Origin of the sequence: Streptomyces sp. NPDC050619, from assembly GCF_040654815.1 — a bacterium.
GTDB lineage: Bacteria > Actinomycetota > Actinomycetes > Streptomycetales > Streptomycetaceae > Streptomyces.
This window is the reverse complement of sequence record NZ_JBFAIR010000013.1, coordinates 115,343-280,247: the sequence shown is the minus strand read 5'-3', so window position 1 is coordinate 280,247 and position 164,905 is coordinate 115,343. Positions and strand designations below refer to the sequence as shown.

The following is a 164,905-nucleotide window of genomic DNA, read 5'->3' as shown; positions in this document are numbered from 1 at the left end:
AAGGCCGAGCCGTTGCTCTGCCGGTGCTCGCCGAAGAGGAGGCCGAGCACGGCTCCCAGCACCACCGTGTGAGCGGCCCATGGGATCCACGACGGGTTCGTCACGACCGCCACGACCGCGCCACCGGGCAGTCCGGCGATGATGCCGAACAAGAGTCTTCTGAGCAGAGTCATGGATGTCTCCGATAGTCGCATAGCCTCCGCCGGGGGGAGGAGGGCGAAGGCCATACGAGATTGGGGGGCTCCAGCGCCCGCTGTCAGACGTTCAGAGCGGGCGCGCCGCACGAGCGTTACAAGTCCCCGGGCGGAGACGCGATGGCGAGGACGAGGTCGTCCGCGCACGGCGTGGATTCCGTCTGCCGGGCGGCCCGCTGACCGGCTGTCAGCCCGATCCCGGCCGCTTGTCGCGACCTTCTGGTGCAGGAGGGCCTTGCCGGGGCGAGAGGGAGACGTCTCGATGCCCACGGCCCTGGCGTCGGGGAAGGGGGTGAGATCGACCGCCTCGGCGTCCGGGTTGTCCAGGTCGACCCGGTAGACGAGCCGGTTCTCGTCGCCGTCGCCGTCCTGCTCGTAGAGCAGCACCCGCGGGTCGTCCGTCCAGTGGTAGACCTGCACGCTGTGGTTGTCGTCGGCGGTGATGCAACGCGCCTCCGCATGCGCGTCGACGCTCTCCACCCACACATTGAGCCGTCCCCGTCACGGCGCCAGGTAGGCGATCCTGGTGCCGTCGGGCGAGATCGATGAGGTCTTGAGGTCGGGCTGGTGGGCCGGCCCCGGCCGGCGAGTGACGAAGTGAGCGGGCGGTGGCGCGGTCGGCCCGGGCCACCGGTCCGCGTCATGCTGTGCCCCGCCGGATACACACGGTCCTGACCTCCGGCGGGGCCAGCGGACGTCTGTGTTTCGTAAGCACGTGGCCCCTCGAATCCGTTGCCGGTGAACGGTGGGATGGGGGCATGAAACTCCTCTTATCGCCTCGGTTCCGTGGGACGCCGCCGCGAACCCGCGGGGTGCTGCCCCGGTTCCACGGGCAGCTGCACGATCCCCGTACCGCCACCGTCATCGGCCGCTGGCTGGGCGCGGCTGTGCTGGTGTGCTTCGTCACCGGTGTGGTCAGCCACGTGCTACAGGAGCCGCCGGGCGCCCTCGCCGACCGGCTGCCGACCCGGCCGGTGTGGGGCTACCGGTTCAGTCAGGGCCTGCACGTGGCCAGCGGTATCGCGGCGGTGCCGCTGCTGCTGGCCAAACTCTGGACGGTGTACCCGCGGCTGTTCGTCACGCCGCCGGTGCGCGGCGCCCGGCACGCGCTGGAACGGCTGTCGGTGGCGGTGCTCGTCGCCTCCGGGCTGCTGGAGCTGTTCCTCGGGCTGCTCAACATCGCGCAGTGGTACCCGTGGCCGTTCTCCTTCCGGCAGGTGCACTGGGCACTGGCCTGGGTGATGGTCGGCGCGCTGCTGCTGCATCTGGCCGTCAAGGCACCGTTGATCGCCGCGCACTGGCGGCATCGGTCGCCGGGCACACGGCAGTTGCCCGCGCCGGACGCGCGCGACCGCCGGTCGCTGCTCCTCGGAGTGGGCGCGGCCGTCGGCACGGTGACGGTGGTCACCGCCGGGCAGACCTTCACCCCGCTGCGCCCTCTGGACCTGCTCGCCCCCCGCCACCCGGACCACGGCACACAGGGCCTGCCGATCAACCGCACCGCCGCACAGGCCCGCGTCTCCGCCACCGGCGTACGCGACTGGCGGCTCCAGGTGACCGGGCCGCGCCCCTACGCCCTCACACTCCCCGAACTGGCCTTGCTGCCGCAGCACACGGAGGAGCTGCCGATCGCCTGCGTAGAGGGCTGGAGCGCATCAGCGCGCTGGGAGGGGGTCCGCATACGGGACCTCCTCGACCGCGCGGGCGCGCCGCACGACGCGCGGCTGCGCATCGTCTCACTACAGCGGGCGGGCGCCTACGGCGTGACGGAGATGGGCGCCTCGTACGCCCGTGACCCGCTGACGCTGCTGGCGCTGCGGGTGAACGGCCGCGTGCTGAGCGCCGATCACGGCTATCCGGCGCGGATCATCGCGCCGAACCGGCCGGGCGTGCTGCAGACGAAGTGGGTTTCACGGATAGAGGTGCTGACGTGACCGCGCTGCGCTGGACGCTGGGAACGGCGGGGGCATTGCTGCTGGGGATCGGCGGCTGGCTGCTCGTCACCGAGACCCGCGAGGACACGGTGCCGCAGGTGCTGCTGTGGCTCGTGGGCGCGGTGGCAGTGCACGACGGACTGCTGGTGCCGCTGGTGCTGCTGATAGGGGCCGCGCTGCGACGGCCGTTCGGCAGCGAGTACGGGAAGGGGGGCGGCGACGGTTCCGGTGTCAGCAACGGCAACGGGTACGGCGTACTGCGCGGCGGCCTGGTCGTGGGCGGCTGCCTGACGCTGGTGGCGCTGCCGCTGCTCCTGCGCCAGGGTCAGGGCCGCAACCCGTCCGCACTGCCCCTCGACTACGCCACGAACTGGCAGCTCCTGCTGGCGGTGACGCTCGCAGTCACACTCGTGCTACTGCCAATCAGAGTGCCCTCATACCGGGCAGGCCTCGCCCGCCCGTACCGCAGCATCCTCCGCCGCCTACGGGGCTCGGCACGCCACCCCCACCGCACCCCCCGCAAATAACCCCGGGCACCCCCACCGTCAGCTCCGCACCGGCACCGTCGTACTGCAGGCTCTCTGGCCCCCCGAAGGTCAACTCGGAATTCGCCGAGTGATCACTTGAAGAGAACGGCGGGCTGTGGTCGTTCCCGTCCTCCTCCCTCCTCCTTACGCCGTCGGTGGGGGTGTGGTGGGCCAGGATCAAGTCGCGGAAGCCGGGGGCGAAGCGTTCGATCTGTGCGAGGACGGTGGGGGTGACGTCCACCCGGGGAGCCGTGCGGCACGTAGGCGTAGACCGACAGCGCGTGGGCTCCGGCCGGTGCGCGGGTGGGGTCGACCACGCCCGGTTGGGAGGCCAGGACGTAGGGCTGGCCGGGGTAGCGGCCGGCCAGGATGGCGCGTTCTGCGACGAGGGCCTCCTGGCGAGTGCCGATCAGATGCAGGGTTCCGGCCAGGTCGCAGCCCGGCGCGGTCCAGGACACGGGGGCGGACAGGGCGAAGTCGACCTTGGTGACGCCGACGTCAGCGGAAGGTGGGTCGGGACGCCATGGACTTGTTCCAATGTGTTGTCCGACGTGTCTTGCTGAAGGGGCGGACTCTGGCATCGCGACACGGATCGCAGCAACAGCCTCGACATGATTTCGGCGGGCTGCTCGGTCCGGTCGCCGTCCGACGCGGTATCGTTTCTGAACCCCTGACCGTACACGACCAGCTGCGCCCCTACGGGGCCGCTCGGTGGCATGCCCGGCTGAGGAGTCGACCGTCCGTCCACTGTGTGGGAACAGGAAGGTTTCATGAACTGCGGTGAGTTCGTTGAGCTGGTGACCACCTTTCTCGACGGCTCCGTAGATGAGCCGACCGAGCTGCGTTGCCTCGTGCACTTGGTGGAGTGCGACGGCTGCGAGACCTATCTCGACCAGTTCAGGCAGACCATTGCGGTCCTGGGTGCGCTGCCCGGCCAGAACCTGCCCACCGAAGCGCGCGACCAACTGCTCGGCGCGTTCCGCGGCTTGCGGCGAGGCTGACAGACCCGCCGGCGCCGCGCCCAGTCTCCATGGCCGTGAAAATCCTTACCGGGACATGAACGAACGTACCGTTACACGATCGCACTCGCTGAGCTGGCCTAGGCTGACACCTTCAGTTGACAGCCGGCAAGGAGAGATGAATGGCGGGCGCACGCGAACTGCCTCCGGACGAGGTCCTGGTCCAGCGGCTGCGTGACGGTGACGAGGAGACGTTCGCCCTGGTGCTGGACAACTGGTCGAGCAGCATGCTCAGGCTGGCCATGTCGTTCGTGTCGACCAAGGACTCCGCGGAGGAGGCCGTCCAGGACACATGGCTGGCGGTCATCAGGGGGATCAGCGGCTTCGAAGGCCGTTCATCCCTGAAGACTTGGGTGTACCGGATCCTGGTCAACACGGCCAAGACGCGCGGCACAAAGGAGAGCAGGACCGTTCCTTTCGCCAGTCTGCTGCCGGAGGAGGAAGGGCCGACGGTGGACGCCTCACGGTTCCGTGTCCCCGGCGAGCAATACGCCGGACACTGGGCCGTCGGGCAGGAACCGCGTCCCTGGCACATGCCCGAGGACCATGTGTTACGCGGCGAAGTTCGCAAGGTGATCGCGGATGCGATCGACGAGCTTCCACCCCGCCTCCGTACCGTGATCACCCTTCGCGATGTCGCAGGGTACGGCTCGGAGGAAGTGTGTTCCCTGCTGGAGATCTCGCCGGGAAACCAACGCGTCCTCCTCCATCGGGCCAGGGCCATGTTGCGCCGTAGGCTGGAGGAGTACTTGCCCGGTGCCCATGACGTGGCGGGCGGGAGGGGGCGCGCGTGAACTGCAATGACTTCGTGGAGTTGGTGACCGATTTCATCGAGGATGCCTTGTCCGAAGAGGACGAGCGACGCTTCATCGAGCACCTGGCGGAATGCTCCGGGTGCGAGCGCTACCTCGATCAATTCCGTCAGACAATCGCCACAACGGGCGAACTGACCCCGGACAGCATCTCACCAGACGCCAGGCAGCATCTGCTCACCGCTTTCCGGGACTGGCAGCGGCAGTGAGCCTCTAAAGACCTTGCTGGCGTGATGTCGCGGGGCTGACAAGCTGTGGTTGTGACAGTAGGCCGGTCATATGAGGTGTCCGCAAGGGGGCGGGCTGACCGCGGAGCGGCGGGTGTTCCGCGAGCACATTCGGATGCAGACGGCCGAGTTGTTCGCCCTGGGACACGACAATGCCGCGGTCGCCAAACAGTTACGCGTCAGCGTGCGGTCGGTACAACGGTGGCACCAGGCATGGGAGCACGGCGGAACGTCAGCCCACCGAGCACGCCCTCCAGCGCGGCGACCGCGTCACGGCCACCGTCCGCCGCCTCGCAGCTCTGGAAGACCTGTGCGATACGTACGACGACCGGCTGACCGTCGAGGTCCTCGACGTCACCCGGCCGACGCCATAACCGACCTCATGGCCCGCCGCCTCACCGCCGAAGCCACCATCTCCTGGCGCGACCCGACAACACGGGATCAACCGCGGGTTCCAGGATGAAACACCGCGAGAAACGACTTCTTACAGGACCGCGAAGGACATAACGGGGGCCGTACATCACGCTGTGGCGAGCGGGCGGGCCGAGGTCCGGAGTGCGGCCACTGAGTGGCCTGTGGCCCCTTGGAGGTCGCGGCCGCCGCCTATGGTCCGGCCATGTCTCGATGGGGTCGTCGAAAGCCGGTTGCTCTTCCTCCACATGCGGCCTGCCCAACACATGCGGCCTGCCAAAGTACATGCTGTCGAACGCCCCGGCACCGTGGTAGGTGAGCGTGATGGTCGGACTCTCGTCCGTGCTGAGTCCTGCCCATTCCACTCTGGGGTCCCGTTTGGCATGGTGCCCGAACGGTTGAGGTTCCGGGGACGTCGGCCAGGCGGCCGCGAAAGCTCGCGCCGACGTGGTGTGTTCCCGCTCGCCAGTGATGGACGACGATGATCAGCAGAAGCCCGGGGATGGACGTGGGCTCGATGCCTTGCCCCATCAGCCACCATGCGGCGAGCGCGGCCACTGGAGTCTCCAACAGGAGAAGCACACTCATCGTCGTTGCCGATGCCCTGCCGAGGGCGAAGTTCATTGAGCCGAGCCCCAGAAGCTGGGGCAGGAGGAGCAGCCCGAGCAGCGACAGGTGCGTGGATGTGTCGAAACCTGTGAGTGGGATGTCGGCCAGCCAGCAGACGGCGAGGAGTTCCAGCCCGCAGACCAGCGAGGTGACCGTCGAGTACATGGGGGTACTCACATCTGTGCGCGCCTTTTGGCTCAGGGCGGTGTACCCGGCCTGAGCCATGGCCCCGGTGATGGCGAGCAGATCGCCCATCAGTGCCGTGCCGCCGGACTTCAGGTCGAGACCGGCGGCCGCGGCCGCTCCCACCACGGCGAGCGTCAGACCTGCCCAGGTTCTGCGAGAGGCCCGGACGCCCTGACCCGCGGCGATGAGGGCCTGCCAGACAGGCTGGGTGGCCACGAGTGCCGTGGACATGGCGACCGTGGTCATCCGCGTGCTCGTCATGAAGGCCGCGAAGTGGAGGGCGAGCGACCTGGCCGCGAGGAAGCCGTAGGCCAGGGGCCGCCACTGCTCCCGGCGCAGCAGGCGGCGCTCGCCGCGTGCGACGCGTACCACCTCGCGGCGGCGCGGCATCAGCAGGAACGGTCCGAGTGTGGCGAAGCCCAGGGCGTTGCGCCAGAAGGCCATGGCGAGAGGCGGGGCGGAGGCGGCGGCGGTGAGAGGGGCGGTGGCCGAGACGGAGACCACGGCGATGGCCATCGCCGCGACGGTCAGCGGATCGAATTGCGATTTCACGCGCCCGCACCGTCGGCCGCGGTCGGTCGGGTCGTGGCGGGTGCCGGGGCTTCCCGGCTGTCACCCATAGAACTGAAGGGCCGCGTAAGGAAGTTCGCGCGGATGTACTGCGCATCGGGGCCGCCCGCCATCCATGGAGGAACTGCGGTACGTATCGCCGGCGCACCGCAGGACATCGTGCTCCCGTCCGGCAGATGAACGGTATGCCCCGAAGGCAAGGGCATGAGCGTGGTGGAGCCGTTCAACTTCTGTCCAGTATTTACCATTAAGTGCATGTCTTCCGTGTCCCGAAACGGAGGTGACGGGGCAACAGGGAACGAACCCTGAAGAAACACGGCAAGGGCGGCGGAGGGAACGTGTTGCGGCGCGGGAGCGAGGGGTGCGGTCCTAGGTGTCGCGCGTCTCAACGTGAAAAAGCACGCCGTGGTTCATTCGCCGACGGGGGCGGACCCGTGGCCGTGGACGGGCGATGCCCCCTCCGCGCCGCGCAGGGGGCATCGGGGCCGGTTCACAGCCTGCTCCGCGGGGACCACCGCATGACGATCTCGTTCCGCGACGATCGGACAGCGTTCACCGCCCGGTGCGGACACCGAGAGTTGAACCGGAGTGAACCGTCGCCCCTCTGATTCCGTTGGGGGGTACTACGGGCCCGCAGGGACAGTTGGTTGAAGGCGCTGTCAGCCTTCGCTCTGTTGGGTTCGGGGCGACCGGCCGTTGGCCCTTCTCGTGGGACGTGCGGCGGGATGAAGCAGATCAAGGCCTTCTAGTCGATTGGAGCGTCACGCGATGTCACCACCGCCACCCCGCAAAGCCGAAGAGTCGGCCCCGGCGCAACGGCAATCCGAGCTGGACAGACACCTGCGGGATCTACGGGATCCAGCTGCTTTGGAGGCTGCCCAGGCGCGTGTGGCCGAGGCTGCCCGGAGGGAGACTGCCTGGAAGGCGGCTGCCCGGAGGGTGGCGTATGAGGCCAGCAGGCACTCGCAGCAGGGCGACGTTCAGGAGCAGCAGCCCCCAAGGCGTAGGGGATCAACCGTCGCGAGTGCGCCTGTCCTCGCTCCAGGCGCACTCCCTCGGCCGGTGTCCGCTCCCTGAGGACAGGTAGGTGATCGTGCAAATCTCCCTGGTGAAGCGCCAGTTCAACCTTGGACGTGCACGACGGCCCTGTCCCATTCTGACCTGACGCGTCTACTGGAGCCACTACGTTCGTCCGAGGGTATCGAGCTTGTCCGGGCCGTGGCTGCGCGCATGCTCCAGGAGCTGATCGAGGCCGAGGCCACCGCTCGCATCGGCGCCGCCCTCTCTGACGAGTTCCGCGGCATCTCGTGCGGCTCGTGCTTGAGTCGAGTGTTCGCGTGCCCATCTGTACGGCGTTGATACCGGCTCTCGCAGCGTATGCCCGAGAGGGGGCACGGCGTATTCCACGGCAACGGGGCGGGTGGACACGACGCGGCGTTCGAGGATGCCGTTTCGTTCCAGCCGTCGAAAATGCTGGGTGCCGACGCCCGCGTCGGCCTCCTTGTACCAGGGGCGCAGGCGGATCAGGGCGGGCCGTACGCCGGTGGCCAGCAGCAGGGCGGTGCCCTTGGGCAGAGTCCGTATACGGTCCCGGGGCAGCACCGGGTCGAAGCGCACGCGCTGGAGGCGTTCACGGCGTACCTCTACGGCAATGACCCCGCCGCGACGGCCATGTGTCTCGAACGCGCCGGCATCCGGATCCGCTACCGGCAGGGTGCCCCCGCGCCCGTGGCTCCGCGCGGGACGCCGCATGGGTGCGTGGCGTCAATCGCCGTATACGCGCCCTTGCCATCGCGGTAGCCGCGCGCGAAACCGGAGCGGCCTGAGGGAGAACGCGCAGGTCGACGGCGGATTTGGCGCGAAGGAGACGATTCCGTCGCTACGGTACGTGGCCCGGCTTGCTCCTTCCGGTCCGGTGGCCTCCGCCGCTCCATCTGTCAATCGAACGTCAAAGCGATGTGGAACGCCGCTCGAAAAACTCCCCCCGGGATCGAGGCCGCCGAGCGCGGCCGGCTTCGAGGCCTGACCTCCACGAGGTCACGAAACAAGGGAGTAGTACGAACGTGAGTTGGACCTTTATGGGTTCCTATGGAGCGGTGAGCGCCCGGGAACGCGCGCTGCGCACGCTCTACGACGAACAGGCGGGCGCTCTGTACGCCTACGTGGTACGGCTACTGGGAGGTGACCGGTACCGAGCCGAGGACGTGGTGCAGGAGACGCTGCTGCGCTGCTGGCGCACGCAGGACCTGACCCCCGACCAGCAGCTGCGGCCGTGGTTGTTCAGGGTGGCCCGCAACCTCGTCGTCGACGAGTACCGGTTGCGCATGACCCGCCCCCAGGAAGTCAGTAGCAACGACTGGCTGGACGACCTACTGACGAGGCCCGACGACGTCGACCGGCTGCTCTCCTCACTGCTCCTCAAGGAGGCTTTCCAGCACCTGTCGCCCAAGCACCGGGATGTGCTGTACGAGACGTACTACGCCGGCAGGTCGATGCGCGAGACGGGCCAGAGGCTCGGTATCCCGCCCGGGACCGTCAAGTCCCGCGTGCACCACGCGGTACGCGCCCTGCGGCTGGCCATGGGCGTCGTCGAGAGCGATGACGAAACGGTCGGCAAGAAGCCCGCGTGGTGGTACTCGTCCGCGGCGTGACGCACGCTCGCCGGCCCAACAGCTCGTCGGTCGAACAGCGGGGGGCGAACCGCCCACGGCCCGCCGGCCGAGGCCGAGCGTTCCCGGCTGACCGGGGAGCGGCTGATCGAGCACCCGCCGCGAGAGAGGCTGCGCCGGCTTCTCATGCCGGTGCTGTACCGGTCCGGACGGCAGGGCCACGGCGCCGGCGGCTTACCGCAGGACGCGAAGCACCACGGTGGCAGTGTGACCCGGAGGCCGATTCCGATGCAGTTCGTCGCCCGACAAGCAGAGCGGTGTGAGATCGACCGACTGGTGACCTCGGCGGCCGCCGGGCGTGGTGGGGCGGTCGTGGTGGCCGGCGAGGCGGGGATCGGTAAGTCGGCGCTCGTCGACGAGGCGGTGGGGCGCTGGATGGGTTTGAGGTGCTGCGCGCCGCGGGCACCGAGTTCGAGCAGGACCTTCTCCATGGTGCCTTGCACCAGCTGTGCGCACCGGTTCTGGAATACCGTCTGGAGCTTCCTACAGTTCAGCGGAGGGCGCTGGAGGCGGTGTTCGGTCTCGGTGAGCAGACATCACCTGAGCCGTTGACCGTCGGACTCGCTGTGCTGGGGCTGCTGCGGGAGGCGGCGCGGGAGCGTCCGGTGTGCTGCGTGGTGGACGATGCTCAGTGGATCGATGACGCTTCGCGTCAGGCGCTGGTCTTCGTGGCCCGGCGGGTGGCCGTCGAGCGGATCGCGGTGGTGTTCGCCGCGCGTGATGTCGGCTCGGTGGCAGGCCTCGCCGCTCTTCCGCGCTTGCCCCTTGCGGGTTTGAACGACGAGGATGCCCGGGCCGTACTGGGGGCGGCGGCGCATGCCGGGCTGGATGCCGAGGTGTTCGACCGGATCCTGGCCGAGGCACGCGGCAACCCGCTGGCGCTGCTGGAGTTCGCACAGGATGCGGGGCCGTTCTGGGTGCCCGGCCCGCGGCGTGGCCGGGCCACTGTGGTGGACGCGCTGGAGGAGCAGTTCGTCCACCGCGTGGAGCAGTTGCCGTCCGTCACACGGCCGTCGGTGGTGCTTGCCGCGGCGGAACCGGTCGGTGATCTCGGCCTGCTGCGCCGCGCGGCGCGGCTCCTTGAGCTGGATGCCGCGGGGCTCGCCGTCGTGGAGAGTGCCGGGCTCCTGACCCTCGGGCAGCGGCTACGTTTTCGCCATCCGCTCGTGCGTTCCGCGGTGTACGCATCGGCCGACCCGGGAATGCGTCGGCGCGTGCATGGCGCTCTCGCCGAGGCAACCGGTCCCGAGAACGACCTCGACCGGCGGGCGTGGCACCGGGCCCACGCGGTCGTCGGTGTCGACGAGGACGTCGCCGCGGAGCTGGAGCGGTCCGCCGATCGGGCGCGCCTGCGCGGCGGATTCGCCGCAGCCGCGGCTTTCATGGAGCGGGCGGGGCAGCTGACGCCTGCTTCCGACCGCCGGGCCGGACGGTTGCTCACCGCGGCACAGTTGCGACCGCAGGCCGGCACACCGGCCGCGGCCCGTGCACTCGTCTCCCAGACAGAGCGCCGCCCGATGGACGAACACGGTCGCGCGGAGGCGCGCCTGCTGCGTGCGCGGGTCGACTACCAGCTCGCCCACAGCCCGCAAGCGACCGCCACGCTCGTCGATGTCGTCACCGAACTAGTGCCCGACCAGGCCAGGGAGACATACCTGGAAGCGCTCGTGGCGTTCATGTACAACGACAACCAGCCCGGCCGGCTCCAGGAGCTCGGCGCCCAGATCCGCAAGCTGGTGCCACAGAGGGAGCCTGCTCAGCCGGTCGATCTGCTGCTCGACGCTCTGCTGGATCAGATCATGCTGCCCGTCGAGGACGCGGTGCCCGCGATGCGCGATGCGGTGACGGCATGCCGTGCCACTGCCACCTCGGCGGGTTCCTGGCGGATGAACCTGGTCTGCCACCTCGTCATCGACTTGCGTGATGACGAGGTGCTGGAGGAGATCTCGGACCGCCAGGTCGAGGTGGCGCGCCGCCAAGGTGCCCTCGCCACGCTGCCGCAGGCGCTGCGCTACGAGGCGCTCACCAGGATTGCGGTCGGCCGGTTCGACGACGCGGCCGCCGGCCTCGCCGTGGCCCGAGCGGTCGACGAGGCGGCGGGCAGGGCCCCACTCCTGGGGGCCGAACTCATCTACACCGGCTTCCGCGGCGACATCGAGCGGTACCGCGAGCTGCGGGAGCTGCTGGGCCGTGCTGGGCGCCCCTTCGAGACCGCCGCCGAGCACTACGCCAGAGCGGTGCTGTACAACGGGCTCGGCGACGATGAGGCAGCTCTGGACGCCGCACTTGCAGCCCAGCACAGGCGCCAGGCCGGCTCCTACTCGGCCTGGGCCGTCTACTCCGAGCTCGTCGAGGCCGCTGCGCGCGCCGGCCGCGGCGAGGACGCCGTCGTCGCTCTGGATCACCTGGAGGCGCTGGCTCGCACGAACCCCGTTCCGTGGGCTGTCGCCGAGTGGCTGCAGGCGCGGGCCTTCTCGGCCGGGGAGAGGACTGCGAAGCGCTGTACCGGGGAGCCATCGACCGCTTTGCCCAGACCCGGGTCCGGGTGCTGTACGCCCGCGCACGGCTGACGTACGGGGAGTGGCTGCGCCGCGAAAACCGACGTGCCGAGGCTCGGGTCGAGCTGCGAGCGGCGCACGACATGCTGTCACACATGGGTGCCCGCGCTTTCGCCGAACGCGCGGCCCGTGAACTACGGGCCACCAGCGAGCAGGCGCACCGGCATGGCGAGAACCCGCTTGGCCGGCTCACCGCGCAGGAGCGGCTCATCGCGGAGAAGGTCGCTGGCGGAGCGACGTCCAAGGAAGTGGCCGCGATGCTGTTCCTCAGCCCGCGCACAATCGACGCGCACTTGCGCAACGTGTACCGCAAACTGGGTACCTCCTCGCGTCGCCAGCTCCGCACGATGCCGCTGTGACAGTGCGGCTGGGCCTGCTCGGCGCTCTCCAGCTCGGCCAGGATCGTGGCCGAGCGGTGGGCGCGGGCCGTGGGGATGCGTTCGGCGGCCGGGCTCCGCGGAGTTGTCCTGGACGGGCAGTCGCCACAGCCGGTTCAGGTCCGGCGCTCGGCGGACCGGCCGAGGAGCTCGATCTCGGCTATGGCCACCTGCTTGTCCGCGGACGCGGCGTGGGCCGACTCGATGGTGAAACGAACCCTGGTGACCTCGCCGACGCGGAAGGCAGGTCGCTGGCCGCCCGCGCCCTGGTCCAGGGTGAGTTCGCGGCTTGTGGTCCCTCCGTCGTTCTTGGTGATCGTCGCCTTGATGCGGTGTGGCCGGGCGGACTTGTCGACCTGGTCGGCGCGGGTGGACACGCCCGGCGTGATGATGATGTCGAGCAGCCGGGTCGGCCGGGCGAAACGCATTTCTATCCACTCGCCTTGGCCTGATTGCGACACTCCCGGGCCCCACCAGGTGTTGTTGAACTTGTCGAAGGCCAGTTTCGGTTCGTGGCCGGTGTAGGAGCGTGAGGCTCGGATCTCGTCCGGCTCGACCGGAGCGCGCTTGGCGAAGTGATCATGCGTGGCCTGGGTGCCGTCGGGGATGTACACGGCGGCGAGAATGAGCAGGGGCAGGGCGATGGCGGCGGTGATCCAGGTGCCGATGCGGTCGAACACACGGCGCAGGGGGGCGGTCGCCGGCCCAAAGGGCCTCGTGGCGGCCGGGGCCGAAAGGGCGGCGCCACCAGGGGCGTTGGCCCGGCGTGCGTACGCCGCTCTCGGCGAGTGGCATCGCACAGTGGTTGCAGAAATGGCGGTCGGGGCGTTTCGGGGTGGCGCACCAGGAGCAGGGCGGGCCGCCCTCGGCCTCCTGCTGGGGCCCAGGGGCTCGTACGTGGGGCCGCTCGGTGTCGGGTCGGCCGGGCAGAACCGGGGCCACGGCCGCGGAGGGTGCGGGCGGGGTGGCCTCCGGGTCTGTGACGGGGACGACAAGAGAACGGGCGCGGTCGGACATGTCGCCCGGGGGGAGGCCGTCCGGGGTGGGGGACATCGGGATGTCGGGATCGGCGTCCCCCACGCCCTGAGCGTCGGGGGCGGACCGGGACGCTCCTGTCCTCTCGGCGGTGTCCCGCTCCTCGGAGGGCCCCGGGACCACGCCGGAGGGGTGGCGCCGGGGCAGGCCGGAGGGAGTAGCCGGCATGTCGGCATCGGCGGGTGCCGGCGTCGGGCCGGTGTCGCGGGCGTCGTCCCCTGGGCCGGAGGTGGGCGTCCCGTGCGGTTCCGTGTCCCGCGGGCGGTGTGCCGGGCGGGCCAGACCGGTGCCGGACACGCCGGTGCCGCCGGGGCGGGAGAAGGCGTCCCAGCCGGAACCGGCGTCGGCGGCTGCCGGAGGGCCGGTGCGGGCACCGGCCGGGTCTCAGCGGAGGACGGCACCGCAGGAGTCGCAGAACGACTGCCCCGGTTCCGCGCGGGTGCCGCACTCGCCGCAGTTCTGCGTGGTCATTTCTCCGTGGTCCTTTCGGCGGCGGTCACAGTGACGGTGTAAGGCATGTGCGCGGGACGGGCGGCGGCCACGAGAGTGTCCAGGCGGTAGGTGTCCGCCGGGGTGGGGTCGGGCAGCCGGAGGGCGACGTGGAGGTGGGGGCGGGGGCTGCCGGGGACGGGGCCCCGGGGTCGCGCGCTCCAGGCGGCGCCGCCGCTCTCCGTGATCTCCGGTTCGGCGCCGAACGTGAGCCGTATCGCTTCGGACAGGCCACGCGGTGTGCCCCGTACGCGGTGCAGCGTGGCCGCCGCCACGGCGGCACGCAGCCGTGACTCGGGTTCGGGGCCGTCGGTCTCGGCACCGACCCAGGTGCTGAGCCACTGGGCGAAGTCGACCGGGGTGAGTGCGGGGGCGAAGTAGGCGTCCAGGCAGTCGAGTACGTTCAGGATCGGCGCGAGGACGTCGTCGAGCCCCGCTACGAAGCGCTGGGCGAGATCGTCATCGGCGAAGACGGCCGGGAGCACGTGCCGAGGGGTGCGGAGGAACCGAGGCCGTCGACGGAGCCTCTCATGGCGGGCCTCCCGAGTACGTCGTGGTCGTCACGTCCCGTCTCCGATCACCCGTACGCGGTGGTCGAAGGAGAACACCAGCGATGGCGGTTCCAGGTCGATGCGGTCGGTCGGGTCGCCGCCCCCGCACCCACCAGCCGGCCGGTGGGTGGGGACTTGGCGGGCAGCCCGCCGCCGGGTCGGCGTGCGATCAAGTCGGCCCGGCGAGCACATTCAGCGGGCGCGCTGGTGCATCCCGGCGTACGGCAACCAGGCGTGGGAGTCAGGATCCAGATACGAGGGCCCGGGGCCCGCCTCACCGATCCACCCGGCGTCGGCCTGCGGCGGGATGGTGTACCCGAGGTGCTGCAGGCTGTAGAGAATGTTCATGGCGCAGTGCTTCACACCGTCCTCGTTCCCGGTGAGAAGAGCACCCCCGACCCGACCGTAATACGCATACTGGCCCTGCTCGTTGAGGCTGCTGGAGCATGCGTAAAGACGCTCGATCACCTGCTTCAACACGGAGCTGTTGTCGCCGAGTCATATGGGTCCGCACAGTACGAGAATGTCGGCCGCCATCACCTGCTCGTACAGCGACGGCCAGGCGCGTCGGTCTCCCAGCCGTGTTCGGTCATGTCGGGCCAGACACCGATGGCGATGTCGTGATCGACAGCGCGGATCAGCTCGGTGGTGACTCCGTTCTTCTCCATCACGGGGCGGCTCTTGTCGACGAGACCCTCGGTGTGACTGATCTCGGGCGAGCGCTTGAGCGTGCAGTTGACGAACAGCGCGCGCAGGTCGTCGAAGTGGGGCGGGTTCTCGTTACGGTCCATGGTGGCCATGGTGATTCCTCGGGTCGCGTGGGTGGGAAGGTCGGGATGACGGGATGTTGCTGGGGGCGCGCGGGGTGAGCCGGGCCCGTTCGGCACGTACGAAGTCGGCCCGGAGTCGGAGGAAGGCGACGGGCCTGTCACTGCTCGGGCGCCGCCAGGCCGAGCTGGAGCGGCACCGTTCCATGGACGTCAGTGTCCGCGCGGTGGGCCCTGGTAGACGCCGGCGATGCGTCGCCGGACCATGGCACTGGAGATGCCCGGAGCGAGCCGGAGGGCCGTCACGAAGAATCGGGTCCAGCGGCCGGGCACGATGTCGCCCGTGCCGGCATCGATACCGTTGACGATCTCGCGTGCGATCTGCTTCGCAGGGATCTTGGGGATGGCGTGCGTCTGCACGCGGTTCTCGGGCGTTCGGGTGGTCTCGAGCGCGGCGACCATCGGGCTGTCGAACTCGCCGGGGCAGACCAACTGCACGGTGACGCCTTGGGGTTCCAGCTCGAAGCGCAGGGAGTTGGTGAACCCCACGAGGGCGTGCTTGGAGGCGCAGTACGGAGTGAATCCGAAGACGCCGGCCAGTCCTCCGACCGAGGCGATGTTGACGACCCGGCCGCGGCACTCCTTCAGCGAGGGCAGCGCGGCACGGATCGCGTTCACGGTCCCGAAGAAGTTGGTCTCCATGGCGGCTCGGTAGTCGTCGTCTGCCAGGGTCTCGAAGTAGCCCTCGCGGACGGTTCCCGCGCAGTTCACCAGGACATCGAGGCCGCCTGTCCTGGCCGCTCTCCGTGTGAACGCCTCGTTCAGCGCGACACCGTCCGCCACGTCGACTGCGACGACAGCGACGTCGGCATCCGGCATCCGGGCGACGATCTCCTTGCGAGCAGCCTCAAGTTTGTCGAGGTCGCGCGCAAGCAGGGTCAGGATGACGCCGCGGGGCGCCAATTGGTGAGCGACCTCCAGGCCCAGGCCGGACGAGCCGCCCGTGATGACGACGTGCTGTCCCGATCGGAGTGGCAGGTGCTTTTTGGTCACGCCGCGCTCGCTCTCGTAGGTGGCTCTGCAGGCCGGTCGAATGATCAGTCCCAGGCCCCGGAGTGGGGCATCCGTCGGCACTACGAAGTCCACCCGGATCGGGTTCACCCAGCGCGCCGAGACCGGGCCGCCCAAGCGCCCCGGGCGGAGGCTGCCTGGCCGATGTGGGCCTGCTACGGGCCGAGCCGGCCGTGTTCCGGCCGGTGGCATCCGACCCGACGCCCGTGGCGTGAAGCACGTGCGGGCGGACCTGAGCAGCGTGGCCGGCGCGCAGGCCGGGGCCGACGCCGTCCTCGGCGAACTAGGCGGACTCGACGTCCTCGTCAACAACGCCGGCGGCGGTTCCACCACATTCGTCGAGGGCACGGCAGCCATCCCCGACGAGCACTGGCAGCGGGAACTGGACTTCAGCTACCTCAGTGCCGTACGGCTGACCAGCCGACTGACCCCGGCGCTCGCCGCCGACGGCGGCGACTCATCGACACCGCGGACGTCATCTGGCAGACGCCGACCCTGGTCGCGCTCGTCGCCACGATCCCGGCCGGACTGCCCCACCACAGCTGGGCGGTGACCTCCGCCGCCACCACCAACATCGGTCACCAGGGCATGCTGTCCGCGGCCCGCTACCTCGCCGCCTCCGCCGTCGACCTCATCACCCAGCCATCTGCTCGAGCAGATCCGGGCGGAGTTCGACGATCGCACGAAGGACCTCACCTGGGCCACGATGATCCCCGAGGGCACCCAGCAGCCGCTGGTCGAGCCTCCGGCCTCCTTCCCGCAGAAGACGGGCCAGTCGTGGCCGCCCCAGGGCATCGATTGGCCCGTCTCGCAGATCATCTCCCGGGAGCCGCTCGGCACCACCGGCCCGGGTCTGCCGCCCGTGACTTGAGCCCCCGCCCCGCCCGCGGTGTTCTGGGCGTTCGGCGGAATCTTCCGGCCGCGTACGTACGGCACCAGCGCAGCATGCGAACCGAAGCGACCCACGCGACGGCATGCGGGCCTGGCGAGCGGCAGCCGCCCGCGTCGAGCGGCTGCCGCCCGGCCTCACGGCTGTGCTTCCCCGGTGTGCCCAGGCACATCGGCGGGGGTGCGCACGGTCATCGGGCCCGGTGCATCGCCACCATGCGGGAGCGACGCCGACATGCCGAGCGTGGGCCGCCCGCCGCGCGGGGTGTGTCTTCGAACCGGCAGGACGCGTCAGCTGACCATCAGGCCGCCGTCGAGGTAGAGGTCCACGGCGTTCACGCCCGTGTTGCGCAGCAGGAACACGGTGGCGTCGGTCACCTCGGCCATGGTGACCGGCCGTCCGATGGGGGTGCGCGTCACCTGAGGGGGCTGTGGCCTGTCCCGCCACTGCGGGCTGTCTCCCACGAGGCTGGGGTGCAGGGCGTTGACCCTGATGGGTGCCAGCTCCACGGCCAGGGTGCGTACTAGCGCCGAGACTGCGCCGTTGACGGCTGTCACGACCGTGGAGCCCGGGTAAGGGCGTTCCTTGGCGAGGCCGCCGAACAAGACGATGGAAGCTCCGGGAGCGAAGCGCGGCGTGAGGGTGTGGACCGCTTCCAGGTATCCCACGACCTTGGCCGTCACCGCCCGCAGCGCGTCCTCGACGCTGAAGGACAGCAGTGAGTTCGCCGCCTGCTCGATGGCCGTGATGACCAATTGATCCACGGTCTTCACCGGTGCCAGTGCCTGTTCGATGCTCTCCGGGCGACTGAGGTCGACGGCGAGCCCGGTGACCGCGCCTCCGATCTCGGCGGCGACCTTTTCCGCCTTCGACGCGTCCCTGCTGGTGAGGGTGACGCGGCCGCCCTCCTTGGCGAAGTGCTCAGCGATATGGCGGCCGAGGCCTTGTGAGCCGCCGATGACGAGTGTGTGGGACATACGTTGGAACCTTCCGACTTGCTGACAGCGGAAAAACAGAACGGTGGAGAGACAGAACTGAGGGCGAGACGGGGCAAGGACGCGGGCGTGATTCTCAGCCGATGCTTTTCGGGGACGGATCCGGGTGCCTGGGCCGCAGCGCGCTCTCGCCGGGCCGGGCCGTCGCGGCCCGCGGCAGGAGACGGGGCAAGAGCGCCAACATCTTCCGCTGCAGCCCCACGATGACGTGCGGCCGGGCCTTCTCCGCGGCTCGCAGCGCGGCGCGTGCGACACTCTGCGGCGGCCGCTTGCGGCCGAAACGTGCCTCCTCGTCGTTGCCGAGGACACCGAAGTACTCGGTGTCGGTGGCGGCCGGGCAGCAGGCCGTGACGCGTACTCCAGTGGTGCGGTTCGGTCTCCCGGCTGATCAGCGAACCGGCGCCGGCGCGGGCAGCGGGTACTGGCAGCGCTGCGCACCGCCCGCGCCGAAGTACGCGACCATGCCTGGAGTTGGCCGGTGAAGCGGCACCGGACGCGGGCGGGCAGGTGATCGCCGACCTGGACGGTGTCCTCGTCCTGGCGCACTCCGAGAAGCAGGACGCCGCCGCGACCTGGAAGAAGACTTTCGGGCACCACCCGCTGACGCAGCCCGCCTGCCTGTCACGCATCGCGAGCAGGTCCTGCGGGTCAGCGGCCCGCGCTCATGCCGCCGTCGACGTGGAGGATCTCGCCGGTGACGAACGGCGCGTTCTCCAGGTAGATCACCGCGTCGACGATGTCGCTCTGTTCGCCCATCCGGCCGACCGGATGCAGGACGGCAAGAGCCTCATGGGTCTCCGGGGGGTGCATGGGGGTCTTTATGACGCCCGGGGAGACGGCGTTGGTACGGATGCCGCGCGTCGCGTACTCGATGGCGAGGGACTTGGTGGCGGACTGCAGGCCGCCCTTGGTCAACGAGGCAAGCACGGAGGGGACGTTGGAGTCGGCGTTGTCGACCAGGCTGGTGGTGACGTTGACGATATGGCCGCCGCCCTGGGCGAGCATCTGCTCGATGGCCAGCTGGGTGGTGCGGAAGAAGCCGGCCAGATTCACACCGGTCACGGCGGCGTAGTCGTCCCGGGTGTAGTCGGTGAAGGGCTTGGCGAGGAAGATGCCCGCGTTGTTGATCAGGGTGTCGATACGTCCGAACCGCTCGACGCCGGCGGCGATGACGCGTTCGGCCGTGCCGGGATCGGCGATGTCACCCTGGACGGTCAGGACCCCCGCGTCGTTGGAGGGGGCGATCGTGCGCGAGGTGGCGACGACGGCGTAGCCGAGCTTGCGATAGGCGTCGACGAGGCCGGCGCCGATGCCCTGCGAAGCGCCGGTGATGACGGCGACCTTCTGATCCTGATGATCCTGAGAGCTCATGATGACCTTCTTCGGGTGAGGTGGGGACTTGGTGAGGTGGGGCCTTCTCGACCGACCGGTCAGAAGCTGGTCAGAGCGCGCAGTCGGCCGGCCCGGGTGCGGTGGGCGACGTCGGGCTGCGGGGCCAGGTGGTCGAATGGGTGCGGGTCGCCCGGGTTGGACGTGCCGTTCGACCGAGGTGCCGGTGGCGGCCAGGCGGCGGCGTAGGCGACGTCCTCGTCGAGGAAGATGGGACCGGACTCGCCCTCGCGCAGCACCTTCCAGTCACCGCGGGCCGGATGCTGCGGCTGGGTGTCACCTGCGGGGTGCATGTCGGCCTGGGCCTGCAGGAGTTGGGCGTCGAGTGTGTACGGCATCGAGTCTCTGTCGGGGTCGTGTGGTCCGAGCGGGGCGGTGAGGTGATGGGCCGCTGAGGTGTTGATCAATCGACTGATCTGACCTCGGGGGAGGGTGCCTCTGTCGGTCGAGGTGTTGACGCGAGGGACAACGAGCCGTCGGGACGAACGGTTCAACTCCCGGGCCGCGTCGAACGCCGGGGTCGCGGGCCGGCGGCCGGTGAATCGTGCGCGGCGCGAGCACGTGCTGGCCATGCACCAACCAAGCCCGAACTGCCGAGAGAAAGTACGACGGTCATGTCCACTGAGACCTCCGAGGTATCCGGAGCCGAGGGGGTGGCGCCGACAGCGTCTGTGGGGTCTCGCACCCGCGGTGAGCTGGTGCTTTCCGCGACGGGGACGGTGCGTCTCGGCGATGATGATCTCAGCCGCCGCAGGGCCGATGCCCGGGATGATCACTTGGACCGGGTGCCGGGTGCACGGCGGCAGAAATGAACCACTTGGACGCTGGACACGTAGGTGCTTCTCGACCATGAGCCCGAACCAACGTCGAACAGTGCCGTCGAGTCACCGCCACCGTCCGGTGGCAGGCAGTCGGACCTTCGACACATACTGACACCGGAGGCCGCACGAACCATGTCCGGGCAGTCACCGGAGCACCAGCTGGGGCACCAGCGGCCCCAGGCAGGAGCACCTACGGCTGATTCCGGCGGTCGCTCGTCCGGGCACCCGAGGCAGCATGGGGAGATCCCCGTGGCAGTCAATGCCCCGGATCTGATCTCCCGAGAGGGCGTGCTCAGCCGGCTGCGCCGCCATCCGGAGATCGAAGTTCGCGAGGAGTCGGATCACGAGCCGGGCACGGTGGTCATCTTCGTCCACGGCACCCTCGACGACATTGCCCTCGCTCGGCTGCGTCGGGTCGTGCATGACGAGGGTGCCCGTGTCGTGCTTGTGGTGAGCGCATTGCGAGAGGCCGAGTTGCTCGACGTGGTCGAGTGCGGCGTCGCCAACGTCATGGCCTCCTACGCCCAGGGCATGCCCTAGAGGCGGAGAGGCAGAGCCACTTGACATTGCCTTCCCCGCTTGCTCCGTTGCTTTGATCGAGGTACCGAGCCGAGCGGCGGACGGACCGATGCGACCACCGAGAGATGCGAGGTGCACCCATCCGTATGCGACTGAGAAACGCGGCTGTCGTCGGGCTCGCCCTGGTGCTGACGGCGGCCGGGGTGACGGCAGCCGCCGTCATCGCCGACGAAGGTTCCCGGGACGCGGAGCGACCCGCCGCGGAACGGCCGAACATCGTCTACATCCAGGTCGACGACATGTCAGCCGACCTGCTCAGCTACGTGACCGAGGCGGCGCAGTTGCGGCAGCAGGGCACCACGATGGCCAACTACGTCTTCGCCGACTCCCTGTGCTGCTCGTCCCGGGCCTCCGGCCTGACCGGCAGGATGCCGCACAACACCGGAGTGCTGACGAACACTTCGCAGTTCGGGGACGGCGGCCTTGGCGCCTTCCTCGACGACGAGGACCGCACGTACGCCACCGCACTGCGCAAGTCCGGCTACCGCACCGGCAAGATGGGCAAGTACCTCAACGAATACCGGCCCGAGGGCGCCGACCCCGCCTGGGACTACGACTACCCGGCCGACTACGTGCCGCCGGGCTGGAACGAATGGCACGTCGCCGGCCAAGGCGGCTACGGCCAGATGAACTACCCCATGACGGAGGCCGTCGACGGCAACAAGAAGCGGCGGCACTACCAGGACACGTACCTCACCGATCTGCTGTCCGACAAGGCCGTGGCCTTCCTGAACCGGTCGGTGAACGACCACGCGGACCAGCCGTTCTTCCTGGAGGTCTCCCCCTTCGCCCCGCACTCGGCGGTGGCGCCGAACGCGAAGCTGCCGTTCGTACCCGCGCCCCGCGACCGGGCGAATCCGGACGCCGGCTTCGCCGGCGACTGCGGCCCCGTGGACTGCAACGACGTCAAGGCGCCGCGCGACGGCTCCTTCGACCGCACCGTCGCCGACGGGCCGCAGTGGCTGCGCGAGAGCGCGCTGACCGCGGACGAGAAGACCGCGATCGACCGCAACCACCGGCTGCGGGTGCAGATGATGCAGTCGCTCAACGACATGATCAAGCGGCTCCGAGCGCACCTGACCAAGCTGGGTGTGGCGGACAACACCTACGTCGTCTTCGGCTCCGACAACGGCTTTCACCTCGGCGAGCACCGGCTGCTGCAAGGCAAGGGCACTCCGTACGACCACGACGCCAGGGTGCCGATCCTGGTGGCCGGGCCGGGGGTGCGGGCAGGGGCGACCCGCAGGGAACTGGTGCAGAACACCGACATGTACGCCACCTTCCTGTCGCTGGCAGGGGTGGCGCCGGGTGCGAGCGACGGCCGGTCGATGGCCCGGCTGTGGCGCGGCGAAACGGACGGCTGGGCCCGGGACGCGGCATTCCTGGAGCACACCTCCCACGCCGCCACGGCGTCCCGGGATCCGGATGCCGTGGCCGGGTCGGGCAACGCGCAGCCGGGCTCGTACAAGGCGATCCGCACGACTGACGAGCTGTACGTGGAGTACGCGACGGGCGAGGTGGAGTACCACGACCTGGCCGCCGATCCGCACCAGTTGACCAACACGGCGGCCGAGTTGCCCGAGGACCGGCGGGCCGCGCTGCACCGCACGCTGACCGCCCTGTCCACGTGCGGCGGGCCGGACAAGCCGGACTGCTGGACCGCGGGCCAGATCGGGTGACCGGGAGATCAAACGGAGGGCCGACGTCGTCCAGGTCTTCCCCAACCCCGCCGCCCTGGACCGGCTCGCCGCCGCAGTCTTGGCCGAACTCCACGACGAATGGCAGGTCTTCGACCGCCGCTACCTCTCCGAAGCCTCCATGGCCGAACTCTTCACCACCATGCCAACCGAACCCGAACCGCAGATCACCCCACAACCGGAATCGAAACAGCTGCCGTGACTACACCACCCCGCGGGACATGACCATGTCCTTGGGTTCACGCACCCCCGCGGCATCGCTTTGAGCGGTGCGTGCGGGGGTGCGGAGGCGCTCAGGTCAGCAGGAGAGGTTGTCTCCCGGCGCGACTCCGAGTCGGGACAGCCAGCGAACGCAACCACGAGTTCCTCACCTCTCTCGGCGCCGTTCCCACCACATCCAGCCCCGGCTTCGCACAGCGCCTCACCGCACTCGCTGCGCACGGCGTCGACATCGCGCTCGACACCGCGGCCTCCGGCTCGCTGGACGACCTCGTCGCGATCACGGGCGACCTGACGCGCGTCGCGACGGTAGCGGACCACGCAGGCGGGCAGCGTCTGGGCACGCATGTGGTCAACGCGGAACGACTCCACCCTCCTGTCCGCGGCCGCGGAACTGGGCCGGCAAGGTCGCTACACACCCGTATCGAACAGACCTACCCCCTGGAGAAAATCGCCCACGCCCACGCCCACGCCCACGCCCACGCGCACGCGCACGCCGAGCGCGGACGCACACGCGGAAAGATCGTCATCTGCATCTGAAGCGGGGGCATGGCCCAGATGTGCCGGCCCGCCACGGGATGAGCCTTGTGGGCTGGCGCTGACTGCTCGGCGCTGGACGTCTGCCACGAGGGTGTTGGTGCGGTTCTCGTACTCCCGCGGGCCTTGCGCTGCGCGGGGACCGCCGGGGTGCCCTGGGCCCCGTCGAGGGGCTGGCAGCGGGCGAGGAGTTGGCGGTGGACCGCGGGCGAGGTGGTGACGCGCAGCGTGTAGCCCTGGCAGCGCCGTACCGTCACGCCGTGGTTGAGCGCGGCCCGCTCGGCGTCGTCCAGCTCGGTGGCGCGGAGGAAGCCGGCGACCTTGCCGGGCATGTCGAGGGAGACGGGCAGTTCCGGGGCCGTGGTGCCTTCGTCGGCTGCGGCGTGCTCGGGCATGAGGTCGGTGACGGCCGTGCGAACGGCGCCGCGGCTGACGCCGTGCTCGCGGGCCAGGGCGGCGATGGTCCGGCCGTCGAGGTATGCGGCGCGCACGTCGGCGATCGTCTTGCCCGTGACAGTCGGCCGTCGACCACCCTTATTGCCCTTGGCCTCGGCGGCCCGCAGCCCGTCGTAGGTCAGTTCCCGCTGGAGATCGCGCTGGAGATCGCCGGCGGCGTCGAGGGTTTACACCATGAACTTCACGGTGGACAGCAGCTCTCCGGTGCGCGGGTGGCGGGCGGTGAGGCCCATGGTGGAGAAGGCGCCGTCGTGGATGCGCAGGGGGAGGCGGTCGCGGTGCAGGACGTCGAGCACATTGAGGATGTGCCTGGTGCCGCGTACGGGACGCCATCCGTCGGGATCGGATGTTCCGCAGCCACTTCGAGAGAGAAGAGAAGGGCGCTCCTGCGGGACCCTGTTCCGGTCCCGGACGGCAAGTCGCTCGGCAGTGTGTCTCATGTGGCGACTTTTGGCGTTCGCACCGGCCGGCGGTCCTGTGTCCGCTGGAGGGCACGGAAGTCGTCGAAGAACCCGTAGCTGCGGGCCGGCAGGTCGCCGTGAGGGGGCTCGGCGGTCTGGTTGGCGTAGAGGCTGTTCAGTAGCCAGGGTTGCTTGTCCGGACCGAAGTTCCGTGCCATGGCCTCGGACTGGGTGACGCCGTATGTCGCCACAGCGAGGCGTCCGGTGTCCCGGAATCGGCGCATCTGGTCCCGCAGGAAGTGCTTGTTGTTCTCGAACCAGGGGCTCATGGCGAGGAAGTCATGCCATTGCTCCTCCGGCACCGGGCGGTCGATTGCTTCGCTGATCATCTTCCAGACCGGAGTGACCGGCGGGAAGTCGTAACGGCGCGCGAACTCGGCGGGGATGGTGTCTTTCAGGTGCTCCTTCCAGAGGTGGATCAGGGAAAACTCGGTGACCAGGAACTTCTGGTCCTTACGGAGCCGGGGCAGTATGTAGTCGAGGAACGGCTGAACCTTTTCCGGAGCGGCTACATGGGGGTGGATGTCGACACCTTCGATCTCCGGGGTCCCCTGTGTGAAGGACAGCCAGCGGGCGGTGGCCCTTGTCCGTTCGTCCGGCTGGCCGAGACGGTTCAGTGCTCCCATGTAGAGGCGGGTCCGGCAGCCCGAGGGGAAGTGCTTCTTCCGGTAGGCGATGACGTGCGCCGCGACGGTCTCGTAGTACGTGTTCATGGCGTCCGAGTCGATGTCCTGGGGACGGCTCTCGATGAACGGTTCGTTGCCGATGGTCAGCACGTCGACGGTGTCGAGAATGGCTTGCAGGACCTTGTCGACCCGGGTGAGTTCCGCGGTCATGGCCTGAGTGTCCGGGCGGGGGATCGGCTGGTGGTGGAACGGGAACTTCAGTGAGAGCACCGTGCCGTAGCCCTGGTCATGTGCGTCGATGAGCAACTTGACGGCGCGCTGTTGCGAGGCGTCGGCCTTGACCTCGGGCATCGGGACGAATCCCCGAAGCCAGCTCGCGGAGAGACCACGCAGTTCGTCGAATGTCACGCTGTCGGCGTGCTCGTTGAAGTTGGCTCCCAGCTTGCCGGACGGTTCTTCGGCGGTATCTCCTTCGCTGGGACTGTCGCCGGCGTTTTGTTGTTCACCGTTGGTGCATCCTGCGGCGAGCAGAGCCCCGACGGACGCGGCCAGAACACCTCTCCGTGAAAGCGATGACGTGCTCGTCTCCTCGGGCGCCCCCTCCGGGGAGGCGTGGTTATCCCTCTCATTCCGATGGATCGGGACAAGTGAACGCAAATTCAACTGAGTTCCTTTGTTCGCGCTGATGCTTCGGCCTCTTGGGCCCGGGACTTCTCATGCGTATGGCCGGCGGTCGCTTATCCGAACGCGAGTGGTCCCTGGACGGTTCACTGCACGTGGCTGTGAGCCCAAGGTGGATGTGTCCAGCGTTCAAGGGCGTGTGGTCTCCGCCGGGAGCGGGGCGAGGGTGAGCAGGCCTTGGCCGTAGCCCTTGGCGGGGCCGATGCCGGTCAGCAGGGGAGTGCGCAGGGCGTCGGGGTCGGTGACGCGGAGCCGTCCCTGGAAGGTGGCGGTGGAGATGGTGACGCGAGGGCCGTTGGTGCGCTTGCGGAAGCGCAGGACGTCGCGGGCGATCAGCGTGACGGCGGGCGGTGCGGCCGGGGAGGTGCCGTCGGTACTCAGGCCGGGTGCGGGCGGGGTGGTTGCTGCGGTGGGGATGGTGAAGCCGTGGCGTTCGGCTCTGGTGAGCAGCCAGCCGAGTTGCTGGTCGGCGGTGCGGTGGGCGACGCGGAAACCGCGGGGCCTGCGGGTTGCGTCGGAGGGTTCGGCGCCGGGCGTGAGGCGGGCCGCCTGTTCGGCGCTGGGCTTGGTGGGCCGGTGCACGGACTGGACAGGGTTGGCGGTCAGCCGGAAGGCGAATTCCCTGCCCAGGGTGATGCGTTCGAGGAGGGGCGTGTAGTCGGCGATGAGGGGCTCGCTTCCGTCGCCGCCGGGCCAGCCGGCCTGTTCGGTCAGGTGGTGCCAGGAGGGGCGGCTGTCGGTGAGGACGAGGATGTCGGCCCGGTGGGCGGTATTGCTGTCCAGGCGCCACAGCACGCGTTCGGTGACCGGCTGGACGGCGAATCCGGCGAGGACGGCGGCGTGCAGTTGGTGTGGGTTGGACAGCAAGGCGAGTGCGCTGCGGCGGCGCGGGTTGAGAGCGATCTTCGACAGGTAGGGCATGTTCCTCACCAGCCCAGCAGGGCGAACGGATCGTGGCCGGTGCCGGTGCTGCTGACGCGGTCGGGGTCTGTGGGGGTGGAGCGGCCGGTGGGGAGTGTCACCCACAGGTGCCGGACGGCCCGCCGGCCGAAGACGGTGCCGGTTTTGAGGTCGTAGGTGTCGGGGACGTCGTCGACGAGGTGGTCGGCCGTGGGGTCCTCGACGGTGGTTTCCAGTGTCACGTGCGGGGTGCGGATCTGCCGGCGCCGGTGGGGGGACGCCTGCCATGGAACGGAGGCGAGGACGCTGTCCAGATCGTCGTGGGGGTGCAGGCCGAGGCTGACAGGCAGGAGCGGCGTCCCAGCGAGAGCGGGAACACGGGGTGGCGTACGGCGTGTTCGAGGTCCTGCAACAGGGGGAGGGGTCCGCGCAGGGCGGCGGTGAAGACTGCGTCCTGCAGGTAGTAGCGCTGGGTGACGCCGGTGTACTTAGCGGGGCTGGTCTTCTTCTGCACGCCCTTGTTGTCGACCTTCGCCGACGGCAGCGGCAGGCCGCGGTGGTCGCTGACGGTGTGGTAGTCGCGCAGCAGGCTGCCGGGCTGGTCGACGCGCACGCCCAGGCGCAGGCCCAGCAGGTCGGTCAGCGGCGTTTCGCGAGAGCGGCCCTCTGCCCCGGCGAGCAGGCCGAGGACGCCGGACTTGGTCGGCCGGGGCTGTGTGTCGCGGCGGTTGTAGCGTGAGGGCCCGCCCCAGGACTGCAGTGGGGCGGCCAGCCGGAGGACGAGGACGGCCTGGTCGGATGCCATCACGCACCGGCCTGCGCGGACTCGGTCAGCGGGAGGCGGCCGTCGGCCAGCCAGGTGCCGACCACACCGTCCACGCTGTCCAGCAGAGCGGAGAAGGGGAGGGAGGGGCCGAAGGCCTCGCCGGCCTTGCCGCCCTCGACGGCGTAGGTGGCCAGCGTGCGCGCAGGGGGGCTGCCCCAGGTACGGCCCACGGAGGCCAGCTCACCGGCCAGGCGTGCGCAGGACTCCGCGACAAGGCCGCTGTGGCCGGCGACGGGCTCTTCGAACGCGGAGACCAGATTGACGGGCTGGTCCGTGCGCACGGTGACCAGGACCAGGTGGGGCAGGGTTCGGTGGGCGAAGGAGTTCTGGTGGCCGGTGGGCATGGAGCGGGTGAACGCGTCGACGAACCGGACGGCGGCCTGGCGGGTGCTGTCCGGCGAGGTCAGGTTCTCGCGCAGCTGGTGCACGCCGAGGACGGCGTAGCGGTAGAGCGTGGAGGAGTTGAACTCCACGGTTCCGATCCTGACCGGCAACCGCGACGGCACCGTCACTGCCCGGCTGCTCGACATGGTCGAAGGCCGTTCCAAGCAGGCTCTCAAGACGTGGCTCGCCGAACGCGAAGAGTCCTGGCGCAACCGCGTCGAGGTTGTCGCGATGGACGGTTTCACAGGGTTCAAGACCGCCGCCGGCGAGGAACTGCCCGACGCGGTCGCGGTCATGGACCCATTCCACGTCGTGCGTCTGGCCGGCGACGCACTCGACCGATGCCGCCGACGTGTCCAACTGGCCGTCCACGGGCACCGCGGACGCAAGAGCGACCCGCTCTATACCACGCGGCGAACCCTCCACACCGGCCGTGGGGCGCGGAGCGGTCGGCAACGGGGGGTGTGTTCCCGACTATGCCGCTCTACGTGGGTGAGGGCTCAGCGGTTCACTGCCCATCGCCGTATTGATGAGGGGGAGTTGAAGGCGAAAGTGAACCACCCCAAGCCGCGACACGTAGCAACGGGATGTCGATGAAGTGCAATCGCCGTGACCGGTGCGGGGGTCGGTGACGATCCTGAGTGGCCTGACGAATGGACATGAGTGAACAAGAAGATCAAGCTTCCTTCCGGGAAGCACAGTGTGTTGCAGGGCGCCGTCGTGGCCTGTCCGCGCTGGCCCTTGCTGCGGTTGGTGCCGTGGGACCGGCGAACGCCGCGTCTTCAGCCAACCGAGTCGTGGACTACGTTGCGCCGGGCGACTCGTACGCGCCAGGCCCCGGCATTCCCACCAGGTCGACAGCTCCTGTGCCCGGTCGGATCAGAACTATCCTTCCATTCTCGCCGCTTCCAAGAAGTGGCGGTTGACCGACGTGAGCTGTTCTCCTGCTAGGACAGCTGCGTTGACGGGATCACAGGGCTCGCTTACACCTCAGGTCGAAGCACTCACCCGTCGGACCGACGTAGTCACGGTGACTGTTGGCGGCAAGGACCTGGGCTTTTCCAACAATCCCGCCACCTGTGCCAAGCCGGCGGCCACGGACCCCACGGGCAACCCGTGTCAGGCCTTCTTCACCGGTGATGGCACCGACCAGCCGGCCGAGCAGATCAACAACATCACTTCCAACATCTCCAGCTCCTTGCAGGAGATCCGTCGGCGGGCTCCCCGGGCCAAGGTTGTCGTGGTCGGCCATCCCGATCTGTTCCCGGACAACGGCGTCGGCTGTACGGCTGCCACGGTGCCGCTCGCCGCCGGCGACTTCGCTTGCCTGCGGGACACCGAGAAGAAGCTGAACGACATGCCGGCCAGTCAGGCGCACGCGGGCGGCGCACGCTACATCGACACGTACACCCCGACGATCGGCCATGACATGTGCCGACCCGCCGGGTAGCGCTGGATCGAACCACTTGTTTCTGCACAGTCGTTCGCGCCTGCCCACCCCAACACCTAAGGGCAGCAGGCCATGGCCGGCGCAGTCGAGCGTGCAGTCCGCTATGGCGTGCATGGCGGCTGACGGATTCGGCCTCACCCGGCCATGACGGCCGGCGCATGTCCCTCCCCACTGGAAACCCTCCACAGCAAGGAAGCACCATGGCAACGGAGCAACTCATAACGACGCCGGTCGCAAGACCAAGCGACGGTGTCACTCCGCTGCGCCGGTTCGTGCCGGCAATCATGCTGTCTCAGTTCGGCTTCCACGTCGCGCTCAGCACTCCGCTCCAACTGCTGCTCGCGTTGCACCTCAAGGGCATCGCGGGTGGCGAGGCGACCACCGCGTTCGGGATCGTCACGGGCTTTGGCGCGTTTGTCTCTCTCGTGTTCACCCCCATCGCCGGTCGGGTTTCGGACCGTACCCGTGTCCGGTTCGGCCGGCGCCGTCCCTGGATCATCACCGGCTCCCTGCTGGCCGCGCTCGCTTTGATCGGCGTGACTCTCACGACTCAGGTTTGGCAGGTCGTGCTGCTGTGGTGCGGAGTGCAGGCGGTCGCGAGCTTCCAGGACGCCGCGAACAGTGCCCTCGTCGCGGACCAGGTCGCCGAGCGCCGCAGAGGGCGTGTATCCGGGATTGTCGGCATGGCCGCAGCCACGGGGCCGCTTGTCGGCCTGTCACTTGCCAACGCGTTCCCGGGGGGAAGCGCCGCTCAGTGGTGGGCCATCGCGCTTTTCGCCATCGGGGCGAGCACCGTTGCCGCCCTCCTGCTGCGTGATCCGCGAAGCAGCATGCCGAAGCCACCGCTGAATCTACGGACCGTTGCTTCGACGTTCTGGTTCAGCCCTCGGACCCACCCGGCGTTCGGATGGGCATGGCTCGTCCGCTTCCTGATCATGTGCGCTTTTGCATCCAGCACTTACAGCACCTTCTTCCTCATGGATCGCTTCGGCATAAGCGAGCAGGAGATCGGAGGCACCGTGCTGAAGCTCGCCGTGCTCACCATCGGATGCGTTGCCGCCGCCAGTGTGGTCGCCGGCTGTCTCTCCGACATGCTTCGGCGGCAGAAGCCGTTCGTGGTCTTCGCCGGCGTGATGGCGGCCGCAGCGCTCGTCCTGTTCGCGGGGGCCCAGGACATGGCGCTCATCTACGTGGCGTCGGCTGCCATCGGAGTCGCCCTGGGAACCTTTGTCGCCGTCGATCTGGCGTTGTGCGTACGGCTGCTGCCCAGCAGGGACGACGCGGGCAAGGACCTTGCGATCATCAACATCGCCAACACACTGCCGGGGTCGTTCGTGCCGTTCGCCGCGCCCGCACTCCTGATGCTGGGTGGCTATGAGGTGCTTTTCGTCACCCTGGCCGCCCTGGGCGTGCTCGGCGTTGTGGCCACCTCCAAGCTTCCCGAGATCGGACGCGAGCACGAGCCGAGCCGCTGGATCGCGCCGATCACCCGCGGGTGACCGGCTCCCGGTGCGGAAATGCCACACACCCACCTGCGTCTCTTTCCCAACTCACCTGAAAAATAGTTAGGTTGCGCGCGTGATACCTCTCGAACAGGCGGTGGGCGAGACCGTCGACGCCTACCGGACCTGTGAGTTCGTCACTCTTGCCCGGGACGGCACACCGATCGCCTGGCCGACGGCGACCCTTCGCCGCGACGACGGCACGTTTCTCGTCACCACGTCGCTCGGCTTCGCCCAGAAGGCACTGAACGTTCGTCGTGACGGCCGGGTGGCCATGCTCTTCTCCGATCCCACCGGCAGCGGGCTGGACGCCCCTCAAGAGGTGTTCATGCCGGGTATTGCGGTGTGTCCGGAGCAGATCGTGACCTCACCCTCGGGCGACGAGGCGTACTGGTCGATGCTCTTCGATCGTCAGCCCGACAGCCGACGCTATGTGGACCGGCCCGCTCGCTGGCTCATGGACTGGTACTACCTGCGGCTGAAGATCACCATCAGCCCGACCGAGGTGCGCACCCGCGCGCCTCTGACCGCGCCGCCCGGTGACCGGGGCGACGCGGCAGGCCGGACGAGCTCCCTGCCCGGCGCCGGTATTCTCGCCGGCTTCCCCACCGCCGTGCTCGGCGCCCGGGACGCCCACGGTGCCCCGCTGCTCATGCGGACCCGGACGGTGGCGAGGCCCGACGGGTTCCTGGTCGAACCGGCCGCCGACTGCGACGTCGTACCCGGTCCGGCCACTCTCCTCGTGCACCGCCACGATGACCGCCTCGCCGACCTCTACAACGCACTGGTGCGGGGTGAGCTGCGGCAGTCCGACGACGGCGACTGGCTGCTTGTGCCACACCGGGTGATCGAGCTGTCGGGCGACGGCAGCCCACGCGGCCAGGTCCGCTTGCTGCGTACCGTTCGCCGGACGACGAAGGCCTATCTGCGCGGGCGTGGTCTGCCGCGGCCGCGTGTGGACTGGCAGGCCCTCAAGACTCTCGCCGCAGTGCCCGCGTCCCAGGCCGCCGCCGAAACCTGATCACCCGGATCCTGGCCGCAGCGAGGACACGTCAGAGGCCGGGGCAGCGAGAACAGCGCGTCACCGGGGAGTCCGTGGAGGCGCCCCAGTGCCGGTTGCGGTGCCCACGAAGCGATGCATCCAGAGCACACCCTCGCGCTGTGCTCTCGGCGTCGCGAGTGGGGCAGAGCAGCGCGGCCCCTGCCCCGCTGTGCGGTGGTCCGAGGAGGCCGCCAGGCTGTGAACCGGCTTGGGATACGCCCCGTAGCAGCATCCGACGGCACTTGGTCCTCGGAGCAGGAGCCGTTTCGGAGGCATACCTCCCCGCCGCGCAGCGGCGCCGTCTTCTCAGGAGAATCATGCATACCCGAGCCGTTCTGCTCGCTTCCCTCACCTCTCTCGGCCCTTTCACCCTCATCGCCTGCGGCGGCGGGGACGACGGTGAGAAGTCATCGGCCGACGCCCAGCGGGTGAAGGCGCAGGTGGCCGATACCGAGCTCGGCGAGACCGACGCCTCCCTGATCAACCAAGTCAAGCGCGCGGAAGGCGCCACGCAGGTGTCCTACAAGGACTGGCTCTTGTACTACGCCGGCGACGAGGTCTGCGGCGACATCAAGTCGCCAACGGCCAGGGGCTGGACGAAGAGTGGTTTGCGGTCGTCCCCGACGGCTCCCTGGTGAAGCGACCGGCCATCGCCGCCACGAAGAACGGCTTCGGCAGCTTCTGCCCCCGTCACGTCTGAACCTGCCCACGAGTATCCGGCACCCATGACCCAGGTGGCACAGATCCGTTGCCACCGGCCCACATGCACAACGAAAGGAACTGCAAGATGACCGAGAACCAGGGGCGGACCGTCCCCACAGAGGCTGACGTCACCGAGCTGGATGACCGGATCACCGGATCGGTGTTCACCCCGGATGACGCTGGCTACTCGGCAGCGGTGGCGGGGTTCAACCTGCTTTCGCAGCATCGACCGGGTCTGGTTGTCGCCGCTTCTACGACTGCCGATGTGCAGGCTGCGGTCGCTTTCGCCGCCGCGCATGATCTGCCCGTCGGGGTCATGGCCACCGGGCATCAGCCATTCCCGCTGGCGGACGGCTTCCTGCTCATCACCACCGGCGAAATGAACGCGGTCGAGATCGACGCCGACCGTTTCGTGGCCCGCGTGGGAGCCGGTGCGCGCGTATCGGACGTCGTGGAGCTCGCCCAGACGGCCGGACTGGCGCCCCTGCACGGGGCGTCCCCGACTGTGGGAGCTGTGGGCTTCACCCTCGGCGGCGGTCTGAGTCCGTTCCTGGGCCGGACTCACGGCTGGGCCGCCGATCACATCCTGTCCATCGAAGTGGTCACCCCGGACGGCGTGCTGCGTCGCGTGTCAGCGGAAACGGAACCGGAACTGTTCTGGGGCCTGCGTGGTGGACGCAGCAACTTCGGTGTCGTGACCGAGCTGGAGATCGAGCTCTTCCCGGTCACCTCCTTCTACGGCGGTGGAATCCATTACGCCGCCGAGGACGTAGAGGCCGTACTGCGGGCTTTCCCCGAAGTCGTCCGCAACGCACCCGACGGGTTCACCTGCTCGGTGGCGCTGCTGAACCTCCCGCCCATCCCGGAGGTCCCCGAGCTGCTGCGCGGTAGGTTCGTCGCGCACGTTCGGGTGGTCCACCTCGGCTCCGACGAGGAGGCCGAGAAGCTCATCGCGCCTTTCCGGGCCATAGGCCCCGCGGTTTCCGACACGGTGGGCCGCCACCCCTACAGCGAGTTCGACGTCGTCCATGCCGACCCGGCCGATCCGGCTCCGTACGAGGAGCACAGCACCGCCCTGACCGATCTGCCGGCCGAGGCCGTCGACCGGCTTGTGGAGAACGCCCGGCTGATCGTGGGCAGCCCGGTCACGGCCCTGGAGATCCGCCACCTGGGCGGCGCGCTGGCGAAGCGGCCGTCTGCGGCGAGCCCCATCGCCGCTCGGGACGCCGTGTTCAACGTGTGGGGAGTCACCTTCGGACCGCCGGAGGTGGTCGACGCCGGGATCACCGTACTGCGCGAGATGGTCGAGCGCCTGGAGCCCTGGGCCACGGGACACACCATCACCAACTTCGCCGGCCGCGATGACAGGGCCGAGCACGTGTTTACCGCCGAGGACCTCGACCGGCTGCGACGGCTGAAGCGGCAGTACGACCCTCGCAATCTTTTCCGGGTGAACAACCACAACATCACTCCGGAATAGGAACGCCACGAGCGGCGAGCTTGCCCGGCGAAGTGCCGCGGTACGAAGGGGCGGTAGCCAGTTGACTCCTCCATGCGGTGGCCGTGACCAAAAGGAGGTCCGATGCCGGCGGAAACCCGAGCGGGGACGGTCCCGGACAGCCCTTTGCGGTCGAACAGATCGTCGACGCCCCTGTGGGGCGACGCCCCACAGGCCGGCGCGCTCACCTGGTCTATCGTCACATCGGGCTGCTGCGCAGGCAGTTGCAGCCGGGTCTCCCGCTGCAAGCGTCCGGGCAGTGGCTGCTGCGCGGCGCCGGTGGCTACCGCATGGAAGCCGATCCGGACTCCCTGACCTCCTGTGCATCCGGCCGTTGGCGCCGATGCCCGCCTGGCCACAGAAAGCGGCACGCCGGAGCTGGGCGTTCCGCTCTCTATCGAGGCTCTGGCGCTGTGGCAGGGACACACCGCGGAGGGGTCCCACCCGCGGTGCGAGTGCATCCGGTGTTCACAGAGCTGGATCGGGAACGGCACGCCGTAGTCAGGGGAATTCGGGTGATGTTGAACTGTTCGCCCGGTGACCCGTCGTGTCTGTAGGGCTCGAGCAGTATCGCTGCGGCGAGCGCGACCATGTGGGGTGACCGCGGTCATCGCCAGCACACGTATGAGCTCCTGCCTGACTTCGACCGCGACTGACACGCATTGCAGCTCAAGAAGTGTCGTCCCCGCACCCGCGGGGGTAGCTCGATGAGCGCGCACGCCGACCGCGCCCTGGCGGCGTCGTCCCCGCACTGCGGGGCAGACCCACTGCGGGGCAGCCTCGGAGCACCTCTTCCATGAGGCGGTAGTGGTCGCCGGGGCGTGGAGTCTTCTCCACGGCATGGGCATCTGTGCGGGAAGCGGGCTGTCGTGTACGCCGTATCAGACGCTCGGGTGGGACGCGGCGTTGGCCATTGCCCGGCAGCAGGTCGAGTGATGCCTCGCCGCGCTGCAGGCCCAACCTCCTGCTCCTACTCCCACTCCTGACGACGGGCCATCGATGAACGTTGCCGGGTCACCGTGGTCGGGGAACGCAGGCGTGTCGACTCGCGCTCCCGGCGCAGGCCCCGATAGCCGAGTACGTTTCCCCGGCCTGCCACCATGTGCGGTCAGCCCGAGCCCGAGCCCGAGGCCATGCCCCCGGTGTGGTCACTCGCCGAGGCGGGGAGCTCGCCCATGGCACCCGGCGACTCGCCGGCGGGGGCGGGCATCGTGGACGGTGTCACCCTGTATCCGCTCGACCAACGGGCCGCGGAGCTGAGCGACCTGACCGTCACCGACCGGGACGAACAGGTCGCGGACGCCCAGGAGGACGGCAGCCTGTGGAGCGCCCAGTGCGTGCTGGTCGCCGGGCTGCTCGTCATGGTGGTGGGTGGGCCCTCCCGCACAAGGCCAGGAACCCGCATTTACTGCGGTCGCCTGTTCCCGCCGTATTCCGGCCAGCCCTCTATGGAATAGGCAGCTCAAGCGTTGTCAGTCACGGCAGCTGTAGTTCTGGCGCCTGTGCTGGTCGGCGCCTTGTCGGGGCGGGTGAGGGCATGAGGGCGGCCATCGCGATCATGAACGTTTGTGACGACGTCTCAAGACACGGTGGCCGTGGAAGCCACGATAGCCGAGCAGGCGTGGGGGCGGGACGTTCGCCAGGGCGATGGCGGCGGTAGCGGGCTGCTTCGCGCGGCGTGAAGCCCGCGGTGCGGCGGCGGAGTTGATCACGGGGTTGCTGCTGGAGGTGGATACGCGGAACTGCTGGACGCTCGCGGAGGCGCTGGGACACACCGGTCCCCATCGGCTGCAGCATCTGCTCTCCCGGGCACGGTTCGATCACGAGCGGGCACGGGAGGAGATCGCCCGGCTGGTGGTCGGCGAGTTCGCCGACCAGGAGGCGGTGCTGGTGGCGGACGAGACGGGCGACGCGAAGTCCTCGACGGACTGCGTGGGGGCCGGCAGGCAGTACTCCGGCGCGCTCGGCGGTGTCGGATTGTGCCAGGTGGGGGTGTATCTGGCAGCGGTCACCGCAACGGCGAGGGCGGTCATCGACCGGGCCTTGTATCTCCCGGTGGACTGGGTCGCGGACGACGAGCGCCGCGAGCTGGCCGGGGTGCCGTCCGAGATCGGGTTCGCGACGAAACCGCAGCAGGCGCTGTCCATGGTCACCGGCGCCCTCGCGGCCGGGACCCAGGCGCGCTGGTTCGCCGGTGACGAGGTGTACTGCGGCCGCGAACTGCGCTGCGGCGTCCGGTCGCTGGGGCTGGGTACGCGGTCGGCGTCGCCGCCTCGCACCAGGTCACCGACGGGACAGGCCGCCGGTGGGAAGCCCGCAAGGTGATCAACAAGGTGCGGGCGGAGCAGTGGATGCGCCGGCCGACCGGCCACGGCGCCAAGGGCACCCGCGAGTACGACGGGGCATGGCTCGACGTCCGCCCCGACGACACCCCCGACGGGCACAGCAACGGGGCGAGCGTGCTGGTCGCACGCCGGCACCGCTACACCGGGGAAGTCTCCTACTTCCGCTGCTTCGCCCCCGGCGACGTCGCTCTGGGCACGCTGGTGGAAGTGATCTGCCGCCGCCGGCGGATCGAGGAGACCTTCCAGCTCGGCGAGGGCTTCACCGGCCTCGACCAGGGCCAGGTGACCTGCTGGAACTCCTGGATGCGCTGGTCGCTGTTCTCCCTGATCGCCGCCGCGGTCCTCGCGCTCACCCCCGCGGCCACCACCGCACAGCCCGGCCCGGCCGGACCACCCCGGCTCATCCCGCTGACCTGCCCGGAGCTCGTACGCCTGCTACGCGCCCTCGTCCTGCCCGGTGCTGCCCGAGACCGCGACCACATCCTGCACCGGATCACATGGCGCCGCCGTCACCAAGCCATCGCCCGAGCCTGTCACCAGCAACGACACCAGCTCCACGACCAGCCGTGATCAGAAACTACAGCTACCGTGTCAGAGGACGACCTCGGCGACGCGCTGGATCTCGTCGATGTCGTCGCTGGTCGGGTTGAGGATCAGCTCGTCTGCTCCGATCGCCTCGAATTCCCTGACGGTTTTCTTGATCACATCCGCTCCTTCGCTCACCCCAGATGTAATGAAGCCAGCGGTGTCTGCTCCCGCGGTGGAGTAGTAGTCGTAGACGTTCGCTCGGCCACCCTCGATGTCCGCGACAGCGAAGTAGGCGATGGCGACCAGGTACGGTGAGCCGTCGCGTCCGGTTTCCTTCCAGGCCGTGCGTACGCCGTCGAAGGCGCCGGCGACCATGTGTGCCGGTAGTGACGCGCCGATATAGCCACGGCCGGAGCGCGCCACGCGGTTGTATGACGCCTGGACCATGCCGCCGAAGAGCAGAGGCACCTCACGGCTGCCCTCGGGGACCAGCGGGTTGTCGCAGCCGGCGGGGGTCTCGCCGCGCCACACGCTCTTGTACGTCTCGATGTCGCGGTCGAGCCGCCTACCGGTGCCGCGCGGGCCCAGGCCCTCCACCACGAAGTCGTCGGCACGCCCTCCGAGGCCGATACCGAGGGTGAGACGGCCGCCCGAAACACCGTCGATGCTCTGAGCCTCCTTGGCCAGCAGCAGAGCAGGCCAGACCGGGCCGAGCAGGACGTTGCTGATGAGCCCGATCCTGCTCGTGGCACCTGCCGCGGCTGCCAGCGCGACCGTGTCCATCACCCCCGGATAGGCGACACGGCCCACACTGCCCAGGGAGGCAAACCCCGCGTCTTCGGCACGCCGCGCCCACTCCGGGATGACTTCCGCTCCCACATTGCGTATCTGATTGGGAATGCCGATACCAATTTTCATGAGCTGTACTCCTTGTCATGTTGGCGTCGATACGGAGGGGTGCCGTATCCAGACCCCGATCCAACTACCACTTCGACCAATCCCGGCAGATGGAGGCATGGTGCGGATCCCCCCCCCAGGCAGCAACGGACCCGCGCCGCGAACGGTTCAAAGGTGTAGCTCCGACTCTGGGAAGCCCGTGGGTCAGGCGGTGAGTTGATCGACCACGTCTCCCACTCGACCTCCAGCCGCGCCGTCAACTCCGCGATCTGCGCGTCCCCGCCGTCGCGCCTCTTGCAGCTGATACAGAATTTCGGCCCGGTCGTCGGGGATTTCTTCTTCGGACTCCAGTCCGGGCAGGAGAGAGCGCGCCTGTACCGAACTCGCCCTGGGTGGAAGTTCGCGGGGGTTTACTCCAGGGAGTGAACCTTTTCCAACCTGGTGTGAAGCGCTCCAGGTCTGATGGAGGCTCGATTCCCTGAGAGGATCGAGTCATGGCACGTCCGTCCCCCTACCTGCCGAGCTTCGTGAGCGTGCGGTGCGCATGGTCGCGGAGGTCCGCCCGAACTACCCGACCGAGTGGGCCGCGATGAAGGCGGTCGCCGCCAAGCTGGGCGTCGGTGCGGCGGAGACCGTGCGGACCTGGGTCCGCAAAGCGCAGGTAGACACCGGTCAGCGACCGGTACCACTTCGGAGGAGGCCGCGGAGATCAAGCGGCTGAAGGCCGAGAACGCCGAACTGCGGCGAGCGAACGAGATCTTCGACGACGTGGTTGCCGCTGAAGCGAGGGCTGCCGCTGCACGTTGCGCAGCGGCAGGGCCTTGCGGCGCTCGACTACTTCGGGGCGCCAGCCGTGATCGCGGCTCATGGTGTGGCCGACGATGATATGGCCGCTGTCCGCCGGGGGGTTGTGAAGGTGGCGAACTCGTCGAAGAGTGGGTGCGGGCCTATCGGGATACCCAGCCGCTGGATGAGTTCGGCACGGGCGGCCGGCTCGGCCAACTCCCGGGCGCGCGATCCGCTGACGGTTTCGCTGCCCGTGCGGATGGCGCCAGGGGCGGCACGATCACGTCGCGCTCCGCTCGCGCGGGCCGTAAGCGCGGGGGCGGGCTGCTGACGGCCGGCGGGATGGGGGCGTGGGGGGGCGTGCGTCATCAGGCGCCCAGGAGCGAGTGGTTGGTCGGGTGGACGGGCTCGGTCTAGGTGTTGGACAGGGCGTGGTCGACGAGGGTGAGCAGGACTGCGGCGACACGGTCACGGAACTGCGGCCAGGCCCATTTTCAACGCCGGGCAACACGTCCGCCTGGTCATCGCGGATCATCACAGCGGACTGGTCAAGGCCGTGCGCAAGGTGATGAGGGGCGCCGCCTACCAAAGGTGCCGCGTTCATTTCCTGCGAAACGTTGAACTGTTCGCCCCGGTGGCCCGTTGTGTCTGTGAGGCTCGGGCAGTGACGCCGCTGGTGAGCGAGACTTCAGGCTGAGTCGGCGCCATCTCTGTGTGACCGAGGTTCCCCGCTGTGCGGCAGATACCGGTCAGCGGGCCGACCGAGGACAGGCTGAGGGGTGTCAGGTATGAACAAGGTGCGTCGATGATCGATTCCACCGCCGGTATGCGGAGCGCACGTGACGTAATTGGGCAGGGACCGTGTCGTCCCCGCATCCGCGGCGCAGCGTCGGAGCACCCGTTTCCATGAGGCAGGTTGGGTGACACAAGGCCACTCTTCCGGTGACCAGGCGTAAGAAGTTCAGGAAATTCAGCACGAACCATGAAGGAGTGTCTTGTCCGATTCCATCTCCGGTGGCGCTGCGCTGATCCCGTTCACCGCAACCTCCGGCGACGAGCGACACGAGATATACGCAGAACTCGCCGCGAAAGGGCCCATCCATACGATCACTATGCCGGACGGTCAATCGGCTTGGCTTGTGACCGGTTATGCCGAAGCGAAGGCGCTATTGTCCGATCCGTGCCTGGTCAAGTACGGCTGGCAAGCAATCTCCTTTGCCACAAAACTGTCCGACGATGTGGCGCGGGGGATTTTTACGCACATGCTCAACAGCGATCCGCCGGACCACACTCGGCTGCGCAAGCTGGTGACGTCGGTATTCACCCGGCGCAGGGTTGAGAAGCTGGCCCCCAGGATCCAGCAGATGACCGACGAGCTGATCGCCGCGGTCGAAGGCGAGGACACCGTCGACCTCGTTTCCACGCTGGCCTACCCATTGCCTCTCGGCGTCATCTGCGAACTGATCGGCATACCCGAGGAGGACAGGCGCGATTTCCGCACATGGACGGCTCGAGCGATGTCGCCCGACATGTACAGCTTCGAAGAATTCCAGGAGGCCGCGACCTCTCTGCTCATCTACAGCCGCGACCTGATCGAGAGGAGGCGGCGCGACCCGCAGGACGACTTGCTCTCCGGCCTGATCACGGCCCGTGACGACGGGGAGAGGCTCACCGAAGACGAGCTGATCTCGATGATCTACCTGCTGTTGATCGCCGGCCACGAGACAACGGTGGGTCTGATCGGTAACAGCGTGCGCGGCCTGCTCACTCACCCTGACCAGTTCACCCTGCTCCGCCGGCACCCCGAACTGCTCGAATCGGCGATCGAGGAATTCCTGCGCCATGACTCAGCAGTGCAGGCCACCACGCCGTATTGGACCACGGAACCCGTCGATGTCGGCGGAGTGAGGATCCCAGCGGGCTCGATGCTGCTCATAGCTCTGATGGCGGCCAATCGAGACCTGGAGCGATTTCCTCGGGGCGCAACGCTGGACATCACCCGCGACACTCCCGCACACATCGCCTTCGGACATGGCATCCACCATTGCGTGGGAGCGCCGCTTGCCCGAATTGAGGCCCGTATCGTACTCCGTACGCTGCTCGACCGCTTCCCCGATCTCCGCCTGGCAGAGCCTGCCGAAAGCCTGACCAGGACGCCATCGGTGATCGCAAATGGTCTGACTGCTCTCCGCGTCCATCTACGCTGACCGTTCTGTCGCCCAGTTTCGCGGGCTCGGCGGATCAACACTCAACTCCCCGGTTCAGCAGATCAGATCCCCGCGGGTCCCTGCGAAGGATCCGCACTCAATGGCACATGTACGCGGATGACCAGGCGAGTTGACGCCATAGCCGGGCGACGGCAGGTGGTGGGGCGCGTGGAAGGTGCCTGCAACTGCTTGGCCGCCGCGTTGTACGCCGCCACCCGCGAGCCCAGGTCCGGCGTCGTCGGGATGAGGCCCAGCATGATGACGCCGGTGCCTGGCCGGTCGGCGTAGATGCGGTCGACCAGGCCGGCCAGCCGGGCGGGAGCGTTCGGGACGTCGATGCCCCGGTCGAGATCGTTGAGGCCGATGTGCAGGATCACCACGTCGGGGCGGGCCGCGGACATCCAGCCGTCGATGCCGTCGCGGATCTGGGAGATGACGTATCCGCTGTGGCCCTCGTTGGACTGGTCGGCCAGCGTGCCGGAGTTCCCCAGGTGATCGAGTCGCCCAGGGGCATGACCCGTAACTGAGGGACGGATGTCTGGGCGGAAACCGGTCCTGCCGGCACGAGCGCCAGGAGGACCGCACCGGCGGCGGCGAGGGCTGCGGCGGATGCCCGCCGCTTCAGGCGCCGGGTTCGCGTGCCTCGGTGCACGGGTGAGCGTCTACGGCGAACGGCCATGGAGCTTCTCCTCCGGCGGCGTGGGCGGCTGGTGGGGGTCAGGAGGCGGCGTTCCAGGTGGACCGGGCCCAGGGTGTGCAGACGATGTCGGTGCGGTTGGCGGCCTTGCCGCAGGCGCGCAGGGCGCCGACGCCGTGGTTCGCCCAGTCGTCGACGTTGTGGCTCACCCTCACACGAAGGGCTAGAAGTTGACTGACTCCCACGGAGCGTTTGATGGCGTCGCAGGAAGCCTGCGAGATCGTGAAAAGTCCATACGGGTCTGATGCAGGTTCGGGTGACAGGTCAAGATGTCACCCGATCGTGCGGCAGACCCCTCGTCCGTGCAGGTCAGGCCGCATACTGGTACTCGTGGAGGGTGCCGCCGAGGCGGTCGCGTCGTCGTATGTCGAGGTGGGCGATGGCGTCCGGGTCGGTGATCGGCGGTGGCAGGGGTGCAGCGGGCGGGCGTCTGCGATGCCTTGGTGGGGCCGGTGGGAGTTGTCAGTGCTGTTCGAACTCGCGCAGGGTGGGGAGTAGGTGGCGCTGGTTCCAGACCAGGGTGCGGTGCAGGAGCTCCCGTTGGCAGGTTTGCACCCAGCGTTCCATGAGCGCGTTCATCCGCGGCGTCCGGATCCCGCTGAGTACGGCCTCGATCCCCGCATCCTCAAGGGCGGTGTCGAACTGGGCGGGGTACTTCCCGTCGCGGTCGCGGATCATGAACCGGGACCGGCAGCCGGCATCCTCGAGATCCATGACGAGGTTCCTGGTGGCTTGTGCCACCCAGGAGGCGGTCGGGTGCGCCGTCGACGCCCAGGATGCGGATGTGCCGGCCGGCGTGCCCGATCACCGCGAACGCGTACAGCCGCGCCCCGGACAGGGTGACCGCTTCGAAGAAGTCACACGCCGGCAGGGCATCGGCCTGGGAGCGCAGAAGGTCCGTCCAGGTGCTGGAACCCCGCTCGGGTGCCGGGTCGATCCCCGCCTTCTTCAGGATCTCCCACACCGTGGAGGCGGCCACTTGCACGCCCACAACCAGCAGCTCGCCGTGGATGCGCCGATATCCCCATCCGGGATTCTCCCGCGCCAGACGCGGCACGAGAACGCGGATCGAGCGCACGGTACGCGGCCGACCCGCACGCCCCGGCCGGGAACGGGCCGCATGGCCGCGAGACCAGGTCACGGTGCCAGCGCAGCACAGTGTCCGGGCGCACCAGCAGCCGTGCCCGGCGCAGCGCACCGCGCGGGAGCCGGTGCAGCAGCGCGGCCAGGAACACCGGGTCACTCGGGGCGAACCGCACCCGATCCCGGCCGACCTGGCGTTCCAGCACCGCCGAGATCGGGGGAGTAGAGGGCGTGTATGCGAACGTGACACCGGGAATGGAGTTGCGGATCGCGGAAACGCGCACCGTTTCCCAATTTTTTCCCAGTTGATCTTTCGAATCGTGTTCCTGTGCAGGTCAACGCTGTATTTCTAGATGTCGGTTGAAGCCGCAGAACAGCACCTGGAGACCGTCCGCGACCACGTCCGGCACCAGACGGCCGCGGGCGGCCTCCAGCTCCTCGGCCGTGAAGCGCGTCAGAGGATCGCTCCGGGGGTGTAGCCCGCGGCCTGCGGGTGCCGCTTCACGATCTCCTCGATACGGCCCACGACGGCGGCGACCTGGTCGGCCGCGGCGCCCGTGAAGGACAGCTTGTCGGCCATCAGCGCGTCCAACTGGGCGCGGTCGAGCGGAAGGCGCTCGTCGGCGGCCAGCTTGTCGAGGAGCTCGTTGCGCTCGGCGCCCTGCTCGCGCATCGCGAGCGCGGAGGCGACGGCGTTCTCCTTGATCGCCTCGTGCGCGACCTCACGGCCGACGCCCGCGCGCACCGCGCCCATCAGCACCTTGGTGGTGGCGAGGAACGGCAGGTAGCGGTCCAGCTCTCGGGCGACGACCGCCGGGAAGGCACCGAACTCGTCGAGCACCGTCAGGAACGTCTCCAGCAGACCGTCCAGGGCGAAGAACGCGTCGGGGAGGGCCACCCGGCGCACCACCGAGCAGGACACGTCGCCCTCGTTCCACTGGTCGCCCGCCAGCTCGCCGGTCATCGAGGCGTAGCCGCGCAGGATGACCATCAGGCCGTTGACGCGCTCGCAGGAGCGGGTGTTCATCTTGTGCGGCATCGCCGAGGAGCCGACCTGGCCCGGCTTGAAGCCCTCGGTCACCAGCTCGTGCCCGGCCATCAGCCGGATCGTCTTGGCCAGCGAGGAGGGGGCCGCCGCCAGCTGCACCAGCGCCGTGACGACCTCGTAGTCCAGCGAGCGCGGGTAGACCTGGCCGACGGAGGTGAAGGCCTCCGAGAAGCCGAGGTGCCCGGCGATCCGCTGCTCCAGCTCCGCGAGCTTGGCCGCGTCCCCGCCGAGCAGGTCCAGCATGTCCTGGGCCGTACCGACCGGGCCCTTGATGCCCCGCAGCGGGTAGCGGCCGAGCAACTCCTCCACCCGGCCGTACGCCACGAACAGCTCGTCGGCCGCCGTCGCGAAACGCTTCCCGAGCGTGGTGGCCTGCGCGGCCACGTTGTGGGAGCGGCCGGCCATGACCAGCTCGCCGTACTCACCGGCCAGCTTGCCGAGGCGGGCGAGGACGGCCACCGTACGGTCGCGCATCAGCTCCAGCGAGAGCCGGATCTGCAACTGCTCGACGTTCTCCGTCAGGTCACGGGAGGTCATGCCCTTGTGGACCTGCTCGTGCCCGGCGAGGTCGTTGAACTCCTCGATCCGCGCCTTCACGTCGTGCCGCGTGACCTTCTCGCGCTCGGCGATCGAGGCCAGGTCGACCTGGTCGAGAACCCGCTCGTAGTCGGCGAGGGCGGCGTCGGGCACCTCGATCCCGAGGTCCTTCTGCGCCCGCAGCACGGCGAGCCAGAGCCGACGCTCCAGCTTCACCTTCTGCTCGGGCGACCAGAGCGTGGCGAGCTCGGTGGAGGCGTAGCGTCCGGCGAGGACGTTCGGGATGCGGGGCTTGGCGGGAGCGGAAGTCACGTGTACGGATTCTACTGGCGATTCCCGCAGGCCAGCGTCGCGGGTGTCTTCGTCGGAACCTACGAGAGACGCGCGAGACCTACGAGAGACTCACGGCGAGACCTACGAGAGACGCAACGGCGAGACCTACGACAGACGCACGAGGCCCGAACCGGAGACCTACGCGAGCGTCTCCGCGAGCTCCGCCAGCACCTCCGCGTGGCACTGCTCCGGCGCGCACCAGCAGGCCAGCGCCTTCCCGCGCAGCTCGGGCACCAGGGCCAGCAGATCCGGCCGCTCCAGCAGATACGCCCGGTACTTCGCCATGACCTCCGCCCGCGTCCCGTCCCGCTTCCGCGTCGGGGTGTCGTAGGCGAACGGGTTGTACAAGGGGTGCCGGGGCAGGTCCCAGCCGCCCATCGTCCAGCGGCGGCCGACGTAGACGACGTCCTGAGGGGCGCGCTCCAGCCGGGGGCCGTACTCGTGGATCCGGCCCCTGACGTTGATCACGCGCGTGGTCATGACCGGTTACGCCTTGGGCTCCTCATGCGGCGCGTACGGCATCAGCTCCGGCCGCTTCGCCAACAGCCCGTCGCCCGAGGAGCGGCCCGTCAGCCGGCGGCCGATCCAGGGCAGCAGGTGCTGCCGCGCGAAACGGACGTCCGCGACCCGCCGCGTGGCCCAGCCCGGCGGCAGCGTGGCGGGCATCGGGATGCGCCAGTCGGTGTCCTCGGGCGGATAGCCGAGGCCCTGCCACACCGCCTCGGCGACCCGGCGGTGCCCCTCGGCCGTCAGATGCAGCCGGTCCACGTCCCACAGGCGCGGGTCGCCGAGCGAGGGCGCCCCGTACAGGTCGACGACCAGCGCGCCGTGCTTCTCGGCGAGCTCGTCGATGCAGGCGAAGAGCTCCTCCATGCGCGGCCGGAAGCGCTCCAGGACCGGGCCCCGGCGCCCCGGACTGCGCATCAGCAGCAGCTGCTCGCAGGACGGGGCGAGCCGCTCCACGGCCTCCGTCAGCAGACCGCGCACGCGCCCCATGTCGCACTTGGGACGGAGCGTGTCGTTGAGCCCGCCCACCAGGGTGATGACATCGGGCCGCATGGCAGCCGCCACGTCGACCTGCTCGGTGACGATCTGCCGGATCAGCTTGCCGCGCACCGCGAGGTTCGCGTACCGGAAGCCGGGGGAGCGGGCGGCCATCCGCCCGGCGAGCAGGTCGGCCCAGCCCCGGTAGGTGCCGTCCGGGAGCAGGTCCGACATGCCCTCGGTGAAGGAGTCGCCGACCGCGACGAGGCTGGTGTGCGTGGGGTTCGTCTGCATGGCGGAAGAAATGCTATCCCGTGCACATACCCTGCGGTCGGTCGGCGTCGGTCGGCCCGTGTGCTCACGCCCGCTGCCCGAACAGCTCCCGCAGCACGTCCTCCATGGTCACCAGGCCGGTCAGCCGCCCGTCCGCGCCCTGCACGGCCGCCAGATGCGTACGGCTGCCCCGCATCGCCGTGAGGACGTCGTCCAGCGGTGTGCTCTCCCTGACCCGCGCGATGGGCCGCATGTCCTTGAGCAGGAACGGCAGGTCCCGCGGGGTCTTGTCCAGCGCGTCCTTGACGTGCAGGTAGCCGATGATGTGGCGCCCCTCGTCCACCACCGGGAAGCGGGAGTAGCCGGACTCGGCCGACAGCGCCTCCAGCTGCTCGGGCGTGACCCCCAGGACGACAAGGGCGACGCGGTCCAGCGGGAGCACCACGTCCCGCACGGGCCGGCGGCCCAGCTCCAGCGCGTCGTGCAGCCGCTCCAGCGCACGGTCGTCGATCAGGCCCGCCTCGCCGGAGTCCCGCACGATCCGGGCCAGCTCGGCGTCCGAGAAGGTGGCCGTGACCTCGTCCCTGGTCTCCACCCGCAGCAGCTTCAGCAGGGCGTTCGCGAAGGCGTTGATCGTGAAGATCACCGGGCGCAGCGCCCGGGCCAGGGCGACCAGCGGCGGGCCGAGCAGCAGCGCGCTGCGCACCGGCTCGGCGAGCGCGATGTTCTTCGGCACCATCTCGCCGAGCAGCATGTGCAGATACGTCGCCAGGGCCAGCGCGATCACGAAGGACACCACGTGCCCGGCACCGCTGGACACGCCCATCGCGTGGAACACCGGCTCCAGCAGATGCGCGATCGCCGGTTCCGCGACGACACCCAGCACCAGCGTGCACAGCGTGATGCCGAGCTGCGCGGCCGCCATCAGCGCGGACACGTGCTCCAGACCCCACAGCACGCTCTTCGCGCGCCGCTCGCCCTCGGCCCCGGTATCGACGTACTGCTCGATCTGGCTGCGGCGCACGGAGATCAGCGCGAACTCGGCGCCCACGAAGAAGGCGTTGACGACGAGGGTCGCCAGACCGATCAGCAACTGGACAGTGGTCACCGGCCGTCCCCCTTCTTCTCGTCCTTCTTCTCGTCATCCGGCTTCTGGCCGTCGAGCGGCGCGTGCAGCAGCAGCCGCGCGGCCCTGCGGCCCGACGCGTCCACCACGTCCAGCCGCCAGCCCGCGACCTCGACCCGGTCACCGGTTGCGGGTATCCGGCCGAGCTCCGCCGCGACGAGCCCGGCCAGCGTCTCGTACGGCCCTTCGGGCGCCCTGAGGCCGACGCGTGCGAGCTGGTCGGTGCGGGCGGAGCCGTCCGCGGAGTACAGGGCGCGGCCGTCGTCGTCGCTGCCCGCCGTGGCCAGGTCGGGTGTCTCGTGCGGGTCGTGCTCGTCCCGCACCTCGCCGACGACCTCCTCGACGATGTCCTCCAGCGTGGCCACGCCCGCCGTACCGCCGTACTCGTCGATGACGACGGCCATCGTGCGCTTGCCGGAGAGCCGGTCGAGGAGCCGGTCGACGGTGAGCGACTCCGGGACCAGGAGCGGCTCGCGCATCAGCTCGGAGACGGGGACGCGGGGGCGGAGCTCGGCGGGCACCGCGAGGACGTCCTTGATGTGGGCGGTGCCCACGACGGAGTCGAGGTTGCCGCGGTAGACCGGGAACCGGGACAGGCCGGTCGCCCGGGTCGCGTTCGCCACGTCCTCGCAGGTGGCCTGGGCGTCGAGGGCGATGACCTGGACGCGCGGCGTCATCACGTTCTCCGCGGACAGGTCGGCGAGGTTCAGGGTCCGGACGAACAGCTCGGCGGTGTCCGCCTCCAGGGCGCCCTCCAGGGCGGAGTGCCGAGCCAGCGCCGCCAGCTCCTGCGGGCCGCGCGCGGAGGCCAGCTCCTCGGCGGGCTCCAGTCCGAAGCGGCGCACCACGCGGTTCGCGGTGTTGTTGAGGTGCGAGATGAAGGGGCGGAAAGCGGCGCTGAACCAGCGCTGCCCGTTGCCCACCCGCTTCGCCACGGCCAGCGGCGAGGAGATCGCCCAGTTCTTGGGCACCAGCTCGCCGACGACCATCAGGAAGACCGTCGACAACGCCGTGCCGAGCACCAGCGCGAGCGAGGACGCGGTGGAGCGCGAGATGCCGAGCGACTCCAGCGGGCCCGCGATCAGCGCGGCGATCGAGGGTTCGGCGAGCATGCCGACCACCAGATTGGTGACGGTGATGCCGAGTTGCGCACCGGAGAGCTGGAAGGTCAGGTTCCGTACGGCCTTCAAGGCGCCGGCCGCGCCCCGCTCGCCGCGCTCCACGGCCCGCTCCAGTTCGCCGCGCTCGACGGTGGTCAGGGAGAACTCCGCGGCGACGAAGGCACCACAGGCGAGCGAGAGCAGGATCGCCACCAGCAGCAGGAGCACTTCGGTCATCGGTTCACCCCCATTCCATGGTCGGACACGGTAGGGATGATCGCGCGATGTCGCGTACTGGGAGGCTCGCCCATGGGCGGACGCTCACACCTTTCATGGAGGTCAGAGTGACCCTCCAAGAGTAAAGGATGGGCAAAGCGGTGAGATCGGTGGGTGATCCCCTAGTCGGTGAGGGGCTTCACCCAGCGCCGCCAGTGCTCCTCGGGCGCGTATCCCGCCGCCCGCCACGCGTGCTGCGCCGTCTCGTTGCGCCGCAGCACCATCGCGTCCCCGCGCCGCCCGCCCAGCGCCACGAACCTCTCCTCGGCCGCCGTGAGCAGGGCCGAGCCGACCCCCAGCCGGCGCCGGTCCGGGTGCACCGCGAGCCGGTACAGATGGCAGCGCCATCCGTCGAAGCCCGCGATCACCGTGCCGACCAGTGTGCCGTCGAGCTCCGCCAGGATCAGCGCCTCGGGGTCGCGGGCCACCAGCCGCTCCACGCCGCTCGGGTCGTCACTGATGCTCGTGCCCTCGGCGGCCACCTTCCAGAAGGCCAGCACGTCATCGAGGTCGTCGGGCGTCGCGGCCCGTATCCGCAGGTCGGTCATACGGCGATCCCATCACGCCCGCCGGACCGGGACGCGGAATTCCAGCATCCGGACGGCTACCGGCCCCGCAATGCCGCGACCACCGGCGCGAACGCCTCCATGTACGGCTCCAGGACGGTCAGATACGAGAACCCGTACCGCTCGCGCTGAGCCAGCAGCTGGGCGACGATCTGCTCCAGGGTGCCGACCAGCACGATCGGCAGGTCCAGGACTTCCTCCAGGGTCAGGTCCGGCATGCGCTCCATGAGGGGCCGGACGGCGGCCTCGCGGTCCTCGGTGACGACCACCATCTGGAGGAGCAGGTTCACTTCGGCGGGCTCCTCGCGGCCCTCGGCCAGCTCCCGGTACCGGGCCACGCGCTCGTCGAGTTCCTCGGCCGTCAACGCCGCCAGCTGTCCCGTCGTGCTCCCCGGTACCGACCGCGCGCCGGTGAACGCCGCGATGTCGGCGTGTTCGGCGGTGAGCTTCAGCATCCGGTCGCCGTTGCCGCCGACCATCAGCGGGACGCGGGGCTTCTGCACCGGCCGCGGCTGGTGTTCCTCGGAAGTGAGCAGGCGGTCCAACTCCTCGATGGTGCGCTGGAGATGGTCCACCCGCTCGCCCGGCGAACCGTACGGCAGCCCGGCCGAGTCGTGCTCCGCCTGTACGTACCCGGTGCCCAGGCCCAGCTCCAGGCGCCCGCCGGTGAGCGCGTCCGTGGTGGCGACCTCACGGGCCAGCAACGCCGGGTTCCAGAACCCGGCGTTGAGCACGAACGTGCCCAGCCGGGGCCGCTCGGTCGCCTCGGCCGCCGCGACCAGCGCCGGGAAGGGCGCGACCATGCCGAGGTGATCGGGGACCAGGATCACGTCGTAGCCGAGTTCTTCGGCCCGCCGGCACTTGGCGCGCCACTCGTCGGCGGGCGCTGGGACGATCATGCTGGCACCGAAGCGGAACGGACGCGACACGAACTCTCCTCCACAGCAAGCGACTTGAGTGTCCGCCCCGATTCCATCACTCGTGCGCGATGGCCGCCAGTACATTCATGCGGGAGGCACGCAACGCGGGCAGCAGCGCCGCCACGATGCCCACCACCGCCGAGCCGACCACGACGGCGACGATCGTGGTCCAGGGGATCGCGAGCGCGTTCATGCCCTGGAGTGCCAGCACCTGTTGGGTGCACACCCCCCACACCAGCCCCAGCGCGAGCCCCAGCACCGCGCCGAACACCGCGATCACCACCGACTCCAGGCGGATCATCCGGCGCAGCTGACGCCGGGCGAGCCCGATGGCCCGGAGCAGCCCGATCTCCCGGGTGCGCTCCACGACCGACAGCGCGAGGGTGTTGACCACGCCGAGCACCGCGATGACGATCGCCAGCCCGAGCAGCGCGTACACGAGGTAGAGCAGCACGGCGATCTGGTCGTGGACCAGCTCCTTGTAGTCGGCCTGGTCGCGTACCTGCACCTGTGGATACGGGTCGAGTGTCCGCTCCAGGTCGGCGCGCAGGTCGTCGGCGCTCGTGCCGGAGGCGGCGTTCACATACAGCGCGGAATCCTGTCCGCCCGGCGCGAACTTCTCGAGCGTGGCCAGGCCGAAGTACAGGCCGCCCTGCGATCCGAAGCCCTCGGCGGCGTCCTGGTCGGTGAGGGCGCCGACGGTCAGCTCGGTGGTGCGTCCCCCCTGGAACTCGACCGGGATCGCGCTGCCGACCCGTACGCCGTGGTCCCGCGCGAAGTCCAGGTCCATGGCCAGGCTGCCGCCCGCGAGCGCCGCCGCCGTGTCCCCCCGCGCGTACGTGATGTTGGCGGCCTCGTCGAGCTGCGGGTCGTAGCCCACGGCGGTCGTCTCGACGCGGTCGCCGTCCGGCAGCCGTACGGCGACCGGGGTGAACCGCGACCGTACGACGAGCCCCGCGCCCGGCGTGTCCCGCACCTTGTCCGTGACCTCCTGCGGGAACGGCTGGAAGTTGCCGTTCTGGATCACGAAGTCGGCGCCCAGCGTCTCGTCGATCTGCCGGTCGAAGGACTCGGTCATCGAGGCGCTCGCCACCGACATCCCGCCGACCAGGGCCAGACCCACCATCAGCGCGGCCGCGGTGGCGCCGGTGCGGCGGGGATTGCGCAGGGCGTTGCGCTGGCTCATCCGGCCGACCGAGCCGAACAGCGCGGGGAAGGCCCCGCCGAGCACCCGGATCACCGGCCGCACCAGCAGCGGGCCCGCGATCACGGTGGCCTGCAGCGTCAGCACGATGCCGAGGCTCAGCAGGGAGGCCGCCGAACCGGTCTCCGAGGAGACCACGCACCCCACGAGCGCGGCCGCGCCGAGCGCTCCGACGACACCGCCCACGATCGCGCGCGTCCTGAGCGGCCGCCCGATTCCGGCGATCTCGGCGTCCGCGAGGGCCGCCATCGGCGAGACGCCCGCCGCGCGCCGCGCCGGGAGGTAGGCCGCGACGAAGGTGACGCCGACGCCGACGACGTATGCCGCCACCGGCGTCGCCCAGCCGATGACCATCTCGCCGGCCCTGATGTTCATGCCGAACGCGTTCATCAGCTCGATGAGCCCGGCGGCCAGCCCGATGCCGGTGGCCAGGCCCAGCGTGGAGCCGACCAGGCCGAGCAGCAGCGCCTCGGTGAGAACCGAGCGGCGCACCTGGCGCCGGTCTGCGCCGAGCGCGCGCAGCAGGCCCAGCTCACGGGTGCGCTGGGCGATCAGCATCGAGAAGGTGTTGACGATGAGGAACACGCCCACCAGCACAGCGATCCCGGCGAAGCCGAGCATCACGTACTTGATGATGTCGAGGAATCCGCCCAGTTGCTCGACGTCCGACTCGGCCTGCTCGTCGGCGGTCCGGTACTCGTAGGTCCCGGTGCCGAGCGCGGCGGCCACGCGCTGCTTGAGCTGCGGGTCGCCCACGCCCTCCTCGGCGTCGACCGAGATGCTGGTCGCCGACCGCGCGTCACCCAGCAGCTTCTCCTGTGCGGTCGCGGGGTCGAGGAAGACCAGTGCGGCACCGGGGTTGGTGGTGGTGAAGGTGGCGATGCCGACGACCTCGACCTTGAACGAGCCCGGCGGCGCGATCACGGTGAGGGTGTCCCCGAGGCGTACGTCCTTGTTGTCGGCGGTCTCCGAGTCGAGCAGCGCCTCGCTCGGGCCGCGCGGGGCGTGGCCGGAGGTGAGTTCGACGGGGCTGCGCTCGTCCGGGTTCCAGTCGGTGCCGATCGTGGGGGCGCCGGTGGTCGGGCCCACGGACTCGTTCCGGTCGTCGACGACGGTGATGTTCTCGACCTCGGCGTCCGGGCGCGCGGCGGCGACCCCGTCGACCTGGGCCACCCGGTCCGCGAGTGCGGCCGGCAGGGTGGCCGTCATGCCCGACGGCACCGCCTCGTCGAGGTCCTCCTTCGGGCTGACGGTGATATCCGGCGCGGTCGAGGCGAAGAGCCGGTCGAAGGTCCGGCTGAGCGTGTCGGAGAAGATCAGGCTGCCCGAGACGAACGCCACGGACAGCACGACGGCCAGCGCGGACAGCAGCAGCCGTCCCTTGTGCGCGAGGAAGCTGCGGAGCGTCGCCTTCAGCACGGCCTCGGTCCTCAGCCCTCGTCGCGGGTGACGTCGTCGGAGGGGATCGCACCGGGCGCGGGGCCCCCGCCGTCGAACGGGGCGTGGGTCACGTCGAACCGCTTCATGCGCTCGAGGACCGCCTCCGCCGTGGGTCGCTCCATCTCGTCGACGATTCGCCCGTCCCCGAGGAAGAGCACCAGGTCGGAGTGGGCGGCGGCGCCCGGGTCGTGGGTGACCATGACGACGGTCTGCCCGAGCCCGTCGACGGCCTCGCGCAGGAAGCCGAGAACCTCGAGACCCGCGCGCGAGTCGAGATTTCCGGTCGGCTCGTCCGCGAAGATCAGCTCGGGGCGGGAGGCGAGCGCGCGGGCGCAGGCGACCCGCTGCTGCTGGCCGCCGGAGAGCTGGGACGGCCGGTGCCCCAGCCGGTCCCGCAGCCCGAGCGTGTCGATGACCTGGGCCAGCCACTTCTCGTCGGGCTTCTTGCCCGCGATGTCCATGGGCAGGGTGATGTTCTCGGCCGCGTTCAGGGTCGGGATGAGGTTGAACGACTGGAACATGAACCCGATCCGGTCCCGGCGCAGCTGGGTCAGCTCGCGGTCCTTCAGACCCGTGATCTCGGTGTCGCCGAGCCACACCTGTCCGGCCGAGACGGTGTCGAGCCCCGCCAGACAGTGCATCATCGTGGACTTACCGGAGCCCGACGGCCCCATGACCGCGGTGAACCGGCCGCGCACGATGTCCACGTCCACCGAATCCAGGGCCAGCACCGTCGTCTCGCCCGAGCCATAGGCCTTGGTCAGACCGCGCGCGCGGGCGGCGATCCCGTCGGCGGATGCCTGGCCGGGCACATGCTCCGCAACTGGTGTGGACAACAGGGCCTCCTCGCTCGTGGACGTAAGGATTTCTTATCGCGAGGGTAATGTGATCCATCCCACAGCCGGTATCCCTCTGGGGTGTCGGCCGGTCTCCACCCCAGGTCGGGTCCCTGATACCCGTGTAAGGGGCATGCTCCATCCTGGGGAGGACCTCTTGCCTGTGCTAGCAATTCGGCGCTAGCTTTGAGGTATGGCGAAGACCCAGCTGAACGTACGCGTGGACGAGGACACCGCCCGCGCGGCCCGCGAACGCGCCCTGGCCCGCGGCATGAGCGTCAACCGCTACATCGAGGAGCTGGTCAGACAGGACACCGGCGAGGTGGGCCACACCTTCGTGGATGCCGCCGCCGACTTCATGAAGCAGTACGAGAAGGCATTCGCCGAGGAGGTCGGCGAAGGTCGCCGCTGATCCGTTGAGCAATCTGAGAATCGAACTCTCCTGGCTCCTGATGCTCGCCGAGCAGAGGATCCCGGGAGACCCGCAGGTCACCGACTGGGGCGCTCTGGTCGCCGCCGTCGCACGCCACCAGGCCGAAATACTCGACGTCCCCGTCTACGACAGCCCGCACGACCGTGCTGCCGCACTGCTCCAACTCCTCATCCACATCCCCGCGTTGGAGCGTTCCAACGCCCTGTTCGCCTCGGCTGTCGCCTATGCCTACCTGGTCGCCAGCGGACTCAAGGTCGCCACCTCGCCCGAGCAGGTCCGCGAACTGGCGCGGCTGGTCAAGAACGGCGACGCCTCGGTGCACGACATCGCGCAGGAGCTGCGCCAGTGGAGCGTGTGATCACCGCTCCTCGGGTGCGGGGCGCCAGGCGGTGCCGAGCACGCAGTACGAGGTGGGCAGCTTCGGGCCGTTCTCCGGCATCAGCATCCGCCGGTAGGGGCCGAGTTCGAAGCCGGCCTCGCGCAGTGCGCCGATCGGGTCCCGGGACACGTGGCAGCCGCCGCTCAGTGGCGGCCAGACCGTGCGGTCCAGCACGCGCTGGGTGAAGGTCATCGCCCGGCCGCCACCCCTGCCGTGCTCGAAGAACCGCACCTCGCCGCCGGGCCGCAGCACCCGCCGCACCTCCCCGAGGGCACGCGCCACGTCCCGCACACTGCACAGCACCAGCGAGACCACCGCCGCGTCGAAGCCCTCGCTCTTGACCGGCAGCGCCTCCGCCGCACCCGGCACCACGTCGACGGGCACCCCGGAACGCAGGGCCGCCTCCAGGGCCAACTGCCGCAGCACGCGCTCCGGTTCGATCGCCACGACCTCCGCGACCGTGCGCGGGTAGTGCGCGAAGTTCAGGCCGTTGCCCGCGCCGATCTCGATCACCCGCCCGGACAGCCCGGCGAGCAGCTTCTCGCGGACCCCGGCCATGCCCATCCTGGTCTCGGCGCGCACGCTGACCCGGGCGTAGCACCGGGCGAACAGCGGGTGGTGGACGGGATCCCGGGACACCTTGCCGGAGCCGGCGGACCGTAGCGCCATGGCAACCTCCCTGACCGGACGGGCCTCACCACGATTGTCCCCCAGGATGGGTCGGTCGCACCCCCCGCGCCCTCGGCTGAATGCGCGGCGGTTCTACGGCGCTTCCCGCGCCCCGAATGCCTCCGCGTCCCAGGTCCCGTTCAGCTGTGGTGCCAGCGATCCGGGCGCCGCGGTGTGGACGTTGGTGGGGCGAGTGGTGGTCCGGTGGGCGGGGCCCTGAGGTCCGGTGTGTGCGGTCGGTTTACGGTGTCTCCTGCGCCCCGAATGCCTCCGCGTCCCAGGTCCCGTTCAGCTGTGGCGCCAGCCAACCCGGCGCCGCCGCGCGGAAGTCGGCGGGGGCGAGGGCCCCGGCGCCGGCGGGCAGGGCACCGAGTAGTGGTGCCCCGGCCACGACCGGAAGATCCGCCACGTTGCAGCACGCGGCGAGATCCGGCGCGTCCGGCCAGCTGCCGATCACGACTCCGGCCAAGTCGAGCCCGCGACGGCGGAGTTCACGTGCCGTCAGCTCCGTCGTGTTCAGTGTGCCCAGGCCCGCCGACGTCACCACCAGCACCGGTGCCGCCAGCAGTTCGGCCGCGTCCGCCAGCGTCCCGCCCGCCGCGTCGAACCGGACGAGCAGCCCGCCCGCCCCCTCGACCAGCACCAGATCGTGCTCGGTGGCCAGCTTGGCGGCGGCCTCGGCGATCTCCTCCGGACGCACCGGCGCCCGGCCGGAGCGCCGCGCCGCCGTCGCGGGCGCCAACGGCTCGGGATACCGGGCGAGTTCGGCCGCCGTCACGGCACCCGCGAGCCGCGCGACCTCGTCGGCGTCACCGGGCTCGTCCGGCCGCAGGCCCGTCTGCGCGGCCTTGAGCACGGCCACCGACCGGCCGGCCGTGAGCGCCGCGCAGGCGACGGCGGCGGTCGTGACCGTCTTGCCGATCTCCGTGCCCGTGCCCGTGATCACCAGCACCGGCATGTTCATCCCTCCCGAGCCGCCGCGCACACCGCACGCGCGATCCGTGCCACGTCCGCGTCGCCGGTGACGTACGGCGGCATCGTGTAGACGAGGTCGCGGAACGGCCGAAGCCACACGCCCTCCCGTACGGCCGCCTCCGTGGCGGCCTTCATGTCCACGGCATGGTCGAGCTGCACGACCCCGATGGCACCGAGGACCCGTACGTCCCGCACGCCCGGCACCTCGACAGCCTGAGCCAGTCCCTCCCGCAGCCCCGCTTCGATCCGCTTGACCTCCGCGCGCCAGTCCTGGCCGAGCAGCAACTCGATCGAGGCGCAGGCGACGGAGGCCGCCAGGGGGTTGCCCATGAAGGTGGGGCCGTGGGCCAGCACCGGGACCTCGCCCCGCGAGATGCCGTCGGCCACGCGCGCGGTGCACAGCGTCGCCGCCAACGTCATATAGCCGCCGGTCAGCGCCTTGCCCACGCACATCACGTCCGGTGTCACGGCCGCGTGCTCCGCCGCGAACAGCGCGCCCGTGCGCCCGAAGCCCGTGGCGATCTCGTCGAACACCAACAGCACGTCGTGCGCGTCGCACGCCTCCCGCAGCACCCGCAGATACGCCGGGGAGTGGAACCGCATCCCGCCCGCGCCCTGCACCACCGGCTCGACGATCACCGCGGCCAGTTCGTCGGCGTGCCGCTCGATCGCCGTGCGCAGCTGATCGGCGTACGACTCCTCGAACTCGACCGGAGGGGCGTCCACGAACACCTGGCGCGGCAGTACCCCGGTCCACAGCTCGTGCATCCCGCCCTCGGGGTCGCACACCGACATCGGCTGCCAGGTGTCGCCGTGGTAACCGCCGCGCCAGGTCAGCAGGCGTTGTTTCGATGGCCGGCCGAGCGAACGCCAGTACTGGAGGCACATCTTGACCGCGACCTCGACCGACACCGACCCGGAGTCGGCGAGGAAGACATGCTCCAGGCCGTCGGGCGACATGTCGACAAGGAGCTTCGCGAGCCGTACGGCGGGCTCGTGCGTGAGCCCGCCGAACATCACGTGGCTCATCCGCCCGAGCTGCTCGCGCGCGGCCTCGTTGAGCACCGGGTGGTTGTAGCCGTGAATGGCCGACCACCAGGACGACATGCCGTCGACCAGTTCCTCCGAACCCGAACCCGACGCCAAGCCCGAGCCCGAGCCGTCCGCCAACCGCAGGCGCACCCCGCTCGCCGACTCCACGACGAGCGGTTCCCGGCGCCCCGGCATGGGACCGTACGGATGCCAGACATGCCGCCGGTCGAGTTCCAGCAACTCGGGCACGGTCAGGTCAGGCATTGGGCGCGAGGTCCGTTCCGGCGCCTCGACGGCGTACGGCGACGAGGTCGGTGCGGGGTGCCCCGACAGATACCGCGGAAGCGGAAGCCGGAGCGGAACCGCAGACGCCGCCGCCCTCACATCCGCCCTCGCCCTCGCCCTCGCATTTGCCGGAGACCCGGTGCTCCGGCAGCGTCACCTGGTCCGTGCCCTCCACCTCGAACCCGGCGTCCGCGATCATGTCGAGGTCGGCCTTGCCGGCCTGGCCCTCCGTCGTGAGGTAGTCGCCCAGGAAGATCGAGTTGGCCAGGTGCAGGGCAAGGGGCTGCATCGAGCGCAGATGGACTTCCCGGCCGCCCGCGATCCGCACCTCGACGTCCGGGCAGACGAACCGCACCATCGCCAGGATCCGCAGGCACCGCTGCGGGGTGAGGTTCCACTCCTTGGCGAGCGGGGTGCCCTCGACCGGGATCAGGAAGTTGACCGGAACCGAGTCGGGGTCCAGCTCGCGCAGCGAGAACACGACGTCGACGAGGTCCTCGTCGCTCTCGCCCATGCCCGCGATCAGCCCGGAGCAGGCGGACAGACCGGCCGCGTGCGCCTTGTGCACGGTGTCCACCCGATCGGCGTACGTGTGCGTGGTCGTGATGTCGGCGTACGTCGACTCGGAGGTGTTGAGGTTGTGGTTGTACGCGTCCGCGCCCGCCTCGCGCAGCCGCTCGGCCTGGCCGTCGGAGAGCAGACCGAGACAGGCGCACACCTCGACGCCCTCGTTCTGCTCCTTGATCGTCTTGATGGTGTCGGACACCCGGTCCACGTCCCGGTCGGTCGGGCCGCGCCCGCTGGCCACCAGACACACCCGTTTGGCGCCTCCCGCCAATCCGGCCGCCGCGGCCTTCGAGGCGTCGTCGGGCTTGAGCCAGGTGTACTTGAGGATCCCGGCCTGGGAACCGAGCCGCTGGGAGCAGTACGAGCAGTCCTCCGGGCACAGGCCCGACTTGAGGTTGACGAGGTAGTTGAGTTTCACCCGCCGGCCGAACCAGTGCCGCCGTACCTTGCCGGCCGCGGCCACCACATCGAGCAGGTCGTCGTCGGAAGTGGCGAGGACGGCCAGCGCCTCCTCGCGGGTCGGCGAAGCGCGCCGAAGCCCCTTGTCCACGAGCGTGTTCAGCAGGTCCATGAGAGCCGATCCTGTCCTACGGAGCCGTCCGGGGCCAAGGAGACTTCACACAACCAATGGGCTCCGACATGTGGGTATCGCCACACAGCGGGTGCCTGGTCGCCCCGCTACTGTCTGTGCACTGCCTACAAAAACCGGGAGGACCGATGGCGTTCGGCTGGATCGACGAGGAGGCGGAAACCCGCCGTCGCGCCGGACTCGAACGGACGCTGCGTCCCCGCCCGGCCGACTCGCCGCTCCTGGACCTGGCGAGCAACGACTACCTCGGGCTGGCCCGCCATCCCGAGGTCGCCGAGGGCGCGGCGCGCGCCGCGCGGACCTGGGGCGGCGGCGCGACCGGGTCCCGGCTCGTCACCGGCACCACCGAACTCCATGCCGAACTGGAAGGCGGGCTCGCCGACTTCTGCGGCTTCGAGGCGGCCCTGGTGTTCTCCTCCGGTTACGCCGCCAACCTCGCCGCGGTCACCGCGCTCGCCCCGCACGGCACGCTGATCGTCTCCGACGCGGGCAACCACGCCTCGCTGATCGACGGCTGCCGGCTGGCCCGCGGCACCACACAGGTCGTCGCTCACGCCGACCCGGACGGCGTGAGCAAAACACTCCGGACCCACGAAGGCCCCGCCCTCCTCGTGTCCGACACGGTCTTCTCGGTCGACGGCGACGCGGCCCCGCTGGCCGTGCTCGCCGGTGTGTGCCGGGAGCGCGGCGCGGGAGTGCTGGTCGACGACGCACACGGCCTCGGCGTCCTCGGCGACGGCGGCCGGGGCGCCCCGCACGCGGCGGGAATCGCGGGCGCCGAGGACGTCGTCGCGACGGTCACGCTGTCCAAGTCGCTCGGCAGCCAGGGCGGAGCCGTCCTCGGCCCCGCCCGGGTGATCGACCACCTGGTCAACACGGCCCGCACGTTCATCTTCGACACGGGCCTCGCCCCCGCGGCCACCGGCGCGGCCCTGGCCGCCCTGCGACTGCTGCGTCGCGAGCCGGAGCGGGCGGCGCGGGCACGCGCGGTGGCGACCGGACTGCACGCACGCCTGACCGCCGCGGGTCTGGAGGCGGTACGTCCGGACGCCGCGGTCGTCTCCGTGCGCGCGCCGTCCCCGGAGGGCGCCCTGCGCTGGGCGGCCGGCTGCCGTGCGGCCGGGCTGGCCGTGGGCTGCTTCCGTCCTCCTTCCGTCCCCGACGGCATCTCACGGCTGAGGCTGACCGCCCGCGCGGACCTCTCCGAGGGGCAGATCGAACGCGCTGTACGAGTGATCGGCGAGACGCGACCATGAGTCGGCGTGACACGGCCGTGCGTCGCGCGACGGGTGAACTGGGCAGATGTCGTGCAACCGGTCAGATGTGGTTCAACCGGTCGGATTGTTGCACCGCGGTCGTGAAGCCCGCCCAGCTTTCGGGGGAGAAGAGCAGCGCGGGTCCGGCCGGGTCCTTGGAGTCGCGCACGGCGAGCAGTCCGGCCCAGGGACCGGAGTGCGGCCGAGCCGTCTCGACGCAGTTGTTCGCTCCGGTGCTGTAGCGGCTGCGCAGCCACCGCACACCGTGCAGATCGGTGCTGGAAGGTACGTGCCGAGGCAGTGCAGACATGGGGGGTGCCTCCTTACACGCCGCCACCTGTCGCGGCGATGTAGTCCAACGAGTCCTCGGGCGAAAGGGCGTGGAACTGAAGGGTGTTGAAGGCCTCGGTGTAGGCCTGGAGGTCTTCTTTCCGTTCTAGATAGAGGCTACTCGTCAAGTGGTCGAGAACGACCACATCCAGATCAGATGTGCTCGAAAATGAGAAGACAACGAAAGGCCCGGTGATGCCGATGTGCGCCCCGGCCGTGAACGGCAGGACCTGCAACCGCACTTGGGGCAGCCGCGCCGCCTCGACGAGCCGGGCCAGCTGTCGGGCCATGATCTCGGGGCCGCCGACCTCGCGCCGCAGCACGGCCTCGTCCAGGACGGCGCTCAGCTCCAGCGGCGGATGCGTGCGCAGCACGTCCTGCCTGGCCAGCCGCACCTCGACCAGTGCGTCCAGCCGCTCGTCATCCAGCCCGTCGACCGCCGCCTTCGTCACCGCCCGGGCGTACTCGGGGGTCTGCAACAGCCCGGGCACCACCGAGGTCTCCAGTGTGCGCATCGTGCTCGCCTGCGACTCCAGGCTGATGAAGTCGCGGTAGGTCGGCGGCAGCACCCCGCGGTAGGCGTGCCACCAGTGGTGCCGGCCACCGCCCTCATCCGGTCCCGCCAACACCAGCAGTAACTCCCGTAGTTGGGAGTCCCGCACACTGTAGGCGTCGAGGAGTAACCGCACATCGGCCGGTTTCACCCCGCTGGCGCCGGTCTCGATCCGGCTCACCTTCGACTGGTGCCAGCCCACCATCTGGGCCGCCTCACCGCTCGTGAACCCCGCACCGGTGCGCAACGCACGCAGTTCGGCGCCCAGCTTCCGGCGGCGCACCGCGGGACCGTGCTGCATGGGCCACTCCTTACTCCCATCGGGACTCCGAACCGGAACTTCGAAACGAGACCCGAACCGAGCCCCCGAAACTAGCCCCCCAAGGACCCCGCAAATACGGTCTGTCGTCGCAGAGTTCACCGCTTCGAGCGACAGATATATGCACATCTTGGTGGATCGCCACCCGTGACCCGCGCGGTAATGGCAGTCTGGCGACGAAGCACCAGTCCGGGACCGTACTCGAACCAGCCGCTCCGTGTCGGACTGCGGTCCCGTTGGGAAAGGGACGACGTCGCCATGGCAGACCATCTGGAAGCATCCGTCACTCTGCCGAGCGATCCCGCCTCGGTCTCCGCAGCCCGCACCTACGTCCTCGGCACCCTGGCGGAATGGGGTCTGCCGGCGGACACGGAGGTGGCCGAGACCATCCGGCTGATCGTCTCCGAACTCACCACCAACGCCGTACAGCACACGTTCGGGCAGTCACCGACCTTCACGGTGGGCATCGAGCTCGACCGTGACGAACACCTGCGCATCGGTGTCACCGACAGCCACCCCCGGTTCCCGAAACGCCTGCCCGCCGCCGTCCAGCAGGACAACGGCCGGGGCATGGTGATCATCCGCTGGCTCACCGCCGAGTGCGGCGGCAAACTGAGAGTCAGGCCCACCCGTGAGGGCGGCAAGACGGTCTCCATCGAACTGCCGTGGACCGTACCGGCCGAGCCGGTCACGGCGGCGGGACAGCAGGAGCCGTAGAACTCAGCCGTGGTGCGCGCGTTCGAACGCACCGCGCAACAGCGCCCGGAAGGCGTCCGCGGCGGGCGCCGCCTCATCGGTCCGGCGGACGACCGAAATCGTACGGCGCAGCTCTCCCGCCTCCAGCGGACGCGTCCCCACCGGAGTGGCCGCCGTCCGCGCCACCATCTCCGGTACGACCCCGACCCCGAGCCCCGCACTGACCAGCGCGCACACCAGGGCGTACCCCGGAGTCGCCACCAGCACCGACGGCGTGGCCCCGGCCCGGGCCAGCACCGCCTCCACACCCTGCCGGGCCGGATGGTCCGGCGCCATGCTGATCAGCGGCTGACCCGCGAGTTCCGCCAGGGGAAGCCGGGCTGAGCCACTGCTGAGGGCGTGCCCGGGAGCGGTCACCAGGACCAGCTCCTCGACCAGGACCGGCTCCGCACCGACGGCGGAGGGAAGCGGGAACGGTTCCGCGGGCTCGCAGGTGTGCGTCAGCGCCAGGTCGATCTCACCGGCCGCCACTGCCGCGATACCGGCCGGCGGTTCGTAGTCCGCCACGGACAGCTCCACATCCGGGTGTGCCCGGCGGAACGCGCTGAGCACCGGCGGCAGCAGATGGATCCCGGCGGTCGGGAAGGTGCCGAGCCGGAGCCGGCCCCCGGACAGCCCGGCCAGCCGCGCCAGTTCGTGCCGAGCCCGGTCCAACTCGTCGAGCACCCGGCGGGCCCGTGCCACCAGCACCTCGCCCGCATCCGTCAGCCGTGCCCCGCGATGGTGCCGGACGAGCAGCGCGGTGCCCGCCTCCCGTTCCAGCTTGGCCAGTTGCTGGGAGAGGGCGGGCGTCGTGTACCCCAGGCGCTCGGCGGCCCGGGTGATCGACCCGGCCTCGGAGACCGCCACGAGAGCGGCGAGCCGGATCGGGTCGTACACGGCGCTCTCCTCTTGCCTGAACCGGCATGCCTGAAGCGGTGCTGCCTAAACCGATGCTTAAGGATTCCTCAGGCTAATCGAAATACCTGTTGAAGGCTCCCGCCCGGCAGGCTGGGCGCATGGACGGACAGCTCCTCGCCTTCACCGGTGTCGCCGCGGGCATGATTGCCATGCCGGGCGCCGACTTCACCGTGGTCGTACGCAATGCCCTGATCTCCCGCCGGGCCGGCATCGCCTGCGCGCTCGGGATCACGGGCGGGCTGCTCCTGCACACCGCGCTGGCGGTGGCGGGGGTCGCCGCGGTGCTGACCGCCGTACCGGCGTTGTTCCGTACGCTGCGACTGCTGGGCGGCGCCTACGTGCTGTACCTGGGGGTGCGCACGCTGCGGGCACTGCGGTGGCCACGTTCGGAGTTGCCCGTCGGGGCGGTGTCCGCCGCCCGTCCGCTGCGCCAGGGCTTCGTCACCAACGCGCTCAACCCCAAGGCGCCCATCACCTTCCTCAGCCTGCTGCCGCAGTTCGTGCCGGCCGGCCCCCCGCGCTGCCGAGGACGCTGGTGCTCGCGCTGATCGTGGTCGTCCTCGCCCTGGTGTGGTTCCCGGCCGTGGCCCTGCTGGTCGACCGGCTCGGCCGGTGGCTGCGCGGGCCGCGTGCCTCCCGGGTGGTCGAGGGTGTCACCGGCGGCGCGCTGACAGTTCTCGGTGCGGTGCTCCTCCTCGAGCCGGTGTGGGCGGCCTGACCGTCCGGTGCTCCCCGGCCTGTCCGGCCCGCCGCACCAGCCGGGGGAGCAGCCCCCACAGGCCGAGGCACACGAGCAGGGTCGCCGCGGCGGCGGCCACCCCGCCGGCCCGGCCGGTCGTCACGTCCACCACGAGCAGCACCGAGCCGGTGAACGCCAGCACCAGGACCCCCATGCCGACGGCGGCGAGCCGTGAGGAGACCTGCACGATGCGGGGCTTGGCACCCCGCTGGAAGAGGGAGCGGTGCAGCGCGGCCGGCGCCGTGAAGAGTGCCGCCGCGAGGACCGCGAGCAGGAGCGTGACCACGTAGGTGGCGCGCTGGACCGTGTCGAGGGACGGGAAGCGCGGGGTGAAGGCCAGCGTCAGCAGGAAGGCGAACAGGATCTGCACCCCGGTCTGGGTGACGCGCAGTTCCTGGAGCAGCTCGCCGAAGTTGCGGTCGGCCCGCTCGAGCGGCGTCTCGTTGCGCGCGGTGCAGGGGCGGTGGTGGTCGGGCATACGGGAGCGAGTAACCACCTGGGCCCATGTCATGCTCCGGGGCCCCGCGGGGAGCGACGGCGTGTCAGGTCGCCGCCGCCCCGCGGGAGGTCGGTCAGCTGACCCGGCCGTACCAGACGCTCTTCGTCCAGATCTTCTGCAGCCTGACCACGTCCCCGGTCTTCGGGGCGTGCCAGATCTTTCCCTTCCCGGCGTAGATGCCGACGTGGTACACGGACGAGCCCGAGTGGAAGAACACCAGGTCTCCGGCCTTGCGGCTCTTGACGGAGATGTGGCGCGTCTTGTTGTACTGCTGGGCCGCGGTACGGGGCAGCTTCTTGCCCGCCTTCTTGAACGAGTACAGCGTGAGCCCCGAGCAGTCGAACCGGCGCGGTCCGGTGGCGCCGTACTTGTACGGCGAGCCCTTCTTCGAGGCCGCGACTTGAAGTGCCTTCGTCGCCGTCGTGGCGGCCGCGGCGTCCGATGCGACACCCGGGACCACGACGGAGCCGCCCACTGCGGCGATGGTGAGGGCCGAGGCGGTAGAGGCCCGGACCATGAGCGACGGGACACGATTGAGCGCGGTCATGCGCAACCCTTCGTCAGCCGCCTGTGAAGGATGACCTGTCGGATTCGGGCTGGCGAAGTTGCCCGGCCGCGGCTGCGGCTTCACCCCAAGGGATGCTCGGCCCGGTCATGGCGTGACCGTTCCGGCGACCCGTCGTGCCTGGGTCCTCCACTCCTGCCGATCCACTCCTGTCGACCGGGTATCCGGGCGGCGGCAGGACTCGGCGTCCGCCCGGACCGCCCCGCCGCTGCGGCGGGGGCTTGTCGTCAGACAGGGATCCTCACTCACGGATGTCCGAATATCCCAACGGAACCCGGGGTTTGTGTTGTTCCTCACCACTCACCCGTTCGGGTGGACACCCCCGTGTTCGAAGGGGTGTCGAGAGCCCCGAGGACGCCCGGACCAGCACCGGAGTACCTCATTGCGCCCTCGGGCCACGCGTGTTGTGCAACTTGGACGGGCCCGTGAAGAGAGCCACGTCTACGCCGAACAGGGGTACGCCGTTCGGTTCGTTTCAACTCCGGTCCGGACGCTCCGTCAGCAGGGCGATTCGTCCGGACCGGGTGGCGGGTCCCGTCAACTGTCGGAGAGCGGCGGCACCGTGACGCGAGCCGTGCGGCGCTCCCCGTCCAGCACACGCAGCGCGCGCGCCAGCGTGTCGGCGTGCAGCTCGGTCTCGCCCCGACGGTGCATCAGCGCCAGCGCTTCCCGCAGCTGCGTCGCCTTGGCGACCAGCGCCTGTGCGGCGCGCAGGCCGCCGTATGTGTCTCCGTGCCGGCCCGGGTTGATACGGCCGAGCAGGTCGACCACGTCGAGGTAACGGTCGATCACCTCGCCCTCGGCGCGCGTCAGGGCGGGCAGGGGCGGCAGTTCGGGTGGGAGCACCGGCCGCTCACCTCCCGGTGGGCGGGGCGATGGTGGTCTTGCGGCTCGGGATGATGTGGTCCGCGAGGCCGTACTCCAGCGCTCCCGGCGCGTCCAGGATCTTCTCCCGCTCGATGTCGGCGTTCACCTGCTCCGGGCTGCGGCCGCTGTGCTTGACGAGCAGTTCCTCCAGGCGGGAGCGCACGCGGAGCAACTCGTCGGCCTGGATGGCCAGATCGCTCGCCTGTCCCTGCATCGGCTCGTACACGGCGGGCTGGTGGATCACCACGCGCGCGCCCGGCAGCAGGTTCCGCTTGCCGGGCGCGCCCGCCGCCAGCAGCACCGCGGCGGACGAACCGGCCTGCCCCAGACACGTCGTCTCCACGTCACAACGGATGTACTGCATCGTGTCGTAGATCGCGGACATCGCGCTGAACGAGCCGCCGGGGGAGTTGATGTACAGCGAGATGTCCCGGTCCGGGTCCTGGTACTCCAGGTACATGAACTGAGCCATCACGTCGTTCGCCGAGGTGTCGTCGATCTGCGTCCCGAGGAAGACGATCCGCTCCTCCAGCAGCTTCGAGTACGGATCCATCGACTTGGTTCCGTAACTCGTGCGCTCGGTGAACTCGGGCAGCACGTAGCGGGCGGATGGTCGGGTCATGGGTACCCCTCCTTCGGCGTCTGTAAAAAATGTACAGGATGTACGTGACGTTATGATGGGGGCAGACTCTAGTGATCAAGCCGAATGCCCAGGCCGGAGGGTCTTTATTGCTCCCTGTGGGGGCTCGTGTCTCACATTCCTGTCACCGTTTGACGGCTCTATGGCGTGAGCGTTGTCGCCGTTGCATTCGGTAACTAGCTCGGACCCCATGGCACTGCGCATGCTCTACCTGGTCTTCCTCCGACTCCTCGGAACTGCTCCTGCTGCTCTCCCGCTCGCAGCAGACCAAGGACGCCGAGCTGCTCGCGCTGCGCCACGAGAACGCGGTGCTGCGCCGCCGGCCCGGCGTCCGGCCACACCTCACCTGGCCGGACCGCGCAGTGCTCGCCGCCCTCGCCCGGCACCTACCCTCCCGGCTGCGCCGACACCGCCTGTTCACACCCGGCACCCTGCTCACCTGGCACCGGCGACTACTGCGCTGGAAGTGGAAGCAGAAACCCGCACGGACCGGCCGCCCGCCGATCTCCGAGGAACTCACCGCCCTGATCCTGCGCCTGGCCCGCGAGAACCTGGCCTGGGGCTCAACCCGTATCCAGGGCGAGCTGCGGCGCTTGGGCCACCGCGTCGGCGCCTCCACCATCCGACGCATCCTGCGCGGCGCCGGCCTCGGCCCCGCACCCAGACGAAGCCGCGGCGCCCCGACCTGGCGCGAGTTCGTACGCGCCCACGTCTCCGGCCTGCTCGCCGCCGACTTCTTCCACGTGGAAACCGCCGCGCTGACCAGGCTGTACGCCTTCGTGGTCATGGAGGTCGGCACCCGCACCGTGCACATCCTCGGCGTCACCGCCCACCCGACCGCAGCCTGGGCCACCCAGCTCTCGAGGAACCTCCTCGCCAACCTCGCAGACCGCGCCGCCGGCTTCCGCTACCTGCTACGCGACCGCGACAGCCGCTACACCCAGGCGTTCGACGCCGTCTTCACCGCCGACGGCATCGAGATCCTGAAGAGCGCGCCACAGACACCGCGGATGAACGCCCACGTGGAGAGGTTCATCCGCAGCGTGCGGGCCGAGTGCACCGACCGGATGCTGATCTACAACGAGCAACACGCACGGCGTGCCCTCGCCGAATACGCCGAGCACTACAACTCCGGAAGGCCGCACCGGGCCCTGCACCTTCGCGCACCAGCCGACGATCCGGACGTCATCCCCTTCCCCGCCCAACACATCCAGCGCCACGACGTCCTCAGCGGACTCATCCACGAGTACCGCGACACAGCCTGACGAAGATCACGACAGTCTGGCGAACGCCCAGCTCAACGCATGCGCGGGACTTTTAGCACCCAACAGGCGCGGATCGATTTCAGCGCCGCCAGGGTGTTGGCGGTGCCCTTGCGGCGCCGGTTGACGCCCCACAGCCGGTCGTCGCCCACGGAGTAGCAGCCGTGGAAGTAGGTGACGCCGTGCGTGCGGCGGTAGGTCGCCGCAGACGGTCGGGCTTGCCCTGCTTCGCCCAGCAGGAGCCTGCGGTGGGCCGGATGCCCAGGGGCCCGAACTCGTCGAATGCGAAGACCCGGTCGGGGAAGCGGTCCAGCACGTGCTCGATGCGGTCGAGCTTGGGGTCGCGTTCGGGGTCGGGTGACTCCTTCCATGTCTTGGTGCGCTGGAAGGTGATGCCGCAGCGTTACAGCAGGCACCGTAACGCTTCACGGCCAACGCGGATGACGCGTCCGTGCACGCGGCGCAGGTAGGCGGCGAGTTAGTGGCCGTCTGGACGACGAAGTCCTCGTCGTCACGACTGAGCAGGCGGGGACGGCCTCCCGCCCATCGAGGGTCCAGGCAGGCCAGGCCGATCTCGTTGAATCGGTGAATCACGTCCCGCACCGTGTCCTCGTCGGCTTGGACCAACTGGGCAATCACCGGGACACGGTTCCCGCCGGCGGACGCGAGCAGCATCATCGCCCGCCGATAGCGCACCGAGCTTGTACTGGCCCGGCGCACGATCCGCTGCAGCTTCTGCCCCTCCTGGTCGGTCAGTCTGCGCACCCGCACAGGCTCAGCCACCACACCTCCAGCGGTCGAACGGACGTCACCGCCCATCCAACCGCTCCAATCGCCAACCCGGCGAACCTTCCCGGTCAGAGCACTAGCGAGCCCGGTCACATGGGTGTGACGAGGATTTATCGGGCCGCGTTCGATCGGTCCCGGGGGTACGGGACTCCGAGGTTCATGCCGCTGTCTGTGCCGATCGGTGGCTGCTGCCAGACGAGGCTCATCTGCGCGCCGGCCTCCGCTCGCGCTTGCGGCCTCGATCTGGAGCCATGCCTGGTGGAAGGCCATTCGTGCCAGCAGACTGCTGACCTCGTCGGTGAGTTGTTGTCTTACGGCGGACGAGGATTCGGGGCGGCGCCGTATGCGGTACGGCATCTCCAAGTACTCCGCCGGCCCGGTGCGTCCGTGGTGGGAGGCCGAGAGCAACGAAGTCGCCCAGTGCATCGACAGGACCCGCGCGCAGCAGCGCTCCAAGGGGAGATTAGCGCGGGAAATCCCGCTCTGACCTCAGCCAACGGAGCGTATTCCGCGCACAAAGATGCGTCAGTACGTCGTTGACCGCCGATCCGCGACGGGGCCAGGGTAGGGAGCCACATCGGATCCCGACCACCCGTTTTCCGGTCACCGAACTGCGTGCAGGAGGCCGTGATGCTCCAGACAGACCCACGTGAACCCACCGAGGTCGCGGACGACCACGAGGACGCTGCCGTGACCACGACCGCGACGACGACCGCGGCCGTCGCGCCGGACGCACCGGCGGTCTGCCGCGTGCTCCTCTTCCAGCGCTGCCTCTGGTGCGGCACCCCGGCCTACCGCCGTTCGTTCTGTCGTGCCTGCGGGTCCACGGCCTTCGAACGGGAGCGCAGCGAGGGCTCCGGGGTCGTCGTGCGTCGGTACGGCCATGTTCCCCACAACACCTGGTTCGTCGCGATGGACGAGGGCTTCAACCTGCTCTGCCAGGTCACCGGGACGGCACCGATCGCGGTCGCGGTGGGGGTACGGGTGAGCGTCGTACGGTCCGTCGCCCCCCTCGGCCAAGGCCTGCCCCTCGTCGAACTCCCCCACCCTGCCCCTGCTCTGGAGCGCTGGTGGTGACGGGAAGCGGCCGGGACACAGTCACCTCGCAGACACAGGACGATCAGAGCGGAGGGTGCGTGGGCACCCAGCACAACGCACCGGAGGGACGGGCCGGCGTTCTCGACGGAACGGGGCGCGGCGCGCTGGACGGTCTGCGCATCGCCGACTTCTCCCGGGTCCTCGCGGGGCCCTACGCCACGATGCTCCTCGCCGACCTCGGCGCCGACGTGGTGAAGGTGGAACGGCCGGGTATCGGGGACGACACCCGTGCCTGGCACCCTCCCGCGGACCACGACGGCACGTCGACCTATTTCCTCGGCGTCAACCGGAACAAGAGGTCCGTCGTCCTGGACCTCACGACCGACGCCGGCGCCGAACAGGCCCGCGCCCTGGTCGCCGAGTCCGACGTGCTGGTGGAGAACTTCCGTCCCGGCACGATGAAACGACTGGGGCTCGGCCCTCTCGAACTCCGTGCCCGGCACCCGGAGTTGATCTACTGCTCGATCAGCGGTTTCGGCAGCGGCGAGGGCTCGGCGATCCCCGGATACGACCTGCTCGTGCAGGCCGTCGGCGGGCTGATGAGCGTGACCGGAGACGCGGCCGGGGAGCCGATGAAGGCGGGCGTGGCACTGGTCGACGTGATCACCGGGCTGCACGCCTCGCTCGGCATCCTCGCGGCCCTGCGGCACCGGGACGCCACCGGGGAGGGGCAGTGCGTGGAGGTGAACCTGCTCGGCTCGCTGCTGTCGGCCATGGTCAACCAGGCGTCGGCGTTCGTCGTCGCCGGTGTGGTTCCGGGCCGTATGGGCAACGCGCACCCGAGCATCGCCCCGTACGAGACCTTCCCGGCGGCCGATCGCCCGATCGCGATCGCGGTGGGCAACGACCGGCAGTTCGCGGCGCTCGCCAAGGTGATCGGGGAGCCCGGTCTCGCTGCCGACGACCGCTTCCGCACCAATGCCGACCGCGTCGTCCACCGAGCCACCCTGCGGGACATCCTGACCGAACGGCTGGGGGGCGCCGGCGCGGACCACTGGTCGGCCGTCCTGTCGGCCGCGGGCGTGCCCACCGGACCGGTCAACACGCTCGACGAGGCATTCGCCTTCGCCCAGAAGCTCGGCCTTCCCGGCATCGTCGACATCCCCGCCGCACCCTCAGGGGGAGCAGGCGGAGCGGACGGAACGCAGGTCGTGCCCTTCCGCCAGGTCGCGAGCCCCATCGCACTGAGCGGCACGCCGGCGCAGTACCGCCTGCCGCCGCCGCGCCTCGGCCAGCACACCACCGAGATTCTCCACAGCCTTTTCGACCACGTCTCCGCACCGAACGAAGCGGCCAGTTGACCTCTCCGGCGCGGACACCGCGACCGAACCGATCACCACAACCTCCAGGAGCTTACGATGAGCGGCGCCAAGCCGATGAAGGACCCTCTCGACCTGCTTGACCTCTCCTCCACATTCAGCGACGAGGAGCGCGAGATCCAGGCCACCGTCGCCAAGTTCCTCGCCGACCGGGTGCGCCCGCACATCGGCGAGTGGTTCGAGAACGCCCACTTCGCCCGTGAACTCGCTCCAGAACTCGGCAAGTTGGGCGTGCTCGGCATGCACCTCGAAGGGTACGGCTGCGCGGGCACCAACGCCGTCAGCTACGGACTGGCCTGCCTGGAGCTGGAGGCGGCGGACTCTGGCTTCCGCAGCTTCGTCTCCGTGCAGGGCTCGCTGTCGATGTTCTCCATCTGGAAGTGGGGCTCGGAGGAGCAGAAGCAGGAGTGGCTGCCCCGGCTCGCCGCCGGTGAGGCCATCGGCTGCTTCGGCCTGACGGAGCCCGACTTCGGCAGCAACCCCTCCGGAATGCGCACCAAGGCCGTCCGCGACGGCGACGACTGGATCCTCAACGGCTCCAAAATGTGGATCACCAACGGCGGTGTCGCCGATGTGGCCACCGTCTGGGCACAGACCGAGGACGGCATCCGCGGCTTCCTCGTGCCCCGCGGGGTGCCCGGCTTCACCACGCAGGACATCAAGCAGAAGATGTCGCTGCGCGCCTCCATAACCTCGGAGCTCTACTTCGACCACGTACGGCTGCCCGACTCGGCGCGGCTGCCCCTCGCGGAGGGCCTGCGCGGACCGCTGTCCTGTCTGAACGAGGCCCGCTTCGGCATCCTGTTCGGCGCGGTCGGTGCGGCACGCGACTCGATCCAGGCAGCCATTCAGTACGCCGACTCCCGAATCCAGTTCGACAAGCCGATCAGTGGATTCCAGCTCACCCAGAAGAAGCTCGCCGACATGAGTGTGTCCGTGGGCAACGCCGCGCTTCTCGCCGTGCACCTGGGCCGGCTCAAGGACCAGCACCGCATCCGGCCCGAGCAGATCAGCGTCGGCAAGCTCAACAACGTCCGTGAGGCGATCGCCATCGCACGGGAGTGCCGCACCATCCTGGGGGCCAACGGCATCTCCCTGGAGTACTCGCCGCTGCGCCACGCCAACAACTTGGAGTCCGTGCTGACGTACGAAGGAACCAGCGAGATGCACACCCTGGTCGTCGGACAGGCGATCACCGGCCAGGCGGCGTTCCGCTGACCACGACGCCGACCGCGACGGCTGAGAGAAGACACCCGTGACCATCGTCGTACTGGCCAAGCAGGTCCCGGACTCCGGTGCCGAACGCACGCTGTCCGAGGCCGACAGACTGCGCGGCGCCGACGTGCTGACCACCGCGAAGGTCCTGGCAGCGGCCGTGCGAACCATGGAGGACGTCGACCTGGTGCTCGTCGGCGACGCCACCACCGACGGCCAGGCGAGCGCGGTCCCCGCAGTCGTCGCGGACTTGCTCGGCCTGCCGCAGGTGACCCATGTGCGCAAGCTGGACGCGGACGCGGGACGGGTGCGCGCCGAGCGCGAGACCGAGGACGGCGAGGTGACGCTGGACGCCCCGCTGTCCGCGCTGGTCAGCGTCGCCGAGAACCCCGACACGGACGTGGCCGGATTCCTCGTGACCCGCACCCGCGTCATGGAGGCCGTCCCGCGTCCTGTGCGGACCGCCGGAACCCGCGTCACGGACGACGGTTCGGGCGGCCGGCAGCTTGCCGCGTACCTGATCGCCCAGAAGCTCGTCTGAACCGCCCGACCAGGAGACAGGCCCCCATACCCGAAGTCCTCGTACTCGCCGACCACGACAGGGATCGTGTCAACAAAACGACATATGAACTCCTGGCCGCCGCACGACGGCTGAGGGACCCGGCCGCCGTCGTCGTGGGAATTCCCGGCGCAGCGACGCGCCTCACGAAATCCCTCGCCAGCCACGGCGCCACAAGCGTCCTCGCGGCGGAATCCACCGACGCGGCCGAGTTCCCAGTCACGCCCGCCGTCGACGTCCTGGAACTCGCGGTCCGGGAAACCGCCGCTGTTCTGGTCTCCGCCACGACGGACGGCAGGGAAGTGGCCGGGCGTCTCGCCGCGCGGCTGGACGCAGGGCTGCTGGTCGACGCGGTCGACCTGGACTCGTCCCGGGTGGTCACCCAGATCGTCTTCGGCGGGTCCTACACCGTGCGCTCCCAAGTCACCCACGGCATACCGGTGATCGCCGTGCGTCCGGGCACCTTCGAGCCGGAGGAGCATCCCGGGGAGGCAACGGAGCGGGAACTGGGCCTGCCGCCGATCGACCCCGCGGCGTCCGCACGCATCACCGCACGGCGCGCCGCCCCCCGCGGGCGACCGACCCGGACTGCTATGTCCGGTGACGGCGCCCCGGCGCCCCGGGGTGCCGCCGCCGCACACCGCGGTTGCCGCCGCCACCTGTACAGGTCGTCGGCGGAGCAGAGCTGCACCGTCTCGGGCCGGGTCCGGGAACAGCGTCTCGCGCCGTGCAGGGCGGCGGCCTCGCCGATCCCGCCCTGCACCACCTGCCGGTCGGGCGCCGTCGGCGGGGATGCTGTTTCCCGGATCCGGACATGTCAGTCACGCCCTTCAAGGCGGCCTACGGCATGAGTCCCCGGCAGGCGCCTGCGACCCGTCGAACACGTTCAGCGTGTGCTTCGTGACGACGTCGGTGACGACGGTGGGCGAACGGTGCCCCGACACGCGGGACACCCCGTCGCCGCAGACCCTCAGGCCGTCTGGTAGCCGAAGAACCCCCGCCCTGACTTACGGCCCAGCAGCCCCGACTCGACCATGCGGCGCAGCAGCGGGGGAGGGGCGTACAGCGGTTCCCGGTACTCCTCGTACAGTGCCTCGCCTATCGCCGCCACGGTGTCCAGGCCGATGAGGTCGGCGAGGCCCAGCGGGCCCATGGGGTGAGCGCAGCCGGCGGTCATCCCCGTGTCGATATCCTCCGCCGTCGCGGTGCCGGAGCTGACCATCCGTACCGCCGCCAGCAGGTAGGGGACCAGCAGGGAGTTCACCACGAAGCCCGCGCGGTCCTGCGTGACGATCGTCTTCTTGCCCAGAACCTCGTCTGCGAAGGCACGCACGCGCAGTTCCGTGGTCTTCGAGGTCTGCAACGAGGGGATGACCTCGATCAGTGGCATGAGAGGGACCGGGTTGAAGAAGTGCAGGCCGACCACCGCCTCCGGTCGTCCGGTCGCCGCCGCGAGCCGGGCGATGGGGATCGATGAGGTGTTGCTGGCCAGGACGGCGGCCGGGTCGGTGACGATCTCGTCCAGCTGCCGGAACAGCGCCGTCTTGGCCTGCTCGTCCTCGACGGCGGCCTCGACGACCAGGTCGGCTCCGGCCAGGCGGGAGAGGTCGGCGGTGACCGAGATTCCGGCCAGGACGTGTGCGCGGCCTCCGGGGGCGATGGTGCCGCGCTTCTCCGCCTTGAGCAGGGAGTCCGCCACGCCTGCGAGTCCGGCACGAGCCCTGTCCTCGGTCACGTCGCACAACGTGACGTGCAGTCCGGCCCGGGCGCAGACCTCGGTGATGCCCCGGCCCATCTGCCCGGCGCCGACGACCCCCACGTGCTTGATCGATGTCATGTGTTCCTCCGCCTGTTCCAACGCCCGGCGGCGGTCGACCGACGTCGCCAGGGTCTGTGGGCCGTGTTGAGCGTAGGCCGGGAACACCCCCTCTGAACTGCTCGGACAGCGCGTCATCCGCGCACAAACGTGCGCCGGTTCGGCACTGACCGGCCGTACCGCGCGGAGCCACGCCGATCGCCACCGGGGCGAGCCGGACGGCCGGAGAGGCGAGCACGAGGAGGGGGTTGCCTGAGCCGAGGACGGCTCCCCGGGGCAGACCTGACGGCGCTGGCGAGCAGTGGGCCGAGGCCCCCCTGAGTGGACTGCGGATCACGGAGTGCGGCCCGCACGGGTGCCGTGGACGACCTCTGGGCCGACGCAGCCGCGCCGCCGGGAGCTCTCGCCTCCCACGCACCCCGCGTCGGAGCACCGCGGCTTCAGCCGGCCGTGACCGTGGCGACGGCGGCCTCGCGCAGGCGGCGGATCAGCCCGCGCACCGCGGGCGAGGTCTCGTCCCTGCGGTAGGCACCCACCAGCCGGGTGGTCAGCGACACGTCCGCCAGCGGGCGGTAGGCCACCCCGGGGATGTGCACGCGGCGCAGGGAATCAGGGACCAGAGCCACCGCGAGACCACCGCCCACCAGTGTCAGAGCCGCGATGAAGTCCCGCACCGGGGGAGCGCACCGCGGGCTGAACCCGCCTTGCTGCGCCACCTCGAGAATCTGGTCGCGGCAGCCGTACTCCTCGTCGAAGTGCGGGGCCACGAACCGTTCGTCGCGCAGCTGCGCCGCAGATATCGCCTCGTACGCAGCCAGCGGAGCGCCGGCCGGCAGCGCCAGGACGACGTCCTCGGTGAGCAGGCAGGTGGCCGTGACTTCGGGCGGGTACTCCGGCCGCCAACGCAGAAAGCCGACGTCGATGTCCCCGCAGGCCAGCGCCTCCAGTTGGGCGGGTGTCTCCAGCTCGCGCACCTGCACCGTCAGCTCGGTGCCGGGGGCCGCGCAGCGGGTGAGGACGTCGGTCAGCACTCCGGAGAACGTGGCTGAGGCGACGTACGCGATCTGGGCGTGACCCAACTCCCCGCGACCGGCGCGCCGGCCCACCGTCTCGGCCCGGGAGACCTGGGCGAGGGTCAGCCGGGCCTCTTCGAGAAAAAGCCGCCCGGCGCTGGTCAGCGCCGGGCGGCTGCGCCGTCCGCGGTCGATCAGCCGCACGCTCAAGTGCGACTCCAGGGCCCTGATCTGGGCGCTGAGTGCCGACGGGGCAAGATGCAGACGGTCCGCCGCACGCGCGAAGTGCAGTTCCTCCGCGACGGTGACGAACGATTCCAGCCAGCGCAGTTCCACCGGCTCCTCCATCCTGCCGGGCCCGTACTGACGAGAGCACGGGCCGTGTTGCGGCTTGTGTGAAGCACCCCGCGGCGGCGTCAGGGCAGACAGGACCGCCGCGGGGTGAGTACGGGGCGCCAGGGGCATGGCCGGTCACGGGGCGTCCGGACGCTCGCCGGGGCCTCGGTTCAGGGGAGGACGACGTAGTTGCTGAACCCGCCGTCGCGGTCCTGGAGCCCCGAGATCGCCTCGTTGACCTTGGCCAGCGGGAACGGCTTGGCCTGTAGGTAGGACAGGTCCAGGGCGCCCGTGCCCACCATGTCGGCGAGTTCCTGCCCCTGCGCGGTGCTGAACCAGTTGGAGCCGATCAGCTGGACCTGCTCGTCCATGAGCCACTTCACGTCCACGGGCAGCCGGTCGGCCACACCGCCGACGTTGACGACCCGGCCGCCCCTTCGGACGCCCTGCATGGAGTCGAGCATCGTCTCCACCGGTGCCTTGGCGCCGAGCGCGCTGATCACGTAGTCCGCTCCCTCGCCGCCGGTGCGGGACTTCGCCCACTCGCCGGTGGAGCCGTCACCCAGCCGGAAGACCTCGATCCGGTCCGGGGCCACTTCCTTGACACGCTTGAGGAGTTCCTCGTTGCGGCCGGTCCCGAGGATCCGGGACGCGCCGGAGGCGAGCGCGAGCACGGTCGACGCGACACCGAGGGTTCCCGTGATCCCGTCGATCAGCGCGACCTGGCCGGGCCCTGCGGCGGCGTTCTTGAGGGCGCCGTACGACGTGCCGATGTAGCCGAGCTTGCCCGCCTGCTCGAACGTCATGGTGTCCGGGATGTTGACGATCGAGGACTGCGGGGCGGTCATGTACTGCGCGAAGCCGCCGTACGGGTAGAGGTCGAAGATCCGCTGGCCGTCACGGGAGGTGCTGAAGTAGCCGTTCAGCGTGAAGTAGCGACACCGGCTCAGTTCACCGCCCCGGCACACCTGGCAACTACCGCACCCGCGCAGGGGATTGACGTAGACCCGGTCACCGGGCTTGGTGTTCAGCACCGCCTCGCCGACGGCTTCGACCACGCCGGAGGCGTCCAGGCCGAAGATGGCGGGGAACTTGGGCAACGGCTGGTGCGGGAACCAGGTGGGCCAGTTGTTGATCACGTTGGCCATGTTCGGCACGATCCCGCACGCCTTGACCCGCACCAGCACGTCGGTCGGCCGCGGGGTGGGCACGTCGATGGTGTCCACCGACATCGGCTCACCGAGCGCGTGCAGTCGTGCAGCGAGCATTTTCGCCATTGAAATACTCCTTGGAACTGCTCCGTCCCAGGCGGCCGGAGGCGGAGATCCTGAAATGAAGAATTACCTATGAATTCGAGAAGGGGTTCGGGTAGTTGGCTTCGAGGTCGATGTCCAGGAGCCCCATGATGCGGACGCCGGAGTTGTACCAGGCGATGGACAACGACAGTTCGACCATCTGCTTGTCCGTCAGATTCTCGGCCGCGGCATTCCACGTCTCCTTCGAGACCTCGACCTGGAGCGTGGACTCCTTGGCGAGGCGCATCACCGCCTTCTCCACTCCGTCGAACAGGTCGGACGACTCGAAGTCGGCCACCGCCGCGAGCTGTTCACCGGTGAGCCCGGCCCCCAGCCCGTGCGACTGGTGGTGCGCGACCTCGTACACGGACCGGGTCGCGTGGCCCACGGTCAGGATCGCCAGCTCACGCAGCTTGGGGCTGAGGTCGGCGGCGCGCAGCGAGTTGGCGTAGGACAGGAAGGCGTCCAGCTGGGCCGGCGCATGGGTGAGGGCGAGGAAGATGTTCGCCGTCGGTACCTTGCGTTCGGCCTCCAGCCGGTCGTACAGGGGCTTCTGCGCCTCGTCCGCGTCCTCGCGGTGCAGGTAGGGGACTCGTGCCATGGTTGCTCCTCGGGGACGGGATCGTACGAAAGCGAAAGTCAGCGGGCAGACTGTTCGAGCAGAAACCGCTCCATCGACATCGGCTTCGGCAGCTCGGCCGGCGGGATCTGCTTCACCCCGACGAAGGGTGACGCCTCGAAGTACCACTTCTCCAGGGCCGGCAGGCCCCAGCGGGCGTTGGTGCTCAGCGCCGCCGCGTCCCAGCGCACGGGCTCGATCTCGGTGTCGATCGTCTGGTAGTGGCTGTTGAAGACCTCCACCCGGTGGCCGTCGGGGTCGCGGAGGTAGGCGAAGAGCATTCCGCCCGGACCGTGACGCCCGGGGCCGCGCTCCACGCCGTCGCCGTAGCCGAGAATGCCTGCCCAGTCGCAGGCGGCGAAGATGTCGTGGCTCTCGGAGACGGTGTAGGCGAAGTGGTGCAGGGCGGGCCCGGTGTTCTCGATGATCGCCAGGTCCAGGCAGGTGCCCTTGCGGTACATGAAGGCGCCCAGCAGCTTGTCGCCGTGCTCCAGGTACTCCGAGTTGCGGAAGCCGAGCTCGCTGTAGAAAGCGCACAGCTCGTAGGTGTCGGGGGCGAAGATCTGGTAGTGGTCCAGGCGCTGCGCGTGGGCACCCTTGTAGGACGCGAAGTCGATGTGCAGCCGCGGCCGCGTCTCCATGGTCGCGCACAGTTCGAGCGGCGTGCCGATGGGGTCGTTGACGTGCAGCGTACGACCCTGGTACGGGACGTCGACCCACTCGGCGGGCAGGCCCCGCTCACGGAACCAGGCGTACGCGAGGTCGAGGTCCTCGTCGAAGAAGACCCTGAAGCCGATCCTCCTGGACCTGCCGCCGCCCTCTTCGTCCAGCTCCAGGACGAGGCTGTGGTGGCAGGCCTCGGCGAGGCCGCGGAGGTAGCAGGTGCGCTCGTCCTCGTCGCTGACGACGAGGCCCAGGGCGTTCACGTAGAAGTTCCGGCTCTCGGCCAGGTCGGCCACGGTGAGACGCACATGACTGGCGCGGGTGATGTTGAAACTGGGGCGCAGATTGACGGGAGGCAGCATGGTGGTCTCCGGGCTCCGATCGGCTCTGGATTTCGATGACTGTAATACTTCGAGGCCGTTTTACGGCTTGGCAGCGGAAGGCGCCGCAGTCGTGGAAGACGCGGAATCCGCGAATGTGAAGGCAGACCATCCGCTGAATTCCGCGGATTCGCCGAGGGCCTCCTCGATGCGCAGGACCTCGTTCCATTTGGCCATGCGCTCGGAGCGGGTGAACGAGCCCACTTTCAGCTGGCCGGCGTCCCAGCCGACGCTCAGATGGGCGATGGTGACGTCCTCGGTCTCTCCGGACCGGGCCGAGACGATCGTGCCGAAGCCGGCGTCCTTTCCGGCGCACAGGGCCTGGTAGGCCTCCGTGACGGTACCGGCCTGGTTCGGCTTGACGAGTACGGCGTTCGCCGCCCCGCTGGTGGCCGCCGCCTCCACCCGCTTGGCGTTCGTGACCAGGTAGTCGTCGCCGATCACCTGGCAGCGGTGGCCGTAGCGACGGGTGAACTCCATCATCCCCTCGTGGTCGTCCTCGCCCACCGGGTCCTCGACGGAGAGGATCGGATACTGCTCGACCCAGCCGCCCAGCATGTCGACCAGTGCTTCGGTGTCCAGCGTGCGGTCGTCCAGCGCCAGCGTGTACTGCCCGCCGCTGCCGAACTGCGAGGCCGCGACGTCCAGCGAGATGCCCACCTGGGAGGAGGGCGCGAAGCCCGCGCTCTCGATGGCCAGGGTCAGCATCTCCAGCGCCTCCTCGTTGGAGTCGAAGGCGGGCCAGAACCCGCCCTCGTCTGCCACACCCTGCGCCTTGCCGGCCTTGCGCATCAGGGCTCCGGCCGTCCGGTAGATCTCCGCCGTCCAGTCCAGGGCCTCGGAGAAGCTCCGTGCCGCCGGGCAGACCACCATGAAGTCCTGGACGTCGACGCGGCGGTCCGCGTGGGCTCCGCCGCCGAAGATCTGGATCTCCGGCAGCGGGATGCGGACCGGCCGTCCGCCCGCCAGGTGCTGCCACAGGGGCACGCCCGCCGACGCGGCGGTGGCGTGCAGAACCGCCATGGACGTGGCCACGATCGCGTTGCCGCCCAGACGGCTGCGGTCGGGGGTGCCGTCGAGGTTCACCAGCAGCCGGTCGACGGTCTCCTGGTCACCCGCGTCACGGCCGGCGAGGGCGGGGGCGATCTCGTGGTTCACCGAGCCCACCGCGCGCCGGACGTCGAGCCCGCCGAAGCGGCTGCCGCCGTCGCGCAGGTCGAGGGCCTCGCCCTGGCCCGTCGATGCGCCCGCCGGCGCGATCGCCCTGCCCACCGCACCGTCCGTGAGGTGGACCTCGACCTCGACGGTCGGCCGACCGCGGGAGTCCCACACCCTGCGGCCGTAGAGCTTGGCGATCCGCGCGTCTGTCATTGCGGTGCGACCTTTCGGAGTTCGGACGATCGGGCCAGGAGAATCGGGTCAGAAGAATCGGGTCAGAAGAATCGGGTCAGAGAAATCCGCCCGTGCCGGTCATCGGGGGCGTCCCCGCAGCCGGAGGCGACGGAAGGCGTACGGAGCGAGGTCCTCCCCGACGAAACGGGCTCGGTCGGCCCCCGCTGGGCGGCACCTGGATCGGCGCAGCGGCGCTGGGCACGAGCGAGAAGGTCATGGCGAAGGTTGCTCGTTCATTGCGGCTCTTCATGCTAACGATAGCGCAATCGTGCAAAGCGGTGGCTGCTCTGTCAAGAGCGGGGCGTCGCTCGATCCATCGGCGGTCGCCTGGTTTGGCGCCCCCTTGTTTCGTCCTTGGTTCGTCCGGACGTTAATGCTATCGTTCGCACAGCCGGTGCTCCGGTGAGAACTCCGGCGGACCCGCGCCCTTCTGGACGACGGACAGCACAGGGGGCGCGGGTCCGCCGGGCCGCAAGGCGTCCGACAGGGAAGAGAGCCCGACATGACACTCCAGCCCTCCGTGGCGCCCATGACCCTCACCACCGTTGTGGCCAGTACGCGCCCCGGACGTGTGGGCAGGTCCGTCGCGGACTGGTTCGCTCTCCGCGCCTCGGAGTGCGACCAGTTCGAGTCCCACACCATCGACCTGTACGAACTCGCTCTGCCCTTCTTCGACGAGCCGCATCCGCCCGCTCTGCGGCAGTACACGAAGAGCCACACCCGCGCGTGGAGCCGGATCGTCGACGCGTCGGACGCGTTCGTCTTCGTCACCCCGGAATACAACGGCTGCTTCCCCGCCCCGTTGAAGAACGCCTGGGACTACCTCGCCGTGGAGTGGCAGCACAAGCCGGCCGCGTTCGTCAGCTACGGAGGCGTCTCGGCGGGCACTCGCGCGGTGCAGATGGGCAAGCAGGTCGTGGCGAACCTCAGGATGCTGCCGATCGGCCCGACCGTGAGCATCCCGTTCGTCAACGGCCTCGTCGAGGGCGGCGATTTCAGGCCCGGCAAGATTCACGAGGCCGCTGCCGAGCAGGTGCTCGACGAACTCGCCCGCACCGCCCGCGTCATGGGGCGGCTGCGCAGTGGGACGTACTGACCCGCGCCGCACATGCGAAGGCGCCCGGAGTGCATCGCTCCGGGCGCTTTCGGCGTTCGTAGGTGAGGCCGCCCCTGGCTCAGGCGGACCTGGACGAAGCCTTCCCGGCAGGCGGTGCCGTGCTGCCGCGCAGGACCAGTGATCCAGGGGAGACCGACGTGTACGGGCCGTCGTTGCCCGGCTTGGTCTTGAGCCGGCGCATCAGCCACAGCGCGCAACCGGTGGCCATCTCCTGGATCGGCAGCCCGATCGTCGTCAGTCCGGGTCCCCACCAGGAGAACCCCGGCTCGTCCCCGAACCCGACCACGGACAGCTCCCCGGGCACCTTCACGTCCTGCTCGGACAACTCTTCCAGGACCCCGATGGTGAGCTGAACCGATCCCAGCACGAGCGCGGTGGGCACGTCCGGCCCCTTCAGCAGCCGGCGCACCGCCTGGCGGCCGTAATCCACGGATGACGGCGGTCCCAGCTCCGCCCGCCCGGCGTCGTCGGGCAGGCCGCCTTCGCTGAGGGCGCTGTGAAAGCCGCGCAGACGCTCCGCGCCCGTGGGCAGTTCCTCGGGGCCGCCCACGTATGCGATGCGGGTGTGCCCCTGGGCCACCAGGTGGGCCGCGGCCTGGCGCAGTGCCTCGTGGTCGTCCACGCCGAACCACTGGGAACCGAGCAGCGGGTGGCGGCGCAGCAGCTGAAGGTGCGGCAGGCCGCGCAGGAGCTTGACGGAGTCGCCGTGCGGGCGTGCGGTGGGCACGATGATGACGCCGGCGACGCGGTTGGCGGACAGCTCGCGCAGGTGGCGCAGCTCCACCATCCGGTCGTCGTCGGTCTCCGAGAGCATCAGCTGGAAGCCCTCGGCCTCCATGCTCTTGGACAACTCGTGCGCGATCGTCGAGTAGAAGCTGTTGCGGATGTCCGGGATGACCAGCGCGACCACGTTGCTGGACGCTCCGCGCATCATCCGCGCCGCCCGGTTGCCGACGTATCCCATCTCGGACGCGGCCTGGCGGACCCGGAACTTGGTCTCCTCGCTGATGCGCGGATCGTCGGAAAGCGCCCGGCCGACCGTCGACACGGAGATGCCGAGGCGTTCGGCGATGTCCTTGGTCGTGATCACGTAAGGGCCCCCTCGAGCTGACTCATCCCGCTGCCGTCACTTTCCGTATGCCAACGATAGCATTTCGTCGCACTCTGTGTGGTCAGAGAGGTGGTGGTTCCGGGTTGATCACCATCATTGTGCTAACGTTAGCATTGCTGAATGGGCAGTGCAGCCGCCCACGGCTGCCTAGTTGGGGAGGTGTCCGTGCGGATCGTCAGGTATGCCGTCAGCGGCGTGCGTCACTACGGAGAGCTGGAATCCGGTGACGAAAGAATCGCGCGATTCGACGGTGATCCCTTCACCGGACTGTTCCCTACGGGGGACGTCGACGAAGTCGGCGACGTGGTCATTCTTCCGCCGCTCGAGCGACCCCGGATCTTCGGGTTCGCCTACAACTACGCCTCGCACGTCGACGAGACCGACCGCGAGATTCCGGAAGTTCCCGTGTGCTTCATGAAGCCGAGCACCGCGGCGATCGGGCCGGGTGACGCGATCGTCTATCCGAGGGATGGCGAACTGATCCATTTCGAAGGCGAGTTGGTCGTCGTCATCGGAAAGGAAGCCCGCCATGTGAAGCCCTCTGAGGCCCATGAATACATCCTCGGCTATACGTGCGGCAATGATGTCAGCGACCGCATCGTCCAGCGCAGGGAAAGCGCATTCGGAACGCTGCTGATCGGCAAGGGGCAGGACACGTTCGCCCCCCTCGGGCCGGTCATCGCGACCGAACTCGACCCCTCGGCACTGTCGCTGACGACCCGTGTGAACGGCGCCGTCGTGCAGTCGGCGAGCACCGCCGACCTGCTGCTCGACGTTCCCGGCATCGTCAGCTACCTCAGCCGCTATCTGACACTGCTGCCCGGAGACGCGATCATGACCGGCACGCCGTCCGGCGTCGGGCCGATCCGCCCCGGGGACGAGATCGAGGTGGAGATCGAGGGCATCGGTGCTCTGCGCAATCCGGTCGTGGCCGAGAGCCTCTGACGTCGGACACCTGCCGGGCGATCGCGCCACGGGCCTGCCCACCGCTCGGCGGTGGGCAGGCCCGTGGCATGTCGGCGGTTGCCTTCGTGTGCTGTCGGAGGAGCGCCGCCGTGTGGCACCGGGCGGGCGCCCGGTGCCACACGGCGGCAGATGTCCGGCGGACCGACTCGCTAGTGGACCGCGTTGTTGAACTTCGAGGGGCGGACGAAGGTCAGGGCCAGGGCGCCCGCCAGTGGCAGCACCGTGACCTGCAGCAGCCCTGCCCGGTCCCAGCCGAAGGAGTCCACCAGGGCGGCGAAGAGCAGGCCCGAGAAGGCCGCCGGCCCGTAGTAGCTGGTGACGAAGAGACCGGAGGCGCGTCCGATCTGCGCGGGACGGACGGCCCGCTGTATCGCGCTGTTGGTGTTGGGGTAGACGAAGCCGAGGCCGAAGGCGCCCATGAGGAAGGCGAACACGCACTGCATGCCGATTCCGGCCTGCGTCTCGTAGATGCACACGCTGATGGCGGAGACGGCCAGCATGCTCAGGATCAGCAGGTTGCGCTGGTTGAAGCGGTCGCCGAGCCAGCCGCCGAAGATGGCCGTCATGCCGCCGAAACCGAGGCAGCTCATGGCCAGGGCGGCCTGCCCGGAGGTGTAGTGCAGCGAGGTGATGAGGAACGTCGGGTAGAGACCGAGGAACCCGTAGATCGCCACACCGCTGAGGACCGCGTGGACGGCCAGGGCGATGGTGTTGCGGTTGTAGGCGGAGGTCGGCATGTACTCGTAGGTCTTGGTCGAGACGACCTTCTCGGCGGAGTGTTCGGTGAGCCCGGCTTTCACGAGGAAGACGGCGGCGGCGGCGATCAGCAGGCCGGCCGCGCCGAACAGGTAGAACGGCGAGTGCCAGGTGCCGTGCATGCTCACGAGCTGGACGCCGATGAGCGGGGCGATGAACACGCCGACGGAGTAGCCCACGCCGATGACGCCGAAGGCGAGGCCCCGCCGGTGGGCGAAGAAGGCGCCGATCGCCGCGAAGATGGCGGCGGACTGCATGCCCTCCCCGAAGCCGGAGACGACCCGGTACAGCGTCATGTCTGCGAAACCGGTGGCCAGAGGCGTGGCCATCGTGCCCAGGGAGTAGATCACGATGCTCACCACCAACACCGTCTTGCGGCGGAAGCGGTCCAGGAGGTAGCCCGCGGGCAGACCGGCCAGGGCCATGCCGAGGGTGAAGTTCGTCGCCAGCAGCCCGCCCTGCTCCAGGGAGAATCCGTACTCCGCACGGATGTTGGGCAGCAGGGGAGGAAAGACCTGGCGGTCCATCGCGTTGACCATGTAGGAGAGGACCACCACCAGGAAACCCACCCCGATCATGGGGCGGGACAGGGGGGCCGGGGTCTTTTCCTGCGTGTCGCTTGCGGGTACCGCACTGGTGTCGACTTGCGCTGCGTGAGTCATAGCGGCTCCTGAGGAGGAATGGGCCACGGCAGGCCGCGGCGGATCCATCGCCGGTACGGGGACGTACGGGCGATGAAGAGAAGCGGTGAGCTGAACACGGACTCGAGTCGACGACGGCGATGGTGTCGGCGACTGGCGGAATGAGGGCGACGGGCTGCCGCTCGGTCGGACACCGCATGCGGAATTCAGCCGTATATCGCCCGTCGGGGACGTCCGTGGCTATGGCGTCTTCGACAGCCGGACCCTGTGCGGACACTTATCGGTCACACGGTCGGCACTGGCAGAAACCATGAGGGCGAAGTCTCTTGCGCGTCAAGGTGTGAACGCCGGATTTCTTCGGCGTTTCTCGATTTCCCGTGATGGCTGGGCTCCTCGGAGCGGAGCGAGCCCCGCGGCAGGGATGCCGGGACCGGGTACGCGGCGCACTCTCGACGTGAGGAAGAGGCGGAATGCTATCGTTAGCATCACGTGGCTGTGACAAAGTGATTCGATGTGCCCCGACATCTCGTGATCCGTTCCAGGGGCATCCTGTGGCGCCCGCACCGACCACAAGTCGGCGAGCGCCGGCGACCCCGACCCGAGCCCAGCGACCCCCTCCCACCCCGCCCTGGCGGCCGACGGCCAACCGGACATGCCGACGGCCGCCCTTCCGGGTGGCGATCAGACCCGCTCATCGGACACGACCGGACGTGACACCCGGCCGGTCCGCCGCGGCCGCACGATTCTGCGAGGACGACCTGCCATGAACCCACCGAGCCGCCCAGGCACCGTGCTGCTCACCGACTACGCCTGGCCCGACGACTCCGTCGAGCGATCGGTCATCGAGGAGGCCGGCCACACCCTGGTGACCGGCCCCGCCGATCCCGCCTCAGCCGAGGCGATCGAGGACCTGGTGGCCGAGCACCGGCCCGCCGGAGTCCTGACCTGCTGGGCTCCCGTCTCCGCCGGCGCGATCGGCACGTCGCCGGATCTGCGGATCGTGGCCAGGCTCGGGGTCGGACTCGACAACATCGCCGTGGACGCCGCCACCGAGCGCGGTGTGTGGGTCACCAACGTGCCGGACTACTGCGTCGAGGAAGTCTCCGACCACGCCGTCGGCATGGTGCTGGCCTGGACGCGGGGCCTGGCCGTGTCCGACCGGGAGGTCCGCGCGGGCCGCTGGGATCCCGCCGGTGCCCGGCTGCGCCGACTGTCGACGCTGACCTGCGGCGTCGTCGGATACGGGCGCATCGGACGCGCCACCGTGCGCAAGCTCGGTGCGTTCGGCTGCCGGATCCTGGCCCACGACCCGCATCCGCCGAAGGACGCCCCCGGAGTGGAGATGGTGGGCCTGGAGGATTTGCTGCGCCGCAGCGACGTGGTGATCCTCCATGTGCCGCTCACGCCGGACACGCACCACATCATCGGTGCCGAGCAACTGGAGCTGATGTCACCGGGTGGCCTGCTGGTCAACGTCAGCCGGGGTGGCCTGGTGGACACCGACGCGGTCGTCAAGGCGCTGGACAGCGGACACCTGGACGGAGCCGCCTTCGACGTACTGGAGACCGAACCGCACGTCCCCGCCGGACTGCTGGACCAGCCGGGAGCGCTCCTCACCCCGCACATCGCCTTCTCCTCCGACGCCTCGGTCACGGAACTGCGCCGCCGAGCCGCCGAGGAAGTCGTACGGATCCTGGCGGGCGAGGCACCGGCCCACGCCTGCAACCGCCCCCTCGATCCGATCACCGGGTCCGGTGACCGGTGATGAGCCCGACCTCCGCGCAGGTGAGCCCGGGCCCCGTCCCCGACCTCGCGCTGGCCGACTTCCTGACCGCCCGCGAGCTCGCCGGACCCGGCGAAGCCGCCCGCTGGACGCCATTGACCGGCGGTGTCTCGTCGGATCTGTGGCGAGTGGACCTGCCGGGACGTTCCCTCTGCGTCAAACGCGCCCTCGCCAAGCTGAAGGTCGCCGCCGACTGGCAGGCACCGGTCTCTCGCAACGCCTTCGAATGGGCGTGGATGCGCTTCGCGTCCCGGCACCGCCCGGAGAGCGTGCCCGAACTGCTGGCCCACGACCCCGAAGCCGGTCTCTTCGCGATGGCGTTCCTGCCACCCGAGCACTACCCCGTGTGGAAAGCGCAACTGCTGCGCGGCGAGGTGCGGGAGACGACCGCTGCGGCGGTCGGAGAGCTGCTCGGCACCCTGCACGCGGCGAGCGCCGGCGACGTAGCCCTCGCCACGGCGTTCGCCACCGACGACAACTTCCACGCGCTGCGTATCGAGCCGTACCTGCTGGCCACCGCCGCCGCGCACCCTGCTCTGAGCGACATCCTCCAGAGCCTCGCCGACCGCACGGCCACCACGCACCTGGCCCTGGTGCATGGTGACGTCAGTCCCAAGAACATCCTCGTCGGACCGTCCGGGCCCGTGCTGCTGGACGCCGAGTGTGCCTGGTACGGAGACCCGGCCTTCGACCTCGCCTTCTGCGTCAATCATCTGCTCCTCAAGAGCCTGGTGGTGCCCGAGCGCCGCGCCGATCTCCTGCGGTCCGCCCGAGTGCTGGTCGAGGAGTACGTGCGGTGCGTCGACTGGGAGCCTCGGCCGGCCCTTGAGGTGCGAGCCGCTTCACTGTTGTCTGCACTGCTGCTCGCGCGGGTGGACGGCAAGTCCCCGGTGGAGTACCTCACGGACGACCGGCACCGGATGTTCGTACGCACGGTGGCATCGTCCCTGCTCAGGGCACCCGCCCCGACCGTGGCGGAGGTCCTGGACACCTGGGCGGCCGAGCTCGGTCCCTCGACCGGGCCCGGCAACGGCCGATCCGGCTGACCCGACCGCCCCGACCGATTCGACGGGTCCGGCGGCCCTTCGGATCCCACGGACCCGACTGACGCGATTGAGGAGAGACGCATGCGCAGAGTCGTCACCGGCCATGACGAGAACGGCAGGTCGGTCGTCGTCAGCGACGGTCCCGTGCCGCGCAGCCGTGAGTTCACCAGCCTGCCGGGCTGGGTGTCCCGCCTGCCGTGGGCCACCGAACCCGGCGAACCGGTCGGCCGGACCGGAGAAGACCCCACGCCGAAGGTCACCAGCCTGCTCCCTGCACCCGGCGGTACGCGGTTCGTCGTGCTGACCTTTCCGCCGGACACCGCGATGGCCGACCCGGCGTTCGATCCCGTCGCCTTCAACCAGGAGCAGCGGGCCGACTCGCCCGGCATCGCGGACCTCATGGAGCCCGACGGCATGCACACCACGCCGACCGTGGACTACGGCATCGTGCTGCAGGGCGAGATCGTCCTCGAACTCGACGACGTCCGGTGCACCCGCCTCTCGGCAGGGGACATCGTGATCCAGAACGGCACCCGCCACGGCTGGCGCAATCGAAGCGACCAACCGGTCACGATGGCCTTCGTCCTCGTCGGCGCGGAACGCGACGGCTGACGCGGCGGTCGGTTCGGGCGGTAACCGGGCTCCGTGGTTCCCCTGCGGGGTCGGCGATACAGTCGCCGGCGAGAGTGGGCGGGCCCTGGACGCCAACGGGCTTGCCGTTCGCGTCCACGAGTTGGCCCGGCACCGCACGACACGGCCAGCATGCGCATGCGGCGAGGGTCCGCAGTGGCTGGCTGGCACGATGACGGTCGTCCATTTGCGCCGGGGCCGTAATCCCCGGGTGGTCGGCGCACCGCGTTCGCCGGCCGACACCGGTTGCCGCGCCGCCTGACCTGCCTGACCTACCGTTCGCGGCGCCGGGAGCCGCGGTGGCGGGTGGGAAGCGCGAGGGTGCGGCCCGAGCGACGGCCGGGGTCGTTGCGAGCTGCCAATGTGCCGTTCTTCGTAGTGGGAGTGCGTGGTGTCGGGCTGAAACACGTTGCGTACGAGCAATCCGGCGTCCGTGCACTGTCCCGGCAACGCGCTCAACGCCCAACGGCGGTCAGTCGGTTGCCCGCGGAGTCTCCGGGCGGGCGAGCGTCTCTCTGGCGTACTGGAGGAAGGCACGCGCCCGGTGGGTGGGGGTGACGTGTGCCGCGTGGGCGATCACGAGCTCGACTTCGTCCAGCGGGTCGCTCAGGGGCACGGATGCCAGGGGAAGTCCCTCGACACTGGTGTCGGTCGGCCAGGACTGGATCAACGTGGCGAAGCCGAGGCCGCGTGCGACCATGCTGCGGACCGCCTCGATGCTCGAGGTCCGGTACCGGATGTTCGGCTCTGCTCCCGCGAGGGAGAACCAGTGGTCCGCGTTCTGCTGGGCCGGAGGCTCGGAGTAGATGATCAGTGGTTCGTCCGCCAGTTCAGCGAGTGAGACGGACTCGCGCTCGGCCATCGGATGGCCGGCGGACACGATGACGTACGGATGGCTGCGGTGCAGCGTCGTGCAGGACAGACCGGGTTGGGCGCCGAACGCGTACAACAGGGCCAGGTCGCAGGCGCCCTGGAGCAGGGCCTGGCGCATCTCGTCCAGCTGACCCTCGATCAGTTCGACGTCGACCGCCGGGTGGACCTGCCTGAACCCGTCCACCAGGGGCGGAATGAGAAACGGCGTCAGGGCCGCGTAGCACCCGATCGTCAGGCGGCCGGCCAGCCGGCCTTCCTCCGCCTGTGCGCTCGCCCTGAGTTCGTCTGCCTGCGCCAGCATGGCTCGGGCACGGTCCAGGACCCGGCTGCCGGCCTCCGTGAGGAAGGCTCCCTTCGCCCGGCGTCGTACCAGCAACTGGACCCCGAGGCGGCGTTCCAGGTCGGCGATCGCCGTGGAGATGCTCGCCTGGGAGGCATGGCACCGCACCGCCGCCGCGCTCATGGAGCCGGTGTCCGCCACCGCGACGAAGTATTCCAATTGGCGTAGGGAAAAACTGGCCGCCATTTCGCTCCTGCTGTCATGGGATCCCTGATAAGCCTTATAGGAAAGTTCTGGTTTTCCTGGCCGTAACGTAGATGTCATCCTAAGCCGCAGTCACCTTCTGAAAAAGACTCGGTTGACGACCAGCCCACGCATATTGAGCTAGGAGCCCCTTCATGGCCACGCTTCTTGACCCCGCTCGATCCCAGGACCGACAAACCGGCGACAACGTGCTCGGTCAAGTCCGCGCACTTCTCCCCGAGATCGCGGCACGTTCTGCCGAAGGTGAGAACGCACGGGCTGTCCCGGCGGATCTCATCGCCGCCCTGCGTGAGGCGGGCGTATTCCGGATGGCCCTGCCCAGGGTGTGGGGCGGAGAGCAGCTTGGGCTGCTGGAGGCCGCCCGGGTGGTGCGGGAGATCGCACGAGCCGACGGCTCGACGGGCTGGACTGTTCAGGCCGCTTCGATGGCCTGGTTCTTCGTACGGTCCCTGCCCCGGGAGACGCTGGAGAACGAGGTTTTCGTGGGCGGTGCCGACCTGATGCTCCGTGGAGCCGTGGCTCCGAAAGGGCTGGCGACGCCAGTGAGGGGCGGCTACCGGATCAGTGGTCGCTGGCCGCTCGCAAGCGGCCCGTTCACCCCGGACTGGATGCTCGGAGGATTCCTCGTCGAAGGGGCGCCTCCGCTGCCGGACGGCCGCCCGGACATGCGGGTCGCGCTGTTCCGGCCCGAGCAGGTCACGTTCCTCGACACGTGGGACGCGGTCGGCCTGCGTGCCACGCAGAGCACCGACTTCACGATGGACGACGTCTTCGTGCCGGAACAACACACGGGGCCGATGTTCGGCGACAACAACATCCCCGCTCCCCTCTACGACCTGCCGTACTCACCGACGGGGGCCTCGCACGACGCCGTCATCCTCGGCGCCCTGGAGGGTGCGCTCGCCGATCTCTCCGCACTCGCCGCCACCAAGCGGCCGGCGTTCAACCCCAGGGTGCTGCTCGGTGAGGACCCGGTGTTCCAGGAGAAGTTCGCGGAACTGCATGTGCGCACGATCGCCCTGACGGCCCTGTCGGAACACACCGGACGCCTCGTCATGGACCGTGCCCTCGCCAAAGAGGCGCCCACCCCGGCCGAGTGGTTCACCTACACCGGCGGCACGCAGCACATCCATCACGAGGGCATCCGACTCCTCAACGAAATCATGACTCTCTCGGGCAGCGCGGGCCTCTACAGCACCAGCTCACTTCAGCGCCGCTGGCGCGATGTCCGCTGTGTTTCCCAGCACGTGGTCGGCAACAACGGCGCGATACGGCAGCTGGGCGCGGTCTTGTCGGCGCAGAACTGAAACCTGTCGCCGGCGGTGCCCTCGAAGTACCGCTCTGCACGATCCGAGCCCGCGCCAGGAACCAATTCACCATCTCTGGAGAACGCAATGAGTCTCAATGCGACACCGGCCAATCCCGCTCTCCTGCGTCAGGCTTTCGGCTGCTTTCCGTCCGGGGTGACAGCCGTGTGCGCACTCGACTCCGGCAGCCCGGTGGGCATGGCCGCGAGCACGTTCACCCCGGTATCCCTGGCACCCGCTCTGATATCGGTCTGTGTGCAGGACACCTCGACGACATGGCCCCGACTGCGTAAGCGAAATCGAGTGGGTGTGAGCGTGCTGGCCGAGGGACAGGACGCGATCTGCCGGTCACTGGCCGGCAAGGCCGGCGACCGGTTCGCGAGCGTCGACTGGGATGCCGACGAGGAGGGCGGTGTCTACATCCACGGCGCAAGTCTCTGGCTGAACTGCTCACTGCACGCCGAACTTCCCGGAGGCGATCACACGATCGTGCTCCTCGAAATTCACGGTCTGAAGGCCGAACCCGAGCGGGATCCCCTGGTGTTCCACAACAGCCGGTTCCGACGTCTGGCCCAGGAGAGGGGGCGCGTCAGTCAAGGTGGAGCATCTGAGGGCTGATCCGTGGGTCGCGGTCCGTGACTGGTCCGGAAATGCTGGTCGGGAACGGGACAGGAGTGAGGACATCTGGAGTCAGTACGCAGGACGGGCCGGTCGTGAACGGCTCAGCGAAAGGCGCCTGACGGGTAAAAGCCTAAGAGCTCGTAACACGATCATGGCGGGACACGCTCTGGCCTTGCCGGGTGTCGTCCCTCGCTGTTACTGCTACGCCGCACTCCTGGATGCAGAATCCTGGCCGTCTTGGACCTCTTACTACGAGGTAGAGAAACCGGCACGCGTAGATGACCTCCGCACCATCCGTTCTCGTCTTGGACGGGTGTGCTGCCGCGAGCGCATTATCGAGTTGGTTCCCGACCAGCGGTTCAGCTACGAACAGGCCGCGGGGCCGTTCGCGTCTCATCGGGCATCTGTGGACCTGACCCGAGCACCCCATGGCGGCACCAACATCACTTGGTCAGCAACTTACCGGCACGCCCTCCCGCTTCTGGACACGCTCAGAGACGGCGCCTACAGGTCTGGGCCCACGATCTCGCTTCATACGCCAACTCAATCGTGAGCCGACACTCCTAGAAGCTGGCGCCAGGTTCATGTTCCGGTCTTCTTGAGCCGCCGCCAGCAGATCAGGCTGCGGGCCAACGAGAGGAAGGCGTCGTGGAGTTCAGGGCGGCGTTCCCATCGGACGGCGAGGCGTTTGAACTGGTGGAGCAGGGCGAAGGTCTGCTCGACGACGTAGCGGAGTTTGCCCAGGCCCTTGATGTTCGGGGCGCCCTTGCGGGAGATCACTGGCTTGATCCGGCGTTTGCGCAGTTCGCGCCGGACGGCCCGGGAGTCGTACGCCTTGTCGCCCAGGACCGAGACGGGGCGCCGGCGCGGCCGACCGGGCCGCCCGGCGACGGACGGGATGCCGTCGATGAGATTCAGGGTCTGGGTGATGTCGTTGACGTAGGCGGCGGTCGTGATGACGTGCAGCGGGGTGCCCCTGCCGTCGCAGATCAGATGGTGTTTGCTGGAGTAACTGCACTCTTTGGCGAGTTCCGGCACCGTGGATCCGGCTTCGTAGCGCGTCCGCAGGGACATCGCGAGCTTCTGCCGCCCGGCGGCCCGCGCTGCGGACCGCATCCGCAGGGTCTGCTGCGTGGTGCGAACGCTGCCGCCGGCCTCGATCAACAGTCGTCGGGCAGCACGCCTCGTCTCTCCCGCAACCGCGGAGAGCTCGGTGAGGGTCGCGCCGTGCTGCTCATACAAGGTCCGCAGATGGGCCGCGAGGCGTTTGCGTGCCTGCGCGTCCTGACGCATCCGACGGGTCTGCCATGACGTGCGCATCACGGTCCCGACGTCGTGGAGCCGGTTGAGGACCGTGCCGTACGACAGGCCACTGCTCGCGACGAGTTCGTCGACCGTGGCACCGGACTCGTACTGCTCGCGAAGCGCTCGGGCGGTGACCTCGTCGCTGTGACTGGCCGGGGTTGGAGGGGGTGGGTTCACGCTGCGGACTCCCATTCGCTGAGGGCTTCGGCATGGGCGGCGGCCAGCTCGTCGTAACTGCGCTGGTCGGCAGGGGTGATGAGGATCAGCCGTCCATCGGTGACGATCCGCCAGTCGGGAGCGGCGCGGCCGGTGACCGGATCGAGGACGCATCCGTCTGGGGCCTGCCACGCGGAGGGAATCTCGTCGGGGCGTGGTGCGGGAACCAGGACCCGGCGCCCATCACGGACGATCACCATGGCCCTGCCGCGGTGCTCCGACAGCCGCTCCAGCACATCCCGGTACGCCACGCGCTCGGCAGCGTGCAGCGCCTTGCGCTGGGCCGCGACGCCCGTGGTTCCATGCCGCTTCGCGACGGAGTCCTAGCCCTGAGCCGGCTTTGCGATCTCTTCGGTCGCAGCCTCCGGAGAGCCGCTGCCGAAGCCCTCCAGGGCGCGAGGTGCGAGGGTCCAGGTCTCTCCGCTGTGGTGGACGAGGCCCTGGTCGGCCAGGCGTCGCACGGTGCGGTAGATGGTGGCGCGGGATACCGATGACGAGCCGACAAGTTCGCCGACCGTCTGTGCCGGGCGGGCGTGCAGTGAGCCGATGAGCAAGAGCGCGGCGCTGCCCAGACCGTGGTGGGCGAAGGCGTCGTGGCCCATCAGGCGGCCGTGGAGTCGATGTCGGCCGCTGCGCCCGTCTCAGGGATGGGCCACTCCTCAAGTGCCGGGTCGGGGGGGGACTGAGTGGTCCGGAAACGAGACCGCAGAGTGGGGATGATGCGATCGTCGGCGCTGCCGTCGGCGAGGTACCAGGTCGAGCCCTCGCGGCCGTGGCCGACTCGCAGCCGGCGCAGCCAGCCTCTCGGTTTGAGGACGGTCTCATAGACGACCCGCAGAGTCGTGCGGGAGATGCCGGCTTCCTCCGCGGTCTGGCGTTCGCTGGCATGGTGCAGGGGACCGCCCGCGATCTCAGCGAAGTTCAGGTGCCGCGCAGCACCCGCAGCGCGGTCCGCCCACGCTCTCCGCGCCAGGGCGTCGTCTCGATGCGGTCGCGCAGCGCGGCGAGAACCTCGTGCGCGTCGTGGTGGGAGCCCAGCACTCTCGTGTTGCTGACCGCGGCCGCAGCGCTGTCCCACGCCCGGCGGATGTAGTCCCGTGCGCCTGACTGGCCGGAGCGCAGCGCGATATTCCGGGGGTGCCGTCCGCCTTCGTGCTCGGCGTGCAGCAGGAGCTGGGCCAGTTGGTCGGCGGTGCCGCCGGCGCGCGCCACGTGGCAGGCGATGGCTGCGGTGATCCGGTGCCCGTGGTCGGCCGCTCCCTGGCGGTCTGCGCGAAGCACTACGGCCCGGCCGTCGGAGCCGAGGCGGCTGTAGCTGCCAGCGGCGTAGCGGCCGGTGAGGTCCCCGAGCAGAACGAGATCGCCTGCAGCTGGAGGCAGATAGTGAAGACCCAATCGCTCGCCTGGGTGGAATGGCCGTCGTAGAGAACCTGTCTGGTGGGTGCTGTGTGGCACTGTGGAGCCGTCCCGCAAGGGCAGAGACGCCACCCAGGCCCGCTAAAACCACGGGCGGTGTCCGGTACCGACCTCCAATCGGCGCCAGCGATGCCTCCAGGATGGCCATCCTGGAGGCATTCGTATGCCTGGCTCCGGTGCTGGAGGCAGGCGTCCCCATCGCGGCTCGACCGAGATCGATTCCGAGTGCCGTCAGCGGGTACACAGCCTGATCAACGCCGTCTGATCTGGGCCGACTCGGACCAAAACGGAGGCCGGATTGGAGTGGTTTGCGTCACTCGGTCACGAGGTGGACGTGGACGCTCGCGAGGTTGACATGGATGACCAGCGGAGGTGGCGGTGCCGCGAGTGTGTTCCCTGTCAAGTTCTACGTGTTGAACCTCGTGCGCGGATGCTCAGGCAGGGGTTGACGTTGGATGTAACACAGTGAGCGTTTTCCAACCTCAATTTGAGCAGGTCAGATGCAGGCTGATCCAGAACACGGCGCGGGTTGAAAGCGGCTCACTGGATGAGGTTCCGCCCGCCGCGGCGAAGTACGTCGCCGATCTGGTGAAGGCCCCGGCCACCGACTTCGCGAAGTACACGTTGGTCGGCCGGAGTGGCCCGCGAGATCCCCTTCCGCCTGCAGCTACTTGGACCCCGACTGCGCCTGTGCCGGTACCCTCGTCGACTGGGCCAAGACCTGTCTCAACCTCACGATCAAAACCGTGAGCAGGCCCAAGGGTTCGCAGGGCTTCGTGGTCGCTACTCGCGGAGCATCGCGCCGCCGTTGACCGACCAGACCTGCCCGTTGATCCACTCGCCGTCGTCGGACAGGAGGAACGCGACGACGCCGGCCAGGTCTTCCGGCTTGCCGAAGCGGGTGCTGGGAAGCGTCATGCGGGTGAACTCCAGCGCCTCCGGACTCAGAGCCATCTTCTGCGCGGATTCGGTCAGCACGACTCCGGGAGACACGCAGTTGCAGCGGATGCCCTGCTTGCCCCAGCGGGAGGCGATGTGCCGGGTGAGTGCGTTGATCCCCGCCTTGCTTGTCTGGTAGGCCGCACGCGCATGGTCGCCCACGTGCGCCGCGAGGGAGGAGGTGTTGACGATGGCACCACCGCCCTGTTCCAGCAGGAGGGGAAGGACGGCGCGGCTGGTGAGCGCGAAGCCGATCAGGTTCACTTCCAGGGTGCGCCGCCATACGGCGGGGTCCATGTCGAGCAGATCGCCGTCACGGCCCAAGGTCTCCGCCGAGACGTCGGCGGCGACGTTGTAGAGGCCGTCGGCGCCGCCGAGTTGGGAGACGGCGGTGTCGACGAGCGCACGAACCGAACGCTCATCGGCGAGATCGAACTCGACGGCGAAAGCCGTTGCGCCCGTACTGGTGATGCGCTTGGCGGTGGCCTCGGCCGCGTCGATGTTGATGTCACCGACCACGACCGCCGCGCCCTCGGCCGCGAGCCGCTCGGCGGTGGCCGCGCCGATCCCGGAGGCACCTCCGGCGACGACGATGCGCTTTCCGTTGAGTCCCTGCATTGCACTACTCCTTGTCTGTTCCGGCGCCGCAGCGATCGTCTGCTGGTAACGCCTCGTGAGGGATTTGCGGGTCTGATGTCGACCCGTGATCTCGAACTGGGGGCCGTCGTCCGCGCTCTCAGCCCCTTGCGGGTGGAACCCAGCGGGGCAGATCAGTCCTGCGGTACCAAGGGCTGCCTCCTCCCGTCCCCCGGGGGTCTCGGTCAGCGGTACGACGATGTCTCCCTCTTCCCGGTGATCAAAGACGTCGGGGCGATCAGGGCGCACTGCCCGGCGCCTACGCACTTGGGTTCGTCCACGGTGAGCTTCATGGGGCTTCGTCTCTCGACCGGAAGGTCCACTTCAGACAACACAATATCCGACACTAGTTGGAAAACCAACACTTGTCGGTTAGGTAGAGTGTGGGCCATGACCACGTCTCGACGGAACGCGCCGGCAGGCGACCGCCGCGTACGGCGTACTCACGCGGCCCTGCAGGGAGCGCTGATCAAGCTCGTCGAGGAGCAGGACCTGGGGCAGATCAGCGTCGCGGACGTGGCGGAACAGGCCGGGGTTAACCGCACGACCTTCTACGACCACTACCGGGACGTGCATGAACTGGCCGAGGCCGCCTGCACCGCGACGATCGACACCCTCATCGAGTCCCTCCCCGCCCTCGACCCCGCGCTGGCGGCCCCGGATGCGGAACCCGCCCGCTCACTCGTCGCGTTCTTCGAGAACCTCGCCGAACACGCCGGCCTCTACCGCAGCCTCCTGGGACCGCAGGGCAGCGCCCGCGTCATCGACCACATCCGCAGCCGAATCTGCGCCAGCGTCCACGTCACGGTGCGCCTCAACGCCGGCGCTGCGCCGGACAGCGTCTCGACGACCGACATCCCCCACGACGTACCCGCCGCATTCACCGCCGGGGCACTCCTCGGCGTGGCCACCGACTGGCTCCAACGCGACAGCCCCCGCACACCGAACGAGATGGCCGAACTGACCTGGCAACTCCTCGTCACCCATCACCCCGCCGACGCCCGGCATGCCACAACATGAGGTGATCCTCCGGCTCGCGAGCCTCGAGAAGAATCGCCCGCACACGACGATCAAGACCGCAGTCGACAGCGCGAAAGGCTAGGCGCTGCGCAGCGGGGGATCGATGACACTGAGCGATTTCCAACATCCCGATACTGACCGCAAGTTGGACTCCCCTGCGCAACGACAAAGCTCCTGGTAGACGGGTTCTTGACCAAGATCACCCGCGCCTGCCAGGAGCTTCGCATGCTTGTCTACTCATCCTCGATCGATCTGTCCAGCCGAGCCCTGCGGTTCCTTACCGGTCAACTGGCCGCGCGGCGGGCGAAGATCGGTACACGGTGGCGACGTCTGGCCGTCGGCCGCTTAGCTCTGCTCACCCTCGCGCACCTGCGGTGCGGTGATACCTGCGCCCAGCTCGCTGCCGGATTCGGCATCGGGATTCCCACGGTCTACCGCTATATACGCGAAGCTGTCGAGGCCCTGGCCGCCCTCGCGCCTTCACTCGCCGAGGCGATGCGGACGATCCGCGAGAAGGCGTTCGTGATCCTGGACGGCACTCTGCTGCCGATCGACCGGATCGCTGCGGACTCCCCGTACTACTCCGGGAAACACAAGCGCCACGGCATGAACATCCAGGTCCTCGCCGATCCATTCGGACGCCTGCTCTGGGCCTCGCCCGCCCTGCCCGGATCGACCCACGACCTCACTGCTACCCGACACCACGGAATCATCGACGCGCTCACCGAGGCGGGCCTGAAGTGCTGGGCGGACAAGGCGTATCAAGGCGCCGGCGGGCCTGTTCGAGTCCCGTTCCGCGGTCGCCGTCTGAAGGGGTGGAAGCGCCGCCACAACACCAGTCACGCCAAGATCCGATGCGCCGGCGAACGAGCTATGGCCACGCTCAAGGGCTGGCGTCTTCTGCGGAAGCTCCGCTGCAGCACCAACCGGATCACCGACATGGTGAAGGCCGTCCTCGTCCTTCACCACGCGTCAACGTGAGGTTGGAAAACGCTCAGTTCCGGTCGCTGCTTCTGGAGGAGGACCGCGGTGCCGCAACACCCATGCGTGTGCCCACTTGCGCGCCGCGGCACCGGGGGGCGCCGGCTTAGAGGTCGTTTTCTCCCGTTGTTTCATCCCTGGATGCGGCTTTGATCCGTCGATGCCGGGTCGCGCCAGGAGACGGTTGCCTCGCCGGTGAGGCGGCGGGCCATCAGGTCGGACATGGCCAGGTGGATCATGGCCTCGGAGCGGGCCGGGAGGGTCTCGTAGTCGCGGGCCAGGCGGCGGTGGAGCATCAGCCAGGCGGTCGGGTCGGCCGCGCGGTGAGGTGCCTGCCGAGGCAGGTCCTGTTCCGCGCGGCCGACCCAACCGCAGGAGCGGACAGCCGGCCTCCCGTGAGGCCCAACGCGACTGATGGCATCGGCCCTGACGGTCAGCAGTCCCGCCAAGAGGTCACCGAGTCCTCAAACCGGCCTCATTGTCGCACCACCACGACGGCTCCACCGGCCAATTCGCACCAGCGAGGAAAGTCGATAGCCCCTGGTCTTCGAGGGGAAGACCAGGGGCCACCTGCCTTGACAGGACGGTCGTCAGCACCCGCGGTTCCCCAACCCCACGCCGGCGAGAACTGGGACCGCACCACACTCTGATGCACGCGTGTCACCTTGCCCAACGCGCAGAAACCACGACGGTCACGCTGTCGTCAACCTCCACGTCAGCACAGCGGTTCACGGCGTCTCCCACCCCCGAGGTTCACTCCGCCGGGTTCCCTGCCACCACAGCCCTCCGAAGGCACCGCGAGTCCTCCCCCTCCGCCGCCAGCTCCCTGAAAGCCCTCATGGACGGCTGTGCCCCGAACTGGCCGGAGGGCTGGCCCGTGATGGCAAGGAGCTGGCGTCCAAGACCTGGGGGAGACACTGTCAGGTCGGAGGAGCGTGGAAGCTCCACACCTGGTGCGAGGTGTGGAGCCCAGCTCACTCAGCGGAAGGGACCGTCGGTCGCGAAGGCGTGGGCTGCAAAGCGCTTGCCCATGCGACGGTACGCGGCGGCGGTGGGGTGAAGGCCGTCGGCCAGGTCGTCTGCCTCGTTGGGGCCGAGCAGTTCGCGTCCGTCGAGATAGTGGAGGTGGGGATCGGACGCTTGTCGTGCCGCAGCGATCCGGGCCAGCTCGGCACGGACCACCGCCAGCGACAATGCCCCGCCGGCCACATCGGCCGGGTCGCCCAGGGCAGCGAGCCTGCCGTCCGGGCCGGTCGTGGTCGGGCCAGGGGTCTCCTCCACGACCGGACAGCTCACCGGAGAGATCAACAGCAGTGGGGTGTCCGGGTGCCCGTCCCGGATGGTGTCCAGGAATCCGTGTACCGCGGGCCCGAACGTCCGCAGCCGGAAGGCGGACAGGCTCACGATGTTGATGCCTACCTTGAGGCTGATCAGGTCGGCAGGCGTATCGCGGATCGTCCGGGCGACATAGGGATCCAGCAGCGCGTTGCCCGCCTGGCTGAGGTTGATCACCTCCACCCCGCCGAGCGCAGCTGCCACCACCGGCCAGGTCCCGGTCGGGCCGTCGGCCTCGATGCAGTGGCTGATGGAACTGCCGTCGTGCACCCAGCGGCGCCGCCCGTCCGGCAGCGGTGCCAGTACGTCGCCGTCAGCGCGCAGTGCCACCAGTTCCGTCGGGGTCTGCTGTGGCAGCCACAACTCGACGTCCTTCATACCGGCCGGCAGCCCGGCGAACCGTACGGTTGCTGGTTCGCCCTGGATGAGTCCCTGTACGGCCCAGGAGTCCGTCATCCGCAGCACGTTGCCCACCGGCGTCTGCTGACGCCCGGCCAGGACGCCGTCCACCAGCAACTCCAGCATCCCGGTCGGGCGAGGGTGGGGGTCGGAGTCGAGCTGGACGGTCGAGGTGAGTACCTCGAACTCCAATGTGTGCGCATCGGTGCGGAACACCAGCCGCACCCCCGAAGGCATCACGGTCACCCCGTAGACCGACGGATCCTGGTACTGCTCCTTGGTCCACGCCGGCAACCGGCGCGGCATCACCCCTGTCTGTGTGGGCTCCAGGTCCAGCGCGCCCCGTATCTCCACCGGCCCGCCCACCAGTGGAACCGCCCGCATCGCCACCGTCACCGCTCCTGTCCCAGGTCAATGTGGGCCGGAGATGACATCGCCCCGGCCCCTCCGTAGCTCAAGAACTCCATGATCACAGACCCTTCCCCATCGAAGGCACCATCTCAACTGGCTTTTGGCAACGATGACCCCACGTTCCAGACGAGGCAGCGTTCCGTGAAACGGCGTAGCCGTCCGGACGCGCGCTCACAACCGAGTGGCATGCGAACGGCGGCCTGGGTCCTTCGTCATTGGTTGCTGCTCAGGCTGAGCATGGTCTCCGTGTGCGCCCACAGCCTCTGGGCGAGTTCGGGGTTGCGGGCCTGCTTCGAGGTCCGGGAGTCGGCCTTCATCTTGTTGAAGTACTGGCCGTTGATGCTGTGCGGGTCGGCGATGGTGGCGAGGTGCACGAGTGGCGCTGCGCCCTCTTCGTTGTCGATCATCAGCATGCGGCCGAGACGGGTGTTGTACATCAGATGAGTGATGCCTGCTGCGCCCCTGCCCAGGCTGGAATTTACGACCCCGGGGTGGAACGCGGCGGCAGTGATCCCGGTCTGCGGCGTGCGCCGGCCGAGTTCCCTGGTGAAGAGCAGGTCGGCGAGCTTGGAGTCGGCGTAGGCGGTGGAGGTTGAGTAGCTGCGTTTGTCGAAGGAAAGGTCGTCGAGCCGGATCCGGCCGTTCCAGTGGGCCACGCTGCTGGTGACGATGGTGTGGGTTCGGGACGCGCTGAGCCGCTCGTGCAGCAGCGACTGCAACAGGAAGGGGGCGAGGTAGTTGATCTGCAGCGACGTCTCATGCCCGTCCTCGGTGATGCGCCGCTCGGGAACCATGGCGCCGGCGTTGTGGGCCAGCACGTCAATGGTGGGGCACCGTTCGAGCAGTCGCTCGGCGAGGGAGTGGACCTCGGCCAGCCGCGTGTAGTCCGCGGTCAGCGGCTCGACCCCGAGTTCCTCGGCGATGGCGGCGGTCGTCTCCTTCGACGCCCCGACGGGCACCACGGTGGCTCCCTGCCGGACGAGCTGCCGTGCCGCCTCGGCGCCGATCCCGGAACTCGCTCCGGTGATCACAACGGTCCTGCCGGTCATGTTCCGGTTCATCTGCTTGCCTCCGCGTAGGTCCGCGCATGCTGGGTCACCCCGCAGCATACAAACAAAATAGTTCGTATGTATCCTGGGGTCATGAGGAGATCAGCCGAGGACGCGAAGGCCCGCATTCTGCAGGCCGCGCAAGCCGAATTCGCCCTGCACGGCGTGACGGGGGCCCGCATCGACCGCATCGCGCGGGAGGCGGGAGCCAGCAAGGAGCGCCTCTACGCGTACTTCGGCGACAAGCAGCGCCTGTTCGACGAGGTGATCCGCGCCGCCATGGAGCACGTCTACAACGCGGTGCGTATCGAGGGAGACGACCTGATCGCCTATACCGGCCATCTGGTGGAGCACTTCTTCCGGCATCCCGATGATCTGAGGATGCTGAGCTGGACCCGGCTGGAGGAGCAGTGCGAGAGGGCGCTCACCCTTGATGCCGTCACCGCGCACCACGCGGAGAAGGCGGCCGTGGTGCGCCAGGCACAGGAGGCAGGGCTGGTCGACCCTGTCTGGGATCCCGACGAGCTCCTGCAGCTCATCCTGGTCATCGCCACCTACTGGGCCAGCGCCTCCGGCAGCAGCGCTGAGTCCCCAGCCCGCTACCGGGGCGTGGCCGAAGAGGCCGTCCGTCGCCTCATCGAGCCGAAACGGTGATGTGACCGCAAGACTGCGGCGCCCGACGCAGTGGCCGCCGCAGGGGGCGAACTCGCCGTCACCGCAAGCCACGTAGCCCGCGAACACGGCTTGGAGCAATCGTTGACGACTCAGTGCCTCCCGTCTGGGTGCGGCTGGGTCGGCAGAGCCCGGACCGGTGCGTCGGGCTGGGACAGCGCGTGGAGCAGCTGCCGGTTGTGCGCGGTCAGTTGGTTGACCACGCGGACGAGGTGGTCGACGTCGGTGCGCAGCTGGGCGAGTTCGGTGGCGTCCTTGGCGCGGAGTTCCTTCAGTTTGACGATCTGCTGTCTCAGGCGGATCTCGGAGTCCGGCGTCTGTCCGCAGGCCCTTACCTGCGTGTAGAAGTCGTTCTTGAGGTCGAGGTGGCGCTGGGTGAGGGCGTTGCGGGGTACGCCGGCTTCCTGGGCGAGGGCGACGATTGTCAGCGCGCCGGTGGAGTGCTGGGCGGTTCCGTGCAGGATGCGGTCCATGGCCGCGCGGATGCGGTCGCGTTCATCGGGTGCGGGGCTCATGCGGTGCCGTCCTGGAGGGTGGTGCGGGTGCGGTGGTGGGCGTCGGCGAGGTCGCGCAGCCGGGTGGCGTTGTCGCGCAGGCGCTCGCCGAGCGGGCCGGGGACGTGAGCTGCCTGCTGGTCGAGCGCGGTGGCGCGGCGGCGGAGGCCGGTGGCGTGCTGATCGGTGCGGGCGATGTTCGCGCAGGCGGGGACGCACTGGTCGAGGCTGGGGGTGTCCTTGAGGTCGCGGTGGCACAGGGCTTTGTCGCGTTTGTAGACGCACATCAGCAGTGTGTGGGGATTGTCGTGGACGGCCAGGTGGGGGTTGGCGAGGATCTGGCGGGCCTGCCGTGCGGTGATGACGGTGCCGGTGTACTGGGGTGCGGTGGCGGCGGCCCTGATGGCCCGGCGGGCGGCGGGCCCGGAGATGCCGGCGCCGTCCTCGAGAGCGGCGTTCAGGTCGGCGACGGTGTCGATGGTGGCGCGGGCCGTCTCGACGTCGAGGAGGTCGTGGATGCCGTCCCGGCTGCGCGCGGCGTATCCGGCCGCTACGGACGTGCGTAGATGGCCGTACTGAATGGCGAGCGCGACCAGGCCGCCGGGGCGGCGGGCGATGTGCCAGGCCAGGCTCCGGCTTGTGTCCGCAGAGGCCGTGTGCGGATGGACCCGTGTGGTGATTGAGCTGGCCGTCTGCGGACGCGGCGTTCGCGACGCCGACCACCGGCTGTGTTGCATTGCACCGATGCCGCTGTGAGGCAGATCACTCATCGTGCGAGGTGTCCCCTCCCTGCCGTTGACGCGCGGCGGGCTGCATAGGCTGGCCTGATGCGGGGGCGAGTGCGAGAGCGATGGAGTGGTCAACCACCGTGGGCGAGATGGGCCCTCGCGGTGTACTTGATCGGTTTCCTGGAGGGGGCCGGTGCCCATTGCCTGGATCTGATCCGGGGCGGCATCCATGCCTATGCATCCTTCGCTCCGGTCCCGCTGCAGGTGTTCTTCGTCAGCTTGGTGGTCCTCGATCCGCTGGTCGTCGTCCTCGTGGGGCTTGTGCGTCCCAAGGGCGTCCGGTTGGCGAGCGGTGTGATGGTGATGGACTTCATCGCGAACTGGATCGTCAACTGGCCGCAGTTGCAAGAGGATCCTGCGTGGCTGCTGCGTCCGGTCGGGCTGCTGCCGATCACGCTGTTCGGCCTGTTCGTCGTCGCGTCCTCGGCTCCCTTGCTTCGGGCCATGACTAGGCCGCATCTCAGCTGCACGACCCGATGACCGTCGCTGACGATCGGGCTGCGGGAAGTCGCGTGACACGGCTCGCGGCAGCCGTGGTCCGACGCAGGTGGACGATCTCTTCGTGCTGGGCGGCGAGCCGGGCCAGGGCCTGATCACGGAAGTCGGCGAGCTCGTCGATCGACTGCTCCGAATTCGCCAGCCGCTCCTTGAGCTTGGTGACCTCCGCCTTGAGCCGGGCGATCTGGGCCTCGCGGGGATCGGGTATCTCGCCGGCATCTTGCAGTGCCTGGAGGCGCCGTTCGAACTCGGTGCGGAGGTGAGCGTAGGGGCGGGTGCCGTAGAAGGCGGTGCGGTCGACGCCCGCTTCGCGGGCGAGGGTCTTGATGTCGCATTTTCCGCCGGGCGGGATCTCGCCGCGCAGGAGCCGGTCCATGGCGGCCCGGATGCGGTTCTCGTTCTCGGTGCGCTGAGCTGCGGAGATTCTCATGCGGGCTCCTCGTCCATGGTGGCGCTGGCGGCGTCGATTTCGGCGACGACCCGGAGGGCGCGGTCGTAGTCGGCCTGGAGTCGGGTGCGTTCGGTCTTGCGGGTCGTGCCGAGTTGGCCGATGAAGATCTTTGTTCTGTCGGCGTGCTCGGCCCAGACGGGGCGGTGGCCGGGGTGGTGGGTGGCCTGCGGGCAGCGGGCGGAGTCACACATCCCGATCAGCGGACGGTCCGCGGTGGGGGTGCCCGCGAGTTTGAGGCAGAGCGCCCGGGAAGGGTCGGTGAACCAGCAATAGTTCGCCGGTCCGAGGTGCAGGACGCTGGCGCGTTTGGTCAAGAGGTTGAGGACGTCGCGGTCGTTGCGTTGGGCTTTGGGGGCCGCGGCCGAGGCCGCATCGAGCTGGTCATCGATGCTGGCGAAGAACTCGGTGAGGCTGCGGGCGCCGGGACCGGCGGGCAGAACGCCCTGCTGGTAGTTTCGGAACTCCTCCAGTACCAGCTGGAGATTGCGCTCGCTCTCGTGCTTGTTGACCTCGGCCAACAGCTCGGCCTGGGCTCCGCCAGGGCGCGAGGCGTAGCCTTCCGTTGTGGCCACGGCGATATGTTTCATGTGGATCTTGGTGGCCAGGACGCCGCCGGGCCGGTAGGCCATTTCCAGGGACAAAGTGCGCCGCAGCATCCGCAGGTTGACGGGTCCCCCGGGGATTGGTGCCAGGCCAAGGCGCCTTCCGGCCTCGGAGTTGGCCCAGTTCTTGAACCACTTGAAGCGGACGTTGAAGGAGAACCTGCCGATCAGCAGGGCCCCTTCTGCCGGGGCGTCGTGCAGTTGCTCGAGGAGTTCGATCGCTCGATAGACCGGCTCGATGACGACCCACTCGTCGTCGGTGCCGCCCAGCGGCTGCCCTTTGACGATCTTGCTGGCGATCCGGTAGCGGGTCAGGCCCGGGACGGACTCTTCGGGCGGTCGTCGGCAGCCGATGCGCAACTCCATCAGCTCACTCGCACGCATGCCTGAGATAGCGGCAGCGGTGATGATCGCGGCGGTGCGGACGATGCCGACCAGGGCGACGGCCTGGAGCCGGGACAACGGCAGGGTCCAGGGCAGTGACGTTGTTCCGTCGGCCGCGGGGACCAGGTCGACATCGCGGCCGAACGGTCTCTCGACGCCGACCTGCGCGAGGGCGTCTTCCAGTGCCGGCCTCATAGTGGGCAGCCATGGATGGCAGAACTGGCTCAGCCCGGCCCGGCGGGCGAGGGTGCCCATGGCCACCAGGAGAAGGGGGTCGTCCTCAGCCCACCCCTTGTCGAGGCGCTTCGCGACGTAATGGTCCTCCAGCATGGGCAGGGCTGTGCACGTTCGCGTGTACTCGGCGAGGATTTCGCTGAGCTCCCGGACCGGGACGCGGTTCTTGGGCCCGACCCGCCGGAGTCCTTGTGCTCGTCGGGCCGAGTGGCGGTCGGATTCACGGATCTTGTGTGCCAGGTCGACGGCGTGCGGGCCCAGTGTGGACATCAGGTAGAGGGCGGCCGCGAGCATCGGCTGCATGATCTCGTCCGTGACCGGTTGGGTCTTGTTCTCGTCTCGGCCGCTGGGCATCTCTGCGACGGCGGAGGCGGTGGCGCCGCCCCAGGGCCGCAGCTCGGCGGGGACGCGGTCGGCGGTGAACAGGTCGCGGTAGTTCACCAGGTCGACGACGACCAGGGCGGCGGATCTCCTGGTCGCGTGGCTGTTCTCGCCGAGCACGGCTCCGTCCTCGTCGAGCACGTAGCGGCGGTGAGCCAGGTATGCCTCACAGTCCCGGGTGGTGATCTGCTGCAGGCTGCTGGTCGCCCGTTCGCTCAGCCAGTTGAAGAAGCGGACGAGTTCGTCGAGACGGCTGCGGCAACTGGTGACGTGGAGCGGGTTGCGGAACGCGCGGGGCAACGGGGCGACCGTCTGGTGGCGTGGTGCGAGCATCGCCAGGACCAGTTCCTTGGCCACCAGTCGCCAACGCGAGTCTGTGATCAGGGTGAAGTCGAAGCGCCTCACCGAGGGGCTCAACTGGGTCGGCAAGCCGATGACGTGGGTGAAGTCCCAGATGTCATCCTCGAACGCGGGGCGAGCGGCGTTGTCCGGAAGGGTCAGACCGGCTTCGTCGCAGATATCGGCGCCTGCAAAGACGGCGGAGCGTCCGTCGAAGGCGAGGGCGAGAGCCGTGCTCATGCGCTCATCTCCTCAGGTCGCAGGGGAAGTTCGTCATCCTGGTCGGTGACTTGGGCTGCGGCCGAGGTGACCACGGCCGGATCGAAGCGGTCCAGGACCTGCTGGATGCGGGCGGCATAGGGGCCGAAGACCGCCATGAAGTGGGCGGCGGGCATCTGCTGCCACTGCCGGGAGAAGAACGCCTTCAGCCGCAGCAGGCTGACCGCATGCCGTGGCGCGAACACCGCCAGGGGACACAACAGGCAAACCCAGGGGCGGGCCGGGCAGGGCTTGCCCTTCGGGCCATGTAGTCCGGACAGCTGATCGCCGCAGGCAGCGGTGAACACATCCCGCTGTCCGCCGACGAGTTCGGCGATCACCTCGTCGTCCAGGGCAAGGTCCGCCACCAGCTGCGGATAGCCCTCGGCCAGAGCGGCGGCCTCGTCCTCGGTGATCACCGTCGGTGGATGCGACCTGCGCAGCAGGTCATGCTGGGCGTCTTCGATCACGGCCTCGACAGCACGTTGCTGGGCGGGGGTTGCGGCCGTCAGATAGTGGTCGCCTTCGACGGCGGGGGTGTGGTTCGGGTCGATGGTGGCCCGGCCGCTGCCGTTCCACGCGCTCTTGTCCCGCATCGCCTCGTGCGTGGTGCGGATCCGGGACCGGTGGATCTTCAAGAGCTGTCCGTCGTCCCCGACCAGCTGGTGCCGCAAGACCCACCGCTGAATGGCGACGCGGTCGAACTTCCTCACCCGGCGGTCACCGCCGGCCCGGCTCAGCCCCAACCACAGTTTGCGGCCCTCGTCCGGCGAAACGAAGCTCCGCAGCAGCGTGGAGTGGGCCAGCCACTGCTCCAGCAGGCGCACGGCCCTGCGCGGCAGATTCAGGCTCTCGGCCGCGGTGCGGCCCTTGACGTAAGAGAGCAGGATCGTGGAGTCCCCAGCCCAGTCGACATCCTGCGTGACCAGGTCCTCGATGCCGTCCGGCACGATCCCGGAGTAGATACCGAACAACAGCCGGTAGGCGATGAGCACTTCCAGATGAGGGAACAGGGCCTGCGTCGCGTCGTGGAAACCGCCGCGGCGGTGGACCACAGCGGCCGACATGCCGACGTTGCGGCCGAACTCGGAGATGCTCACCGGCCCGACGGTGGCCAGCAGCCAGCGAAGATTCTGGGGAGTCCATCCGCCCTCGGCGGGATGCTGTCCGTGAGCAACAGCGGTCAGGGCCTGCCGGTGGGCCGCGTACGACTCCTCGACGAGCCGTCGACAGAGGTCGCCCAGCCGCTGCCACTCATTCTCCGAGTAGGGAGGCAGGGCGTGGTGGTTGGGCTGAACGTTGAAATTCCGTCCGGCCGCGAGCTCCAGCACGCCGTCCGCCAACGAACCGCCGGCCTGACCGAACGCCTCGACCATCGCGCGGGTGCACGCCTCCCGGCCGCCCGAGCATCCCATCAAATACTCGGCCAGCCTGCCTCGTCTGAGCTGGTCAAGGCCACCGATGAAGCCCTGCGCAGCCAGGGTCCGCACCATGCCCCGAATCGCCTGGACGTAATGGTTGACTGTGCCCGCGGAATCCGCAGTGCCGTGCGGGTGGATCACATCCACCAGGCCGGTGGCCAACTGCCGCGCCAGCAACGGGTTCGGCAAGCCGTCCAGCGAGAACGCCGCACGGCTTCCATCGCTGAACACGCAGGTGATTCCCAGAGGTTGGTCGTTCAGCATGGTCGGCATCAGAGAGCCCCGTCCTCGACGTCGTCGTCGAACTCGGCGGCGACTTCCCGATCGGCGCCCGCATCGTCGGTCAGCCCGGCCGCGGCGCCGGCCCCCTCATATGCCTCCCGGAAGATGCGCGTCGTGTCCAAGCGCCGGAGATATTTTTCCGTGGTGAGGACGGTGGAATGCCCTAGAAGATCACGAAGCACCAGCAGTGGGTCAGCCTTGCTCAGGTAGAAGACCAGAGCGGCGTCGGCATCGGTGTCCCGCACGAGCTTCGCGGCCTGCCGGTAGTGCCCGGTGACCAGGTATTCGAGGGTCCTCATGGAGAAGGTGTGACGGCATCGGTGGGGCCAGACGTGCGGGAACCGGGGCTCGAAGCGGGCCCGGATCCGGTCGGATGTGCGCTCGAAGACCGTGGCCCAGGCAGTGAATGGGCCGCCGCCGTTCTTCACCGCGAGCAGGCATGATCCGCCCTCCGGGGCGACCAGGCGACGCCGCTCGGCCGGAGTCAGTGACTCCCAGGGGCGTCGGACCCCGTTGATCAGTCCTCCCCGGGCGTCCGGCTCGCTCACCAGCAGCGGTTCACCCCACCGCCGTGGCGGCCGCCAGAGCGAGCCGTCCGTCGTGGCGGCCCGATCCAGCTCGACATAATCGTGCAGCCCGGCCAGGGCCTCGTAAGAGGTCCACGTGGTGCGGAACTTCTTGCCCTTGGTGATTCCGGCCGGCACCGGGAACGGGATGGGAACCGCGGTCGGCTCCGGCGGCAGGGCGGGGATCTCCCAGGGCAGCAGGTAGGTGAACTCCTGCAGCCGCATCCCGGTGGCCAGCGCGTGATCCCCGACCGCCGCGTTGCGGGTCAGCTCCCGCCCGTGGAAACCGGTGTCCTGCGAGCCGTCCGGGGCGAGCCCGCGCAGCCCTTTGTGGAACAGCTCGGCGAAGTCCGGCTCCAGGTACTTGATCGTCACGTGCGGCTTGGGGGTGCGGCGGACCGCCAGGTTCACCTTCACCTCCCGGCCGGTCCCGGCGAACAGGGCCCGCGCGGCGCGGTAGGTGAACGGCTCGGCCGTCGCGTACTCCTCGTGCATCGCCCACCGGTAGAACAGCGACAGGATGCTCATGTGCTGGCCCCACGTCGTCGCCGCGAACCGGGCCTTCAACGGACCCGCCGCCCGATGCTCGGCGTACCGGCTCAACGCATCCTTCAGCCGTACCCGCGAGTCGAACAGCTCCACCCCGTGCTCGGCCAGGAACTCCATCCATTCCTTGACCACCCGTGCGTAGTTTTCCCACGAGCTCGGCGCCGGCGCCCCGCTCGCCGGGAGCTCGCGCAGCCACCGGTTCACCACTGCCGTCGGACGCGGCGCGGCCGGGCCGTCCTCGAAGCACAGGTCGTCGTCGATGAGCACGGGCATCCCCTCGGGGATCAGTGGCCGATGCTCGACGTCCCAGGACTGCCAGCCCCGGGACGAGAAGAAGTTCAGGATCATGAGTGGCGACAGTAGAAACACCACACGCCTCAGCGCAAAGCCCAAACCGCCAGGTCGTCGCCCCAGTTGGAGTCAATCGCCACACGGAAACTAAGCGGAGACAATGTGCCGACAGGAATGCGGCGTCGCATACGGCGCCCGGCTGCGATGCGGGTCCAGCCGATGCTCCCGGTCTGGATCCAGCACCGCCCGGCACCGCTGGTTCGCCGCCGTGAAGACGTTGTTCCACGAATGCGGCTGGAACGGCAGCCCCATCTCGTTCAGCCACAGCCACAACGGCTCCACTCCCGCCGGGCCCTCGGTGTACCACGTCATCCGTTCATCCGCGGTCGCCTCCGTCAGTGCTATGCGGCCCATCACACCCTGGCGGTCGCGCCAGTACACCGCCGGCTTCGGTCCCCGGCTCAACCGGGTGACCACCCGCATGTCCCGCACGCCGTCGTACCGACCTCGGGCCTGGGCCGTGCGGATGGCGTCGGCGCGCGAGGACTCGACGTAGCTCTCGATATCGCCCACGACATGAGCCTCGACGTAGTAGGTACGGGCCTTCTTGGAGCGCGTAACGGCCGCCGCGAGGCGCCCCGTGTAGTAACGGCCGCCTTCCAGGCGCAGTGACGGCACCTCAAACGTCAACAGCGAAGCGCCTTCCAGCCGCCGCACCCCCGAAGAGGTCCAACAAGCGGACAAACGCAACGTTGCGGCTCTCCAGCCGGCCCACCCAGTCCGGCGAGGGCAGCCCGTCAGCGCCGTAGCCGCGCAGTCCGACGTCCACCCATAGTCGGAACCTACGAGGTGTCAGCCAGTGGACGTTGCTGCCCCGGGCGTCCTTCGCCTTCCCGTCCGGCACCTCGACGACCTGCCCGTGCCGACCCATCACCCCGTGCACCGGCACCGGATTGCGCGGCAGAAACTCGGTGCACGGTTTCGTCGCCCACGTGTACAGGTTCACCAGCGCGGCCAGTTCACGGTTCCACTTGTTCCCGCCCACCCGCACCGGGTTCTCGGTCGACAACCGGCGCCAGAACTGGAAGTCGTCGACATCCGACTCCACCGCCTGCGTCCAGACCTTTCCGCGCTGCCACAGGAAGTTGAGGAACAGGCAGATGTCCGTGATGTAGTTCCGCTTCGTCTCCCTGGTGTATCTGCAGAACTGGCTACTGCGCGTGTACAGGCTGAGGAGTTCGTCGATGCGGTAGTCCGGCGCCAGCAGAATCGGGTCGCCCGGACGGATGCCGGTCGACGCCTCGCGCTCCGCCAGGTCCGTCCAGCCCGCCAGAACAGGTACGCGCGGTGAGGTGATCGGCGCCGGCTTGGGGACCCAGAACACACGCCACTTGCTCATCGCGCCACCCTGTCAGATCGGCTTCAACACGCCGATTCAATAGGGATGGTCCGGCAGTGAGCTCATCCTCACCGGCAAGGGTAAGACGCAGTCGTCGACGGCAAGACGCGGTGCCCGGCCGATGCGGAGGAGTAGGGCTGACAGACGGCTGCCGCCTCTCACACATTTCTCACGGACTGTAGGAGAGGCGGCAGCCGAGAGGCGTCTGACCTGGTCTTTCCTTGCGCCCAGTGGAACTGATGGACTCCACGGATGCCCCGTAAGCTAGGGGCGGACTCTAGTGATCAAGCCGAATGCCCAGGTCGGAGGGTCTTTATTGCTCCCTGTGGGGGCTCGTGTCTCACATTCCTGTCACCGTTTGACGGCTCTATGGCGGGAGCGTTGTCGCCGTTGCGTTCGGCAACTAGCCAGTGGTCCTCCCCATGGCCACCCTGATCTGCGAGTCTGTCGCGACTCGCCGCGGTAGGAGCGTCCGTCAATGGGTGTGGGCGGCCCGGCTGGAATGCCTGAGCCTTGACAGCCCCGTTGCTGCATGGCGGTCGTCGGCGATCGGGTGGGTGTCCCCGATCATGAGAGCCCTACCGTGCCCCCGGTGGGAGTACGACGAGCGCCGGCAGACGACGCCGGAGACGGATGGGTCGAGTACAGGCGCTGTCACGTTGGCTGAGCGAGTGGGTTGATCTCCGAGTTGATCACGGTGGAAGGGGATCGTCCGTGGGGAGCGCGTCGGCGTCGTACAGGGGGCACCAGTACCCGGGTCGAGGTGATCTCCCACTGCGTGTGGCTGTACTTCCGGTTCCCGCTCAGCTTCCGTGAGGTCGCGGAGCTGATGCTCGAGCGCGGCGTGATCGTGCGAGCACGGCATCGTCGACGCGCTCGCCGAGGCAGGCGCCAACTGCTGGGCGGACAAGGGGTGTCACATTGCCGGAGGCACGGTCCGTGTTCCCTACCGAGGCAGGTGGGAGACGCTCTCCGCAGGTCAGCAGGCAGTCAACCGGTCCCACGCGAGGCCTCGTGCCCTCGTCGAGCAAGCCATCGCCATCCTCAAGTCCTGGCGACTCCTCCGCAAGCTCCGCTTCTCGACCACCCGGATCACGAGCCTCGTCCAGGCCGGCCTCAGCCTGCATCTGGCCAGCTCAGACCGAGGATGGAAAGGGTTCCGTATCTCCATCTTTGGTGTGTGGGGGACATTTTCGTGGGTTCGGCCTTCCCGCAAGCAGCCGGAGGAGCCGAAACGGCCCGTCGGAGAAATTCCGCGGACCGTCATGCCCGACGGAGGCCAATGGACGACAGGGCGTCATTCCCCGGGCGAGCACTGCCATTGCCTACATCAGTGATGCTTGCGCACGGATCGCGCCCCAGCGGGCTGTGAACTCACCGATTAGAAGCAGTCGAACAAGGTCATCGGCGCGATCCGGGCTCTGGCCGAGAAGGCCAACGCCGACCTTCAAAGTCCTGCGCCGCGTCAGCCTGGCACCCCAGCGCATCGGCGAAATTGTCGCCGCAGCTCTCGCCCTGTTTTACCGAGAAAGGCCGCCGGGCATGACCCGTCACGCACAGCAACGAGATGTTGCCGTCAACACTCAGCGTCCCTGCTTGTGGCCCTCCCCCGTGCTCGCCGCCACGCAGCGCGCAGTATCGGTTACGTCCGGCAGTAATGTGATTCCGTGACCTTCGGACGGTGTTCCGATATTCGACTGAGTATAGTGGGCGGTCTACTTGGAGGTTTTCCGTGCACTATGTCGGTCAGGAACATGGCTGGGTTCTGCTGGAGCGTGAGTATCCCTACTCCTATCGCCTGGGGCGGGTCAGAAGGGACCGTCTGCGCATTTCCGGAAACACTGAACGGACGATCTCCGTCATCGAGAACCTTGGAGCCGTTTATGTGGTTCCGGTCACCGAGGAAGGTGATATCGTACTGATTCAGCAGTACCGCTACGCCGTAGATGAATGGGTCTGGGAGATCCCTGCGGGGGGGCTTTTCGATCATGAAGGGGATCCCGCCGACCTCGCCGTCCAGGAGTTGCGTGAGGAAATAGGCGGCGAGGCCGACAGGATCGATTCCGTCGGGTGGTTCTACGACAGTGTTCCCGTCTCGACGTCGAAGTGCCATGTGTTCCTGGCCCGTGGCGTTCGGCTGCTCCACGAACCGAACCGCGGGGCAACCGAACTCATCGAGATGAGGACGTTCAGCCCGGCGGAGGCCATGGACATGGCGCTCTCGGGGGCGATGACGGACGGGCGGTCCGCTCTCGCCCTGCTGCGCTGCGCGTCACTTCTTTGACGGCAGCTCCGGCGACGGCACGGCAGACTCGACGTTCCTGAGCCCGGAACGCGAGGCGACGCAGCCGGCGGCCAGCATCGCCAATCCGGCGGCCGCGAACAGCGGACGAGGACCGTCCAGCCATTCGGCTGCGATGCCGGCCAGACCCGCGCCAAGCGGGTTAGTCGCCAGGCTCACTACCCGGGCTGCACCGGTGACCCGGCCGAGCAGCTCCCGAGGGGTGATGCGCTGCCTGAGCGAGCGCATCACCACGCTCGCGCAAGTCGAGGCCGCCGCGAGCACGAAGTTGGCCGCGCACAGGGTCCACAGAGAAGTGACGACGGTCATGGCGAGGACGGCGCACGCGACTCCGTACACGGCCAGAACGACGAGGCGCGCTTCGCGGCACTTGCGGTTAGCGGCGGGCGCCACGAGCACACCGGCGATGCCGCCGACTCCGGCCGCCGCGACGGCGATTCCGGTCTGACCGACCGTCAGTCCGAGGATGTCACGGCTGAAGAAGACCATGAGCGTCTCGACCCCGAGGGTGAAGTTGACGGCGGCCTGGAGTGCGGTGAGCGTGGCCAGCGTGCGGTCGGCCCGGATGAATGCGAGGCCCGCGCGGATGTCGCGCAGCAGTCCGCGCAGGAGCGCCGGCGCGTCGCCGCCCGAGGCGTTACGCCGCGCAGGCCGCAGGCCGGGCAGCGTGATCAGCGAGACGAGGAATGTCGCGGTGTTGACCAGCAGCGCGCCCTGGAGGCCCACCAGCGCAGTGAGTGCGCCGATCACGGCGGGGCCGAGCACCAGGGAGAGCTGGGAGGCCGACTCCAGGAACGAGTTGGTGCGCAACAGCTTCTCGGGGGGCACACAGTCCTTGACCGTGACGCTCAGGGCGCACTCGAAGAAGGCCCCGGCGGCCGAGGCGAGAAAGGCGAGAAGCAGCACGGAGCGTACGTCTGCGGTGCCAGCAGCCGCCGTCGCCGTGATGAGACCGAAGGCTCCTAGCCGCACGCAGTCCGCGAGGAACATGACACGGCGCGGGTCAATCCGGTCGACGACCGCGCCGGCGACGAAGCCCACGAGTAGATAGCCCACGGTGCGCGGAGCCGCCGCGAGCGCCGCCGCGAGTGCGCTGTGCGTGAGCTCGAGGATCAGCAAGGGCACGGCGAGCAGGGCGAAGCCGTCGCCGAGTACAGACAGGGCCTGCCCGCCGAGGAAGATGCGAGTCCCCGTGAGCGAGGCCTGCCGGGACGGCGTCGCTTCGTGTGTACGACGCGAGGCGATGCTCATGCCGACACCGGATCCGGGGCGGCATAAGCGGCGGCGGGCATAGCGGAACGCACCCGGACGGAGCGGCTGAACCATGCCGCCAGGTCTCGTAGGCGCTCCTCGGCCACCTGCTCGTCCGGCCCGGCGACCAGGGCTACACCGGCCTTGGCGAAGGAGGAGGAGCTGACGTCGGGCATGACATCGCCGAGAGCGACCCCGAGCCGTACTTCGCGGACCCCTGGCCTGGCCCGTACGTCGTCCTCGGAGGGCAGGGACTCGACGGTTCCGGCGGCCGCCGGCAGGTTGACGAAGCCGATCGCTTCCGGCGCCGTGGCGGCGGGGCGGCCAGGTGCCGTACGGAGCACGGCACGTGCCCACTCGTCGGCGAGGCTCACGCCGAACTTCTCACTCATGGCCTCGCGCACCATGCCTCCGCCCGAGCGGCCGGCGCACTCGCTGAAGGTCAGGCGGTCTTCGTCGAGGAAGGCCTCGAGGTGGAAGATGCCGTCGCGGTGCCCCAGGGCTCGAAGGGCGGCTTCGACATGTCGGTGCGCGGTCTGGTAAAGCGATGGGTGGCGTTCGGGGGCGAGGGTCACCGATCCCACGAGGCCGCCGGAGCGTATGGACAGGATGTTCTGCAGATAGCGCGAGACGCCGAGTGCGGTGAGCTCGCCGTCTCGTACGACTCCGTCCAGGTGCAGCTCGATGCCCGGGGTGAAGGACTCCACGAGCCAGGGGCCGGACGGCGGGGCGGCGGGGTCCTCGCCATCGGCGAGGTCGCGCAGGGTCGTCGCGTCCATGACCGCGTGGGTGTCGCGGGCCGCGGCTCCCGCCAGCGGCTTGACGACGAACGGCAACTGTATGGGAACGGCGTTCAGTTCACCCAGTGCGTCGATGACGTGGCAGCGTGCGGTGGCCAGCCCCGCGCGCACGATCAGCTTCTTCTGCACGTACTTGTCGCGCAGGGCGATCGCGGTGTCGACGGACATGGAAGGGACACCGAGAGCGGCCGCGACAGCCGCGGCGGTAACGACGGTGAATTCGTCCTCGCTGGCGACCGTGGTGACTCGCTCGCCGTCCAGACCCTGGCGTGCCAGGGCTGACAGGACCTGCTCCGCGTCGGAGGGGTTTGGTACGAGGAGCACGGCGTCGGTGTCTGGCGACATGCGGGCCGCCTTGTGGTGGGCGGGTTCGCAGACGCAGACGACATGTCCCCGCAGGCGGCGCAGCGCGGCGGCCGCGTGCGGTCGCCAGCCGACGAGGACGACCGTGGGGCGGCGCGGGGGGAGGGCGGCAGAGCCTGCGGCACCGCCGCGCCGGGGCGAAGTGTCTGATGTCATAAAGGGGCTCATTTCCGGGAGGTGCGGTCTCCCAGCGATACCGGATCGGGAATTTACGGGGGATGGAGAAGATTTTGCCTTCCTTGCGGCGTCCTATCCGCCGGTGAAATTACCCGGACCGTATCAGGCTCTGGCGCGCACGCTATTCACAGCTCACGTCGATTGGGGCGGGAGCCAGTTCGCTGATTTGCTGACAAAGATCACATTGCATCGGCAATATCACTATTCTTCCGTCTTGTCGGTTTTTTGGGGCTATGACGTCGATTGGGTGGACATGTTTCGTGTGAACGCACAAGTGAGAAGGGGTGAATGCTTGGTTGACATGGGCCTTCCTACTGATCAATGATCGTTTTGGCGCAGGGTCGACTGCCGACATGTGCCGTTGGCCGGGCCACTGTCGTCCCGAGCGCCTCACTTCCCTTATTACTTTTTTACCCACCGAAAGGGGGGTCCCATTCTCATGTCGAAAAACAGTCAGACCCTGAAGTTTCAGGAGAACCGAGAGCAGCTCGCCGCGCTTTCGTGGACCCGGCAGGACGCGCAGAGCGACAATTCCTGGCGCGTGGAAGTCAGTGCCGAGGTGAAAAAGGAGTTCCAGGAGCTCGTTGCCTCCTTCGACCTCACGGACGCGGTACTCGACACCATTGAGGCGGACGATGTCGAGCTGCCGCTGCTGGCGGAGCTCGCGCAGCGGACCCGCCGGCAGATCCTGGGCCGATACGGCTTCGCGCATGTGGTCGGGCTCACCGAGAGCGGCTTCAGCGAGATCGAGACGCGTCTGTTCTACGTCCTGCTCTCCTTGCACATGGGCAAGATGATGACGACCTACGGCCGTCTGCACGACGTGAAGGACCGCGGCTACGACTTCCGCAGCGTGGACGTCTCGGTGTCCAAGACGCGCGTGGAGGCCCCGTTCCACACTGACAGCACCTCTCGCCGCATCTTCCCGAACGTCTTCGGACTGCTGTGCCTGCGCCCGGCCATGGAAGGCGGCCGCAGTCTGCTGGTCAGCGGCTGCCAGGCGTACAGCGAGATCGCCGACGAGACCCCCGAGCACCTACCGGCCCTGTTCAAGGACCACTACCGCAACACCGTCACGCCCGGCGACGAGAAGACGAGCATCTTCGACAATGCCTTCCCGGTGTACTCCTGGGGAACGTTCTCGCAGGGACCGACGCTGCGCTATATGCGGCACTGGATCGAGACGGGCTACGAGAAGGCGAGCGCCACGCTGACGGCCGGGGACGCCGCCGCCTTCGACCGCCTCGACGCGGTGCTCGAGAAGGACGAGAACGTCCTGGGCGTGGACCTCGACGCCGGCGAGATCCTCTTCTTCAACAACTGCACGGTCGCGCACAATCGCACCGCCTTCGTCGACTTCCCCGAAGATGACCGCAAGCGCCTGCTCGCCCGCGCCTGGCTCCAGGTTCCGGAACGGGACTGACCCCGGACCCGACACACCAGCACTTCAGAGCACTTCCGACAAGGGGAGACAATGCGCAAGGCCCTCAGGCGCGCAGAGACCAATGAATGTTACTGGGACCGGCGCTGGGAAGAGGCGGGCTCCGACGCCGCTGCCTTTACGGACCTGAGCATCTATCCGGTCAAGTACGCCCAGATGGTGATGACCGATGCCGAGGACCGGGCCCTGGAGCTCGGCTGCGGGCTCGGCCGCGTGGTCAAGCACTACCACCGCCAGAACTGGAACATCGCCGGCATCGAGCGCAGCGCCGTCGCCGTGGAGCGGATGCGCCAGGACGACCCCGGGCTCGACGTGTCCGTGGGAGACGCCACCGACCTTCCCCTGAAGGACGGCGAGATCGACGTCCTGATGGCCTTCGGTCTCTACCACAACATCGAGCACGAGCTCGACGAGGCGCTCGCCGAGTCTGCGCGCGTGATCGCGGACGGCGGCCGCTTCTGCATCACCATGCGCCCGGACAACGTCGAGATGCGTCTCAACGAGCGGTACTGGAAGTGGCACAACAGGCACCGCACGGGCCCCCTCCACTTCCATAAGTGGCTTGTGCGTGAGGGGGAGTTCATCGCCCTGCTGAAGAAGCACGGCCTGACCGTCACCTCTGTCTACCACGCGCGCAACATGTCGATCCTCTACCGTGTCCCCTGGCTGCGGGACCGCAGGACCTCCGACTCCCCCGAGAGCGTCCGGCGCGCGGCGGGATACCGCCTCAACCATGTCGGCAGGACCATCGACGGCTGGCTAATGCGTCACCGCCCCCAGGACTTCTGCAACGTAGTCGTCTTCATCGGCACCAAGGATAGGCCGTGACCGCTGCTCTTCCCGCCACCGAGCGGGACGTCGGAGTGCTGCCCCCGACCTGGCAGTTCGGCACGAAAGCGGAAACACTCGAGAGCCTCGCACCGTTGCTGTGCCATGGCCGCGTGCTGCCGATGCGCTACGTCACCGTCTCCCGCTGGCGCGCCGCCCCTGAGGACGTACTCGACGACGTACAAGGCCTGCCCTGGGGCGGCGGCTCGCTCATCGTCCGCAGCAGCACGCTGCACGAGGACGATCCAGAGAGCCAGCAGGCGGGCCGGTACGCGTCCGTTGCAGACGTGAGCGGACGCCAGTCGCTTGCCGCGGCGATCTCTGAGGTCATCGACTCGTACGCCGAGGACGGCTCCAACGACGACCTCGCACACCACCAGGTCCTGGTCCAGCCGATGGTCACCCCGGTCACGCTCAGCGGCGTCATGTTCACCTGCGACCCCAACACCGGCGCTCCGTACATAGTGATCAACTACGAGGAGAGCGGGGACTCGGCCGCCGTTACCAGCGGCTCCGACGTGCCGATGCGGACCTTTTACTGCTGGAAGTACGGCGAAGCGGCCAGCGGCGACCCCCGACTGCGGCGTCTGCTGCTACTGGCGAAGGAACTCGAGACGCTCACCGGCGAGGAATGCCTGGACGTCGAGTTCGCCTTCGACGGACAGGGGACCCTGTGCCTGCTCCAAGTGCGGCGACTGCCCGTGCAGTCGCTGGCTTCGAGGGAAGTCCAAGCCCAGCAGCGGCTGTTGCGTTCGTCAGTGCACAAGGTGGCCACCGCCGTGCCGCACCCGACCCTGCTGGGGCGGCGCGCGGTGTTCGGCATCATGCCGGACTGGAACCCCGCCGAGATCATCGGTGTCCGGCCCCGCCCGCTCGCGCTCAGCCTCTACCGGCGGCTGGTGACCGACCGGGTTTGGGCCGAGCAGCGCCATCGATATGGCTACCGCGACGTACGCGGCTGTCCCCTCATGATCGACTTCCAGGGCCTGCCGTACATCGACGTCAGGGCGAGTTTCAACTCCCTGGTCCCAGCTGACTTGGAAGACGCCCTCGCCGCCCGGCTCGTCGACTTCTACCTCGACCGGCTGGTGGCCAATCCAGCCCTGCACGACAAGGTCGAGTTCGACATCCTTCACTCCTGTTACACCCTCACCACCCCGGACCAGGTGCCACAGCGGCTGGGTGGCGGTTTCTCGCGGGACGAGCAGCACCGGCTCATCGACTCCCTGCGCGGTCTCACCAACGCCCTCCTGGACCCCGCCCATCCCGCCCGCCGCCAAGACCATGAGGCGATGGCGGCCCTCGAACGGCGCTGGGACACGGTCAAGCAGGCCGGCATCGAGCCCGTCGCCGAGGCACGCTGGCTGCTCGACGACTGCGCACGTCTGGGTACCCCCGCCTTCGCGGGCTTCGCCCGACTGGGCTTCATCGCCGTCGAGCTGCTGCGCTCTCTCGTCACCACCGAGGTCCTCGAACCACGGGACGCCGACCGGCTCATGGCGGGGCTCGACACGGTGACCCATCGCATGGCCCGTGACCTCGTGGAGCTGGTTCCTGGTCAATTTCTCCGCAAATACGGTCACTTGAGGCCAGGAACCTACGACATCCGCTCGCCACGCTACGACGAGGCAACCGACCTCTACTTCGACTGGGAGCGGCTGCGGCAGATGCCCGCTCCGGTGCCCGTCGCCCCCTTCGAGCCCACCGCGCGACAACTGAACGCGCTCGACCGAGTGGCAAGGGAGCACGGCCTCGAGGTCGGGGCACGCGAGTTGCTGGAGTTCATCACCAGTAGCATCGCGGCCCGCGAGAACTCCAAGTTCGTCTTCACACGGCATCTGAGCGAGGTGCTCTCCAGCATCCAGCAGCTCGGCCAGAAGGCGGGCCTTGACGTCGCTGCCTGCTCCTACCTCGATGTACGCGCCCTCGAGGAGCTCTACCAGGGGGCACGTTCACCGCACACGGTGCTGGCCGACTCGGCGCGCCATGGGCGCGAGGAGTACCGGCTCGCCCGGCAGTTGGTCATGCCGCCGCTGATCACGGGCCCTGACGACGTGCTGTCCTTCCACTACCCGCAGTCGGAGCCCAACTACATCACCCGCCAGTCGGTGACCGGCCCCATTGAGCAGGTTCGGCGCTTCGGCTCGCTGGACGGGAAGATCCTGCTGCTGCCCAGCGGCGACCCCGGATTCGACTGGATCTTCTCCCACCGGATCGCGGGCTTTGTCACGAAGTTCGGCGGAGCCAACTCCCATATGGCCATCCGGGCCCACCAGCTCGGAATCCCCGCGATCATCGGCGTGGGGGAAGGGCTGTACCAGCGGCTCGAACGTGCGGCCATCGTCAGGATTGACTGCGCCAACCGCCGGACGGACGTGCTGCGATGATCCCCGTCCTCGTCTCGCAGAACGTGGAGCACACGAGCCACGGGACGCGCTGCGACACGCTCGACCAGCGCTGGCACCTCTTCCTGCGAGTATGTGACCTGCTGCCCGTGCCCGTCCCCAACGACCCCCGCGCCGCCAAACGGCTGCTGGAGACGGTGCCTGCCGCAGGCCTGGTACTCACCGGCGGCAACGACCTCGGCGCGTACGGGGGAACCGCCCCGGAGCGGGACGCGGCGGAGCTCCTCCTGCTGCGCGAGTGCGTTGGGCACGCCATACCAGTCCTCGGGGTGTGCCGGGGCATGCAGCTCCTCCAGCACCACTTCCAAGTACCCCTGGTCCAGGTCTCCGGTCACGTCATCGCGCACCAGGTCGTCGAGGTGGGCGGGGCGCCCCGCGAGACCAACAGCTACCACCGCTGGGGCGCCACTGGGACGACCGGGGAGCTGGATGTGTGGGCCCGGACCCCGGACGGTGTGGTCAAGGCGGTACGCCACGACACCCAGCACCTGCTCGGCATCATGTGGCACCCCGAGCGGCTGACACCCTTCGCGGCCGAGGACATCGAATTGTTCCGACACCACTTCGAGGTGGCCTGATGCATGCCGTCATTCTCGCCGCCGGACGCGGCAGCCGCCTGGGCGCACTGACCGACGAGCGCCCCAAGTGCCTGGTCGAACTGGACGGCCGCAGCCTGCTGGACCGACAGCTGGACGTCCTGCGCCAGGCCGGAGCTACCGAGATCGCCGCGGTCACCGGCTACCGCGCCGACCAGGTGGCCGCGCACGTGCCTACGGCCTTCCAGGCACCGCGCTGGCACGAGACCAACATGGTGGTCTCCCTGACCGCCGCCCGCGACTGGCTCAGCTCCGCGGCCTGCCTGGTCGCCTACGGCGACATCTTCTACACCGCGGCGACAGCCGAGCGCCTGCTGCGCACCGAAGGCGACGAACTAGCCGTGGCCTACGACCCAGACTGGCTGCGCCTGTGGAGCCTTCGATTCGAGGACCCGCTCGACGACGCGGAGAGCTTCCGTATGACCCCCGACGGACGGCTCCTGGAGATCGGACGCACCCCGCACCGCGTCGAGGACGTCCAGGGGCAGTACATGGGGCTGCTCCGCTTCACGCCCCGCAGCTGGGCCGCCGTTGAGGACCACCTCGTGCGGCTGGATCCCCCTCGGCGCGACGCCCTCGACATGACCTCCCTGCTGCAGGCCCTCATCGAGACTGGTGAGACCGTCCGCGCCGTCGCCCGCACGGGGGAGTGGGGCGAGATCGATTCGCCCAGCGACCTCGCCGTGTACCAGGGGCGGCTGGCCGCTGTCGGGCAGCAGCATTCCGACCTAACGTAGGGACCCAGATCAGTGATCACGTGGCTGATAGGCATGTCCGGTGCCGGCAAGACGACCGTCGGCACCCGGCTCGCGGACCGGCTCAAGGAGCACCGCCCCCAGACCGTCTACCTCGACGGCGACATACTCCGGGACGTGTGGGGCGACGCGCCCGGACACGATGTCGCGGGCCGGGGAGTCAACGCCCGGCGGATATCCCACCTGTGTGCCATGCTCGACCGGCAGGGCATCGACGTCGTCGCGGCGGTGCTGTCGATCTTCCCCGAGTGGCAGGATTGGAACCGGCGGACCTTCTCCCAGTACGTCGAGGTCTTCCTCGACGTACCCATGGAGGTTCTGGAAGAGCGCGACACCAAGGGGCTGTACGCGGCAGCATGGGCCGGCCGCATCAACAACGTGGTCGGCGTCGACATCCCCTTCCCGCGCCCGCTCCACCCCGACCTTGTGCTCGACTCCTCGGGCGCCGCGGGCGACCCCGACCAACTGGTCCGCACGATCCTCGACCACCTCTCCGTGCGGGGCGGCGCGTGACCGCGCTCCTCGTGGGCTCCCTGGCCCTGCTCGCCTGGGCGGCGGTGGAGGCGGCCGCCTGGCTGCTGATCCGGTGGCACCGGCCGTTCTTCCCCTGGCTCATCACGCCGCGCGACGCCGCCCCCGACATCCCCGCCGATGTCGTGGCGGCCCACGCTGCCCGCTCCTTCGACGCCGAACTCGGCTGGTGTCGCCGCCCCGGCGAACAGGCCAACGAGACAACCGAACAGGGCACGGTCGGCTTCCGTATCGACGAGCGGGGACGGCGCGCCAACCCGGGATTCGAGGAACTGCCGCCCGCCGTCGCATGCTTCGGCGACTCGTTCACCTTCTGCCGTTTGGTCGACGACGACCGGACCTGGCCCCATCACCTGTCGCGGGAGACGGGCCGGGTGACGGCCAACTACGGCGTTGGAAACTACGGCCTCGACCAGGCCCTATTGCGCTTGGAGCGCGAACTGCCCGCGCTGGAGGCCGACACGGTCCTCATGGGCGTCGTCCCGGAGACCATCGCCCGTGTGCACTCAGCCTGGAAGCACTACTTCGAGTATGGCAACACCCTTGCCTTCAAACCCCGGTTCACCCTCGCCGCCGACGGCGCCCTGGTCCACCACCCGCCTGCCGTCACACGCCCCGAGGACTACGCGCACTATCGGATGCACCTCGACCGGATCCAGCGCCTCGATCCCTTCTACCGGCGCAAGTTCCGCCAAGACCTGCTACGCCTCCCCTACATGCCCCGCTTGGTGCGCCGCACCCGTCGGCATCTGCCGATCCTGTGGTATCTGAGCGTCCACCGGCTGCTGGGCCGTCCCGAGGCCGCGTTTCGCCGGGCCTTCCAGGTGGTCCTGCACGCCAACTCGCGTGTCGGCAACGCTCTTTACCGCGAAGAGGAGGCCACCCGGCTGCTGCGGGTCCTGGTGGAACGCTTCGCCCACGTCTGTCGCGACACGGGCAAGCGGCCGGTTCTCGTGGTGCTCCCGCAACCCACAGACCTCCCCGCCACGCGCAGTTCACGCGCACGCGACCGCTTCTTCGCCTCCCTTGCCGGGACACTTCCCGTCGTCGACCTCACCGCCGATTTCCGCGCCCATCCCGCCCCGTCGCTCCTGTACGTCCACGGGCGGCTCGGACCGCACGCGAGCGACGAGGGCAACCGCCTCATCGCGCGGGTGGTCGGCGCACACCTGGAACAGCTCGCCCCCGCCCCGCACGCCACCAAGGAGTTCCAGTGATCAGCGCCCCGGCGGTCGTCTTCCTCTACCGCGAGAGCAAGCCGCTGCACCGCGAGATCTTCCGCGACTTCGTCCGGGCGATCGCCGACTCCGGTCATCTGTCGGTCTGCGTGGCTCCCGAGGGCACCCCCCTTGACGGCGAGCGGATCGACCACTTCGAGCCGTACGCGACCGGGACCGGGCGGCGCGAGGCGATGGCCGACGCGGTCGTACGCGCCGTAGAACGCTTCGAGGTCGTCCGGCTCATCTCGACCACCGAGGACGACGTTATCGACGCCGCACGGATGCGGGAGCGCCACGCGATCCCCGGCACCGATACCGAGACAGCCATCCACTTTCGGGATAAGAACGCCATGGTCGCCCGTGCGGCCGAACTGGGCTTCCGCACCCCCCGGTCGTGCATACCCCACACGCGCGCCACCCTGGAGGCGTTTGCGAGCGGCGTCGGCTACCCGGTCGTGGTCAAGCCGTACGACGGCATCTCCTGCGGCCGCACCGCCAAATTGTCCTCCCCCGAGGAGCTGGCGGAGCTCTGGCCGCTCGTCCAACCGGACCGCCACGACATGCGGGCCGAACAGTACGTGGAGGGGCGCCAGTTCCACATCGACACCATCGTCCGGGACGGCCGGACCGTCTTCGAGGCAGTGGCGGCGTACGAAGTAACGCTGCTGGACCACTACCGGCACCGGTCCATCGGCAGCGTCGTGTCGGCGGCGCAGGACAGCCCGCTCGAACAGCGCCTGCTGGCGGCAACACGCAAGCTGATCACAGGACTCGGACTGCGTACCGGCATCGCGCACACCGAGTTCTTCGTCACCCCCCAGGGCGAGTTGGTCTTCGGCGAGAGCGGAGCGCGGATGGGCGGCGGCTACATCTTCCCGCTGTACCGCCAGGCCTTCGGACTGAGCCTGCCGTACATGTGGGTTCGCGCGGAACTCGACCCCGGGTACGCTCCTGCCCCCGACCGCCGGCGTGACGCGGCAGGGGACCTGCTATGGACGGACGCCACGGGTGTCGTTGAGGACATCACCGGCGAAAAGGAGTTGCTCGCCCTGCCCGACGTCCTGGAGGCCCAGGTCTGGAAGAGGACCGGGACGTGGATCGCCGCCCCGACGGAGGCCGGCGGGCAGGGGCTCGGCTTCACCGTAGTGGGCGGCGACTCGCCGGACGAGGCCCGCGCCAACGCTGCGGCCACGCTGCGCCGCTTCCAGGTGATGGCTGGCCCGGGGCGCTGAACCCGCCGCCCCGGCACGACCGCAACCACCCCGCACAGCCGACCGAGGAAAGACCATGTCGCTCTCCCACGAACTCATCACGACGGCCCAAGAGGTCGGACTCGGCAACTACCGGCCGGCGCCCCTTGTCGTCGCGTCCGGACACGGCCGTCACCTGCGGGACACAGAAGGACGCGACTACCTCGACCTGACGGCGGGCAACGCTGTTACCGCGGTCGGGCACGCCCACCCCCGCGTTACCGAGGCCGTCGCACGCCAGGCCGCCGCCGTACTGCACACGTCGAACCTCTTCCACAACGAACCGTCGGTGCGCCTTGCGCAGGAACTGATCCGGCGCACTCCGTTCGACAGGGTCTTCCTGTGCAACAGCGGGGCCGAGGCGAACGAGACCCTCATTAAGCTCGCCCGTCGGCACCACTATCGCCTCGGCGACACCGGGCGGGTCGGCATCATCGCAACCACCGGGGGATTCCACGGCCGCACGATGGGCGCGCTCACTCTCACCGGTCGGGACGTCTACAAGGTGGGGATGGGCCCCCTGCTCGGCGGCGTGGACCACGTGGCGTACAACGACCTCGGCGCGGTCGAGAAGGCCATCGGACCGGGGACCGCGGCCGTGATCGTCGAGACCGTCCAGGCCGAGGCGGGCATCGTCGTCGGCAACGACGACTACCTGCGTGGCCTGCGCGAACTGTGTGACGACCACGGCGCGTTGCTGCTCTTCGACGAGGTCCAGACGGGTTATGGACGAACGGGGAGGTTCCTTTCCTGGGAGTGGAGCGGGGTCGTCCCCGACGCCTGCTCCCTCGCCAAGGGCATTGCCGCCGGGCTCCCGATGGGCGCGGTCGCTGCCCGGGAGTCACTCGCCCAGGCGCTGCCCCCGGGCAGCCACGCGAGCACCTTCGGCGGCAACCCCGTCGTATGCGCGGCGGCGCTGGCCGTCCTCGACATCTTGGACGACGAGTCACTGGTCGAGAACGCCGCAACGCGGGGCGCGGCCCTCGCCGCCGGCCTCGCGGCCCTCGTCGACGACCCGGCGACCCCTGTCACTGAGGTCCGGGGCAGGGGTCTGCTCCAAGGCCTCGTCCTGGCGGACCACATCGCCCCGGCCAGAGTCCTGGACCGCCTGCGAGAACGAGGCGTCCTGCTGTCCCGCGTCGGCATCCAGGTGCTGCGCTTCTCCCCTGCCCTGAACATCACCGCCGACGAACTACGCCAGGGCCTGACGGTGGTCACGAAGGTACTGCGGGAGTACGGGGCTGCGTAGGCTTCGCTCCGGTATGTGACATGCGGGAACGATGCAAGCAGGTTACTGAGCTCTTCGGATGGCACTGGCACGTTGGCTGACCGGTGGGATGATCTTCTGGTTGATCAGCTTGGGAAGGGTCGTCCGTGGGGAGCGCGTCGCTGTCGTACAAGGGGCACCGGTACCCGGTCGAGGTCATCTCGAGACGATCCGCCGCTGGTGCGCCAAGTTCGGGCAGGCCTACGCCAACGCGCTGCGCCGCCGGCAGCCCCCGCCCGGTGACAAGTGGCACCTGGACGAGGTCTTCATCAAGATCAACGGGCGGTTGCAGTACCTGTGGCGGGCCGTCGACCAAAACGGCAATATCCAGGACATCCTGGTGCAGAACTGGCGGGGCAAGGCCGCGGCCAGGCGTTTCTTCCGCAGGCTGATGAAGAGGACGGGTGCGGTGCCGCGGGTGGTCGTCACCGACAAGCTCCGCTCCTACGGCGCTGCCCACCGCGAGGTCATGCCCTGCGTCGAGCACCGCCAGTCGAAGTACCTGAACAACCGGGCCGAGAACGGCCACCAGCCGACCCGGCGGCGTGAACGGGCGATGAAGGGCTTCCGCTCCGTGGGCGGGGCCCAGCGGTTCCTGTCCGCGTTCAGAGTATTCGCCCCACTTCCGGCCCCGCCGCCAGCTGATGCCCGCCCACGACTACCGAGCCGAGATGACCGTCCGCTTCGCCATCCGGGAGCAGATCACCGGCGTCGCCGGCCTTGCCGCCGCGGCCTGAGCACAGGCCCGGCCCCCAAGCCCACCCTGCCCCGACGCGCCGTCAGGCAGTCACAGCCAACAACGTGACAACGCCCGTCGATAACTATGGACCCGAAGCCGTCATCGCCGCCGTCAACGCGCTGACGGAGGAAAGCAAGGCGGACGTCACGGTCTCCACAGCCCATAAGGCAAAAGGCCGGGAGTGGCCCGAAGTCGGAATCGCCGACGAATTTCCCCCGCCACCCGACAGCGACCAGGAGGACGACAACGGCCGTCCGATCCCGGAACCCGTAAGCGAGACTGACGCACGCCTCGCCTACGTCGCCGTCACCCGCGCTCGCCACTGCTGCTCTTTATTTCCGCAGGTCAGAGGCCATGTTTACTCGCTGATCAAATCCTCGGGTCGAATCCGGGGCGAATCTGAGCTGTAGGTATCGTCGTTTCTGTCCCCTACCCGCGCGGCATATCCGGGCATTTCGGGTGTCAAATGTGCTCCAGTGTCGTTCTGGAGGAGACATCTCGGAGGCTGATGCACTCGGAAGTACATGTACGAGGTGTCTTCTTGCCGCCCCGCTCTGGCTGCACTCGATCACCGATGGTGCACCGTGCGGCAGACCTTGGAAGTGATCACTTGCGAGAGCGGACGCAACCACCATCTGGATGTGTGGGGTGCTCGCTCGCGGGGCGTCACCCGCGGTGCATGCGCTCAAGTCGCGATCCGTCAGGTGCGTGTCATCGCGCCACCTGGCGTGGGAGCCACTGATGCGGTCGACTTCGCCTCACCCCAGCACGCCGTGAGTGAGTCGTGGACCAATCGCGCGTACACGCCAGGATCCGCACATGCTGTCTCGCTCGCGCGAGCCCGCTGACGAATCAAGGCCCGAATCAAGGCGTCCTGTTGCTCGTCGCGGGCCACGCCGGTCGCCAATCCTCAGTCCACGCTGCGAATCTGGTCAGGCACGTGGGTCACAACCATGTGGTTGTGGCTGAAGAAGCTGATCTCGTACGGCACCGCTGACTGGATCACCGTCAGCTGACCTTCGTTGAGCATCACCTCGCGCTCGCCCTGGTGCACGACCGCGATGCCTTGCTCGTTGAGGAGAATGAAGCGGCCCGGCCGTGCATCATGTGCCGCCCCTGCGATCTCGAAGACTTCCATCACGATCCTTGCGCCTGCGACGTCAATCGAGAATGACACCGCGTGGACCTGCGTTCCAGATTTCGCATCGACGCCGCCAAGGATGGCGCAGCATCACTCGAACGTGAGGTCCGGTGGTCGTGGTCGTGGTCGTGGCCGTGCCGAGGTCGCGTCGTCGAGTGCCGTCCCAGCGCAGCGTCAGGCCCCGGCCCGCGGATGTAGAACCTGTCGGGCCGCGTTCCTGAACTGGATCGGGCTCTGTCCGGTTCGGGACTGGAAGTACTTGCTGAAGTTGGTGGCACTGCTGAAGCCGAGGTGTGCGGCGATGCGGACGGCGGTCTCGTCGCTGTGGGCCAGGCGGCGCTTGGCTTCCAGCGTGACTCGTTCGTCGATGAACTCCTTGGCGTTGGTACCGACCGCGGATGCGGTTGCCCTCCTCAGCGTGCGCGGGGAGTAGCCCAGGGCTCTCGCGTAGTCAGCGACCTGGTGGGTCTTGGTGAAGTCACGCTCGACTGCCTCGCGGAATCGGCGGAAGGTCTCGCTGTCTTCCGTAGTGCTGGGAAGCCCGCCCGGGCGGTCGGCCAGCCGGAGCACCAGCACGGACAGCAGGTGCCGCAGGATGGCGATGTGCACGTCGAGCGGACTCGCGCCGACGGCACCGAACTCGTGACAGAGGTGCTCGATCGCCAGATCGACGGCATGGTCGTCGACGGCGTCGTACTGCACCGGGCCACCCAGCGTCTCCAAGCGAGCCGCGACCACCGTGGTCGGATCGAGGAAGTCGCTCTCGAAGAGCACGAGATGCCCCTCGACCTCGCTCAGGTCTCCCCACCTGTGGACCTGCCCCGGACGGACCCACAACCAGCTCCCGGGGGTCGCGTCGTACGTGGTGAAGTCGACCTCCTGCTTCAGTGTCCCGCTGACCGTGGCGATGAGGTGGTGGAAATCGGGGCGCTGCGGCGTCGTGAACCTGCCGCCCCCACGCCGCCGGAACTCGGCCAGTGACATCACCTCGACGCCGGCCGGAGTGCCGACGCGCGCGTGGAAGTCCACCCTCGGGATGGCATCGCGGGTGCGCTGTCCGATATTCACCATCACGAGACCAGAACCTACCGCAGCACCGACCGAATGCGGGACCACTGTTGATGTCAGAAACCACAAGCCGCCCACCAGGCCACACGCACGAGGGAATGACGAACATGAGCGACAACAAGACCACCGTCCTCACCGCAGTCAAGGAGATCTTCGGTGACAGGGACGTCACCGCCGTCGACCGGTGGGTGGCCGCCGACTACCGCCAGCACAGCTCGGCCGCGCCCGACGGACCCGAAGGCCTGCGTGGGCTGATCGGGTCACTCACCGACGACGTCCGTCACGAGGTCGCCCGGGTCATCGCCGAGGGCGACCTGGTCGCGGTCCACGGCGTCTACCACGGCTTCGGTCCCGACCCGCTGGTCGCCCTCGACCTGTTCCGCGTCGCCGACGGCAAGCTCGCCGAGCACTGGGACGCGCTCACCCCCCAGATCACCAAGACCGTCTCGGGCCGCTCGCAGGTCGACGGCCCGGCAGAGGTCAGCGACCTCGACAAGACTGAGGCCAACCGTGCCCTGGTCCTCGAGTTCGTCGAGAAGGTCCTCAAGGGTGGTGACTTCTCCGTGCTGACCGACTTCATCTCCACCGAGCAGTACGACCAGCACCACCCGGAGATCGCTGACGGGCTTGACGGGCTCGGCGCCGCCTTTGCGGCGTGGGCCGAGCAGGGCAAGAACATCGCCTACGGGACGACTCACCGCGTGATCGCCGAGGGCAACTTCGTGCTGGTGGTCTCCGAGGGCGTGTTCGATGTTCCGGTCGCGTACTGGGACCTGTTCCGTGTCGCCGATGGCAAGATCGTCGAGCACTGGGACATCGTCGTCCCCATCCCGGACACCCTGCCGCACGACAACGGCCTGTTCTGATCGCCGGACCAGAAAGGCGATGACGCGACGGGCACACCCCGATTTGCCGGAAAGACGATCGGGCTCAGCGCCGACAACGGCGCAGCTCCACAACAGCTGATACGGAGCGGCTTCCTACCCCAAGGAGATCGAGGACGTGCCGGCCGGTGACCCGTCGGTCCTCGAGACCGCTGTGATCGGCGTCCCCGACGAGAAATGGGGAGAAGTCGTCGTCGCCTATGTGCAGCCACGGCCGGGTCTGCCGGTCGATCCGGCGGCGTTGGAAGCACACGCCGCGCGCAGCCTCAGCGGCTACAAGCGGCCGACCTCGTACGCCGTCGTGGAGGCCATCCCGAAGTTCGCGGCGGCGTTGACGAGACTCGTCTGGGACCCCCGGCGCTCGTCGCGGCGTCACCGCTAGTCCAGGGCTTGACGTGGCCGTTCTTCCCGGCCTTCGGGACCATCAGCCAGATCGTTCCGTATTCGTCCAGAGACTTCGCGGCATCGAGCAGGGCGTCGGCGAGGTCGCCGTCCTCTTCGCGGAACAACAGCACCACCGCGTTGGGGACGCCGTCGTAGTTCTCGTCGAGAAGGTCGTTTTCAGTGACTTTCTCGATCCCGGCGCGCAGGTCGTCGTCCACGTCGTCGTCGTGGACGAGTTCCTAAAGTCACTGCGCGGATCTCTCTGGGCGTGGCCGCAAATGCTCACCGGGAGGACGACCGCAGAGGTGAGTGCCTGGCGCTGAGCGAAGCTCCGCGTCGTTCTGCCGCCATCGCGTGGGGATGGTGAGGAAGGACTTGCCGTGATCAGCATCGTCGGTCCTCCAGCACCACAAGATGCTGGAGGAATACGGCAACTTCCGGATACCGACGTTTCACCAGTGCAGCCGTCATGGCAGCACTGGCCGCAGGCATCTTCGCCGTCGCCGGAACCTTCGCTGGCGTCTATGTCGGCCGCCGCCAAGCCACCGACGGCGTACGAAGGTGACCTTTCAGGCCTGGCTCTCGGCCGGTGCGGTGGTGGGATGTCCAGGCTCGGGAGTGCGGTCCTTCAGTGCTGTCTCGCGGATGAACAGAGTCAGTGCGAGGCCGAGCAGAGCGGCGGGAGCTGCGAACAGGAACAGGTCGGCGATGCCGTCCCCGTAGGCGCTCGTGACGACGGTGCGCAACGGCTCGCGGAGCTTGGACACGTCCGGGACGGCACCTTGGGTGTCCGATCCTCCGGCCGGTGCGCCGATCCTGGTGAGCCCGTCGGCGAGATAGTGGGTCACGCGGCTGGAGAGCAGGGCGCCGAGTGCGGAGACGCCGATGGTGCCGCCGAGTGAGCGGGTGAAGGCCACCAGGGAACTCGTGGCACCCAGGTCGGTACCGTCCGTCTGGTTCTGTGCCGCGAGCACGAGGTTCTGCATGCTCATTCCGAGGCCGAGGCCGAGGCCGGTGAACGCCATCGCGCACGCGACCTGCCAGTACGGAGTGTCGTGGTGGAGGCGGGCCAACAGGGCCAGGCCGGCGGTCAACAGGATTCCGCCCGTCACCAGCCATGCCTTCCAGAGCCCGGTTGCGGTGATGAACCGACCGGAGACGGTGGAGGCCAGGAACAGGCCGGCGATCATCGGGACGGTCATGAGCCCGGCCATGGTCGCGGATTCGCCTCGGGCGAGTTGGAAGTACTGGCTGAGGTAGACCGTGGCGGCGAACATGGCGGCGCCGACGAAGAAGGAAACGGAGCTGGCGAGAGCGATGGTGCGGTCGCGGAAGAGACGCAGCGGAATCACCGGATCGGCCGCCTTGGTCTCGGTGACGGCGAACAGGACCGCCAGGGTCACGGACCCGCCGATCATGGCGTAGGTCTGCCAGGAGTTCCAGGCGAACGAGTCCCCGGCCAGGGTCACCCACACCAGCAGCAGGCTGACAGTGGAGGTGATCAGCGCGCCACCCATCCAGTCCACCTTCTTGCCCCCGTCGCCGACCGGCAGATGAAGGGTCCGTTGCAGAACGCCCAGCGCGGCGACGGCGATCGGCACACCCACGTAGAAACACCAGCGCCAGCCGAGCCAGGACGTGTCGGTGATGACACCTCCGATCAGCGGTCCGGCGACCGTGGCCACGGCGAACACCGCACCCAGGTAGCCGTTGTAGCGTCCCCTCTCACGCGGCGGGATCATCGAGGCGAGGACGATCTGGGACAGTGCGACCATGCCACCCGTGCCCACGCCCTGAACGGCGCGCATCGCGATGAGAAGTCCGGTGCCGTGGGCGAGCCCGGCGAGGACGGACCCCTTCACGAAGATCACGAGAGCGGCCTGCACCAGCCGTTTCTTGTCGTAGAGGTCCGAGAGTTTGCCCCACAGCGGGGTGGACGCTGTCATCGCGAGCAGCGTCGAGGTGACGACCCAGGTGTAGGAGGACTGGCTTCCTCCCAGGTCCGCGACGATGTGGGGAAGCGCGTTGGAGACGATCGTGGAGGACAGGATCGCCACGAACATGCCAAGCAAGAGCCCCGACAGGGCCTGCATCACCTGGCGTTGGGTCATGACCGGTGCGACGGAGGCGGACTGGGAGGCCTCTGAGGGCTGCGGTTGATCGGTGGTCGTCATGGGTGCTCTCAGGGTCGCGGGATCGCGGAGCGGGGCGCGGCGGCGGCGAACCGCACGGCACCCCGGCCCGCAGATTGATCAGTGGTTGTTGATGACGCCCAGGGAGCCGAGCATCGCGAGGAAGTCCGTGGTGTCCCAGTGCTCGACGATCACCCCGTCCTCGAAACGGAAGGTGTCGGCGGTGGTGAAGTCGACGGCCCGACCAGTGGCGGGGAGAGGGCCCAGCTCTCCGAGGTGGCAGCCGTCCCAGCGGCTGCGGGTGATCACCCGGTCCCGCTCGGCCACTATCTGCACCTGGTATGCGCGGCCCTTCTGGAAGACCTTGCGAAACCCGACGAACTCCTCGTTGAAGTGGGAGGCACCGTCGGGGGCGCGGCCGGTGTTCTGGATGTAGGCGTCGGCCATCCCGTAGGCGTCGTCGGCGTTGCCAGTGGCCACTACACCTTCGTACATGGCGCGTACCTGGGACTTGTGCCAGTCCGGCCTGGTGGTCTGCCGGTTGACGCCGACGCCGAAGGGGGAGCCGGGCATCTCGTCGAACAGCGGGATGCTCGTGGGAATCAGGCCACACTCGGCGAGGATCCGGTAGCTGTCCTCCACCTCCCAGTGCTCGACCAGGCGGCCGTTACGGTGCCGGAAGAAGTGGTGGTTGCCGATGCGGAAGCTTCTCCCCGTAGGGTCATGACCGGCGTACGGTCCCTCGTGTGTACCGGAGACGTAGGTGCGCAGGGCGACCATGTCGCCCTCCACGACGACACCCACGTTCTCGTGTACCTCGTAGGACAGATCGGGGAAAGCAGCGCGCAGGGTGAGCAAACGGTTCTTCTCGCCGTTGCGGCCGGTGGTTCCGGTGCGCCGGTGGCTCTCGAAGGTCGGGGCCAGCAGGCGGTCCACATCGTCGTCGGTGCCTTCGTTGAGGGCCTGGAAGTACTCCCGTACGAGGACGTCGGCCTGTTGGTTCTCCCACGTGAGGTGGAAGCCGTCGAGGCTGGTGGCGGGGATCAGACTCATGGTGGTGCCTTTCGTGCTGAGTCAGGTTGTTGGTGCCCCCCTTTTTTGTGTGGCCGGTCAGATCACGCCCATCATGTGGGCGATCTTCTGGTCGGCTTCCTGGTCGGACAGGGAATCGACGAGGTCGAGGATCTTCTGGTCCTCGGGGTCGGTGAGCACCCGTGTGGGCGGGTTCGGGTCATCGAGATCCGCCTTGGCGAACCGTCGCAACGACTCACCGTAGAGAGCCTCCTGCTCGGGTGTGAGGCCGTCGATGAGAGCCTGTTGATTGCGTGCCGCCTTGGGGAGCGCGTTGGTGCGCATCTTTCCGGCGCGGACGATGGTGACCGGGATGGACCAGGGCAGTAGTTCGCGGCGCAGCAGGTCCATCAGGCCCTCCATGGCGAACTTGGAACCGGCCAGGATGCCCTTGTACGGCAGGGCGACGTGTCCGGTGAGCGAGCCGATCTCCACGATGCGACCGCGGCCGCGCCGGAGGGCAGGAAGCAACGCTTTGATGGTGGCTACATGCCCGAAGACATTCACGTCGAACTGGCGGCGGATCCCCTCCATGGAGACGATCTCCATCGGCCCGGGAACGAGGATGCCGGCGTTGCTGATCAGGGCGAACAGCCCCTGATCGCCGACCTGTTCATCGACAATGCGCGCCATCTCCTCGACCTGGGCGTCATCGGTGATGTCCATGACGATGGGAGTGACCCCGCCTTCGGTGGCGAGGAGAGGTCGTCGGACTCGGCCTCGCTGAGGGTGGTGCCGAAGATGCGATAGCCCTCTTCGGCCAGCAGGCTCGCAGTGGCCCTGCCGAAGCCCTCGGAAGCACCGGTGACGACGACAGCTCGGGCGCTGGCGCACTGCTGCAGCGTCTCTGCCATGCATTCCGCCGGACTCGAGAGCCGGTCGTTGTCCAGGCGCAAGCTTTCCAAGGCGGCCCTGCCGTAGGGCGTAGAAGTTCCATGCTGCTTGCGTGGGCTCGGTGGTTCGGCCGGTTTCGCCATGCTGCTGTGCCGCCCGGATGAGGTCGGCGGTGGCGTCCAGGGTGCGACTTCGAATGGCGGCGGCCTGGGTGGCGTACTCGCCTGTGCCCCGTCGCCGTGTTTCGGCGAGGAGTGTGCGCAAGTTCCTGTCTATGGCTACGTCGCTCAGCGCCTCGCCGACAACCGCCCCGGTTGGTCGAGCAGTGTGCTGTCCGGCTCGAGGGACGCCGGCCGCTGGTCAAGGCGCTGATGGATCCGCTCGTCGTGGACCGGGTGTGGGCGCCCGACGCGTGAGGTCGTCACTCCTGGCTGCGAGGTACCGGTCGGACTCGTGCTCCCACCGTGCGCAGTGAGATCGCGACATAGCGATCGGCGATCTCCTCCGGCGTGAGGGGGCCTTCGGGGTGGAACCAGGCGGCCACTGCCTGGCACATGCCGAGGAGTGCGCGACCGGTGTCCGGGGCGCGGTCCACCTCGAACAGGCCCTGTGTCACGCCCTCCTCGATGATCCCGAGGAGCAGCTCCTCCAGTTCCTTGCGCAAAGCCGCGTACTTCTTGCGGTTCGCGGGTTCCAGGTAGCGCAATTCCGAGTCCAGGCCAGCTGTCGCTGCCCGGTGGGTCATGTGCAGCACGATGCACTCGATGACGTTGGCGAACCGCTCCAGTACCCGGCCTTGGGCCGCTGAGTCGGCGAGGTGGGCCCGGTGGAGCACTTCGCTTATCGCGTCCTCCAGGAGCGCGACGAGCAGCCCTTGCTTGTTCTCGAAGCGGTAATAGATCATCGGCAGGCTGACTCCGGCTCGGCGGGCGACGTCCCTCACCGATGTGCCGTGGTAGCCGTGTTCGCGGAACTCCTCCAGCGCTGCCGCCAGGATCGGGTGCAGTTCGAGCGGTGCGAACGTTCGCCAATCGTCGATGCGCACGTCCCTGTCCGAGGGGGCACTCACGCCGGGCTTCGTGGCCGACATCCACTACTCCTCGTGTTGTGGCCGACAGGCCGGTACACGCGATTCTAGCGAACGTTAGCTTTGAGCTGTTAGGGACGGTGGCGGGAGGCCTCCGTGAGCGCACTCGGGCGGTGCGGCGACTTGACCTTTCGCTAAATCACAGTAACTTAGGTGATTAAGTGATCGGCGGTGCTCGGTGGCCACACCCGCGCAGTGCACGACCGGTCAAGGATTCCAAGCCTCCTTGGAGGTCAGGCATGACAACGCAAGCCGCCGCAGACGAGCGAATGGCTCTCATCGAACGGTCGCTGAAGGCCGGAGACCCGCTGGCCGACGCTGTGATCGCAGAGATGGACGAGCTGGGGGCGTCCGCCCGACGTCTTTTCAACGAAGGACTGAAGAACGGGCTCTCCTCGCTCGATGACGCGCCCCCGGCGATCGCCGCCCTGCTGCGCGAGGTCCAGGCCGTCCCCGACTGGGTGGACGCCGAGAAACTGGCCGCGGGCGAGACCGCGTACCTGTCCGTCGACGTGCAGTGGACCCAGATCGCGCTGGCGCTCGGCTCGCTTCTGCCCGAGTACAGCGCGCCCCGTATCGCGGGTGTTCTCGCCGGTACGGGGCGGTTGGTGACCATCACCCAGCGCCGACTGCAGGAGACGGGCAAGTGGCTCAACAGCGTTGCGCTGCCCGGGGGAATGCTCCTGGGCGGGCCCGGATACCTCGACACGGTTCAAGTACGGCTGATGCACGCGCGAGTGCGCGCGACCCAGCAGAAGCACGGCTGGGACGTGGAGACCCTCGGTACGCCGATCAACCAGGTCGACCTGGTGCGCACCTGGCTGGACTTCACGTACAGCCCGCTGAACGCCCTGAAGACGCTGGGGATCACTTTCACCGACGAGGAACTGGCGAGCATCTACCAGTACTGGCACTACGTCGCCTACCTCCTGGGCGTGGACCCCGCTCTGTACCGGAGCATCAACGACCACGAGCAGGCGGGCGAGTGGTACGCCGCGATCGAGGCGGTCAACGGCGAGCCGGACGAGAACTCCATCGCTCTCACCTCGGCCACGCTGGAGGTGCTGATCGCGATGCTGTCGCAGATGACACTCAAGACCCCTGTGCCCCTGACCGAGCAACTCGTCGCGGCGTTCGCCCGCCGCATTCTGGGCGACGAGCTCTGCGACCGGCTCGGCGTGGGCCACTCCGAACTCGGCCCCCTGGTCGACCTGTTCGCTCGCAACAATCAGCAGACCCGGCGCTGGCAGCGCTCGTCTCCCGAGGCCTGGCAGCAGGCGCTGAACGAGACCATCGAGGCCCGGCGCTTCCTGGTGAGCCTCACCGAGGGCGCGACCGTGTACGAGCAGAACCTGGCTGCCTGAGCCGCAAGACAAGGAATCCCCCCATGACTGAGAGCACCACCAGCGAACTGCTGCCCGTGGACGACTCCTTCGGCATCCCGGTGTCGGCGGCGAGCATCGACCGGGCGGCGGACGCGTTGAGCGCGAACGGCTTCACTGTGCGGATCGCGGACACGGCCGCGGACGCGCGCCGACTCGTGAACGAGATCCTGCCGACGGACAAGACCGTCTTCACCTCCACCAGCGAGACGCTGCGGCTCACCGGCATCACCGAGGACGTCGACGGTTCCGGACGGTTCATGAGTGTCCGGGCGAGCCAGGCCGACTGGGACCTTCGTGCACGGTACGACGAGGTTCGCCGGACGCGATCCGCCCCCGACATCGTGGTCGGCAGCGTCCACGCCGTCACTGAGGACGGGCGCCTGGTCACCGCGTCCGCCAGCGGCAGCCAGCTCGCACCCTACGCCTCCGGTGCCGCGCGCGCCGTGTGGGTCGTGGGGGCCCAGAAGATCGTCCCCGACCTGGAGACCGCTCTGCGCCGGATCGACAGCTACTCGTATCCCAAGGAGGACGCGCGCGCCCAGCAGGCCTACGGCCAGCGGAGCGTCGTCGCCAAGATCCTCATCAGCAGCCGGGAAGTCGTACCCGGCCGCGCCACCGTCGTCCTGGTGCGCGAAGCCATCGGCTTCTGACGCATTCGTGCGCCTGCCCTTCTCCCCAGCCCCCCCGGAGTTCAGCCATGTTCATCACCGCCGCCATAATCGCCGTCCTGCTGGCCCTCGCCTTTCTGGCCGCAGGCGTACCCAAGGTCGCAGGTCAGGCCAAAGCCCTGGCGCAGGCCGACCATCTGGGTGTGCCCCACGGTGTCAACCGGGTCATCGGCACCCTCGAAGTCCTCGGCGCCGCGGGTGCCGTGGTCGGGCTGTGGCTCGCCTGGCTGGGCGTCGCGGCCGGCGCCGGTCTCGCTGTGCTGATGGTCGGTGCCGTGGGCGCGCACGTCCGGGCCAAGGATTCGGGCAAGGCGATCATCCCCGCCGCGGTGTTCGGGCTGCTCGCCGTCGTGTACGTCGTCTTCCGGGCAGCGAGCGCCTGACGGAGTCGATGTGCCGGGGAGCACCAAGCAGTTGAACGGCCGACAGCCGGCGGGCCCCAAGGGCACACGGACTGGCGGCTGTTCGCTTTCTGAAGTGGAGGGGCAATGGACCGTCTGGAATGGGTTCGCAGGCACTACGCCGAGTCGGCTCTTGCGCTGGACCCCGATGCCTTCGTCGAGGGTCTGGGCAAGGATGTCCGGATGAGCCGCGGGGCGGCGGTCATTGTGGGGCGGCACGCGATTCGGGAGGCCGTCGAGAAGATGCGAGCCGCCGGCCTTCTCGCCGTCCGGCATGACATCAGCGGCCTGTGGGAGCCCGAGCCCGGTGTGGTGGTCGCTGAGGCGACCGTGATGTACCAGTACGAGACCGAGGTGACTCCGGCCGTTCCCGTGGTGAGCGTTTTCCGTTGGCAGGGAGATGAGGTCGTGGATCTTCGCGTGTACATGGACAGTGCGCGAGGACCCCAGCGTCCCTCTTGAGCGGCGCGCAGGCGAGATCGCTTTGACCGAAGGCGCGGGCACGCAGTGGTCAAGCCGGTGCTTCGGTGAGGTGGGTCCACTGCTAGGCGATGTTGGCCGAGGCTCTCCTCACCCATGGCCACCTCGAAGCAGCATTGCCCCACTGGCAAGTGTTCCTCGACACCTGCCCCCTGCTGCACTCCGCCCATGTCACGCGACGCCTGCGCGCCATGCGCCGACTCCTGCGCCACCACACCGCCACATGTCTGCTCGGGCAGGCCGCCGCGTTCGTGAAGAGGTCTGATCGATGCGCACGCCGCCGTCGCACGACCCGCAAGCAGGTTTCCGGAAATTCATACGGAATGATGCATGTCCGCGCTGATGGGGATAGGGGCAATGGCCCCTGCCTCACCGCGCAGGCCGGTCCCTCGGGGCGCGCCGTGGAGTTGCTCGGCGGCGACCTCCGCCTCGCGGCTCCGACCTCCACCCGTACGTTGCCGAGGTGGGCGGCGAGGTTGTGACACCAGGCCGGGTTCTTCGTCGCTCCGGCAGCCGAGGCCACGATCAGCCGGCCGCCGTCTCTGCCGGGAAACCAGCCCACGGGCGTCGAACGAGGCTGCCCACTCTTGCGACCGATGGTCGTGAGGACGAGGGCATTCAGGCCCCTCAGCTTGGCACCGCCTTTGCGGCGTATCCGCTTCATCATCCACTTGTTGAACCACTTGGGTTCAAGTGGATAGGTTGATCTACGTTCTGCCGCGTGTTCGTGCCGTTCGACAGCGTCAGTTGGCTGTCGCGGGGAGCACGCCCATCCGGCCGCTGCGGTAGTCCTCGATGGCCTGGACGATCTCGTCGTGAGTGTTCATCACGAACGGGCCGTAGGCCGCGAGCGGTTCGCCGATGGGGAGCCCGCCCAGCAGCAGGACTTCCATCTCGCCGGTGCGATTCGTCTGGTGGCCGTCCGCCGTCACGGTGAGCGCACCGCCCGCGCCGAAGTAGGCGATCCGGCCTTCGGCCACCGGGCGCCGCTCGGCGCCGACGGAGCCCTGACCGGACAGCACGTACGCCATGGCGGAGAAGTCGGGCCGCCAGGGCAGTCGGAGTCGGGCGCCCGGCGCGATCGAGGCGTGCACGAGGGTGATCGGTGTGTGCGTCGCTCCGGGACCGCGATGTCCGGCGATCTCCCCGGCGATGACACGCAGCAGCGCTCCGCCGTCCTGCGAGGCCAGCAACGCCAGCCGGGAGCCGGCGATGTCCTGGTAGCGCGGTGGGGCCATCTTCAGTTCGCTCGGGAGGTTCACCCACAGTTGAACGCCCTGGACGACGCCGCCTTCCATGACCAGACGTTCCGACGGGCTTTCGTGGTGCTGGACGCCTGAGCCCGCCGTCATCCACTGGGTGTCGCCGCCTCGGATGATCCCACCACCGCCGTGGGTGTCCTCGTGTTCGATCTCGCCGTCGATCAGGTAGGTGACGGTCTCGAAGCCCCGGTGCGGATGCCAGGGCCGTCCTTTCGCCGTCCGCGGCTCGAGGACGGTGTCGGCGCGGTGGTCGAGCAGGAGGAACGGGTCGGACATCCGCATCCCGGCACCGGGGGTAGGGAATACCCGGCGTACACCGAAACCCTCCGTGGGTTCCTCGTCCACACCGGTCTTGAGATGGGCGACCGGTCGGTCGACGGTGATCTCGGACAGGTCGGGAACGCGGGGCAGGACCAGCAGGTCCGGAACGGATATGGCGGGCATGGGAGTCTCCTGTGTGTCAGTGGGCCGGGCAGGACCGCTCGGTCACTCCGAGGCGGCTGTGTCGCCGTAGTCCGGTTTCCATTGCGCCGAGGCGATCGCCTCGCGCAGCTGCTTCTCGGTCGCCTCGGGTGCCACGCCGTCCTCGACCGCTGCCAGCGCGGCGGCCAGCGCGATGTCCCGGGCGGCCGCTCGCATCCCACTCAGGGGCGGGAGAAGCCGGGCCGGTCCGTCGCCGTCCTGAACCTCCGCTGCGCAGCGTGCGATGGCGCGGGCGGCGGCGACCAGCATGTGGTCGGTGACGCGGGCGGCCCGGCTCGCGGTCACCGCGAGCCCGATGGCGGGGAAGACGTACACGTTGTTGGCCTGGGCCACTGTCACCTCGTGCCCGTCGACCTTCAGCGGTGCGAACGGCGAGCCGGTGGCGATCAGCGCCGTGCCGTTCGTCCAGCGGTGCAGGTCCGCGGGGTCGGCCTCGGCGTTCGAGGTGGGGTTGGAGAGCGGGAAGATGACGGGCCGTTCGCAGGTGGATGCCATCTGCCGCACGATCGCCTCGGTGAACGCGCCCCGCGCCGTCGACAGCCCGATGAGCGCGGTCGGCGCGGTGCGGCGCACCACCTCGGCGAGGCCGGTGTCGTTCCATTCGGCCACTTCGTCGTCGTCACGTGCGTAGAGCCGCTGTTCGTCGGTCAGGCCGGTTCGTGAGCGCACCAGCAGTCCCTCCACGTCGACCACCCAGAAGCGCGCGGTGGCCACGGCGGCGGAGACTCCTTCCTCGGTCATCGCCGTGCGGATCATGTCGGCGACACCGATGGCGGCCGAACCCGCGCCCAGCACCACCAGACGCTGTTGCGCCAGCGGCGTGCCGGAGATGTCGGCCGCGGTGGACAGGGCACCGAGCGCCACGGCGGCGGTGCCCTGGATGTCGTCGTTGAAGGTGAGCAGACGGTCGCGGTAGCGGGTGAGGATGGGACGCGCGTGGGCGGTGGCGAAGTCCTCCCACTGGAGCAGGGTGTTCGGCAGTTCCACCTCGACAGCCGAGACGAACGACTCGATCATCTCGTCGTACTCCGCGCCGGTGAGGCGGCGGCTGCGTCGGCCGAGGTACCGCGGATCGGCGAGCAGTTCCTCATTGTCCGTACCGACGTCCAGCAGGATCGGCAGCGTGCGTGCCGGGGCGATGCCGCCGATGGCCGTGTACAGACTCAGCTTGCCGATCGGGATGCCCATGCCGCCCACGCCCAGGTCGCCCAGGCCGAGGATGCGCTGCCCGTCGGTGACCACGATGACGTCGACGTCCTGGTCGTCGTGCGGCCGGTTGCGCAGGATCTCCCGGAACCTGTGCCGGTCCTCCCAGGAGAGGAACAGGCCGCGCGGTCGGCGGTATATCGAGCTGAACTGCCGGCAGGCATCCCCGACGGTCGGGGTGTAGACGACCGGGAGCATTTCTTCGAGGTGCTCCGTCACGAGACGGTAGAAGAGGACCTCGTTGGTGTCCTGCAGCTGTCGCAGGTAGATGTGCTGGTTGAGGGGCTTGGCATAGCTGAGATAGGCCTCGTAGGCCCGGGCCACCTGCGCCTTGAGGGTTTCCACGGCAGGCGGCAGCAGACCGTCGAGGTTGAGCCGGGCACGTTCGCTCGGGCTGAACGCCGTCCCCTTGTTGAGGAGAGGGTCGGCGAGGACGGCGGTGCCGCGGAGTTCGGAGTTCGGGCGGCTGTGGGGCATCACGGATTCCCAAGGGTTGACGGACAGTCGAGGAGGCCGTGGCCGACGGCGCCGGTTGCGACGCCGTCGGCCACCATGCCCGGGTCAGGGGAAGACGGGCCCCTTCTTCTCGTGTGCGAGGACGTCCTCGACCAGCGCCTTCAGGTTCGCCACGGACTGCGCCTCGGTCTCGGGCGTCGCCGCCCGCGATTCCTGCGAACCGCTGCCGTTGACGATCCGTCGGAACAGGGTGCCGTCGGGGACCTGCTCGAAGGTGTACGAGATGGAGCCGGGAGTACCCACGAGCTCGATGGTCACGTGCTTGGCGCGCTCGTACGCCGCGACCCGCCAGGTCAGTTCCCTGGACCCCTCGGCGGTGCGGATGAACTCGGTGAACTCGTCGCCCGGAAGGAACGGGCGCTGGACAGTGCCCGTGACGGCCCGGGTGAGGACGTGCCACTGCGGCCAGAAGCGGACCTGCGTGATGATGTCGAAGACCTGCTCGGGAGAGCCGTTGATCGTGGTTTCCATGGGGATGGGGGCCATGGACGTGCTCCTTCGCTTGGTGCGTGGATGTGGGGGGCCGGCCGGACGGGGCGCCTGAGCGTCCCGCCCGGTGGTCAGTTCTGCTTGAAGAGCGCGCCGGCGCCGTCGGCGACGGTCTCCAGGCCGAGGGTGCGCAGCACCTTCCAGGACGTGGCCGCGGCCGCCGTGACGACAGGCAGACCGAGACGCTTCTCCGCGTCAGGGATGGCGGGAAGGGAGGGCATCTGGACGCAGGCGGAGAGCACGACGGCGTCCACGCCGCGGGTGTCGAGTCCGGCCGCGATGTCCGGCAGCCGGGACGGATCCAGGCGGCCGACGGCGAGGTTGTCGTCGACCTCCAGGCTGATGGAGTCCTGGACCTCGATGCCCTCGGACTCGATGTAGCCGGCCACCAGGGCGGTCAGCGGCTTCATGTACGGGGTGACGATGGACACCTTCTTGGCACCGAGGTGGTGCAGTCCCTCCACCAGGGCCCCGGCGCTGGAGAGGACGTCCACCGCGCAGCCGTTTTCGGCGGCGGTGCGGGTGAGATCGGCCTCGATGCCGCGGTGCACGCCGTTGCCCTGCGACATGATCGCGACGAGGCACGCGTACGCCATCACCTCGACCTGCGCGTCGGCGAGTTCAACCGCCGCGCGGCCCGCGTCGGCGTTCATCGCGGCCAGCTCGCTCTTCTCGACGGTCTTCATCCGCATGCGGCTGGCGTGGAAGGTGAACTGATCGCCCGTCAGCGCGCTCTGCCGGCGGAGGATCTCCGGGATCTCGGTCTCCATGGTGGTGTTCGAACTCGGCACCAGCAGGCCGATCCGGTGACTGGACATGATTGCTCCGTGAGTTGTTAGGTGGCCCGGGACGGCCGGCCGCCAGGCCGGTGACCGGGGGGTATCAGGCAGGCAGAGTGCTTCGCTCCGCGTGGAGGATGGACTGCAGCAGGTGGTCGAGCGACGACCAGATCGCCTCGGGGTTCTGGAGGTGTGGGTAGTGCCCCGTTCCGGCGACCACGGCGGCCTCGGGATATGCCTTGACGAGGTCGGACGGCCGGCAGAGCGGGTCGTGTTCACCGGTGGCGAGCACGATCTCCTGCGCCTTGCAGGCCGCGATCAGCCCGGGCAGATCCGAGGCGCCGACGGACAGGACAGCGGGGTCCGCCACGGGCTCCCACTGGTCCCCGTCGCCGATCACCAGGGAGTCGCACATGGGGGAGTCCGTTGTCACCACGTCGCTCATGGCGGCCGCACGCAGTACGAACCCCAGGGCATCGTTCCGCGTGGCGAAGACGGGCGCGGGGGCGGCGGCCACGGTGGTCATCAGGTCCCGTTCCTCTGTGGACCAGAGTGGTTTCACGCCTATCGCGCACACGGTGGTCACGTCGATGCCGAACCACCCGCTGGCGAGCGTGAGGGCGACCACGCCGCCGAGGGAGTGGCCGAGGACGTGTACCGGTACGCCGCGGGGCACATGTTCGGTCACGGCGTCGGCGACCTCGGCCGCGATCCGGCCGTAGCTGTAGTGGGCCAGACGCGGCGAGCGCCCGTGCCCGGGGAGGTCGGGCACCAGCCAGCTGCCCGGCCACCGTTCCCGCAGGAGGCCCTCGACGGCCTGCCAGACCTGGCCGTCGCCCAGGCCGCCGTGGAGCAGCACCAGCACCGGCCCGTCGGGCCCTCCAGCGCGGCGGAGATGCAGTCCGCGGCTTGCGGAGGGACGCGACGCCGGGTTGTCCGGTGACATCGTCATCGCCTCCTAGGCGTTCGGGACGTGAGCGAGGTAGTCGAAGACCGGCTCGGCGGGGGCCAGCGACAGATCGGTGAGGATGTGGCTCGCCGAGACCACTTCGACGACCGGCAGGTCGGCGAGCGGGGCGAGGACGTGGTGGAAGAGCTGGAGGCGGGCGGGGCCGGACCAGGCTTCCTTCACGGTGATGTCGGTGATCTGGGTCCGGACCAGATCGGCGACCCGGGGCTTGAAGTCATAGCCGGGCACGATCTTCACCATGTACGTCGGCACGGTGATCTGCCGGAGAGCCTCCTCCGGGTTGAGCCGCCGGTGTTTGTAACCCATGGTCGCCGTGGCCACGCGCAGGGTCCCGAAGTCGAGGGTGCCCACGAGCGTTCCGTGGTCGACGTACAGGCGTGGCGTGCCCAGCACCTTGGGATAGGCGGACAGTTCCCGGCCGCCGGCCGTGGCCGGGAAGTTGTCGAGGTACATGGCGTGCAGGTACTCGCCCTGCTCGCCCTCGAAGTCCACCGGGATCGCGATGCCGGCCTCGGTGTAGGGGCCGAAGCCTCCGACGTCGCCCATGTGCATGACCTCGAACCGCACGAGGGGTTCGCCGACCGTCAGCGGCTCGGGTACGACGGCCCGCAGTGCCTCCGGGTCGGTGCGGTAGACGATGTTGAGGTACTCCCGGTCGATGAACCGGGTGCCGGACGGCGTCGGGTAGGCGGGCGCGGTCAGCGGTGTGTTCAGGCTGCTGACGACCTGATCGGCGTGCATGACAGGACTCCGATCAGGCGTTGCGCCAGCTGGCGAGGTAGTCGGAGTCCTCGCTGGCCAGGGCGGCTTCGCCGATGTCGAGCGGGCGGAAGGTGTCGATCATGACGGCGCGCAGGTTCTTGATCTCGATGCGGCCGGCGTTGTAGGCGTCGACGGACTTCTCCAGCTCGTTCGTGTGCGGGCCGTGGATGAAGCCGGCGGGGTGCCAGGTGATGGAGCCCGTCTCGATGCCGTGCCCTGCACGCGCGCCGCCCGCCGCCTCCACGTAGAACATCAGCTCGTCGGAGTCGACGTTGGCGTGGTTGTAGGGGACGATCACCGCGTCAGGGTGGTACTCGACCTTGTGCGGCACGAACGAGCAGATGACGAAGCCCGGCGCCTCGAAAGTCTGGAAGGTCGGCGGCGGTTGGTGGATCCGGCCGATGATCGGCTCGTAGTCGTCCATGCTGAACGCGTACGGGTAGAGCTGCCCGTCCCAGCCCACGACGTCGAAGGGGTGGTGGGCGTAGGTGTAGCGCGTGCCGCCGGCCCGGTGACGCACATACACGTCGACGTTCTCGCCCTCCACGACGAGGGGCTCCGACGGGCCTCGCAGATCCCGCTCGCAGTACGGGGAGTGCTCCAGGAACTGGCCGCGGGCGGACAGGTAGCGCTTGGGCGGGCGGATGCCGCCGGTCGACTCCGCGATGAGGAGTCGTACAGGTTCCTCACCGGTCGGCACCCACCGGTGCGTCGCGGAGGTCGGCATGATGACGAAGTCGCGCGGGCCGACCTCCAGCGAGCCGAAGACGGTCTCGACGCGGGCGGTGCCGGACTCGACGAAGTACATCTCGTCGCCCATGGCGTTGCGGTACAGCGGGCTGGGCCGATCGGCGACGACGTAGCTGACCCGCACGTCCGGGTTGGCGGCCAGCAGGCGGCGGCCGGTGACCGCGTCGCCTCCCTCGTCCACTTTGTGGGTGCGGACCAGACGGGGCTTGAGAGGGTGGTTGGGTGTGGTGCCCTGCCCCGTGATCTCCCAGGCATCGACCGCGACAACGTCGGTGGGAGCGTAGGTGTGGTAGAGCAGCGCGGAGTCGGACGAGAAGCCCTCGGTGCCCATCAGTTCCTCGCGGTACAGCCCGCCGTCGGGCTTACGGAACTGGACGTGTCGCTTGTGGGGCACCTGTCCCACGGAACGGTAGAACGGCATTTCTGCCTCCAAGGGGGGTTGGGTGGTGCTGTTTGGTGCTCTGGTTCGGCGGTGATGGCGTCAGGACACGTCGAGGCGCTCGCCCAGCCACTTGGTGACGATCTCGCCGGCGGCCTCGCGCGGGTTGTAGTCGATCGGTGCGTTCGGCAGCAGGAAGAGGTAGTGGTGCGCGTGGGCGAGGGTCGTGAACGTCTTGTCACCTGCCGGGATGCGGGAGAAGATCTCCTCCTGCTCCTCCGGGTAGGCGTCGGTGTCGCCGAGCGGTGCGACGACCAGGGTGGGCACGTCGATGTGCTCGGCGGCATGGGTCCACTCGGCCTGGGCCGACAGACCGCTCCAGGTCGCCAGCCAGGCGCGTGCGGTCAGGATCCGGCCCAGCGCGTTGGGGCCGTAGGAGCCCCGCAACGGATGGCCGCCCGAGAAGATGCTCCCGGGCACGCGGTGGTTGGGGTGGATGCTCGGGTCCGTGTGTGCCGGGTTGGCGACCGTTCCGTAGATGCTCAGATACGGCGACATCAGTGCCCTGCGAGCCGTGGGCGAGCCGAGCTTCTCCCGGTCGACGGCCTGCCTCGCCTCTTCGTAGTCCGCGATCAGGGAGCGGGCGATGACATCCAGACGGCGGGCGCGGGCACGCTGGCCCTCGCGGTAGGCGGCGAGCCACTCGGTGTCGTACTTGCTCGGCTCCGGGAACGGCTGGTAGCCGTTGTCGGGGTTGAACATGTCCAACGCCGGGTCGATCGCCGTCGGGTTGGACTCGTCGACGATCGCCGGGTCGAGCATGTTGAGCATGATGATGCCCTCGCCGGCGTGGGGGGCCAGGGCGACGTAGAAGTCGGCCGGCGGCATGTCCTCCGTGGCGAAGCGGGTCGGCGTGCCGTGCGGGCCGTGTGTGTGGCGCTCCTCGGGCGGGAGGGCGGCCTGCCACTGGTAGTACGACAGCAGGGAGGTGCCGCCGCTGCTGCCGATGAGCACGATCTTCTCGAAGCCGCGGTCCTTGAGCATCCGGATGCCCGCCGCGGTGTCGAGGACGACCTCCTCGTGCACCATGTCGCTGTCGTTGTTCAGCGCACGGCTGGTCTGTCCCCACACCGCGTATCCCGCCTCCAGCAGGTACGGGCTCAGGTACTGCCGGGACTGGTTCTCCCGCGGGTGCATGAACACAGCGACGGTCTTGGGCTTCGGGCCCGGCGGCAGGTGCAGGAGACCGAAGGAGAAGGCCCCGTCGGAAGCCGTGATGTCGATGAACTCACGCTGCGTCCCAGCCGGAAGCTGGTCCATCCGGTAGGCGTTGACGCTGCCTCGCGCCCGGCGCTCGGGAGTGACGAACAACTCGGGAAGCGGAGTATCGGGGAGTCGGTACCTGCTCTGGGCAGTCATGTCGGGTCCTCACAAGGTCGACAGAAGGGAAAGCTCGTAATCACATATTCATATGGGAAAGGTGGAAAGTCAAGTGAGGGTCGGTCATAATGGCCTGGAGACGCTCACGCAGTTTGGTCAGGAGAGGCCGTGTACATGTCGAACGAGTCCGGTGGTGACGGGATCGCGAGTCCCGCGGCGGACGACGGGGACGTCCTCAACCCGGACGTCCCGATGCAGCAGCAGATCTACCGGCAGCTACGTGCGGAGATCCTCGACGGGCTGTGGGTGGGCCGCACGGACTTTCCCGGCGAGCGTGAGCTGGCCGAGCGCTTCAAGGTCAGTGTGGTGACGGCCCGGACCCCGCTCGAGCGTCTGGGCGAGGAAGGCTTGGTCGAGCGCGGTCGCGGCAAGCGTCCGCGGGCCGTCTACATACCCCCGAGCCCTGGCGACCAGGATGACCTGCCGGTCTTCTACCCGGAGGAGGAGTCCTCGGAGTACGGGTATGAGCTGCTGAAGGTCGGCGTGGATGTCGCCCCCGCCGAGGCCTGCCGGGTGTTCGGGCTGCCGCCGGGCAGCAAGCTGTGGCAGTGCGTCCGGCTGCGGATCTACCGGGGTCTTCCGCACGTCGTCTCGCATAATGCGCAGTTGCCCGAACTGGGCGAGCGCCACAGCCTCGAAGACCTCAAGACCAAGCCCATGATGTCGATCCTGACCGCGGAGGGTGTCGACGTCACCACGATCCGCAGACGGCTGCACGCCGGTACCGCGCCGCCGATCGTCTCCCGCCACCTGGGTCTGTACCTCGACACGCCGGTGTCCGTGTGCGTGTTGACACTGCTCGATGAGAACGACGCCCCCGTCGAGTGGATAAGGGCGTATGTCGACCCGAAGCTGCCGGTGCGCGAGGAAGTCCGCGACGTGCACAAGGGGTACTGGGTGATCCCGAGCCGCCAGCAGGGCTGACCGGCTGCGGCCTGAACGCCCGGGTTTTCGACGGTTCCTTGGGCGTGCGACGGACACGAGGACGGCGCTCAGGAGCATGGGGGACTCCTTGGCGCCGTCCGTGCGTGACGCATCAGGCCGGCAGGTACACCGACTGCAACTCCAGGTACGCGTTCAGGCCTTCGGGGCCCAGCTCGCGCCCCAGGCCGCTGGCGCGGCGGCCGCCGAAGGGGGAGTTGAAGTCCAGGCGGTAGCCGTTGACGCCGATGCTGCCGGTGCGCACCCGGCGGGCGATGGCCGTGCCGCGCTCCTCATCGGTGGTCCAGACCGTGCCGCCGAGCCCGTACTCGGAGTCGTTGGCGAGAGCGACCGCCTCGTCGTCCGAGCTGTAGGGGGTGACGACGAGAACGGGACCGAAGATCTCCTCGCGGAAGATGGTCATGTCGGGCCGCACGTCGGCGAAGACCGTCGGCTCGACGTACCACCCGCGGTCGAGGCCGGCCGGGCGTCCGCCGCCGGCCGTGAGCCGGGCGCCCTCGGAGTGGCCGGACGCGATGTAACCTTCGATGCGCTCACGCTGGGCGGCGGAGACCACTGGCCCCACGGCGGTGGCCGGGTCGAGGGGGTCACCGACCCGCAGGCCGGAGGCCATGGCGGAGACGGCGTCGAGGATCTCGGCATAGCGGCTCGCGGGTGCGAGAAGCCGGGTGCTGCCGTAGCAGGTCTGGCCGTTGTTGAAGAACGAGATGCCGGGGAGCCCCTTGATGGTGGCGTCGAGATCGGCGTCGTCGAGGACGATCGCCGCCGACTTGCCGCCCAGTTCCAGGGTGACCGGGCGCAGCAGTCGCCCGCAGACCTCGGCGATCGACCGGCCGGCCGGAGTGGAACCGGTGAAGCCGATTTTGTCGACGCCGGGGTGGGCGACGAGGGACTCACCTGCTTCGAGGGCGCCGGGCACGATGTTCAGTACGCCAGGCGGCAGGCCCGCCTCGGCGGCGGCCTCGGCCAGGAGGTACGCGTCCAGCGAGGTCTCCAGCGCGGGCTTGAGGACGATCGCGCAGCCCGCCGCGAGCGCGGGCGCGACCTTCATGATCGCGAGCGTCTGCGGGTAGTTCCACGGCACGATCGCCCCCACGACCCCGACCGGTTCCCGTCGGACCAGCGTGGTGGTGCCGGTGAAGGAGGGGCGCCGTTCCTCCCACTCGAAGGTGCGGGCGAGGCCCGCGTAGTACCTGAGGATCGCCGCCGTGCTGTGGGCGTTGGCCCGCGGGGACATGGCGATCGGCATGCCGTTCTCGCGGGAGACCAGTCGGCCGAACTGGTCGGCGCGCGCCTGGATGGCGTCGGCGAACCGCTCCATCGCGTCAGCGCGCTCGGCGGGGCTCGCCGTGGGCCAGGGGGCGCCGGGGGAGTCCAGTGCGCGGCGGGCCGCGGTCGCCGCGGCGTCGATGTCCTTGCCGCCGGCGACGGGGACGCGCCCGATCGGTTCCTCGGTGGACGCGCCGATGACGGTGTAGGTCTCCGAGCCGAGCGGCTGCTGCAGGCCGCCGTCGATGTAGAAGGAGGTGTGCTCCGTGAAGCTGTCCATGTGCATGTTCCCTGCGTGGGGGTCCGCAGGCTGCCGGGCCTCGTCCGCGCGCCCGGACAGCCTCCTAAACGACTATTCATATGTGAATATACGCGCTGGGTGTGGCTGTGTCATCGAGGAGCCATGCGAATCGCTCCGTCCAGCCGGATGACCTCGCCGTTCAGCATCGGGTTCTCGGCGATGTGCTGGACCAGCGCGGCGTACTCGGAGGGGTGGCCGAGGCGGCTGGGGTGGGGGACCTGGGCGCCGAGCGATGCCTTGGCGTCCTCGGGCAGCCCTGCGAGCATCGGCGTCTCGAACAGTCCCGGGGCGATGGTCATCACGCGGATGCGGTGGCCCGCCAGGTCCCGGGCTACGGGCAGGGTGAGGCCGACCACGCCCCCCTTCGAGGCGGAGTACGCGGCCTGACCGATCTGACCGTCGTACGCGGCCACGGAAGCGGTGTTGACGATCACTCCGCGTTCCTCGCCGCCCTCGGCCGGCTCCTGCGCCGCCATCCTCTCGGCGGCCAGCCGGATCACGTTGAAGGTGCCGATCAGGTTGACCTGGATCGTGCGGGCGAAGTCGGGCAGCGGGAAGGGGCCGCTCTTGCCCAAGGTGCGGGCGGCGGTGCCGATACCGGCGCAGTTGACCGCGATCCTCAGGGCGCCGAGCCCGGCGGCGGCCTCGATGGCGGCACTCACGTCGGCCTCGCTGGTGACGTCGGTGGGCGCGAAGACGGCCCGCTCGTCGCCGAACTCGGCGGCGACCGCCTTGCCGTCGGAGGAGGGAAGGTCGGCCAGGACCACCGACGCCCCGGCGTCGAGCAGCCGCCGGGCGGTGGCCAGACCGAGGCCAGAGGCCCCGCCGGTGATGAGGGCGACGCTGCCTGCGATGTTCATGATGGTTGCTCCCATGCTGCGTGGGGTGTGAAAGGTCGTCAGAGGCGTTCGATGATGGTGGCGTTGGCCATACCGCCGCCCTCGCACATGGTCTGCAGGCCGTAGCGGCCGCCTGTGGCTTCCAGGTGGTTGACCAGGGTGGAGAGCAGACGGGTGCCGGAGGCGCCGAGTGGATGGCCGAGCGCGATGGCGCCCCCGCGCGGGTTGAGGCGCTCGGGGTCGGCGTCGAACTCGCGCTGCCACAGCAGGGGCACGGGCGCGAAGGCCTCGTTGACCTCGTAGGCGTCGATGACGTCGATCGACAGGCCGGAGCGTTCGAGGATCTTGTGGGTGGCCGGGATGACCCCGTCGAGCATCAGCAGTGGGTCGGAGCCGGAGACCGCGAAGGAGTGGTAGCGGGCACGGGGGCGCAGACCGAGGCGTTCGGCGGTGGCGGCGCTCATGATGAGAGCGGCGGAGGCGCCGTCGGTGAGCGGGGAGGAGTTGCCGGGCGTGATGCGCCAGTCGATCTCGGGGAAGCGCTCGGCTCCGGGGACCCCGGTGAAGGCGGGCTTGAGGCCGGCCAGGCCCTCCGCGGTGGTCGTCGCCCGGACCGTCTCGTCAGCGGTGTGGCCGTCGACGGGGACGATCTCCTTGTCGAAACCGCCGGTCTCCGTCGCCGACCAGGCACGCTGATGGGAGCGGGCCGCGAAGGCGTCGAGCTCCTCGCGCTCCAGCTTCCAGCGGACGGCGAGGAGTTCGGCGGAGAGGCCCTGGGATATCAGTCCCTCCGGGTAGCGGCGAAGCAGCCCCTTGCCGGAGGTGTCGGCACCCGCCGAGCTGGAGCCCATCGGTACCCGGCTCATCGACTCCACGCCGCACGCGATCACGATGTCGTACGCCCCAGCGATCACACCCTGAGCCGCGAAGTGCCCGGCCTGCTGGCTGGAACCGCACTGCCGGTCGACGGTCGTCGCGGGCACCGACTCGGGGAAGCCGGCCGCCAGCAGCGCGGTGCGGGTGATGTTGAGGGCCTGCTCGCCGGACTGGGAGACGCAGCCGCCGATCACGTCGTCGACCAGGGCGGGGTCGAGACCGTTGCGTTCGACGAGGGCGGCGAGCACGGTGGCCAGGAGGTCGACGGGGTGGTGGCCGGACAGGGCGCCGCCCGGCTTTCCCTTGCCGGACGCGGTACGAACCACGTCAACGATGACGGCGTCGTTGATGTCAGGCATCAGAGATCCTTACTGCTACGGGCTGACTGGTGGGTGCGGCGGGGCCGAAGGTCAGCGCCCGGCCCATCGGGGTGCGCGCTTCTCGGCGAAGGCGCGTGGACCTTCCTTCGCGTCGTCGCCGGCCAGGACCTTCTGGAAAGCGCGGTCGTTCTCGATCCAGGCCTCGGCCTCGCTCTGGCCTTCGCTCCAGGACATGAGTCGTTTCACCGCGTGCACGGACAGGGGCGCTGCGGACGCCACCCGCTCGGCGAGCTCCAGAGCGGCGTCGACCGACTTGCCCGCCGGCGCGATCTGGTTGAACAGGCCCCACCGCGCGGCCGTGGCGGCGTCCACGGTGGTTCCGGTGAGTGCGATCTCCCGGGCGATGTTGCGCGGCACCCGGTGCTGAAGCCGCAGCACCCCGCCCGCGGCCGGGAACAGCCCGTGATGCACCTCGGGCATTCCGAACGTTGCGTTCTCGTCGGCCACCACCAGGTCGCAGGCCAGGACGATCTCGGCGCCGCCGCCCAGCGCGGGTCCGTTGACGGCGGCGACAAGCGGTTTGCCGACCGGGTGCCGGACGATGCCCGCGAAGCCCCATTCGGGATGCAGCGGATCGTTCACGGAGCGCCCCGCCGCCGCTTCCTTGAGGTCCATGCCCGCACAGAAGGCCCGCCCTGCGCCGGTCACCACCGCGACCCGCAGGTCCGTGTCGGCGTCGAATTCCTCCAGGGCCGTACCCAGGGCTGCTGAGAGGTCCGCGTTCACGGAGTTGAGGGCTCGGGGTCGGTTGAGCGTGATCAGAGCGACGGCGCCGCGTCGCTCCAGCGTGACCACCGGCGTCGGTGCGTCCGTTTCGGCTGTCGGCATGATGCCCGACTCCTTCGGTTGCTAGAGCTCTATTTAACGCTCGTTAGAAACGCTAGAGTCGACCAGTCGGCGACGTCAAGGTTTCCGTCTCGGAACGGGCGCTTTCTCCTGTCGAGAGCTTGACCTATGCCGTAATCCGCTCATAGCGTTCGAACGAACGTTAAGTAATCGCCACTCCAAGAGCCGCGAGGACCCCATGGCGATCGATTTCACCCTTGAGCCCGAACTCGTCGAACTGCGAGACCGCACCGCGGAGTTCGTCCGGACGACCGTGCTCCCCGCCGAAGCGGAGCTGCTCCGCGGGCCGGGCGCGCCGGACGACGCCCTGCGACGCACGCTTCAGCGGGCCGCCCGCGAGGCGGGGATCTTCGCCCCGACCGTCCCGGAGGACCTCGGCGGCCTCGGCCTCGACCTGCGCGGACAGTCCGTGGTCCTGGAGGAGGCCGGCCGCAGCCTTCTGGGCCCGCTGGCCCTGCACTGCGCGGCGCCCGACGAGGGCAACATGCTGATGCTGGAGAAGATCGCCGACGCCGTACAGCGCGACCGCTTCCTGAAGCCGCTGGCCGCCGGGGACGTGCGGTCCTGCTTCGCGATGACCGAACCCGCACCCGGTGCGGGATCGGATCCGTCCCAGCTGGCCACAGCCGCTCGCCGGACGGACCGGGGTTGGGTGCTGGACGGCCGCAAGCGGTTCATCACCGGCGCCGACGGAGCCGACTTCGCCATCGTCATGGCGCGCACCGGCACGGACTCCGATCCGGCGGCGACCATGTTCCTCGTACCCACCGACACCCCTGGTTTCCGTCTCCTCCGGCACATACCGAGCCTCGACCAGGGCTTCACCGGCGGGCACTGCGAGATCGAACTGGACGGCTGCGAAGTCGGGGACGACGCCGTCCTCGGCGAAGTCGGCAAGGGCTTCGCCTACGCCCAGGTGCGTCTGGCCCCGGCCCGGCTCACCCACTGCATGCGCTGGCTGGGCCTGGCCCGCCGGGCCCACGAGCTGGCCCTCGGCTACGCGGCCGAGCGCACCGCGTTCGGCAGTCGGCTCGGTGAACTCGGCATGGTGCAGCAGCAGTTGGCGGACAACGAGATCGATCTCACCGCCTCACGGGCCCTCGTCCGCGAGGCCGCCTGGGTCCTCGATCAGGGCCGCTCCGGGAAGCACGAGTCCTCCGTCGCCAAGACCTTCACCGCCGAGGCCGTCGGCCGGATCGTCGACCGCGCCGTACAGGTGTGCGGCGCTCTCGGTATCTCGGCGGACATGCCCCTGTCGGCCTATTTGCGCGAGGTACGGCCCTTCCGCATCTACGACGGCCCGTCCGAGACCCACCGTTGGTCGATCGCCCGCCGAGCACTCAGAGCCGTCGCGACAAAGGAGTCGAACCGATGAAGAGCACCATGATGGACCGGGACCTGCAGGTCGGCGATCTGCTCCGGCACGGACAGCGGGTGCACGCACTCAGCCGTGTGGTGCGCTGTGCCCAGGACGGCGGCGGGTCCTGGACCTTCGCCGAGACCGCCGAGCGGGCGGAGCGGCTGGCCGCGGCCCTGACCCGGCTGGGCGTCGAGCGCGGCGACCGGGTCGCGACCCTGTGCTGGAACACGCTGGAGCACATGGCCGCCTACCTCGCGGTGCCGTCCATGGGCGCCGTCCTGCACACCCTGAACCTGCGGCTCCACTCCGACCAGCTCGGCTACATCATCGAGCACGCCGAGGACCGGGTCATCGTCGTCGACTCGACGCTGCTGGGCCTGCTCGGCCAGGTGCGCGACCAGCTCCCCACCGTGCGCCACGTCGTCGTGGTCGGCGAGGGCGCGACGCCCGACCTGCCCGACCACATCCAGGTCCACGCCTGGGACGCGCTGCTCGACGCCGAGGAGCCCGGCTTCGCCTGGCCCGATGTCGACGAACGCTCCGCCGCCGCCCTGTGCTACACCACCGGCACCACCGGCGACCCGAAGGGCGTGGCGTACAGCCACCGCTCGATCCTGCTCCACACCCTGGGCATCTCCAGCGGTAACGCCGCGGCCATGTCCGACCGCGACCGGATCCTGCCGATCGTGCCGATGTTCCACGCCAACGCCTGGGGCTGGCCCTACGCCGGCTGGCTGGCCGGCGCCGACATCATCATGAACGGACGGCATCTCACCGTCCCCGACCTCGCCCGCATCATCGACGAGGAGCGGCCCACCGCAGTCGCCGCCGTCCCCGTCCTCTGGAACGGTCTGCTGCACCACGGCCGACAGCACCCGCTGAACCTCTCCTGCGTCCGGCTCGCCGGCTGCGGCGGCTCCAGCCCCTCGCGGGCCCTCGTCGCCGAGTTCAAGGAGCGCTACGGCATCCAGCTCGCCCAGGGCTGGGGCATGACCGAGACCAGCCCGCTGGCCAGCTGGTCGGCGCCGCCGTGCGGCACGGCGCCGGAGGAGGAGGTCGACTGGCTGGTCAAGAGCGGCCGGGTGATGCCCCTGGTCGAGGTCCGCGTCATGGGCATGGACGGCAACGAACAGCCCTGGGACGGAGAGTCGGTCGGCGAACTCCAGCTGCGCGGGCCCTGGGTGACCGGAAGCTACCTGCACACCGAGAACACCGCCGAGAAGTTCGACGACGGCTGGCTGCGCACCGGTGACCTGGGCACTGTCGGGCCCGGCGGCTGGATCGTCGTACGCGACCGTCTCAAGGACGGCATCAAGAGCGGCGGTGAGTGGATCTCCACCGTCGAGCTGGAGAACGCCATCGCCGAACACCCGGCCGTCGTCGAAGCCACGGTGGTCGGCGTACCCGATGCCAAGTGGGACGAGCGGCCTCTGGCCTGCGTTGCGCTCGCCGAGGGTGCCGCCGTGTCGCCGGCCGAGCTGCGGGACTTCCTCGAAGGACGGGTCGCGCACTGGTGGATCCCCGAGCGCTGGACGTTCCTCGACGCCATCCCGAAGACCAGCGTCGGCAAGTACGACAAGCGTGCCGTCCGGCGGCTGTACCGGGACGGCGAGATGACCATCGAGATCGGCGGCACGTACACGTGAACCGCGAAGGAACCACAGCCCCGAACGCCGCCGGACGTGGCCCGCTGGCAGGCCTGCGCGTGCTGGAAATCGCCAGCATGGCCCCGGGTCCCTTCGCCTGCACTGTCCTGGCCGACCTCGGCGCGGAGGTGCTCCGCGTCGACCGCGCCTCGGACGTCGACCCGGACACGCGCGGCTCCAAGGACCCGCTCGCCCGGGGGCGCCGCTCCCTCGCCGTCGACCTGAAGCACCCCGACGGCGCCGCGCTCGTCAGGTACCTCGCCGCCCGGGCCGACGTCCTGGTGGAGGGCTTCCGGCCCGGCGTCGCCGAGCGCCTGGGCATCGGTCCCGAGGACTGCCGGGCCGTCAACCCCGCTCTGGTGTACGGGCGGATGACCGGCTGGGGGCAGATCGGTCCGCTCGCGCCGCGCGCCGGGCACGACATCACCTACCTCGCTGTCTCCGGCGCCCTCGGTCTGATCGGTCCGCCCGACCGGCCCCCGGTGCCGCCCGTCAACCTGGTCGGGGACTTCGGCGGCGGCGGCATGCTCCTGGCGCTCGGGATCCTGGCCGCACTGTACGAACGGGAGCGCTCAGGCCTGGGACAGGTCGTCGACGCGGCCATGGTCGACGGCGCCGCCCTGCTGACCACCGCCCTCCACGGCCTGCGGGCGACGGGCGACTGGCAGGGGGGCCGGGGAGAGAACCTGCTCGACGGGGGAGCGCCGTTCTACACGACGTACGAGACCGCCGACGGCGGACACATGGCCGTCGGACCGATCGAGGAGCGGTTCTACGCCCAACTCCTCACCGGTCTCGGCCTGTCGGACGATCCGGACCTGCCCGCACAGTACGACCGCGAACGCTGGCCCGAACTGCGGCAGCGCCTGGCCGCCGCGTTCAAGGAGCGCACCCGCGACGAGTGGACCGCCCTGTTCGAACCGACCGATGCCTGTGTGGCCCCCGTGCTCAGCCCTTGGGAAGCGCACCTCCACCCGCACAACGCGGCACGCTCGGTCTTCACCGAGACGGCCGGCGTACGACAGCCCGCGCCCGCGCCCCGCTTCGACCGCACCCCGGGCGCAATCCAGGGACCCCCGCCGGTGGTGGGCCAGGACACCCGGACCGCCCTCGCCGACTGGGGAGTCGACGCTCCGGAGACCGACCGGCTGCTCGCCGCGACGGTCGTCGTCCAGCACCCTCACACAGGAGAGAACCGATGAGACTGGGCCTGAGCATGGGCCACTGGGGCCGAGACGGAGGTGCCGAACCACTGGCACTCGCCCTGGAGGCCGAGCGCCTCGGCTATGACGTCGTCTGGGCCGCCGAGGCCTACGGCTCCGATGCCGTAACCGTGTTGTCCTGGCTCGCCGGCCGGACCACGCGGATCGGACTCGGTTCGGCGGTGATGCAGATCCCGGCCCGCACCCCGGCGATGACCGGCATGACGGCCGCGACCCTGGACTCCCTGTCGGACGGCCGCTTTCATCTGGGCCTGGGAGTCTCCGGGCCGCAGGTGTCGGCGGGCTGGCACGGCGTCGAATTCGGCAAGCCGCTGGCCCGCACCCGCGAGTACATCGACGTCGTACGGGCCGTCGTACGACGCGAACTCGTCCGTCACGAGGGCGAGCACTATCCGCTGCCCCTGCCGGGCCCGGGCGGCAGCGCCGGCAAACCGCTGCGCCTGATCATCCACCCCGTGCGGGAGGAGATCCCCGTCTACCTGGCGGCCGTCGGACCGCGCAACATCCGCCTGGCCGGCGAGATCGCGGACGGCTGGCTCGCCCTCTTCCATGCGCCGTCCCACGCGGGCGAGAACCTCGCCCAGCTCCGCGAAGGACGCGGTGAGCGGGGGCTGGCCGGCTTCGACGTCGTGGCGAGCGTGCCGGTGTCGGTCGGGGACGACCTCGACGCCTGCGCCGACCGGATCCGCGCCTACACGGCGCTCTACGTCGGCGGTATGGGCAGCAGGGAGAAGAACTTCTACAACGCCCAGGCCCGTGCGCTCGGTTACGAGAAGGAAGCGCGGACCGTGCAGGACCTCTATCTCTCGGGCGAGACCGAAGCCGCCGCCGGCGAGGTGCCGTTCGGGCTGATCGACGAGACCAGTCTGCTCGGACCGGTGGACCGGATCGCCGACCGGCTCGCCGCCTTCGCCGCAAGCGGTGTCACCACCTTGTCCGTCATCCCCCACGGCGTCACCTATGAGGAGAAGGCGGCCTGTCTGGCCACCGTCGCCGAGGCCCTGAACCGAGCGAACATCTGAGGAGAGCAGGACAGTGGAGCGCACTCTTTACGACCAGGACCACGAGGACTTCCGTGACGTCGTGCGGGAGTTCGTCGTACGAGAGGTCGTCCCGCATCAGGAGCGCTGGGACGCCGATCACCTCATCGACCGGGCGGTGTGGACGGCTGCGGGAAAGCAGGGGCTGCTGGGGCTCGCCGTGCCCGAGGAATACGGCGGCGGGGGACAGGACGACTTCCGCTACCGCACCGTGATGATGGAGGAGTTCGCCGTGGTGGGCGCGGCGTCCCTGGGCTCGGGGTTCAGTGTCCAGGACGACATCGTGCTGCCGTACCTCCTGGATCTCGGCACCGAGGAACAGAAACGGCGCTGGCTTCCCGGCATCTGTGCCGGCGAGACGATCACGGCCATCGCCATGACTGAGCCCGGCGCGGGCAGCGACCTCCAGGGCATCCGGACTTCCGCCGTCCGGGACGGCGACGAGTGGGTGCTCGACGGCGCCAAGACCTTCATCACCAGCGGCATCCTGTCCGATCTGGTCATCGTGCTGGCGCGCACCGATCCCGCCGCCGGAGCGCGCGGCATGAGCCTGTTCGTCGTCGAACGAGGCATGCCGGGCTTCACCCGGGGCCGCAAGCTGGACAAGATCGGTCTGCACGCGCAGGACACCGCCGAGCTGTTCTTCGACTCCGTCCGCGTACCGGCGGCCAACCTCCTGGGCACGGAGGGCCGCGGCTTCATGCACCTGATGGAGCGGCTGCCGCGTGAGCGGATGGCCATCGCGGTTTCGGCCCAGTGCGTCACCGAGACCGTGCTGGAGCAGACGCTGGACTACTGCACCGAGCGCACCGCCTTCGGCCGCCCGGTCGCGGACTTCCAGCACAGCCGCTTCCTGCTGGCTGAGCTGACGACCCAGGCCGACATCACCCGCGTCTACCTGGACCGTGCCATCGAGGCGTTGAACGAGGGCACCCTCACCGCCGTCGACGCGGCCAAGGCGAAGTGGTGGGCCACCGAGCTCCAGACGAAAACCGTGGACCGCTGCCTCCAACTCCATGGAGGCTACGGCTACATGAAGGAGTACCCCGTCGCGCGAGCCTTCCTCGACTCCCGCATCCAGACCGTCTACGGCGGGACCACCGAGATCATGAAGGAGATCATCGGCCGGGACCTCGCGGCCGGCAGGGAGACCGGACGAGGGAACGTGACCGCGAAGCGCCATACTGCTGACTGATCGACGCCGCGGAGGTCAGGCCATGACGCCGTCACCGACGGTACTTCGCGGTGGGTCGTGCGTCGGCCACCGCTGGGCGGACGGATCCTTTGTAGCTCGGACAGCAGCGCAGGTATCGAGTTGATGACGGAGAGTGGCATCCGTGGTGGGTTGCCTGGAGTCCAACGAAGCCTCCAGGCAACCGACTTCAGGCTCTGGTACTACAGCGGCGCTTGGCACACGCTCACCACGTCGCCCTGCTTCTCACTGGACGCCAATAGCACGGCGGTGACCCCGCCCGGGTCGCCCGGTCCGCTACGGCGAGATCGTCGCCTCGATCGCGTCGAAGTCCGCCGTGCCGGACGTGCGCGACACGGTCCGGCACGGCGGGACTGCGTGCGCCATGTGCCGCCTTGCGCCGGTGACGCTCCGGCGTGGTGATCTTAGGATCGGGCAGGACCCGTTCCTTGCCCCAGGCGGGCCATAGCACCGTCGATTAGGTCGAGACCCACAGCCAGGTGCTGTCGGGCTGGCGGCGCGCGACTTCGGAGGTGATTGCACCCGGCAGTACCGGGTTCTCCAGGGGCAGCACGGTGGAGGTCAGTGCCAGGTCGCCGACGACGCGGCGTGCCGTTGGGATGTGAGGGCATCTTCGGGGTGCCGGCCAGCATCGCCTCGTAGGCTCTTTGCGCAGTCCGCTGTAGCCGGTGCTGGCCGGACCATGGAAGTACAGGGCCCCGATGGGCTCGTACGGCGCGAGCACGCCGTCGATGTCCCCGGCCTCGGCGCGCTCGAGCCACAGTCGGCCCAGATCCTCGGGCTTGTGTGCCTTTCGCGACCGTGGTCGGTGACCGCCGGCTTCTAGGCCTGCCCTGGGCTCTGGGAGAACATGTACTTGTGGATGCGCCACCCGTCCGGGGTGTGACGCAGCACGAACAGCTCGCGGAAGTAGGCCTGGGTGCGAGTGCCGTCGGCCACGGCAGTCACCGTGACGGGCTGCTCGGATCGGACGATCGCGATCTCGTCGTAGACCTCGGTCGAGACCACCTCCACGTTGACCTCCATCCCGATGGCGGCGAAGGTGCTGGCGTAGAAGGAGTCAACGGCGTCGCGGCCGCGCAGGCTGGGCAAGTTCTCGGGGATGATCTCGGCCTCGTCGGCGTAGAGCTGCAAGATCGTGTCAGTGTCCTTGATCTGCAGCGCTTGCATGTACGCCTCGACTACGCCGACCGCGTCGGCGGTGCTGTCGTTGTTCGTCATGTGGTGCTCCTCTGATATTTGTCTGATATTTGGTTGGCAACCCACACCACACGTGCCGGTGGCGTGCCAACTTTTCCGTTTGTGTGAGCCGGTCAGTACGCGACGTGGACGAGGCGGCGGCTGAGCTCGCCCCGCTGCAACTCGTCGACGAGAGCGACGGCGTAGTCCTCGGTGCTGATGTGGCTGTTGCCCTCGCCGTCGCTGAGCAGTTGGTGATCGCCTGTCCGGTACGCGCCCGTGCGCTCGCCCGGCGTGATCATCGCGGGCGGGGAGAGGTAGGTCCATTCCAGGCCGTCGGAGTTCTCCCGGACAAGGTCGAACAGCGCCACCTGGGCGAGGGTCCGCGGCAGGAAGTCCTCGGGGAACCCGGGGGTGTCGACGACCCGTACACCGGGGGAGACCTCCAGGATGCCCGCGCCGCCCACCACCACCAGGCGACGCACCCCGGCCCTGCGTATGCCGTGCAGTACGCCGCGGCCCACCTCCAGCAGTGACTCGGGGGCCTCGGTGCCGTCTCGTGGCGGTGCCACCGCCAGGACCACCGCGTCGTGGCCGGCCGCCAGGCGTGCGACGGTGTCGGCGTCGCTCGCGTCCGCCGCGAGGGTGCCGTCCTTGCCGCTGCGCGTGGCACCGGTCACCTCGTGGCCCCGCTTGCCCGCCTCGGCAGCGATCCGGCTGCCGATCATCCCGGTGGCTCCGAACAGCAAGATGCGCATCCCATGACCTCCTTGTCGTCATCGCGTGTGCCGTGCACGCGCCTTCACGGGAAGGTATCAATGGGATACTGGTTACTTCAAAGATACTGGAGTACCCTTCGGATATGGTGAAAGAAGCTGCCGACGAATCCGAGATCTGCTGCCCGTCCCGGCTGGTGCTCGACCGCATCGGTGACAAGTGGTCGGTGCTGATCGTGCTGAACCTGGGCGACGGCCCCATGCGGTTCAGTGAACTGCGGGGGGTGCTTCATCACGTGACGCCCAAGGTCCTCACCTACACACTGCGGGGGATGGAACGCGACGGCCTGCTCACCCGGACGGTCTTCGCCGAGGTCCCGCCCCGCGTGGAGTACGAACTGACCCCGCTGGGCCACTCCCTGCGGCCCGTCGTGGAGCCGATCAGCACCTGGGCCGCGGAGCACGTGGACGAGGTCCTGTCCTTGCGCAAGGCCCACGACGCCCGCTCCGAGGACGAGTTCGCGGGCTGATCACCAAGTAGCCCGACTGCGAGATACGGCCCGCCACGCACGAGACCATGGTGCCGTGGTCGATGACCGTGCGTGGCGGGCCGCTGTTGAACTCACTGCGAACGCACTCCGAACTCACTGCGAACGCAGAAGAGCCCGTTCTTGTTGGCAGCCGGGAGATCCGGCGCAAACCAGGGCGCAGCGTTTTCCGGGGTGCCTACGATCTGCAGCCGCAGTTACGGGGGTCGGTGGCCTCGGCGGCGGTAGTGGCTGAGGCGGGCGCGGTGTTGATGGCGTCCTCATCAACCGTGACGTCCCCACCCATGCACAGCTCAACGAGCAACCCCACCAACCGTCACAGCAACCGCGGCTGCAGGACCAACCGACGCCGTTCTCGTATTCCGGTGCCGCCGGAGTCGTCAGGTTCGTGGTAGGCGCAGCGGCACGACGTTGGCAGCGGCAGATGAGCCCGTCTGCCGCGGTGCGCGGCATGACGCTCTCAACCGCTGCTCTGCTGCATTAACCTCGCGCTTTCACGAACGAGCCTGTCCGAAGCGTGAAGAAGCGTACAGGCCGGTGGCGTGCTGCTGGTCGAGACGGTCCGCAAGACCGGGCTGGACCAGGCGATATCGGCGGCCCTGACGCCGTGGCGGAAGCAACGGGTGGGGCATGATCCGGGGAAGATCCTGCTGGATGTGGCCCTCGCGGTCGCGTCCCCATCGCGGCTCGACCGAGGTCGATTCAGAGTGCTGTCAGCGGATTCACAGCCTGATCAACGCCGTCTGACCTGGGCCGACTCGGACCAAAACGGAGGCCGGATTGGAGTGGTTTGCGTCACTCGGTCACGAGGTGGACGTGGACGCTCGCGAGGTTGACATGGATGACCAGCGGAGGTGGCGGTGCCGCGAGTGTGGCAGTGAGCTCATCCTCACCGGCAAGGGTAGACGCAGTCGTCGACGGCAAGACGCGGTGCCCGGCCGATGCGGAGGAGTAGGGCTGACAGACGGCTGCCGCCTCTCACACATTTCTCACGGACTGTAGGAGAGGCGGCAGCCGAGAGGCGTCTGACCTGGTCTTTCCTTGCGCCCAGTGGAACTGATGGACTCCACGGATGCCCCGTAAGCTAGGGGCATGGCCTATGAGATTCCGGTGACGCAAGCCAGGGCTGAACTCGCCGACCTGATCAACCGGGTGGTGTACGGCGGTGAGCGGGTGGTCGTCACGCGGCATGGCAAACCACTCGTGGCCCTGGTCTCCGCCGCCGACCTCGAACGGCTGGAGGAACTCCAGGAGCCCGCGGAGGAGCAGGTGATCAGCGCGGTGTCCGCCGTCCGCGAGGTCGCCTCCGCTCCCCGCGAACAGCAGCGCTTCGGCATCGCGGCGCACCATCGGGGGCCCGGCGCTTCCTAGGGGCTCTCTGAAGGTTTCCTAGGGGGGGCCGGACAGGCCGGCGGTCAGCCGACGGCCGTCAGTTCCCTCTCGGCCGCGCGCTCGGTGCGCTTCGTACGCGTCTGGAGCGCACTGCCGAGGAGTACGGCGCCCAGGCCCAGCGCGGCCCACCAGGTCAGCGTCAGGGCGGGATCGGTCGCCGCCGCGCCGTCGAAGAACGACACCGAGCGCACCAGGGTCGTCCCCGCGCCCGGCGGCAGCCACTGGCCGATCGTCCCGACCGGCTCGGGCAGCAGCTGCGGTGCCGTCGCCGCGCCGGAGAACGGATTGCCGAACAGCATCACCACACCCGCGGCGATCCCGATGCCCGCTCGGCCCAGCAGGGCGGACAGGCCGGCCACCGCCGCGCTCACGGCCAGGGTCGCCAGGGCGAGCGACCCGGCCTCCGCCCACCAGTCGCCGGTGAGCACCCCGAGCCAGCTGTGCGCGATCGCCGCCGCGGCCACGCCGACCAGAGCCGCGGCGGCGAGCAGCGCGGTCACGGCCCGGATGCCGCGCAGCCCGAGCAGGCTCACCGCCGAGCCCGCCGCGATCCCGGCCAGGGCGAGCGGCAGCACACACGCGTTCAGCGCCGAGCCCCGCGGGTCCGCCTCGGGAGCGGCCACCACGTCGACCGTCCTGATCTGCCCGCCCTCGGCGGACGCCTGCTCGGCCACCGCCTGCTGGAGCAGCTGGGCGACGAACGGGCTCGCGGCGGACGCGGTCAGCAGCTCGGGACCCTCGGCGGTGACGACGACCGCGCCGTATACGGTCCGGTCCTCGATGGCGCGGCGGGCGGCGGCCTCGTCGGCGTAGCGGTGGATCTCGAACGCGCCCTTCTGTTGTTGGAGTTGCCGCTCCACCTGGGCCGTGGCGGCGGCCGGTCCGGCCACGCCGAGTGGCAGATCGCGCGGTGCGGTGCGGGCGGCCGGCCAGGCGAAGGCCCACAGAGCGAGGGCCGCGAGCAGGGGGATCAGTACGGCGACGGCGACCACGCCGTGGCCGTTCGGCAGCGTCCTCGGCGTCGCCTGGGTGGCGGGTGCGGTGGACATGGGTGAGCTCCTCGCGTCAAAAAGAAGGATCGTTCGTTTTGGAGATGGCATCACCGTCCCGTCGGTCTGCGTGGCTTGTCAAGAAGGAATATTCGTTTTAGATTGCCGACCATGGCCCGCGTATCCCAGGAGCACCTGGACGCCCGCCGCCGCCAGATCCTCGACGGCGCCGCGCTCTGCTTCGCCCGCAACGGTTTCCACGCCACGTCCATGCAGGACGTGCTGAAGGAGGTCGATCTCTCCGCCGGTGCCGTCTACCGCTACTTCAGCGGCAAGGAGGAGCTCATCGCCGCGATCGTCGGCGAAGTGCTCGGCGAGGTCCGGGAGGCCTTCGAGGAAGCCGCGAAACAGCACCCGCCGCAGCCGCCGGATCTCCTGGTCGGGGCGGTCCTGAACCGGACGTTCGGCCTGCGGGCGTCGCTGACCGTCGACGGGGAACCGGCCTTCCCGCGTCTGGTCATCCAGGCGTGGGGGGAGACATTGCGCAACCCGGAGCTCGCGACCGTCCTGCGCGAGGCGTACAGCTCGGTGGGCGAGGCCTGGGAGCGGGTCGTCGAGGCCTACCAGGACGCCGGGATGATGCGGGCCGACGTGCCCGCCGAGCATGTCGCGCGCACCATGGTCGCCATGGTGCAGGGATTCGTCGCGCAGCAGCCCCTGCTGGGACAGGCCCCGGTCGAGGTTCTCCAGAACGGCCTACGCGCGTTGATGAGCATGTCGGTCCCGCCTCCGGACCCCGGAGTGGATCACAGCTCGGTTAACTTGGCTGAAACGCCGTCCAACTAGCCTGCCCCTCCTACGCCACCAGGGACTTTGCCCCGGGGCTGCGGCAACCGGACCCCGCACGGTCCGGAGCGAGGACTGTGAGGTGGGACGTGCAACTGACCCCGCACGAGCAAGAGAGGCTGCTAATCCATGTGGCGGCCGACGTGGCCGAGAAGCGCCGGGCCCGTGGGCTCAAGCTGAACCACCCGGAGGCAGTCGCCCTCATCACGTCGCACATCCTCGAGGGCGCGCGGGACGGTCGTACCGTGGCCGAACTCATGGCGTCGGGCCGCAAGCTGCTCACCCGGGACGACGTCATGGAAGGCATCCCCGAGATGATCCACGACGTGCAGGTCGAGGCGACCTTCCCGGACGGCACCAAGCTCGTCACCGTCCACGACCCGATCGTCTGACGGGGGAGGCCGCCATGATTCCCGGAGAGTTCCTGTTCGCCGAGGACCCGATCGTCTACAACGAAGGCCGTGAGGTCACCCGGCTGACCGTCCTCAACGCCGCCGACCGGCCCGTCCAGGTCGGCTCCCACTACCACTTCGCCGAGGCCAACCCCGGTCTGGACTTCGACCGCGCCGCCGCCCGCGGCAAGCGGCTCAACATCGCCGCCGGCACCGCCGTGCGCTTCGAGCCCGGGATCCCCGCCGACGTCGAACTCGTCCCCCTCGCCGGCGCCCGCGTGGTGCCCGGGCTGCGCGGGGAGACCGGAGGTGCCCTCGATGCCTGAGATCTCGCGTGCCGCGTACGCCGACCTGTTCGGCCCCACGACCGGCGACCGCATACGGCTCGCCGACACCGACCTGATCGTCGAGATCGAGGAGGATCGCTGCGGCGGTCCCGGGCTCGCCGGTGAGGAGGCGGTCTTCGGCGGCGGCAAGGTCATCCGCGAATCCATGGGCCAGTCGCGTGCCACGCGCGCGGAGGGCACCCCCGACACCGTCATCACCGGTGCCGTGATCGTCGACCACTGGGGGATCGTCAAGGCCGACGTCGGCATCCGCGACGGCCGGATCACCGGCATCGGCAAGGCCGGCAACCCCGACACCATGGACGGCGTCCACCCCGACCTGGTCATCGGTCCCGAGACCGAGATCATCGCGGGCAACGGCCGCATCCTGACCGCCGGCGCCGTCGACGCGCACGTGCA

Annotated in this window: 158 protein-coding genes, 21 pseudogenes and 1 riboswitch (1 of these 180 only partly in view); of the genes and pseudogenes, 85 read left to right on the top strand and 94 right to left on the bottom strand. The window is 69.0% G+C overall.

Features of this window, described 5'->3' with window-relative positions; all coding sequences use genetic code 11:
- Positions 1–674 (bottom strand): annotated as a pseudogene (locus AB0I77_RS23100) (hypothetical protein); the annotation flags it as partial.
- A gap of 278 nt (positions 675–952) precedes the next feature.
- Between AB0I77_RS23100 and AB0I77_RS23095 the strand changes: the two are divergent.
- From AB0I77_RS23095 to AB0I77_RS23070, 6 genes are all read left to right on the top strand, one after another.
- Positions 953–2,128 carry a molybdopterin-dependent oxidoreductase gene (locus tag AB0I77_RS23095; RefSeq protein WP_363284527.1) on the top strand — a complete coding sequence of 392 codons (1,176 nt, stop codon included), beginning with the start codon at positions 953–955 and terminating at the stop codon, positions 2,126–2,128.
- Positions 2,125–2,655, top strand: coding sequence for a hypothetical protein (locus AB0I77_RS23090; protein WP_363284526.1), 531 nt, complete (start codon positions 2,125–2,127; stop codon positions 2,653–2,655). The genes AB0I77_RS23095 and AB0I77_RS23090 overlap by 4 nt, the downstream gene beginning before the upstream one ends.
- 770 nt (positions 2,656–3,425) lie before the next feature.
- Positions 3,426–3,656, top strand: a complete 231-nt coding sequence (locus AB0I77_RS23085; RefSeq protein ID WP_363284525.1) for a zf-HC2 domain-containing protein — start codon at positions 3,426–3,428, stop codon at positions 3,654–3,656.
- 140 nt (positions 3,657–3,796) lie between these two features.
- Positions 3,797–4,468, top strand: coding sequence for a sigma-70 family RNA polymerase sigma factor (locus AB0I77_RS23080; protein ID WP_363111355.1), 672 nt, complete (start codon positions 3,797–3,799; stop codon positions 4,466–4,468).
- The gene (locus AB0I77_RS23075; RefSeq protein WP_363284524.1) at positions 4,465–4,695 is read left to right on the top strand and encodes a zf-HC2 domain-containing protein; all 231 of its coding nucleotides are present in this window, start codon (positions 4,465–4,467) and stop codon (positions 4,693–4,695) included. Before AB0I77_RS23080 ends, AB0I77_RS23075 begins: the two co-directional genes overlap by 4 nt.
- A 70-nt stretch (positions 4,696–4,765) precedes the next feature.
- Complete coding sequence (locus AB0I77_RS23070; RefSeq protein ID WP_363284523.1) at positions 4,766–5,176, top strand: helix-turn-helix domain-containing protein; 411 nt, start codon at positions 4,766–4,768, stop codon at positions 5,174–5,176.
- A 140-nt stretch (positions 5,177–5,316) separates the two neighbouring features.
- On the opposite strand, the gene AB0I77_RS23065 is transcribed toward AB0I77_RS23070, so the two are convergent.
- On the bottom strand, positions 5,317–6,471 hold the full coding sequence (locus tag AB0I77_RS23065; protein ID WP_363284522.1) for a DMT family transporter: 1,155 nt from the start codon (positions 6,469–6,471) through the stop codon (positions 5,317–5,319).
- Positions 6,472–7,671: 1,200 nt separating this feature from the next.
- Positions 7,672–8,106: a winged helix-turn-helix transcriptional regulator gene (locus AB0I77_RS23060; RefSeq protein ID WP_363284521.1), complete on the bottom strand. Its 435-nt coding sequence runs from the start codon at positions 8,104–8,106 to the stop codon at positions 7,672–7,674.
- 479 nt (positions 8,107–8,585) lie between these two features.
- On the opposite strand from AB0I77_RS23060, the gene AB0I77_RS23055 reads away from it, so the two are divergent.
- The 4 genes from AB0I77_RS23055 to AB0I77_RS23040 all read left to right on the top strand — a co-directional run bounded on the left by AB0I77_RS23055 (position 8,586) and on the right by AB0I77_RS23040 (position 12,075).
- A complete protein-coding gene (locus tag AB0I77_RS23055; protein WP_363284520.1) occupies positions 8,586–9,140 on the top strand; it encodes a sigma-70 family RNA polymerase sigma factor in 555 nt (184 codons plus the stop codon).
- A gap of 144 nt (positions 9,141–9,284) precedes the next feature.
- Positions 9,285–9,710: an ATP-binding protein gene (locus AB0I77_RS23050; protein WP_363284519.1), complete on the top strand. Its 426-nt coding sequence runs from the start codon at positions 9,285–9,287 to the stop codon at positions 9,708–9,710.
- Entirely contained in the window at positions 9,707–11,728 is a 2,022-nt protein-coding gene (locus tag AB0I77_RS23045; protein ID WP_363284518.1) for a hypothetical protein, read from the top strand. Before AB0I77_RS23050 ends, AB0I77_RS23045 begins: the two co-directional genes overlap by 4 nt.
- Positions 11,704–12,075: a helix-turn-helix transcriptional regulator gene (locus tag AB0I77_RS23040; RefSeq protein ID WP_363284517.1), complete on the top strand. Its 372-nt coding sequence runs from the start codon at positions 11,704–11,706 to the stop codon at positions 12,073–12,075. Before AB0I77_RS23045 ends, AB0I77_RS23040 begins: the two co-directional genes overlap by 25 nt.
- 134 nt (positions 12,076–12,209) lie before the next feature.
- Here the strand turns inward: AB0I77_RS23040 and AB0I77_RS23035 are convergent.
- The 4 genes and pseudogenes from AB0I77_RS23035 to AB0I77_RS23020 all read right to left on the bottom strand — a co-directional run bounded on the left by AB0I77_RS23035 (position 12,210) and on the right by AB0I77_RS23020 (position 15,988).
- Positions 12,210–13,599, bottom strand: a pseudogene (locus AB0I77_RS23035) (zinc ribbon domain-containing protein).
- Positions 13,596–14,149: pseudogene (locus AB0I77_RS23030) on the bottom strand (phage tail protein). Before AB0I77_RS23030 ends, AB0I77_RS23035 begins: the two co-directional pseudogenes overlap by 4 nt.
- Before the next feature lie 262 nt (positions 14,150–14,411).
- Positions 14,412–14,968: pseudogene (locus AB0I77_RS23025) on the bottom strand (NAD(P)H-dependent oxidoreductase); the annotation flags it as partial.
- 180 nt (positions 14,969–15,148) lie between these two features.
- Positions 15,149–15,988, bottom strand: coding sequence for an SDR family NAD(P)-dependent oxidoreductase (locus AB0I77_RS23020; protein ID WP_363284516.1), 840 nt, complete (start codon positions 15,986–15,988; stop codon positions 15,149–15,151).
- Positions 15,989–16,217: 229 nt separating this feature from the next.
- Between AB0I77_RS23020 and AB0I77_RS23015 the strand changes: the two genes are divergently transcribed.
- Positions 16,218–16,559 carry an SDR family NAD(P)-dependent oxidoreductase gene (locus tag AB0I77_RS23015; protein ID WP_363284515.1) on the top strand — a complete coding sequence of 114 codons (342 nt, stop codon included), beginning with the start codon at positions 16,218–16,220 and terminating at the stop codon, positions 16,557–16,559.
- A 153-nt stretch (positions 16,560–16,712) separates the two neighbouring features.
- Complete coding sequence (locus tag AB0I77_RS23010; RefSeq protein ID WP_363284514.1) at positions 16,713–16,877, top strand: hypothetical protein; 165 nt, start codon at positions 16,713–16,715, stop codon at positions 16,875–16,877.
- A gap of 308 nt (positions 16,878–17,185) precedes the next feature.
- On the opposite strand, the gene AB0I77_RS23005 is transcribed toward AB0I77_RS23010, so the two are convergent.
- Positions 17,186–17,872 carry an SDR family oxidoreductase gene (locus AB0I77_RS23005; protein ID WP_363284513.1) on the bottom strand — a complete coding sequence of 229 codons (687 nt, stop codon included), beginning with the start codon at positions 17,870–17,872 and terminating at the stop codon, positions 17,186–17,188.
- 427 nt (positions 17,873–18,299) lie between these two features.
- Between AB0I77_RS23005 and AB0I77_RS23000 the strand changes: the two are divergent.
- A pseudogene (locus AB0I77_RS23000) lies at positions 18,300–18,496 on the top strand (IS1380 family transposase); the annotation flags it as partial.
- A 42-nt stretch (positions 18,497–18,538) separates the two neighbouring features.
- Here the strand turns inward: AB0I77_RS23000 and AB0I77_RS22995 are convergent.
- Together AB0I77_RS22995 and AB0I77_RS22990 are read right to left on the bottom strand one after the other, a co-directional pair.
- Positions 18,539–19,261: an SDR family oxidoreductase gene (locus AB0I77_RS22995; protein ID WP_363111345.1), complete on the bottom strand. Its 723-nt coding sequence runs from the start codon at positions 19,259–19,261 to the stop codon at positions 18,539–18,541.
- Positions 19,262–19,320: 59 nt separating this feature from the next.
- A complete protein-coding gene (locus AB0I77_RS22990; RefSeq protein ID WP_363284512.1) occupies positions 19,321–19,617 on the bottom strand; it encodes a hypothetical protein in 297 nt (98 codons plus the stop codon).
- Positions 19,618–20,349: 732 nt separating this feature from the next.
- Between AB0I77_RS22990 and AB0I77_RS22985 the strand changes: the two genes are divergently transcribed.
- The 4 genes and pseudogenes from AB0I77_RS22985 to AB0I77_RS22970 form a co-directional block, all read left to right on the top strand.
- Entirely contained in the window at positions 20,350–20,640 is a 291-nt protein-coding gene (locus AB0I77_RS22985) for a hypothetical protein (protein WP_363284511.1), read from the top strand.
- A gap of 104 nt (positions 20,641–20,744) precedes the next feature.
- Positions 20,745–22,358 carry a sulfatase gene (locus tag AB0I77_RS22980; RefSeq protein WP_363284510.1) on the top strand — a complete coding sequence of 538 codons (1,614 nt, stop codon included), beginning with the start codon at positions 20,745–20,747 and terminating at the stop codon, positions 22,356–22,358.
- A pseudogene (locus AB0I77_RS22975) lies at positions 22,357–22,578 on the top strand (transposase); the annotation flags it as partial. The gene AB0I77_RS22980 and the pseudogene AB0I77_RS22975, both read left to right, overlap by 2 nt.
- 119 nt (positions 22,579–22,697) lie before the next feature.
- Positions 22,698–23,135 (top strand): annotated as a pseudogene (locus AB0I77_RS22970) (zinc-binding dehydrogenase); the annotation flags it as partial.
- Here AB0I77_RS22970 and AB0I77_RS22965 read toward each other — a convergent pair.
- The 7 genes from AB0I77_RS22965 to AB0I77_RS22935 form a co-directional block, all read right to left on the bottom strand.
- A complete protein-coding gene (locus AB0I77_RS22965; protein WP_363284509.1) occupies positions 23,030–23,623 on the bottom strand; it encodes a hypothetical protein in 594 nt (197 codons plus the stop codon). The pseudogene AB0I77_RS22970 and the gene AB0I77_RS22965 overlap by 106 nt on opposite strands.
- A 132-nt stretch (positions 23,624–23,755) precedes the next feature.
- Complete coding sequence (locus AB0I77_RS22960; RefSeq protein ID WP_363284508.1) at positions 23,756–23,884, bottom strand: hypothetical protein; 129 nt, start codon at positions 23,882–23,884, stop codon at positions 23,756–23,758.
- Positions 23,885–24,024: 140 nt separating this feature from the next.
- Positions 24,025–25,083: a hypothetical protein gene (locus AB0I77_RS22955; RefSeq protein ID WP_363284507.1), complete on the bottom strand. Its 1,059-nt coding sequence runs from the start codon at positions 25,081–25,083 to the stop codon at positions 24,025–24,027.
- A 402-nt stretch (positions 25,084–25,485) separates the two neighbouring features.
- Complete coding sequence (gene cas6e, locus AB0I77_RS22950; RefSeq protein WP_363284506.1) at positions 25,486–26,277, bottom strand: type I-E CRISPR-associated protein Cas6/Cse3/CasE; 792 nt, start codon at positions 26,275–26,277, stop codon at positions 25,486–25,488.
- Positions 26,278–26,282: 5 nt separating this feature from the next.
- A complete protein-coding gene (locus tag AB0I77_RS22945) occupies positions 26,283–26,498 on the bottom strand; it encodes a hypothetical protein (protein WP_363284505.1) in 216 nt (71 codons plus the stop codon).
- On the bottom strand, positions 26,495–27,061 hold the full coding sequence (gene cas5e, locus AB0I77_RS22940) for a type I-E CRISPR-associated protein Cas5/CasD (protein ID WP_363284504.1): 567 nt from the start codon (positions 27,059–27,061) through the stop codon (positions 26,495–26,497). The genes AB0I77_RS22945 and cas5e overlap by 4 nt, the downstream gene beginning before the upstream one ends.
- Positions 27,061–27,555: a type I-E CRISPR-associated protein Cas7/Cse4/CasC gene (locus AB0I77_RS22935; protein WP_363284503.1), complete on the bottom strand. Its 495-nt coding sequence runs from the start codon at positions 27,553–27,555 to the stop codon at positions 27,061–27,063. The genes cas5e and AB0I77_RS22935 overlap by 1 nt, the downstream gene beginning before the upstream one ends.
- A 22-nt stretch (positions 27,556–27,577) precedes the next feature.
- Between AB0I77_RS22935 and AB0I77_RS22930 the strand changes: the two are divergent.
- From AB0I77_RS22930 to AB0I77_RS22890, 9 genes and pseudogenes are all read left to right on the top strand, one after another.
- A pseudogene (locus tag AB0I77_RS22930) lies at positions 27,578–27,925 on the top strand (transposase); the annotation flags it as partial.
- 241 nt (positions 27,926–28,166) lie between these two features.
- Positions 28,167–28,916, top strand: a complete 750-nt coding sequence (locus AB0I77_RS22925; RefSeq protein ID WP_363284502.1) for an SGNH/GDSL hydrolase family protein — start codon at positions 28,167–28,169, stop codon at positions 28,914–28,916.
- 200 nt (positions 28,917–29,116) lie between these two features.
- Positions 29,117–30,415 (top strand): MFS transporter, encoded by a 1,299-nt coding sequence (locus tag AB0I77_RS22920; protein ID WP_363284501.1) that lies wholly within the window; start codon positions 29,117–29,119, stop codon positions 30,413–30,415.
- A 79-nt stretch (positions 30,416–30,494) separates the two neighbouring features.
- Positions 30,495–31,439, top strand: a complete 945-nt coding sequence (locus AB0I77_RS22915) for a pyridoxamine 5'-phosphate oxidase family protein (RefSeq protein WP_363284500.1) — start codon at positions 30,495–30,497, stop codon at positions 31,437–31,439.
- Positions 31,440–31,777: 338 nt separating this feature from the next.
- Positions 31,778–32,098, top strand: coding sequence for a hypothetical protein (locus AB0I77_RS22910; protein WP_363284499.1), 321 nt, complete (start codon positions 31,778–31,780; stop codon positions 32,096–32,098).
- A 149-nt stretch (positions 32,099–32,247) separates the two neighbouring features.
- Positions 32,248–33,642, top strand: coding sequence for an FAD-binding oxidoreductase (locus tag AB0I77_RS22905; protein ID WP_363284498.1), 1,395 nt, complete (start codon positions 32,248–32,250; stop codon positions 33,640–33,642).
- Between the two features lie 1,193 nt (positions 33,643–34,835).
- Complete coding sequence (locus tag AB0I77_RS22900) at positions 34,836–35,117, top strand: hypothetical protein (RefSeq protein ID WP_363284497.1); 282 nt, start codon at positions 34,836–34,838, stop codon at positions 35,115–35,117.
- A 190-nt stretch (positions 35,118–35,307) separates the two neighbouring features.
- Positions 35,308–35,985, top strand: a complete 678-nt coding sequence (locus tag AB0I77_RS22895; protein ID WP_363284496.1) for a transposase — start codon at positions 35,308–35,310, stop codon at positions 35,983–35,985.
- Positions 35,982–36,575 carry a hypothetical protein gene (locus AB0I77_RS22890; protein ID WP_363284495.1) on the top strand — a complete coding sequence of 198 codons (594 nt, stop codon included), beginning with the start codon at positions 35,982–35,984 and terminating at the stop codon, positions 36,573–36,575. Before AB0I77_RS22895 ends, AB0I77_RS22890 begins: the two co-directional genes overlap by 4 nt.
- Before the next feature lie 21 nt (positions 36,576–36,596).
- On the opposite strand, the gene AB0I77_RS22885 is transcribed toward AB0I77_RS22890, so the two are convergent.
- The gene (locus AB0I77_RS22885; protein ID WP_363284494.1) at positions 36,597–37,451 is read right to left on the bottom strand and encodes an LLM class flavin-dependent oxidoreductase; all 855 of its coding nucleotides are present in this window, start codon (positions 37,449–37,451) and stop codon (positions 36,597–36,599) included.
- Between the two features lie 523 nt (positions 37,452–37,974).
- Between AB0I77_RS22885 and AB0I77_RS22880 the strand changes: the two are divergent.
- From AB0I77_RS22880 to AB0I77_RS22870, 3 genes and pseudogenes are all read left to right on the top strand, one after another.
- A pseudogene (locus tag AB0I77_RS22880) lies at positions 37,975–38,189 on the top strand (transposase); the annotation flags it as partial.
- A 538-nt stretch (positions 38,190–38,727) separates the two neighbouring features.
- A pseudogene (locus AB0I77_RS22875) lies at positions 38,728–38,835 on the top strand (transposase); the annotation flags it as partial.
- A 376-nt stretch (positions 38,836–39,211) separates the two neighbouring features.
- Positions 39,212–40,423 (top strand): cytochrome P450, encoded by a 1,212-nt coding sequence (locus tag AB0I77_RS22870; RefSeq protein WP_363284493.1) that lies wholly within the window; start codon positions 39,212–39,214, stop codon positions 40,421–40,423.
- A 62-nt stretch (positions 40,424–40,485) separates the two neighbouring features.
- Here the strand turns inward: AB0I77_RS22870 and AB0I77_RS22865 are convergent, their stop codons facing one another.
- From AB0I77_RS22865 to AB0I77_RS22805, 13 genes and pseudogenes are all read right to left on the bottom strand, one after another.
- On the bottom strand, positions 40,486–40,914 hold the full coding sequence (locus AB0I77_RS22865; protein WP_363284539.1) for a GDSL-type esterase/lipase family protein: 429 nt from the start codon (positions 40,912–40,914) through the stop codon (positions 40,486–40,488).
- A gap of 226 nt (positions 40,915–41,140) precedes the next feature.
- Entirely contained in the window at positions 41,141–41,269 is a 129-nt protein-coding gene (locus AB0I77_RS22860; RefSeq protein ID WP_363284540.1) for a hypothetical protein, read from the bottom strand.
- Positions 41,270–41,429: 160 nt separating this feature from the next.
- Positions 41,430–42,460 (bottom strand): annotated as a pseudogene (locus AB0I77_RS22855) (integrase core domain-containing protein).
- Positions 42,461–42,562: 102 nt separating this feature from the next.
- Positions 42,563–42,661: pseudogene (locus AB0I77_RS22850) on the bottom strand (mismatch-specific DNA-glycosylase); the annotation flags it as partial.
- Entirely contained in the window at positions 42,658–44,100 is a 1,443-nt protein-coding gene (purB, locus tag AB0I77_RS22845; RefSeq protein ID WP_363284492.1) for an adenylosuccinate lyase, read from the bottom strand. The gene purB and the pseudogene AB0I77_RS22850, both read right to left, overlap by 4 nt.
- Before the next feature lie 159 nt (positions 44,101–44,259).
- Entirely contained in the window at positions 44,260–44,601 is a 342-nt protein-coding gene (locus AB0I77_RS22840; RefSeq protein ID WP_363284491.1) for a DUF4326 domain-containing protein, read from the bottom strand.
- Positions 44,602–44,607: 6 nt separating this feature from the next.
- Complete coding sequence (locus AB0I77_RS22835; RefSeq protein WP_363284490.1) at positions 44,608–45,399, bottom strand: SGNH/GDSL hydrolase family protein; 792 nt, start codon at positions 45,397–45,399, stop codon at positions 44,608–44,610.
- Positions 45,400–45,463: 64 nt separating this feature from the next.
- Positions 45,464–46,486, bottom strand: coding sequence for a hemolysin family protein (locus tag AB0I77_RS22830; RefSeq protein WP_363284489.1), 1,023 nt, complete (start codon positions 46,484–46,486; stop codon positions 45,464–45,466).
- Complete coding sequence (locus AB0I77_RS22825; protein ID WP_363284488.1) at positions 46,483–47,841, bottom strand: hemolysin family protein; 1,359 nt, start codon at positions 47,839–47,841, stop codon at positions 46,483–46,485. The genes AB0I77_RS22830 and AB0I77_RS22825 overlap by 4 nt, the downstream gene beginning before the upstream one ends.
- A 161-nt stretch (positions 47,842–48,002) precedes the next feature.
- Positions 48,003–48,428, bottom strand: coding sequence for a GNAT family N-acetyltransferase (locus AB0I77_RS22820; protein ID WP_363284487.1), 426 nt, complete (start codon positions 48,426–48,428; stop codon positions 48,003–48,005).
- Positions 48,429–48,484: 56 nt separating this feature from the next.
- Positions 48,485–49,375 carry an LLM class F420-dependent oxidoreductase gene (locus AB0I77_RS22815; protein ID WP_363284486.1) on the bottom strand — a complete coding sequence of 297 codons (891 nt, stop codon included), beginning with the start codon at positions 49,373–49,375 and terminating at the stop codon, positions 48,485–48,487.
- A 46-nt stretch (positions 49,376–49,421) separates the two neighbouring features.
- On the bottom strand, positions 49,422–51,989 hold the full coding sequence (locus AB0I77_RS22810; RefSeq protein ID WP_363284485.1) for an FtsX-like permease family protein: 2,568 nt from the start codon (positions 51,987–51,989) through the stop codon (positions 49,422–49,424).
- An 11-nt stretch (positions 51,990–52,000) separates the two neighbouring features.
- Positions 52,001–52,846 (bottom strand): ABC transporter ATP-binding protein, encoded by an 846-nt coding sequence (locus tag AB0I77_RS22805; protein WP_363284484.1) that lies wholly within the window; start codon positions 52,844–52,846, stop codon positions 52,001–52,003.
- A 193-nt stretch (positions 52,847–53,039) separates the two neighbouring features.
- On the opposite strand from AB0I77_RS22805, the gene AB0I77_RS22800 reads away from it, so the two are divergent.
- Together AB0I77_RS22800 and AB0I77_RS22795 are read left to right on the top strand one after the other, a co-directional pair.
- Complete coding sequence (locus AB0I77_RS22800; protein WP_363284483.1) at positions 53,040–53,258, top strand: antitoxin; 219 nt, start codon at positions 53,040–53,042, stop codon at positions 53,256–53,258.
- A gap of 4 nt (positions 53,259–53,262) precedes the next feature.
- The gene (locus AB0I77_RS22795) at positions 53,263–53,637 is read left to right on the top strand and encodes a fic family toxin-antitoxin system, toxin component (RefSeq protein WP_363284482.1); all 375 of its coding nucleotides are present in this window, start codon (positions 53,263–53,265) and stop codon (positions 53,635–53,637) included.
- On the opposite strand, the gene AB0I77_RS22790 is transcribed toward AB0I77_RS22795, so the two are convergent.
- The 4 genes from AB0I77_RS22790 to bioB all read right to left on the bottom strand — a co-directional run bounded on the left by AB0I77_RS22790 (position 53,638) and on the right by bioB (position 57,757).
- Positions 53,638–54,327, bottom strand: coding sequence for a class I SAM-dependent methyltransferase (locus tag AB0I77_RS22790; protein ID WP_363284481.1), 690 nt, complete (start codon positions 54,325–54,327; stop codon positions 53,638–53,640).
- Between the two features lie 241 nt (positions 54,328–54,568).
- A complete protein-coding gene (gene bioD / locus AB0I77_RS22785) occupies positions 54,569–55,285 on the bottom strand; it encodes a dethiobiotin synthase (protein ID WP_363284480.1) in 717 nt (238 codons plus the stop codon).
- Positions 55,286–55,287: 2 nt separating this feature from the next.
- Positions 55,288–56,598: an adenosylmethionine--8-amino-7-oxononanoate transaminase gene (locus tag AB0I77_RS22780; RefSeq protein ID WP_363284479.1), complete on the bottom strand. Its 1,311-nt coding sequence runs from the start codon at positions 56,596–56,598 to the stop codon at positions 55,288–55,290.
- Entirely contained in the window at positions 56,591–57,757 is a 1,167-nt protein-coding gene (gene bioB / locus AB0I77_RS22775) for a biotin synthase BioB (protein WP_363284478.1), read from the bottom strand. The genes AB0I77_RS22780 and bioB overlap by 8 nt, the downstream gene beginning before the upstream one ends.
- A 146-nt stretch (positions 57,758–57,903) precedes the next feature.
- Between bioB and AB0I77_RS22770 the strand changes: the two genes are divergently transcribed.
- Entirely contained in the window at positions 57,904–59,031 is a 1,128-nt protein-coding gene (locus tag AB0I77_RS22770) for an 8-amino-7-oxononanoate synthase (RefSeq protein WP_363284477.1), read from the top strand.
- A 61-nt stretch (positions 59,032–59,092) separates the two neighbouring features.
- Here AB0I77_RS22770 and AB0I77_RS22765 read toward each other — a convergent pair whose 3' ends face one another.
- Positions 59,093–59,341 carry a DUF397 domain-containing protein gene (locus tag AB0I77_RS22765; protein WP_363284476.1) on the bottom strand — a complete coding sequence of 83 codons (249 nt, stop codon included), beginning with the start codon at positions 59,339–59,341 and terminating at the stop codon, positions 59,093–59,095.
- A 13-nt stretch (positions 59,342–59,354) separates the two neighbouring features.
- Entirely contained in the window at positions 59,355–60,215 is an 861-nt protein-coding gene (locus AB0I77_RS22760; protein ID WP_363284475.1) for a helix-turn-helix transcriptional regulator, read from the bottom strand.
- A gap of 276 nt (positions 60,216–60,491) precedes the next feature.
- Here AB0I77_RS22760 and AB0I77_RS22755 point away from each other — a divergent pair, with 276 nt between their 5' ends.
- The gene (locus tag AB0I77_RS22755; protein WP_363284474.1) at positions 60,492–60,950 is read left to right on the top strand and encodes an ATP-binding protein; all 459 of its coding nucleotides are present in this window, start codon (positions 60,492–60,494) and stop codon (positions 60,948–60,950) included.
- Between the two features lie 3 nt (positions 60,951–60,953).
- On the opposite strand, the gene AB0I77_RS22750 is transcribed toward AB0I77_RS22755, so the two are convergent.
- Positions 60,954–61,868, bottom strand: a complete 915-nt coding sequence (locus AB0I77_RS22750) for a LysR family transcriptional regulator (protein WP_363284473.1) — start codon at positions 61,866–61,868, stop codon at positions 60,954–60,956.
- 119 nt (positions 61,869–61,987) lie between these two features.
- On the opposite strand from AB0I77_RS22750, the pseudogene AB0I77_RS22745 reads away from it, so the two are divergent.
- Positions 61,988–62,607: pseudogene (locus tag AB0I77_RS22745) on the top strand (LysE family translocator).
- On the opposite strand, the gene AB0I77_RS22740 reads toward AB0I77_RS22745, so the two are convergent.
- From AB0I77_RS22740 to AB0I77_RS22725, 4 genes are all read right to left on the bottom strand, one after another.
- Positions 62,543–63,106: a DUF6328 family protein gene (locus tag AB0I77_RS22740; protein ID WP_363284472.1), complete on the bottom strand. Its 564-nt coding sequence runs from the start codon at positions 63,104–63,106 to the stop codon at positions 62,543–62,545. The pseudogene AB0I77_RS22745 and the gene AB0I77_RS22740 overlap by 65 nt on opposite strands.
- A 94-nt stretch (positions 63,107–63,200) precedes the next feature.
- On the bottom strand, positions 63,201–63,674 hold the full coding sequence (locus tag AB0I77_RS22735) for a C40 family peptidase (RefSeq protein ID WP_363284471.1): 474 nt from the start codon (positions 63,672–63,674) through the stop codon (positions 63,201–63,203).
- 3 nt (positions 63,675–63,677) lie between these two features.
- A riboswitch (cyclic di-AMP (ydaO/yuaA leader) is annotated at positions 63,678–63,889 on the bottom strand.
- Positions 63,890–64,229: 340 nt separating this feature from the next.
- A complete protein-coding gene (locus tag AB0I77_RS22730; RefSeq protein ID WP_363284470.1) occupies positions 64,230–64,538 on the bottom strand; it encodes a hypothetical protein in 309 nt (102 codons plus the stop codon).
- Between the two features lie 7 nt (positions 64,539–64,545).
- Positions 64,546–65,181, bottom strand: coding sequence for an ATP-dependent Clp protease proteolytic subunit (locus AB0I77_RS22725; RefSeq protein WP_363284469.1), 636 nt, complete (start codon positions 65,179–65,181; stop codon positions 64,546–64,548).
- 326 nt (positions 65,182–65,507) lie between these two features.
- On the opposite strand from AB0I77_RS22725, the gene AB0I77_RS22720 reads away from it, so the two are divergent.
- On the top strand, positions 65,508–66,464 hold the full coding sequence (locus tag AB0I77_RS22720; RefSeq protein ID WP_363284468.1) for an integrase core domain-containing protein: 957 nt from the start codon (positions 65,508–65,510) through the stop codon (positions 66,462–66,464).
- A gap of 65 nt (positions 66,465–66,529) precedes the next feature.
- On the opposite strand, the pseudogene AB0I77_RS22715 reads toward AB0I77_RS22720, so the two are convergent.
- Positions 66,530–67,244 (bottom strand): annotated as a pseudogene (locus AB0I77_RS22715) (helix-turn-helix domain-containing protein); the annotation flags it as partial.
- Positions 67,245–67,880: 636 nt separating this feature from the next.
- Here AB0I77_RS22715 and AB0I77_RS22710 point away from each other — a divergent pair.
- The 5 genes from AB0I77_RS22710 to AB0I77_RS22690 are packed head-to-tail and all read left to right on the top strand — an operon-like array spanning position 67,881 to position 72,292.
- The gene (locus AB0I77_RS22710; protein WP_363284467.1) at positions 67,881–68,327 is read left to right on the top strand and encodes a zinc ribbon domain-containing protein; all 447 of its coding nucleotides are present in this window, start codon (positions 67,881–67,883) and stop codon (positions 68,325–68,327) included.
- Positions 68,328–68,386: 59 nt separating this feature from the next.
- Positions 68,387–69,649, top strand: a complete 1,263-nt coding sequence (locus tag AB0I77_RS22705) for a CoA transferase (protein ID WP_363284466.1) — start codon at positions 68,387–68,389, stop codon at positions 69,647–69,649.
- Between the two features lie 57 nt (positions 69,650–69,706).
- Complete coding sequence (locus tag AB0I77_RS22700) at positions 69,707–70,885, top strand: acyl-CoA dehydrogenase family protein (protein WP_363284465.1); 1,179 nt, start codon at positions 69,707–69,709, stop codon at positions 70,883–70,885.
- 37 nt (positions 70,886–70,922) lie between these two features.
- The gene (locus tag AB0I77_RS22695; protein WP_363284464.1) at positions 70,923–71,423 is read left to right on the top strand and encodes a hypothetical protein; all 501 of its coding nucleotides are present in this window, start codon (positions 70,923–70,925) and stop codon (positions 71,421–71,423) included.
- Positions 71,420–72,292, top strand: a complete 873-nt coding sequence (locus AB0I77_RS22690; protein ID WP_363284538.1) for a hypothetical protein — start codon at positions 71,420–71,422, stop codon at positions 72,290–72,292. Before AB0I77_RS22695 ends, AB0I77_RS22690 begins: the two co-directional genes overlap by 4 nt.
- Positions 72,293–72,411: 119 nt before the next feature.
- Here the strand turns inward: AB0I77_RS22690 and AB0I77_RS22685 are convergent, their stop codons facing one another.
- The 6 genes from AB0I77_RS22685 to eno all read right to left on the bottom strand — a co-directional run bounded on the left by AB0I77_RS22685 (position 72,412) and on the right by eno (position 78,934).
- On the bottom strand, positions 72,412–73,278 hold the full coding sequence (locus AB0I77_RS22685) for a 3-hydroxybutyryl-CoA dehydrogenase (protein ID WP_363284463.1): 867 nt from the start codon (positions 73,276–73,278) through the stop codon (positions 72,412–72,414).
- Between the two features lie 419 nt (positions 73,279–73,697).
- Positions 73,698–74,606: a LysR substrate-binding domain-containing protein gene (locus AB0I77_RS22680; RefSeq protein ID WP_363284462.1), complete on the bottom strand. Its 909-nt coding sequence runs from the start codon at positions 74,604–74,606 to the stop codon at positions 73,698–73,700.
- 170 nt (positions 74,607–74,776) lie between these two features.
- Positions 74,777–75,883, bottom strand: a complete 1,107-nt coding sequence (locus tag AB0I77_RS22675; RefSeq protein ID WP_363284461.1) for an alcohol dehydrogenase catalytic domain-containing protein — start codon at positions 75,881–75,883, stop codon at positions 74,777–74,779.
- A 67-nt stretch (positions 75,884–75,950) separates the two neighbouring features.
- Positions 75,951–76,502, bottom strand: a complete 552-nt coding sequence (locus AB0I77_RS22670) for a carboxymuconolactone decarboxylase family protein (RefSeq protein WP_363284460.1) — start codon at positions 76,500–76,502, stop codon at positions 75,951–75,953.
- 38 nt (positions 76,503–76,540) lie between these two features.
- Entirely contained in the window at positions 76,541–77,545 is a 1,005-nt protein-coding gene (locus AB0I77_RS22665) for a VOC family protein (protein ID WP_363284459.1), read from the bottom strand.
- Between the two features lie 60 nt (positions 77,546–77,605).
- On the bottom strand, positions 77,606–78,934 hold the full coding sequence (gene eno / locus AB0I77_RS22660; protein ID WP_363284458.1) for a phosphopyruvate hydratase: 1,329 nt from the start codon (positions 78,932–78,934) through the stop codon (positions 77,606–77,608).
- Between the two features lie 523 nt (positions 78,935–79,457).
- On the opposite strand from eno, the gene AB0I77_RS22655 reads away from it, so the two are divergent.
- Positions 79,458–80,051: an NAD(P)H-dependent oxidoreductase gene (locus AB0I77_RS22655; protein ID WP_363284457.1), complete on the top strand. Its 594-nt coding sequence runs from the start codon at positions 79,458–79,460 to the stop codon at positions 80,049–80,051.
- A 79-nt stretch (positions 80,052–80,130) separates the two neighbouring features.
- Here the strand turns inward: AB0I77_RS22655 and AB0I77_RS22650 are convergent, their stop codons facing one another.
- Complete coding sequence (locus AB0I77_RS22650) at positions 80,131–81,162, bottom strand: LacI family DNA-binding transcriptional regulator (protein ID WP_363284456.1); 1,032 nt, start codon at positions 81,160–81,162, stop codon at positions 80,131–80,133.
- A gap of 186 nt (positions 81,163–81,348) precedes the next feature.
- On the opposite strand from AB0I77_RS22650, the gene AB0I77_RS22645 reads away from it, so the two are divergent.
- Entirely contained in the window at positions 81,349–82,128 is a 780-nt protein-coding gene (locus AB0I77_RS22645; RefSeq protein WP_363284455.1) for a fumarylacetoacetate hydrolase family protein, read from the top strand.
- Between the two features lie 170 nt (positions 82,129–82,298).
- Here the strand turns inward: AB0I77_RS22645 and AB0I77_RS22640 are convergent, their stop codons facing one another.
- Positions 82,299–83,567 (bottom strand): MFS transporter, encoded by a 1,269-nt coding sequence (locus AB0I77_RS22640; protein ID WP_363284454.1) that lies wholly within the window; start codon positions 83,565–83,567, stop codon positions 82,299–82,301.
- A 742-nt stretch (positions 83,568–84,309) separates the two neighbouring features.
- On the opposite strand from AB0I77_RS22640, the gene AB0I77_RS22635 reads away from it, so the two are divergent.
- The 3 genes from AB0I77_RS22635 (at position 84,310) to AB0I77_RS22625 (ending at position 86,987) form a co-directional block, all read left to right on the top strand.
- Positions 84,310–85,311: a C-terminal binding protein gene (locus tag AB0I77_RS22635; protein ID WP_363284453.1), complete on the top strand. Its 1,002-nt coding sequence runs from the start codon at positions 84,310–84,312 to the stop codon at positions 85,309–85,311.
- Positions 85,311–86,375, top strand: a complete 1,065-nt coding sequence (locus AB0I77_RS22630; protein WP_363284452.1) for an aminoglycoside phosphotransferase family protein — start codon at positions 85,311–85,313, stop codon at positions 86,373–86,375. Before AB0I77_RS22635 ends, AB0I77_RS22630 begins: the two co-directional genes overlap by 1 nt.
- Positions 86,376–86,456: 81 nt before the next feature.
- Positions 86,457–86,987, top strand: a complete 531-nt coding sequence (locus AB0I77_RS22625) for a cupin domain-containing protein (RefSeq protein WP_363284451.1) — start codon at positions 86,457–86,459, stop codon at positions 86,985–86,987.
- 490 nt (positions 86,988–87,477) lie between these two features.
- On the opposite strand, the gene AB0I77_RS22620 is transcribed toward AB0I77_RS22625, so the two are convergent.
- Positions 87,478–88,377, bottom strand: a complete 900-nt coding sequence (locus AB0I77_RS22620) for a LysR family transcriptional regulator (protein ID WP_363284450.1) — start codon at positions 88,375–88,377, stop codon at positions 87,478–87,480.
- Positions 88,378–88,556: 179 nt separating this feature from the next.
- Between AB0I77_RS22620 and AB0I77_RS22615 the strand changes: the two genes are divergently transcribed.
- The 3 genes from AB0I77_RS22615 (at position 88,557) to AB0I77_RS22605 (ending at position 90,903) form a co-directional block, all read left to right on the top strand.
- A complete protein-coding gene (locus AB0I77_RS22615) occupies positions 88,557–89,729 on the top strand; it encodes an acyl-CoA dehydrogenase family protein (protein WP_363284449.1) in 1,173 nt (390 codons plus the stop codon).
- A gap of 87 nt (positions 89,730–89,816) precedes the next feature.
- Positions 89,817–90,347 carry a flavin reductase family protein gene (locus tag AB0I77_RS22610; protein ID WP_363284537.1) on the top strand — a complete coding sequence of 177 codons (531 nt, stop codon included), beginning with the start codon at positions 89,817–89,819 and terminating at the stop codon, positions 90,345–90,347.
- 154 nt (positions 90,348–90,501) lie between these two features.
- Positions 90,502–90,903: an SRPBCC family protein gene (locus AB0I77_RS22605; RefSeq protein WP_363284448.1), complete on the top strand. Its 402-nt coding sequence runs from the start codon at positions 90,502–90,504 to the stop codon at positions 90,901–90,903.
- A gap of 29 nt (positions 90,904–90,932) precedes the next feature.
- Here the strand turns inward: AB0I77_RS22605 and AB0I77_RS22600 are convergent, their stop codons facing one another.
- The 4 genes from AB0I77_RS22600 to AB0I77_RS22585 all read right to left on the bottom strand — a co-directional run bounded on the left by AB0I77_RS22600 (position 90,933) and on the right by AB0I77_RS22585 (position 93,266).
- Positions 90,933–91,832, bottom strand: coding sequence for a transposase (locus AB0I77_RS22600; protein ID WP_363284447.1), 900 nt, complete (start codon positions 91,830–91,832; stop codon positions 90,933–90,935).
- Positions 91,829–92,122, bottom strand: a complete 294-nt coding sequence (locus tag AB0I77_RS22595; protein WP_363284446.1) for a hypothetical protein — start codon at positions 92,120–92,122, stop codon at positions 91,829–91,831. The genes AB0I77_RS22600 and AB0I77_RS22595 overlap by 4 nt, the downstream gene beginning before the upstream one ends.
- Positions 92,123–92,194: 72 nt before the next feature.
- Positions 92,195–92,473, bottom strand: coding sequence for a MarR family transcriptional regulator (locus tag AB0I77_RS22590; RefSeq protein WP_363284445.1), 279 nt, complete (start codon positions 92,471–92,473; stop codon positions 92,195–92,197).
- Between the two features lie 319 nt (positions 92,474–92,792).
- On the bottom strand, positions 92,793–93,266 hold the full coding sequence (locus tag AB0I77_RS22585; protein ID WP_363284444.1) for a hypothetical protein: 474 nt from the start codon (positions 93,264–93,266) through the stop codon (positions 92,793–92,795).
- Between the two features lie 652 nt (positions 93,267–93,918).
- Between AB0I77_RS22585 and AB0I77_RS22580 the strand changes: the two are divergent.
- Positions 93,919–94,069 (top strand): annotated as a pseudogene (locus AB0I77_RS22580) (IS5/IS1182 family transposase); the annotation flags it as partial.
- Between the two features lies 1 nt (position 94,070).
- Here AB0I77_RS22580 and AB0I77_RS22575 read toward each other — a convergent pair.
- Together AB0I77_RS22575 and AB0I77_RS22570 are read right to left on the bottom strand one after the other, a co-directional pair.
- Positions 94,071–94,844 (bottom strand): SDR family oxidoreductase, encoded by a 774-nt coding sequence (locus tag AB0I77_RS22575; protein WP_363284536.1) that lies wholly within the window; start codon positions 94,842–94,844, stop codon positions 94,071–94,073.
- Positions 94,845–95,048: 204 nt separating this feature from the next.
- A pseudogene (locus AB0I77_RS22570) lies at positions 95,049–95,155 on the bottom strand (ferredoxin); the annotation flags it as partial.
- A gap of 97 nt (positions 95,156–95,252) precedes the next feature.
- On the opposite strand from AB0I77_RS22570, the gene AB0I77_RS22565 reads away from it, so the two are divergent.
- Together AB0I77_RS22565 and AB0I77_RS22560 are read left to right on the top strand one after the other, a co-directional pair.
- Positions 95,253–95,882 carry a TetR/AcrR family transcriptional regulator C-terminal domain-containing protein gene (locus tag AB0I77_RS22565; protein ID WP_363284443.1) on the top strand — a complete coding sequence of 210 codons (630 nt, stop codon included), beginning with the start codon at positions 95,253–95,255 and terminating at the stop codon, positions 95,880–95,882.
- Between the two features lie 225 nt (positions 95,883–96,107).
- Positions 96,108–96,863 (top strand): transposase family protein, encoded by a 756-nt coding sequence (locus tag AB0I77_RS22560; RefSeq protein ID WP_363284442.1) that lies wholly within the window; start codon positions 96,108–96,110, stop codon positions 96,861–96,863.
- 131 nt (positions 96,864–96,994) lie between these two features.
- Here AB0I77_RS22560 and AB0I77_RS22555 read toward each other — a convergent pair.
- From AB0I77_RS22555 to AB0I77_RS22545, 3 genes and pseudogenes are all read right to left on the bottom strand, one after another.
- Positions 96,995–97,165, bottom strand: a pseudogene (locus AB0I77_RS22555) (IS5/IS1182 family transposase); the annotation flags it as partial.
- Positions 97,166–97,841: 676 nt separating this feature from the next.
- Positions 97,842–98,981 (bottom strand): GDSL-type esterase/lipase family protein, encoded by a 1,140-nt coding sequence (locus AB0I77_RS22550; protein ID WP_363284441.1) that lies wholly within the window; start codon positions 98,979–98,981, stop codon positions 97,842–97,844.
- Between the two features lie 239 nt (positions 98,982–99,220).
- Complete coding sequence (locus tag AB0I77_RS22545; protein WP_363284440.1) at positions 99,221–100,069, bottom strand: SDR family NAD(P)-dependent oxidoreductase; 849 nt, start codon at positions 100,067–100,069, stop codon at positions 99,221–99,223.
- An 81-nt stretch (positions 100,070–100,150) separates the two neighbouring features.
- On the opposite strand from AB0I77_RS22545, the gene AB0I77_RS22540 reads away from it, so the two are divergent.
- On the top strand, positions 100,151–100,711 hold the full coding sequence (locus tag AB0I77_RS22540; protein WP_363284439.1) for a TetR family transcriptional regulator: 561 nt from the start codon (positions 100,151–100,153) through the stop codon (positions 100,709–100,711).
- Positions 100,712–100,821: 110 nt separating this feature from the next.
- Here AB0I77_RS22540 and AB0I77_RS22535 read toward each other — a convergent pair whose 3' ends face one another.
- Positions 100,822–101,244, bottom strand: coding sequence for a hypothetical protein (locus tag AB0I77_RS22535; RefSeq protein ID WP_363284438.1), 423 nt, complete (start codon positions 101,242–101,244; stop codon positions 100,822–100,824).
- Positions 101,241–101,993, bottom strand: a complete 753-nt coding sequence (locus tag AB0I77_RS22530; RefSeq protein ID WP_363284437.1) for a hypothetical protein — start codon at positions 101,991–101,993, stop codon at positions 101,241–101,243. Before AB0I77_RS22530 ends, AB0I77_RS22535 begins: the two co-directional genes overlap by 4 nt.
- Before the next feature lie 120 nt (positions 101,994–102,113).
- On the opposite strand from AB0I77_RS22530, the gene AB0I77_RS22525 reads away from it, so the two are divergent.
- Positions 102,114–102,491, top strand: a complete 378-nt coding sequence (locus AB0I77_RS22525; protein ID WP_363284436.1) for a hypothetical protein — start codon at positions 102,114–102,116, stop codon at positions 102,489–102,491.
- Here the strand turns inward: AB0I77_RS22525 and AB0I77_RS22520 are convergent.
- The 6 genes from AB0I77_RS22520 to AB0I77_RS22495 form a co-directional block, all read right to left on the bottom strand.
- On the bottom strand, positions 102,472–102,939 hold the full coding sequence (locus AB0I77_RS22520) for a hypothetical protein (RefSeq protein ID WP_363284435.1): 468 nt from the start codon (positions 102,937–102,939) through the stop codon (positions 102,472–102,474). The two genes, AB0I77_RS22525 and AB0I77_RS22520, sit on opposite strands and share 20 nt — an antisense overlap.
- Positions 102,936–105,140, bottom strand: coding sequence for a site-specific integrase (locus AB0I77_RS22515; protein ID WP_363284434.1), 2,205 nt, complete (start codon positions 105,138–105,140; stop codon positions 102,936–102,938). The genes AB0I77_RS22520 and AB0I77_RS22515 overlap by 4 nt, the downstream gene beginning before the upstream one ends.
- Positions 105,137–106,852 (bottom strand): hypothetical protein, encoded by a 1,716-nt coding sequence (locus AB0I77_RS22510; RefSeq protein WP_363284433.1) that lies wholly within the window; start codon positions 106,850–106,852, stop codon positions 105,137–105,139. Before AB0I77_RS22510 ends, AB0I77_RS22515 begins: the two co-directional genes overlap by 4 nt.
- The gene (locus tag AB0I77_RS22505; protein WP_363284432.1) at positions 106,852–108,324 is read right to left on the bottom strand and encodes a site-specific integrase; all 1,473 of its coding nucleotides are present in this window, start codon (positions 108,322–108,324) and stop codon (positions 106,852–106,854) included. Before AB0I77_RS22505 ends, AB0I77_RS22510 begins: the two co-directional genes overlap by 1 nt.
- 90 nt (positions 108,325–108,414) lie before the next feature.
- Positions 108,415–108,957, bottom strand: coding sequence for a hypothetical protein (locus AB0I77_RS22500; protein ID WP_363284431.1), 543 nt, complete (start codon positions 108,955–108,957; stop codon positions 108,415–108,417).
- A complete protein-coding gene (locus AB0I77_RS22495) occupies positions 108,947–109,666 on the bottom strand; it encodes a site-specific integrase (protein ID WP_363284430.1) in 720 nt (239 codons plus the stop codon). Before AB0I77_RS22495 ends, AB0I77_RS22500 begins: the two co-directional genes overlap by 11 nt.
- Positions 109,667–110,426: 760 nt before the next feature.
- Here AB0I77_RS22495 and AB0I77_RS22490 point away from each other — a divergent pair.
- The 3 genes and pseudogenes from AB0I77_RS22490 to AB0I77_RS22480 all read left to right on the top strand — a co-directional run.
- Positions 110,427–110,519: pseudogene (locus AB0I77_RS22490) on the top strand (IS6 family transposase); the annotation flags it as partial.
- Position 110,520: 1 nt separating this feature from the next.
- Positions 110,521–110,808 (top strand): annotated as a pseudogene (locus AB0I77_RS22485) (transposase family protein); the annotation flags it as partial.
- A gap of 590 nt (positions 110,809–111,398) precedes the next feature.
- A complete protein-coding gene (locus AB0I77_RS22480; RefSeq protein ID WP_363284429.1) occupies positions 111,399–111,950 on the top strand; it encodes an NUDIX hydrolase in 552 nt (183 codons plus the stop codon).
- Here the strand turns inward: AB0I77_RS22480 and AB0I77_RS22475 are convergent.
- A complete protein-coding gene (locus tag AB0I77_RS22475) occupies positions 111,939–113,219 on the bottom strand; it encodes an MFS transporter (RefSeq protein WP_363284428.1) in 1,281 nt (426 codons plus the stop codon). The genes AB0I77_RS22480 and AB0I77_RS22475 overlap by 12 nt on opposite strands.
- The gene (locus AB0I77_RS22470; RefSeq protein WP_363284427.1) at positions 113,216–114,538 is read right to left on the bottom strand and encodes a hypothetical protein; all 1,323 of its coding nucleotides are present in this window, start codon (positions 114,536–114,538) and stop codon (positions 113,216–113,218) included. Before AB0I77_RS22470 ends, AB0I77_RS22475 begins: the two co-directional genes overlap by 4 nt.
- Before the next feature lie 460 nt (positions 114,539–114,998).
- On the opposite strand from AB0I77_RS22470, the gene AB0I77_RS22465 reads away from it, so the two are divergent.
- The 11 genes and pseudogenes from AB0I77_RS22465 to AB0I77_RS22415 form a co-directional block, all read left to right on the top strand.
- Positions 114,999–115,982 carry a TauD/TfdA family dioxygenase gene (locus AB0I77_RS22465; protein WP_363284426.1) on the top strand — a complete coding sequence of 328 codons (984 nt, stop codon included), beginning with the start codon at positions 114,999–115,001 and terminating at the stop codon, positions 115,980–115,982.
- 51 nt (positions 115,983–116,033) lie between these two features.
- Positions 116,034–116,828, top strand: a complete 795-nt coding sequence (locus tag AB0I77_RS22460; RefSeq protein WP_363284425.1) for a class I SAM-dependent methyltransferase — start codon at positions 116,034–116,036, stop codon at positions 116,826–116,828.
- Positions 116,825–119,215: a PEP/pyruvate-binding domain-containing protein gene (locus AB0I77_RS22455; RefSeq protein WP_363284424.1), complete on the top strand. Its 2,391-nt coding sequence runs from the start codon at positions 116,825–116,827 to the stop codon at positions 119,213–119,215. The genes AB0I77_RS22460 and AB0I77_RS22455 overlap by 4 nt, the downstream gene beginning before the upstream one ends.
- Positions 119,212–119,811 carry a gamma-glutamyl-gamma-aminobutyrate hydrolase family protein gene (locus AB0I77_RS22450; protein ID WP_363284423.1) on the top strand — a complete coding sequence of 200 codons (600 nt, stop codon included), beginning with the start codon at positions 119,212–119,214 and terminating at the stop codon, positions 119,809–119,811. Before AB0I77_RS22455 ends, AB0I77_RS22450 begins: the two co-directional genes overlap by 4 nt.
- Positions 119,811–120,566: a phosphocholine cytidylyltransferase family protein gene (locus tag AB0I77_RS22445; RefSeq protein ID WP_363284422.1), complete on the top strand. Its 756-nt coding sequence runs from the start codon at positions 119,811–119,813 to the stop codon at positions 120,564–120,566. The genes AB0I77_RS22450 and AB0I77_RS22445 overlap by 1 nt, the downstream gene beginning before the upstream one ends.
- 12 nt (positions 120,567–120,578) lie before the next feature.
- Positions 120,579–121,097, top strand: coding sequence for an adenylyl-sulfate kinase (locus tag AB0I77_RS22440; protein WP_363284421.1), 519 nt, complete (start codon positions 120,579–120,581; stop codon positions 121,095–121,097).
- A complete protein-coding gene (locus AB0I77_RS22435; RefSeq protein ID WP_363284420.1) occupies positions 121,094–122,332 on the top strand; it encodes a hypothetical protein in 1,239 nt (412 codons plus the stop codon). Before AB0I77_RS22440 ends, AB0I77_RS22435 begins: the two co-directional genes overlap by 4 nt.
- Positions 122,329–123,567, top strand: coding sequence for an ATP-grasp domain-containing protein (locus AB0I77_RS22430; RefSeq protein WP_363284419.1), 1,239 nt, complete (start codon positions 122,329–122,331; stop codon positions 123,565–123,567). The genes AB0I77_RS22435 and AB0I77_RS22430 overlap by 4 nt, the downstream gene beginning before the upstream one ends.
- A gap of 55 nt (positions 123,568–123,622) precedes the next feature.
- On the top strand, positions 123,623–124,834 hold the full coding sequence (locus AB0I77_RS22425) for an acetylornithine/succinylornithine family transaminase (protein WP_363284418.1): 1,212 nt from the start codon (positions 123,623–123,625) through the stop codon (positions 124,832–124,834).
- Positions 124,835–125,009: 175 nt separating this feature from the next.
- Positions 125,010–125,459: pseudogene (locus AB0I77_RS22420) on the top strand (IS6 family transposase); the annotation flags it as partial.
- Between the two features lie 206 nt (positions 125,460–125,665).
- Positions 125,666–126,001 (top strand): annotated as a pseudogene (locus tag AB0I77_RS22415) (3'-5' exonuclease); the annotation flags it as partial.
- Between the two features lie 500 nt (positions 126,002–126,501).
- On the opposite strand, the gene AB0I77_RS22410 reads toward AB0I77_RS22415, so the two are convergent.
- Positions 126,502–126,729 (bottom strand): hypothetical protein, encoded by a 228-nt coding sequence (locus AB0I77_RS22410; RefSeq protein WP_363284417.1) that lies wholly within the window; start codon positions 126,727–126,729, stop codon positions 126,502–126,504.
- A gap of 177 nt (positions 126,730–126,906) precedes the next feature.
- A complete protein-coding gene (locus AB0I77_RS22405) occupies positions 126,907–127,803 on the bottom strand; it encodes an AraC family transcriptional regulator (protein WP_363284416.1) in 897 nt (298 codons plus the stop codon).
- A 104-nt stretch (positions 127,804–127,907) separates the two neighbouring features.
- Between AB0I77_RS22405 and AB0I77_RS22400 the strand changes: the two genes are divergently transcribed.
- Positions 127,908–128,666 carry a nuclear transport factor 2 family protein gene (locus AB0I77_RS22400; RefSeq protein WP_363284415.1) on the top strand — a complete coding sequence of 253 codons (759 nt, stop codon included), beginning with the start codon at positions 127,908–127,910 and terminating at the stop codon, positions 128,664–128,666.
- 136 nt (positions 128,667–128,802) lie between these two features.
- Positions 128,803–129,066 carry a hypothetical protein gene (locus tag AB0I77_RS22395; RefSeq protein ID WP_363284414.1) on the top strand — a complete coding sequence of 88 codons (264 nt, stop codon included), beginning with the start codon at positions 128,803–128,805 and terminating at the stop codon, positions 129,064–129,066.
- On the opposite strand, the gene AB0I77_RS22390 is transcribed toward AB0I77_RS22395, so the two are convergent.
- From AB0I77_RS22390 to AB0I77_RS22370, 5 genes are all read right to left on the bottom strand, one after another.
- Positions 128,951–129,286: a DUF3052 family protein gene (locus AB0I77_RS22390; protein ID WP_363284413.1), complete on the bottom strand. Its 336-nt coding sequence runs from the start codon at positions 129,284–129,286 to the stop codon at positions 128,951–128,953. The genes AB0I77_RS22395 and AB0I77_RS22390 overlap by 116 nt on opposite strands.
- Positions 129,287–129,637: 351 nt before the next feature.
- Positions 129,638–131,179 carry an MDR family MFS transporter gene (locus AB0I77_RS22385; protein ID WP_363284535.1) on the bottom strand — a complete coding sequence of 514 codons (1,542 nt, stop codon included), beginning with the start codon at positions 131,177–131,179 and terminating at the stop codon, positions 129,638–129,640.
- A gap of 141 nt (positions 131,180–131,320) precedes the next feature.
- Complete coding sequence (locus tag AB0I77_RS22380; protein ID WP_363284412.1) at positions 131,321–132,253, bottom strand: ester cyclase; 933 nt, start codon at positions 132,251–132,253, stop codon at positions 131,321–131,323.
- Between the two features lie 57 nt (positions 132,254–132,310).
- Positions 132,311–133,129: an SDR family NAD(P)-dependent oxidoreductase gene (locus tag AB0I77_RS22375; RefSeq protein WP_363284534.1), complete on the bottom strand. Its 819-nt coding sequence runs from the start codon at positions 133,127–133,129 to the stop codon at positions 132,311–132,313.
- Positions 133,130–133,526: 397 nt separating this feature from the next.
- Positions 133,527–134,195, bottom strand: coding sequence for a TetR/AcrR family transcriptional regulator (locus AB0I77_RS22370; protein ID WP_363284411.1), 669 nt, complete (start codon positions 134,193–134,195; stop codon positions 133,527–133,529).
- 236 nt (positions 134,196–134,431) lie between these two features.
- On the opposite strand from AB0I77_RS22370, the gene AB0I77_RS22365 reads away from it, so the two are divergent.
- The 4 genes from AB0I77_RS22365 to AB0I77_RS22350 all read left to right on the top strand — a co-directional run bounded on the left by AB0I77_RS22365 (position 134,432) and on the right by AB0I77_RS22350 (position 137,108).
- Positions 134,432–135,556 (top strand): oxygenase MpaB family protein, encoded by a 1,125-nt coding sequence (locus AB0I77_RS22365; protein WP_363284410.1) that lies wholly within the window; start codon positions 134,432–134,434, stop codon positions 135,554–135,556.
- A 23-nt stretch (positions 135,557–135,579) separates the two neighbouring features.
- A complete protein-coding gene (locus AB0I77_RS22360; RefSeq protein WP_363284409.1) occupies positions 135,580–136,227 on the top strand; it encodes an LUD domain-containing protein in 648 nt (215 codons plus the stop codon).
- Between the two features lie 47 nt (positions 136,228–136,274).
- On the top strand, positions 136,275–136,628 hold the full coding sequence (locus tag AB0I77_RS22355; RefSeq protein WP_363284408.1) for a DoxX family protein: 354 nt from the start codon (positions 136,275–136,277) through the stop codon (positions 136,626–136,628).
- A 105-nt stretch (positions 136,629–136,733) separates the two neighbouring features.
- The gene (locus tag AB0I77_RS22350) at positions 136,734–137,108 is read left to right on the top strand and encodes a hypothetical protein (protein ID WP_363284407.1); all 375 of its coding nucleotides are present in this window, start codon (positions 136,734–136,736) and stop codon (positions 137,106–137,108) included.
- 82 nt (positions 137,109–137,190) lie between these two features.
- On the opposite strand, the gene AB0I77_RS22345 is transcribed toward AB0I77_RS22350, so the two are convergent.
- The 9 genes from AB0I77_RS22345 to AB0I77_RS22305 all read right to left on the bottom strand — a co-directional run bounded on the left by AB0I77_RS22345 (position 137,191) and on the right by AB0I77_RS22305 (position 146,141).
- Entirely contained in the window at positions 137,191–137,790 is a 600-nt protein-coding gene (locus AB0I77_RS22345; RefSeq protein ID WP_363284533.1) for a nitroreductase family deazaflavin-dependent oxidoreductase, read from the bottom strand.
- 79 nt (positions 137,791–137,869) lie between these two features.
- On the bottom strand, positions 137,870–138,832 hold the full coding sequence (locus AB0I77_RS22340) for a pirin family protein (protein WP_363284406.1): 963 nt from the start codon (positions 138,830–138,832) through the stop codon (positions 137,870–137,872).
- Positions 138,833–138,874: 42 nt separating this feature from the next.
- Positions 138,875–140,554, bottom strand: a complete 1,680-nt coding sequence (locus AB0I77_RS22335; protein WP_363284405.1) for an NAD-dependent malic enzyme — start codon at positions 140,552–140,554, stop codon at positions 138,875–138,877.
- A gap of 84 nt (positions 140,555–140,638) precedes the next feature.
- Complete coding sequence (locus AB0I77_RS22330; RefSeq protein ID WP_363284404.1) at positions 140,639–141,079, bottom strand: SRPBCC family protein; 441 nt, start codon at positions 141,077–141,079, stop codon at positions 140,639–140,641.
- 74 nt (positions 141,080–141,153) lie between these two features.
- Positions 141,154–141,900, bottom strand: coding sequence for an Asp/Glu racemase (locus tag AB0I77_RS22325; RefSeq protein ID WP_363284403.1), 747 nt, complete (start codon positions 141,898–141,900; stop codon positions 141,154–141,156).
- A 64-nt stretch (positions 141,901–141,964) separates the two neighbouring features.
- On the bottom strand, positions 141,965–142,813 hold the full coding sequence (locus tag AB0I77_RS22320; RefSeq protein ID WP_363284402.1) for an alpha/beta fold hydrolase: 849 nt from the start codon (positions 142,811–142,813) through the stop codon (positions 141,965–141,967).
- Positions 142,814–142,819: 6 nt separating this feature from the next.
- Complete coding sequence (locus AB0I77_RS22315) at positions 142,820–143,572, bottom strand: acetoacetate decarboxylase (RefSeq protein WP_363284401.1); 753 nt, start codon at positions 143,570–143,572, stop codon at positions 142,820–142,822.
- A gap of 13 nt (positions 143,573–143,585) precedes the next feature.
- A complete protein-coding gene (locus AB0I77_RS22310; protein WP_363284400.1) occupies positions 143,586–144,764 on the bottom strand; it encodes a cupin domain-containing protein in 1,179 nt (392 codons plus the stop codon).
- Between the two features lie 60 nt (positions 144,765–144,824).
- On the bottom strand, positions 144,825–146,141 hold the full coding sequence (locus tag AB0I77_RS22305) for a hypothetical protein (RefSeq protein WP_363284399.1): 1,317 nt from the start codon (positions 146,139–146,141) through the stop codon (positions 144,825–144,827).
- Between the two features lie 135 nt (positions 146,142–146,276).
- Here AB0I77_RS22305 and AB0I77_RS22300 point away from each other — a divergent pair, with 135 nt between their 5' ends.
- Positions 146,277–147,086: a GntR family transcriptional regulator gene (locus AB0I77_RS22300; protein ID WP_363284398.1), complete on the top strand. Its 810-nt coding sequence runs from the start codon at positions 146,277–146,279 to the stop codon at positions 147,084–147,086.
- A gap of 112 nt (positions 147,087–147,198) precedes the next feature.
- Here the strand turns inward: AB0I77_RS22300 and AB0I77_RS22295 are convergent, their stop codons facing one another.
- From AB0I77_RS22295 to AB0I77_RS22280, 4 genes are all read right to left on the bottom strand, one after another.
- Entirely contained in the window at positions 147,199–148,653 is a 1,455-nt protein-coding gene (locus AB0I77_RS22295; RefSeq protein WP_363284397.1) for an aldehyde dehydrogenase, read from the bottom strand.
- A 110-nt stretch (positions 148,654–148,763) separates the two neighbouring features.
- The gene (locus AB0I77_RS22290) at positions 148,764–149,534 is read right to left on the bottom strand and encodes a 3-hydroxyacyl-CoA dehydrogenase (RefSeq protein WP_363284532.1); all 771 of its coding nucleotides are present in this window, start codon (positions 149,532–149,534) and stop codon (positions 148,764–148,766) included.
- A gap of 38 nt (positions 149,535–149,572) precedes the next feature.
- Positions 149,573–150,739 (bottom strand): thiolase family protein, encoded by a 1,167-nt coding sequence (locus AB0I77_RS22285; protein WP_363284531.1) that lies wholly within the window; start codon positions 150,737–150,739, stop codon positions 149,573–149,575.
- A 60-nt stretch (positions 150,740–150,799) separates the two neighbouring features.
- Complete coding sequence (locus AB0I77_RS22280) at positions 150,800–151,597, bottom strand: crotonase/enoyl-CoA hydratase family protein (protein ID WP_363284396.1); 798 nt, start codon at positions 151,595–151,597, stop codon at positions 150,800–150,802.
- A 196-nt stretch (positions 151,598–151,793) separates the two neighbouring features.
- Here AB0I77_RS22280 and AB0I77_RS22275 point away from each other — a divergent pair, with 196 nt between their 5' ends.
- The 5 genes from AB0I77_RS22275 to AB0I77_RS22255 all read left to right on the top strand — a co-directional run bounded on the left by AB0I77_RS22275 (position 151,794) and on the right by AB0I77_RS22255 (position 158,079).
- Entirely contained in the window at positions 151,794–152,990 is a 1,197-nt protein-coding gene (locus tag AB0I77_RS22275) for an acyl-CoA dehydrogenase family protein (protein ID WP_363284395.1), read from the top strand.
- The gene (locus AB0I77_RS22270; RefSeq protein WP_363284394.1) at positions 152,987–154,621 is read left to right on the top strand and encodes a long-chain fatty acid--CoA ligase; all 1,635 of its coding nucleotides are present in this window, start codon (positions 152,987–152,989) and stop codon (positions 154,619–154,621) included. The genes AB0I77_RS22275 and AB0I77_RS22270 overlap by 4 nt, the downstream gene beginning before the upstream one ends.
- Positions 154,622–154,698: 77 nt before the next feature.
- Positions 154,699–155,823: a CaiB/BaiF CoA-transferase family protein gene (locus tag AB0I77_RS22265; RefSeq protein WP_363284393.1), complete on the top strand. Its 1,125-nt coding sequence runs from the start codon at positions 154,699–154,701 to the stop codon at positions 155,821–155,823.
- On the top strand, positions 155,820–156,866 hold the full coding sequence (locus AB0I77_RS22260; protein ID WP_363284392.1) for an LLM class F420-dependent oxidoreductase: 1,047 nt from the start codon (positions 155,820–155,822) through the stop codon (positions 156,864–156,866). Before AB0I77_RS22265 ends, AB0I77_RS22260 begins: the two co-directional genes overlap by 4 nt.
- Before the next feature lie 13 nt (positions 156,867–156,879).
- Positions 156,880–158,079, top strand: a complete 1,200-nt coding sequence (locus tag AB0I77_RS22255) for an acyl-CoA dehydrogenase family protein (protein ID WP_363284391.1) — start codon at positions 156,880–156,882, stop codon at positions 158,077–158,079.
- A gap of 840 nt (positions 158,080–158,919) precedes the next feature.
- Here the strand turns inward: AB0I77_RS22255 and AB0I77_RS22250 are convergent.
- Positions 158,920–159,318, bottom strand: coding sequence for a nuclear transport factor 2 family protein (locus AB0I77_RS22250; RefSeq protein ID WP_363284390.1), 399 nt, complete (start codon positions 159,316–159,318; stop codon positions 158,920–158,922).
- A gap of 92 nt (positions 159,319–159,410) precedes the next feature.
- Complete coding sequence (locus AB0I77_RS22245; protein WP_363284389.1) at positions 159,411–160,034, bottom strand: NAD(P)H-binding protein; 624 nt, start codon at positions 160,032–160,034, stop codon at positions 159,411–159,413.
- A 104-nt stretch (positions 160,035–160,138) separates the two neighbouring features.
- Between AB0I77_RS22245 and AB0I77_RS22240 the strand changes: the two genes are divergently transcribed.
- Positions 160,139–160,522 (top strand): helix-turn-helix domain-containing protein, encoded by a 384-nt coding sequence (locus AB0I77_RS22240; RefSeq protein ID WP_363284388.1) that lies wholly within the window; start codon positions 160,139–160,141, stop codon positions 160,520–160,522.
- A 1,110-nt stretch (positions 160,523–161,632) separates the two neighbouring features.
- On the top strand, positions 161,633–161,911 hold the full coding sequence (locus AB0I77_RS22235; protein ID WP_363284387.1) for a type II toxin-antitoxin system Phd/YefM family antitoxin: 279 nt from the start codon (positions 161,633–161,635) through the stop codon (positions 161,909–161,911).
- Between the two features lie 44 nt (positions 161,912–161,955).
- Here AB0I77_RS22235 and AB0I77_RS22230 read toward each other — a convergent pair whose 3' ends face one another.
- Positions 161,956–162,981, bottom strand: a complete 1,026-nt coding sequence (locus tag AB0I77_RS22230) for an ABC transporter permease (protein ID WP_363284386.1) — start codon at positions 162,979–162,981, stop codon at positions 161,956–161,958.
- A 111-nt stretch (positions 162,982–163,092) separates the two neighbouring features.
- Between AB0I77_RS22230 and AB0I77_RS22225 the strand changes: the two genes are divergently transcribed.
- The 4 genes from AB0I77_RS22225 to AB0I77_RS22210 all read left to right on the top strand — a co-directional run.
- Positions 163,093–163,767: a TetR/AcrR family transcriptional regulator gene (locus tag AB0I77_RS22225; protein ID WP_363284385.1), complete on the top strand. Its 675-nt coding sequence runs from the start codon at positions 163,093–163,095 to the stop codon at positions 163,765–163,767.
- An 89-nt stretch (positions 163,768–163,856) separates the two neighbouring features.
- Positions 163,857–164,159 carry an urease subunit gamma gene (locus AB0I77_RS22220; protein WP_010355509.1) on the top strand — a complete coding sequence of 101 codons (303 nt, stop codon included), beginning with the start codon at positions 163,857–163,859 and terminating at the stop codon, positions 164,157–164,159.
- A 14-nt stretch (positions 164,160–164,173) separates the two neighbouring features.
- Complete coding sequence (locus tag AB0I77_RS22215; protein WP_363284384.1) at positions 164,174–164,485, top strand: urease subunit beta; 312 nt, start codon at positions 164,174–164,176, stop codon at positions 164,483–164,485.
- On the top strand, positions 164,478–164,905 hold the 5' portion of the coding sequence (locus AB0I77_RS22210; protein ID WP_363284383.1) for an urease subunit alpha. The gene runs 1,294 nt beyond the window's last position; only the first 428 of its 1,722 coding nucleotides appear in the window; its start codon is at positions 164,478–164,480; its stop codon lies off the right edge, out of view. Before AB0I77_RS22215 ends, AB0I77_RS22210 begins: the two co-directional genes overlap by 8 nt.

What these genes read in the sequence shown, in the direction of transcription:
- AB0I77_RS23095 (WP_363284527.1), top strand. Translation starts at nt 953, where the DNA reads ATGAAACTCCTCTTATCGCCTCGGTTCCGTGGGACGCCGCCGCGAACC.
- AB0I77_RS23085 (WP_363284525.1), top strand. Translation starts at nt 3,426, where the DNA reads ATGAACTGCGGTGAGTTCGTTGAGCTGGTGACCACCTTTCTCGACGGC.
- AB0I77_RS23080 (WP_363111355.1), top strand. Translation starts at nt 3,797, where the DNA reads ATGGCGGGCGCACGCGAACTGCCTCCGGACGAGGTCCTGGTCCAGCGG.
- AB0I77_RS23070 (WP_363284523.1), top strand. Translation starts at nt 4,766, where the DNA reads ATGAGGTGTCCGCAAGGGGGCGGGCTGACCGCGGAGCGGCGGGTGTTC.
- AB0I77_RS23050 (WP_363284519.1), top strand. Translation starts at nt 9,285, where the DNA reads ATGCCGGTGCTGTACCGGTCCGGACGGCAGGGCCACGGCGCCGGCGGC.
- AB0I77_RS23010 (WP_363284514.1), top strand. Translation starts at nt 16,713, where the DNA reads ATGATCCCCGAGGGCACCCAGCAGCCGCTGGTCGAGCCTCCGGCCTCC.
- AB0I77_RS23005 (WP_363284513.1), bottom strand. Translation starts at nt 17,872, where the DNA reads ATGTCCCACACACTCGTCATCGGCGGCTCACAAGGCCTCGGCCGCCAT.
- AB0I77_RS22995 (WP_363111345.1), bottom strand. Translation starts at nt 19,261, where the DNA reads ATGAGCTCTCAGGATCATCAGGATCAGAAGGTCGCCGTCATCACCGGC.
- AB0I77_RS22990 (WP_363284512.1), bottom strand. Translation starts at nt 19,617, where the DNA reads ATGCCGTACACACTCGACGCCCAACTCCTGCAGGCCCAGGCCGACATG.
- AB0I77_RS22980 (WP_363284510.1), top strand. Translation starts at nt 20,745, where the DNA reads ATGCGAGGTGCACCCATCCGTATGCGACTGAGAAACGCGGCTGTCGTC.
- cas6e (WP_363284506.1), bottom strand. Translation starts at nt 26,277, where the DNA reads ATGCCCTACCTGTCGAAGATCGCTCTCAACCCGCGCCGCCGCAGCGCA.
- cas5e (WP_363284504.1), bottom strand. Translation starts at nt 27,061, where the DNA reads ATGGCATCCGACCAGGCCGTCCTCGTCCTCCGGCTGGCCGCCCCACTG.
- AB0I77_RS22920 (WP_363284501.1), top strand. Translation starts at nt 29,117, where the DNA reads ATGGCAACGGAGCAACTCATAACGACGCCGGTCGCAAGACCAAGCGAC.
- AB0I77_RS22910 (WP_363284499.1), top strand. Translation starts at nt 31,778, where the DNA reads ATGCATACCCGAGCCGTTCTGCTCGCTTCCCTCACCTCTCTCGGCCCT.
- AB0I77_RS22905 (WP_363284498.1), top strand. Translation starts at nt 32,248, where the DNA reads ATGACCGAGAACCAGGGGCGGACCGTCCCCACAGAGGCTGACGTCACC.
- AB0I77_RS22900 (WP_363284497.1), top strand. Translation starts at nt 34,836, where the DNA reads ATGGCACCCGGCGACTCGCCGGCGGGGGCGGGCATCGTGGACGGTGTC.
- AB0I77_RS22895 (WP_363284496.1), top strand. Translation starts at nt 35,308, where the DNA reads ATGGCGGCGGTAGCGGGCTGCTTCGCGCGGCGTGAAGCCCGCGGTGCG.
- AB0I77_RS22885 (WP_363284494.1), bottom strand. Translation starts at nt 37,451, where the DNA reads ATGAAAATTGGTATCGGCATTCCCAATCAGATACGCAATGTGGGAGCG.
- AB0I77_RS22840 (WP_363284491.1), bottom strand. Translation starts at nt 44,601, where the DNA reads ATGACCACGCGCGTGATCAACGTCAGGGGCCGGATCCACGAGTACGGC.
- AB0I77_RS22835 (WP_363284490.1), bottom strand. Translation starts at nt 45,399, where the DNA reads ATGCAGACGAACCCCACGCACACCAGCCTCGTCGCGGTCGGCGACTCC.
- AB0I77_RS22825 (WP_363284488.1), bottom strand. Translation starts at nt 47,841, where the DNA reads ATGACCGAAGTGCTCCTGCTGCTGGTGGCGATCCTGCTCTCGCTCGCC.
- AB0I77_RS22820 (WP_363284487.1), bottom strand. Translation starts at nt 48,428, where the DNA reads ATGACCGACCTGCGGATACGGGCCGCGACGCCCGACGACCTCGATGAC.
- AB0I77_RS22800 (WP_363284483.1), top strand. Translation starts at nt 53,040, where the DNA reads ATGGCGAAGACCCAGCTGAACGTACGCGTGGACGAGGACACCGCCCGC.
- AB0I77_RS22790 (WP_363284481.1), bottom strand. Translation starts at nt 54,327, where the DNA reads ATGGCGCTACGGTCCGCCGGCTCCGGCAAGGTGTCCCGGGATCCCGTC.
- bioD (WP_363284480.1), bottom strand. Translation starts at nt 55,285, where the DNA reads ATGCCGGTGCTGGTGATCACGGGCACGGGCACGGAGATCGGCAAGACG.
- AB0I77_RS22780 (WP_363284479.1), bottom strand. Translation starts at nt 56,598, where the DNA reads ATGCCTGACCTGACCGTGCCCGAGTTGCTGGAACTCGACCGGCGGCAT.
- bioB (WP_363284478.1), bottom strand. Translation starts at nt 57,757, where the DNA reads ATGGACCTGCTGAACACGCTCGTGGACAAGGGGCTTCGGCGCGCTTCG.
- AB0I77_RS22770 (WP_363284477.1), top strand. Translation starts at nt 57,904, where the DNA reads ATGGCGTTCGGCTGGATCGACGAGGAGGCGGAAACCCGCCGTCGCGCC.
- AB0I77_RS22765 (WP_363284476.1), bottom strand. Translation starts at nt 59,341, where the DNA reads ATGTCTGCACTGCCTCGGCACGTACCTTCCAGCACCGATCTGCACGGT.
- AB0I77_RS22760 (WP_363284475.1), bottom strand. Translation starts at nt 60,215, where the DNA reads ATGCAGCACGGTCCCGCGGTGCGCCGCCGGAAGCTGGGCGCCGAACTG.
- AB0I77_RS22755 (WP_363284474.1), top strand. Translation starts at nt 60,492, where the DNA reads ATGGCAGACCATCTGGAAGCATCCGTCACTCTGCCGAGCGATCCCGCC.
- AB0I77_RS22740 (WP_363284472.1), bottom strand. Translation starts at nt 63,106, where the DNA reads ATGCCCGACCACCACCGCCCCTGCACCGCGCGCAACGAGACGCCGCTC.
- AB0I77_RS22735 (WP_363284471.1), bottom strand. Translation starts at nt 63,674, where the DNA reads ATGACCGCGCTCAATCGTGTCCCGTCGCTCATGGTCCGGGCCTCTACC.
- AB0I77_RS22725 (WP_363284469.1), bottom strand. Translation starts at nt 65,181, where the DNA reads ATGACCCGACCATCCGCCCGCTACGTGCTGCCCGAGTTCACCGAGCGC.
- AB0I77_RS22710 (WP_363284467.1), top strand. Translation starts at nt 67,881, where the DNA reads ATGCTCCAGACAGACCCACGTGAACCCACCGAGGTCGCGGACGACCAC.
- AB0I77_RS22700 (WP_363284465.1), top strand. Translation starts at nt 69,707, where the DNA reads ATGAGCGGCGCCAAGCCGATGAAGGACCCTCTCGACCTGCTTGACCTC.
- AB0I77_RS22685 (WP_363284463.1), bottom strand. Translation starts at nt 73,278, where the DNA reads ATGACATCGATCAAGCACGTGGGGGTCGTCGGCGCCGGGCAGATGGGC.
- AB0I77_RS22675 (WP_363284461.1), bottom strand. Translation starts at nt 75,883, where the DNA reads ATGGCGAAAATGCTCGCTGCACGACTGCACGCGCTCGGTGAGCCGATG.
- AB0I77_RS22670 (WP_363284460.1), bottom strand. Translation starts at nt 76,502, where the DNA reads ATGGCACGAGTCCCCTACCTGCACCGCGAGGACGCGGACGAGGCGCAG.
- AB0I77_RS22665 (WP_363284459.1), bottom strand. Translation starts at nt 77,545, where the DNA reads ATGCTGCCTCCCGTCAATCTGCGCCCCAGTTTCAACATCACCCGCGCC.
- eno (WP_363284458.1), bottom strand. Translation starts at nt 78,934, where the DNA reads ATGACAGACGCGCGGATCGCCAAGCTCTACGGCCGCAGGGTGTGGGAC.
- AB0I77_RS22655 (WP_363284457.1), top strand. Translation starts at nt 79,458, where the DNA reads ATGACACTCCAGCCCTCCGTGGCGCCCATGACCCTCACCACCGTTGTG.
- AB0I77_RS22640 (WP_363284454.1), bottom strand. Translation starts at nt 83,567, where the DNA reads ATGACTCACGCAGCGCAAGTCGACACCAGTGCGGTACCCGCAAGCGAC.
- AB0I77_RS22635 (WP_363284453.1), top strand. Translation starts at nt 84,310, where the DNA reads ATGAACCCACCGAGCCGCCCAGGCACCGTGCTGCTCACCGACTACGCC.
- AB0I77_RS22630 (WP_363284452.1), top strand. Translation starts at nt 85,311, where the DNA reads ATGAGCCCGACCTCCGCGCAGGTGAGCCCGGGCCCCGTCCCCGACCTC.
- AB0I77_RS22625 (WP_363284451.1), top strand. Translation starts at nt 86,457, where the DNA reads ATGCGCAGAGTCGTCACCGGCCATGACGAGAACGGCAGGTCGGTCGTC.
- AB0I77_RS22615 (WP_363284449.1), top strand. Translation starts at nt 88,557, where the DNA reads ATGGCCACGCTTCTTGACCCCGCTCGATCCCAGGACCGACAAACCGGC.
- AB0I77_RS22610 (WP_363284537.1), top strand. Translation starts at nt 89,817, where the DNA reads ATGAGTCTCAATGCGACACCGGCCAATCCCGCTCTCCTGCGTCAGGCT.
- AB0I77_RS22605 (WP_363284448.1), top strand. Translation starts at nt 90,502, where the DNA reads ATGGCGGGACACGCTCTGGCCTTGCCGGGTGTCGTCCCTCGCTGTTAC.
- AB0I77_RS22590 (WP_363284445.1), bottom strand. Translation starts at nt 92,473, where the DNA reads ATGGGCCACGACGCCTTCGCCCACCACGGTCTGGGCAGCGCCGCGCTC.
- AB0I77_RS22575 (WP_363284536.1), bottom strand. Translation starts at nt 94,844, where the DNA reads ATGCAGGGACTCAACGGAAAGCGCATCGTCGTCGCCGGAGGTGCCTCC.
- AB0I77_RS22565 (WP_363284443.1), top strand. Translation starts at nt 95,253, where the DNA reads ATGACCACGTCTCGACGGAACGCGCCGGCAGGCGACCGCCGCGTACGG.
- AB0I77_RS22560 (WP_363284442.1), top strand. Translation starts at nt 96,108, where the DNA reads ATGCTTGTCTACTCATCCTCGATCGATCTGTCCAGCCGAGCCCTGCGG.
- AB0I77_RS22550 (WP_363284441.1), bottom strand. Translation starts at nt 98,981, where the DNA reads ATGCGGGCGGTTCCACTGGTGGGCGGGCCGGTGGAGATACGGGGCGCG.
- AB0I77_RS22545 (WP_363284440.1), bottom strand. Translation starts at nt 100,069, where the DNA reads ATGAACCGGAACATGACCGGCAGGACCGTTGTGATCACCGGAGCGAGT.
- AB0I77_RS22540 (WP_363284439.1), top strand. Translation starts at nt 100,151, where the DNA reads ATGAGGAGATCAGCCGAGGACGCGAAGGCCCGCATTCTGCAGGCCGCG.
- AB0I77_RS22535 (WP_363284438.1), bottom strand. Translation starts at nt 101,244, where the DNA reads ATGAGCCCCGCACCCGATGAACGCGACCGCATCCGCGCGGCCATGGAC.
- AB0I77_RS22530 (WP_363284437.1), bottom strand. Translation starts at nt 101,993, where the DNA reads ATGAGTGATCTGCCTCACAGCGGCATCGGTGCAATGCAACACAGCCGG.
- AB0I77_RS22520 (WP_363284435.1), bottom strand. Translation starts at nt 102,939, where the DNA reads ATGAGAATCTCCGCAGCTCAGCGCACCGAGAACGAGAACCGCATCCGG.
- AB0I77_RS22515 (WP_363284434.1), bottom strand. Translation starts at nt 105,140, where the DNA reads ATGAGCACGGCTCTCGCCCTCGCCTTCGACGGACGCTCCGCCGTCTTT.
- AB0I77_RS22510 (WP_363284433.1), bottom strand. Translation starts at nt 106,852, where the DNA reads ATGCCGACCATGCTGAACGACCAACCTCTGGGAATCACCTGCGTGTTC.
- AB0I77_RS22505 (WP_363284432.1), bottom strand. Translation starts at nt 108,324, where the DNA reads ATGATCCTGAACTTCTTCTCGTCCCGGGGCTGGCAGTCCTGGGACGTC.
- AB0I77_RS22495 (WP_363284430.1), bottom strand. Translation starts at nt 109,666, where the DNA reads ATGAGCAAGTGGCGTGTGTTCTGGGTCCCCAAGCCGGCGCCGATCACC.
- AB0I77_RS22475 (WP_363284428.1), bottom strand. Translation starts at nt 113,219, where the DNA reads ATGAGCATCGCCTCGCGTCGTACACACGAAGCGACGCCGTCCCGGCAG.
- AB0I77_RS22470 (WP_363284427.1), bottom strand. Translation starts at nt 114,538, where the DNA reads ATGACATCAGACACTTCGCCCCGGCGCGGCGGTGCCGCAGGCTCTGCC.
- AB0I77_RS22465 (WP_363284426.1), top strand. Translation starts at nt 114,999, where the DNA reads ATGTCGAAAAACAGTCAGACCCTGAAGTTTCAGGAGAACCGAGAGCAG.
- AB0I77_RS22460 (WP_363284425.1), top strand. Translation starts at nt 116,034, where the DNA reads ATGCGCAAGGCCCTCAGGCGCGCAGAGACCAATGAATGTTACTGGGAC.
- AB0I77_RS22450 (WP_363284423.1), top strand. Translation starts at nt 119,212, where the DNA reads ATGATCCCCGTCCTCGTCTCGCAGAACGTGGAGCACACGAGCCACGGG.
- AB0I77_RS22445 (WP_363284422.1), top strand. Translation starts at nt 119,811, where the DNA reads ATGCATGCCGTCATTCTCGCCGCCGGACGCGGCAGCCGCCTGGGCGCA.
- AB0I77_RS22425 (WP_363284418.1), top strand. Translation starts at nt 123,623, where the DNA reads ATGTCGCTCTCCCACGAACTCATCACGACGGCCCAAGAGGTCGGACTC.
- AB0I77_RS22410 (WP_363284417.1), bottom strand. Translation starts at nt 126,729, where the DNA reads ATGGAAGTCTTCGAGATCGCAGGGGCGGCACATGATGCACGGCCGGGC.
- AB0I77_RS22405 (WP_363284416.1), bottom strand. Translation starts at nt 127,803, where the DNA reads ATGGTGAATATCGGACAGCGCACCCGCGATGCCATCCCGAGGGTGGAC.
- AB0I77_RS22400 (WP_363284415.1), top strand. Translation starts at nt 127,908, where the DNA reads ATGAGCGACAACAAGACCACCGTCCTCACCGCAGTCAAGGAGATCTTC.
- AB0I77_RS22385 (WP_363284535.1), bottom strand. Translation starts at nt 131,179, where the DNA reads ATGACCCAACGCCAGGTGATGCAGGCCCTGTCGGGGCTCTTGCTTGGC.
- AB0I77_RS22380 (WP_363284412.1), bottom strand. Translation starts at nt 132,253, where the DNA reads ATGAGTCTGATCCCCGCCACCAGCCTCGACGGCTTCCACCTCACGTGG.
- AB0I77_RS22375 (WP_363284534.1), bottom strand. Translation starts at nt 133,129, where the DNA reads ATGCATGGCAGAGACGCTGCAGCAGTGCGCCAGCGCCCGAGCTGTCGT.
- AB0I77_RS22370 (WP_363284411.1), bottom strand. Translation starts at nt 134,195, where the DNA reads ATGTCGGCCACGAAGCCCGGCGTGAGTGCCCCCTCGGACAGGGACGTG.
- AB0I77_RS22365 (WP_363284410.1), top strand. Translation starts at nt 134,432, where the DNA reads ATGACAACGCAAGCCGCCGCAGACGAGCGAATGGCTCTCATCGAACGG.
- AB0I77_RS22360 (WP_363284409.1), top strand. Translation starts at nt 135,580, where the DNA reads ATGACTGAGAGCACCACCAGCGAACTGCTGCCCGTGGACGACTCCTTC.
- AB0I77_RS22355 (WP_363284408.1), top strand. Translation starts at nt 136,275, where the DNA reads ATGTTCATCACCGCCGCCATAATCGCCGTCCTGCTGGCCCTCGCCTTT.
- AB0I77_RS22350 (WP_363284407.1), top strand. Translation starts at nt 136,734, where the DNA reads ATGGACCGTCTGGAATGGGTTCGCAGGCACTACGCCGAGTCGGCTCTT.
- AB0I77_RS22345 (WP_363284533.1), bottom strand. Translation starts at nt 137,790, where the DNA reads ATGAAGCGGATACGCCGCAAAGGCGGTGCCAAGCTGAGGGGCCTGAAT.
- AB0I77_RS22340 (WP_363284406.1), bottom strand. Translation starts at nt 138,832, where the DNA reads ATGCCCGCCATATCCGTTCCGGACCTGCTGGTCCTGCCCCGCGTTCCC.
- AB0I77_RS22335 (WP_363284405.1), bottom strand. Translation starts at nt 140,554, where the DNA reads ATGCCCCACAGCCGCCCGAACTCCGAACTCCGCGGCACCGCCGTCCTC.
- AB0I77_RS22330 (WP_363284404.1), bottom strand. Translation starts at nt 141,079, where the DNA reads ATGGCCCCCATCCCCATGGAAACCACGATCAACGGCTCTCCCGAGCAG.
- AB0I77_RS22325 (WP_363284403.1), bottom strand. Translation starts at nt 141,900, where the DNA reads ATGTCCAGTCACCGGATCGGCCTGCTGGTGCCGAGTTCGAACACCACC.
- AB0I77_RS22320 (WP_363284402.1), bottom strand. Translation starts at nt 142,813, where the DNA reads ATGACGATGTCACCGGACAACCCGGCGTCGCGTCCCTCCGCAAGCCGC.
- AB0I77_RS22315 (WP_363284401.1), bottom strand. Translation starts at nt 143,572, where the DNA reads ATGCACGCCGATCAGGTCGTCAGCAGCCTGAACACACCGCTGACCGCG.
- AB0I77_RS22310 (WP_363284400.1), bottom strand. Translation starts at nt 144,764, where the DNA reads ATGCCGTTCTACCGTTCCGTGGGACAGGTGCCCCACAAGCGACACGTC.
- AB0I77_RS22305 (WP_363284399.1), bottom strand. Translation starts at nt 146,141, where the DNA reads ATGACTGCCCAGAGCAGGTACCGACTCCCCGATACTCCGCTTCCCGAG.
- AB0I77_RS22300 (WP_363284398.1), top strand. Translation starts at nt 146,277, where the DNA reads ATGTCGAACGAGTCCGGTGGTGACGGGATCGCGAGTCCCGCGGCGGAC.
- AB0I77_RS22295 (WP_363284397.1), bottom strand. Translation starts at nt 148,653, where the DNA reads ATGGACAGCTTCACGGAGCACACCTCCTTCTACATCGACGGCGGCCTG.
- AB0I77_RS22290 (WP_363284532.1), bottom strand. Translation starts at nt 149,534, where the DNA reads ATGAACATCGCAGGCAGCGTCGCCCTCATCACCGGCGGGGCCTCTGGC.
- AB0I77_RS22280 (WP_363284396.1), bottom strand. Translation starts at nt 151,597, where the DNA reads ATGCCGACAGCCGAAACGGACGCACCGACGCCGGTGGTCACGCTGGAG.
- AB0I77_RS22275 (WP_363284395.1), top strand. Translation starts at nt 151,794, where the DNA reads ATGGCGATCGATTTCACCCTTGAGCCCGAACTCGTCGAACTGCGAGAC.
- AB0I77_RS22270 (WP_363284394.1), top strand. Translation starts at nt 152,987, where the DNA reads ATGAAGAGCACCATGATGGACCGGGACCTGCAGGTCGGCGATCTGCTC.
- AB0I77_RS22265 (WP_363284393.1), top strand. Translation starts at nt 154,699, where the DNA reads ATGGCCCCGGGTCCCTTCGCCTGCACTGTCCTGGCCGACCTCGGCGCG.
- AB0I77_RS22260 (WP_363284392.1), top strand. Translation starts at nt 155,820, where the DNA reads ATGAGACTGGGCCTGAGCATGGGCCACTGGGGCCGAGACGGAGGTGCC.
- AB0I77_RS22250 (WP_363284390.1), bottom strand. Translation starts at nt 159,318, where the DNA reads ATGACGAACAACGACAGCACCGCCGACGCGGTCGGCGTAGTCGAGGCG.
- AB0I77_RS22245 (WP_363284389.1), bottom strand. Translation starts at nt 160,034, where the DNA reads ATGCGCATCTTGCTGTTCGGAGCCACCGGGATGATCGGCAGCCGGATC.
- AB0I77_RS22240 (WP_363284388.1), top strand. Translation starts at nt 160,139, where the DNA reads ATGGTGAAAGAAGCTGCCGACGAATCCGAGATCTGCTGCCCGTCCCGG.
- AB0I77_RS22235 (WP_363284387.1), top strand. Translation starts at nt 161,633, where the DNA reads ATGGCCTATGAGATTCCGGTGACGCAAGCCAGGGCTGAACTCGCCGAC.
- AB0I77_RS22230 (WP_363284386.1), bottom strand. Translation starts at nt 162,981, where the DNA reads ATGTCCACCGCACCCGCCACCCAGGCGACGCCGAGGACGCTGCCGAAC.
- AB0I77_RS22225 (WP_363284385.1), top strand. Translation starts at nt 163,093, where the DNA reads ATGGCCCGCGTATCCCAGGAGCACCTGGACGCCCGCCGCCGCCAGATC.
- AB0I77_RS22215 (WP_363284384.1), top strand. Translation starts at nt 164,174, where the DNA reads ATGATTCCCGGAGAGTTCCTGTTCGCCGAGGACCCGATCGTCTACAAC.